The 226,503-nt window shown below is 52.8% G+C and carries 216 protein-coding genes and 23 pseudogenes (2 of these 239 running past the window's edge); 129 read left to right on the forward strand and 110 right to left on the reverse strand.

What is annotated here, in order from left to right; all coding sequences use genetic code 11:
- Window positions 1-445, forward strand: the 3' portion of a protein-coding gene (locus K3T83_RS49005; RefSeq protein WP_220210439.1) for an SDR family NAD(P)-dependent oxidoreductase. It extends 428 nt beyond the left edge of the window; only the last 445 of its 873 coding nucleotides appear in the window; its start codon lies beyond the left edge, outside the window; it ends in the stop codon at window positions 443-445.
- Between the two features lie 128 nt (window positions 446-573).
- Here K3T83_RS49005 and K3T83_RS56760 read toward each other — a convergent pair.
- From K3T83_RS56760 to K3T83_RS49020, 4 genes and pseudogenes are all read right to left on the reverse strand, one after another.
- Window positions 574-738: pseudogene (locus K3T83_RS56760) on the reverse strand (ISNCY family transposase); the annotation flags it as partial.
- Between the two features lie 14 nt (window positions 739-752).
- A complete protein-coding gene (locus K3T83_RS57630; RefSeq protein WP_308441728.1) occupies window positions 753-1,451 on the reverse strand; it encodes a VC0807 family protein in 699 nt (232 codons plus the stop codon).
- A 91-nt stretch (window positions 1,452-1,542) separates the two neighbouring features.
- A pseudogene (locus tag K3T83_RS49015) lies at window positions 1,543-2,811 on the reverse strand (cytochrome P450); the annotation flags it as partial.
- The gene (locus K3T83_RS49020; RefSeq protein ID WP_220210442.1) at window positions 2,808-3,371 is read right to left on the reverse strand and encodes a PadR family transcriptional regulator; all 564 of its coding nucleotides are present in this window, start codon (window positions 3,369-3,371) and stop codon (window positions 2,808-2,810) included. The pseudogene K3T83_RS49015 and the gene K3T83_RS49020, both read right to left, overlap by 4 nt.
- Window positions 3,372-3,698: 327 nt before the next feature.
- On the opposite strand from K3T83_RS49020, the gene K3T83_RS49025 reads away from it, so the two are divergent.
- Window positions 3,699-4,514, forward strand: coding sequence for a MerR family transcriptional regulator (locus K3T83_RS49025; RefSeq protein WP_220210443.1), 816 nt, complete (start codon window positions 3,699-3,701; stop codon window positions 4,512-4,514).
- 483 nt (window positions 4,515-4,997) lie between these two features.
- Here K3T83_RS49025 and K3T83_RS49030 read toward each other — a convergent pair whose 3' ends face one another.
- From K3T83_RS49030 to K3T83_RS49060, 6 genes and pseudogenes are all read right to left on the reverse strand, one after another.
- Window positions 4,998-6,584, reverse strand: a complete 1,587-nt coding sequence (locus K3T83_RS49030) for an apolipoprotein N-acyltransferase (protein WP_220210444.1) — start codon at window positions 6,582-6,584, stop codon at window positions 4,998-5,000.
- Between the two features lie 183 nt (window positions 6,585-6,767).
- Complete coding sequence (locus tag K3T83_RS49035) at window positions 6,768-8,015, reverse strand: RNA polymerase sigma factor (protein WP_220210445.1); 1,248 nt, start codon at window positions 8,013-8,015, stop codon at window positions 6,768-6,770.
- A gap of 214 nt (window positions 8,016-8,229) precedes the next feature.
- Window positions 8,230-8,638, reverse strand: a pseudogene (locus K3T83_RS49045) (transposase); the annotation flags it as partial.
- A 426-nt stretch (window positions 8,639-9,064) separates the two neighbouring features.
- Entirely contained in the window at window positions 9,065-9,268 is a 204-nt protein-coding gene (locus K3T83_RS49050) for a hypothetical protein (RefSeq protein WP_220210448.1), read from the reverse strand.
- Between the two features lie 799 nt (window positions 9,269-10,067).
- Window positions 10,068-10,217 carry a hypothetical protein gene (locus K3T83_RS49055; RefSeq protein ID WP_220210449.1) on the reverse strand — a complete coding sequence of 50 codons (150 nt, stop codon included), beginning with the start codon at window positions 10,215-10,217 and terminating at the stop codon, window positions 10,068-10,070.
- Between the two features lie 95 nt (window positions 10,218-10,312).
- Window positions 10,313-10,465: a carbonic anhydrase gene (locus K3T83_RS49060; protein ID WP_220210450.1), complete on the reverse strand. Its 153-nt coding sequence runs from the start codon at window positions 10,463-10,465 to the stop codon at window positions 10,313-10,315.
- Between the two features lie 485 nt (window positions 10,466-10,950).
- On the opposite strand from K3T83_RS49060, the gene K3T83_RS49065 reads away from it, so the two are divergent.
- The 4 genes and pseudogenes from K3T83_RS49065 to K3T83_RS49080 all read left to right on the forward strand — a co-directional run bounded on the left by K3T83_RS49065 (window position 10,951) and on the right by K3T83_RS49080 (window position 13,139).
- Window positions 10,951-11,415 (forward strand): helix-turn-helix domain-containing protein, encoded by a 465-nt coding sequence (locus K3T83_RS49065; protein ID WP_236065244.1) that lies wholly within the window; start codon window positions 10,951-10,953, stop codon window positions 11,413-11,415.
- Between the two features lie 108 nt (window positions 11,416-11,523).
- Window positions 11,524-12,053, forward strand: a pseudogene (locus K3T83_RS58295) (transposase).
- Between the two features lie 47 nt (window positions 12,054-12,100).
- Complete coding sequence (locus tag K3T83_RS49075; RefSeq protein WP_220210451.1) at window positions 12,101-12,418, forward strand: pyridoxamine 5'-phosphate oxidase family protein; 318 nt, start codon at window positions 12,101-12,103, stop codon at window positions 12,416-12,418.
- Between the two features lie 175 nt (window positions 12,419-12,593).
- Entirely contained in the window at window positions 12,594-13,139 is a 546-nt protein-coding gene (locus tag K3T83_RS49080; RefSeq protein WP_220210452.1) for a carbonic anhydrase, read from the forward strand.
- Window positions 13,140-13,499: 360 nt separating this feature from the next.
- On the opposite strand, the gene K3T83_RS57505 is transcribed toward K3T83_RS49080, so the two are convergent.
- Window positions 13,500-13,628: a hypothetical protein gene (locus K3T83_RS57505; RefSeq protein WP_268963587.1), complete on the reverse strand. Its 129-nt coding sequence runs from the start codon at window positions 13,626-13,628 to the stop codon at window positions 13,500-13,502.
- Between the two features lie 72 nt (window positions 13,629-13,700).
- On the opposite strand from K3T83_RS57505, the gene K3T83_RS49085 reads away from it, so the two are divergent.
- The 3 genes and pseudogenes from K3T83_RS49085 to K3T83_RS49095 all read left to right on the forward strand — a co-directional run.
- A complete protein-coding gene (locus K3T83_RS49085; protein ID WP_220210453.1) occupies window positions 13,701-14,681 on the forward strand; it encodes an MBL fold metallo-hydrolase in 981 nt (326 codons plus the stop codon).
- Window positions 14,682-14,873: 192 nt separating this feature from the next.
- The gene (locus tag K3T83_RS49090; RefSeq protein WP_220210454.1) at window positions 14,874-15,569 is read left to right on the forward strand and encodes a DUF8737 domain-containing protein; all 696 of its coding nucleotides are present in this window, start codon (window positions 14,874-14,876) and stop codon (window positions 15,567-15,569) included.
- Between the two features lie 514 nt (window positions 15,570-16,083).
- A pseudogene (locus tag K3T83_RS49095) lies at window positions 16,084-16,227 on the forward strand (IS6 family transposase); the annotation flags it as partial.
- Window positions 16,228-16,372: 145 nt separating this feature from the next.
- Here K3T83_RS49095 and K3T83_RS49100 read toward each other — a convergent pair.
- Both K3T83_RS49100 and K3T83_RS49105 read right to left on the reverse strand, forming a co-directional pair.
- The gene (locus K3T83_RS49100) at window positions 16,373-17,101 is read right to left on the reverse strand and encodes a hypothetical protein (RefSeq protein WP_220210455.1); all 729 of its coding nucleotides are present in this window, start codon (window positions 17,099-17,101) and stop codon (window positions 16,373-16,375) included.
- A 1,384-nt stretch (window positions 17,102-18,485) separates the two neighbouring features.
- Window positions 18,486-18,782, reverse strand: a complete 297-nt coding sequence (locus tag K3T83_RS49105) for a hypothetical protein (RefSeq protein WP_220210456.1) — start codon at window positions 18,780-18,782, stop codon at window positions 18,486-18,488.
- Window positions 18,783-18,941: 159 nt separating this feature from the next.
- Here K3T83_RS49105 and K3T83_RS49110 point away from each other — a divergent pair, with 159 nt between their 5' ends.
- The 4 genes from K3T83_RS49110 to K3T83_RS49125 all read left to right on the forward strand — a co-directional run bounded on the left by K3T83_RS49110 (window position 18,942) and on the right by K3T83_RS49125 (window position 21,124).
- Window positions 18,942-19,184: a hypothetical protein gene (locus K3T83_RS49110; protein WP_220210457.1), complete on the forward strand. Its 243-nt coding sequence runs from the start codon at window positions 18,942-18,944 to the stop codon at window positions 19,182-19,184.
- A 253-nt stretch (window positions 19,185-19,437) separates the two neighbouring features.
- On the forward strand, window positions 19,438-19,704 hold the full coding sequence (locus tag K3T83_RS49115) for a hypothetical protein (protein ID WP_220210458.1): 267 nt from the start codon (window positions 19,438-19,440) through the stop codon (window positions 19,702-19,704).
- Window positions 19,705-20,275: 571 nt separating this feature from the next.
- Entirely contained in the window at window positions 20,276-20,572 is a 297-nt protein-coding gene (locus K3T83_RS49120) for a hypothetical protein (protein ID WP_220210459.1), read from the forward strand.
- A gap of 144 nt (window positions 20,573-20,716) precedes the next feature.
- The gene (locus tag K3T83_RS49125) at window positions 20,717-21,124 is read left to right on the forward strand and encodes a hypothetical protein (RefSeq protein ID WP_220210460.1); all 408 of its coding nucleotides are present in this window, start codon (window positions 20,717-20,719) and stop codon (window positions 21,122-21,124) included.
- A 62-nt stretch (window positions 21,125-21,186) separates the two neighbouring features.
- On the opposite strand, the gene K3T83_RS49130 is transcribed toward K3T83_RS49125, so the two are convergent.
- Window positions 21,187-21,342: a hypothetical protein gene (locus K3T83_RS49130; RefSeq protein WP_220210461.1), complete on the reverse strand. Its 156-nt coding sequence runs from the start codon at window positions 21,340-21,342 to the stop codon at window positions 21,187-21,189.
- 40 nt (window positions 21,343-21,382) lie between these two features.
- On the opposite strand from K3T83_RS49130, the gene K3T83_RS49135 reads away from it, so the two are divergent.
- The 3 genes from K3T83_RS49135 (at window position 21,383) to K3T83_RS49145 (ending at window position 22,298) form a co-directional block, all read left to right on the forward strand.
- Window positions 21,383-21,607 carry a hypothetical protein gene (locus K3T83_RS49135; protein WP_220210462.1) on the forward strand — a complete coding sequence of 75 codons (225 nt, stop codon included), beginning with the start codon at window positions 21,383-21,385 and terminating at the stop codon, window positions 21,605-21,607.
- A gap of 181 nt (window positions 21,608-21,788) precedes the next feature.
- Window positions 21,789-21,974 (forward strand): hypothetical protein, encoded by a 186-nt coding sequence (locus tag K3T83_RS49140; RefSeq protein ID WP_220210463.1) that lies wholly within the window; start codon window positions 21,789-21,791, stop codon window positions 21,972-21,974.
- Window positions 21,975-22,025: 51 nt separating this feature from the next.
- On the forward strand, window positions 22,026-22,298 hold the full coding sequence (locus tag K3T83_RS49145; RefSeq protein ID WP_220210464.1) for a hypothetical protein: 273 nt from the start codon (window positions 22,026-22,028) through the stop codon (window positions 22,296-22,298).
- 100 nt (window positions 22,299-22,398) lie between these two features.
- On the opposite strand, the gene K3T83_RS49150 is transcribed toward K3T83_RS49145, so the two are convergent.
- A complete protein-coding gene (locus K3T83_RS49150; RefSeq protein ID WP_220210465.1) occupies window positions 22,399-22,887 on the reverse strand; it encodes a hypothetical protein in 489 nt (162 codons plus the stop codon).
- Window positions 22,888-23,022: 135 nt separating this feature from the next.
- Between K3T83_RS49150 and K3T83_RS49155 the strand changes: the two genes are divergently transcribed.
- The 3 genes from K3T83_RS49155 to K3T83_RS49165 all read left to right on the forward strand — a co-directional run bounded on the left by K3T83_RS49155 (window position 23,023) and on the right by K3T83_RS49165 (window position 25,219).
- A complete protein-coding gene (locus K3T83_RS49155) occupies window positions 23,023-24,450 on the forward strand; it encodes a transposase (protein ID WP_220210466.1) in 1,428 nt (475 codons plus the stop codon).
- Between the two features lie 183 nt (window positions 24,451-24,633).
- Complete coding sequence (locus K3T83_RS49160; RefSeq protein WP_220210467.1) at window positions 24,634-25,083, forward strand: hypothetical protein; 450 nt, start codon at window positions 24,634-24,636, stop codon at window positions 25,081-25,083.
- Window positions 25,043-25,219, forward strand: coding sequence for a hypothetical protein (locus tag K3T83_RS49165; protein WP_220210468.1), 177 nt, complete (start codon window positions 25,043-25,045; stop codon window positions 25,217-25,219). The genes K3T83_RS49160 and K3T83_RS49165 overlap by 41 nt, the downstream gene beginning before the upstream one ends.
- Window positions 25,220-25,660: 441 nt before the next feature.
- On the opposite strand, the gene K3T83_RS49170 is transcribed toward K3T83_RS49165, so the two are convergent.
- Both K3T83_RS49170 and K3T83_RS49175 read right to left on the reverse strand, forming a co-directional pair.
- The gene (locus K3T83_RS49170; RefSeq protein ID WP_220210469.1) at window positions 25,661-26,905 is read right to left on the reverse strand and encodes a hypothetical protein; all 1,245 of its coding nucleotides are present in this window, start codon (window positions 26,903-26,905) and stop codon (window positions 25,661-25,663) included.
- Between the two features lie 369 nt (window positions 26,906-27,274).
- Complete coding sequence (locus K3T83_RS49175; protein WP_220210470.1) at window positions 27,275-27,748, reverse strand: alpha/beta hydrolase; 474 nt, start codon at window positions 27,746-27,748, stop codon at window positions 27,275-27,277.
- Between K3T83_RS49175 and K3T83_RS49180 the strand changes: the two genes are divergently transcribed.
- The 3 genes from K3T83_RS49180 (at window position 27,707) to K3T83_RS49190 (ending at window position 30,779) form a co-directional block, all read left to right on the forward strand.
- Window positions 27,707-29,218 carry a serine hydrolase domain-containing protein gene (locus K3T83_RS49180; protein WP_220210471.1) on the forward strand — a complete coding sequence of 504 codons (1,512 nt, stop codon included), beginning with the start codon at window positions 27,707-27,709 and terminating at the stop codon, window positions 29,216-29,218. The two genes, K3T83_RS49175 and K3T83_RS49180, sit on opposite strands and share 42 nt — an antisense overlap.
- Window positions 29,219-29,394: 176 nt before the next feature.
- The gene (locus tag K3T83_RS49185) at window positions 29,395-30,180 is read left to right on the forward strand and encodes an outer membrane protein assembly factor BamB family protein (protein WP_220210472.1); all 786 of its coding nucleotides are present in this window, start codon (window positions 29,395-29,397) and stop codon (window positions 30,178-30,180) included.
- Window positions 30,181-30,299: 119 nt separating this feature from the next.
- A complete protein-coding gene (locus K3T83_RS49190) occupies window positions 30,300-30,779 on the forward strand; it encodes a DUF5662 family protein (RefSeq protein WP_220210473.1) in 480 nt (159 codons plus the stop codon).
- Between the two features lie 67 nt (window positions 30,780-30,846).
- Here K3T83_RS49190 and K3T83_RS49195 read toward each other — a convergent pair.
- A pseudogene (locus tag K3T83_RS49195) lies at window positions 30,847-31,668 on the reverse strand (IS6 family transposase).
- Between the two features lie 93 nt (window positions 31,669-31,761).
- On the opposite strand from K3T83_RS49195, the pseudogene K3T83_RS49200 reads away from it, so the two are divergent.
- Window positions 31,762-32,202, forward strand: a pseudogene (locus K3T83_RS49200) (transposase family protein); the annotation flags it as partial.
- Between the two features lie 77 nt (window positions 32,203-32,279).
- On the opposite strand, the gene K3T83_RS49205 reads toward K3T83_RS49200, so the two are convergent.
- Window positions 32,280-33,086: a retropepsin-like aspartic protease gene (locus K3T83_RS49205; RefSeq protein WP_220210474.1), complete on the reverse strand. Its 807-nt coding sequence runs from the start codon at window positions 33,084-33,086 to the stop codon at window positions 32,280-32,282.
- Complete coding sequence (locus K3T83_RS49210) at window positions 33,083-34,069, reverse strand: IS630 family transposase (RefSeq protein WP_236065247.1); 987 nt, start codon at window positions 34,067-34,069, stop codon at window positions 33,083-33,085. Before K3T83_RS49210 ends, K3T83_RS49205 begins: the two co-directional genes overlap by 4 nt.
- 42 nt (window positions 34,070-34,111) lie before the next feature.
- Here K3T83_RS49210 and K3T83_RS58695 point away from each other — a divergent pair.
- Window positions 34,112-35,208 (forward strand): annotated as a pseudogene (locus tag K3T83_RS58695) (ISL3 family transposase); the annotation flags it as partial.
- Between the two features lie 6 nt (window positions 35,209-35,214).
- Here K3T83_RS58695 and K3T83_RS49230 read toward each other — a convergent pair.
- From K3T83_RS49230 to K3T83_RS49240, 3 genes are all read right to left on the reverse strand, one after another.
- Complete coding sequence (locus tag K3T83_RS49230; protein WP_220210478.1) at window positions 35,215-35,580, reverse strand: hypothetical protein; 366 nt, start codon at window positions 35,578-35,580, stop codon at window positions 35,215-35,217.
- Window positions 35,581-35,781: 201 nt separating this feature from the next.
- Window positions 35,782-36,771 (reverse strand): alpha/beta fold hydrolase, encoded by a 990-nt coding sequence (locus tag K3T83_RS49235; RefSeq protein WP_220210479.1) that lies wholly within the window; start codon window positions 36,769-36,771, stop codon window positions 35,782-35,784.
- A 122-nt stretch (window positions 36,772-36,893) separates the two neighbouring features.
- Window positions 36,894-38,195 carry an RNA polymerase sigma factor gene (locus K3T83_RS49240; protein ID WP_220210480.1) on the reverse strand — a complete coding sequence of 434 codons (1,302 nt, stop codon included), beginning with the start codon at window positions 38,193-38,195 and terminating at the stop codon, window positions 36,894-36,896.
- Window positions 38,196-39,039: 844 nt separating this feature from the next.
- Here K3T83_RS49240 and K3T83_RS49245 point away from each other — a divergent pair.
- The 14 genes from K3T83_RS49245 to K3T83_RS49310 all read left to right on the forward strand — a co-directional run bounded on the left by K3T83_RS49245 (window position 39,040) and on the right by K3T83_RS49310 (window position 52,287).
- Window positions 39,040-39,432: a hypothetical protein gene (locus K3T83_RS49245; protein WP_220210481.1), complete on the forward strand. Its 393-nt coding sequence runs from the start codon at window positions 39,040-39,042 to the stop codon at window positions 39,430-39,432.
- A gap of 736 nt (window positions 39,433-40,168) precedes the next feature.
- Window positions 40,169-41,014, forward strand: coding sequence for a Vgb family protein (locus tag K3T83_RS49250; RefSeq protein ID WP_220210482.1), 846 nt, complete (start codon window positions 40,169-40,171; stop codon window positions 41,012-41,014).
- A gap of 20 nt (window positions 41,015-41,034) precedes the next feature.
- Window positions 41,035-41,256 (forward strand): hypothetical protein, encoded by a 222-nt coding sequence (locus K3T83_RS49255; protein WP_220210483.1) that lies wholly within the window; start codon window positions 41,035-41,037, stop codon window positions 41,254-41,256.
- Between the two features lie 224 nt (window positions 41,257-41,480).
- Complete coding sequence (locus K3T83_RS49260) at window positions 41,481-42,143, forward strand: hypothetical protein (RefSeq protein ID WP_220210484.1); 663 nt, start codon at window positions 41,481-41,483, stop codon at window positions 42,141-42,143.
- Between the two features lie 9 nt (window positions 42,144-42,152).
- Window positions 42,153-43,385, forward strand: coding sequence for a hypothetical protein (locus K3T83_RS56785; protein ID WP_236065248.1), 1,233 nt, complete (start codon window positions 42,153-42,155; stop codon window positions 43,383-43,385).
- 291 nt (window positions 43,386-43,676) lie between these two features.
- A complete protein-coding gene (locus K3T83_RS49270) occupies window positions 43,677-44,630 on the forward strand; it encodes a tyrosine-type recombinase/integrase (protein WP_220210485.1) in 954 nt (317 codons plus the stop codon).
- 53 nt (window positions 44,631-44,683) lie between these two features.
- On the forward strand, window positions 44,684-47,383 hold the full coding sequence (locus K3T83_RS49275; protein WP_220210486.1) for a winged helix-turn-helix domain-containing protein: 2,700 nt from the start codon (window positions 44,684-44,686) through the stop codon (window positions 47,381-47,383).
- 210 nt (window positions 47,384-47,593) lie between these two features.
- Window positions 47,594-48,442, forward strand: coding sequence for an oxidoreductase (locus tag K3T83_RS49280; RefSeq protein ID WP_236065249.1), 849 nt, complete (start codon window positions 47,594-47,596; stop codon window positions 48,440-48,442).
- Window positions 48,443-48,494: 52 nt separating this feature from the next.
- Window positions 48,495-49,232, forward strand: coding sequence for an SDR family oxidoreductase (locus K3T83_RS49285; protein WP_220210488.1), 738 nt, complete (start codon window positions 48,495-48,497; stop codon window positions 49,230-49,232).
- Window positions 49,233-49,310: 78 nt separating this feature from the next.
- Window positions 49,311-49,766, forward strand: a complete 456-nt coding sequence (locus tag K3T83_RS49290) for a nitroreductase/quinone reductase family protein (protein WP_220210489.1) — start codon at window positions 49,311-49,313, stop codon at window positions 49,764-49,766.
- On the forward strand, window positions 49,763-50,722 hold the full coding sequence (locus K3T83_RS49295) for an NAD-dependent epimerase/dehydratase family protein (RefSeq protein WP_220210490.1): 960 nt from the start codon (window positions 49,763-49,765) through the stop codon (window positions 50,720-50,722). The genes K3T83_RS49290 and K3T83_RS49295 overlap by 4 nt, the downstream gene beginning before the upstream one ends.
- A 172-nt stretch (window positions 50,723-50,894) precedes the next feature.
- Complete coding sequence (locus K3T83_RS49300; protein ID WP_220210491.1) at window positions 50,895-51,440, forward strand: hypothetical protein; 546 nt, start codon at window positions 50,895-50,897, stop codon at window positions 51,438-51,440.
- Between the two features lie 15 nt (window positions 51,441-51,455).
- Window positions 51,456-51,755: an NAD(P)-binding domain-containing protein gene (locus tag K3T83_RS49305; protein WP_220210492.1), complete on the forward strand. Its 300-nt coding sequence runs from the start codon at window positions 51,456-51,458 to the stop codon at window positions 51,753-51,755.
- A complete protein-coding gene (locus tag K3T83_RS49310) occupies window positions 51,736-52,287 on the forward strand; it encodes an NAD(P)-dependent oxidoreductase (RefSeq protein ID WP_220210493.1) in 552 nt (183 codons plus the stop codon). The genes K3T83_RS49305 and K3T83_RS49310 overlap by 20 nt, the downstream gene beginning before the upstream one ends.
- Window positions 52,288-52,411: 124 nt before the next feature.
- On the opposite strand, the gene K3T83_RS49315 is transcribed toward K3T83_RS49310, so the two are convergent.
- Window positions 52,412-52,786 carry a winged helix-turn-helix transcriptional regulator gene (locus K3T83_RS49315; protein ID WP_220210494.1) on the reverse strand — a complete coding sequence of 125 codons (375 nt, stop codon included), beginning with the start codon at window positions 52,784-52,786 and terminating at the stop codon, window positions 52,412-52,414.
- Between the two features lie 185 nt (window positions 52,787-52,971).
- Here K3T83_RS49315 and K3T83_RS49320 point away from each other — a divergent pair, with 185 nt between their 5' ends.
- Entirely contained in the window at window positions 52,972-53,829 is an 858-nt protein-coding gene (locus K3T83_RS49320; protein WP_220210495.1) for an NAD(P)H-binding protein, read from the forward strand.
- Here the strand turns inward: K3T83_RS49320 and K3T83_RS58300 are convergent.
- On the reverse strand, window positions 53,730-53,984 hold the full coding sequence (locus K3T83_RS58300) for a WD40 repeat domain-containing protein (protein WP_220211118.1): 255 nt from the start codon (window positions 53,982-53,984) through the stop codon (window positions 53,730-53,732). The genes K3T83_RS49320 and K3T83_RS58300 overlap by 100 nt on opposite strands.
- 194 nt (window positions 53,985-54,178) lie before the next feature.
- On the opposite strand from K3T83_RS58300, the gene K3T83_RS49330 reads away from it, so the two are divergent.
- The 7 genes from K3T83_RS49330 (at window position 54,179) to K3T83_RS49360 (ending at window position 59,390) form a co-directional block, all read left to right on the forward strand.
- Entirely contained in the window at window positions 54,179-54,376 is a 198-nt protein-coding gene (locus K3T83_RS49330) for a nitroreductase/quinone reductase family protein (RefSeq protein WP_220210496.1), read from the forward strand.
- An 84-nt stretch (window positions 54,377-54,460) separates the two neighbouring features.
- Window positions 54,461-55,357, forward strand: coding sequence for an oxidoreductase (locus K3T83_RS49335; protein WP_220210497.1), 897 nt, complete (start codon window positions 54,461-54,463; stop codon window positions 55,355-55,357).
- A 124-nt stretch (window positions 55,358-55,481) separates the two neighbouring features.
- Window positions 55,482-56,621: an epoxide hydrolase family protein gene (locus K3T83_RS49340; RefSeq protein ID WP_220210498.1), complete on the forward strand. Its 1,140-nt coding sequence runs from the start codon at window positions 55,482-55,484 to the stop codon at window positions 56,619-56,621.
- A 99-nt stretch (window positions 56,622-56,720) separates the two neighbouring features.
- Complete coding sequence (locus K3T83_RS49345) at window positions 56,721-57,263, forward strand: TetR/AcrR family transcriptional regulator (RefSeq protein WP_220210499.1); 543 nt, start codon at window positions 56,721-56,723, stop codon at window positions 57,261-57,263.
- 105 nt (window positions 57,264-57,368) lie between these two features.
- Window positions 57,369-57,668: a hypothetical protein gene (locus K3T83_RS49350; protein ID WP_220201713.1), complete on the forward strand. Its 300-nt coding sequence runs from the start codon at window positions 57,369-57,371 to the stop codon at window positions 57,666-57,668.
- 35 nt (window positions 57,669-57,703) lie between these two features.
- Window positions 57,704-58,768, forward strand: a complete 1,065-nt coding sequence (locus K3T83_RS49355; protein WP_220210500.1) for a methyltransferase — start codon at window positions 57,704-57,706, stop codon at window positions 58,766-58,768.
- A gap of 10 nt (window positions 58,769-58,778) precedes the next feature.
- Window positions 58,779-59,390: a hypothetical protein gene (locus K3T83_RS49360; protein ID WP_220210501.1), complete on the forward strand. Its 612-nt coding sequence runs from the start codon at window positions 58,779-58,781 to the stop codon at window positions 59,388-59,390.
- Between the two features lie 603 nt (window positions 59,391-59,993).
- Here the strand turns inward: K3T83_RS49360 and K3T83_RS49365 are convergent.
- Entirely contained in the window at window positions 59,994-60,422 is a 429-nt protein-coding gene (locus tag K3T83_RS49365) for a DUF6841 family protein (protein WP_220210502.1), read from the reverse strand.
- A 430-nt stretch (window positions 60,423-60,852) separates the two neighbouring features.
- On the opposite strand from K3T83_RS49365, the pseudogene K3T83_RS49370 reads away from it, so the two are divergent.
- Window positions 60,853-61,182, forward strand: a pseudogene (locus K3T83_RS49370) (DDE-type integrase/transposase/recombinase); the annotation flags it as partial.
- Between the two features lie 435 nt (window positions 61,183-61,617).
- Here the strand turns inward: K3T83_RS49370 and K3T83_RS49375 are convergent.
- Window positions 61,618-62,271 carry a nitroreductase/quinone reductase family protein gene (locus K3T83_RS49375; RefSeq protein WP_220210503.1) on the reverse strand — a complete coding sequence of 218 codons (654 nt, stop codon included), beginning with the start codon at window positions 62,269-62,271 and terminating at the stop codon, window positions 61,618-61,620.
- 158 nt (window positions 62,272-62,429) lie between these two features.
- Here K3T83_RS49375 and K3T83_RS49380 point away from each other — a divergent pair, with 158 nt between their 5' ends.
- Together K3T83_RS49380 and K3T83_RS58305 are read left to right on the forward strand one after the other, a co-directional pair.
- Window positions 62,430-63,020 carry a TetR/AcrR family transcriptional regulator gene (locus K3T83_RS49380; RefSeq protein ID WP_220210504.1) on the forward strand — a complete coding sequence of 197 codons (591 nt, stop codon included), beginning with the start codon at window positions 62,430-62,432 and terminating at the stop codon, window positions 63,018-63,020.
- A gap of 75 nt (window positions 63,021-63,095) precedes the next feature.
- Window positions 63,096-63,353, forward strand: coding sequence for a WD40 repeat domain-containing protein (locus K3T83_RS58305; protein WP_373324715.1), 258 nt, complete (start codon window positions 63,096-63,098; stop codon window positions 63,351-63,353).
- Window positions 63,354-63,623: 270 nt separating this feature from the next.
- Here K3T83_RS58305 and K3T83_RS49390 read toward each other — a convergent pair whose 3' ends face one another.
- The 6 genes from K3T83_RS49390 to K3T83_RS49415 all read right to left on the reverse strand — a co-directional run bounded on the left by K3T83_RS49390 (window position 63,624) and on the right by K3T83_RS49415 (window position 68,236).
- Window positions 63,624-64,043 (reverse strand): MFS transporter, encoded by a 420-nt coding sequence (locus K3T83_RS49390; protein WP_220210506.1) that lies wholly within the window; start codon window positions 64,041-64,043, stop codon window positions 63,624-63,626.
- Between the two features lie 456 nt (window positions 64,044-64,499).
- Complete coding sequence (locus tag K3T83_RS49395) at window positions 64,500-65,231, reverse strand: hypothetical protein (protein ID WP_220210507.1); 732 nt, start codon at window positions 65,229-65,231, stop codon at window positions 64,500-64,502.
- A gap of 19 nt (window positions 65,232-65,250) precedes the next feature.
- On the reverse strand, window positions 65,251-65,631 hold the full coding sequence (locus K3T83_RS49400) for a PPOX class F420-dependent oxidoreductase (protein WP_220210508.1): 381 nt from the start codon (window positions 65,629-65,631) through the stop codon (window positions 65,251-65,253).
- Window positions 65,628-66,605 (reverse strand): NADP-dependent oxidoreductase, encoded by a 978-nt coding sequence (locus K3T83_RS49405; protein WP_236065250.1) that lies wholly within the window; start codon window positions 66,603-66,605, stop codon window positions 65,628-65,630. Before K3T83_RS49405 ends, K3T83_RS49400 begins: the two co-directional genes overlap by 4 nt.
- Window positions 66,606-66,625: 20 nt before the next feature.
- Window positions 66,626-67,456: an NAD(P)H-binding protein gene (locus K3T83_RS49410; protein WP_220210509.1), complete on the reverse strand. Its 831-nt coding sequence runs from the start codon at window positions 67,454-67,456 to the stop codon at window positions 66,626-66,628.
- A 174-nt stretch (window positions 67,457-67,630) separates the two neighbouring features.
- Complete coding sequence (locus K3T83_RS49415; RefSeq protein WP_220210510.1) at window positions 67,631-68,236, reverse strand: DUF1579 family protein; 606 nt, start codon at window positions 68,234-68,236, stop codon at window positions 67,631-67,633.
- Between the two features lie 296 nt (window positions 68,237-68,532).
- Between K3T83_RS49415 and K3T83_RS49420 the strand changes: the two genes are divergently transcribed.
- On the forward strand, window positions 68,533-71,466 hold the full coding sequence (locus K3T83_RS49420; protein ID WP_220210511.1) for a tetratricopeptide repeat protein: 2,934 nt from the start codon (window positions 68,533-68,535) through the stop codon (window positions 71,464-71,466).
- A 60-nt stretch (window positions 71,467-71,526) separates the two neighbouring features.
- On the opposite strand, the gene K3T83_RS49425 is transcribed toward K3T83_RS49420, so the two are convergent.
- From K3T83_RS49425 to K3T83_RS49450, 6 genes and pseudogenes are all read right to left on the reverse strand, one after another.
- Complete coding sequence (locus K3T83_RS49425; protein WP_220210512.1) at window positions 71,527-71,973, reverse strand: hypothetical protein; 447 nt, start codon at window positions 71,971-71,973, stop codon at window positions 71,527-71,529.
- Between the two features lie 379 nt (window positions 71,974-72,352).
- A complete protein-coding gene (locus tag K3T83_RS49430) occupies window positions 72,353-72,619 on the reverse strand; it encodes a hypothetical protein (protein ID WP_220210513.1) in 267 nt (88 codons plus the stop codon).
- Between the two features lie 133 nt (window positions 72,620-72,752).
- Window positions 72,753-73,574 carry a hypothetical protein gene (locus K3T83_RS49435; RefSeq protein WP_220210514.1) on the reverse strand — a complete coding sequence of 274 codons (822 nt, stop codon included), beginning with the start codon at window positions 73,572-73,574 and terminating at the stop codon, window positions 72,753-72,755.
- Between the two features lie 324 nt (window positions 73,575-73,898).
- A pseudogene (locus K3T83_RS49440) lies at window positions 73,899-74,024 on the reverse strand (DDE-type integrase/transposase/recombinase); the annotation flags it as partial.
- Window positions 74,025-74,264: 240 nt separating this feature from the next.
- Window positions 74,265-74,489 (reverse strand): hypothetical protein, encoded by a 225-nt coding sequence (locus K3T83_RS49445; RefSeq protein ID WP_220210515.1) that lies wholly within the window; start codon window positions 74,487-74,489, stop codon window positions 74,265-74,267.
- 90 nt (window positions 74,490-74,579) lie between these two features.
- Window positions 74,580-77,117, reverse strand: coding sequence for a serine/threonine protein kinase (locus K3T83_RS49450; RefSeq protein ID WP_220210516.1), 2,538 nt, complete (start codon window positions 77,115-77,117; stop codon window positions 74,580-74,582).
- 415 nt (window positions 77,118-77,532) lie between these two features.
- On the opposite strand from K3T83_RS49450, the gene K3T83_RS49455 reads away from it, so the two are divergent.
- From K3T83_RS49455 to K3T83_RS49470, 4 genes are all read left to right on the forward strand, one after another.
- Window positions 77,533-77,850, forward strand: a complete 318-nt coding sequence (locus tag K3T83_RS49455; RefSeq protein ID WP_220210517.1) for a hypothetical protein — start codon at window positions 77,533-77,535, stop codon at window positions 77,848-77,850.
- Entirely contained in the window at window positions 77,783-78,016 is a 234-nt protein-coding gene (locus tag K3T83_RS49460; protein ID WP_220210518.1) for a hypothetical protein, read from the forward strand. Before K3T83_RS49455 ends, K3T83_RS49460 begins: the two co-directional genes overlap by 68 nt.
- On the forward strand, window positions 78,010-78,369 hold the full coding sequence (locus K3T83_RS49465) for a hypothetical protein (RefSeq protein ID WP_220210519.1): 360 nt from the start codon (window positions 78,010-78,012) through the stop codon (window positions 78,367-78,369). Before K3T83_RS49460 ends, K3T83_RS49465 begins: the two co-directional genes overlap by 7 nt.
- 260 nt (window positions 78,370-78,629) lie before the next feature.
- Window positions 78,630-79,145: a DUF8737 domain-containing protein gene (locus K3T83_RS49470; RefSeq protein WP_220210520.1), complete on the forward strand. Its 516-nt coding sequence runs from the start codon at window positions 78,630-78,632 to the stop codon at window positions 79,143-79,145.
- A gap of 291 nt (window positions 79,146-79,436) precedes the next feature.
- Here the strand turns inward: K3T83_RS49470 and K3T83_RS49475 are convergent, their stop codons facing one another.
- Both K3T83_RS49475 and K3T83_RS49480 read right to left on the reverse strand, forming a co-directional pair.
- Complete coding sequence (locus tag K3T83_RS49475) at window positions 79,437-80,369, reverse strand: YobF C-terminal domain-containing protein (RefSeq protein ID WP_220210521.1); 933 nt, start codon at window positions 80,367-80,369, stop codon at window positions 79,437-79,439.
- Between the two features lie 568 nt (window positions 80,370-80,937).
- A complete protein-coding gene (locus K3T83_RS49480) occupies window positions 80,938-81,210 on the reverse strand; it encodes a transposase (protein WP_220210522.1) in 273 nt (90 codons plus the stop codon).
- A gap of 988 nt (window positions 81,211-82,198) precedes the next feature.
- Here K3T83_RS49480 and K3T83_RS49485 point away from each other — a divergent pair.
- Together K3T83_RS49485 and K3T83_RS49490 are read left to right on the forward strand one after the other, a co-directional pair.
- Window positions 82,199-83,356, forward strand: coding sequence for a sensor histidine kinase (locus tag K3T83_RS49485; protein ID WP_220210523.1), 1,158 nt, complete (start codon window positions 82,199-82,201; stop codon window positions 83,354-83,356).
- Window positions 83,357-83,786: 430 nt separating this feature from the next.
- Window positions 83,787-83,999 (forward strand): hypothetical protein, encoded by a 213-nt coding sequence (locus K3T83_RS49490; RefSeq protein WP_220210524.1) that lies wholly within the window; start codon window positions 83,787-83,789, stop codon window positions 83,997-83,999.
- A 243-nt stretch (window positions 84,000-84,242) separates the two neighbouring features.
- Here K3T83_RS49490 and K3T83_RS49495 read toward each other — a convergent pair whose 3' ends face one another.
- Window positions 84,243-85,229: a sugar ABC transporter substrate-binding protein gene (locus K3T83_RS49495; RefSeq protein WP_220210525.1), complete on the reverse strand. Its 987-nt coding sequence runs from the start codon at window positions 85,227-85,229 to the stop codon at window positions 84,243-84,245.
- Window positions 85,230-85,783: 554 nt separating this feature from the next.
- Between K3T83_RS49495 and K3T83_RS49500 the strand changes: the two genes are divergently transcribed.
- The 4 genes from K3T83_RS49500 to K3T83_RS49515 all read left to right on the forward strand — a co-directional run bounded on the left by K3T83_RS49500 (window position 85,784) and on the right by K3T83_RS49515 (window position 89,266).
- The gene (locus K3T83_RS49500) at window positions 85,784-86,614 is read left to right on the forward strand and encodes a helix-turn-helix domain-containing protein (RefSeq protein WP_220210526.1); all 831 of its coding nucleotides are present in this window, start codon (window positions 85,784-85,786) and stop codon (window positions 86,612-86,614) included.
- A gap of 121 nt (window positions 86,615-86,735) precedes the next feature.
- Window positions 86,736-87,134, forward strand: coding sequence for a VOC family protein (locus K3T83_RS49505; RefSeq protein WP_220210527.1), 399 nt, complete (start codon window positions 86,736-86,738; stop codon window positions 87,132-87,134).
- Window positions 87,135-87,408: 274 nt separating this feature from the next.
- Window positions 87,409-88,833: a DUF2252 domain-containing protein gene (locus K3T83_RS49510; RefSeq protein ID WP_220210528.1), complete on the forward strand. Its 1,425-nt coding sequence runs from the start codon at window positions 87,409-87,411 to the stop codon at window positions 88,831-88,833.
- Window positions 88,834-88,909: 76 nt separating this feature from the next.
- Window positions 88,910-89,266, forward strand: a complete 357-nt coding sequence (locus K3T83_RS49515; protein ID WP_220210529.1) for a hypothetical protein — start codon at window positions 88,910-88,912, stop codon at window positions 89,264-89,266.
- A gap of 129 nt (window positions 89,267-89,395) precedes the next feature.
- On the opposite strand, the gene K3T83_RS49520 is transcribed toward K3T83_RS49515, so the two are convergent.
- Complete coding sequence (locus K3T83_RS49520) at window positions 89,396-91,336, reverse strand: GAF domain-containing sensor histidine kinase (RefSeq protein ID WP_220210530.1); 1,941 nt, start codon at window positions 91,334-91,336, stop codon at window positions 89,396-89,398.
- Window positions 91,337-92,128: 792 nt separating this feature from the next.
- Here K3T83_RS49520 and K3T83_RS49525 point away from each other — a divergent pair.
- The 7 genes and pseudogenes from K3T83_RS49525 to K3T83_RS49555 form a co-directional block, all read left to right on the forward strand.
- The gene (locus K3T83_RS49525) at window positions 92,129-92,401 is read left to right on the forward strand and encodes a DUF8691 family protein (protein WP_220210531.1); all 273 of its coding nucleotides are present in this window, start codon (window positions 92,129-92,131) and stop codon (window positions 92,399-92,401) included.
- A gap of 38 nt (window positions 92,402-92,439) precedes the next feature.
- The gene (locus tag K3T83_RS49530; protein WP_220210532.1) at window positions 92,440-93,015 is read left to right on the forward strand and encodes a DUF4870 domain-containing protein; all 576 of its coding nucleotides are present in this window, start codon (window positions 92,440-92,442) and stop codon (window positions 93,013-93,015) included.
- A 373-nt stretch (window positions 93,016-93,388) separates the two neighbouring features.
- Entirely contained in the window at window positions 93,389-96,121 is a 2,733-nt protein-coding gene (locus K3T83_RS49535) for a winged helix-turn-helix domain-containing protein (RefSeq protein ID WP_220210533.1), read from the forward strand.
- Between the two features lie 282 nt (window positions 96,122-96,403).
- A complete protein-coding gene (locus K3T83_RS49540) occupies window positions 96,404-97,279 on the forward strand; it encodes a CPBP family intramembrane glutamic endopeptidase (RefSeq protein ID WP_220210534.1) in 876 nt (291 codons plus the stop codon).
- An 83-nt stretch (window positions 97,280-97,362) separates the two neighbouring features.
- Window positions 97,363-97,593: a DUF8691 family protein gene (locus K3T83_RS49545; RefSeq protein WP_220210535.1), complete on the forward strand. Its 231-nt coding sequence runs from the start codon at window positions 97,363-97,365 to the stop codon at window positions 97,591-97,593.
- A 19-nt stretch (window positions 97,594-97,612) separates the two neighbouring features.
- Window positions 97,613-98,407: a DUF2306 domain-containing protein gene (locus K3T83_RS49550; RefSeq protein ID WP_220210536.1), complete on the forward strand. Its 795-nt coding sequence runs from the start codon at window positions 97,613-97,615 to the stop codon at window positions 98,405-98,407.
- Window positions 98,408-98,583: 176 nt separating this feature from the next.
- A pseudogene (locus K3T83_RS49555) lies at window positions 98,584-98,814 on the forward strand (zinc-binding dehydrogenase); the annotation flags it as partial.
- Between the two features lie 269 nt (window positions 98,815-99,083).
- Here the strand turns inward: K3T83_RS49555 and K3T83_RS49560 are convergent.
- From K3T83_RS49560 to K3T83_RS49570, 3 genes are all read right to left on the reverse strand, one after another.
- Window positions 99,084-100,955 carry a vWA domain-containing protein gene (locus K3T83_RS49560; RefSeq protein ID WP_220210538.1) on the reverse strand — a complete coding sequence of 624 codons (1,872 nt, stop codon included), beginning with the start codon at window positions 100,953-100,955 and terminating at the stop codon, window positions 99,084-99,086.
- A 174-nt stretch (window positions 100,956-101,129) separates the two neighbouring features.
- The gene (locus K3T83_RS49565; RefSeq protein ID WP_220210539.1) at window positions 101,130-102,596 is read right to left on the reverse strand and encodes an FAD-dependent oxidoreductase; all 1,467 of its coding nucleotides are present in this window, start codon (window positions 102,594-102,596) and stop codon (window positions 101,130-101,132) included.
- A 20-nt stretch (window positions 102,597-102,616) separates the two neighbouring features.
- On the reverse strand, window positions 102,617-103,084 hold the full coding sequence (locus K3T83_RS49570; RefSeq protein WP_220210540.1) for a hypothetical protein: 468 nt from the start codon (window positions 103,082-103,084) through the stop codon (window positions 102,617-102,619).
- Between the two features lie 330 nt (window positions 103,085-103,414).
- Between K3T83_RS49570 and K3T83_RS49575 the strand changes: the two genes are divergently transcribed.
- Together K3T83_RS49575 and K3T83_RS49580 are read left to right on the forward strand one after the other, a co-directional pair.
- The gene (locus tag K3T83_RS49575; RefSeq protein ID WP_220210541.1) at window positions 103,415-104,389 is read left to right on the forward strand and encodes a PP2C family protein-serine/threonine phosphatase; all 975 of its coding nucleotides are present in this window, start codon (window positions 103,415-103,417) and stop codon (window positions 104,387-104,389) included.
- 50 nt (window positions 104,390-104,439) lie between these two features.
- Window positions 104,440-104,931, forward strand: a complete 492-nt coding sequence (locus tag K3T83_RS49580; protein WP_220210542.1) for a nitroreductase/quinone reductase family protein — start codon at window positions 104,440-104,442, stop codon at window positions 104,929-104,931.
- Between the two features lie 173 nt (window positions 104,932-105,104).
- Here the strand turns inward: K3T83_RS49580 and K3T83_RS49585 are convergent, their stop codons facing one another.
- On the reverse strand, window positions 105,105-105,836 hold the full coding sequence (locus K3T83_RS49585) for a response regulator transcription factor (RefSeq protein ID WP_220210543.1): 732 nt from the start codon (window positions 105,834-105,836) through the stop codon (window positions 105,105-105,107).
- Window positions 105,837-106,262: 426 nt separating this feature from the next.
- On the opposite strand from K3T83_RS49585, the gene nifJ reads away from it, so the two are divergent.
- The 7 genes from nifJ (at window position 106,263) to K3T83_RS49620 (ending at window position 117,427) form a co-directional block, all read left to right on the forward strand.
- The gene (gene nifJ, locus K3T83_RS49590; protein ID WP_220210544.1) at window positions 106,263-109,952 is read left to right on the forward strand and encodes a pyruvate:ferredoxin (flavodoxin) oxidoreductase; all 3,690 of its coding nucleotides are present in this window, start codon (window positions 106,263-106,265) and stop codon (window positions 109,950-109,952) included.
- Entirely contained in the window at window positions 109,949-110,959 is a 1,011-nt protein-coding gene (locus K3T83_RS49595) for a dihydroorotate dehydrogenase-like protein (protein ID WP_220210545.1), read from the forward strand. Before nifJ ends, K3T83_RS49595 begins: the two co-directional genes overlap by 4 nt.
- A 426-nt stretch (window positions 110,960-111,385) precedes the next feature.
- Window positions 111,386-112,420: a universal stress protein gene (locus K3T83_RS49600; RefSeq protein WP_220210546.1), complete on the forward strand. Its 1,035-nt coding sequence runs from the start codon at window positions 111,386-111,388 to the stop codon at window positions 112,418-112,420.
- 223 nt (window positions 112,421-112,643) lie between these two features.
- Window positions 112,644-114,692, forward strand: coding sequence for a heavy metal translocating P-type ATPase (locus K3T83_RS49605; protein WP_220210547.1), 2,049 nt, complete (start codon window positions 112,644-112,646; stop codon window positions 114,690-114,692).
- 111 nt (window positions 114,693-114,803) lie between these two features.
- Entirely contained in the window at window positions 114,804-115,829 is a 1,026-nt protein-coding gene (locus K3T83_RS49610; RefSeq protein WP_220210548.1) for a universal stress protein, read from the forward strand.
- Window positions 115,830-115,889: 60 nt separating this feature from the next.
- A complete protein-coding gene (locus K3T83_RS49615) occupies window positions 115,890-116,042 on the forward strand; it encodes a hypothetical protein (RefSeq protein ID WP_220210549.1) in 153 nt (50 codons plus the stop codon).
- 353 nt (window positions 116,043-116,395) lie between these two features.
- Window positions 116,396-117,427 (forward strand): universal stress protein, encoded by a 1,032-nt coding sequence (locus tag K3T83_RS49620; RefSeq protein WP_220210550.1) that lies wholly within the window; start codon window positions 116,396-116,398, stop codon window positions 117,425-117,427.
- Between the two features lie 250 nt (window positions 117,428-117,677).
- On the opposite strand, the gene K3T83_RS49625 is transcribed toward K3T83_RS49620, so the two are convergent.
- The 3 genes from K3T83_RS49625 to K3T83_RS49635 form a co-directional block, all read right to left on the reverse strand.
- On the reverse strand, window positions 117,678-118,664 hold the full coding sequence (locus tag K3T83_RS49625) for a universal stress protein (RefSeq protein ID WP_220210551.1): 987 nt from the start codon (window positions 118,662-118,664) through the stop codon (window positions 117,678-117,680).
- 41 nt (window positions 118,665-118,705) lie between these two features.
- Window positions 118,706-119,728, reverse strand: coding sequence for a type I glyceraldehyde-3-phosphate dehydrogenase (gene gap, locus K3T83_RS49630; protein WP_220210552.1), 1,023 nt, complete (start codon window positions 119,726-119,728; stop codon window positions 118,706-118,708).
- Window positions 119,729-119,921: 193 nt separating this feature from the next.
- Complete coding sequence (locus K3T83_RS49635) at window positions 119,922-121,031, reverse strand: hypothetical protein (protein WP_220210553.1); 1,110 nt, start codon at window positions 121,029-121,031, stop codon at window positions 119,922-119,924.
- Window positions 121,032-121,275: 244 nt separating this feature from the next.
- Here K3T83_RS49635 and K3T83_RS49640 point away from each other — a divergent pair, with 244 nt between their 5' ends.
- The 4 genes from K3T83_RS49640 to K3T83_RS49655 all read left to right on the forward strand — a co-directional run bounded on the left by K3T83_RS49640 (window position 121,276) and on the right by K3T83_RS49655 (window position 123,617).
- Complete coding sequence (locus K3T83_RS49640; RefSeq protein ID WP_220210554.1) at window positions 121,276-121,692, forward strand: DsrE/DsrF/DrsH-like family protein; 417 nt, start codon at window positions 121,276-121,278, stop codon at window positions 121,690-121,692.
- Window positions 121,693-121,766: 74 nt separating this feature from the next.
- A complete protein-coding gene (locus K3T83_RS49645) occupies window positions 121,767-122,015 on the forward strand; it encodes a sulfurtransferase TusA family protein (protein WP_220210555.1) in 249 nt (82 codons plus the stop codon).
- Between the two features lie 23 nt (window positions 122,016-122,038).
- Window positions 122,039-123,241: an NAD(P)/FAD-dependent oxidoreductase gene (locus K3T83_RS49650; protein WP_220210556.1), complete on the forward strand. Its 1,203-nt coding sequence runs from the start codon at window positions 122,039-122,041 to the stop codon at window positions 123,239-123,241.
- A 28-nt stretch (window positions 123,242-123,269) separates the two neighbouring features.
- Entirely contained in the window at window positions 123,270-123,617 is a 348-nt protein-coding gene (locus K3T83_RS49655) for an ArsR/SmtB family transcription factor (protein WP_220210557.1), read from the forward strand.
- An 11-nt stretch (window positions 123,618-123,628) separates the two neighbouring features.
- Here the strand turns inward: K3T83_RS49655 and K3T83_RS49660 are convergent, their stop codons facing one another.
- The 12 genes from K3T83_RS49660 to hypF all read right to left on the reverse strand — a co-directional run bounded on the left by K3T83_RS49660 (window position 123,629) and on the right by hypF (window position 134,740).
- Window positions 123,629-124,144 (reverse strand): hydrogenase maturation protease, encoded by a 516-nt coding sequence (locus K3T83_RS49660; RefSeq protein WP_220210558.1) that lies wholly within the window; start codon window positions 124,142-124,144, stop codon window positions 123,629-123,631.
- The gene (locus tag K3T83_RS49665) at window positions 124,128-125,549 is read right to left on the reverse strand and encodes a Ni/Fe hydrogenase subunit alpha (protein ID WP_220210559.1); all 1,422 of its coding nucleotides are present in this window, start codon (window positions 125,547-125,549) and stop codon (window positions 124,128-124,130) included. The genes K3T83_RS49660 and K3T83_RS49665 overlap by 17 nt, the downstream gene beginning before the upstream one ends.
- A 7-nt stretch (window positions 125,550-125,556) precedes the next feature.
- Entirely contained in the window at window positions 125,557-126,087 is a 531-nt protein-coding gene (locus K3T83_RS49670; protein ID WP_220210560.1) for an NADH-quinone oxidoreductase subunit B family protein, read from the reverse strand.
- Complete coding sequence (gene hoxU / locus K3T83_RS49675; protein ID WP_220210561.1) at window positions 126,084-126,791, reverse strand: bidirectional hydrogenase complex protein HoxU; 708 nt, start codon at window positions 126,789-126,791, stop codon at window positions 126,084-126,086. Before hoxU ends, K3T83_RS49670 begins: the two co-directional genes overlap by 4 nt.
- 2 nt (window positions 126,792-126,793) lie before the next feature.
- Window positions 126,794-128,467, reverse strand: coding sequence for an NADH-quinone oxidoreductase subunit NuoF (gene nuoF / locus K3T83_RS49680; protein ID WP_220210562.1), 1,674 nt, complete (start codon window positions 128,465-128,467; stop codon window positions 126,794-126,796).
- The gene (locus K3T83_RS49685; RefSeq protein WP_220210563.1) at window positions 128,464-128,958 is read right to left on the reverse strand and encodes an NAD(P)H-dependent oxidoreductase subunit E; all 495 of its coding nucleotides are present in this window, start codon (window positions 128,956-128,958) and stop codon (window positions 128,464-128,466) included. The genes nuoF and K3T83_RS49685 overlap by 4 nt, the downstream gene beginning before the upstream one ends.
- 65 nt (window positions 128,959-129,023) lie before the next feature.
- The gene (locus K3T83_RS49690) at window positions 129,024-129,377 is read right to left on the reverse strand and encodes a hydrogenase maturation nickel metallochaperone HypA/HybF (RefSeq protein WP_268963591.1); all 354 of its coding nucleotides are present in this window, start codon (window positions 129,375-129,377) and stop codon (window positions 129,024-129,026) included.
- Between the two features lie 137 nt (window positions 129,378-129,514).
- Complete coding sequence (gene hypE, locus K3T83_RS49695; protein WP_220210565.1) at window positions 129,515-130,627, reverse strand: hydrogenase expression/formation protein HypE; 1,113 nt, start codon at window positions 130,625-130,627, stop codon at window positions 129,515-129,517.
- Between the two features lie 53 nt (window positions 130,628-130,680).
- Window positions 130,681-131,805, reverse strand: a complete 1,125-nt coding sequence (gene hypD / locus K3T83_RS49700) for a hydrogenase formation protein HypD (protein WP_220210566.1) — start codon at window positions 131,803-131,805, stop codon at window positions 130,681-130,683.
- A 3-nt stretch (window positions 131,806-131,808) separates the two neighbouring features.
- Complete coding sequence (locus K3T83_RS49705; protein WP_220210567.1) at window positions 131,809-132,060, reverse strand: HypC/HybG/HupF family hydrogenase formation chaperone; 252 nt, start codon at window positions 132,058-132,060, stop codon at window positions 131,809-131,811.
- Window positions 132,061-132,071: 11 nt separating this feature from the next.
- Window positions 132,072-132,344 carry a HypC/HybG/HupF family hydrogenase formation chaperone gene (locus tag K3T83_RS49710; protein ID WP_220210568.1) on the reverse strand — a complete coding sequence of 91 codons (273 nt, stop codon included), beginning with the start codon at window positions 132,342-132,344 and terminating at the stop codon, window positions 132,072-132,074.
- 56 nt (window positions 132,345-132,400) lie between these two features.
- Entirely contained in the window at window positions 132,401-134,740 is a 2,340-nt protein-coding gene (gene hypF, locus K3T83_RS49715; protein ID WP_220210569.1) for a carbamoyltransferase HypF, read from the reverse strand.
- A 429-nt stretch (window positions 134,741-135,169) separates the two neighbouring features.
- On the opposite strand from hypF, the gene K3T83_RS49720 reads away from it, so the two are divergent.
- From K3T83_RS49720 to K3T83_RS49745, 6 genes are all read left to right on the forward strand, one after another.
- Complete coding sequence (locus K3T83_RS49720) at window positions 135,170-135,697, forward strand: hypothetical protein (protein WP_220210570.1); 528 nt, start codon at window positions 135,170-135,172, stop codon at window positions 135,695-135,697.
- 64 nt (window positions 135,698-135,761) lie between these two features.
- A complete protein-coding gene (locus K3T83_RS49725; RefSeq protein ID WP_236065251.1) occupies window positions 135,762-137,102 on the forward strand; it encodes a Dyp-type peroxidase in 1,341 nt (446 codons plus the stop codon).
- Window positions 137,099-138,247 carry a catalase family protein gene (locus tag K3T83_RS49730; RefSeq protein WP_220210571.1) on the forward strand — a complete coding sequence of 383 codons (1,149 nt, stop codon included), beginning with the start codon at window positions 137,099-137,101 and terminating at the stop codon, window positions 138,245-138,247. The genes K3T83_RS49725 and K3T83_RS49730 overlap by 4 nt, the downstream gene beginning before the upstream one ends.
- A 163-nt stretch (window positions 138,248-138,410) precedes the next feature.
- Window positions 138,411-138,986, forward strand: coding sequence for an HdeD family acid-resistance protein (locus K3T83_RS49735; protein WP_220210572.1), 576 nt, complete (start codon window positions 138,411-138,413; stop codon window positions 138,984-138,986).
- Window positions 138,987-139,009: 23 nt separating this feature from the next.
- Window positions 139,010-140,062 carry an FUSC family protein gene (locus K3T83_RS49740; protein WP_220210573.1) on the forward strand — a complete coding sequence of 351 codons (1,053 nt, stop codon included), beginning with the start codon at window positions 139,010-139,012 and terminating at the stop codon, window positions 140,060-140,062.
- 89 nt (window positions 140,063-140,151) lie between these two features.
- Entirely contained in the window at window positions 140,152-141,267 is a 1,116-nt protein-coding gene (locus K3T83_RS49745) for a hypothetical protein (RefSeq protein ID WP_220210574.1), read from the forward strand.
- A gap of 107 nt (window positions 141,268-141,374) precedes the next feature.
- On the opposite strand, the gene K3T83_RS58310 is transcribed toward K3T83_RS49745, so the two are convergent.
- The 3 genes from K3T83_RS58310 to K3T83_RS49760 form a co-directional block, all read right to left on the reverse strand.
- Complete coding sequence (locus K3T83_RS58310; RefSeq protein ID WP_220210575.1) at window positions 141,375-141,596, reverse strand: ester cyclase; 222 nt, start codon at window positions 141,594-141,596, stop codon at window positions 141,375-141,377.
- Window positions 141,597-141,667: 71 nt separating this feature from the next.
- Window positions 141,668-142,348 carry a DUF998 domain-containing protein gene (locus K3T83_RS49755; protein WP_220210576.1) on the reverse strand — a complete coding sequence of 227 codons (681 nt, stop codon included), beginning with the start codon at window positions 142,346-142,348 and terminating at the stop codon, window positions 141,668-141,670.
- Between the two features lie 290 nt (window positions 142,349-142,638).
- Entirely contained in the window at window positions 142,639-143,238 is a 600-nt protein-coding gene (locus K3T83_RS49760) for a class I SAM-dependent methyltransferase (protein ID WP_220210577.1), read from the reverse strand.
- Between the two features lie 81 nt (window positions 143,239-143,319).
- Here K3T83_RS49760 and K3T83_RS57510 point away from each other — a divergent pair.
- Window positions 143,320-143,472, forward strand: a pseudogene (locus tag K3T83_RS57510) (tetratricopeptide repeat protein); the annotation flags it as partial.
- 23 nt (window positions 143,473-143,495) lie between these two features.
- A complete protein-coding gene (locus K3T83_RS56795; RefSeq protein ID WP_236065252.1) occupies window positions 143,496-143,702 on the forward strand; it encodes a tetratricopeptide repeat protein in 207 nt (68 codons plus the stop codon).
- A 199-nt stretch (window positions 143,703-143,901) separates the two neighbouring features.
- Here K3T83_RS56795 and K3T83_RS49770 read toward each other — a convergent pair whose 3' ends face one another.
- Window positions 143,902-145,062, reverse strand: coding sequence for an exo-alpha-sialidase (locus tag K3T83_RS49770; RefSeq protein ID WP_220210578.1), 1,161 nt, complete (start codon window positions 145,060-145,062; stop codon window positions 143,902-143,904).
- Window positions 145,063-145,566: 504 nt separating this feature from the next.
- Here K3T83_RS49770 and K3T83_RS49775 point away from each other — a divergent pair.
- From K3T83_RS49775 to K3T83_RS49790, 4 genes are all read left to right on the forward strand, one after another.
- Window positions 145,567-146,271 (forward strand): hypothetical protein, encoded by a 705-nt coding sequence (locus tag K3T83_RS49775; RefSeq protein WP_220210579.1) that lies wholly within the window; start codon window positions 145,567-145,569, stop codon window positions 146,269-146,271.
- 148 nt (window positions 146,272-146,419) lie between these two features.
- Window positions 146,420-147,193, forward strand: coding sequence for a hypothetical protein (locus K3T83_RS49780; protein ID WP_220210580.1), 774 nt, complete (start codon window positions 146,420-146,422; stop codon window positions 147,191-147,193).
- Window positions 147,194-147,286: 93 nt separating this feature from the next.
- Complete coding sequence (locus K3T83_RS49785; protein ID WP_220210581.1) at window positions 147,287-150,307, forward strand: CHAT domain-containing protein; 3,021 nt, start codon at window positions 147,287-147,289, stop codon at window positions 150,305-150,307.
- 128 nt (window positions 150,308-150,435) lie between these two features.
- On the forward strand, window positions 150,436-152,352 hold the full coding sequence (locus K3T83_RS49790) for a S8/S53 family peptidase (RefSeq protein WP_220210582.1): 1,917 nt from the start codon (window positions 150,436-150,438) through the stop codon (window positions 152,350-152,352).
- Window positions 152,353-152,452: 100 nt separating this feature from the next.
- On the opposite strand, the gene K3T83_RS49795 is transcribed toward K3T83_RS49790, so the two are convergent.
- The 4 genes and pseudogenes from K3T83_RS49795 to K3T83_RS49815 all read right to left on the reverse strand — a co-directional run bounded on the left by K3T83_RS49795 (window position 152,453) and on the right by K3T83_RS49815 (window position 157,011).
- Complete coding sequence (locus K3T83_RS49795; protein WP_220210583.1) at window positions 152,453-153,934, reverse strand: WD40/YVTN/BNR-like repeat-containing protein; 1,482 nt, start codon at window positions 153,932-153,934, stop codon at window positions 152,453-152,455.
- Window positions 153,921-154,481, reverse strand: coding sequence for an RNA polymerase sigma factor (locus tag K3T83_RS49800; protein ID WP_220210584.1), 561 nt, complete (start codon window positions 154,479-154,481; stop codon window positions 153,921-153,923). The genes K3T83_RS49795 and K3T83_RS49800 overlap by 14 nt, the downstream gene beginning before the upstream one ends.
- Window positions 154,482-154,863: 382 nt before the next feature.
- Window positions 154,864-155,292: pseudogene (locus K3T83_RS58820) on the reverse strand (DUF302 domain-containing protein).
- Window positions 155,293-156,078: 786 nt separating this feature from the next.
- The gene (locus K3T83_RS49815) at window positions 156,079-157,011 is read right to left on the reverse strand and encodes an SDR family oxidoreductase (protein ID WP_220210586.1); all 933 of its coding nucleotides are present in this window, start codon (window positions 157,009-157,011) and stop codon (window positions 156,079-156,081) included.
- 289 nt (window positions 157,012-157,300) lie between these two features.
- On the opposite strand from K3T83_RS49815, the gene K3T83_RS49820 reads away from it, so the two are divergent.
- On the forward strand, window positions 157,301-157,882 hold the full coding sequence (locus K3T83_RS49820) for a cupin domain-containing protein (RefSeq protein WP_236065254.1): 582 nt from the start codon (window positions 157,301-157,303) through the stop codon (window positions 157,880-157,882).
- Window positions 157,883-157,895: 13 nt separating this feature from the next.
- Here the strand turns inward: K3T83_RS49820 and K3T83_RS49825 are convergent, their stop codons facing one another.
- The 3 genes from K3T83_RS49825 to K3T83_RS49835 form a co-directional block, all read right to left on the reverse strand.
- Window positions 157,896-158,885: a quinone oxidoreductase family protein gene (locus tag K3T83_RS49825; RefSeq protein WP_220210588.1), complete on the reverse strand. Its 990-nt coding sequence runs from the start codon at window positions 158,883-158,885 to the stop codon at window positions 157,896-157,898.
- Window positions 158,886-159,077: 192 nt separating this feature from the next.
- Complete coding sequence (locus K3T83_RS49830; protein WP_220210589.1) at window positions 159,078-159,488, reverse strand: MerR family transcriptional regulator; 411 nt, start codon at window positions 159,486-159,488, stop codon at window positions 159,078-159,080.
- Window positions 159,489-159,744: 256 nt separating this feature from the next.
- Complete coding sequence (locus tag K3T83_RS49835; RefSeq protein WP_220210590.1) at window positions 159,745-160,719, reverse strand: NAD-dependent epimerase/dehydratase family protein; 975 nt, start codon at window positions 160,717-160,719, stop codon at window positions 159,745-159,747.
- A 369-nt stretch (window positions 160,720-161,088) separates the two neighbouring features.
- Here K3T83_RS49835 and K3T83_RS49840 point away from each other — a divergent pair, with 369 nt between their 5' ends.
- From K3T83_RS49840 to K3T83_RS49850, 4 genes and pseudogenes are all read left to right on the forward strand, one after another.
- On the forward strand, window positions 161,089-161,526 hold the full coding sequence (locus K3T83_RS49840; RefSeq protein ID WP_220210591.1) for a DUF6196 family protein: 438 nt from the start codon (window positions 161,089-161,091) through the stop codon (window positions 161,524-161,526).
- A gap of 16 nt (window positions 161,527-161,542) precedes the next feature.
- The gene (locus K3T83_RS49845) at window positions 161,543-161,986 is read left to right on the forward strand and encodes an ester cyclase (RefSeq protein WP_220210592.1); all 444 of its coding nucleotides are present in this window, start codon (window positions 161,543-161,545) and stop codon (window positions 161,984-161,986) included.
- Window positions 161,987-162,221: 235 nt separating this feature from the next.
- A pseudogene (locus tag K3T83_RS56800) lies at window positions 162,222-162,380 on the forward strand (RNA-guided endonuclease InsQ/TnpB family protein); the annotation flags it as partial.
- A 461-nt stretch (window positions 162,381-162,841) separates the two neighbouring features.
- Window positions 162,842-163,165 (forward strand): ArsR/SmtB family transcription factor, encoded by a 324-nt coding sequence (locus K3T83_RS49850; RefSeq protein ID WP_220210593.1) that lies wholly within the window; start codon window positions 162,842-162,844, stop codon window positions 163,163-163,165.
- Between the two features lie 24 nt (window positions 163,166-163,189).
- On the opposite strand, the gene K3T83_RS49855 is transcribed toward K3T83_RS49850, so the two are convergent.
- Window positions 163,190-164,050, reverse strand: a complete 861-nt coding sequence (locus K3T83_RS49855) for a helix-turn-helix transcriptional regulator (RefSeq protein ID WP_220210594.1) — start codon at window positions 164,048-164,050, stop codon at window positions 163,190-163,192.
- Window positions 164,051-164,479: 429 nt separating this feature from the next.
- Here K3T83_RS49855 and K3T83_RS49860 point away from each other — a divergent pair, with 429 nt between their 5' ends.
- Entirely contained in the window at window positions 164,480-165,487 is a 1,008-nt protein-coding gene (locus K3T83_RS49860) for an LLM class flavin-dependent oxidoreductase (RefSeq protein ID WP_220210595.1), read from the forward strand.
- A gap of 153 nt (window positions 165,488-165,640) precedes the next feature.
- Window positions 165,641-166,231, forward strand: a complete 591-nt coding sequence (locus tag K3T83_RS49865; RefSeq protein ID WP_220210596.1) for a TetR/AcrR family transcriptional regulator — start codon at window positions 165,641-165,643, stop codon at window positions 166,229-166,231.
- Between the two features lie 53 nt (window positions 166,232-166,284).
- On the opposite strand, the gene K3T83_RS49870 is transcribed toward K3T83_RS49865, so the two are convergent.
- The 9 genes and pseudogenes from K3T83_RS49870 to K3T83_RS49915 form a co-directional block, all read right to left on the reverse strand.
- Window positions 166,285-167,373 carry an enolase C-terminal domain-like protein gene (locus tag K3T83_RS49870; protein WP_220210597.1) on the reverse strand — a complete coding sequence of 363 codons (1,089 nt, stop codon included), beginning with the start codon at window positions 167,371-167,373 and terminating at the stop codon, window positions 166,285-166,287.
- Window positions 167,374-167,754: 381 nt separating this feature from the next.
- Entirely contained in the window at window positions 167,755-168,000 is a 246-nt protein-coding gene (locus tag K3T83_RS49875; RefSeq protein WP_220210598.1) for a hypothetical protein, read from the reverse strand.
- Complete coding sequence (locus K3T83_RS49880; RefSeq protein ID WP_220210599.1) at window positions 167,966-168,415, reverse strand: hypothetical protein; 450 nt, start codon at window positions 168,413-168,415, stop codon at window positions 167,966-167,968. Before K3T83_RS49880 ends, K3T83_RS49875 begins: the two co-directional genes overlap by 35 nt.
- An 84-nt stretch (window positions 168,416-168,499) precedes the next feature.
- Window positions 168,500-168,982: an ATP-binding protein gene (locus K3T83_RS49885; protein ID WP_236065255.1), complete on the reverse strand. Its 483-nt coding sequence runs from the start codon at window positions 168,980-168,982 to the stop codon at window positions 168,500-168,502.
- 49 nt (window positions 168,983-169,031) lie between these two features.
- A pseudogene (locus K3T83_RS58315) lies at window positions 169,032-169,130 on the reverse strand (helix-turn-helix domain-containing protein); the annotation flags it as partial.
- A 183-nt stretch (window positions 169,131-169,313) separates the two neighbouring features.
- A complete protein-coding gene (locus tag K3T83_RS49895) occupies window positions 169,314-170,345 on the reverse strand; it encodes a medium chain dehydrogenase/reductase family protein (protein WP_220210602.1) in 1,032 nt (343 codons plus the stop codon).
- A 264-nt stretch (window positions 170,346-170,609) separates the two neighbouring features.
- Window positions 170,610-170,958, reverse strand: a pseudogene (locus K3T83_RS58320) (alpha/beta fold hydrolase); the annotation flags it as partial.
- A 284-nt stretch (window positions 170,959-171,242) separates the two neighbouring features.
- Window positions 171,243-171,617: a type I restriction endonuclease gene (locus K3T83_RS58325; protein WP_373324717.1), complete on the reverse strand. Its 375-nt coding sequence runs from the start codon at window positions 171,615-171,617 to the stop codon at window positions 171,243-171,245.
- Between the two features lie 109 nt (window positions 171,618-171,726).
- Window positions 171,727-172,889: pseudogene (locus K3T83_RS49915) on the reverse strand (IS3 family transposase).
- A 128-nt stretch (window positions 172,890-173,017) separates the two neighbouring features.
- On the opposite strand from K3T83_RS49915, the gene K3T83_RS49925 reads away from it, so the two are divergent.
- The gene (locus K3T83_RS49925; RefSeq protein ID WP_373324756.1) at window positions 173,018-174,013 is read left to right on the forward strand and encodes a zinc-dependent alcohol dehydrogenase family protein; all 996 of its coding nucleotides are present in this window, start codon (window positions 173,018-173,020) and stop codon (window positions 174,011-174,013) included.
- On the opposite strand, the gene K3T83_RS49930 is transcribed toward K3T83_RS49925, so the two are convergent.
- Complete coding sequence (locus K3T83_RS49930; RefSeq protein ID WP_236065256.1) at window positions 174,010-174,102, reverse strand: cupin domain-containing protein; 93 nt, start codon at window positions 174,100-174,102, stop codon at window positions 174,010-174,012. The genes K3T83_RS49925 and K3T83_RS49930 overlap by 4 nt on opposite strands.
- 164 nt (window positions 174,103-174,266) lie before the next feature.
- On the opposite strand from K3T83_RS49930, the gene K3T83_RS49935 reads away from it, so the two are divergent.
- Window positions 174,267-174,938, forward strand: coding sequence for an SDR family NAD(P)-dependent oxidoreductase (locus tag K3T83_RS49935; RefSeq protein ID WP_220210606.1), 672 nt, complete (start codon window positions 174,267-174,269; stop codon window positions 174,936-174,938).
- A gap of 200 nt (window positions 174,939-175,138) precedes the next feature.
- Here K3T83_RS49935 and K3T83_RS49940 read toward each other — a convergent pair whose 3' ends face one another.
- Complete coding sequence (locus tag K3T83_RS49940) at window positions 175,139-175,561, reverse strand: winged helix-turn-helix transcriptional regulator (RefSeq protein WP_220210607.1); 423 nt, start codon at window positions 175,559-175,561, stop codon at window positions 175,139-175,141.
- A 125-nt stretch (window positions 175,562-175,686) separates the two neighbouring features.
- Here K3T83_RS49940 and K3T83_RS49945 point away from each other — a divergent pair, with 125 nt between their 5' ends.
- The 3 genes from K3T83_RS49945 (at window position 175,687) to K3T83_RS49955 (ending at window position 178,662) form a co-directional block, all read left to right on the forward strand.
- A complete protein-coding gene (locus tag K3T83_RS49945; RefSeq protein ID WP_220210608.1) occupies window positions 175,687-176,613 on the forward strand; it encodes a zinc-binding dehydrogenase in 927 nt (308 codons plus the stop codon).
- Window positions 176,614-176,833: 220 nt separating this feature from the next.
- Window positions 176,834-177,826 carry an NADPH:quinone oxidoreductase family protein gene (locus tag K3T83_RS49950; protein WP_220210609.1) on the forward strand — a complete coding sequence of 331 codons (993 nt, stop codon included), beginning with the start codon at window positions 176,834-176,836 and terminating at the stop codon, window positions 177,824-177,826.
- The gene (locus tag K3T83_RS49955) at window positions 177,823-178,662 is read left to right on the forward strand and encodes an LLM class F420-dependent oxidoreductase (protein ID WP_220210610.1); all 840 of its coding nucleotides are present in this window, start codon (window positions 177,823-177,825) and stop codon (window positions 178,660-178,662) included. Before K3T83_RS49950 ends, K3T83_RS49955 begins: the two co-directional genes overlap by 4 nt.
- 122 nt (window positions 178,663-178,784) lie before the next feature.
- Here the strand turns inward: K3T83_RS49955 and K3T83_RS49960 are convergent, their stop codons facing one another.
- The 4 genes from K3T83_RS49960 to K3T83_RS49975 all read right to left on the reverse strand — a co-directional run bounded on the left by K3T83_RS49960 (window position 178,785) and on the right by K3T83_RS49975 (window position 181,589).
- Window positions 178,785-179,414 carry an MBL fold metallo-hydrolase gene (locus tag K3T83_RS49960; RefSeq protein ID WP_220210611.1) on the reverse strand — a complete coding sequence of 210 codons (630 nt, stop codon included), beginning with the start codon at window positions 179,412-179,414 and terminating at the stop codon, window positions 178,785-178,787.
- Window positions 179,415-179,498: 84 nt separating this feature from the next.
- Window positions 179,499-180,488 carry an NADPH:quinone reductase gene (locus K3T83_RS49965; protein ID WP_220210612.1) on the reverse strand — a complete coding sequence of 330 codons (990 nt, stop codon included), beginning with the start codon at window positions 180,486-180,488 and terminating at the stop codon, window positions 179,499-179,501.
- 108 nt (window positions 180,489-180,596) lie between these two features.
- Entirely contained in the window at window positions 180,597-181,238 is a 642-nt protein-coding gene (locus tag K3T83_RS49970; RefSeq protein WP_220210613.1) for a TetR/AcrR family transcriptional regulator, read from the reverse strand.
- 39 nt (window positions 181,239-181,277) lie between these two features.
- On the reverse strand, window positions 181,278-181,589 hold the full coding sequence (locus K3T83_RS49975) for a helix-turn-helix transcriptional regulator (protein WP_220210614.1): 312 nt from the start codon (window positions 181,587-181,589) through the stop codon (window positions 181,278-181,280).
- Between the two features lie 463 nt (window positions 181,590-182,052).
- Here K3T83_RS49975 and K3T83_RS49980 point away from each other — a divergent pair, with 463 nt between their 5' ends.
- Together K3T83_RS49980 and K3T83_RS49985 are read left to right on the forward strand one after the other, a co-directional pair.
- Complete coding sequence (locus tag K3T83_RS49980; protein ID WP_220210615.1) at window positions 182,053-182,916, forward strand: SDR family NAD(P)-dependent oxidoreductase; 864 nt, start codon at window positions 182,053-182,055, stop codon at window positions 182,914-182,916.
- Between the two features lie 50 nt (window positions 182,917-182,966).
- Window positions 182,967-183,683 (forward strand): VC0807 family protein, encoded by a 717-nt coding sequence (locus K3T83_RS49985; protein WP_220210616.1) that lies wholly within the window; start codon window positions 182,967-182,969, stop codon window positions 183,681-183,683.
- A 75-nt stretch (window positions 183,684-183,758) separates the two neighbouring features.
- Here the strand turns inward: K3T83_RS49985 and K3T83_RS49990 are convergent, their stop codons facing one another.
- Window positions 183,759-184,040 (reverse strand): DUF1294 domain-containing protein, encoded by a 282-nt coding sequence (locus K3T83_RS49990; protein ID WP_220210617.1) that lies wholly within the window; start codon window positions 184,038-184,040, stop codon window positions 183,759-183,761.
- Window positions 184,041-185,147: 1,107 nt separating this feature from the next.
- Between K3T83_RS49990 and K3T83_RS49995 the strand changes: the two genes are divergently transcribed.
- The 3 genes from K3T83_RS49995 (at window position 185,148) to K3T83_RS50005 (ending at window position 190,125) form a co-directional block, all read left to right on the forward strand.
- Complete coding sequence (locus K3T83_RS49995) at window positions 185,148-185,531, forward strand: nuclear transport factor 2 family protein (protein ID WP_220210618.1); 384 nt, start codon at window positions 185,148-185,150, stop codon at window positions 185,529-185,531.
- A gap of 464 nt (window positions 185,532-185,995) precedes the next feature.
- Complete coding sequence (gene fxsT, locus K3T83_RS50000; RefSeq protein ID WP_220210619.1) at window positions 185,996-188,722, forward strand: FxSxx-COOH system tetratricopeptide repeat protein; 2,727 nt, start codon at window positions 185,996-185,998, stop codon at window positions 188,720-188,722.
- 386 nt (window positions 188,723-189,108) lie between these two features.
- Window positions 189,109-190,125: a methyl-accepting chemotaxis protein gene (locus K3T83_RS50005; protein ID WP_220210620.1), complete on the forward strand. Its 1,017-nt coding sequence runs from the start codon at window positions 189,109-189,111 to the stop codon at window positions 190,123-190,125.
- A 342-nt stretch (window positions 190,126-190,467) separates the two neighbouring features.
- On the opposite strand, the gene K3T83_RS50010 is transcribed toward K3T83_RS50005, so the two are convergent.
- Window positions 190,468-191,985 carry an acyl-CoA synthetase gene (locus K3T83_RS50010; protein ID WP_220210621.1) on the reverse strand — a complete coding sequence of 506 codons (1,518 nt, stop codon included), beginning with the start codon at window positions 191,983-191,985 and terminating at the stop codon, window positions 190,468-190,470.
- Between the two features lie 283 nt (window positions 191,986-192,268).
- On the opposite strand from K3T83_RS50010, the gene K3T83_RS50015 reads away from it, so the two are divergent.
- The 5 genes from K3T83_RS50015 (at window position 192,269) to K3T83_RS50035 (ending at window position 198,470) form a co-directional block, all read left to right on the forward strand.
- Window positions 192,269-192,949, forward strand: a complete 681-nt coding sequence (locus K3T83_RS50015) for a TetR/AcrR family transcriptional regulator (protein WP_220210622.1) — start codon at window positions 192,269-192,271, stop codon at window positions 192,947-192,949.
- A 157-nt stretch (window positions 192,950-193,106) separates the two neighbouring features.
- Complete coding sequence (locus tag K3T83_RS50020) at window positions 193,107-194,171, forward strand: alpha/beta hydrolase (protein WP_220210623.1); 1,065 nt, start codon at window positions 193,107-193,109, stop codon at window positions 194,169-194,171.
- Between the two features lie 534 nt (window positions 194,172-194,705).
- A complete protein-coding gene (locus tag K3T83_RS50025; RefSeq protein ID WP_220210624.1) occupies window positions 194,706-195,365 on the forward strand; it encodes an adenylate kinase in 660 nt (219 codons plus the stop codon).
- A gap of 294 nt (window positions 195,366-195,659) precedes the next feature.
- Entirely contained in the window at window positions 195,660-197,918 is a 2,259-nt protein-coding gene (locus tag K3T83_RS50030) for a sodium-translocating pyrophosphatase (protein ID WP_236065257.1), read from the forward strand.
- A gap of 246 nt (window positions 197,919-198,164) precedes the next feature.
- Window positions 198,165-198,470 (forward strand): SHOCT domain-containing protein, encoded by a 306-nt coding sequence (locus K3T83_RS50035; protein ID WP_220210625.1) that lies wholly within the window; start codon window positions 198,165-198,167, stop codon window positions 198,468-198,470.
- Window positions 198,471-198,667: 197 nt separating this feature from the next.
- Here the strand turns inward: K3T83_RS50035 and K3T83_RS58330 are convergent, their stop codons facing one another.
- From K3T83_RS58330 to K3T83_RS50050, 5 genes are read right to left on the reverse strand one after another with little or no spacing between them, the layout of a single operon-like run.
- On the reverse strand, window positions 198,668-198,805 hold the full coding sequence (locus tag K3T83_RS58330) for a tetratricopeptide repeat protein (RefSeq protein WP_373324757.1): 138 nt from the start codon (window positions 198,803-198,805) through the stop codon (window positions 198,668-198,670).
- Window positions 198,742-199,356, reverse strand: a complete 615-nt coding sequence (locus tag K3T83_RS56805; RefSeq protein WP_236065258.1) for a hypothetical protein — start codon at window positions 199,354-199,356, stop codon at window positions 198,742-198,744. The genes K3T83_RS58330 and K3T83_RS56805 overlap by 64 nt, the downstream gene beginning before the upstream one ends.
- A complete protein-coding gene (locus tag K3T83_RS58335; protein ID WP_373324718.1) occupies window positions 199,265-199,648 on the reverse strand; it encodes a hypothetical protein in 384 nt (127 codons plus the stop codon). Before K3T83_RS58335 ends, K3T83_RS56805 begins: the two co-directional genes overlap by 92 nt.
- Complete coding sequence (locus K3T83_RS56810; RefSeq protein ID WP_236065259.1) at window positions 199,578-199,844, reverse strand: transposase; 267 nt, start codon at window positions 199,842-199,844, stop codon at window positions 199,578-199,580. Before K3T83_RS56810 ends, K3T83_RS58335 begins: the two co-directional genes overlap by 71 nt.
- Complete coding sequence (locus tag K3T83_RS50050; RefSeq protein ID WP_220210628.1) at window positions 199,844-200,107, reverse strand: hypothetical protein; 264 nt, start codon at window positions 200,105-200,107, stop codon at window positions 199,844-199,846. The genes K3T83_RS56810 and K3T83_RS50050 overlap by 1 nt, the downstream gene beginning before the upstream one ends.
- A gap of 371 nt (window positions 200,108-200,478) precedes the next feature.
- On the opposite strand from K3T83_RS50050, the gene K3T83_RS50055 reads away from it, so the two are divergent.
- From K3T83_RS50055 to K3T83_RS50065, 3 genes and pseudogenes are all read left to right on the forward strand, one after another.
- Entirely contained in the window at window positions 200,479-201,726 is a 1,248-nt protein-coding gene (locus K3T83_RS50055; RefSeq protein ID WP_220210629.1) for an MFS transporter, read from the forward strand.
- 71 nt (window positions 201,727-201,797) lie between these two features.
- Window positions 201,798-201,979, forward strand: a pseudogene (locus K3T83_RS50060) (IS6 family transposase); the annotation flags it as partial.
- 501 nt (window positions 201,980-202,480) lie between these two features.
- Window positions 202,481-205,822, forward strand: coding sequence for a HEAT repeat domain-containing protein (locus K3T83_RS50065; protein ID WP_220210630.1), 3,342 nt, complete (start codon window positions 202,481-202,483; stop codon window positions 205,820-205,822).
- 330 nt (window positions 205,823-206,152) lie between these two features.
- Here the strand turns inward: K3T83_RS50065 and K3T83_RS50070 are convergent, their stop codons facing one another.
- The 5 genes from K3T83_RS50070 to K3T83_RS50090 all read right to left on the reverse strand — a co-directional run bounded on the left by K3T83_RS50070 (window position 206,153) and on the right by K3T83_RS50090 (window position 208,052).
- A complete protein-coding gene (locus K3T83_RS50070) occupies window positions 206,153-206,473 on the reverse strand; it encodes a hypothetical protein (RefSeq protein ID WP_220210631.1) in 321 nt (106 codons plus the stop codon).
- A 21-nt stretch (window positions 206,474-206,494) separates the two neighbouring features.
- Window positions 206,495-206,848 (reverse strand): hypothetical protein, encoded by a 354-nt coding sequence (locus K3T83_RS50075; RefSeq protein WP_220210632.1) that lies wholly within the window; start codon window positions 206,846-206,848, stop codon window positions 206,495-206,497.
- A 96-nt stretch (window positions 206,849-206,944) separates the two neighbouring features.
- Window positions 206,945-207,241 carry a hypothetical protein gene (locus tag K3T83_RS50080; RefSeq protein ID WP_220210633.1) on the reverse strand — a complete coding sequence of 99 codons (297 nt, stop codon included), beginning with the start codon at window positions 207,239-207,241 and terminating at the stop codon, window positions 206,945-206,947.
- Between the two features lie 122 nt (window positions 207,242-207,363).
- Entirely contained in the window at window positions 207,364-207,828 is a 465-nt protein-coding gene (locus tag K3T83_RS50085; RefSeq protein ID WP_220210634.1) for a transposase, read from the reverse strand.
- 50 nt (window positions 207,829-207,878) lie between these two features.
- Window positions 207,879-208,052, reverse strand: a complete 174-nt coding sequence (locus tag K3T83_RS50090; RefSeq protein ID WP_236065327.1) for a helix-turn-helix domain-containing protein — start codon at window positions 208,050-208,052, stop codon at window positions 207,879-207,881.
- A gap of 383 nt (window positions 208,053-208,435) precedes the next feature.
- Between K3T83_RS50090 and K3T83_RS58700 the strand changes: the two are divergent.
- The 3 genes and pseudogenes from K3T83_RS58700 to K3T83_RS50105 all read left to right on the forward strand — a co-directional run.
- Window positions 208,436-208,591, forward strand: a pseudogene (locus tag K3T83_RS58700) (IS6 family transposase); the annotation flags it as partial.
- 306 nt (window positions 208,592-208,897) lie between these two features.
- Window positions 208,898-209,299 carry a hypothetical protein gene (locus K3T83_RS50100; RefSeq protein ID WP_220210637.1) on the forward strand — a complete coding sequence of 134 codons (402 nt, stop codon included), beginning with the start codon at window positions 208,898-208,900 and terminating at the stop codon, window positions 209,297-209,299.
- 144 nt (window positions 209,300-209,443) lie between these two features.
- Complete coding sequence (locus K3T83_RS50105) at window positions 209,444-209,992, forward strand: DUF5005 domain-containing protein (protein WP_220210638.1); 549 nt, start codon at window positions 209,444-209,446, stop codon at window positions 209,990-209,992.
- Window positions 209,993-210,253: 261 nt separating this feature from the next.
- Here the strand turns inward: K3T83_RS50105 and K3T83_RS57515 are convergent, their stop codons facing one another.
- On the reverse strand, window positions 210,254-210,376 hold the full coding sequence (locus K3T83_RS57515; RefSeq protein ID WP_268963592.1) for a hypothetical protein: 123 nt from the start codon (window positions 210,374-210,376) through the stop codon (window positions 210,254-210,256).
- A gap of 417 nt (window positions 210,377-210,793) precedes the next feature.
- Here K3T83_RS57515 and K3T83_RS50110 point away from each other — a divergent pair, with 417 nt between their 5' ends.
- Window positions 210,794-211,798, forward strand: coding sequence for a hypothetical protein (locus K3T83_RS50110; RefSeq protein ID WP_220210639.1), 1,005 nt, complete (start codon window positions 210,794-210,796; stop codon window positions 211,796-211,798).
- Between the two features lie 341 nt (window positions 211,799-212,139).
- Here the strand turns inward: K3T83_RS50110 and K3T83_RS58705 are convergent.
- Window positions 212,140-212,399, reverse strand: a pseudogene (locus tag K3T83_RS58705) (DDE-type integrase/transposase/recombinase); the annotation flags it as partial.
- Window positions 212,400-212,599: 200 nt separating this feature from the next.
- Between K3T83_RS58705 and K3T83_RS50115 the strand changes: the two are divergent.
- Together K3T83_RS50115 and K3T83_RS50120 are read left to right on the forward strand one after the other, a co-directional pair.
- Complete coding sequence (locus tag K3T83_RS50115; protein WP_236065260.1) at window positions 212,600-213,247, forward strand: MerR family transcriptional regulator; 648 nt, start codon at window positions 212,600-212,602, stop codon at window positions 213,245-213,247.
- A gap of 138 nt (window positions 213,248-213,385) precedes the next feature.
- Window positions 213,386-214,282 carry an aldo/keto reductase gene (locus tag K3T83_RS50120; RefSeq protein ID WP_220210640.1) on the forward strand — a complete coding sequence of 299 codons (897 nt, stop codon included), beginning with the start codon at window positions 213,386-213,388 and terminating at the stop codon, window positions 214,280-214,282.
- A gap of 607 nt (window positions 214,283-214,889) precedes the next feature.
- Here the strand turns inward: K3T83_RS50120 and K3T83_RS50125 are convergent.
- On the reverse strand, window positions 214,890-215,132 hold the full coding sequence (locus tag K3T83_RS50125; RefSeq protein ID WP_220210641.1) for a hypothetical protein: 243 nt from the start codon (window positions 215,130-215,132) through the stop codon (window positions 214,890-214,892).
- A 379-nt stretch (window positions 215,133-215,511) separates the two neighbouring features.
- Between K3T83_RS50125 and K3T83_RS50130 the strand changes: the two genes are divergently transcribed.
- On the forward strand, window positions 215,512-216,180 hold the full coding sequence (locus K3T83_RS50130; protein WP_220211126.1) for a Type 1 glutamine amidotransferase-like domain-containing protein: 669 nt from the start codon (window positions 215,512-215,514) through the stop codon (window positions 216,178-216,180).
- Window positions 216,181-216,376: 196 nt separating this feature from the next.
- On the opposite strand, the gene K3T83_RS50135 is transcribed toward K3T83_RS50130, so the two are convergent.
- Both K3T83_RS50135 and K3T83_RS50140 read right to left on the reverse strand, forming a co-directional pair.
- Window positions 216,377-217,066 carry a hypothetical protein gene (locus K3T83_RS50135; RefSeq protein WP_220210642.1) on the reverse strand — a complete coding sequence of 230 codons (690 nt, stop codon included), beginning with the start codon at window positions 217,064-217,066 and terminating at the stop codon, window positions 216,377-216,379.
- A 219-nt stretch (window positions 217,067-217,285) separates the two neighbouring features.
- A pseudogene (locus K3T83_RS50140) lies at window positions 217,286-218,061 on the reverse strand (IS6 family transposase).
- A 382-nt stretch (window positions 218,062-218,443) separates the two neighbouring features.
- Between K3T83_RS50140 and K3T83_RS50145 the strand changes: the two are divergent.
- Window positions 218,444-219,073, forward strand: coding sequence for a TetR/AcrR family transcriptional regulator (locus K3T83_RS50145; RefSeq protein WP_220210643.1), 630 nt, complete (start codon window positions 218,444-218,446; stop codon window positions 219,071-219,073).
- A 173-nt stretch (window positions 219,074-219,246) separates the two neighbouring features.
- Window positions 219,247-220,335, forward strand: a complete 1,089-nt coding sequence (locus K3T83_RS50150) for a Zn-dependent alcohol dehydrogenase (protein ID WP_220210644.1) — start codon at window positions 219,247-219,249, stop codon at window positions 220,333-220,335.
- 188 nt (window positions 220,336-220,523) lie between these two features.
- Here the strand turns inward: K3T83_RS50150 and K3T83_RS56825 are convergent.
- The 3 genes and pseudogenes from K3T83_RS56825 to K3T83_RS50160 all read right to left on the reverse strand — a co-directional run.
- A pseudogene (locus tag K3T83_RS56825) lies at window positions 220,524-220,778 on the reverse strand (hypothetical protein); the annotation flags it as partial.
- Window positions 220,768-222,252, reverse strand: a complete 1,485-nt coding sequence (locus K3T83_RS50155; protein ID WP_220210645.1) for a sensor histidine kinase — start codon at window positions 222,250-222,252, stop codon at window positions 220,768-220,770. The pseudogene K3T83_RS56825 and the gene K3T83_RS50155, both read right to left, overlap by 11 nt.
- On the reverse strand, window positions 222,249-222,941 hold the full coding sequence (locus K3T83_RS50160) for a response regulator transcription factor (RefSeq protein WP_220210646.1): 693 nt from the start codon (window positions 222,939-222,941) through the stop codon (window positions 222,249-222,251). Before K3T83_RS50160 ends, K3T83_RS50155 begins: the two co-directional genes overlap by 4 nt.
- A 250-nt stretch (window positions 222,942-223,191) precedes the next feature.
- Here K3T83_RS50160 and K3T83_RS50165 point away from each other — a divergent pair, with 250 nt between their 5' ends.
- The 3 genes and pseudogenes from K3T83_RS50165 to K3T83_RS50175 all read left to right on the forward strand — a co-directional run bounded on the left by K3T83_RS50165 (window position 223,192) and on the right by K3T83_RS50175 (window position 225,664).
- Window positions 223,192-224,412, forward strand: a complete 1,221-nt coding sequence (locus K3T83_RS50165; RefSeq protein WP_220210647.1) for a hypothetical protein — start codon at window positions 223,192-223,194, stop codon at window positions 224,410-224,412.
- Window positions 224,406-224,981, forward strand: coding sequence for a hypothetical protein (locus K3T83_RS50170; RefSeq protein WP_220210648.1), 576 nt, complete (start codon window positions 224,406-224,408; stop codon window positions 224,979-224,981). The genes K3T83_RS50165 and K3T83_RS50170 overlap by 7 nt, the downstream gene beginning before the upstream one ends.
- A 278-nt stretch (window positions 224,982-225,259) precedes the next feature.
- A pseudogene (locus tag K3T83_RS50175) lies at window positions 225,260-225,664 on the forward strand (cellulose binding domain-containing protein).
- A 237-nt stretch (window positions 225,665-225,901) separates the two neighbouring features.
- On the opposite strand, the gene K3T83_RS50180 reads toward K3T83_RS50175, so the two are convergent.
- Window positions 225,902-226,503: the 3' portion of an aldo/keto reductase gene (locus tag K3T83_RS50180; protein WP_236065261.1), read on the reverse strand. Its footprint extends 403 nt past the window's final position; 602 of the gene's 1,005 nt are visible here — the last part of the coding sequence; the start codon falls outside the window, past its right edge; the stop codon is at window positions 225,902-225,904.

The following is a 226,503-nucleotide window of genomic DNA, read 5'->3' on the forward strand; positions in this document are numbered from 1 at the left end:
GTATGTCGCCAGCAAATTCGCTCTTGAGGGGTATACGGAGTCACTGCGCTATGAGGTGAAACCATTTGGGATCAGCGTTTCGCTTGTCGAACCCGGTCCCGTCAGTACACCGGCAGCAGAGGTAGTCCCACATGTGAGTCACGAAATTGCGGCCTATGCAGCGAGCCGGAGCCGATTCACAGACAGATTCAACGCCTCAATGCGTCAGGGAATGCCCCCACTTCGTGTGGCCAGAGTGATCAGACGGATCATTGAGCAGGATGCGCCGCACTTGCGCTACACCATAGGTGCCCAAGCGACCATGCTGGTGCTTCTGCGCAGAAGCATGCCACAAGGAGGCTTCGAGATGCTCGTGCGACGCCTTTTTGATCTGGAAAACAAGGCAAAACTCTTGGAGAAAGAACATGAACACGGACGTTCATCCAGAGAACTTGAAAACAGTTAACGATCATTTGGTGAAGAAGGAGAACCATTCATGCCTCTTCCGTATTCTGACGCCAGTTTCTCTTCGTTCCCCAGTGAGATATGGATCTCGGCCTTCAACAAACTGAGTCAACAGATCAGATTCTGTGCACGAGAGAGCACACGCACACTATCGACGAGCAGCCCGTGGTGAATCTCCGTTTGGACACAGGTCGCATCCAACTGTAGCTTATGCCTTTCGGTGACTTTGGCTTGCGCTGCCAGTTGGACTACCTGATTGCTCAAGGCGTGCAGCGTTTCCAGGTACAGGGTGTAGATCCGTCAAAGTGCTAGGTCCGTGGGCCAGCTTGATTGCGGAAGGTCCGGGGTGATTGCACCGCCCAAACAGAGACTCTCGACACTACAAACGTCACGCCGATCAAGCCCCACTGGACAAATGGCGAGATGGCCAGGAACTGCGCAGGCGGAAGGAGGAACACCAACGAACCGTGTCCCACTGCCTCCACCAGCAGACCGACTCCCCAGACTGCCGCTTGTACACGCATCCGCATGCGGAAGGATGGCTCTTGCCATCTGGCCGGAAAGCGTTGCCGTTGCGCTGGATCAAAACTCGTCCTGAAGAGGAGCGAGGCATAATAGGTCAGTGGTTTGGGAAAGCACAAGGAGATCAACAAGGCCAGGCCGAGAGCCCCTGCGAAGAAGGCATCGCGAACCAGCAAAAGTCTGGGATCTTTGCTGACAAATGAAATCAGGAGGCCGATCACGATCCCAAGCAGCACAATCCCGGCAAGCAGGTTGATACGCCGCTGGCGCACAAGACTGGTCAGGCTCATCAGAGCAGAGGGAATGGCGGTGACAACCAGCGACACGAAGCTGGATTGATGCAGTACATTTGTCATTCCCTGGTAGATGAGAAACGGCAGCACCGCATTCAGAACCAGCGTGACGATCACGCCGCGAGCAGAGAGGTTCCGCTTCCTTGCCTCCTGTGCTTTCTGGTCTGGCATGGCAAACAGGGAGTTTTTCATCGGACAGTTCCCCCACTTTGATGCGAAAGTTGTTTCCTGGCACAGGAGTTGGGTGATGAGCAACTACCAGGCGATAGGTTGGGGGGTCAAGTTCCAGGGCAAAGGAATGGAGCAGTGTGGCGATAGTGACCATCAGTTGCACTTCGGCGATGCCAGCGCCCAGGCAGGTATGATCACCCAGGCCAAAGGGAGCGTAAGCACCCGGTTTGCGATGCTCGTTGCGTGGCTCGCGGAAGCGGTTGATGTCGAACCGCATGGGATCAGGATAGAGCTCTTCCAGGAAATGCGGCACGGTCATGGCGATGTTCACTCGGTCGCCGGGAGAAAGACGGAAGCCGGCCACGGTCAGAGGATGGGCGACGAGGACATGATGGCCTGAGGCGACGGGATAGCGACGCAGGGTCTCCATCATCGCGCCATGCAGATCTGGCATGCTCTTGAGCTTTTCCCAGGTCAGCGGACCGGTGCGGAAAGCGGCGTCCACTTCTGCTTGCACCCGCTGGCATACCTCAGGATTGGACAGCAAGGCATAGAGCGCGAAACAGAGCGAGTTGGCCACGGTATCCAGTCCAGCTAGCATCGGACCAAGGACGACCATGCTTAACCTGGTAGTGTCCAACGCTTCGGGATGCTCAGCGGCCTGGGTGATCGCCTCGTCAAGCATATCTGGCTTGCCATTCGGCTGAGGATGGCGCAGATGCGCTTCGTAGGCCAGACGCCCAAACTCACGCACACGCGAGCGCGCTCGCGTGTAGGCGACGGAATCGAAGCGCTCACCGGTCTCCTTGCTGGTTGGAAAGGTATTGACCAGGGTGATATTGAGAAAGGTCAAAAAGTCGTCGAGATAGCCCCCTGGACTCGCCCCAAGCAGCAGGCGTCCCAACTGCTCAGCGACCAGGCGACGCATACTGGCATGCACGTCGATGCTGGCTCCAGGCTGCCACTCGGCAGTTGCCGCCTGCGTGATCTCGATCATCTGAGGGATCTGATCCAGAATACGTGCGCGCGACCAGTTGCGGGAACTTGTGGCGCGGCGCTGGCGATTGGCTGCGCCATCGCGCGCCTTTGTTACGCTGCTCACCTCCCGGCTCATATGGGCATCAAATGCTTCCCATTGCTCACGAGTGGTGAAAAAGTCGTCCTCATGGCGGGCCACAAAGACGTTGACTTCTGGACCTGCTAAAATGATGCGTGCCAGCTCGTTTCCGGACTGGGGCAGACGGAAAATCGGGCCATAGCGACGATAGAGTGCCACGAGCGGCTGCTCTTCCTGTTCCACAAGCGTGGGATCAACTAGCGGGGGTGCGGGCGTGTCAGTGGCAATGCCGCGCTCCCAGAAGATTGGTTGCGGTTGTATCATGAGATGTTCCTTTCATCTTTCTCCTCTTCGGTTAGCATGCTGGCTCGCATTTCTTCCAGCCAGTCTGCGAGCCATTGGTACTCGTGGCGTGTTTGTTGGATCTGGAAAGCGAGCACTCGCTGGGGATACAGTGTCAGACGATCCCCCCCTGGCTTCTGTTGGAGCAGAAGAAGATAGTCCAGAACCCCTTGAAGGTGGGCCAGGCGCGTTTTGAGAATCTCCTGGCGCGCCTCCGGTTCAAGCAAATCGAAAAAGGCCACACGCGTAAAGAACTCAGCTTTGTTGGCGGCGAGATCAGCTGGGAAATCACGCAGGTACACTTGCAGAAGTTCAACCCCGCGCTCGGTCAGATGGTAGAGATGGCGATTAGGTTTGCCTTCCTGTGCGACAATCTCACGTTCGACTGCCCCAATGTCTTCAAAGTGCTTTAGCGTTGGATACAAGGTTTTATTACCGATCGAAACAGCCCCGCCGAGCGCTCGTTCAACAACTTTTTTGATGTCGTAGCCGTGCCGAGGCTGTTTGTGCAGCATAGCTAGGATCACGATTTCACTATACATGGGTGATCATCTCCTATGTTTCTTACACCTATCTAGGTGATAGTAACATAGGTGTAAGAAACATGTCAAGAACCTGACCTGAAAGACATCCTGGGAGAGAATAAATCTGTATGCAACAACTCTGAGAGCGTCTTGAAGCATAGTTTCGGAAGTATGATTTATGATATGAACCATTTGAGACATGCCTTTTTCGCTCACCAAATAATGGGTGAAAACGCGTTGAGTCACCTGTGGAAAAAGGGGTGAAGGGGATATACTGCAACGAATGCCCGATATGTGGTAGGATCTCCTCGCCGTGCGTTGATACACCCTTAAGGAGGAAGAGACATGTTTCGAATCGGTGAGTTCTCCCAAATCGCCCGGGTCTCTGGTCGCTTGCTGCGCTATTACGATGAGATCGGTCTGCTACGTCCCCAGTCGATCGACCCGGAAACGGGCTATCGCTCCTACAGCGCCCGGCAACTGCTCCGGCTCAATCGCATTCTGGTGCTCAAAGAACTGGGCCTATCCCTGGAAAACATTGCCCGCCTTCTGGATCAGGAGACCTCAGCTGAGGAGATTCGCGGTCTGCTGATCTTACGCAAAGCCCAGATTGAGCAATCGCTTCAGGAGGAGGTGGAGCGCTTGCGTGTCGTGGAGGCACGCTTGCAGCAGATCGATACTCAGGGGCAGATGCAGGAGCCCGATGTGATCCTGAAAGCCGTGCTTGCTACGCCGTTTCTGGGGCTCCGCGACGTGCTACCTGGTATGGACGCGATCCAGCGTCTCGTACGCCGCCTCGTGATGACTGTTCCGGCCAAAGTGGGATGCCACAGCCTTGGGCATCTCGCCATCCTTATCCATTCTCCCCTGTATGATCCCGATGCCATTGATGTCGAAGTCGGCTACCAGCTCGTGGGCAAAGGACCGCAGTCGCTCGAACTCGCCGAGGAAAAGGTGCTCACGCTACGGACCTTGCCAGCCGTGGAGACCATGGCCACTCTGGTCCATGTTGGCCGGGTCATCGATAGCCATCGGGGTTCGGGCGTCCTGGCGACCTGGATGGAACGCCATGGGTGGCAGATGAGTGGAGCAGGGCGTGAGCTTCTGATCCAGTTGCCCCAGTCGCAGGAGCAGGACGAAGCGGTGGTCGAGATGAATTAAACAGAAGCGGCATGTCAGTTCCCATCATATATCCAGCACCTCTCGACGACAGCTGCGCTGAGTGTTTGGTGCCTCTTTTCTTTATTACGTGCACACGCACCTATTTAGGAGGACATTTATGAATGCCCTACTTGCGTTTCTCCTCAGTGTGGGGGTCAATCTGGAGTGCTTCGTTTTGCTCTTGTTTAGAAACGCGAACGTACCCAATCTTCATCATCTCTTCCTTTTGTCTCAGGTTTCCCGTCGAAGGCCCAACCTTTTGAGATTCTGATTATGAGATGAGTTATGAGATTCGTCAAGGGGAGACGTTGTGCTCGCGGTGGTGATGTGTTGCGCTACTAAAAAAGCAGAGCAAAATGTCGCAGAAAACCGGACGGTTTTGAGACTCAGAAAATAGCCGTTTTTACGGACATCTCACACAAGGCCGCCAGGCGGGCCATGATGGACCCGCCTGGCTTCGACAAGAGTAACTTTCCCTAGACATCAGAAAGTGGGGCCTGTTGCCTTGTTTTTTCCCTCTTGAAAAGCAGATCCCTCTAAGGGGAGGTCTGCATCCACCGCTGTCCAAGCCTGCTTCCTCTGCCAGACACCCATTCCTGCGAGCGCGAGCACCTCTGCAAGGCAGAGCCAGGCGAACAGATCTCCAACGCGAGAGTAGAGGGTCCAGGTTCCCTTGACCGGGACGTAGGCGATCATGGTTTGCTGATCTGTCGTGAAGTAGTCGGTCGCTGCAAGAACATATCCCTCGTCGTCAATGGTGATCGCGAGTCCGTTGCTGGCTTGTCGCACCAGCGAGTAGCCATTCTCAATGGCGCGGAAAGTGGCATTCTGGCTATGCCAGGGGTCAGAGGCTTGCCAATCGTTTGAGGGGAGCAACATGATGTCCACCCCTTGGCTGCCAGCCTCCTGCATCAAGGGAGGGAAATCCGCATCAAAACAAATTGCCGTGGACAAACGTCCATAGGGTGTCTCCACGACCGGAGGCTGGTTCTCAGATGGCCCAAAGGGATCCAGGCCGGGAACCGGGTGCACCTTGTTATAGGTCGAGAGTATACGCCCCTGTGGATCAATGAGGATGGCTTGGTCATAGATGGTCGCCGGGGGCTGGAAGACGCCGAGGCCCATATCCAGGTAGATGTGCTCAGTCCGGGCAAGGGCCGCAGCCTGTGTAAGCAAACTCGCCTTATCTGAGGCCAGGACCTGGGCACCCACTTCCGGCCAGACCACGATTTTGGCTCCGGCGCGTGCTTCGGCCTGGGTGCGATTCAGCATCTCGTTATCAAGGGCAGCAAGAAGCGCACGCAAGTGTGCGGGGTTGCTCTGGACCATCTGCATCATTTCCCGAGGGGAGGGAGTGTTTTGAGAGGTGCTTGCGGCTGCACTGATGCCAGCTATCCGAACGGTCTGTGAGGAGGGAGCAAAGAACGTGAGTCTCAGGCATCCAAAGAGCAAAACCAGCACGAGTGCTCCACTATACAGCAGCGTGAGAGGGCGAATCCTGGGCCAGGCAAAGTGCCGCTCCCAGATCCCGTTGCCAACAGAGGCAAACCAGGCCACGATGAAGCTCACGCCGTAAATGCCGGTGACGGAGATCAATTGTAAGAGGGGTAAATTGCCATACTGGGTGTAGGCAAGCGAGATGAGCCCTCCATAGGGCGTGAAAGAAATGAGGTATTCACAAGCCGCCTGGCAACAGGGAAAAAGCAGGCTAGCCAGCACCAGACTCACCTGACTGAGCCGAGGGGCGAGCAGTCGATCCAGTAGGTAAGGCAGCGTCAGAACTGTGCCGAAAAGCGGGAAGACCACGATCCAACCAGGATGCAGCAAACCTGACTCAGCGAGAAAGATCAGCATGGTGCTCACCTGGACCAACCAGGCCAAAAAGCAACCGATGAGCGGACGGATTGTGCGCGTAAAGCGTAGGAGCAAGAGTGGAGAGAGCCAGGCGGCCAGAGAAAGCTCCCAGCGTCCACTGACGGCCAGAAATGAGAGGGTGGTGCCCAGGACCAACCACAGGTACCTGGCACGATCAGTAAGCAGGGCCTGTTGGTTGGAAAAATGTTTCTTCATATTCCTCTATATCTTTCTAATGAGTAAATGAACGAAAGGGCGACAAAAACTTCCGAGATGGAAGTCAGCCTGGCTTCCATCTCGGAAGTTTGGTTGTCTGCAATCGTATCACCGTTTTTGGGGACGGCCTTACGCACTTTTTTGCTCTGGATGGCATCACTCTGTCTGCAAGAGGCATTCCCATCATTGCTTTAGCAGAGCCAGCACGTCCAGCGTCTGTGGGTGAACCATGGCGGTTAGTGTTTCGGTGCTGGAGAGATCGAGCAACCCAAAGCAGATCGCATTCGATCCTTCGTAGGTGGTGAAGCTAGCAGGTTTGTACTGGACACGCGGGCGAAGCAGAAAATCACGAAGAACGGGATTTCGGAGCGCCGGAACGTAGACTTCACAGCAATGGTTCAGGCCACAGGAGAGACAGTCCATGTGTACGTAGATTCCCAGCGGTAGGACATCGTAGGGGCCGGAAGGGGAAACAAGCGTCCTGCGGTCAATGGTCTGAATGTGCAGAGGAGAGTGACAAACCGGGCATTGGCGTTGGCTCAAACAGTTCTGAGTGAACGTCGAGTCCGCTTGCAGTATGCGTTTCAGCGCGGAGCGGAACGAGCGAATCGGACCGAAGTTGTCCGGGAAGTTTTCTGTATGGGTCAAATCGATGTGGTAGCGTGGGGAACACTCGGGGCAGCGCAAGCGCAGGGAGGCCCCGCCTCCCTTCTTGGGCTCGACAATCCCGCGAAGACGCCGTCTGCCACACACAAAGCACCATTGGCGTGTTTCCTGCCAGCCCATCGCCTCGTCCTCGTCAAGCCTCAGACCTGCTTCCCGCGCCTCTTGACATAGTTCTCCATACAAGATCTGATGTAACTGGCGGCGTGCGCGATGCAGCTTGAGTTCCAGCGCCCCCAGGTTCAGAAAGAGTCGCTGGGCGACCTCACGCTGCGGCAGCTCTGCCAGGTAGCAGAGCTCGATCACCTCGCGTGCACTCGCCGAGAGGTGCGAGAGTGCGCGATCAAGCAGCACCTGCATATCCTGTCGCCCCAGGTCTTCGAGTGGGTCGAGGGTTCGCGGATCGAGAAGCTCTTCATCCAGGTCTTCGGGTAACTCGCTCATGTGAGGCATAGATCCTTGCGCGTGAAGGTGTCGCTTGCAGACGTTGCGGCAGATCCCATCGAGCCAAGCCGACAAACGTTCCGGCTGGAGCTTTTCCAGGTGCCTCCATGCCTCAAGATAGGTTTCCTGGACCACGTCTTCGGCTTCGTCTGGCCCAATCCCGTTCAGTCGCGCCAACCGCAGCAAACGCGGGCGAGCGGTATCTACGCTCTCACCAAGCGCTCTCCTGAGTTCTTCCTGGGAACGTCGGGGCTGACAGATTGAGCAGTTTTGGTAGGGCACCCCATGCTGACAAACCAACGCGATTGTTCTGTGTTTTTGCATTGCATTCTTCTCCTCTTGTCTTCAGCACTCACATTTGGGATCATCCTCAATTTGATTTCTGAAAACATCTCATTGCTCACCTATCACATTTTCGCGCGGTTGCCTTACGCACATTTTCGCGATGGTTTCTCCCATCACTATTCTGTACATGGTTGGTAACACTCTCGCGGAAAGAGTGTGTTGCCTGCTACCCACATTCCAGTCCGTTTCGTATTTGACTCATCGGCCGCTTGCGCCAGTTGTAATAGCCACTCACAGAGACTTCAAGCGTCTCGCAGAGCTGAGTCACAGGATACTCCTTCCGATGTTCCTCAATGAACTGATATCTCATCCTTGGTCGCGCGTGAAGATACCCAGAGTTTTTTTAGAATATCCCGTTCCTTCTGCACTCGATCTAACTCGCGTTTGAGGCGGCGAATCTCCTCTTCTTGCGCCGTTTGATGTCCGCTGCCTGGAAAGGCTTCTTGGCCGTGTTCGGCCAGCTCCGTACGCCGCTGGTGAATGGACGTATCGCTAATGCCTAACTCACGGGCAACTTGCGCTATCGGCTTGCCTGAAGTCTGAGCCAAGTGCACCGCTTCGAGCTTAAACTCGGCTGTATAAGTTTTCTGAACTTGTGCCATGATCCCTGCTCTCCTTTGCGAGAAGTATACGCTAAGTTTTCTCTCCTCCGCAAAAGTGGGGGAATCTCACTTTTTGTGCTTGGTGCATCCAGTGTTCAGAGGAAAAACCACCAACATCTTTTCGCGCGAAAAGCAATGAGATATCAGTTCATTGTGGCTCGTCTGATGCGGGAACAAGAGCTTTTTGCCAAACGCCCATGCCATCGTACAATCACGACGCAAAGTGAAGCAGGAGCGGAATTTCAGTGCGCGGTATGAAGCTTCCTGTGGTTTCAAGCTGCTTCATACCAGTGATAGAATGAATATACCGTTTGCCGTAACGGCAAAGTCAAGCCCCACGTTCCACTCCATCGATCGGCGGCAGCGACTCAGAGCCTGCAAAAAAATTATGCAACTAAGGGAGTAGGATACTTCTTACTCGTCTCCTCACCTCTCGTTAAGCGTATGCCATGCCTGTTTGAGCGTGATCCATTGAGCGAGGGTCCGAACCTTTGCAACGCGGCCAGCCCATCGGACCTGGACTTGATAGCCGTTGCCATCGGGTCGAACGTAGGTCGTATCGATTTCAAATTGCGCGTTACTGAACTGCTTCAGTTCGGCCAGCACTATCTCAACGTCTTTCTGCTTCATAGCCCTTTTCCTATGACAAGTGCTTCTCAGCATGCCGCCGACGAGCATCAGCTAGCAGCATCTGACTCTGCCGGCGACCTATCCCATGACTACCCTGACCCGGTGTAAACCCCCATTCGCGTAGGCACCAGGCACAAGGCTACCACTCACCTATCAGGCGTTGCACACGGACAACAATATGATGAGACGGCGCAGCCAGGGCCAGCAAATCACGCACTAGCTCGCATATTTCGTTATTCCCCAGTTGCAGCTCGCGTATTTCGTCCTCTTACTCCACTGGCAGCGGCTCAGTTGTGCGGAAAGACATACCTGATTGAGGATGTTGCAGCATCGTAGCACCTCGCCTTTCTGCTGGCTGCTTACATCGGGCAGCCAGTAGAATACAGCTAAAGGCAAGGAAGCTTAGCAAGAGACCAGTATTCGTTCTCTGTATCAAAGATGATCATTGGCACATAAAACGCGCTGACCTGTTCGGTCGGGGAGCGCGCATACATTCGTCTTCCCTGTGCCTTTGACGCCAAAGGTGACAACACCTTTGGCAATTGGACCGCTGGATGGCGTCGTTTTGTGATCATTGTGTGTCGTAAGACAAGGTTCTTTTGGGCCTCAAAGCTCGCTACAAGCCGAGAGAACGCTATTGCATACGACATCTCCTTCTCACAAAACTCAGCCGTCCAGCGATCCAATTGACAGCCCAAAGATGATCTTCCGTGACGCACCTGTGCTTCTTCCTCCTTGCTCTGGAGGATGACGGAGGAGAGCAGGTGGCACGACAACCTCGACCAGCCCGGTCGCCACATCAGAGATAAGTCCAGAAATCAGCCAGTTCCCAGGCAGGGCAGGGATCGCGCTTCCGTGCAGCCACATCGACCGCCACCGCTGCGCGAGGGTCAGTAATCGCTTTGGGCGAGAGGCCTTCTGTGCCAATGCCAAAGTAGCTCGCCAGCATCTCAGGGCTCCCTTGGAGGCTTCTGATCCCACATTGGGGGTGCTGAAGAACAATAAGATGAAACTCACCTCCAAGATTGGCTCCTTTAGCCTGGGCTAGCCTCCCGAGCATTCCCATGGTCTCAACGTCGCTGGAGTGATACGTCCACCCACATTGCGGATCACAACCACCTCCCCGGAACCCAGGCCGAGCAGGATCGACGCGCGATCAACACAGCCAATGATCACGGCTCTCAAGGTCGGCGGCATCGAGGGTAAATCCTTGGAGAACTGATGGGCAGCGAAGTCCTGGTTCCGTTCTACTAATGTGTGTCAATAATTGTCATAGTACTTCTCCTTTACTGATACGTTTCATGAACGGTGGCTATCTTACACAGGTATCTCGACATACCCCTGACGAGGTATTCCTCCGTGTCTGCTCTGGGAGCGGTATGAAGCTTCTTGTGGTTTCAAGCTGCTCCATGCAGTTGACAGAGTGAGCATACCGTTTGACGTAACGGCAAAGTCAAGCCCTACATTCCAATACTCTGGTCGGTGGCAACGAGAGATGAGAAGGGCAGGATGCTCGAACCCTGTCAACTTCCAGTTGCACCTAGATCACCGCGCGCGTCCTGTTCCTCGACTAATGAAGCTAATGCTCCATTCCTCATTGGTGATACGCTAAAAAGAGAAAGCCAATCACCGAGAGAGGAGCAGAGCGATGCCCAAGCAACTGAAAGCACGAGCAGCGCAAGATGAGCGAGAAGGACGTCAGGTGCGCAATCTGGCTGGAAGTCACCACGCGCCTGCCGATTGGAAGGTTCATGCGCCATCTGATCGTCGAGAGCTGGGCTGGCAAGGCACCGCAAGAGATTGCCACAATGCTCTCCTGTCATCCCAGAACGGTGCGCATCCACCTGACCCGCTTCAATGCGCAGGGAGTCAACGGTCTGGGGATGCGAGAAGGAGCAGGAAGCAAGCCGCGCCTGACCGAGGTGGAGCGCAGCCAGATTCTGGCCTTGGCGAAGCAACCCGCCGCCTTCGAAGTTGGAGCGGTATGCGGAAAAACCCTGGAGGCCCGCGATGAAACTGGCTCAGCACAATGGAGTCTGGACGCTCTCACCGAAGCAGCCCATGACGCGGGCATTCAGGTGGAGCGCAGCCAGATCCGCCGCATTTACCTGAGCGAGGGGAAGCGCTGGCGTCGTACCCACAGTTGAGGAACCAGCGATGACAAGGACTTTGTCCCAAAAGGACTGCGGTCGTTACCCACTACACGGCTCCAGCAGAGGGATCGACGACCATCTGCACCGACGAGACTTTAACCAGTGATCCCGCGCGCCTTTGCCCCCGCTCCCGGCTGGTCAGTGGACGGCCATCGGATCAAGGCTCCGCTGGAGTACAGTCGCGGGGATGACAAGGTCTGGATAGATGCGAGCAATGCGGGTCCGTGATGGCAAAGAGCTCACCAGATGTGCCACAGCGCGCAATTCCAAGAACTACATTGAACTGCTCAAAGAGATCGAAGCGGACAATCCCATGGGCGATATCTTCATTGTCACCGACAACCTGAGCAGTCATAACAGCCTGGAGACGCGTACTTGGCTCGCGGATCATCCACGCCTCCAGTATGTGTTCATTCCCAAGGGCGCAGGCTCGGCTCAATCTCCAGGAAGGCTGGTGGCGCCTCTTCCGCCGCGATGCCTTCGCTGGCCAGAGTTTTGCCAATGCCGGTGAGATCGAGCGAGCGATGCAGGTCGCCACGGTGCAACTCAACCATCGAGCCAATCCGTGGGCCTGGGGACGGCCTCCCAAGACGCGCCGCCACCTCCATCGCCTCTTTTGTTATCGCCTTTAAGGAATGTAGCACTAGTAGTACAACCGTAGTTACTTAGGGAGAACGACTTGTCCCAGGAATCGTTTTCCCTAAGTAACTACGGTTGTACTACTAAGCGTGTCATCTACATGCATACAGCACGGGTAGGCCGGACGCGGGCCGACCTGGAAAACGAGGAACGTGTTTGCTTCAGCGTATATGAAATGGGCCGCTTGCTGCCAGCAAAAGCCACTTTTGATTTTAGTCTTGAATATGCCAGCGTTGTGGTCTTCGGAACGGCAACGCGCATCAACGACCAGAAACAAGCAGCTGATGCTTTGACCTCGCAATGCCACTTTCATCTCTTTAGAATTGGAAAGCCCCACATTCCAATCTGCAAGGCTTGACTTTGCCGTTACGTCAAACAGTATATTTCTGCTATCACTGATATGAGAGCGGCTGGAAGCACAAGGAAGCTGCAAGCCGTTTCCACCGTGTGCATTGAGCCTCGCCTGGGGCGTACGTCTCGATGACCGTGTAAGATACCCCGTTCCTGAAATAGAGCGGGAAAGGAGAAGCAACTTGACTACTTTTGACATATTATTAGAACGCAACCAGGATTTTGTTGCCCATCATTTCCTCAAGGATTTATCCATGATGCCAACCTTGAGGGCCATGATCATTGGCTGTGTTGATCCGCGCGTCGATCCGGCTCACATCCTCGGCCTGGGTCTGGGAGAGGCCATCGTGATACGCAATGTTGGGGGGCGTGTCACTCCCGCGACGTTGCAGACCATGGGGATGCTAGGGGGAATAGCCCAGAGGGCCGGAGGTCCTCCGACGGGCTTTCATCTGATCGTGCTTCAACATACCCACTGTGGGATTGCTCATCTCGAAGGGCAACCCGACATGCTGGCGAGCTACTTTGGCATTGGCCAAGAAGAACTGGCAGCCCAAGCCGTCACCGATCCGCATGCGGCGGTGGCGGTCGATGTCGCTGCCCTCAAAGCGACCCCCGCCCTGCCGGAGAGCTGGTTTGTTTCCGGACTCGTCTATGATGTGACGACGGGGCAGATTGAGGTCGTCGTGCCACCGGCTCCCCTGCGTCATCCTGAGAGCCATGAGTAAGCCGCGTAGGTGCATCATTCACCTCGTTGGTGAGGGCATCACCCAGGGCTTTCCAATTCTCCCATCTAGCAGGAGTGCAGAGGGCGGCAGCCCTTTGCCGGGGTGCGGGGTGTCCCCACAAAAAACTTTTTTCTTCTCTTTTGCGCGCCGCCGCAGGCGGCGCGCGAAGGAGGGAAGGAAACTGGGGACGCCCCAGGCCCCGGCAGGGAGACCCCTGCACCCCTTTGAGCGGAGAACTGGAAAGCCCTGGGGCATCACCCTGGTATCGTAGTCTCTCTCCACATCTCAAATGCGACCGCCATAAAGATGGCGGTCGCGGCTGAGCACCGTGTAGAAACCGTCATCGCCATGAGTCAGTAACTATCCCAGCCCAATCACCCGTCCATCCACATGAGCGAGATCTGACTGGCGGACCGGTTGTTGGCGTTGTTGCCGGGAACTGCCGTGACCACCATCAACGTCGGGGGATTCGTGGACAACGAGATACAAGTCTTACCGTTCGTCGCTCAATTTGGGATGGTGTCGGTTATCTTTTATCTCTTCTAAAAGGAGTGGTTCCAAATGCAGTCAATTGCACTTCACCCCATCCAATCCGTAACGATTACCATTGTCCTGGATAATCTCTTTGATGGTTTGCTGCCCAATCAGGGAGTTGCCAAACGACCTGGTTTTAGCTCACAAAAACTTCGCCTTCCGGCGACAACGATGGAAGAGAGAGTGACGTTTGATACTCCTCAGGCCCAGCATGGCTTTAGTGCTCTGATCACACTTCCTATCGAGGGGCGACTACACCAGATCCTCTTCGACACAGGATCAACACCCAATGGTCTTGTTGAGAATATGCGCGTACTCGATCTCTCGCCTAAAGATATTGAAACAGTCGTATTAAGCCATGGCCATTTTGATCACACAACTGGACTAGATGGCTTGGCCCGTACTTTGGGGCGAGCGAATCTCCCCCTGCTGATCCATCCTGAATTCTGGAATCGCCGTCGCCTCATGATTCCAGGTCGAAACCCAATGGAGTTTCCTACGACCAGCAAATCTGCCTTGCAAGGGGTCGGCTTTGAAATCATTGAAGAACGTCGACCCTCGTTCTTGCTCAACGGTTCTCTGCTCATCACGGGAGAAGTCGACCGAACAACATCCTTCGAGCATGGAATGCCGGGCCAGCAAGCATTTCGCGGTGGTGAATGGGTTGCAGATTCCTTGATCCTTGATGATCAGGCATTGGTGCTCAATGTGCAAGATAAGGGGCTAGTTGTGCTAACAGGATGCGGGCACTCAGGGGTCGTCAATGTTGTCCGTTACGCACAAAAGCTGACAGGAATTGAGCAAGTGTATGCAATTCTTGGAGGTTTCCACCTCAGCGGAGCGGTCTTTGAGCCTCTGATCGATCAGACCTGTGATGCCCTTGCAGCTTTTGAGCCAAAAGTTCTTGTTCCAACACACTGCACGGGCTTTCGAGCTATCCATCAACTCGCTGCCCGTCTTCCCGCTGCCTTCATTCAAAGTAGTGTTGGGACGCGCTTTGAACTCTAAATGTTATCCAGCATCTTTTACCTGCTCACTCAATTCAAACGAAGTTGGTGCCACCTTCTCTGAAAAGGGGGGTAAGTTTTTCTGAGGATACCCCATGATCTTTTTCTTTGGCAAGGGAAACTTGCACATCACGTTAGCTAATTGTACGAGGTAATCGCTATTCATGAAATGTATCCGTGAAGGAGAAATACGATGGAAACAATAATGCTTGGGACACAATTTTTGTCAATTCTACTGTGGTGGATCGGTATCTTTCTCGTAGCCGAGCGGGCAACCATTTCCACCTTTCAAAAACGGTTTGTCCAAATGATGAGTGCCATATTCTTTATCGCCTGGCTGGCAGTTATCGATCTTCTCGCGCGGTCCAGCTTTTTCAATACAAATGGAGCCAATCTTCTTGTGCTTCTTCTTACATCCATTTTGGGGTTTTCCCTGTTTTTCTCACAAACGTTCAGAAAATTACTGGCGGTCACACCCATGCACTGGATTATTGGCTTTCAAGTGTTTCGGGTGATAGGGGGCGTGTTTCTCATCGGATATGTTCAAGGCCAACTGCCAGGGGTGTTTGCTCTTCCTGCAGGAATTGGTGATGTCCTGACGGGTCTCACTGCCCCATTGGTAGCCTATTGGTCCTACAAACATGGAAAAGGCGCACAACTCATAGCTTGGATCTGGAACATTTTTGGCGTACTTGATTTTGTCAATGCACTTACTCTTGGGGCTCTTGCTCAAACTCCTCTCCTCCAGACTGAGCCGACAACAGCACTTCTTGCGGCCATGCCGTTTGTTTTGATTCCTGCCTTTGGTGTTCCTCGATCTACTTTACTGCACGGATATACCTTCTGGCTGCTCGGGAAAAGAAGAACGGAAAAGCAAATTCAGTTCTGACGCTTTTTTCATTGCTGGGCGGTTCGCAACATTTTCTGTCTGTCTGTATCGCTCAAACGATCAAGTTCGTCGAGACCGCGAAGATGTCTCGACTCATCCTCGATAGTGGTGAAGACAGCAGACTGGTGGGAAGCGTGATGTGGGACGCTTTATTCCTTCTCGCCTTTTGGGGTTACTTGATTACGGCGGGCGAAACATGCGCTATCGAGGTTAGCATAGCTGATTAAAGAGAGCAGTCGAGGCTCCGATAGAAGGGGGTATGAGCAAAAATATTCTCGCCTCCAGCTGATTATCGGAAAGGCGACTGCTCTTTGTGGGATGGGCCATGACTTCGCATCGAGAGGAAAGCCTGGCGGAAAAGGCTCTGTGGATGGCGCCAATCGGTTGAGGGGCTACGGCAGCATTCCGACCGGGGCAGTGTTGCAAAAAGAAAGCTGATCTGTCCGAATAGGGAGAAAAGAAGAAAAAGAGGACCAGTCCAGTCATGGCAGAGCAGGATCCCTTCAAATGGCTCTTTTCCTTCGAGACCGCGTGGCGAACCTTACAAGGCTTCGAGATGATGAACATGCTGCGGAAAGGGCAAGTCGGAGGAGTGAGCAAAGGAGGCATCAGCAAGCAAATTACCTTCATCGCTCATCGGTTTGGAGTAGCTGCCTAAGCTGAACAGGACGAGGGGGTTCATGCCCCCCTCATATTTTCCCAGAGTTTTTGCAACACAGCCCTCTCTGATTGCGGTTTTATCATCATGTCATTTTAGCGCAATCCAGCAAAGGAGTGTTATGAAACCATTCACTAGGGCGGTTTTATTGTAGCTCTAAATCATCCATGTCATAGATCACAAACCGATGCTTGTACATGCTGTTCATGTTCTCAATAGCTGACTCTATAACTTGCTTTGCTCGTCCTAATGTAAAGTACCATATAGTATGATAATCGCTTAATGCTAGCTCATGCAGTACCTTATCTAAGCGTGCATATGTCTTTGTCGCTAGCTCAACCTCTAATGCTATTGCCTGGCCTTGTGTGCTGACAATTGCATCAGGTGTATGCTTTTGTTTTACGCCTGGCTCGCTTTTCTGGTTGGCGTGTATCTGTCGCTCGCTCAACCATTCGATATCATCGCGTTGTTGCTCTATATAGAGCCTGGCGTGATTAATCCAATAGAGATGATTGATTTTACCAGGTGTCGGAGCATATGGGCACAATGGGCCTAACTCCTGGTTAACGGTACGCAATCCTTCCGGCGTCAACCATACCCATACTGGATCTCCATACAATATATGGCCCCGCTCTATTAATCCTAATTGTTCCCAACGCTTAATAACTTTGTTGGCTCGGCTGACTGTAACTTCTCCACTCTCTTTCGGCTGTTGTGCGTACTCCTGGTAGTCAATTAGTCGAGCAAGTAAAATACAGAGGTGATCTAATGAAATAGCGTACTGCTGCGCTATCCATTTAAGTGCATTTAAGTCTCGAGCTGTGAGGCGTGGCCCTTTATCGCTGCGTGGTTTTCTGGCTTTTGTTTGCATCATTGTTTTCCTCTGTGTCTCTCTATACTACGGTCTACAAATAGGGTTAGCCCTGGGTTAAAAGGCTTCCTAGCGTTTACGCCTATGTTAAGGCGTATTTTATGAAACAATGAAATCAGGCGGGCGGGCTTGGCTGGCTATTCCTGGGCGTTAAAAGAGGCAATGGTGATAAGATGGCCTATAAAATCGAGACCATCTTACTTTTTTCTACAGGATATCGGGGCCGTCGTTATCGGTCACCTGGTGAGCCTTCGTGCTCATCCTCAACGATGATGACGACCGGAGCACAAGAGCCGCGTCAATGAGGCAGTACAACAAAGGTGTACAAGGCATTGGCACGAGCACTCTGCTCAAACACTTCCCTGCTAGAGTAGCAGCATTTTCGGGAAATTGCAAGTAGTTCGCAAGCGATTTCATTCTATTTTCATGATGATTTATACGGCCTCAGTAGCCGCTTCATGCCACTGTAAGCTTGTATTTGCGGGTAAGTTATGGTACAGAAAAAAGTGAAAGAGATAGCACCTGCTGCTACCACATGAGCAGGGAAGTTCTTATACAGGTTCCTCTTCAAACCCCTGGTGATCCGCATACGTGTGCCGAGAGCCGCCAGCAATGCTGGCGAGATCCGCATGCAGATGCCGAGAGCCACCTGGAAAAACGAATCTGTAGCGATCCGCTGTAGATCGTGTGCTCTCCGCCTTCGCTCCGAAGGCCCCGCACAAATCAGGCCGCTGCTTGCAAGAGTCTGCTGCCGTACAGCAAACTGAAAAGCCACCCTCCATACAGGGACGTCCTTCAGGGCGCCGTGCGTGCTCATAGTGGAATGGGACCGATTTTCAACCTGTTGGCATATGTCTTGATATTCTCATGACCTGTGTCAAGAGGCCGGGAATTGGTACATTCCTGGAACCACTATGTGTTGGCAGGTCCGTCAGCACGAGTGGTTAGATGAGAAGGGAAACCCAATCATGGCTAAGATCTCTCTCAACCCGAAGGACAAGAAGCGCTTCTGCATGCATCGAGTCGTAGGTGGCTACGACTGTGGGAAGTGCAAGCCCTGCTGTGCCAGAGAGGGACAGGGGGATCATCTGAAGGTATGCAAGCGTAAGGTGAAGGATGGACACAGGGGGTTTGGCTTGCCTAGAGGAGGGAAGCGCGCGGAGAGGTGTTGCTGCGGGGAAGATTCATACGTGCAGTTCTTCTAATGCTACAGCAGCAAGGTGGGGTGGTGTCATCAGTCTGATGCCCGAAGAAATGCTCACTTGGGCTGAAGGCTGATCCTGCGACTCCATCCCGTAGCGTCCCGTTGGACGGACCTCATTGCCAGTGGGGTCCGTCCCCTCGTCACGAGGGGAGTTGGCCCCGCCTATCCATCAAACCGCGTTGCCTACCAGCGCAGCAACGCCGAAAGGAACACAGCATGTCTCACAACGACGAGCCTTACCCCATCGATAAACTCCTCGGACGGCTCAAGGAGCTCACGGAGAAGTCCGGCGATACCATCAGCATGCCCCCTCGGCAGGAGGCTACCGATCTTTTCGATGAGCTCATGGGCTACCCAGATGAGCAGTTGAAGAAGATGGCGAGGCGGAGAGACGATTATGCTGCGCTCGTCGCCCAGGCCGTGCTGAACTCGCGCAACAGCTAGCATATCTGTGGCCCTGTGGATCAACATGAGGGTCACAAAGGCGCCTCCTCTGTGAGAATGCATTGGCGCTACGCTTTCCTGGGCCACCCTTCCTGGGTTGGATCTGCTGGATGGCTCCAGCAGATGAAGTGCTCCTCCACCTATTCCCTCATTCATCAGCACGACCAATCACTCAATTAGCAGAAGGGACACAGCATGTCCAAACACTCTCCTACCTGGCTTGCCCGTGCGACTGTCCAGGTGGCAGACCCCAAAAATCCGGCCAAGCTCATGCCGCTCTGGGGGCAGGGGGTCGGCGACAGTGAGAAGGAGGCCAAGCAAGATGCTCTGAGAATGCTTCAGCAGGAATTCGAGAGGCAGTTCGGAAGCGACTGGCGCAAGATCTGGGGTAAGGCCAGCCGGGTCCGCTATGAGACGGACATCCAACGGCACCTCTGATCGCTCGTCGCTCTCTACCGATGATCCAGGGAGGCGCCGCTCTTTCGAGAGTGGCGACCTCCCAGTTCCGCTCCTTCTCTTTCTCATCTCCTCTCACCGCATCTCGCGTTCTGCTGTTTGCGCAGGTGAGTGGTATCCTCGCGAAACTCAATACATCCTTTCGCCCGGTGTACCGCTTGCCCGCCCTCTCAGCAGCCGCTGATGAGGAAAGGGCCTCCGCTCTTGCAGTGGAGGAACAGAGAAAGAGGCTGCAATGGCCAAACAGAAAAATCAGGTAAGGAAGAATCGCATGCAAGGCCCTGCCTGGCTCTCACGTGCTAGCGTGTACACTCCAATACCTGGCCATCCTGACAGGCGTGGCCGTGCCCCCCTCTATGAAGAGCAGACGGCGGGTTCTAAGAAGGAGGCCGAAGAGAAAGCGAAGAGGGCGCTCCGGTACAGGGTCACACAGGCAGTTGGCGCTGCAGCCTGGAACCAGGTCGAAAAAGAAGTCACATTCAAGACCCGCAGGCTGAGCTAGAGACCCAGCAGAGCGAGCCGCGTACAGACCGGCCCGCTCTGCTGCTGGGTTTCTCTTTGCAAGCTCTGCAACACAACTTGATTGTTCCGGTGAGGCTTCACGTCACCGATGCCTCTGAGGCGTCAGAAGGTGTGAAGTCTCACCAGGGCAATCGAATCCGCCTCGGTTGTCTCAGCTCCAGGGTGGAGCGCTGAAAGGAGAAATATTATGAGGGGCAAGGAGTATTGCGTCTACTGCCAAAAGAAGACGCTCTGCAAGGACCTCTACTGCCCAAGATGCAAGCGCTGCCGGAAGTGCGGGCAAGGTCTTCGTGGCCCGCACTCCATAGACTGTGCCCAGAGGACAGAGCCCTGGGGAGAGATCCGCTGAAGAAAGCTTGCAGAGCAGGTCGTATCTACGACCTGCTCTGCAAGCCCGCCCTTTGTCTACGGTGCTTCTCTCTCAGAGCTTGACCACTCCGGTGAGGGTTTCTGACATCAACGCTCGTGCCATGCAGACGCGGATGCCAGAGCTCTCACCAGGGTGATCAATCCCGATCATCCGATCCAGCGCACCATTCGCAGGAGGAATCATGAGCGGCAAGAGCAAGAACACGGACGGCCGCACGCCGGAGGAGGTGGCCCGCGGCGATGCTCCCAAAACCGAGCACCACCGTTCCTACCTCGCCATCGCCACGCTGACCGTCCAGGACCTCACGGTCCCGATCTATGAGGAGTTCGAGACCTCCGGCCTGGCGCAGGACAAGCCCAGCGCCACGCGCCTGGCCACGACGCGCCTCATGGCCGAGGTCGAGTCCAAGCTCGGCAGGAACTCCTGGGGTAAGTACGGGCACAAGGCCAAGGTGACCTGCAAGCAGGTCAAGAACTAACCACCTAACCAGGGTGAGAGGGACGCGGATGTTCCTTCACACAGGATCTCCAGCTACGCCCCTCTCACCTCCGCTTCCAGCAGCATGGTAATACTGCTCGGAGCAACCATCAAAAACCTCTCACAAGAAAGGCAGGGTCAACTCATGGCCAGGAAGAACGGGCGAGACCTCCAGAGGGCTCTCAACCGCGGTCAGAAGAACAACGTCTCAGATCGCTACGTCGGCTACAGAGAGCTGGTGCCAGTGTTGCTGTACGAGGTGAAGCAGGCTGCGGGCTCGTCCTGCAACTGCCCTCCCAACTGCGGCTGCGACAAGGACCTCTACTGCCGCTTCATCAATGGGAAGCTCCGGAGCGACGAGAAGCGCCGAGTGGGCGAGATCGGGCGGAAAATCGACAACGAACTGACCCAGTCTCTCGAGTACAGGGCCGAGGTCATCGGGAACCTCGAGGATGGTGGCAAGCCCGTCGTCAAGGTTGGCAAGCCCGTCGTCAAGGGCATCGTCAATGGCGCGAAGTGGTTCGTCGACTTCGTCGATAAGCACTGGGAGTAAGCGGGGCGAGGCCAACTAGTACAACAGAGGGGCGTCCTGCCGGGCGCCCCTCCCCGCTCAGGTCAATTGGGGATTGCCTGAGCGGGGAGGCCATGAAGCTCTCGCCAGAAGAGCTGAAGCAGGCCATGAAGTGGTCTGACGCCGCCGGGGATGCCGCTAAGGGGGCGTTTATCCGCTGCCGCCTCTCGCAGCAGCAGAGCCAGGAAAGCTAAGCCCATCTCCCCTATCAAACCACCTCCACTTATAGAAGGAGCGATCATGGGTAACGCACGAATACCGCTACAGGACATGGATGAGGTCTCGCTCACGTTCTTCTTCACGGACAATGACGAGGACACCATCGCCGAAGCGCTTCTGAAGCTTCGCAAGACTGCCAGCCCTGAGCGGTGGGACACTGTCTGGTCCACATTCGAGAAGGTAGCTAAGGCAACTCCTCGAAAGGTTTCCGGCGTGGAGATGAAGATCAGGCCGCGCGAGAAGTAAGCCTTCATCCCTGCCAAATGTGGAGGAGCGCAGGCAAGCAAGTAATGTCTGCGCTCCTCCATAAAACCAGCTCTGCGGCCAGCGCCTGATCTCACTATAACGGGTGCTGACCGGGGAGCTGGCCCCATTTCATCCAACCAATAGGCGCTGCCCACCAGCAGCAGTGCGAAAGGAGCACGATATGGCCAGGGGCAAGAGGCTCACTTCAGAACAGGCAGAGGAGTTCCGCCGGGAGTGGAAGGCCGAGGCCGCACGACTGCTCGCCAGCCTCGAAGCGCTCCCTCTGGAGAAGCTAAAGGAGGCCGCACAGCAGTCTGGCGACTACGGTAAGGCGGCCAGCGCTGTGCTGAGAATGCGCCAGGAATAGGACAAGGAAGCAACTCTCTTGCTCCACTTTGGAGCACGGAAAGGAAACAACATGGTCAAGCCAAATCTTTATCACTCTGGTCAGAAGCACAACCCGCACTCAAAGGAGCACTACCACTCCTACACGGCTACAGCAACGGCTACAGGCCCGGACCCCAGGTGCCCAGGCAAGTCTGTCTCGGTAACCAAGGAGAAGACCGCACGCAGTGAGAAGAAGGCCAAGCAGATAGCCGAAAGAATGGCCCGAGAGGCTTTCGAGGCCGCATACGGGAAGTCTGCCGCTGGCAAGATCAGGATCACGATCAAGGTTCGCGAGCAGAGCTAACCACCACAGCTAGGCGGTGAGCAGGGGCGTCCTTCGGGGCGTCCCTGCTCGCCAAAAGATGGAACTGTGTCTCGACCAGCAAGCAGACGTCTGATCGCTCTCATGACATGTGCTTGCTGGCCGAGAAGCAGCGCCTTCTCGGATCTCCACGACGCGCTGGCAAGCCCGCCGGTGCGAGTGGGCTCTTGAAAGGATCGCGCTTATGGCTAAGTTCGAGCCGATCATGCGCTGCCGTGAGTGCCTCCACGGAAACCATGAAGCGTGCAATGGCTACGTTGCCAAGGAGGGCATGCTCCAGCGGAAGATGGAGTGTACGTGCAAGAAGCGCGGGCACAAGTTCGACGAGCAGGCGCCCTGCCAGTTCTGTTCGATAAACCAGCACGGGAAGTGCGAAGGAGACGGGTGCTTCTGCAAGAGCAAGACCTGCAAGAGCGGTGGCCCGAAGCGGGAGTGGAGCCGCTCCGGCCAGCAGAAGGCCTGTGGACCCTGTGCAAAGGGAAAGCACAAGAAGTGCGAGAAGCGTTCCTGCTCCTGCATGAAGGAGTGGAACTGCGGCGGCAATCACTAGCGCCTTTCGCTTGTGCCTCATGAGTCATCCCTGATTTTTCTGGACACTGATATGTAGCCAGGAGAGAAAAAAAGAGGCTAGGCAAAACGGATCTCCTCGTTTAGACTGTTGAGTATGAAAGCAATCAACACCTGAACGAGGAGATCCGTTGTCATTATGGCAGAACTGTCTGAAACCTTCAAACACCTGGAACGAGATCCGCAGGGAGGATCACAACATCTGCTTCATTTGCTCGAAACGTTTTTGTTCCCCTTGCTTACAGCGTTGGATGAGATCCTGGATAAACGGCTTGTGCGTACCTTGTTGCAGTGCCTGGTGGCGATCATTAGCTTGCGCAATCACCCGCAAGCCCTCTGGTTGAGCGAACCGGGTTCCTCTCTGGACGGCTATGCTGGATATGCCTCCAGTGCGACAGCAGGCACGAAACGGGTTGGGAAACTGCTGCGGTCAGTGAAATGGACAGTGGATGTCATTGACCACTATCTCCTGGAAAAAGCTGATGAAGAAGTACAGAACCTCAAAGTACAAAGAAAACGGATTCTCTGCATTTGGGATGGAAGTGTCTTGGAAAAAGCCGAGAGTGAAAAACTCGAAGGATTGTGTCCCGTTCTTTCGAGTAAAGCAAAACGACGAAGCCGCACGAAACGGGGCTTGGTCTTCAACTGGCCTGCTGTGCGCCCGGTGCGGGTCATGGGCATGCAATGGACCGCAGCGCTGATTGTGGGAATGCAAGGACTTCCCCATCTAGCGCTGAGTCGTTGGTGGACGACCAAAGGCGTCTTTGCGACCAAGTTACGGGACGCCGAGGAAGAGGCATTACGTGTCTGTGTCAGGAAATGGGGGCCGTTGCTCGTCCATGTGTTTGATCGTGGGTATGCTTCAGGATATTGGCTTCACGTCCTTTCGCAATATCGTGTTCGTTTTGTGATCCGCTGGATCAAAAAGCATGTGTTCCTCACTCTGGCTGGAGAAGAAAAGAAGCTCTGGCAAATTGGGCAAGGCAAGAGATATCGAGCGCATAAAGAGATCTGGGATACGACCACCGGAGAAAAGATGTCTTGCGACCTCTGGTGGAGTGCAGTTCGCCATCCTCAGTCAGGGCAACCGCTGTTTCTGGTCAAAGCTCGCGTGAAGAAAGGCGTGATGTATCTTATTACGAATGAAACCGTTCACACAGAAACACAAGCCTGGGAGGTCTTTTTCACCTATCGACGACGCTGGCAAATTGAACAGAGTTTTCGCTATGCCAAATGCGAATTGGCGTTGGAATGTCCGCGTTTGTGGTCGTTGGAAGCTCGTCTCAAACTGCTGGGAATGGTTATGCTCGTCTATGCTTTCTTGCTTTCTTTGCTCGATTCCTCCTATCAAGATCTAGTAGCCGCGCTTTTGCGCTTCAGATGCCACCGCACTGGAAAGCGGTGCTTGAACAGTCAAGCACCGCTCTATCGGCTCCGATGGGCGCTCAGTCGTCTCTGGAACGATTATCGCCCTCATCTGAGTTGTTTCATTCCCCCTTCTGATGATCCTCTCGTTGTCGCTTCCCTCATTCGAGATCTCGAAAGGTTTCAGAAAAATTGGGGATGACTCATATCCCCTTTGGATGAGAGATGTTACTGATTCCCGAACCCCCACTACATGCTGGCAAGCCCGTTAGTATGGGTGGCTCACCGAAAATGCTGAGGAGGCTGAAGACGAACTCACTCCTGAGCCCATGAAACACCAGCAGAAGCAGAGCGAGAAATCCTAAGCCTCAGAAAGGATCTCACCATGACCTCCTACCTCGCTTCCAGCACTCCCAGCTCCACTACTGCGGGTACGGCAGTGGGCAGCTTGTTCACCCCCGCCAGGCGTTTCCAGGTCGTCGGCTACGGCCTCATCACCATCGAAATCACCCCGCTCGCGCCCACCGTCCTACTCCCAGTCTCCATCTCGCCCGAAGGTGGCTTCATAGCGTCGGTCGACGACGAGCGCATCCTTGCCATCGGCGAGGAACTGCAACTGCCTCCGAACGACACCCACCACACCTGCCTGCTCCAAGGCGCTTCGCTGGCGCTCGGAGGCAGTGCCCTGCTCAAGGTAGCCAGCGAGATCATGCTGGCTACCTTGAGCAGCGACGGAGAGGTCAGAATGTCCGAGAAGCCGGAAGCCTACCTCCAGGTTACAGAGGGCCTACCCGATGGCGTACAGATCTGGAGCCACAACTCTGCGGCTCTCTGATCTGCTCTACCAGGCCGATCCAGGGGTGCCTCTGCCTGCCGAGCAATGCCACTGTATCTCGACCAGCAAATACACACCTGATCAATCTCCCGGTGTGCTTGCTGACCGAGGGCAGCGCCTTCTCGAACCTCCATAACGCGCTGGCAAGCCCGCTGGTGCGAGTGGGCTCTTGAAAGGATCAGCAATATGAAAGAGTATCGTTGCCCCCAATGCAAGCGATTCAAGTGCAAGAACTGCCTCAAGAAGTTCGCGCCGAAAGGACTCGGACGTAAGGTACAATGCGTCTGTGACAAGTTCGGGCACGACCAGTACTCGTACGGCCTCTGCTCCTTCTGTAGCAAGGGAGAGCACGAGAGCTGTAACAAACGGGTGGGAATGTGTACCTGCATGGAGGGGTGGAACTGCGGAGGCAACCACTAACCACCTGCCTCCCATCGGTTTCCTCTTCTCCCGCTAGCCAATTGACAGCGAGGACAGGAGAAGGGGGACTTTTCACTCCCGCCCATCTCAGAAAGGGCCAGCACCATGCAAGAGTATCGCTGCCCCAAATGTAAGAAGAGAGAGTGCAAGGACTGCCTCATATGGTTCGTCCCGAAACTCTCCACAAGAGCAGTACGATGCGCCTGCGACAAGTTCGGGCACGACCAGTATTCCTACGGCCTCTGTTCTTTCTGTGATATGGGGGTTCACTGGAAGTGCCAGACGAACTCAGAGGGGACGCCATGCACATGTATGGCAAGGAAGGACTGCGGAGGCAATCACTAGCGATTGCCTGAGCCGGCTCCTTCGCCGCCAGCAAGACCGGAACCCAGGCTTGCGGCCAGCGTCTGTGCCGTCGATGACAGCACAGACGTTGGCCGGAGGATTGGTCGCCACTAACTCTCCTTCCCCGATTATCCATTCCGATCAAAGGAGCCTGATCAACATGAGCGCAAAGACCGCCAAGAAGGCCGGCCCCACCCCGCGTCAGCAGCTCCACGACGAGATCTCGCGCCTCCTGAGCGGGGTGAAGGTGCATGGCTTCAGCGAGCAGCTCGTCAACGACACCGAAAAGCTCTATACACAGGCCGCGACCTGGCTGCGTGGCAAGCCCGGCCAGCAGCCGTCGGCCATCGCGGCCCAGGGCATCCGGCAGCGGCTCAACTCGCTCATCGAGCAGGTGCGTGGGTGCGAGTTCGCGGTCCTCTCCTCCGAAATCTCCTTCTTCAGGCAGTACAGGGACGGGTTCCCGTGTGGTGCCCGCGCGAACGACATCGCTGAGGCCGAGAGGTTCAGCGCCTGGGTCAACGCCTGGAAGCAGGGACGCTTCGGACAGCGACCGTCGGACGACGAGGCCCAGGAGATCGAGCAGGAACTCACCTTGCTCATCAGCGACATGGGCGAGGGTCTGGCCGGGCGGGTCGACCGCGAGATTTCTTGCATCAAGAAGATCCTGGGGCCGAACTGGATCAGCGACAAGGTGCTCAGCAAGACCAGGCAGCTTCTGCACGACACGCAGTCCTGGCTGAGCAGCCAGCCCGGCCAGCAGCACTCCTCCGCCTCGCTCGCCGGGATCATGGAGGCGCTCTCTTCGCTCATGGCTCACCTGAGCGCGATCGAGGAGCGGCGCCAGGAGAAGCCTGTCACCTGGCAACACCACCCCATCAACCGGGCGAAGGATCTCCAGCAGGTCTTCGACAAGCTGCGCAAGATCTCCGAGTCGCTCATAACGGGTCAGACCGCAGCAGCCTGATCGAGGCGGTCTGCGCGCCCCGTTCTGTTCCAGGGCGAAGAGAGGAGAGAGATACCCTAATTGCTCGATAGGGTATCTCTCTCCGCGCAAGCTAAAACTACCCCCTTATAATAAGCCTATTCTGGTTACTGTTTCTTTTTCTTTTGTCATACTCACGGCATGATGTGTATACATCATGTAAAAAGACACAATGCTATAAAGACAACTGGTAAAAGTCCTTCCAAGTGGTTCTGTCTCCTTTTTGGTGAAGCATGAGCTTATCTGGGGAAAGTGAATGATTCTGTGAGTACCAACTGCACTGCTTTTCACCTCAGATAAGCTGCAGATTACCCAAAAGGTTGGCAGTTTCCTACCGAAAGGGTGGTCACCATCATCGGGTGAGGTGAAGATGAAGAGCGTATTGTCGGGAAAAGCAGGACAAAAGAAGCCCGAATACTTGAAGATAGTATCACCAAGTCCTCATGGTTCTAGTTGTTGGAAGAGTACATGGCTTGCTTTTAGGATCTGAAGACGGGCCTCTTCACGCGAGATGGTCGCTTGTCCATCGCCATCTTGTGGTCCATAATCGCCAAAGAAGGAGTGAGTCCCTCCTGAAATTTCGACATAGCGCGTCTGCATTGGTAATTTTGACCTGGCTGAAGTCACCATCGCCGGAGTAATCACGGCATCCTGTGTCCCATAGATCAACGTCACCGCAAGGTCTTTCCGTCTGGAAAGATCACATCCGGGAAAAGTGCCGTACAACAATAATCCTCTCACGTTTGCATGCGTTGCCACGAACTCACAGGCCATTCCACCTCCCATCGAGTGACCTCCCACAACCCAGGTCTGGATCGCAGGAGAGGCTGAGATGAGCGTGGCTGCGTAGTCTCTTCCAAAGACGGCCAAATTTTGACCACGTGGAGCTTCGGGACGACCTGTGTAGAAGCGCATGGGGTAAGGGTTTCTCCCCACACCCTCTTCCTGCTTGGCTCTCTTACCAAAGGACTGACGGCCACTGCGGCCTTGCGACTGGTTGAGAGGGGGCAACTCGAACTGGATCGTCCCATCAAAGACTATGTCGATTGGTTAGCCTTCAGCCAACCGGGGATGGAGTCACGAATCACCATCCGCATGTTGCTCTCTCACACTGCCGGGTTGGCCGACATTTTTCGGGCCTATGGCAACCCCGATCCTGCCACGCTCGCCACCTCTATCCGCGAAGACCTTCCTCGCTATCCTTTCGCATTTCCGCCTGGCGTTTTTCCCCATTACAGCGGGCTGCATCTGAACCTGCTGGCCTTTTTGATGGAAACCGTCACAGAAACAGCCTGGACCTCTCTCATGCAGGAACTTCTCTTCGAGCCGCTTGAGATGAAGCACACGACATTTGATCCAACCATCGTCATGACCCATCCGCTGGCTTTAGGCCATCATTTAGATCAGCAGGGACAGCTCCAGGTGCTGCATCGTTTCCCTCAGAACGCTACTTTTCACCCCTCTGCCCTTGGCATATCTACCGGTTCCGATCTCGCTCACTTTGCACTCATGCATGTGAACCAGGGAATGTTTCAGGGACGGCGCCTGCTCACACCTGAGACTCTTCGCTTGATGCAGACCATTCCAGCCAGTAGTCACTACATCCCTTATGGAAGTAGCATGGGGATGGGGTTCATGGTAGAAGAATACAAGGGCATTCAGTGGTTTGGCAATCATGGCACTGTTGGAGATTGTTGGTGCAAATTGCGTGTTGCTCCACAGAGAGGAGTTGGCGTGATTCTCTTGATGAATGCTCAACAGTTTGAGATCTTTCCTCTTGCTACCTACTTCCACCGCTTTTACGATCAATTGCTTGATCTCCCATCACTGCCTGCGCCAACCCCTGTACGAGGAAATGCACAGCTCTGGCCCAGCTATATTGGCACCTCCCTCTATCTGGAGGGAGGGGTAGTAGTGATCAGTGTGCAGGAAGAGTATCTCTGTCTCAAGCTCAATGATGGCCCGCTGATCCCCCTTGTGGCTCTCAGGGATGACCTCTATGTGGCACGGTCCCTCTCAAAGAACCTACTCTCGGTTGGCTTCCTGTCTCCAGAATCGGGAAGGGTGCCCTATCTCGTTCTTGGTGGGCGCGCCTTCACTCGCATCGAGGTGGAGACAGCATCTCTCGATCCGACGAAGTGGATCTCCTACGCTGGGAGGTACAGACGATCTGCTTGGGAAAGCTATCACGTTTCGGTGGAGGGGATGAACCTCTTCTTCTCTTCTGATGGAGAACGAAGAGGTGGTATTCCTCTGAACAACACTCACTTTGCGTGTGAGTGGGGAGTGTTTGAATTTGTCGTTGAAGAGGATGGCTCCGTCCAGCAACTCATCCAAATCGGGTATTGGATATTTACACGGCAGGAAGAAACGACCCCTCTCTAAAGGGAATGCCTCTTGCCACTCATACATCCAGGCAGAGGCTTCGTAGCCACCTTTTTATCGCTGTATGTAAGAATATCTCTTCGTCAGGACTTCCATTTCGGGAGAAAATAGTGTATTCTCTTCTAATGCCCAATTTCGGGCAGTACAGTCTTTCCCTTTTTCTGGAGGACAAAGATATGTACAGCGGGGAAAGTCAGCAATTTCTCTGCCTTACCAGCTACCGACCTCCATGCCTGCGTTTGAGGGCGTTTCACTCCACGACTGGCAAGCAGTTCTGGCACGAAGAGACCCCCATACAGCTCAGCGGTCAAGTAGGAGCGCTTGTTGTGTCTGATGGGGTGCTCTATCTCACAGACTGGAATGGGTCTGTTGTGGCGATTGATGCAACAACCAGGCGCATCCGCTGGCACTACCAGGGACAATGGGGGCACCTCCTAAGATTAGATGTCTTAGGCGACATCGTTTTGCCCCATACGTACACAAATACACTTCTGGCGTTGCACGCTCCCACCGGCCAGGTGCTCTGGATAAAGCAAGGGCAAGACAACGCATACGATTTTTTGTGTCCGGTGGCAGGCAAAGCCATCTCTATGGCCGCACACCAAAGAAAGCCATCACCCCCCTCTCCTGGTCGCGTCTACGCTCTTGATCCTCAAACGGGAAGCGTCCTCTGGCAGAAGCATTTTCCCTCTGCGTTGGTGTCTGTCTGGGCGGCTACCAACGAGACGGTCTATGCCGCCTATCCTGCTGGCGCTTCTTTTGCTGACATGCTGCACGTACTGGACGAGAGGTCCGGCAGCACGATATGGACGATGCAGCTCGTCAGTGGCAAATGCTATCCCGCAGCAGTCAGAGGAAATGTGCTCTACCTCGTCGTCACACCACATCTGCTTGCTCATAGCTCCAGAGCACCGGCGAGTTGCTCTGGAGCTATGAGCAAGCAGGATGGCAGAGAACTCTAGTCAACACAGCTCTCCTACGATGATTTGGGTATTCGGCTTTCGTTGTGTTCAGACACAACAGGTGCCGATTGTAAAGACATTTTCAGAACGTGCTTATTCAACAAAGAGAGAGGAAAGAAATGCCGAGCGACTACGTAAAAGATCTGGTAGATCATAAGCAGCGTGTAGCAGGGTATATGCAGATCGTTGCCAATGAATTATTCAAGCGAGCGACCGTCCATGACAACTCAAAGTTCTCCCCAGAAGAGTTTGACATGTATGAAGCAACATTCTCTGAGCTTCAGGCGTACACGTATGGCTCACAGAAGTATAAAGAGACTGTCAAGAAATTAGGCCCTGCATGGAGTCACCATTGTCAAGTCAATGATCATCATCCTGAATACTTTAAGGATGGCGTGAGAGGGATGAACCTTATTCAGCTCGTCGAAATGCTCTGTGACTGGCTAGCAGCCTCAGAACGTGGCCAGACTGATGTTCTGCAATCGCTTGCCATCAACAAAAAGAAGTTTCATATTGATGACCAGCTCTTCGAGGTCCTGAAGAACACGGTGAAGGAGATTGCACCTGGAAAACTACCTGACAAAGATCCGCTCGTTTGACGAATAATCGAGTGTGGTAAACCACAACGAAAGCCGAATACCCGATGATTTTCAGCAGCTAGCCTGTTCATGAGGCTGCTTCCACGAGCACTTGCAACGCCATGAAGCGTTCACGAAATATCCATCGTTGTTGCGCCAGTGAAATGGTTTCGCCCATTGGGCTATGGGGGCGAAAATACTGGCGTAATTCGTCAAATGTACGACAGAAGCGATCTGCAGACACGAAGCTCCCAAAGCTGCGCATAGGATAGTATCGTTGTTTGATCCCTCGATGATCTTGTTCTATACGATTATTGAGATACTTATTCGTCCGATGCGCTACATTATTCCCATTGTTTCGTGTATTGCACGTGGATAGGAACGATGCCCATCCGTTGTGATGCGTTCTGGAGCATGACCAACCACAGCAAGGGCTTGCTTGAAAAACTGTTTGGCAGCATCCAAATCCCGCTTTTCGCTCAACCGCGAATCTACCAGATTGCCGTCAGAATCAATGGCTCGATAGAGATAACACCATTTTCCACAGACTTTGAGGTACGTTTCATCAACATACCATGATGTTCCTGCTTGACCACACCGTTTCGTCCGTAATTGGTCTGCAATCATCGGAGCAAAACGCGTTTCCCAGTCCCGAACCGTCTCGTGCGTGAAAGCAAAGCCTCTCTCTAAAAATATTTCGGCAACGTCACGCAGGCTTAATTTATACCGAAGCCGCCACAAGACTGCAAGCAGGACGATATCAGTGGGAACTTCAAGATAGTTGAAAGGGGTGGAAGTCTCGTTCATTAAAGGTGGATTGGCACTGAGAGCAGAAGAAGGTTGCATATCCGAGTTTGGTTTTCTTGGCGCGTTTTCTGATGGTCGTGACAGCACAATGTGGGCAATCCATTCGTCGACGCTCCTCATTCAATATTCTTGACAAGGTCAGCATAACAGAAACGTGACCTCTCAGCAAGATGTGGTTTGAGTTCTGACGGAACCGCTCATCTCAGTCGTCGCCACGGCTCCCGCATCGAAGTGCCCATTGTGCGGTGAGCTGTCATCATCCATTCATTGTCATTATCGCCGCACCCTGCGAGACGCACCTTGTGTTGGTCGTCTCGTCCAGCTTCTTCTCACTGTTCGTAAGTTCACCTGTCGCAACTCCTACTGTGAACGGAAAGTCTTTGCAGAACGGCTGCCAGCCTTTGTGGAGCCGTGGGCGAGAACCACCATCCGCTTCTGTAAACAAATCACCTCCATTGGCCTGTTCACCTGCGGTAATGGGGGAGCCAGGCTCGCTGCCCATTTAGGGGTGCAGACCTCGCGCCAGACGATCCTGCGCCGGATTATGGATCTGCCTGATGTCTCAACTGGATCAATCCTCTTTCTTGGGATAGACGATTTTGCGTTTCGGCGTGGCTACCGATTTGGAACGATCCTACAGCACTCTTCACAAAGATGGGACCATGTTAGCTCATCATCAGCCCGAAGTTGTCCATAAACAACGAGGCGCAAGTATTAGTGACCATTGACGCGCTTTGAAATCGCCCATCGCTTGCCAGGGAAATCAAACCACCAGTTTGCCTGGCGCAGCGTGGTATAGCCCAGGATCAAATCCGTTGGGATGTCCGTTCGGGCATTCATGCGCGACAAATCAACGCCAACGACTTTATGAGGCAAAAACACCGCATTTCCGATGAGGGGGGACGTCATGAGGAACAGAGGCGTTTGCATGCTGATACCGGTTGCATCGGTTCCTTGAGAGTGTCCGACTTCCTGAAACAACGCTGGATAGGTGTTGATAAAGTTCAGATCCGCCAGAGTGATGCCAGCACCTGTATCCCAGACCGCAGTCGCCTGGATCGTTCCGAACTGCAGCCTCACGTGCGGATGAAACTTCTTGCCCAAAAGTAATTCGTGCACAGGCAAGCCGCATGGGGGTTCCTCTTGGAGGATCACCCGCTGCTCATCGAAGAGAAAGTGGCAGCAGAAGTCTTTGAGCAGATCCATGCCAATCAGGTTGGTTCGAACTTCGGGATTGGCTTGGGCACGACTGAGCAGCATATGGTGCCTGCTGATTGGACCCAGTTCAAACAGGGGAACTTGAATCAGCTCCAACTCACTTGCCGCAAACACTCCCGAAGTGCCCCTTCTCTCGACGCATGCAAAGGTAGCAGTATACTCGTCGAACGTAATGCTGCTGGTCGCCGCGCCCGTATCCAGCAGAAATCGGTACGGGAAGCCGCCAACGGTTCCGTCCACGAGCATTTCAGCAGCATCGGGATCGTCCTCATCTGGCTTGATTATCACATCGAATCCGTTCATCTGGTCTCCTTTTCAAGCAAACATCTGTTGTCGTGGCTATCGCTCGCCTTCCTCATTCGAAGCGGATGAGGAAGGCGAGCGATAGCCACAATGGATAAACCACCCAAAGGCATCCTGGGCAGTAATCGTGAGGAGTGCCTCCCCAATAGCTTCTTGCAACCTCTCTGGAGTGCGCGCTCCCACCCGGCGCAAAAACGCCTCTTCGATCGGTGACAAGTCGGGAGAGTACGAGGGAGAAAGAGGAGCTGGCATCTCCGTGCTTCGATAGCCTGCCGTCCCTTTTCTCCCGTGTGGGTATTCAAATTGTCCAGGATGACAATGTGTCCGGCTGGTAAACTTGGGGCCAGGATCTGCTCAATATACAGCTCAAACACTGCTGAATCCGCTGAGCCTTCCAGAAGGAACGCTTCACTCATCCCCTGCAGTGACAGCGACGCAAGCAGCGTAGTATTCGCCCTCCTGTTGCGCGGAACAGAACCATAGACGCGTTTTCCCTTGAGCGATCGAGCATATACGCGGGTGAGGGCGATGTTGGAGCCACATTCATCAATGAACACTAGTTTACTGGCATCGAGTGTTTTGGCTTGCTCCCGCCAAGCGGCGCGGTCAGCTTCATTCTGTTCACTCGCCTGTATCGTCTTTTTCTTCCGCGTCCAGTTCAGACGCGTGATCGCACGACTCATGGTTGCGGAACTGACCGGGATGCCATGCGTGGCTTCCCAGAATTGGCAATGCTCGTCAAGGGTTGCATTAGGATGGGCCTCCAATTGAGGGAGCAGTCCAGCGTGTAGGGCCGCCCCTTTCTTTGAGGGACGGCCTGGAATGGCCTTGGGCTTCACATCGTCAGTCTCGCGCCTCAACTTGAGATAGCGCTTAATCGTGGAGTAGGATACCGCAAAGGTCTGGCTTATTTCTGCTCGTGGCATCCCCTGATCTACCGCACGTAAGAGACGCTGTCGTAAATCGTAAGAATATGCTCGCATGGGTTTATTTTGTCACAAGGCCCAACCTTTGTGAAGGCCGCTGTAGTGAATCTGGAGAGTCATACCGTCGCCGATCTCTTCCCTGATCGAGAGGCAGACACTTGGGCAGCCTGGATGAAACACCCCCCAGATCTTACTGTCGTCAGCCGAGATCGTGGCAGCAACTACGCCAAAGCTGCCTCTGATGGGGCTCCCCAGGCGATGCAGTGCGCGGATCGATTTCATGTGGTCAAAAATTTGATGGAAGCCGCACAACTCCTGCTGACACGGTGTCTCGCAGACATCATAGCAGCATACCAAATAGAAGTCTCTGATCAAGGAGAGCACGCCTTGCAGGTTATCTCTCTGGAAACATGGCGCCCCAAGGAACTCGCCCAGGTAGAGAAAGTACGGCTGGCTCGACGAGCTGAGCGTCACTCCTGCTATCAGCAAGTGATTGAGTGCCATGAGCAAGGAATGACAGCGAAGGAGATTGCCTGCCAACTCGATCTTTCGGGTCGAACCATTCAGAGATGGCTGCTGGAACCTTCCCAGAGGCCAAAAAGCGCCGCAGGAAACGCAGTGGCTTTGACCAATTTGCGTCCTACGTGTTCAAGCGCTGGAGGCAGGGAGAGCGCAATGGGATCGTGCTCTGGCGTGAACTATTGGCACAGGGCGCGCCGTTCTCTGAGCGTACGTTGTACCGTTATTTGGAAGTGCTCAAGCAGATAGAAGTGAACATTGCCAGTCTGCATCGTCTCCAGAAATTTACCTCGAGCACGGCTGTCTGGCTGTTTGTGCAAGATCCCTGCAAGTTGGATGAGATCGAGCAAGAGGCTCTGGCAGCCTTTCGCCAAGTCAGCCCGACGCTTTCATGTGCCTATGATCTGATCCAATATTTTCTCCTGATGGTCCATCGACGGGAAGGAGCGCGATGAGAGAGGTGGTTAGCTCAAATGGCGGAAAGTGGCATCGCAGAACTGCAGTCCTTTGCCGCTTGCATAGAGAAAGACAAAGAAGCTGTGAGGGCGGGCCTCACTTGGTCGATCAATAACGGCATGGTAGAAGGGCGTGTCAACAAGCTCAAACTCATCAAAAGGCAAGGCTATGGTCGGGCCGGATTTCCACTGTTGCACAAGCGAGTCCTTCACGCCATGTAGAGAAACCTATTCCTCTGGAGGAGCGGCTGTTAGGCAAAAATACAGGATGAGATGAGCATTGCCGGGGTTGACATCCCATGCCTGCTGCTCCTGGTTGATCGTCTCAACACAGAACCGAGCTGAGCGCTGGACATAGCTCTCCCATGTTTCTGCTGTCTCTCGCTCGATAGACTCCGTGCCCATGACCCCTCCGGGAGGATGACCATGACGCCCGTCGGGGTACTTCACCCATCCTTCCCACCCCAGCAGAGCCCACCTGGCTCTCACCAGCAGTTCAAGAGCGTCCAAAGCTTCATGATAAGGCAAAACCACCTCTTGCTCAGACAAGGATTGTTCGCGGAGAGCCTGCGGCAACAGCTCGATCTCTTCCATAATTCTTCCTTCTTGGACGGTCTTTCTCCTATCTTACCATCAGACTGTTTAGCAAGCGAGCCATAAGCCCCGAAAGCGGTCAAGAGCCGGGCTGTGCCAGATAAATTGGCGATGCTTTTTTCACGTGCCCCATACGTGAGATGAGTGCTCAACGTCGGAAAAGATTTGGGACATGACCCGACGTGTGAGCACCTCTGACCCTCAACCACTAGCAGCGGGGGGTTCCTGTTGAATGCTCTCGACCAGATCACGGATCGCTTGCACGACAGCATCTGGACGGTCGGTGTGCATAGTGGCGTGTCCGGCATGTTCGACCTCACGGTACTCTCCATGCGCAACGGAGGAAGCCAGTGCTGTGAAGAGTGCCCGTTTCCCGTCATTCATCTTGGGTAGGTAGGAAGGTGGCATGATCGCCGCCGTAGGCGGATCGACTCCCAATGCAGACAGCACGATCAGGGGTACGTCTGGTATCTTCCCACCGTTACGCAGTTCGGTTGAGAGGAAGCCCTTCCCTGTTCTTTGTGAGGCTGGCAATTCCTGCAAGTGCTTCATCGAGGATCTCAAATGCCAGTCGATGAGCAGCTCTCGCACCTCGTCCGGCCAGGTGGCGAGTATCTTTCCATACATGCTGCGATAAAACGCCTTGGAATGAAGCGACCATCGAAGGAGAGCCAGCATCACCCGAAACAGCTCGAACGGTGTTTGCTTGGGCATAGAAGCATCGTAGTCCTCATGAAAAGGCTCCAGCAGCAAGAGACCAGCCACCTCAGCGGGAAAGCGCTGTGCATAGCAACGTGCGTAGGCTCCACCCAGTGAGTGACCAACCAGCAGATACGGTGCTGGTATGGCGGCCTCGCGCAGCAGGCTGCGCAGCTCATCAGTGACCTCGGTGGCGGTTCTAGGTAACGTGACCTGATCACTCCAGCCAGTTCCCGCGCGGTCGTAGAGCACCGACGTCGTAAATTGCGAGACCTGCTCGTGGATGTTGAGGAAGTCAAGGCCGACCAGACCAGCTCCAGGCAGAAAGACCACCGGTGGGTTTCCGCTGCCCTCACGGTGAAGAGCCAGATTGCGCCCCTCGACCGTGTAGAGACGCCCGACTGGTGGTGTGTGATCTCCGACCGATCCTGATTTGCATGCACGACGGAGTGATCTTCTCTCTTGCCCCTTTCTCCCATTGAACTCTTTCATATTTCCTCCTGAACGTATCATGATCAGCAAACCCCCCTCACAGAAAAAGGGCGGTTTACTGTTGCCTTGTCGCGATTTTTGAGGAGAACCTTACGCCATTTTTGGCAGGGGGTGTGAATGTCCTATGCTTCCAAAACGGCCGTTATGGTCTGCAATGTGTGTGGATGCGTCATGATCGTGAGCCGTTCGCCACTCCTGAGATCGAGCAAGCGCGAACGGAAAGCATCTTGCCCAGCAGAGGTGTCCATCGTGGGTGGAGTGACATGCACATGCGAGCGTGCCAAGAGGAAGGTACGTACGTCCTGATTCATCAACAAAACAGAGAAAAATTCACACACGTAGGGTTCGCAGTTAGGGCAGGTGACTCGCACGTAGATGCTTTGCGGCCATGCATGAGAGCCGACATACATGCTCTCAAGCGTGTTGCGATCAAGGATGTCTATCTGAACATTCGAGTGACAGATGGTACAACGTCGTTGATCAAAAACCGTGCGAGAGAAGGCGCAACCAGCCAGCAAGAAGTGTTTGAAGGTGGGACGAAACGAGCGGAGCGCGCCAAGACGAGGAAACGAGTGCAGCACGCCAACACGACGCAATTCATCTGTATTCGCCACGTCGTCACCATACAGGGGAGAGCAATCAGGACAACGCAAACGGAACGTGATGAGACCTTCAGGCCCACGTTCAAACGTGGCTCGGAGACGCCGTTTGCCGCATCCCCAGCACCATTGCTGTGTCTCCTGCCAGCCCATCGACTCGTCACTGTCTCGCAAGAGGCCCAGGCACTGGGCCTCTTCGCGCAGTTCTCCATGCAAGACCTGCTGAAGCTTTTGACGTGCTCGGTGCAGCTTCAATTCCAGTGCCCCCAGGCTCATAGAGAGCCGTTCAGCCACCTCGCGCTGGGGCAGTTCAGCCAGATAACAAAGTTCGACCATCTCGCGTGTACGAGCCTCCAGATGCCCTAAAGCACGGTCGAGCAGGATCTGCACATCCTGGCGCTCTAGCTCCGAGGCCGGATCGACGGCAAACGGGTCGGGGAGATCGACAGGTTGCGCCGATGCCTCACCCTCAAGCACGTCCACCTCGCTCATCTGGGGCCTGGCGGCCCGTGCGCGGATGGAGCGCTTGCAAATGTTGCGGCAGATGCCATCGAGCCAGGCTGCAAAGTGTTCCGGCTCGCGCAGCTTCTCCCGATGCCGCCACGCCTCAAGGTACGTCTCCTGTACCACATCTTCAGCTTCATCTGGTCCGATCCCGTTCATCCGCGCCAACCGGAGCAAACGCGGTCGAGCCGCCTCTGCTCGCGAACGCTGATCGAGAGCGAATGCGAGATCGGGATGGGGCAGTGATGGTTGACAGATTGAGCAGCTTTGAAGCCGCGTGCCATGCTGGCACACGTGCTTGGATGTTTCACTTTGCTGCATTCCATGGTCTCCTTTCTGCTCACCTATCGCGTTTTTGGATACTGACCTTACGCACATTTTCAAGAGCCGTCTTCATTTTTGCCCACGTATCCCCAGAGCGCCTTCCGTTCGTCTTCGCTATCGTCGTCTTCCTTGCGTGAAAATGACGATACAGAACACTTTCTTACAAAGAGTCACACTTCTTCAGCTTTTCGCCAGGGTTTTCCCTTTCCTCTTCTGCCAATATCTCGTTGCGCATCCCGTGGGAACAACTCCCTCTCGCGGATTGGCTCTCCTCATGTATGCAGTTTCTGAAAGGGGCAGTCTATGCCTGTAGTGTTATTTCAAAATTTCTTCTTGAGGCTCAACATTTTGTTTCAAGCGCTCGTCCCTTGTTTGTTTCTTGCTGAAAAACACGATGAGAACGATAAAACAGGTGAAGGTGAGTGTCAATCCACCTCCTACGAGCCAGAAGCCGGGACCAGGAGTATTTGTTATACAATCCGCAGGATCGGTTGAGTTTGGTGGGCAAAGGCCACTAAGGATACCGAGCGACAATATACCGAAGGGGAGCAAGCCAAGCCCGGCGAAGATCAGGCCGTTGATCTGGAGTTGGGATGATCGCCGTATTGTTTATGAAGGGATTATTTATATATTTCGAGATTATTGCCGCCCACGAAAGCACAGAAGGATCTCGACCCTGAAATGTCGAAGTGGAAAATGGGAAGAAGGAGCCAATTACCAGGAGCGCACAGCTAAGAACTGTAAGCAGGCTCGCAAAGCGATGGGAAGATGAACGAGACATTGTTTCTCCTTTTTATCTATCGTTCTTTGTATAAAAAGTTATACATGAACTAATGACGAGTTGGAAGCGGGGCAGTACCTCGGTGATGGACTGCAGCTCAGCGAGCGGGAGACAGAGCAAGCCCTTTCTCCATTTGTGCCTCGCCCACCGCTCATCCTCTCTCCCGCTAGGCAGTTGCTCAAGCAGGCATATGAGACAGGTCGTGCCACTGCTCTGCGGGATCGGGTGTGGATCAACGAGTCGGTCGCGAAGCCGATGCTTCCACTCCTGCTGGCCGTGCTCGATCTGGAGGAGAGCCAGTTAGAAGATCGGCTTCTGGCCTGTGAGTGGCTGCTCCAGATTCATCTGGCCCTCGACCAGTTCGAAGATGCGAAGGCGCTGCTGCCTCGTTGCCAGCGCGAGGCCGAGCAGGCTCCCCCCACTACGAGATTCATCGCATGTTGCGAGGAGTGAGAGCAAACCTCGCTGGAGCTTGAGCAAATGAAGGTCGGGTAGGACACCACAGCTTTTTCGAATCTTCCCTGGGCCTCGCCTCGCCTCCCTGAGAGACGCTGGCTCTTGTTCACTATACGTTCGACCTGTTGCGTTCGCGGCTCGCGCAGAAGATGCCAAATACCGTGACTCCCTGATGATAAGGGAGGCCATCAGGGTTTCACGCCTAAAATGGTGAACGCATCTAGATATAGACCTCATCTGAGAGGAGACTTCTGAAAAAAGAGCTATTTAGAAAATCAAACGTCTCGGGGCGGAGCCTCACTACTCCGGCCTAGAAAAACCTCGAAAACGATCAGTGTCGGTTATCTATCAGATCCGAGGCCAGTCTGCTGTTTCGGAGATTGTGGTGGCACTGCGCGAATGTGAGTTTGTTCACAGATACATTGTCTTCTATTCGCTATACTGCTTTTGTAAAGATGCAGGGATAGGGAAGGCTATTATCTGTTTTTGGAAGGAGCTTGCGTATGCGTTTTAGAGCATTTTCGGGGCTGGTCTTCTGCCTCTTGTTGTTGATTGGTTGCCAGGGGAATTCCTCACCCCCCTTAAAGAGTAGCTCCCCTTCACCTATCCCAAAGAGCCTCTTGACCGAATTGACTTGGCCGGATACTCATAGCTTGCCTGGTGGGATTGTGAGCGGGCCAGATGGCACTTTCTGGTTTGCTTCTGATTCAGCCCCCCGCAGGATTCGGTCCCCATGGAGATCGGGCGCATCACGATGCAGGGGAAGATCATCGCTCGCTTTCCTATACCAATGAAGATGAAGGGCATGGGGGGAATGACATCCGGGCCAGATGGTGCCCTCTGGTTTATTGAAGACCTTGAGAACAAGATTGGGCGTATCACCACGCAAGGACAGATCACTGAGTTTCCCTTTGGCAGTTCGCAAGCTTCCTTTCTGAATCTTGAAAAGATTACCGCCGGGCCAGATGGTGCTCTCTGGTTTACAGGAAGAGATACCAGCGGGCCTGGCTGTAAGATCGGACGCATCACGACGCAGGGAAAGGTCACCTTCTTTAAGGTGCGACCCTGTCTCCGTCTTGAGGATCTTGTCACTGGGCCAGATGGTGCCCTCTGGTTTCCCATAGATACGAAGCGATCTGAGCAAGATCCGACCCCCATGGAAATCGGACGCATCACGATGCAGGGGAAGATCACCACGTTTGCCGTGCCGACCACCAGTGACGCCATTGAAGGAATTGCGGCAGGGCCAGATGGCGCTCTCTGGTTTACTGAAGACTTCGCGAACAGTATCGGACGCATCACGACGCAGGGAAAAATCAGCGAATTCACCTTGCCGACGCCTGAAAGTCGCCCTTTCGCGATTGCGGCAGGGCCAGATGGGACCCTCTGGTTTAGTGAAATTTTTGCCAGAGATGGCAACCCCAAAATCGGGCGCATCAGCACAGAGGGGAAGATCAGCGAATTTGCTATTCCATCGCCTGATGCTCCCATGTTCGGAACCAGGATTGTGGTCGGGCCGGATCGGGCTCTCTGGTTCACGGTGCTCGGCCACGTGATGCGTATTACTCCGCCTCGCTGAGGCGTGCAAAGGAGAGGGGAGTGAGTAAACCTCAGAGGCACGAACGCCAAGCAGCAAGGGAGCAGATGATTGCAGCCTTGCTAGCAGGTCAATCCTGGCAAGTTGTGAGAAAGACGACCAGGTGCACCGTTGAAGCGAGCTATGGCCTACCGTTTACTGCAAGCAGTGCGCGAACGGGGAAACGCTGTGTTGCAGGATGGGCGACATGGTCATCCCATCAAACTCCGTGGGGAAGCACGTGATTTTCTCGAAGCCTACTGCCGAGAGACTCCCTGTACGCCTTCATCGGCTCTTCAAGCGGCCTTGCGAGATCGCTTCAACCTCCAGATGAGTGTGAGCCAGATTAACCGTGTCCGGGCCGCCCTTGGTCTGAGCAATCCTTCCAAGCGATCCTCGCGAGAAAAAAACGGGAGAATCAGGGGCTTCTTCGTCACAGGCAGAGTGGCAAGAAGGAGTAGGCAGCCTGTTGTTGTTGGCGTCTGTTCAGGAAACGGAACTGCTTTCCTGTCTGCAGACGGCTCTCACCCCGAACCTTTCCACGGCTGCTTCATCGCTGCGGGTCGTCGGAAGCCGACCTGCAACCCTGTATTGTCTCTTGTTGACGCTCCTGTTCTTGCAAGCTGTTGGACTGCGACGAACCTGGGATTTGCGTGGTTACAGCGGCCAGACTCTAGCGCTGCTGACAGACCGGGATCGGGCCTATGGCTACCGTCACACTGAGCGATTTCTGGCTGAGCTGGCTTGCATTGGAGCTGATGCGTTCTTGACTGAAGCGCTTGCACGCTGGACCGCTTCGCTGTGGGAACCAGGGCGAAAGCAGAGAGAGAACCCAGTTGCCGTTTTCTATGTTGATGGACACCGCAAGCCCGTTCATGCTGATGCACTGATCCCACGTGGGCTGATCGGGCGCACGGGAAAAGTCTTGGGTTGTCGCGCTCTGGTGGTCTTGCATGATCAGCAAGGTCATCCTTTGCTTGTGACGACTCATCGCGGGGACCAGCATCTGACACTTGGCCTCCCAGCCATCCTCACACACTACGAGCAGGCGGCTGGCCTGGAGAATCTCAAGCGTATCGTGGTGGACCGCGAGGGCATGGCAGCAGAATTCCTGGCAGAGTTGGCAGGCTAAGGGCGGACGATGGTAACGGTGCTGCGAACCGATCAATATGCAGGGTTAGAGTCGTTCCGAGAGGTCGGGGAGTTTCTCCCGTTGCAAGCTGATCGACAAGGCAAGGTCATCCGGGAGGTCGCGCTAGCTCGCTTTGGTCTGCCATTATCTGAACACCCAGGGCAAGAACTGGAGGTGCGGGTTGCGCTGATTCGCGACTGGCGTCGCTTGGTTCCCAAAGAATCATCATCAGAGGCGGAAGACCGTCCCTTACGGTGGGATGAGAAACCCAATGAGACCCATGAATACTGGTTAGACGAGAGTTGGCAGGCAACCCCTTTGCCTGCACCACCGATGGAGCCGAAGCTGATCCCTATTGTGACAACAGCAACAGAGGCAGATGCAGTGGAACTGGTGCAAACGTACACCAGACGTTGGCCTGCACAAGAAAATGCCATCCGTGATTGGCTCATCCCGCTTGGCATCGATATTAATCATGGTTATGCCAAAACCGTCGTCGCCAACTCTGAAGTGACGAAAAAGCGGGATGCGCTCCAGAAGCGGCTCGACAATGTGCGGCGCTGGACAGAAGGAGCCCGCAAACGCATGCACAATGTGAGCAAGTTGTACCGGAAACGCTGTGAGCAGACCAAAGAACGGGCAGATGCGCTCTATCGCGATCTCAACCATCATCAAATGGAGATGGAGCGGCAAGGGGTTGAGTACTGGCTTCTGAAGAAGACAATCAAGGAGGAGAAAGCTGTCGCAGATGCTGAAATTGAGGAATACCAGCAACGACAGTGGAGAGCCTATCACACCAGCAACAAAGAGTTCAACAAATGTGAGAAGTACTGTCGTGAACAGCGTGAACTGCTCAGAGCTCTTGAAGATTTGGACCAACAAGAACGCAAGATGTATGAATTGAACAATCGCAAGGATCAGATTATGACGATCTTCAAGGTAGCTCTGGCGAATCTGGGCATGTGGGTGCGCGATCACTATTTCCCGGCTTCGTACGCTCATGCCACTTGGCACCGCTTGCAGCCTTTCTTTCAGTTGCCGGGACGGATCTTCTGGGGACAAGATCGAGTCGAGGTCGAACTCAAGCCATTCAACGACCGTGCTCTCAATCGCGATTTGGGGGAGCTGTGTGCTAAGGCTGCCCAAGAACAGCCACGTTTACCGGATGGACGTCGTCTCATCTTTCGCCTGCAAGGGGCAAGGATTCTACATCTAGATGCGCCAGAAAAAGAAGTGGCGTGAAACCCTGTTTTTGTATTCTACAAGAAAAACTCTTCTTTTTCACCTCCTCTTTGAGAATTGGAAAGCCCTGCTGTATCCCGCCTCCCTCTTGCTTTTGCAGATGATACATGCTAGACTGACTCGTAGGAGAAAAGTCGGAGCAGAACATTTCTTCTCTTACGAGTGAGTGGCATTCTTTCATCGCTTGCGACCTTCCTTCGAGCTCATACACGCTTTTGGACTGCCAGTGCATGGCTCAAATGAGCCGCGAAAACTCGTACCAGAAAGAGTTGAGAGAGAAAATAAGGAAAAATGACCGCATCGTCGAAGATCATTTCCTTTCCACAAACAGGGGCTGCTGAATGGGTCGAGAGTTATGTGAAAGAAGTGCTTTCCAAACATGACGAGTCCACAGTGGAAGCCTATCAACGGATTTTGCGCCACTTTACCACCTGGGTGGTTGAGTTGCCAGGCCATGAAAAGCGCTTTCTCCCGACACAGCTTACACCAACATCTATTGAACTCTATCTTTCCACTCTCCGCGATCAGGGCTACAGTGTGAGTCATCGCAGTCGCGTGAAATCGGTCTTGAGTGGCTTCTGCCAGTGGCTCATGGAGGAGAAAGAGGCCATCCGCCGCAATCCCACTCGTGGTATCAAGATGCCAACTCAGCAGATTCTGGCTCCCCGGATTCTCGAACCTGATCAGAGGTTTGTCCTGCGCACTCTGGTAGACCAGGATGAAGACCTGCGAGGAAAAGCCATCTTTGCGCTTGGCTACTGGGCTGGATGCCGGGTGAGCGATGTAGCTCACCTGTTGATGGAGCATACGCATGTTGGACCCAAGATCGGGTGGCTGCGAGTGGGACACAAAGGGGAGAAGTTTCGCGAGATCGATCTTCTCAACGAGGTACGCAGGCCACTGAACGCCTATCTCTTGCATGGAGGGAGAGATCGGGAGAGTCCTTACGTCTTCACCTCCCAACGCTCTCCCCAATTGACCGAGGCAGGTATTCACCATTGGTTTCGTGCCCTCAAGCGAAACGCCACCAAAGAGCAATGGGAATTGATTGCGGATGTGACGTTTCATGATCTGCGCCACGACTTTGCCCATAGAGCCCGTGAGGCGGGATGGTCGCTAGAAGAGCTGGCCTACTACCTGGGCCATGTGACCGTGAAGGGGATGCCTGCCATTCAGACAACCATCCGCTACACCCAAGTCAGCCGGGCACACGTGAAAGAAAAACTGAAACTGTTGAAGGGATAGCACATTCTCATAGAGAAGAAACGACTGAAGAGAAGGAAATCATCACTACCGTTATGTCTCTCGATTTTGTCATCGCGGGTACCAAATTTGCCGCGCCAACGTCTTTGCATGCCCTCGTTCATCGGCAGCGGTTACATGAGGTGCTCACTACGGGGCTTCAGTATCCTTTGACGCTGGCCTCGGCTCCTGCTGGCTATGGAAAAACCAGTCTCTTGTCTGAGTGGTTCTTGACCACTCGGGCGCACAGGTCCTGCGCCTGGGTCTCGCTGGATGCCTCTGATGATGAGGTCAATCGGTTCTGGCTGTGCGTGTTCCTGGCACTCCAACGCTGTGCTCCTGATCTGATGACGCCTCTCCTCTCCCTGCTGCAGACGCAACGCATGCCTCCTGTGCAGGATCTGCTCTCCCTGCTGATCAATCGGCTGCTGGAAGAACCGGAGGCTCGCTATGTGCTGGTCATTGATGACTATCACCTGATGACTGCACCTGCCATCCATCAAAGTCTGACCTCTCTGATCGAGCGGCTTCCCCCACAGCTCTGCCTGTATCTTTCGACCCGTATAGATCCCCCATTGCCTCTGCATCGGCTGCGGGCTCGTGGGCAGCTCCTGGAAGTGCGGGTGCACCACCTGCAATGCACGCCTTCTGAAGCCAGCGCCTTTCTCCAGGAGGTGATGGGACTTGCGCTGACCAACGAAGAGGTCGAAGCGATCACGCAGCGGACCGAGGGCTGGTTGGTCGGAGTGCAACTGATCGCACTCTCGTTACAGGGTCAGGCCCGCCTCTCTGATGTGTTAACACGTGCCTCTGGTACTCAGCGCTCCATTCTGGACTATTTCACCGAAGAAGTGCTCAGGCAACAACCAGAACGGCTCCAGACGTTTTTGCTGATCAGCAGCCTGCTGGACCAGTTCTGTGTTCCTCTCTGTGATGCACTGTGGGAAGAGGGCCAAAGCCAACAGATGCTGGAGCACCTGGAACGTCTGCACCTGTTTGTGGTGGCATTGGACGCGCAAGGAACCTGGTACAGATATCATCACTTATTTGCAGAAGCCTTACGCCGTCGCCTCCATCAGTCCACTTCGCAGGAGCAGATCGAGGCCCTGTATGGGAAGGCCAGCGCCTGGTATGCTGAGCAAGGGTTGCCGCATGAGGCCATGCACTATGCGGTGCGCAGTCGTGATTGGCACCACGTCATCGCACTGCTTGGGCGCTTTATCCGCGACCTGCAAGGGCGACCAGGCTCGATCCACATGATGGAGCAGTGGATCGAGCAATTACCCGCTGACCTGTTTTCTCAGGACCCTCGCCTCGGACTGTTTGCTGCCTGGTTGTGGTACAGTTGGGGGGATTTTCGGACCGCTGAGGGATGGTTGGACCGGACAGAAAGCGCGCTCGCTCAGATGCCAGAGGGGAACACACGTGGGCAGCTCTTCGCAGAAACCCTCGCCTTCCGAGCCGTGATCAAAGGATTCTATGGGAATGTGCAGGAGATCATCGCGCTGTCCGAACAGGCAAAGCAATTGCTTGACGATGACAATAGCTATGTTCGTGCTCTTCTGCACAATGCCCAGGCGCTCGCATTTCTGGCTCGTGGCGAGGCCAGCGCGTTATGGCAAGCCCTCCAGGAGGCCATGGCTGCCTATGAGCAAGCGGGGGTGATGGTCATCGCATCCTGTTTGTCCTGTATAGCTTCGTCCTATCTGCTCATGCTGGGACAGTTGAAGCAAGCTGAGCAGGAGCTCGCCCTCCTTGCCTTGGAACCCTGGGAGCAACCGCTCGCACGGGGATTGCTGGCTGCCTCTCAGGCGGCGCTGTTGTACGAACAGAATCAGCTGGAACAAGCGTTTGACCAGGCACAACAAGCAGTACACCTGCTGGAGCAAGCTGGTTCCATGCTGCTTGTGGATCGAGCCTATGTGGTCCTGATGCAGATCTTCCTGGCGCGCCAGCAGTTCGATGATGCTTCAGAGATCCTGCAGCGCTTGCTCACCCTTCCTACCTACCGTGACAATCGCTATGCACAGACCTGGTGCCTCTCCGGTCTGCAGGTTCGGCTCTGGCTGTCCATGGGCAAACAGGACGTCGCCGTGCAGTGGAGGATGCGCTCTCAACAACACGTGCCCCTCCCTTCAGTTTTTGCGCAGGAGCGAGAGGCAGTAGCAGGTGTGCGGGTCCTGCTGGCCGAACGGCGAAGTGAAGAGGCACGCCATCTGCTTGCTACCTGGCTGCCCCGGGCGCGTTTGACAGAGCGTCGTGAGCAGGTGTTAGAAATGTGCCTGCTGGAAGCGCTGGCTTGTCAGCAGATGCGGCAAGAACAGCAAGCGTTGCAGGCGCTCGAAGAGGCCCTCTTGATCGGGGAACCGGAAGGTTATCTGCGTCACTTTCTCGATGAAGGTCCCCACCTGGTGCCTCTGCTGAAACGCAGCCTGGAGCAGCATCGGAGGCCCTATGTGGATCGCTTGGTCGAAGCGTTTCTGCAAGAAGAGAAGAGCAGGCATGAGAAGAGCGGCCCTCCCTCTTCCGCTCACCAGCAAGCGCTCATTGATCCGCTCACTTCTCGTGAGCAAGAGGTGCTGGAGTGGCTTTCGCAAGGAGCCTCCAATCAGGAGATCGCGCAAGCCCTGGTGATTGCCCCAAACACCGTCAAGCGGCACGTACAGGCCATCTTAGCAAAGTTGGGTGTACGCAACCGCACGCAGGCCGTCGCACGCGCTCAGCAGCTTGATCTCCTTCCCCAAAAAGCCGACTGAAGCACCGATGCCGACTTCATCGTGGAAGAGTCCGGCACGAATAGTCCCAAAGGGTCATACTCCTCCCTGAACAAAAATGACTCCAAATGATCACGCTTTTTTGTGGAACCCACAGTATACTGTCCATTGTCGCCGACGAGGAGCGATGTTTCCTCGGCTCAAGCGAATGGAAATACAGAGACAATAATGCATATGGACAAGGAGAAATCAATGACTTCCTCATCATCGAATCGTGTCTGGTTGATTACAGGGTGTTCAAGCGGATTTGGACAGGCTTTTGCCCAGGCGGTGATTGCACACGGAGATCACCTGATCGCTACCGCCCGTCATGTCGAGCAGATCGAGGCTCTGGCAGGTGCGCAGCCAGATCAAGTGCGAGCACTCGAACTCGATGTCACGAACGCGCGACAGGCCCAGGAGACCGTGAAAGCCGCACTGGACACTTTTGGGCATATTGATGTGCTTGTGAACAATGCTGGCTATGGACTCTTTGGGGCTTTTGAGGAACTCTCGGAGGCACAAATTCGCCAGCAACTGGAGGTGAATTTGTTGGGAGCCATGAACGTGACGCGGGCAGTCCTGCCGTCTATGCGCGCTCAGGGCTGGGGACATCTGGTGCAAATCAGTTCACTGGGAGGGCTGGCTGGCTTCGCTGGAAACTCTGCCTATAGTGCGAGCAAGTTCGCTCTGGAAGGGTGGTCGGAGGTACTTTCCAGGGAACTTGCGCCATTTGGCATCAAAGTGACAATTGTTGAGCCTGGTGGTTTTCGTACCGAGTGGGCTGGTCGTTCTATGATCAAGGCGGCACCGCTAGCAGCATATGACGTCGTGATGACAGAACGACGTGCTGGCATGGAGCTTGCGAATGGGAGACAGCCTGGCGATCCTGCTCGTGCAGCCCAGGCTCTCATCGCGGTGGTCGAGTCAGAGCATCCTCCCTTGCGGCTTCCTCTGGGGACCGACGCCGTCACGATCATCCGGCAGCATCTGCAGCAACAACTGAACGATCTTGACCGCTGGGAGTCCTTATCGTGTTCTACCGATTTTCCTCGCCACTGAGAGGGTTCAGCACTGATGCAAAAAAATCAACAGGAGGAACAGGAGAGAGGATATGTCAAACATTGCTGGAAAAGTTGTCGGTATTACGGGTGCAAGCAGTGGCATTGGCGAGGCAACGGCGTTGTTGCTAGCTTCGCACGGTGCGAAAGTCGTCCTTGGGGCGCGTCGGTCGGATCTCCTTGAGGCTCTGGCGACCCGCATCGTAGATGCAGGAGGTGAAGTCGCCTATGCGCGCACAGACGTGAAACGGCGCGAAGATCTTACCAATCTTGTTGGGTTAGCATGTGAGCACTTTGGGAAGCTTGATGTTCTCATCAACAATGCTGGCATTGGGCCGATTTCCCCCCTCGACGACCTGCGCGTAGAGGATTGGGAGGAGATGATCGATGTCAACATCAAAGGCGTTCTGTATGGCATCGCGGCAGCGCTACCTGTCTTCAGCCAGCAGGGATTCGGGCATTTCGTCAACACCGCTTCTACAGCGGGCCACACGACTGTACCAAACATGGCAGTCTATTCCGGCACGAAGTTCGCCGTGCGTGCCATCTCCGAGGGTTTGCGCCAGGAAGCTGGCGACAAACTGCGTGTGACGATCATTTCGCCCGGCTTCGTTCAGACGGACTTCGCGGAATCTATAACAAGTGCGGAGATGAAAGCCCAGATCGTCGCCTCGCGCGACAAGTTCGCGATACCACCGGACGCGATTGCCCGCGCTATTGTGTTTGCGATTGAGCAGCCAGCCGATATTGATGTGAACGAGATTGTTATCCGTCCCACTGCGCAGGGGTAACTGGCTCTTCAGGGAATCACACCTCGTGAGAGTCATAGTTTCACTCAGTCAAGGGAAAGGGAAGGAAAGAAGGAACCTATGCCACAGACAGATCAACCTTTGAACCAGGACATTATCAGAGATTTTCGTGAGAACAATGGGCACATCAGAGGCACATCCCCATTGAGTGAACCCTTTAAGGGCGTGCAGCTTTTGCTGCTTCATACCAGGGGCGCACACAGTGGATTGGAACGGGTGAACCCCGTGGCCTACCTTGCCGACGAAAACCGTTTGCTCATCATTGCCTCTGATGCTGGAGGACCAAAGCATCCTGCCTGGTTTCGCAATGTGCTGGTGCATCCCGAGGAAGTGAGCGTTGAACTGGGAACAGAGACCTTTGCGGTACGGGCAAAGGTTCTTGAGGGCGAGGAACGAGAGACCTTTTTTCAGAGAATGTCCGCCCTCTTCCCTGTTTTCCTTGATTACCAACAGAAAGCGTATCCGCGCTTGATCCCAGTGGTCGAGTTGATTCGTCAAACAGGAGAGCTACTATGAACCAATCACACGAACTGCACGTCATTTTCGGAACTGGTCCGGTCGGGATCTCGCTCGCTGAAGAACTGCTTACCCGAGGCAAACGGGCCCGTCTCGTCAATCGAAGCGGAAAGGGAGAGATCCCCACTGGGGCAGAGCTGGTTGCTGGAGATGCCTCCAGACTCGACATTGCGCAGGAACTCAGCCGAGGAGTTGCTGTCATCTACAATGCCACCCATGCCCCTTACGAGCAATGGCCGGAGATTCTTCCCCGCTTACAGGAAAATATGATTGAGAGCGCTGCTGCTGCTGGAGCGAAGCTGGTCATGATCGATACGCTCTACCTGTATGGAGAAACTCATGGACAGCCGATGACAGAAGCCACACCTTATGCGGCCACCTCACGCAAAGGCCGTCTCCGTGCCGAGCTCGCCTGGGGCTACCTGCAAGCGCATCGCACAGGCAAGGTCCGCGTGACCATCGGGCGGGCGGCTGATTTCTTCGGGCCGCGTGTCCTCAATTCGTCGCTGGGCCAGTATGTCTTTCCGGCAGCACTCTCTGGTCGGCCAGCCTTGACGCTTGGCAACATTGATCTTCCTCATAGTTACAGCTATATGCCTGATATCGCGAAAGGCCTGGCTGTGCTCGGAGAACGAGAGGAAGCACTGGGACGAGAGTGGCACCTACCCGTACCACCAATCATCACAACACGCGAGGTCCTTCAACACATTGGCAAGGAGCTTGGGCTTGGACAACTTCCCCAGGTCTTCACTGTTTCAACAATAGAACAGGCCAGGGCAGCCAACGTCTTTGATGAGACCTTTGCCGGCGAGTACGAAGAACTGTTCTATCAATATACAGAACCCCAGATCGTAGATAGCAGCACCATTGAGCAAGCCTTCGGTTTGCAGGCCACACCATGGGAGGAAGCGCTTCGGAACACTATTCGCTGGTATCAAGAGCGAAATCGTTCATAACCCGGTAATCCCTTACATACGGGATCTGCTACTTGCATACACGGCAACCATCCTTTAAGAGGATCGGATATATGATGACTCTGCTTCATACATGTGCACGTCCACTTGTAGGGACTACTGGAATTTGAATATCGACACAGAATTGCATGTTTTTATCCTACAATAGGAGGCTATGACAATGCTTCACACGACAGCACTTGTTCTGCACATTCTCTCGGCGATTGCTGTCTTTGCCAGCCTCGCCCTGGACTGGCTTGCTACCGCCGGTCTGCGCCGCGCCGAGCGCCTCCAGGACGTGCGGCCCTGGGTCTGGGCGCTGCAGGTCTCTGCGGCCTTTGGCCCCTGGGCACGGATCGCAGTCCTGGGCTTCGGGCTCTTCCTGGCGTTCGACGCCTGGTCCTGGCAGGGCTGGATCATTGTGGCGCTGGCATCCTGGCTCGCGCTGGTCTTGCTCGGTGGGGGGGCCTTCACCGGGCGGACCCTGCGGCAAATGGTTGCGCTGGTCAACACGGAGGAGGCTGACGCTGCCGCCCCCTTTGCGAGCCAGGTGCGTGTGCCGTGGATGTGGGTGCTCGTCTTGACGCGTCTGGGGCTCGCGGTCGGCCTTGTCTTTGATATGACCCTCAAGCCCTCGCTGGTCATTGGTGCGATCATGGTGCTTGTGGGTGCAGGAGTGGGACTGGCGCTGAGCCAGCGGCCCTCGAACGCATCATATTGAGAAGGAGAGAGAAAAATGAGTGAAGCAATTGGATTTATCGGACTTGGCAACCTAGGTTTCCCAATGGCTAGCAATCTGCTCAATGCCGGGTATGGGCTCTGGGTGTACAACCGCACTAAGAGCAAAGCCGGGCCGCTGGTTGAGAAGGGCGCGCACCTGGCGGCGCGACCCGTTGACGCAGTGACGAGAGGGGGGATGGTCGCGACCATTGTGTGGGATGACGCGGCATTGGAAAGCATCGTCATGAGCGACGGTTTTTTTAGAGCAACTGGGACCAGGTGGGATACATCTTTCGATGAGCACGGTGCTGCCTGAGACGGCGAGGAAGCTGGCGGCACTGCACGCACAACGTGGCTCTAGCTATGTCGCGGCGCCTATCTTTGGTGGATCAGAGGCGGCTGACGCTCGCCAACTCTGGATTCCCATTGCCGGTCCGCAACAAGCCAAAGAACGCGTCCGACCGCTGCTTGAGGCGATGGGGGGAATGGGCATCTTCGATTTTGGCGAAGAGGTTGGTGCGGCAAATATTGTCAAGCTCGTTGGAAATTTCATGATCATATCGGCTCGACACACGATGGGCGAAGCGCTTGTGATGGCTGAGAAAAATGGAGTCGATCCAAAAGCGGTGATGGATATGCTGGCAGACCCATCATCCCCGTTATTGCCTTCTCCCATCTATCGGAACTATGGCAAGAGGTTCGCCGAGCGATTTGTGTCCTCTCACGGGAACTCGGTCTCGCTGAAGGATGCGGACCTCTTCCAGAAGACAGCGCAACAGGTGGAGTCGCCCACGCCCATCGCCGGTCTTTTGCTCGATCTTTTGAGCGGCGCTGAAGGAAGAGGGTAGATACCATAGCAGGTTTGGTGGAATGGGTTTACTCAAACTCATTCCACCAAACCTGCTATGGTATCTGGACACGACTTAAGCGGATTTCATATGAGAAGCCTCCTTTTGACTTATTGCAAGCAAGTCAAGAAGAGGCTTCAGCGTAGCGCTGCTGAGCGTCCGTGATTGCTTTGATATTTTCTTCCGCCCAACTGATAAGAGCAGTCAGCGGTTCGCAGATGGTTTGCCCCATAGGGGTTAAGGCATACTCAACACGCGGAGGAACCTGTGCATAGACAGTACGCTGCACCAATCCATCTCGTTCCAGACTGCGCAGTGTTTGGGTAAGCATTTTTTGCGAAATTCCCCCAATTTGCCGATGAAGCTCAGCAAAGCGCCGTGGCCCATCCGCGAGCAAACCAATAATCAGGGTCGTCCATTTATCAGCAATCACATCGAGGACATGCCGTGTAGGACAGTTTGCCTCATACACACCTCGGGAAAGAGTAACTATTTCCATCTGGTAACTATCTCACTTTTTGGTAAGTACCCCACTTTTAAGTGCCTTCTTGCAAAAAGAATGCTGCTATCTTATAGTAACTTCTAGAGATTGCACTGTCAACCTCTTCACAACGAAAACACGAGGACCTTCCCTCGTGAATGACAACAAAAAAAACGACGAGAGAACCTGAAAGGATCTTCCCCATGTATGCTCTTACTGGTGCCAGCGGCCAGCTTGGTCGCCTTGTGCTCAAACACCTGCTCACACAGGTTCCAGCAAACCAGATTATCGCCACCACCCGCGATCCGCAAAAGCTCGCGGATATCGCTGCCCAGGGAGTGAGAGTGCGTCGCGCTGACTTCTCCGATCCGGCAAGCTTATCAGCGGCCTTTGCAGGAGCGACCAGCCTGCTCATCATCAGTACGGACGTCATCGGCCAGCGCGTCGCGGGACATCAAGCAGCAATAGCCGCTGCAATAGCTGCTGGGGTAAGTCACATTGTCTACACTTCGGCCCCAGGAGCCGACCCGAACGCGTCACACCCCCTCCTCGCTGAGCATGGGCAGAGCGAGGTCGCTCTGGCAACTTCCGGTGTGAAATGGACAGCGCTCCGCAATAGCATTTACGCCGAGAACCTCAAGGATTTCGCCGGTGCCTTGCTCGTCAATGGACAATTGCTCATTCCGGAGGGCTCCGCCAAACATAGCTGGGTTACACGCGAGGATTGTGCACGCGCAGCCGCTGGGGCGCTTCTTGGCAAACTCGCAATCTCTGGTCCAGTTGATGTCACAGGACCAGAAGCGCTCAGCTTTGCGGACGTTGCACCGCGCTTATCTAGCGTTTCCGGCCAGACAATAACTGCGCAAGTGCTACCAAACGACGAGATCATTGCTCAGATCGTTGCGAAAGGCGTACCTGCGGAATCAGCTGGCTTTATCGTCGGATTTACGAGCTGGATTGCTCAGGCTGCGCCTACAACGCCCACAGACACCGTAGAACAAGCAAGCGGGACCAAACCTTCTCCCGTGGATGTGGTCCTGCGTTCCGCAGTCACCGCCTGAGTAAGGGTGCCAAGATTACCGGGGTAGCGCTTGGCGTAGGTTTTACCCCCGGTAATCTTGGCACCCCTATTAGCTGAATCCCACAGGCGTACCGTTCCGTCAACAGAGCCAGTAGCAAGTTGGTGTCCATTGGGCGACCAGGCGACAACAGTAATTTTTTTGCATGGTCAGCTAGACTAAAGAGTAGCTTTTGTCACGCCATATTATCTGAGAAATCTGTTATGCTGACAGAGCCTTCCATCGTAGCAATTTATCTGGGGAGCGTCAATTTTTTTACGATAAATGACAAAGAGTCCAGCAGAAATAGTCCCAAAGGGTCATACTCCTCCCTGAACAAAAATGACTCCAAATGATCACGCTTTTTTGTGGAACCCACAGTATACTGTCTATTGTCGCTGACGAGAAGCGATATTTCCTCGGCTCAAGCGAAGTCACAGGTGAGCAGAGAGATCAGCTCTATGCTAGGCAAGCGGCGCTCTACCCTGGATTCGCCGACTATCAAGCGAAAACAACGCGCCGGATTCCAGCGATTGCTCTGCAACGCTGAGAAGAGAGATAGCAAAAAAGCAGTTTCAGTGTATCACAGATCGTGATTACTGTAGTTTCAATGAAAGTAAAGAGGGATTTCTCTATGGTATCGCATTCAACGAAGGAATATAATAATCTGCCAGCCACAGCAGCAGGAACGTTCACCCTGGCCGAGGATCTGACGGTCACGCGCATGGGGTATGGTGCCATGCAGTTGGCCGGCCCCGGCGTCTTCGGGCCACCCGCCGACCACAATGCTGTCGTGGCCGTCCTGCGTGAGGCGGTGGCGCTGGGTATCACGCACATCGACACCAGCGACTTCTACGGTCCGTACGTCACCAATCAGATCATCAAGGAAGCTCTGCACCCCTACCCGGATGGGCTGCACATCGTGACCAAGGTCGGATACTTGCGAGACGCCGAAGGAAACTGGCTGCCGGCGCTTGCGCCTGAGCAGTTGCGCCAGGCCGTCCATGACAACCTGAGTCATCTCGGACTCGATGCACTCGATGTCGTCAACCTGCGCGTCGGAGGGCTTGACGGTCCCACTCCTGGCTCGATTGCCGAACCGTTCTCGGTCCTCGTTCAGTTGCAGCAAGAAGGGTTAATCAAGCATCTCGGTCTGAGTACCGTGACCGCCGAGCAGATCGCCGAGGCACAGTCCATCGCGCCAGTTGTGTGTGTGCAGAACTTCTACAACCTTGCCCACCGGGACGACGACGATCTGATCGACGCTCTGGCCGCACAGAACATCGCCTACGTGCCCTACTTCCCGCTTGGTGGCTTCTCCCCTCTTCAGTCCGACACATTGAACTCGGTCGCCACTCGTCGGGGCACCACACCGATGGTTATTGCGCTGGCATGGCTACTCCACCGCTCACCAAACATTCTGCTCATTCCGGGCACTTCGTCCGTTGCACATCTGCGCTCCAACATCACCGCAGCCGCACAGACTCTTTCCGAGAATGATTTGGCAGAACTGAACGGCCTTGCCTCGTGAGCACGATCATGGCGAAACCGGTGAAGAGAACGTCGTAGGTTGTCTCTCACCAGGCACATCCTGGGCCTACCTCAACAAGGCTCATACAAAGTCGATGAAAGCTAGAAGAACGGAGGAGCATAGTATGATGAGCGAACCCTTTACCATTCATGTGGCTGAAGATGTCCTGATTGATCTCAGGCAGAGGTTAGCCAGCACGCGCTGGCCTGATGAACTTCCTGATGCGGATTGGGACTATGGAACCCACCTGTCGTATTTGCAGCAACTCGTCAGATACTGGCACGACAGCTATGATTGGCGAGCCCAGGAACGCTTGCTCAATACCTTCCCTCAATTTAAAACGGAAATTGACGGGATCCAGTTGCACTTTCTTCACGCGAAGGGGAAAGGAACACACTCCCTCCCACTGCTCATCTCACACGGCTGGCCTGGGTCCTTCTTCGAGATGTACAAGATTATTGGCCCTCTGACCGATCCTGAAAGATTTGGTGGAGATCCCGCTGATGCCTTCGACGTCGTTGTGCCTTCGCTTCCTGGCTATGGCTTCTCGGGCCCGACGAAGGTGCGCGGTGTCTCTGTCGCACGTATTGCAGAGGTCTCTGCCTCGTTCATGCAAGACCTGGGCTACGAACGCTTTGCCGCGCAGGGAGGTGACTGGGGCAGCGCTATCAGCTCAGTGTTAGGGAGATCCTATCCCGACAAAGTCGTTGGCATTCACCTGAATTTTCTGCCATCACGCTTAAACTATAAGGAGGAGGATGCCACAAATGAAGAAGAAAGGCGCTGGCGCGAACGGCTAGCACGATTTAGTACTGAAGGGTCTGGTTATTCTCGTATTCAAGGAACACGTCCCCAAACGCTGGCGTATGGCTTGAATGATTCCCCAGTCGGCCTGGCAGGCTGGATCATTGAGAAGTTTCGCGCCTGGAGCGATTGTCATGGTGACATCGAGAGCGTCTTCACGAAAGATGAACTCCTCACCAATGTCATGATCTATTGGGTCACTCAGACCATCAACTCCTCGACTCGTCTCTACTACGAGACCTCTCAGCAGGGCGAACTCCTTACTGGGCGAGTTGAGGTTCCAACCGCCGTTGCAGTTTTCCCGGAAGAAATCGCTATGCCACCACGTTCGCTTGCTCAACAACACTACAATATCCAACGTTGGACACAGATGAAAGCTGGAGGACACTTTGCCGCACTGGAGCAGCCACAGGCATTGGTTGAGGACATACGGGCCTTCTTCCGCCCACTGAGAAACTAAACTCTTCACCAGCAACCATAACGCTTCGGCCTGCCAGGCATGTGGCAGGTCGTAACCTACTAACAAAAGACCTTTACACATGTGAAAGGATTGACTTGAATGTCTCTCAGCACCGCATTTGAACATCACACTGCTCAGGTCGGCGATGTCACTATTCATTACGTTCGCATGGGCAATGGCGCACCCTTGGTCTTGCTCCATGGTTGGTACTTTGGCTCGAAAGAAGGACTCTTTCAAGCCGTCGTGGCTTTTGATCGCAGCAGGCTCGCTCAGGCGATGCAGGGGCCTCCAGAGCATCTGGCCGAACGCCTGCTCAAGAATGCCCTGGGTGATCCTGCAGGGAGAGATCACGACCTCTTTGTGACTCTCTTGCGTTCCTCTGACTATCCTCCCGCAGCCTCGTATATGCGGACACTGCTAGATCTTCTCTCGGCTGATCTTGCCACGCAAACCACTGCCTCCGATGCCGAACTACGTGCTGATCTCGTCGTGGCACTGATCACAGGAATCGTGGTCCTGCGGCGTCTGGTGGGCAAAACGTCCCTCTCCGAAGCGACGACAGAGGCTCTGCTTCCCTCCTTCCAGCACGTGCTCTCAGTTCTTCTCCCTGATGTGGGAGCCGGAGATTTGTCCAACAAGTAAACAAGTGTTGACAAACAGAGAGGAACATGGTATCTTTTACATGTAAACATTTGTTTACTTGTTGGGAGTATTGATATGAGAGACGTTCTGGAAAGGATAGAGGTGATGACTAATTACATGATGGTCAAACAGCAGGTGGCCGACTTTGCTCAATTTCAAGCAGCGTTTGACCAACTGTTGCCAATGCGACAGCGGTATGGCCTGATCGATATCGGCACGTTTCGTGCCGCCGAAGAACCTGATACCATCATCGTGCTCATGGAGGTGACTGATCTCAGGCGCGCCAGGGAATACTGGCATTCGCAAATTCTGGCGGAGGGTCGGAAAAAAGCCAGGGTGGTCGGTCCTCTTGAGGCTGGAACTGATCAGGTCTGGCTCACTGATGGCCCTGTGATTGAGCGTTGACGTATCTGTGCAAAAACTCGAAAGGAGATTTTCGGATGACCACAGAATCGGTTGTATTCCCGCCGATACTCGTTCCACCTCCCAGTGATGATCACCTCATCTGGGAGGTCTGGCTTTCTAGTCAGCACTTCTCAGTGCTCACGGTTACCGAGGAACTCGGCCTGTTTCCTTTGCTGGCACGTTCACCCGCTACAGCTGAAGAGGTTGCCCATTCGCTCACATTAGCATTGAGCAGTACACAAGCTTTACTCGGTATTCTCACCTCTCTCGGTTTTCTGGCGCAGCACCAGAAGCATTTTCATCTTACGGAGGTATCGCGCACCTACCTGCTCCCTGACAGCCCCTACTACTACGGTCCTGCGTTGCATCTGTTTTGTAAGCAGCCAATGGCTCATGAGACCTTACGTGCTGTATTGCAAAACAGACAGACCTTGACCACTTTTGATGAGGAAGTCGGCAATATTGCGGACGCCATGCAGGCGGGGGATATTCCTTCTGCAAGGGCTGAAGCTCTTACACAGGTCGTGTACTGCTATTCTCTTCCGGCAGCTCTTGCAGTAGCACAATCAGGGAATTTTGTCGGTGTACGACGACTGCTCGATGTTGGCGGTGGCTCGGGGTGTTTTTGCATCGCTCTCGCTCAACACTATGCAGAGATGAGCTTTTGTATTCTGGAACTCCCTTCCATCTGTCCCATCACCCAACGCTACATCGCTGCTTATGGGTTGGAGCACCGCATCGATACCAGGGCCGCGAACATGTTTCTTGATGCATGGCCAACCGGCTACGATGCAGTCTTCTTCAGTAATATCCTCCATATGTGGGATCGGCAGCATTGTCTGCAACTTGTTCGTCGGAGTTTTGAAATGCTGCCGCCTGGTGGTCGCATTTACTTGCATGAAATGCTCCTCAATGAGGCGAAGGATGGCCCTCTCACCGCAACAGACTTCTCTCTGCTCGCGTTCTCGATGTCTCTACAAGGTCAACAGTATAGCGCCAGGGAACTCACAGATCTCTTAAGGGAGGCAGGCTTCACTCTGCCTGATATTACAGCTACTTCCACGTCCTATTCGCTCATTAGCGCATTGAAACCTGTGTGAGGAGAGAACGATGCAAGTGGATATCTATCCAACATTTAAAGCCGCTGTCGTCCAAGCCGCACCGGTCTGGCTCAACCGGGATGCGACCATCGAAAAGATCGAAGCGCTGACGACACAGACGGGGTGTGCAGGAACAGCCCTGGTGTTTTTTTTCAGAATCGTTTTTGCCTGCTTTTCCAGCCTGGAATCTGCTTCATCGCCCTTCGGATCAGCCAGGTTCTTTCCGTCGTCTGTACGACAATGCCTTGTTGATCAAGAGTTCAGCATTTCGGAAACTGGCGGAGATCCCACAACGATGAGTGATCTCCCTCTCTGTGGGCGTCTCTGGTCGTGGCCCATGTTCATGCAGTGGCCTGCCTGTGACGAGAGAGAGGTGAGCGCGCGAGGCAGGGTGGCTCTTGGCGAGCGCCAACCAGGGCCGTCACGATCACGAAAAAACAGCAGGAAGAGCCGAGAAGAGAGAGAGAACATTGCAAATAGATTGAGATGGCGTTTTGAGGAGGAACATGCCTATCATCTCACTCGTCCCGAAATCGCTCGTGACGTGGTTTCTGTGACGAAAGAGCTGGCCGACCTGCTTGGCATTTCCCTCGTTGAAGGGAGAAGCGAGAGCGAAGACTGATCCGAGAGTGAGGAGCGTGCCTTATGCGTTCCTCGCCATGTCTGGTTTGATGGCTTTCGGCTGAAAGGCAATGTCATCTCGCAGTGCTCAACCCGAAGCTCCATATGTCAACCGCTCAGTTACGCGCTAATCGTGACCCGATGCGCGTAGAGGCTCTGAAGAAAAGCCGGATACCACAGACGTATGAAGTGAGGCGATGCTCTTGCCTCTTCTGGTCTTTCTTTTGAGCAGACTCAAAACTTTCCATGAACCAGTTTTTGCTCTGCCCATTCTCTTGCTTCTCTGACTTCACAAAAACGGGTGAATTCCAGATACTCGTCATTCAGACGATACGGCTCCTCATGAAGCTTCTTCCATCGACATCTTGTAAATGAGATCTCTCCACATGCCTTTTTGAACCATTTTTGGGCTTTTCGGAAGATGACGTGGTTCTCAGAGCCTGATTGTCGCTTTGCCCGAACAGCACCCCGTCTCCTAAGTGGCAAGAAACCAGGCGGCCTGGATGATAGCTGGTTGCATCCACGCCAAATTCCGAATACTCCCTTTGTGTTCTTTGGGTGAAGGTGGCTCCAAAAGGGGTTTCGTTTGAAAGATCCCTGATGATTACTTCACGCCACTCTTCTGATCAGGGGTATAGGCATCCAGCGGAGTAGTGACGGCTATACGCCGCGTCCCGTCCGATAACGTCACCACTTGATAGGCGTTGTGCTCCTGACCAACGGGCGAACCCGAGGGATCGAGATTTTCGAGCACGAGATGCCCTACCCAGATACCAGGCACCTCGACCTCGGTGACAATATCACGAGCGCGCACGCCAGAGACATTACGGGACAGGTAAAATTGCCGACCGAGTTTGAAAAAGTCGCGGGTTTGCTGCGGCTCGCTAATGGCCTGACAGCCCAGAGCCGTTACTGCCAATGCGGGATAGTTGTAGATGTTCGCAAGACCATCAAAGTCACCCTCTGTGAGATACTTCGTGTAACGAGTAAAGAACTCCTCGATGGATTCCGTTGCATGAGCGATGGGTTCCATACCTCTCCTCCTTTGTATTTTCACAATGTCGTCTATTCTCATAATGTAGTACAGAAAGCGGTGAGAAGATGTCCTAATATCGAGCGTGCGAGCAAGAGATGTGAAGATCAGTGCAGATCAATTGGGCTTGCTTCACTCATCATCTGCATCACCAAGCTGAGTCGAAGGGATGCGTCAGAACTGAGAACAGAGGAAGCAACAACATTGGGCGGCGGCTCGTCCTCTCTCCGGTGGTGTTGTAAAGAAAAAGCTGATCTGCTACAGTGGAGAGAAAAGAGGTCCTTATCATGAGCAATCACAGCCAGCATCCCTTCAAATGGCGTTACTTCCAGTCTGACATCATTCTCCTGTGTATCCGCTGGTATTTGCGCTATGCGCTCAGTAGTCCACCGCACTAGATTTGATGCGTAGCACCTTCTTGAGGAACCTCACCATGTCAGCTCCTCGAGTGATCAACGTCGATAAGAACGCGGCCTATCCCAAGGTTATTGCGGACCTCAAAGCTTGTGGAGTGCTTGCCGAATCGGTCGAACTCAGACAGGTGAAATACCTTCACAATTTGATTGAGCAAGATCATCGCTTCATCAAACGCTTGACCGAACCTGGTATGGGCTTCCTCTCATTTGAGACTGCTTGGCGAACCTTACAAGGCTTCGAGATGATGAACATGCTGCGGAAAGGGCAAGTCGGAGGAGTGAGCAAAGGAGACATCAGCAAGCAAATTACCTTCATCGCTCATCGGTTTGGAGTAGCTGCCTAAGCTGAACAGGACGAGGGGGTTCATGCCCCCCCTCATATTTTCCCAGAGTTTTTGCAACACAGCCCATGCGGATGCGTCTCGCTCTCATGGGAGTGTTCTTCTGCTGGGGCCAATGGTTGTTTCTGGGGATGCTGATGAGAAGCATCGTAATCCTGCGTAGGCATAGATAAATCGCTCCTTTCTCTCTCTGTGTTCGACAACGTCCGTTTTCCTTCGGCAAATGGATCACGTGCCTCTTTCTCTGCTGCGGGCTCCGCGCAGCCAAGTAGAGCTCTTCCTTTTTGCGTGAAGGCACCTGCCATCCGACGAGGAGGACGAAGACGATGAGTATCGCCGCCTCACAGAGAGGTTCTGTGAGGCGGGAACGGATAGGGAGAAACGCAAGCAGGCCGCTCTTGTCTCTCCGGGTGGACGAAAAAGGCAGAAAGAGCCGGGCTATATCCTTTCAGGAATGACGTTGCCAGCACTTTTTTGCTGCTCTCCTCTCGTAGAGGATGAGCCTTGCAGGGAGTCAAGCTCGAAAACCGGGTGGGTTTTCGCCACCGTGATGAACTCATTCAAGGAAGAAGCGGCGCTCAGGCCAAGATGTTGGCGCAGAGCATTTCCACGTATCCCTTGAGAGGCGAGAAGTGGTCCCAGGATCTCCTTGATCACCGGCCCGGCTACCTCTGGGGCCAATTCCACCGCAGTAAATGCCTGGCTCTTGCTGCCCAGGCTCAGGATGCCTTCTCCTGCCACACGGAGATTGCGCACCCAGTTCCCCTCGCCGTGGGTAGCCATCAAAAAGCGACGACCATTGTGTTCGTGCAGATCGATGGGAATGGTTCGAGGCGTGCCCGTTCTGCGCCCACGCACGGTGAGTAATATCATCGGTCCCAGAATCGTCACGCGAATACCCAGATGGAGCAGCACTTTGATCCCCCAGTTAACGACGGAAACCACGCCTGATGGCCCATGGGAAGACCTCCCATGCCGTCTGAGGTGATTTGTCCGCATCTGATGGATGGCGAACATCAAAAGGATCATAAACACTGCCATAAGAAGGATCATTCCCCCCGTCATGAGAGGGGTCATCGGTGGCAAAAACATAGCGTATACTCCTTTCAGATGAACAGTTTGTTTTGTAATGGATATACCGTTCGTTCTATATATACCGGGTGGAGTCCTTTCCCATCAAGAAGCAAATGCAAGGATTTGTTCAGTAGCGCACAAACGACCAATTTTGTATGATAAGGAGTATCTGTCCAGTGAAACAAGACAAACGAGATCGCCGCTCCCAGCGCACCCGGCACCTGATCACGACCGCCATGTTGGAACTGGTGTTTGAGCAACACTACGAGACCATTACGGTTCAAGATATCCTGGATCGGGCGGGGATCGGGCGCTCCACGTTTTATACCCACTTTTTCGATAAGGAGGATGTGCTGAGCAGTATCGCGGAGCAGATGCTTGAGATGTTTCGCCAGCAACTCTCTCAAAGGAAGGAGGGAGGAACTATTGTTCCAGTTCTGGAGATGTTTGAGCACGTCCAACAGCATGAGCAGTACTTTCGAGCCATGTCGCGAGGCCACACCGGAGAGGTGTTCTGGGAGGCAGCACAGATCGCTTTAAGCAAAACCATTGAACAGGCTTTGAGCACAGTCTATGCGGAAAACGCTTCCCCCGCGATTTCCTGGGCGGTGATCGCCCAATATCTCACCGGGTCTCTTCTTACCCTGTTGAAATGGTGGCTCAAGGCCGAGATGCCCTATTCCCCAGAACAGATGGAGAAAATCTTTCAGCAACTGGCTTTGCCTGGGGTATGGGCCACTGTCGGAGCAGAGAATACTTCTCCATGAGGCGGTCTTTTCTGATCTGGTTGCGCATCCCGTGGGGATAGCGTTTCCAAGAAACATACTGTTATTGTTAGAGAGGTGAATGAAACCGGGAATGAAACCTATAACACACATAGAGGGATTATCTATGCAGTGAGATGGTCACCCGATGGTAGGCAACTTGCTTCCGCCTCTGGTGATAAGACGGTGCAAATTTGGGATGCTGAGGATAATAAGCATAAGTACACGTATAGAAAGCATTCTGAAGGGGTTCGCGCTATAGCATGGTCACCTGATAGCAGACGTATTGCATCCGCCTCCGACGATAAGACGGTGAAAGTGTGGTGGGTAGCATAGTATTGAAAATAATTCATTCCCACAATTCAGCAGAGGGAAAAAACAGCGTGTGCTATTATTGCAAAGTATATCCCATACAGAAAAGATTCGCACAGATCAGTAGACCCAGAGTCACAAACGAAGGAGGGTCGTGTTTCCCACATGACAACGAGCGAGGGAGCGTAAACCCCGTTTCCTCAAATAATGTCCATGTCTGTCCGATCTCTCTTCCTCTGGGGATGGCATCGGAGGTGTGACGTGCTTGCAGCAGACACCACCTCGTCCAATGCGTCATGGCGAAGGTTCATCCTTCTGGGGGTCTCCTGCTCGTGTTGAGCGAGCAGGAGAAGCAGCGCTTCGACATCTTGCGCGTCCGCTATCGCAGATCAGCATCACCCGCTTGCGATCCCAACGGTCGATGAACGCGCCTGCGGGCAGACAGAGAAGAGCAAAAGGCAAACTATCCAGCGCGCCAACCAGGCCGGCCAGAGTCGCTGAGTGTGTAATGCCCAGGACCAACAGCGGAAAGGCCAGCAGCGAAACCTGGCTGCCGACGCTTGAGAGGAGTTGGCCGCTCCAGAGCAGCATAAAATCGCGGTTGCGCCAGAGCGACGGAGAGCGCAGCGTATCCGCCACTGCTGCTGGCGTTACAATGAGTTCAGAAGAGCGCGAGCTTTCCGCGCCGCCTGGTTGATCGTGTATTTGAGTCATATTCATTGCTCCATCAAAAAACGGGAAAACAGCAGTCACGCTCAGCAAAAAGATTGACCTCGACAGCAAAGCGCCTCTCTTCCCATGTCTCTGTGACCCCAGTACCTGCGCTTTCCTCATCAGGCCAACAACTGCCTGACGAGCATAGACGACGCAGATGGCCAGAGTATACGGGAGCAGGAAGAGTTACAAGCGTTTCCCCGCAACGATTGGGCAGACGGTGCCATCCCTATGAAGAAGCAAAGTATGAACAGGTGTCTGCGCGAATCGCATCTCTGATAGTGCTACCAGGATTGGTAGCTTCGAGGGGTCGCGAACGTCACAACGAGCATGCACTATGCAGTAAGGGTACAGGAGCAACTAGGCCCTGCGTTAAGGAAGAAGCCTCGTAGCCGCAAAGTAGATAAGTGCGGCACAGTTTTTACGCGATGGTGGTTTGAGAAAAATGAATTCCTTTTATTTGAGAGATGATTCATCTCTTCCATAGCTATGTGTGTCCCTTGATCTTCTCGCTCGCTTGAGCAGGAAAGTGAACCGGGAGGCTTTGTTCCAGATGTATCCATTGCGCATGTTGATAGCGCTGGTGGAGCACCACACTCGCGAAAAAGACCACCCCCCCCCAGTTGTACAGACCCACAAGGGCAGCGCGAACGAGACCAGCAGGACTCCGCCAAAGCTGCCAGCAAGCACGCTATTGATGATGGCGATCATTCCTGCCATCGTGAGGAAGCCCTGCAGCCAGGAAGAGCGCATGGCCTCTTGCTGCAGGGTTTCTTCCCCATCATCATGCGTCGAAAGGATAAAGTACGGCTGCATCTGAGGCGCGTACTCCAGGTAGAGGTGCCGGATGCGATTGATGCCGCGCGCATAGGTCAGATCCGCTTTGCCCACTTGCAAAACGCGCTCAAAGGTGAGCAGTCCCATTAAAAAGAGGGTCGGAAGCACCACCAGGCTGAACACCAGAAAGGCCGTTCCCAGGCGAGAGAGTTGCCCCACCAGGGCAAGGGCCACCAGGGCAGAAGACACCGCTCCCACAAAGAGGCTGGCACGACCACTGGCTTCAGCAATCGTCATGGATCTGCCCGTTTGCAGGTTGTAGTGTTCCGTCGTCATGATGGAGACGAGCCGTGGGTCCAGTTCCAGAGGAGTGCGCTCGGATGGAGATTGCTCCATTGTTGTCTGCTCCATTTCTCTTGCTCTTCAGCTTCTAGCCAACAATGCGCTGGATCTTGATGAAAAGAATCACCCGCGCATCACCCGGCGGGCGTCTCACAACGCCATATTTTGCTGCCAGGGTCAGGTAAAAAGCCCCGGTAGGATCAGGTTCGATCCGCTCCACCGTCCCACGAACCTCGACATAGGTATATGGCTCGTCAAGATCCAGGATCGAGAGAGCTACCCGTGGATCACGCACGATATTCCGATATTTCTGGCGAGCCGTCGTATGAGTGAGCTTGAGATACTCCCCATCCCACAAAAACCACATGGGAGAGGACTGCGGCGCACCAGTAGAGCCAATCGTCGCCAGATGGGCAAAGGCCCTGGAGGAAAGCACTTTCTGCACTTTGGGATGCGTTACGTCAATCATGAAAAGAAGCCTTTCTTGGATGGAGTTGGTGCCTCACCGATGGTGAGAACCATCTTGCCACGGACATGGCCTTCCTCCAGCAACCGGTGTGCTTCACTGGCGGCTGCCAATGGCAGTGTGCGGTCGAGATGGACCGAAAGCTGTCCGGCATCAACCATCCGGGTCAGCACGGCAAGTCGGTGTGCATCGGGGCGACCGTAGACGGGGCGTGCGGTGATCGCACGTTCGAGCGGCAGATCTGCGGCTTCGGTCAGGTGGGCCAGGCGTCCCCCATCGTGCAGCGCATCAAGGCTGCGTCGAGTAGTCTCGCCCCCTATACAGTCAAGGACCACATCTACACCAGCAGGGTGGGCAGCACGCACCGCCTGGACGAAATCGGTCGTGGTGTAGTCAATCACCTCCTGAGCACCCAACATACGCAGGAAATGATGGTTGCGTGCGCTGGCTGTGGCGATGACGTAGGCGCCCAGGCGGGTCGCCATCTGCACGGCCAGGGTGCCGGTTCCTCCTGCTGCGGCGGTAATGAGCACCGTTTCGCCCGCTCGCAGCCCCAAGTCTTCGGTGATGGCTTGATGCGCTGTCAGTCCGCTAATCGGAATGGCCGCTGCATGGGCGGCATCTATGGAGTGGGGCCTCCGCGCTACCAGTGATGCTGGAGCGGCGACATACTCGGCATAGTGACCGACCTGGCGCACATACCCGTAGACGGCTTCGCCCACAGCGAAGCCAGTGACGTTGGTTCCTACCTGCTCAATAGTGCCAGCCGATTCCCAGCCGAGCACCAGGGGAAACGAACTCTCTCCCATCTGGCCGCGCCGGACTTTGACATCCCAGAGGCCGACTCCAGAGGCCTGGATTCGTATCAGGACTTCACCGGGACCGGGAACAGGTTTGGGCATCTCCATCAGCGTCAGCCGCTCCGGTCCTCCGAAGGCCGTAATAGCTACGACCTGCATACGTTGCTGCTTGCTCATCTCGTTGTTGCTCCTTTCTTTTACTTGAAAGCTTTGGCGTGTGCAAGCGCCCACTGCTCGAAGGTGCGCGGTCGCCTCCCGGTCAGGTCCTCGACGGTTGGCAGGACCTGCGAGTCGTCGTACTCTCCCTCCGAAAAGAAGCGAAAGAACGCCTCGATGTATTCGGCAGGCCAGGTACGACTCATCTCGGCCCTGGCCTCGGCATCCGATTGTCCCTCGAAGCGTAGATCTCTGCCAAGGACCTTTGCCAGCACGCGGACCTCATCAGCAGGCAGCAACGACTCAGGACCGGTCAGGCGATAGCTCTGTCCCTCATGTCCCGAGGTGGTAAGTGTGACCGCCGCTACTGCCGCAATATCGAAAGGATCGATGGCTGCGATGCGAACGTCGCCCCACGGAGCGCGTACAACGTCACCGGCTCGTAGCTGCGACAGCCACCGCAAGGCGTTGGACATGAAGCCACTTGGGTGCAGAATCGTCCAGGGAACGCCGGACTCGCGCACCGCTGCTTCGGAGAGGATGTTGTAGCGCGCAATGGCGTTGCTCATGCTCCCGCCCACGACACAACCGGAAGACAACAGCACGACCCGCTCCACCCCGGCACGGCGCATCTCGGCGAGAACGCCTGGCATATTCTGATACCCGCTGAGCAGAAAGACCCCGTGCACTCCGACTAGAGCAGCAGCCAGCGTCTCGGGCTGGTTCAGATCTCCAACAACCCCCTCTACGCCCGGTGGCAGCACACTCTGGTTCAGATGATGAACCAGGGCACGCACCTGCTGACCAGCCTCGATCAATGCGTGGACGACTTCACTGCCCACGTTGCCCGTGGCTCCTGTGACCAGAATCATCGTCTATTCTCCTTCTTGTGGTTTGGATTTGGATACTATGTCAACATTTCCTGCACCTCATGGAGGGCAAAAGGCACTCTAAAAACGTCCTGCGGTCTTATTGCTGCCTGGTCAGAACGGATTGCACGACGAGGTACTCTGCGCCTGATGGCGGGGTAAAATACATCTCTTCGCTCATATGATTCGGATCAGGCCAATGAAAGACATAGCGAATCTTGATCTCCTGTCCTGCCAGGGTAGGACCAGTCCCCCTTGCGTAAAGTGCCCAAAGAGCGTCGTCGTGGTATCCGACCCGTCCTCCATACTCTCATAGCTCATAAATCCAGTATCAAAGTGGTCCATAGTGACAAATTCGTAGCGTTCATCAAGGTTGTTGTAGGTCAGATATCCCAGCCGGTAATAGGGAGCGCCTCCCAACTGTCCGGTGACCTCTTCTTGCAGGTAACAGCCGTCAACGACCCACTTCCAACGTGTTGTCAGGTTATTGGAAACTACTGGTGTTGCCTGAGGCGTTGATTTCAGGGTGATCTGTGTTTTCCAGGTTCCAATCATTGTCTGGAGTTTCTTGAGGAGTGGGCCTGGCTGTGCGTAGCGCAGGGAGGCAGAGAGTTGACTGCCTCCCTGCGGCGTGGCCGTCTGCGCAGGGGAAGTGCTCTTGCTCAGTGTGGTAGATGCTGCCGCTGTTTCATTTCCCGAAGCGCAAGCACTGAATGCCATACATACCATGAAAAAAGCAATGACTAGCGCATAAAACATTTTTCGTTTAATAAAGAACTTCATCTCTGTTTTCCTCTTTCATTGAAAAAGAAACTTTCCTCCGAGCTTTCACGCAAAAGAGTGTACCTTCGTGGGCAGGTTGGCACATCGGCAAAGCAACGTATTGTGTGGTGCCTATCTTGCGGGTGGCAGGAAGCGTGAAGATGGCGAGGCGAAGAGGCTTGCCAACCGAAAATAAGGGAATAGGCACAGCATCCTTCCAGATTTGGTTTCGGATGGCGTGAGTTCTCCCAACGAGCAGTTCCGAACATATGCTATACTGTTCTGGAACCGGTGTTCGGAACTGTTTGGAGATGAGTTTGAGCAATAAAAACCAGACGACGGCTCTCGTCGAAGGCGAGATGCTGAGCTACCAGAGAGATGGAGAGCGCTACGAGCTGCGGGTGGGAACCCCCGCCTGGTATGCCTGGCTGCAGACGGCCATGAGCTTCCGCGTGCACAGTCCGTTCGGCACCTTTACCCTCCGCCGAGAACAGGCGGGCAACCAGCGGGGGAACTGGTACTGGCGTGCCTATCGCAGGCATCATGGGAAACTTTACCGTGTCTATCTGGGTACGGCGGAGGAGGTGACGCTCGAGCGGCTCAAAACTGCCGCTGCTCAACTTTCCACACTGGACCCGCTTAGTGGGGAGGAGCCGGAACCGAACCCGCTGGCCCTTGTAGAACATCCTGCTCCCCAGGAGCAATCCCGCCCTCCTGCAACAGGTGCGGTGAAGCAGCGGGCCGAAGGGGCAAGAGCCTTGGAGTTTGCCAGGCAAGTGGCTTCCACCCCGCTCTTGCCACTTACCTCGCTCATCGGTCGGGGGCGGGAGGTTGTTGCTGCTTGCACGCTGCTGCTGCTCCCAGAGATCCGTTTGCTCACCTTGACCGGGACCGCTGGCGTGGGAAAGACGCGCCTGGCACTGACCATTGTGAGCGAGGTCCAGGGGAACTTCGCGGATGGCGTCTGCTTCGTCTCGCTCGCTCCCATTGCTGATGCCGATCTGGTGCTGCCCACCATCGTGCAGGCCCTTGGCCTGTGCAGCAGCACACGCCCACCACTCGAGCACCTGCAAGCAGTGCTTCGTGAGCAGCACCGGCTGCTCATACTGGACAACTTCGAGGCCGTGGTCGTAGCCGCGCCACTCCTGCTCGATCTGCTGTCTGCCTGTCCGCAGCTCAAAGTCCTGGTGACGAGCCGGGAGACGCTGCGGGTGCGAGGCGAACGCGAGTTCGTCGTCCAGCCGCTGGCTCTGCCTGATCCTACACACCTGACTGGCGAGGAGACGCTGGCTCACTATGGAGCCATAGCGCTCTTCCTGGAGCGGGCACATGAGGTCCAGCCCACGCTTCAGCTTGACTCCAGCACTGCCCCGCTGATCGTAGAGATTTGCAGGTGCCTGGACGGTTTGCCCCTGGCGCTTGAATTGGCCGCCGCCCGTCTCAAAGTACTGTCCTTGCCAGCCCTGCTGGAGCGGCTCTCTCACCGCCTAGCCGTCTTAACGGGTGGGCCACGCGATCTGCCTGAGCGCCAGCAGACTATGCGCAAGACGATCTCGTGGAGCTACGATCAGCTCTCACAGGAGGAACAGCGGCTCTTTCGCCTGCTCTCCGTCTTCATGGGGGGTGCGACACTGGAAGCGGTGGAGGCCGTATCTGGTACACTTGGGGGGGAGAGCACACCGGTGCTGGATGGAGTCGCCTCCCTACTGGACAAGCACTTGCTCCAGCAGGCAGCACAGGGCAGCAAGAGTTCGCGCTTTCACCTGCTGGAGATAATCCGCGAGTATGGACTGGAGGCGCTGGTCGCAAGTCAGGAACTGGAGGCAACGTGCCTGGCACATGCTACATACTATCTAGCACTAGCAGAGGAGGCAGATGCCCATCTGTTTGTTCAAGAGCGGGGGTTCCAGCAGTTGGAGCGGGAGCATGGCAATCTGCGCGCGGTCCTGCGCTGGTGCGTAGAGCAGGAGGACGGACAGCGTAGGGAAATCGCTTGGCGCCTGGCTGGAGCACTCCATGAGTTCTGGGTGGTGTATGGCTATGTGCGGGAGGGACAGCACTTTGTTGAGCAAGCGCTGGGAAGACGCGAGGGGGTCCCAGCACCCGTGCGGGCGAAAGCACTCAATGGGGCAGGAAGCTTAGCCCTGTGGCAGGGGGAGTATGGAAGAGCAGAATCACTGTGTCAGGAGAGCCTTGAGCTGTATCGCGAGATCCACGATCCGCGCGGAATGGCAATAGCCCTCTATCGACTGGGGCTGATTGCCTCGGCACGCGGTGACTATCTCGTGTCCACTTCCCTGCTTGAGGAAAGCCTGGTGCTGTACAGAAAAGCTGGGGAAATAGTCCGCCTCGCGTTCGCGCTCGCCTTCCTTGCGCTCACGACCCTGAGCTTGGCCAACCAGAGCGAGTATCCGCGGGTGCGCCTGCTTATTGAGGAGAGCCTGAGGCTCTTCCGACAGGAGGGCTACGATGGGGGAAGTGCTTGGTCGCTCTATTGCCTGGGCGTGTGGCACTTCCAGTCGGGAGCGGCTGACATGGCCCGCGCACTCTTCGAGGAGAGCCTGGCACTCTTCCGAGCGTTGCGGCAGCGTCAGAACCTCGCGCATCCACTCTATTTTCTGGGGAAGGTGACGGCTGTGCAAGGTGACCTGCCGACGGCACTTTCCTTCTACCAGCAGGCCCTGGCCCTGTTCCAGGAATTGGGCGATCAGCGGAGCGGAGCTGCCTGTCTGGAGAGCTGGGCAGGCGTAGTCGCACGGCAGGGAGACGCCCGCTGGGCAGCACAACTGTTGGGAGCTGCGGAGGTGCTGCGCGAGGCGAGCAGCCCGTTCTATCTCTTCACGCTCATTACTACGCCAGATGAGCGTGAAGATACTGAGCGGATGCGCGCCCGTGTCCGGACCGAGCTTGGGGAGCAGGCCTTTGCTCAGGTCCAGGCCCAGGGACGAGCGATGACACCAGAACAAGCGTTAGCCGTAGGGCAGCCCTCCATGCCCGCCAGTCACCCGAATGCTCCTGCCTGGACGGATCGTCAACAGGGTCCTGCCCCGGCCTCACTGGGCGTGCTGACCAAACGTGAAGTGGAGGTGCTGCGGCTGGTGGTACAGGGACTGACCGATGCCCAGGTCGCCCAAATCCTGGTTGTCAGTCCGCGCACCGTCAATGCCCACCTGCGCTCCATCTATAGCAAACTGGGGATCTCCTCGCGATATGCCGCGACCCTCTTTGCCTTTGAACACCATCTCACCTAGCTTCCTCCTGCTACGCCCACACCTTACCTGCTCCCACATGCTTCGTCTCACTGGTAGCCATTAGGAATAGATGATTTCGCGCTCCGGCGAGGACGCAAATATGGCACCATCCTGATAGACATGCGAAGTCACAGGGCCATCCGCAAACAGTTTATAAGAAGAGCCAAGAGGTCGGTCAGGAAATTCAAGAACTTCCTCAAAGAGGATAGGGAGGTAGATGGCATCTTCTATGCTTACTTCGGCGAGATGAGGAAGACGCAAACTGGTTTTGCTTTCGATATCCCAGACAATGTTCTTGAATGCACGCATCTCTGTTTTTGCACTGCGATGAAATCCTGGCTCTCCATCAGCCAGGGATAGCGGCTCGTGGAGTTCGGGAAGCCCGATTGAGCGCAGGAAGGCATTGATTGCATTAAATTCCTGTTCATAGCGAGCATAAAAGCCATAGGAGTCATCTTCGTCATCTGCACGATCTACAAATATCCCAACTTCAAGATCGATGCTCATTATTTCCTCCTTATTAGCACTAGAAGCAAGTATATTTGCATCTCTTCGAGCAGTCAAGCGAGGGTTTGAACTCACTCTAGATGTTGGGCGCTTTCTTTTTCAAGCCCTGGCTAAGACACACCAAACGTTTAAATTTCACCTTATCTAAGCTAAGAACCAGAAATCTATAGTGCTCCATAAAGGCGGAGGGAGGGGAATTTTCCTGTTCAGAACTCTCCTTCATATAGTAGTAATCTTCAATCGAGAGAGAGAGGCAGAAGCAGAAGGTCGAAAGAATCGTTCCAGGTTGCGTATCCAAGGGGAGCCATCGTAGGCAGGGCATCATCGGGATGATAGAGAACCGGTGCAGGAGCAAGCTTGATATACTCATAAATCAGCTCTAGCTCCAGCCTTGAGAGGTCAATCTCGCCGACCTCTCTCTTTCAGGAGTCGATGAAGAAAGATCTTTTACCTGATGTATACGTAGCCAGCCATAGGAATCGGAAAAACGTTCGTGCTTGCCTGAGAGGCGGTAGCGGTGCTTCCCCTGTCCCATCCAATCCTCCTCCAACTCCAGGAGGACATCTTCGCTGTCCTGAAATTGCAGTGTTATGCTTATGTGTCCGCTTCCGGTCCCGAGGTAATAGTCATATATTTCGTTCGCCATGTTCTGTCCCTTCTCTTAATGAGAACATGTTTGGCCGTAACGTCGGCGTGTACAGCCTTTTCCAATGGGCCTCTTTGCGCGTCTGAGAGGCAAAGAGGCCCATCCGACAACGGAATCCGTTGAGGGCATAGCGCTACGGATGGTAAGCACCATCAGGATACCCGGCAGGCGCATTGGCTCGACAGGCATCTGGACCTTGTGGCACTCCTTCAATAATAGCAGCCCCTTTGATGTCCAGATTTGAGACCCAGACTTGACTGCCCCCATTTTGAATCAGCGTCCACCAGTCATTCTTCCGCGTGGTCCATCCCCCTTCAAAGTAGAAGGAACCTTGTTGTTGACAGTACGCTTGAAAGTTGTTGGGCTGAACCTTGCCATTGCTGTTACAACCTGCTACTCGCGAGTTGATATGAGGGTGGATGCATGGGAAGGTCTCCGCTTCTTTAAAGACGAGGACAGAGACAGACTTTGGTTGGGGTGGAGTAGGCGTTACAGGAGGAGCAGGGGTAGCACCACAAGTGGGAACCCCGGCAATCTGAGCGGCTCCCTTAATATAGATGTTCGTCACCCATCCCCATCGACCATCAGGGGCTTGTAGTTTCGTCCACCAATCATTGGTGTAGCCCCGATCCTGGACCTGTTCTCCCTGCGCCTGGCACTCCGATGTATACACTCCTTTGTTGATATACTCAATCACAGGGCAATTTTCAATGGGTCTGCTCGAACAGGCATTGAAATCGTGCAGTTTTCTGTGGTCCAGATAGACAGTAACGGGAGCACTGTCTGCCACGTGTGTGGGAGATAAACTTGCAGCTTGAGTGCTCGAGGCGGGGAGCCAGAAGCATACCGCAAGTACACCCAGGAGGATAGAGAGAGCCAGCTTCGGAAGCAGAAAAGCGTGAGACGCTTTCTTGCGTACGCTGGTGAGGAAAAAAAACATGTCGCAGTTGTTCATAGAAATGCTCCAATCTTTTGAAAGTCGTTTTCTGCCCACTAATTTGACGAAGCATGACTGTCTCTCGTCGCCAATGGTAGCTTGCTCATGCAGATGTCAAGGCGGGCGGATGTTCCTATGAGATCGACCTCTCAGTGTGGAGGAAGAAAAACTTCCCTGCTATGAACATAAATCAGAGAGAACCGTTTTCTTGTGAAGGAGTTCACAATTTGGGTTCCCGGTGTTCATTTGGGGGAAAATAGGGAACCCATGTTTGTGCAAAACCAGGCGCGAAATTCGCATTCACTCCCATTGGTTCTGTCAGAATTGAGACCACATAGGGTCAAAGAAGTTTTCAACATCCTCCAAATCCCGCTTTTCGCTCAACCGCGAATCTACCAGATTGCCGTCAGAATCAATGGCTCGATAGAGATAACACCATTTTCCACAGACTTTGAGGTACGTTTCATCGGTGGTGTCGGCGACGCGGCCTAATTTCAATCGCTCAAGCGCGAAAACCGTACTTGCCACTGACGGTGAGCGGTGAAGAGAAGATCGTCGATGGGTTTCAATCGCTCAAGCGAGGGGTGCAACTAACTCATTAATAGAATTCATTCCACCATGACCAGAGCAAGTAATTCCACAGTCGAAATGATGCTGCGATTGGAGGAGCCCATTCTGCCGCTTTCCAGTAAATCTGGAGCAAGTAATTCATTGAAGATTCATGTGAAATGTCATGAACTGCCAAAAAATGAGTAACCCAGCTAAGAGAAGAACAAGCATGATCCCTACTCCTAAAATCAACCAGAGTTGGAGCTTCTCACTGAGCTTCATGTGATGTTTTCCCTTCCCGCCACCACTCTCTATATCAAAGTACGAGAGAAGTTGGAGCTTCTCACTTGACTTCATATTCTGTTTTCCTTCCTGATCTTGCATGTCGAAACAGACTCCATCTCTATTCGCTCTCTTATCGAATTCAACAAATGAGTTACTTGCGCCCGTCTTACTACAACTACTACTGTGGGGTCAGATTGTGGTCCAGCCAGCGACCTCTAGTTGCGAATCGCTCTTTATCGTACCCACACCGTCTTCCGCTATGGCTGTGGGTTGGCCGCCGTTGAGAGATCCAACGAAAAGTTTGTCGTATCCCAGCGCCTGGGTCGAACCCGTTTTGAAGGCGTACATGCTACCATCCCTGGCAACGTTGGACCAGGGATATTGCGAGCAATGGTTGAACATGGTTCGGTCAGACATTTCAATAGAGAGACGCTGCAAACCACTACCATCAGTATTGATTTTCCAGAGTCCATTCTGATGGCTATACTGATCGCCATTCCCCACCAGTAACAGTAAAGTAGACGATGTGACGGCCCGTACCTGGAGTACAGCCAGTGTACTGCTCGTGAAGATGGCGGTGGGTTTGCTCCAACCGGAAGTGTTCGTAGTATCCTGTTGTATGCGGTTGACAGTACTGGGACCCTGATTAGGAGGACCGCCATCAGCATTGTGATCACCCTCCGCGTAGCCCTTGCACTGACTGGTGAAAATGGTTTGAAGGTCCGGGCCGATGTCCAGATCAGAACAGAAAGTAGACACACTCATTTCACCCAGAAAACGAGGATCAGATGCCGGTATCGGGTCGTAAGTGTCCAGGCTAACCAGGCTGGATTGCCCATCAAGGCCCGACTGATTAGATGTACCCCTTTCAAGCAGGTAGAGGTTTCGATCATTCGGCCACATAAGCGGCCGGTAGGAATGATGGGAGCTAAACTTCTGCTCGATTTTTCCAGTGGGAATGTTCAGCACATTCATCGTCGAACCATCGGTGAAAAATAGACGCCAATCTCTCTCAGAGTCCAGACCAGGAGAAGCGAGGATTCGCCCTAGACCTGCGGAGGAAGACGTACAGTAGAGCGTCTGTAAGCCCTTCCCATCAATGCGCACCATCTGAATTTGCTCTGGATCACCCCCATACGCGGAAAAGATCACCCACTGCCCATCTCCAGAGACCTGTACATTGGTGAGCATATTGGGAACAGTGATGATGGGGCTGGCCTTGCCCGTCACGCTATCATAACGCATAAGTGTGCCACTCCTTTTGCCTGTGCCTTGTATATCCTGGAAAGAGACGGCATAAACGAGGGCATTGTGTCCCTGGGACAGATATGGAGCCATGACTGCCGCCCGTGCTGTGCCTGTGGAGGGGCAACTGGTTTGTGTTGGTGGCATCTGTAATGTGGCAGCCGATCGCGTTGGCTGAGTCTTCACAGTGGTCGCCACATGATTGTTGCTGTTGTTATTATTCGAGTGTACGGTTGGTAGCAATGTACTTGCGAAACCCAGCCCAGTGAAATGCGTTATACCTGCGAAGAGGAGGGGCATCAGCACGATGGTAGCCAATACACTATAGAGCGGGTACGAACGACGCTGCCTGCGTGGTGTGTGGTGGGAACGTTCGGAGGCACGTTGTATGGTTGGGTCAGTGGATACTGTGCTGTTCTGGGAGCGCTCGAAGTGATTGCTGGCTTGCATGGGAATATGCTGGTGCTCCACAGTGGGTAGAGCAGCGAGGGACTGCAACTCTGACGGTCTCATAGGTCGGGTGACATTCAGGTCTGAGATGTATGCAGTCTCATTGATCTGGAGAGAGCCTTCAGAAGCTGGCCTGGAGCTAATGTTTAGTTGTGCTGCTGCGCGTAAAGCTTGCGAGAAATCAGCCGCAGATTGATAGCGTTGCCGCACATCTTTCTCCAGGACACGCATGACGGCCTCTGCGAGCTGAGGGGGAATGCCAGGATTGAGTTCAGCCATAGGACGTGGTGGCTCATAGATCTGTTTAAGCAAGATGTTAAATGGACCAGCTTGCGTCTCAGCGCTAAAGGGGAGCTGGCCCGTGAGCATCTCATAGAGCACCAGTCCGATGCTATAGATATCGCTCTGAGGCTGCACTTTCCCCTGGATCTGTTCAGGGGCCATATAATAGGGTGTACCCATGATATGTCCGTTTGAGAGCGGAAACTGGCGGTCGATGGCAAACTGGCCGATGGCAGTCATTTCCTCAGTGTTGCCAGTGACAATCTCTTTGACCAGTCCAAAATCGGCCAATACAGGTGTCTGGTCATTTTTGAAAAGGATGTTGCCGGGCTTGATATCGCGATGAATAAGGCCCTGACCATGAGCATAGTGGAGCGCGTCAAGTAACTGGAAGATGAGACGGAGCGCCTCTGGAATGGGCAAACGACCGCGCTTCTTTAGCAGATTCTTTAACGATCCTTTGGCAAGATAGGGCATCACTAAGTAGGCCAGGCTATCTTGCTCTCCGTAATCGTGAACAAGTAGGATGTTGGGATGGTCCAGGCGAGCAACGACCTGAGCCTCGCGGGTGAAACGGTAGAAAAATTCCTGGGTGTGTTTCTGGTCTTTCTGTAATTGGAAAATTTTGACTGCGACTTCGCGTTGTAGATGCACGTCTCTCGCCTGATAGACGGTCGCCATGCCTCCCTGCTCAATTGGCTTGATGATACGATAATGTCCGACCATCTGACCTGTCAAATCTTGTACCATTGGCGAATCCTTTTCTGATATTCTTTGTATAAATATATCTTTATATAATAAGGGCGCATTTTTTCTATTTAATATGTTGATATTAGTCTGTTGCCATCTTGTTGTAACGCATTTATCCCAGCTTGTCAAGGGTGTTAGTAGGCCATCTCACAAAAAAATCACTTTTCTCAGAGAGAGAAAAGTGAACCTTTAAAGACGTAATTGCCGATCGTCTATACATCTGAAGCAATATCCCTATGGTGTAAATCGTGCGATAGAATAGTACCTATGAGAAATATACAATATATGTTGCGGTTGCTATAGAGAGAGGGGTGCAAGTAACTCATGAATAGAAATCGGGAATTTCCCCGATTTCTGATCGAGGAGCATTTCCCTAAAAACAAGAGCAAGTAACTTTCCAATGGAAATCTAAGGCTTGATCGCAGCCTCGCAATTACGTGACTTTTTGTGCAAGCACCCTCTGCTCATCATCGAACTGGGCTTTGACTTGCGGCTTGATCCGAGTGCCAACTACGGCTTTGATGCCGAGGCAACGCTTCCCACGCGCTATTGGTTTGGCGAGAAACTGCGCCAATTGGATCGCGGCTTACTCAGTGATCTCTTGGCTGCTACGGTCACTGCTTTACAAGAAGAGATCCCAGGACTTGGCGAGGTTGTCGCCTTCGATGTCCGCGCACATTTATGCCTGGGTGAAAGAAAACAACTGGCGTGCCTCTGTCACGGATCGCTATGACAAAACGCGTCTTCCCGTTGGTGATCCTGACTGTAAGCTCGGCGCGGGGCGCAGCACCACCAAAGAACTCTCTGATGGAACCACCGAAGAGAAAAAGGAACTGATCTGGGGTTATGGAACGGGTGTGGCCGCTGCTACCGCGCTGAGTATGGCGATGTCGTGTTAGCTGAACATACCCTCCCCTCCAACGAAGGCGATATCACCTACTTCCGTCCGCTGTATCACCAAAGCGCCCTGGCTCTCGATCACTTCCCCACCCACATCACCGCTGATGCCGCCTATGATGCATGGTACGTCTATGATGCGGTGGCTCGTCGTGGTGGCATCGCCGCTGTTCCTCGGGGTGTTCGTAGCACCACGCCCTTTGACCCTGATGGCACCCCACGTTGTCCCATCGGACTGCGTATGCACTCCACCTTCCATTATGCTCACACCAAAAGGGTATCGACTCAGGGACTCTGCCTCGCGCAAAGGATCACCTTTTTTGATCGCCCTTCTCCCGTTCCTCACCTTTCTTGACTCTTCTCAACTGGGGCAAGCTCAAACTATATACGAGAGTCAAAAATGACCTCACGGAATTTTCACATGTACAGGGCTTGACTTTGCCGTTACGTCAAACAGTATACTTCCGCTGTCACTTGTAAGAAGTGCTATGAATTAAACAGAAGCGGCATGTCAGTTCCCATCATATATCCAGCACCTCTCGACGACAGCTACGCTGAGTGTTTGGTGCCTCTTTTCTTTATTACGTGCACACGCACCTACTTAGGAGGACATCTATGAATGCCCTACTTGCATTTCTCCTCAGTGTGGGGGTCAATCTGCTCTCCTGCACGCTCATCATGGCCTGGTATATTATTCCCCGCTTGTCAAAGCAACCACGTACGCAAGCACTGCTTCCGCTTGTTCTGCTCCATACGTTTCGGACAGCGGGATTAGTGGTTCTGCTTCCACAGGTGATGGGAGGAGTTCTCCCTCTGGGTTTTGCCGCCCCTGCTGCTTATGGGGACCTCCTCACAGCTGGCTTAGCCTTGCTTTCTGCCCTCATGCTCCGGCTCCGGCCGGTATTGGCGCTCCCGTTTGTCTGGTTGTTCAATCTTGTAGGGAGTGTCGACCTGCTGTACTCTCTGTATGAGGGAGTGATGATTGGCCTACCGGATTTTCACCTTGGGGTTGCCTGGTTCATTCCAACTTTGTACGTGCCGCTCTTATCGGTGAGCCACGTCATCATCTTCTGGTTCCTGCTGCGTACTGCGCCATCCACTCAGGCAGTGAGAGAAAGCGCAGTTCTGTAGAACGAGGGGTCTGGCTCATCACCGATGTCCTCCTCCTTTGCCAGCAGGCCCTAGGTGTACGGAAAAATTGAGCCAAGGACCACCCCAGCTTCTCAGGAATTTTTGGTCGGGGAGGATTGTTTGCAAGAAACGCTCATAACCGGTAAAAGCAGAGAGTAAGCTTCGCAGAAGTCAGTGAGGGAAAAAGAAGAGTCAATTCAGGAGAAGAAACGTCCTCGAAAACCACCCCATTCGAGCGTGACTCGTCTTGGAAAACGACACTGGCTTTTGCGAAGTTCTCTGCGCAAAGCTTTACCAGGAAGCACAGAGGTCCATCAAGCGTTCCTCTAACGCGGCGACCTGCTCGATCAAGGTGGCAACAGATGTCCACGCACGTTGCGCAGCAGGATATTGTGCCTGACCAAGAAGACGAGCCTGCTGGTCGATCAGCTGTGCAGCCCCAGATTTCTTTCCCTCGCTCAGAAAGGCCTGAGCGTCTATTTTTCGCCGTACTGCAAGCGGTATCGCAAAATAGAGCAGATGAGCAGCAAGATACTCTGACACTTGCGCCTGCAGCGTTTGCACCAGCAGGCGCAAGGCGCGCACGCTTCCATACACTTCTGGCCCTCCTGGATCACGTTGCAGGTTAGAAGGAACAAACGGCAAGGTGCGCGCAATCATTTCCTGGCGACTGACGATTTCGACTTGTCGGAAAGCTGAGCGGAGCGTGTAGGCCGCTTCAGCGATATAATCGAGGTTCTCGGCACGCCAGGCTTGAAGCAGAGCATCAAGAGGTAACGTGGCATAGGGGAACCCCTTTGGATCATGAACCAGGACATGGTCATGCTCAACTGCCAAAACCACCAGAAAATGATCGCTTCCACCGGCAAAGGGAGCATCGGGATTGTACGTCAGATAGCCCATATCCAGAGGGCCGAGCAGCACCGGACCCTGTTGGATGGCCGTCTGTAGACGTTTAAGAGCTATCCGTTCATCTCCTCCACGTTCCAGTTGGCACGTCCAACCCAGCGCCTCTAGGGCACGAGTCAATCCCTGGTCAGGGACATCTCCATCGAAGAAAAAGAGATCAGCCTCTCTGAGATAGGTATTGCCAAATGGCATCGTGGTGAGACACTCCAGAAAACCTGGAGAGGGCAAGGTGCCAGGATTTGCACCGCCTCCAAGCAAGCTCATGTGCAGAGAAGAAACATAACAATAATTGCTGTTTCCGACGTATGGGAGCATGGAACGTTCTCCTTTCGGACGTTTGCCTCGACGCGCATGCGTATCACTTTCCAATAGGATGCTGACAGAAGATGCCAGCACCTTGTGACGGTTTCCCTGAAACAAAGTAGGGATTGTTTTCTTTGAGAAGCATACATCGAATTTTCCAAGTATGTCAAGTAGGAAGATATTTTTCAATTTCAAATGTACATTTTCAACTTTTCAAAACAAAGCGAAAATTCCTGTAAAATTGCATAAAAGCGTGAAGAGCATACTCTCACAAGATAGGAAAGATCAGGAGAAGCCGAAGGAATCACCATCGCTGACCACTATCGCTTGCGGAGAACGATTGTTCTTGGCGAACTCCCTCAGCTCGGTTTCTCAGTCTCGAGCAATCGAGCTGACCATCAGAGAAGTGATAGCAATATGACAACTCAGCGTCAGCTTGATCTCCTCTCTCGCAATGACCAATCTGATGGGACGTTTTTAGCGTCCATTTCTCGCCGCTAAGATCCTTCCCAGGGGGAGGGTGCGTTGGGGTCTGAGCAAGTAGCCACAGTGGCCAAACCATCCGTCAACGTCTTGCGCGCTAATGGTGAGGAGTGCTTGTCCGATGGCTTCTTGTAATGCCTCTGGAGTGCGTGCTCCTACCCGGCGCAAAAAGGCTTTGAGGCAGGGAGAAGGCTTCCTCAATCGGAGACAAGTCGGGGGAGTAGGAAGGCAGAAACAGAAGTTGGCATCCTTGAGCTTCACTAGCCTGCCGAACTTTTTCGCCGGTATGCGTGCTCAAATTGTCCAGAATCACGATGTGTCCAGCTTGCAAACTGGGGGCGAGAATCTGTTCAATGGAGAGTTCAAACACAGTGGCATAGGCCTCGCCTTCCAGGATGAACGCTTCACCTGCAAACTTAACCTCTCCTCAGCTATTTTTCGCCACGACATCCTTCTGACAAGAGGTAGCATCTGCCATCGTTGGGAGGATGTCTTGATCAAGTATGCACCGTCGCTGAGCACGTGCTCTCGACCCATCACAGCCCTCTTGCGCGACTGCCGCAAGCATGTGGCGAGAAGCGGCCTGTCTTGTTGATGAGAACGATTGAGATGGTGTTTTGAGGAGGAACATGTTTATCCTCTTGATCCAGATACATCATCTCCATATATATGAGGGGAGCAGTCTCACCAGAAGATCTCATTGAACTATTCGCGTCCCTTTGTGACAAACTCAGGCGCTTGCTCCGTTCTCGGGCTCTCTTGAGCGAGGCCGTCATTCCCGAGAAAGCCGCTTTTCACAATGGATCGAAGCCGATCCTCTCATGAGACTGGCACCCTCTCCGCAAAAGCGAGGGTTCCTCTCATCTTCTCGGTGGGATCTGACTCGCTCCACCCACCGAGGACCAGACAGGAGACCGCTGCCTGATACACTCCTTGCTGATGGTTCTCTCAGCCTGGGTGCCTACCCCTGATCAGAAAAGAGAGAACTCTCGCACCAACAGCGTTCCTCCCTCCTCTGAGTCTCCTTTTTCCCGTGCGAGGGTGAACGTCATTTTCACAGGTGTACAGTTTTCTAGGGATGATTGTACACCTGTGAAAATCGGTGAGTACTGCACCTCGATTCTCGGCTCAATTCATGTCACGCACGAAGAGGCGAGGTGACAAAGACGGAAAAGAGGTTGAAACCATGCTCTACTCATGATAGAATACTATCATGATGATAATCACACAAAATTCTATTATTAGACACTTCGTAATGCTCTACTGAACAGAGAGATCGTTTGCGGATTTTCGATCATTGGAGGAGTTCCCATCCATCATTCCTCTAGCCGTCAGCTCATTGAAGAGGAGAGAGTTCTTTGCGCTACTTGACCTGGTGCTTCTGTTCCATGCTTCGTCTTTCCTCTGTAGGACGCTTGAGCATTGCTGTAGCGGCTACTCTCGTGTGCCTGACAAGTTATGTTCTGATGTACGAGGAGATTTACCCCGGAAACAGTCTCTTTCTGAGTCTTCCCATTGTTCTGGCCTCCTGGTTATTTAAGCTGCGCGGGATGGCCGTTTGCCTCATTGGGATGTTGCTGGTCATCCTGCTCTTTCATAGCATCTCTCATACGGGTCTGTTTCTCTCGCACCAAATCTATCTGTTCTTTGCGCTTGGAGGGTTTGCTCTCTTGCTGGAAGGATTCATCACGGCCTCTTTCCGTGAGTTGTTCGACGTCTCATCTGAGACGCAGCAGAGGATAGAAGGGATCTACGAGCAAGAGCAGCAATTGAATCAGCTCAGAGAGCAATTTCTCCTGAATGTGAACCACGAGTTGCGGACTCCTTTAACTGCTACCTATGGCTATCTGGAATTATTGGTGGAATATCATGAGCGGCTTGATGTGGTAAGCAGAGCCACATTTCTGAGCAATGCGCTCTCTAGTTGTGAAGAATTACAGAGACTCGTTGATACGATGTTCGATGCCCTGCACCTTCATCAGGAGAGAGAACCTCTTGCTCTGGAAGCATTGTCTGTGAGCGAAGTGGTTCATGACGTGATTGACCACTTTGATCCACGCCGCCTGCATCTGTACGATCTTCACATCCAGGTTCCCCAGCATCTCGTGGTGCGAGCGCATGCTCACTCTGTGCGCCAGGTGCTTCGGAACCTGCTCTCTAATGCCACAAAATATGCCCCAGAGCATACTCCTCTCATCATTAGCGCTGCCTTGTACGACCCGACGACGGTCCAACACCAGGAGCATCTGGCCCAAGAGGTCTGTATTTGCGTGAAGGATGCTGGCCCTGGTATTCCGCCAGAGGAGATTCCACACCTGTTTGATCAATTTTTCCGTCTCAGGCGTGATATGATGAGCAAGGTGTACGGTACTGGCTTAGGCTTGTATGTCAGTCAACAGTTAGTAGAAGCTATGGGGGGACGGATATGGGTGGAAAGTGCGGGAATCGCAGGGCAGGGGAGTACCTTTTGTTTTACGCTTCCCTGTGTTCCTCGCGAGCAGGGAAGCACAACGTGAGACGATGATTCGTTTGCGGCATGTGGTCTCCATTGGCATGCCGCAGGAAACATCTTGCATCAGTAAAGAGAGAGATGACGGAAAGCAAGCGCATCGGAGCGTCGGCAGGAGATCTGGTGGAGCGTCGCAAGCGTTGAGGGAGTTGGGAGAGAGCGCCCTACCTGAGCAGCCAGGGCAGTGAGGAAAAGAAACACATCCGCTCACGTGTGATCTTCTCAAGGTGGTGACATCGTACTTGCCATTACCCAAAGAGAACACCTGGGTTTGTTTCACGGGTGTCTTTGTGTTCGATCTATGGATACTAGTGAACATCGCATGTTCTCTCGCTGAATCATATTTTTATGAAGATTTCATTGACAATCCGCGTCAGTCCCTCTAGATTCTCTCACAAAAGAGTATTGCGCCATATGGTGAAGAAAGGGAGATATCTATGAGTACAAGCGTCCACGATACTGTGGAGGAGGCCATCCACCGACTCCAGCAACACGGCTTTGAGGAATGCACCGCAATGGCAAACAGACAACACGAAACGGCCTATCTGTGTGCCTTTCAGCGTCAGGATGATGAGCAGCAGATTCTCTACTGCTGTGTCACGGTCGAGGATCTCTTCGCCCTCTTGTCCTTCGTCGAAACGTTTGCCTGAACTATGTGTTGACCCGTTTTGGAAGGACTGGTGTGTAAGGCTCTTTTCGATGGCTCTCATCGGGTGCGCAGCAAGAAGGGCGATCCACTCCCTACAAGCAAAAGGACATGTTCCTGGTGAGTACATGATGTCGTCTATTCCTGTGGGGGAAGAATCTTCGGCTTCTGTCACCCGACTTGTAGAGCCGACCCAATCGAAACTACCAAAGGAGCATGAAATAGGTTCCTACGGATGGAGAAGGAGCTATAACAAGGATAGGTTTTCCAGAAAGATGAGTCCGGCCCCATTTTCTTGCGTCACCAGAGGACCATCCGCGAGAATGTGCTTGGGGATGGCCTTCATGCCATTTGCGGCCAGGATGCCGACCATCACAGCCCCTCCGTGAATACGTCCTGCCGGGTTACGAATGGTGGCAACCATAGAGCCGTTCATAACGGCCTCGATGGAGGCTGGCACCGCGTCAATACCGGAGATGAAGATTTGGCGTCCGGCTTTACGGATAACTTTGAGCGCGGCCAGAGCCATATCATCGTCGTGGAAGAAGCCGCCAGCAATATGTTTGTAGCGTGCAAGATAGTCTTCCCAAAGCTGCATCGTTTTGTTGGCATCCCAATTTGCCGGGTTCTTCGCGATCAGTTCAATGCCTGGATACTTTTCCATGGCCTGATAAAAACCTTTGGTGCGTCCCTGTGCTCCGGTGTGATCAAGTTGCCCCTGCGTCATAATGACATTTCCCCGCCCTCCCATTTTTTCGAAGAGTGCAGTTGCGGAAGTCTGCCCCATATAAACGTTGTCCGGTTCGATAAACGTCGTGACGTCCGTACTTCCTGAGGAATCGATCGCTGTATCCATCTGAATCACAGGAATGCCATGATCCAATAGACGCTGTACCGGCTCTATCAGCGTATCAGTGCCGTTTGCCTGAATTGCGACAAAATCCCAGGATGTGCTGGCGATATCATCGAGCGCTTTGCGCTGCTGATTGATGCTGTCTTGTCCATCGTACCAGGAAATATCCACACCAAACCATCTCCCCCAGGTTTCCGCTGCCTGTTTGCCCTGAGCACACCAGGAATGCGTCAGGCTATTGTTAGTAAAAGCAGCTTTGAGCCGACGGGAGGACGGAGAGATGCAAATAGGGTGTTCTTGCTCCTGAAAGCTCAGGCCGAAAGCCCCTAAGAGAGATGAAAGCGAGAGACCTGCTCCTGCCGCCCCGGCACTCCTAAGCAATCCTCGCCTTGAAACATGCCCGAACACGTTCTCCTGCACCCTGTGACTTTTTGCCGGGGGATGTATATGCCTATGGCTCATATTGTTTTTCGTGATGACGTCCTCCTGATAGGACTAAAGCGACATCCATTGTTCAGTTTTGTAGAGATCAGAGCATTGATCGCTCAGCCGATGTTCTGATCTCTACAGTGAAGCGCTCGTTACAACATTTCAAGAGCATTTGCACTATGATTTCCAAGAAAAGATCGAAATAACAGGTATGTTTTGATGTGTAACTAACTAGGAAGACTCGAGTCACAAAGATAGAGTATACATACAGACCATCATTGCTGTCAAATACAAATTTTTTTCTACGACGGCAAACCTGTTCTGCAGCCAGAAGGCTGAAGAAAGAAAAAGAAAACGATGTCCCTGTTGCCTCTGGACAAACACGAGGGAACACAAGGCATCAGCTTTTCTTCCACCTTGATTTATGATATGCTGAGCAACGGAGAACTGCGAGTCATAATCGACCTGCTCCGCAAGCGTACTATGCCCATTCAGGATGAAGGGAGATGACCTTGACCGCTTTTCATCAATATACTCCGCAGCCGCCACTCTCCTTCTTTGTCGAACATTTTTGGCTCTCTCAAGGACCCGTTCCTGCTCATTCGAAAGAGCGCCGTTTGCCAGATGGATCGATCTCGCTTATTATCAACCTCCACGATGAGCGGATTCGTCTCTACGACCAGCACCACTCTGATCAGCTTCTCAGTTACAGTAATGTCCTTCTCAGTGGAGCACATGCGGAGTTTGTCCTTCTCGACACCACCTGTCTGGCCGAGGTGCTGGGAGTCCAGTTCAAGCCTGGTGGAACGGTCCCTTTTCTGCCTTTCCCTGCCAGCGATCTGCACAATGATTTTCTCTCTCTCGACAATGTGTGGGGACCGGATGCCTTCGCCTTGCGGGAGTGCTTATGCGCCTTCGATCAGCCCCAAAGGCGTTTCCAACTCATGGAACACTTTCTCCTGGCCCGCCTGAAACGCTCTCACGAGATTCATCCTGTGGTGGTCTTCGCTCTTGGGGCGCTCGAAAAGGCACCAACGCCTCCAACCATCACAGCTATCGTTGAGCAGATTGGACTCAGCCGGACTCGCTTTATTCAGCTTTTTCGCGAAACGGTAGGCGTGACTCCCAAACAATTTGCCCGTCTTCAGCGCTTTCAACGCGTACTGTGCTCAATCGAACAAAATAGGTCACAGAGCTGGATCGAACTGGCGCTTACGTACGGTTATTACGACCAGGCCCATTTTATTCACGACTTCCAGGCCTTTTCTGGCCTGACTCCAAGCGCCTACCTCGCCCAATATGATCAACATCGTAACCACGTTCCATACCATGAATAGAGTGGACATTTTTACAAGACACGTGTTCTATTTCTCTGTAGAATCAGATGTGAGATCGAAACTCTTCCGGCTGGTTCGTTCCAGCCACTTACTCTCACTGCAAGGAAAGAGGTTGTTCTATATGAGCACAGCAAACAAGTACATTCGTAATGGGTTTGGCTCCGTTCGATCCTACATTCACGGCCCCCTCGACCTCGCTGCTTTCGTCAAACAGGTTTTTGAAGCGAAAGAAGTCGAACGCAATGCAGACGAGCACAGCGTGCACATCGAGATGAAGATTGGGGATTCACTGATCGCGCTTGATCTCAGCGACCACCCGCCGACGGACTCCACTTGGTTTACTTACGCCTCGACTTATATTTATGTCGAGGATGTGGATGCAGTGTACCGGCGAGCTCTGGAAGCAGGCGCCACTTCTCTTCAGGATCCAATGGATAAGCCCTATCAAGAGAGAAACGCGGGCTTCAAGGATAGCTTCGGGAACATCTGGGGAATCTCGACCTATATCGGCTCCCGTTAAACTCGAAAAACCTTTCTCTCAGGTCTGATATGCGCTATTTTCTCGGCGCATACCAGACCTGGTTGATCGGGAGAAACCAAGCGGAGTTCTTGGTAGGGGCCACAAACTGGCGGGGAGCAAATCTTGGTGGCATCGGTCGCGGAGGCAAGCACGTTTTACCACAAAGCAAGCTCCTCGCTGTTACTGGAGTCAAATAGAAGAGATCAGCGCAGAGAGATGTTTCCCAGCAGCGAGAGGGTGCGCCTATTGGCTCAGGTGCCGCGATGGGAAGAGCGTGAGAGTCGGTCGCAAGCTCTGGGAACGGACCCGTAACCGATTTGTACAAGGGTGGTGGTGGATGCTGGTCCAGACCGGCGAGGGTGAGGATGCGAAGGCGAAAGGAGCAATTGGCAGTGATGCAAACAGCTCTGCTGATCTACAGCGGGTGAGAGAAGTGGCGATGAGAAGGAAGAGAGCAGGTGTTCTCATGAAGAAGAAAGAAGAGGTTCTATATATGGAAGAGCTTTTTGAGCGCATTCGCAAAGATGATCGAGGCAAAAAGAAGTCACTGTTATGCTTGAAATATGAAGAGATGAGTCAGGATATCTTCACATTTTTTCGTGGGACATGCCCACGCTTTTATCGGGAGTGGTATCTGCCACCTCCGCAGGAAGCTCCTGCTGTGTGGATCTGCGGGGATGCGCATCTAGAGAACTTTGGGGCGTACAAAAGTGCGAGTCGCCTGGTCTATTTTGGCGTCAATGATTTTGATGAGGCTGCCCTTGCTCCCTGTACGCTGGATCTTGGGCGCTTTCTGACCGGTTTGTTGGTCAGTGCGTCCTCACTCTCCATTAGCCAGGAAGACGCACAGGCGCTCTGCTGCACCTTTCTTGAGAGCTATACCGAGTGCCTGCTAGCAGGTCGTGTGCAGACGCTGGATCGAGCAACAACCAGCGGAGTCGTCCAGACTCTGTTAGAGCGTGTGGAACAGCGCACACGCAAACACATGCTTGAGAAACATGTCCTCCTCACCCCAGGGCATGTTCGGTTGAAGCCTCATAAGGGCAAAGAAGCGGTCGAACACGTCTCGGCTCAGGAGAAAGAAGCGGTGGAGGGATGCGTGAAGCAGTGGAGCAAGCATCAGCCGCATCCGCCATTTTTTCGCGTCCTGGATCTGGCGCACCGCGTCGTGGGTACGGGGAGCTTAGGAATCCCCCGCTACGTGCTGCTGATTGAGGGGAAGGGGGCACCCGATGGCTATTATTTGCTTGATGTCAAAGAAGCTCGTCGTTCCTCGGTCCCCTCACGGCTTCGGTGCGGCTCGCCCAACTGGGCAACCCAGGCAGAGAGGATGGTTCAAGTGCGTACCTGGTCACAAGATGCTCCACCAGCTCTGCTTGCAGAGCTTCAGGGGAAGAAAAAAAGCTATGTGCTTCGAGAGTTGCAGCCACAAGAGGAAAAGGTGAATAGGAAGGATGTCTTGGGGAATAGACAGGCGATAGAAGGGCTGGTCCAGGCGATGGGGCAGGCGCTTGCCTTCGCGCATCTGCGTAGTGGAGGTCAGAAAGGGGCCGCTTTGAGTGGAGAGTTGAAGCGTTTTGCTCAGCAAGCCTCTGTATGGCAAGCCTCCCTTCTTGCTGCTGCTCAGCCCTGTGTGGAACAGGTGAGAACTGCCTATGACGCGTTTCAAGAGCAATATGCTGCACACAAGCGTGGGTGAGGGTGTGTGGATCATGGGCAACACGGCTGCCCAACTCTGAGAAAGAATTGGGCAGCCCGATGGGCATGGCTGCTTCTTGGGAAGACTATTTCTCGACGAAAACGATGTCGAGCAGGTCCGCTTGGAACTGGATCGTGCGATTTTGCTGGATGAGGAGATCGCTGAGGTGAACCTCGGTTTGATCGTGCAAAATCACCTGATCGTTTTCATTGCGAGAAGGCAACTGGCTCATCTCGATGATCCAATCCTGCAGATTGCCTTCAAAGCCGTCGAAAAGGGCTTTGAGGTAATCAACGCAGCGTCGGAACAGTTTAGGCAGAATGAGCTGTCCCTTGTTTCACTGCGTGTTGGCCGAGAGTGCCTTTGCCATCGCGCACTCTTTGGCCAGCGCTTGAGCGATCCCTTCTATATCGCCTGCTGTGTTGAACTGTAGAAGTTGGTGGAATACTGCATCAATGCCAAGCGGATCGGCCCGGGCGATGGCCTCATTGAGCGCTATTTCTTTTTTTAAGCGGGCCACAAGATCACAGATCTGGCATGCCCTCTTCTCGATGAGCTGCTTTCAGCAGGGCATGCTCTCCATGCACAGAGGGAGCGTAAACCAGAAGCGCGAGCCCTGGCCTGGGATACTGTGCAGGCCAACACTGCCGCCGTGCCATTGGACAATGGTTTGGCAGATGTGTAAGCCCAGCCCTAAACCAATGCCGCTTCCACTCAACACCTGCACTCCCTTGGCGCGATAGAAGCGTTCCCAAACACACTTTTGCTCCTCTGGGGTTAAACCTGGTCCCTGGTCGCTGACCGTCACGCGCACAGTATTACTCTCGGTTGTCACAGCGACTTCAACAGATTTAGTGGATGCTGAGTACTTGAGCGCGTTTGTCAGGTAGTTGGACACGACTTGTCCCAGACGGCCAGCATCGCCATGGATCAGTATCTGCTCCGTGGGCGGGTCCAGGTTGATAACACGCCCCTGTGTCGCCTGGCGCTGGTCTTCGACGATCTCACGCACGATCTGACCCATGTCACAGCACTGCATATGCAGTTCAAGCTTGCCAGTCCGGATACGCGATACATCGATCAGGTCGCTTGCCAGCCGGTTCTGCATATGCACCTGGCTCTCCGCGCGGTCCAGATAGTGTTGGATCTTCTCCAGCGAACCGAGGACTGCTTTTTGTTCTCCTGAATGCTGGGTCAATGCCCTGTGCAGGGTGCGTTGTGCGAGCTGGATGTTCCCTAGAGTGGTAGTCAGTGGTCCCTTGAGTTCGTGGCTTGCGATGCTCAGAAACTCATTGAAGCGACGATTGAGTTCCTGCGTTTGCCGTTCCAGTAGAGAACGCTCGGTCACATCCCGAAAGACGAGCACAGCGCCGTTGATCTGCTGCTGCTGATCGTAGATTGGTGTGCCAGAGACGTTCAAATCTCTCTTCTCTCCCCCGTTGCTCAAACTTTGGACGTTAACAGCGCTGGCCCCAGTCAGGTGTTCTCCGCGCAGAACGCGGTAAATTGGCCAGCACTCCACGGCCAATGGTTGACCATTCTCATCCCACACCAGAGGTTCTTTGTCCTGCTGCTCAACGATCCAGTCTACATTGTCCTGAGCAAATGGCATGAGTGACAGGTCCCACGCGGCAGCATTCATCTGAAATTGCCCCTGCAAATCGCAGACCACCAGACCATCACCCATGGCCTCGAAGACTGCCTCCAGTTCGCGCACGCGGCTATCTGCTTCAGCGCGGGCCTGCCGCTCCTTCCACGCTAGTTCGGCCTGGGCCTGCTCTGCCGCGCGCAATTGTGTGGTGAGTTCTTCTCGCTCGATGTAGGAAATAAGGAAACGGGCCACAATTTGCATCAATTCCAGGGCTTCAGGTTGATCAGCAAGCGCGTGCGGATGGGGGTCCTGGGCGCAGAGAGTTCCATAGACCCGACCATCGCTGTAGAGAAGTGGCACCCCAATGTAGAAGCCAATATGGTATTCCTCAGTCGTGGGGAGCCGCTGGTAAAAAGGATGTTGGCTAGAATCTTCGATAATGAGAGGTTGCTGGGTTCGCCAGACGGTCTGGCAATAGGTTCTCTCAAGCGCTCCCTCTGACCCAACGGCTGGGAGAGAGGTGTCTCTATTGCGCGCCTCCATAATTTTGAGCGTGTGTTGCTCAACCCTCTCGCCATAATCCACGCTCGTTTTTTCCGACTTGTTTTCACCAACGCGCCCGATGAAAAGAGTCTGGCAATCCAGGAACCGTCCGATAACCTCAAGTGCTGCGCTCATGGCTTCATGAGAAGAAGGAAAGCTCTGCACGGTCATCTGCGCCACCTCACGAAGAATGTGGGGGTTGGCTATTTTCGTCTGCTCCTGCGCTCTTCCCTGGCTATTTTGTTGGTTAGAGTCACCAGACATTCCGTTTGGGGAAGGCTGCTGCTCTTGCGGCGAGGTATCCAACGGCCCCTCATTAGGGAGCCGCCTCGCTAGCCGCGAGAACGACTTATAGACTTTATGCCCCATAAAGGAGCTCCTTTTCTAACGGTATCTTCCCTGAAAAGGCTCTCATTTCTGATTACTATCCCTAAATAGTACATAGTCTAAAGAGAACATGCAAAAGTGGAATGGATATGCGACTTGGTTAAGACCTGGAGTGACTCCAAGGCCAGTTCTGTCTCGATTTTGGTGAAGTATGAGCTTATCTGAGAAAAGTGAATGGTTCTGTGAGCACCAACTGCACTCCTTTTCCCCTCTGACAAAAGCGTTTTCACCAAAATTGAGACTGGTCCATCGACAACGACCGCCAGGGGAATCTCCGCTCCATCAATCAGCAGGCGCTTCATTTGGTCCCTGAAATGAAGGGCTGCACTTATTTCCACAGCTCATTGCTGATTTTCCGGGGGCATGGCATCGTTGGCTCTTGTTCTTGTTTTGGCTTTCATTGTATCACAAGTTTTCGGATAAGGTCTCGGTGGGAAATTCCCTCTGGGCAGAAGCAAAAGGTCCTTCAGAAACTTGCCTATCATATGATGGAGAAGGAGATAGTAGAGATGATGCCTTCAGAGGCCGCGTCAGTAATCAAGGAACTCTTAACGTATACGAGTATTCCGATGGCTCCAGAGGTATTTTTGCAGACGGTAGAAAAGGACAGAACTTTAGTATTGCTCTATTCCTCCTGCAGAGAAGAGAGAACATTACCCCAAACATAACTTTCGTCTCTCTCTGTTCCTGCTCCCGAGAAGCTATACTCCTTGCATGAAGATATCTGAAGCACGTGGCACAGGCAGAGATGACCGCCACACGAGGGACAGAGACATGTTAAACGAGAGCAACTCAAACATTGAAAAGGCGGAGCCCCTGATCTATCAGATCAGAATCAAGGGTCACCTGGATCGCAAGTGGGCCGACTGGTTTTCTGGCCTGAGTATCACATCGCTTGCGAACGGCGAGACCCTGTTAACCGGCCCGGTGCTCGATCAAGCCATGTTGCATGGCCTGCTGAGAAAAGTACGTGATGTTGGCTTGCCATTGGTCGCGGTCATTCGCATGGAGCCCGAGCAGACAGATGGACCAGATGTCAAACCTTAACGCCTATCACTTCGTTCAAAAAAGGAGATAACATCATCATGGAAAACTATTCAAACGAAGCATCCCATCCCTATGGTGAATATAGAGGAGCGGTCACAGCGCAGCCACTTGAGACTCCCAACGGCTTCCAGCCAAGCTCTCCAGAGAGCTATTCCCCCTCGGCTTCGCCAAAATACCAGCAGCAAGAGCCGCTGTCTGGTTCTCAGCGGTACTATGGATATCAGCAACCGTACCTCGCAGGCTATAGCAGCCCTTATGAAAAGATCTCAGCAGACATGCGCCCTTCCAGAGTTGGTTGGCTAAGCTACCTTGGCGGCTGGGTCACTGGCCTGACCTTCCTGCTGCTGAAGAAGGAGAATGGTTTTGTACGCTTCCACGCGATGCAGTCCCTCATCTTCTTCGGTATGATGAGCATAGCGACGACCGTGTTAAACCACATCCCCTTCCTTGCTTCCATTGGTTCTGGGCTGGGGTTCGTCTCCTTCATCTGCTGGATTGTCTTGATCGTCAAAGCCGCTCGCGGCAGATACTACAAGCTGCCTATCATCGGCGACTATGCAGAAAAATGGGCCAATTCGTTGAAGGACGAGAGGCGAGTGCGAACATTGTTTTGAGGGTCTGATGGTATTGCTGTAAATGTGATAATTTGATGACGCAGTTTTTGATCATTATCTGACGTACATTCCGGTACATCTTTCCCAAGTGAAAATCTTTGAAGCGGCGGTCTGCAAAGCTCTTTGCGGAGTTACTGAAAGAGAATAGCAATACCGCCATTACGTCAGATAATTGTAAAGGTTTTCCGCCATTGAATGAAACAATTTACACATGTGCAGGTCAAGAGCCCGGAATCGTTGCGCGCTTATGCAGCAAGAAATAGCAGACATAGGGAAAACATGCTGACAGGATGACGTTGCATACCGGTTGTACACTGATGGCATCGCGCGATGAAACGTCTATTCATCTACCGCAGGAGAAAGGAACGATCACATGGGAGCACCGGACTTGCTGGTCACCAAATTTACGATCCCCCCGGTTCGGGGGCGCCTGCTGCTTCGTGCTGCCCTGATTGAGCGGCTGAACCAGGGCGGCACGCTCCCCCTGGTGCTGCTCTCAGCGGGGGCAGGTTTTGGCAAAACAACGCTGCTCTCCGCCTGGGTCAGCCAGTACCCCCACCCAGTGGCCTGGCTCTCTCTGGATCGTCTTGACAATGATCCGCTCGGCTTCTGGACTGCGGTCCTGACGACCTTGCGCACCCGCTTTCCCGCCATCGGGGAAGCGGCTTTGGCGCAGGTGCAGGCACAGCAGCAACTCCAGATGACCACGCTGCTGACGACCCTCATCAATGACTTGGCCGGAGCTGGCGAGGAGATCATGCTCATTCTGGATGACTATCATGTCATCGACGAGCCAGGTATCCACACCACCCTCCAGTTTCTGCTCGATCATGCGCCCTCCCGTTTGCATCTGGTGCTCTCCAGCCGCGTCGACCCACCGCTCGCGTTGTCCCGGCTCCGCGCCAGGGGCCAGATGGCTGAACTCCGCGATACAGACTTACGGGTCAGTGAGCAAGAGGGGGCACATTTTCTTCAGCAGGTGATGGATATCCACCTGAGCGCTCAGGATGAGCAACGCCTGGCGCAGCGCACGGAGGGCTGGCTGGCTGGCTTACAACTGGCCGCGCTCTCACTCTCTACCCGTGCCGACCCAAGCGCCTGGGTGACAACGTTTCATGGCAGCCAGCGCCTCCTCCTGGACTATTTCCAGGAGGAAATTCTCGCCCACCAGAAGCCCTCTGTCCGGCGCTTCTTGCTGCGCGCCAGCATTTTGCCACGCATGCATGCTTCGCTGTGCCAGGCTGTGACCGGGAACGCAGCCAGCCAGGAGATATTGGAAGCTCTGGAGCGCTCCAACCTGTTTGTGATGCACCTGGAAGAGCAGCGGCAGTGGTATCGGTTGCACGATCTCTTTCGTGAGGCGCTGCTGGCCCGTCTCCAGGCAACTCAGCCTGATCTTGTGCCCACGCTCTATGAACGCGCTGCCCACTGGTACGAACACCAGGGGCTGCTGCCTGACGCCGTGGAGGCGGCGCTGGGTGCTGGCACCTTTTCCTATGCAGCACACCTGATGGAGCGCTGCATTGATCAGCAGAGCTTCCGCAACGCTTATCACACGTTGTGCCGCTGGGTGGAACAATTGCCCGAGGAGCTGTTGCAGACTCAGCCAATTCTCAGTTTCTGGTATGCCCTCTCCACAACGTTCACCTCGCTGCGCCGCACGCCCGCCTTCTGGCCACGGATTGAAGCGTCCCTGCAGTGGGCAGAACAGGGCTTTGAGGCGCAGGGAGAGCCGGAACATCTGGGCGAAGCCCTGGAATTGCATGCCGAATTGGCCTTCTTCCAGGACGACCTTGCCAGCACGCTGGCCTTGGCCCGAGCCGCCACGCCACTACTCTCTGAGCAGAACTTCATGTTTGCCACCAATCTGTTGACTAGAGGACTGGAACAGTTGCACGCAGGTCAGCTTTCGGCCGCCTGGCAGGATTTCCTGGAGGGTCTCAGACGCGCTGAACGTCTTGGGTCGCTCACCGCAACGTTGGCGGCATCTCTGCTGCTGGCGGAGGTGTGTCTGGCTCGCGGCGAGTTGTACCAGGCGGCACGCTACTGTCGTCAGACGCTCGCCTCAGCGGAGGAAGACCTGTGGGCCTTCCAGCAGCAATTGATGACGGCGAGCGGGGACCGTGATCCTTTTTTCCTCTCCTGGGCCTATCATAGCCTGGCGCAGCTGGCCTGCGAGTGGAATGATCTCGCAACGGCCCAGCACGCCCTGGCGCAAGCTCAAGCGCTGGGAGATGACCCGGCCAAGGGAGTCCATGTGTGGACCTCCGGGGGACTGATTCGGGCCCGTCTACTGCACTGTCGGGGCGAGACCACAGCGGCACTGCACCTGTTGGAAGCCTGGGAACAGCAGACCCGCTTTCCCTGGGCGCTGCGTGCGCTGCGAGCCTCCCAGGCCCGGCTTCACCTCGCCATGGGCAATCTGCCTGCGGTCGAAGAATGGTCCCGCGCCAGAGCAGACTTCTTCGGGTTAAGAGTCCGTGAACGCGAGCGAGAGCTGCCTTATGTGCAGCAGGAGGAAGAGGCGCTCCTGCTGGTTCGCCTCTTCCTCGCGCACGAGCAGGCCGGGGCAGCGCTCCAGGAATTAGCCCGTTGGAAAGCGCAGGCAGAAAGCCAGGGACGCACCCATGGCCTGCTGGAAATACTGCTCCTGGAGGCCCTGGCCCACCAGGCGGATCGCGCGTTTCCACGAGCCAGGGCTTCCCTGCTCCAGGCCCTGAGACTGGCGCAGCCAGGACAGTATCAGCGCCTGTTTCTCGATGAAGGGCAGGTCATGGCTACCCTTTTGAAAAGCTCGCTCAAAGAGATCCAGGAGAAAGACACAGCCGCCTATGTGCGCGGCCTGCTTGACGCGTTCGCGCAGGAGCAGATGAACGCTTCTGTGGTCTCATCACCAGGTCCATCGCCGCTGCTGGAACCGCTCACGGCACAGGAGCAACGAGTCTTGCAACTCCTGGCAGCAGGCGCCTCGAATCAGGAGATCGCCACTCAGCTCGTGATTCAGCTTTCGACCGCGCGGAAACATGTCGCCAATATCCTGGGCAAGGTAGGGGCAGCGAATCGAACGCAGGCCATTGCACGCGCGCGGGAGTATGGGTTGCTATAGTCCTGGTCTCGCCGATCCTTCTAGCGAGCCTCGCTCAGGTGAGCGAGAAGAGCGAAAGATCTCGGCCTTTTCCCTCATGGTGGCCTTTTGGCTACCCACCAGGCCGTCCTCTCTCCTTTACAATAAGTAGCTTTTGGGCTACTGTCCGCAGGCATGGTGCCAGGGTATCCTTTGCACAAGACGAGCAGGGCGTGCCTCTGCCGGCTCCCTGTAGAGAGGTGGGACCTCGCCTCTATCTTCTTCATCACTGCTGTAGAAGAAAAGACAAAAGGAGAAAACAGTATGGACTCTCACACGGCACGATTTGCATTCGTGCGAAACCATCCGGTGATGACTTTTTTTGTGATCACCTTTCTCATCGGCTATATCGCCGAGCTATCCTTGTTTTTTACCAGGATCTCTGTGTTCGGATCAATCGCTGCGTCTAGCTCTTCTCTTGCAGGAATCCTGACTGCCGCTCTGTATGGCAAAAAAGAACTCAAGCGTTTGTTTGTAGTTCAGGCTCAATTCCGCGGCGTTGGATGGTCGTACCTTGTTGCGCTGCTCCTTCCTCCCACCCTCGTCGCTGGGGCTATTCTGGTGAATATGCTCTTTGGTCATCCCTTCCCTGCTTCCGTCGTCGAAAATTGGAAACTGATCATTCCCATGTTCTTCCTTTTCCTGACCCAGGGCGAAGAAATAGGATGGCGCGGCTTTGCTCTTCCCCATCTGGTGAAGAACACTCGTCCGCTCACCGCGACCCTCATCATCGGAGGAGTGTGGGCATGTTGGCAGCTGCCGCTCTACTTCCTTCCCGGCTTCATTCAACATGATATAGCCCAGGCTTCCGGGTTTGTGGTGACGTTTGTCATCTATTCCACCCTGGTGGTGGCGGCATCGGTCATCTTCTCCTGGTTATCCTTGCGCTCGAAAAACAGCCTCGTTCCGGCTATTATCACCCATGGAGTGCTCAATGTCTGCGTCTGGTACTTTCAGTATCAGAATACGCATGCCTACGGTGGCCTGACCATGTTGATAGCCCTGTCCCTGCTCTGGGTCGTAGCAGCTGTACTGGTCTCTGTCACCTCCCCAATTTTTCGCACTCAGGATGCTGCGCTCTTCAGAAGACGCCTCTCGCAGCCTTCTATTCGCGAAGTGGCTGAGCCAGCCCAGATTTGACGCTTCTATCCGATAGAGACACCAGGGCACTTTCCAAGCAGACTCACAAGCGAACTCCCAGTGGAGTAGAAGCGAGGATTTGTATGAGATATTCCATTCGCATCAAAGGCCACCTGGACCCCTGCTGGCAGGACTGGTTCGAGGGATTAACGATTGTCCATGAGGATGAGGGCACCTCCAGACTCACTGGTTCGCTCAGAGACCAGGCGGCGCTGTATGGCGTCCTGACAAAGATACGTGCCCTGGGTCTGACCTTGCTCGCATTGGAGACCGGCGAGGGCGTTGCACCTTCGGGGTCAGGGGACTCCTTCTGAAAAGAGAAAGAAGTAAACGATGAACACACCCATGAACACGAAGCACGAGCAGAGCACGACGACACAGTCCCAGGTTTCCGTTTCTCGAAGGTCGCGGAAGAGCACCATAACTCGGGCCGATTGGCTGATACCAGCCGGGCTGATCCTGCTCACCTCGATCCCAGCTCTGGGAGGAGTTGTCAGCCTGGTCGGGTTCGCCACCAGCACCGCGCTCACGCCCGATGATACCAAGTTCCACGATCTGCCCCTGCCGATCGTGCTTCACATTGTGAGCGCCCTCCCGTTCTGCCTGCTGGGCGCCTTCCAATTCGCCCCTGGCTTGCGCCGCCGCTGGCGCGGCTTTCACCGCCTCGCTGGGTGGCTGGTGGTCCTGTGTGGCCTGACTACCGGGCTTTCAGGGCTGTGGATGACCCAGTTCTATCTCTTCTCTCTCCAGTCTCAGAGCATGCTCCTCTATAGCTTCCGGATGCTGTTCGGCTCAGCTATGGTCCTGGCGCTGGCTCTGGGCCTGGTCGCCATCCTGCGGCGCAACCTTGCCCGGCATCGCGCCTGGATGATACGCGGCTATGCCATCGGTCAGGGCGCGGGCACTCAGGCGCTGACTGCTCTGCTCTGGATGATCATCTTCGGCACTCTGGGTGAGCCTGCCAAAGACTGGCTGCATGGCGTCAGCTGGGTCATCAATCTCGCCGTGGCCGAATGGCTTATCCACAGGAAGCATGCAAAGGGTCGCCAGAAGCAGGTGGACACAGGGCACGACCAAAGCCGAGCACTTCTCTCTGGGAAGTCGCCGAGCACGAGCGCAGGGGTGTAGAAGCTAGGCCAATGGGCCTCTCTCATCGGGAAATCGGTCAAGAGATGACGATTGTGCTGAAGCGGGGTATGGCTCGTGGAACAGCCTCTTAACATATGCCGAATATACCTGTTTGCCGGAAAACAGCGCGATCGCACTCAAACCATCGCTCAGTCTGCGCATGCGTCCTTGCGGGAGTGACAAGCAGCAAGACGCTCATAGGTGGAGAAGCAACTCCAAAGACGGAGGATCTCATCTTCCTGAAAGAACTGGTTGAAGCAGGCAAGATCAAACCGGTCATTGATCGACGTTATCCCTTGGAGCAGATCGTCGAGGCTCACAGGTATGTTGACCAGGGGCACAAAAAGGGAGATGTCGTCATTACTGTGCAACAGCATGAACATACTGAGCAACACTTGCGCCAGTGAAATGGCCAGACTCACATGGAATTGGTAGCACCTTCCATCATTCCCGTCCTCGTGCTCAACCGTTCCTTTGAGACGCTGCGCCCTGAGCAACTTTGCTCCTGGTCGTCTTCACTGTGATCATCGTTCCCCAAATCCCCATTACCAGGGGAGCAGGTAGAGGAGGTGTGCTTGGACTCCTGCTGACCTGCCTCGTATTCAAGATACGATAGGGACGGCGCGCTGGAAGAACAGGAGATTGACGCTGTAGTGACCGTCTGAGGGCAAGAGCGCTACTGAATCAGTCGGCGGATCTTGCCACATGCAATATACGAACCCCCACTTGCGGTCTCGATCACTTGATCTACCACGTACAGAACCCCCGCTTCACGAATGTCGCGTGGGAACCGCATATTATAGTTTGGGTCGTAGCCATCGGAGACGACCCGTGCGCGCAGCTTACTGCCCTCGCGGATACACTGGACAAGCACCCCGTCATCTGCGTTGGTGGTCGTCTCAAGGTCCGCCGCAGTGCGGGCTGACACCTTCGAGGCTTGCGGTGGGCTACTGCGTCTGACTGCTGTAGACCCGAACCTGCTGGTGCCTTTGTAGAGATGTTCCTGTCCAGGCAAGGCGAGACGGCGGATGTTGCCGACGGCACGGTAGAAGGTTCCGTTGGCCGACAGTTGCAGAGTATCTACGACATAATGAACGCCTTCCTCACGAATAGTGCGTGGAAACTGGATGTTCAAGCTCTGGTCGTAGCCTTCGGAAGTGACACGCATCCGCAGCTTGCCGCCCTCGCGGGAACACACCAGTTCTACCCCTTCATTGACTGCGGCTGTCGTATCCAGATCAGCAGCCGACCCACCAGCCGTACCGCGCAGCGACAAGTCGGTGCGGCTGCGCATCCGTGCCTGATATGACTGATCGCGCATCTCCTTACGGCTGGCGCTGTCAAACTGGCGGCGTTCAAGCCGCTCGACGAAGTGCTCCAGTTGTGCGATCTCTTCGGCTATCTCAAAGTGCTCATCCAGTCCTTGTTGACGCAGCTCTGCGCTGATCTGGCGTAGCGTCTGGACCGCTTTTGTAACGTCCCCGCTGTCAGCCAGCTCAATTGCCGTATCTTTCGCCTTCGCAATGCGGATTCGGCTGATTTGTAAAACGAGATCGATAGCAGGTGCGGCCGCCATCGCTTCCTCGATGGTGACAACAGGCATGGATACCATGAGCGGCTCGGTGCTCGCAAAGGACTTGATGATGCTGTTGGCGACCGCCTCGTACCGGTAGGAGACCGCCAGCAGAGGAATGCCGGGGCTGATATCCGTCTGGGCGGGGATCGTGAGTTGGAGGGCCAGGAGTTTATCTTCGTTCTCGTAGACATCGCCCATGCTCAGCATCGTGGCACCCGGCTGTGTCTCTACGCGGTAGTTGCTGTACAGGTTGTGGATCTGGACACCACTGTTTGGCACGGGCGCGATCGTCACCGCAAGATTTTGCGCCACAACTGATGCCAGGCTCTCGATCTCGATCCGAAAGACCTCTTCAGCATCATCAGGCGCCTGGATGAAGTAGAAGTTTCCGCCTGCGGCCTGGGCCATACCAATCAAAAGATCTTCGTTGAAGTGCGCTCCGAAGCCAAGTGTGGTTGTGACCACGCCATCGTCCGCCTTTTGGCGTGCAGTGGCGATCAGCACCTTTGGATCGACGACTCCCACGTTGGCCTGCCCATCGGTCAGCAGCAAGACCCGATGGATCATCTCGGCACCGCGCCGGGCGAGGACGTGCTCGCAACCTTTGAGCCACCCGCCGCTCAGGTTGGTCGTCCCTCCCGCTCGAACCTTGCGAATCATCTCGCGAATCGCCTGTTTGTCAGTAACGTTGCTCGGTGCCAGGATGGTTTCGACCTTATCGTCGTAGACAACCAGCGATAACACATCATCTGGTCCGAGTTGCTCAACCAGTGTCTCCGCTGCGTTGAGCGCCTGCTTGAGCGAGCGCCCCGCCATTGAGCCAGAGCGATCGATCACCAGACTGAGGTTGAGCGGTCGGCGCGGAGCGCGTGGCCCCGCGGATGGTTGGGGGCGTAGCGTAATGAGAAGATCGACAGTAGCAGGATGCCCAACTGGGAGAGCGGATGGGTTGAGTGTGAAGTGAGTCTGCATAGTAGCGTCCTTTCTGTGCATGTTGAAATGGATGGATCTGGCCCATATGTGGTGATGCCCAACGGACCTGAAACCAGGGCAGACTCGTGACAGTATCTCAGGAAGAGACAACCATTGTCTAGAAACTATGACTTTCAGCTCATCGCGCTCTTGACAACTCGATGCGATTGATTCCTACCGATGTGCTTCCTCTACCGGCGTCGGCACTGTGGCCCATTCCTCCATATCGTTGTGCTGCTCAGGCTGCACTGGCTGCCCGTCCCGCGTGGAGAGTGCGGCCTTTCTCCTGAACAGCACCGCCGCCAGCACACGCGGTGCAAACAGCGTGGTTGGCGGCTTGAGCATATGCATCACATGATAGAAGCGCAGGGCCAACTGGGGAGTCTCCGCTGCTGCTTCCAACAAGCGTCGTGTATACCACTGGAAGAGACCTATTCCCACCGGGCGTTTCCCCTCTGTAGCGGGATAACGGAAATCTTCACTGGTCGTAAACATCCAGGCAGCAGAAACGGTACGTGCAACAGCCTTCTGGAACTGGCGAGGCAATCCAGCCAGATCTCTCTGGCGCTGCTGCCGCTGCTGCAAGCAGGTCTGGAGCATCTCTACTTCGATAGCGGCAACAGTCATCCCTTGAGCATAGACAGGGTTAAAGCTGCACAGCGCATCTCCCAGCACGATGAAGCCATCCGGTAGTCTGGACATGCGTTCGTAATAGCGCCGACGATTCGCGGCAAAGCGATAGCTGACAGCCGTCGTGAGCGGCTCGGCTTCCTTGATCAACTCGTAGAGCGCGGGATTGGGCAAACTGCGTGCATATTCCAGGAAGCCCGCCTCCTCACTCGGTGGGTAGTCTTTCAACCATCCACTCAAGGAGACACTCCAACGATCTCCTTCGATAGGCTGTACCAGGCCGGTTCGCTGTTCCTGTGGAGGCGTGCAATAGATCACCAGGATTTTCCAGTCTGCGGGCAGTTCTTTGGGGCGACGATAGGTCCGCGTGGTATATCCCACGTCTACCTTCACTACAGCTTCCTCCACCTCGGGATAACCCAGCGCTTTCAGCCAGCGAGGAGCTTGTGAGCCGCGCCCACTGGCATCCACCACCAGATCTGCCTCCATCTCCTCTGTGTGGCGTACTCCTTCAACAGAACGGATCTGCACGCCTGTAATTCTCCTGGCGTCTGCACTGGGGGACAGTTGGAGCACCTCAAAGCCATCCAGAATACGGACATTGGCTTTACGCGCTACCCGTTGGCGAATCTGTGCCTCTAGCCAGGGTCGGCTCTGGCTATAGATGCGGATATTGCTCTTGAACCGCACTTTTCCCACGCCAAACTGATACCAGAGGAGATCAGCACCCATATCCGCTGCGATGGCACCCTCCTCAACCAAGGCAGGAAACAGGTCAGGGAAGAGCGCCTCGATCACCTCAGCTCCCTTGCTCAAGAGGGCATGCGTTTGCCAGCCCTGGGGGACGCCTTTGCGCGGCCCCATCCCTTCCAGTCGGTCTCGCTCGATCAGCGTGACGCGCTCGAAGGACTCGGAGAGGACTTGCGCCGCCAGCAATCCTGCCATGCTGGCACCAATCACCACCGCATGTTGCCCCAGCAACATAGGAGCTAATGTCTGCCTGAGAGCCATAAAAGTATTCTTTCCTTTTCTTAATATTCTCTTGCCTCTATAAGGATGCAGCACAGGAATTTTCGCGTATTACATGCCTCAGTTGGCAACCTGCCCATAACTTCTCGGATGTGTTCTTTAAAGAAGCCTCTTGCAAAGAGTATAGCTGAGGCAAGAAACGAGCGCATCAGTAAAATTACCTGATTACACAGAACAAAGATATATGACCACATTGCTGTACATTGCCTCATTCGATTGTGGTCTTTTTTACGAAGCTCCAGCAGGCGTCGAATAGCCACGTCAGGAATATTGCGGCGAATTTCTCCTAAGGCATATGCCGCCTTCATTTGCACTTGCCAGAAAAGCCAGTCAAGAAGCCGAGTTAGCATTTCGGTGGCAAGAGGAATAGAAGGCTTTATTTTGCCAAGCAGATCGGCGAAAAAGCTTTGCACTAGTGAGCCTATCACCGTCCCCGAGGAATGCTCTTGTAAGTAAGCTGCCCAGTACAATTACGCTGGTCCTTGCTCTCCTGTACGTCTTTCTTTACCCATAGATTTTGATGAAGGTAGTGTTTGGAAGCTGGTGTATAAGAGAGGGCGCTACAGAACAGAAAGATGCGCAGTTTCCCACCTCAGTTAGCATACAGGGACCTCCATGTGTACATGAGTCATGGTGTTGACGGAGGGCCAACGGCAGAACAAAGCGTGCAGACCATAAGTGTGAGGATAGTGAGATCTCTCTGGCGAATATGGAGATCAGATCGTGACACGTAGGAGGTATATTTGCTTTGTTATAAGAGTATCTTATGGGAACAATATCATCCGGAAAGAAGTGACGTTATGGCATCAAGGCAACAAAGTTCACTCCTCTTCCCGCGCAATGAAAACGGGACATCTGCGCAGGTTGGATTCGCGAATACACAGATAGCATTGCTCAGCGATACCGATGCAGGGCACATAGCAACTCTGCTTGAGCAGGTGCAGGCGTTGTTGAACACGCATGGATGTTCAAAGGAGATGAAAACGAAAGAAGACTTGTTCCCATTCATGCTACAGGTGGGGTCTCGATTGGATCGAGGCATCGTCCGCAAGGACGAGCCAAACGAAGATAGCCTCTTCATCGCTCAGAGTATTCTTCATACCTTGTCTGCACCTGCGAGACGGTTTGCTCTGTTTGTGGTAGCAGATGGAATGGGAGGACAGGAGCAAGGGCAGGAAGCCAGCCAGCTCGCTCTAGAGTCTCTGGCTGAATATGTCTATACTTCTCTTTGCTCAAAAGATCCCACGCCAGATGCGTTCGTCTCTTTGCTCCAAAAAGGCTTTCAATCGGCGAACCAGGCGATCTATCTGCACAATCAGAAGTCCGGTTCCAATATGGGTACAACGATGACCGCGATTCTCATAAGTGATTCGACTGCATATATCGCGCATACAGGTGATAGTAGAGCGTACCTCTATCGCCAGCCAACGGGATTGATCCAACTCACTCATGATCACTCATTGGTAGCTGCTCTTGTAGAGGTAGGAGCTATTCAGCCTGAAGAGGTCTATACGCATCCTGGGCGCAATCAGATTTACCGCTATGTGGGCCGGACCGCTACCGTGGAGGTAGACATAGAGAGTGTACCGCTTGCCGCTGGTGATAGGCTGTTACTTTGCTCCGATGGTCTGTGGGAAATGGTTCGCGATCCTCAAATTGCGGATATATTGGCCCGTCCTGTAAGAGATCCATCAGAGACGGCGGATAGGCTCGTTCAGGCGGCGTTGACAGGCGGTGGAGAAGATAATGTAGGGGTCATTGTCGTACAGGTCTGATTACGTCGCAATACATATACGAGCATGCAAGAGAAAGGACCAGGCTCTCGATGAGACAAGACGACTTTTACAGATGGCTATACCGTGGACAGCGACCCAACTGGATCGCAAAACTGTTGGGAAGATGGTGGGCTGTTGTTGCCTCTTCAGGTGCCATTTCCAACTATATGATGACCCTGGAAGTGACTGGACGGAAGTCAGGAAGGGCAATCTCGCTGCCTATGGTGATAGCCATTGTCGGCGGGCAGCGGTATGTGATATCAATGCTCGGAGAGAATGTACAGTGGGTCCACAATGTTCGTGCTGCTGGGGGAAGGGCAGTACTACGCAGCGGCTGTCGTGAGGTGATCCATCTCGAAGAAGTTCCCGACAGCCAGCGCGCTCCCATTTTAAAGGCATATTTACAGCGTGCTCCAGGAGCGCGACCTCATGTACCAGTGAACAAAAATGCGCCAATTGCGGAATTTGAAAAGATAGCCACGGCATTTCCCGTCTTCCGAGTGGTGAGCGATGTCCATGCAACTTCAGAATGTCTATCATAATGTACTGAGTGAGGGCCGAAGACCTGTCAAGATATCGGACATGGACTTCGGCTTTCACATTTGTAATGGTTCTACAAAAGCTGTTGTTCATTGTCACTGTTGCCGCCTTTTCCCCCACGAATTGAAACTGATCCCTGTTCCCACATTCAGAAGTACACATTTTGAGATTGATCTCATTTCTTCGTTGCGAGATGGACTGTTGGGTTCCTAAGCGCATACCCAATCCCTATTTTTGTTGTGATGTAGCGCGGATGGGTGTAATCCTCTTCTATCTTGCGTCGAAGTCGATTGATGTTGACCTGGAGGATATGACTCTCACCGCTATATTCTGCTCCCCAGACCTGCTCTAATAAGCGATCCTGATTCACAATGTGCCCCTCATTCTGGGCCAGGTAAGCCAGGAGATGGTATTCGGTTGGTGTGAGATTCATCTCCTTGCCTGCTCTTGTTACCAGATGTTGTGTAGCATCAATCGTCAAGTCGCCAATTGTGATTGTTGTTTGCGAGTCCTGGACCGACTCATTGGATGGAAACTGCGCTCGTCGCAGCACTGCCCGTACGCGGGCGCGCAGTTCGTCGATACTAAATGGCTTGATGAGGTAGTCATCGGCTCCCAGATCCAGCCCTTTCACTATATCGTCGCTTTGTCCTCGTGCAGTGACGATGATAATGGGGACGGTGGAAAACTCTCGTACCTTTTGACAGACGGTAAACCCGTTCATCCTGGGCATCATTATGTCAAGGAGGACCAGATGAGGGGAGTACAGGCTTATTTGCTTCAGGGCGAGATCGCCATCACTTGCTGTCAAGACTTCATAGCCTTCGAACTCCAGGTTGCGTGCCATCAGACGCAGGAGTTGAGGATTGTCATCAGCTGTCAAAATCGTTGTTTTTCTGGTTTGCATGCTGTGTTCTCCTTCAAACGATATACATAGAAGCCTGCCAGTCCTCCCACATTTCCTCACCACGCGAGCATAGCAGAGAGAGATCACAACATCGACACGCATGCAGGGGGGAGTCTCACTGTTCAATCACGATGTGAAGCGGACCAAGTGCTTCGGTACATGTACCAAATAGTTGTTCAGGGAAATGTGATGATGATGTGATGGGAAGCTTCATGAGAGTGAGCAAATCGTGACATGCTCGGATTACACTCTGAATACAGTATTCTCTGTATGCCTGCGAGTTACGGTGGGGAGCAGAGAGAAGGCACTTGTAAATGTCTCTTTTCGGCTCGTTTTTCAGAAAATCGACAGTGTTATGTGAGAAGGAAAGATATACATTGTGTAAATGAGTCGATTTGAAGGGTTATTCCCGGCTTGGAGGGCAACATGGACCGCACATGGACCACTGTAGAGGGCAATGAGGCTGTTGCTGCTATTGCCTATGCATTAAGCGAGGTTATCGCTATCTATCCTATTACACCTTCGACGCCAATGGGCGAACTGGCCGATGCCTGGTCTGCGGCAGAACGGAAGAATCTCTGGGGGACTATTCCACTAGTTATAGAAATGCAATCGGAAGGAGGTGCAGCCGGAGCTATTCATGGTGCCCTGCAAACAGGAGCACTGGCCACCACTTTTACCGCGTCTCAGGGGTTGCTGCTCATGATCCCGAATATGTACAAAATTGCAGGTGAATTAACTCCTGTTGTGTTTCATGTCGCTGCTCGCTCTCTTGCGACTCAGGGACTTTCTATCTTCGGTGATCATTCTGACGTGATGGCGACGCGGGCCACTGGTTTTGCCCTACTTGCTTCCAATTCGCCACAAGAGGCGCAAGATCTGGCATTGATTGCGCATGCCTCGACATTGCAAGCACGCGTGCCCTTTTTGCATTTCTTTGATGGCTTTCGTACTTCCCATGAGATTAATAAGATTACACCACTAAGTCGCGAAGAGATGAGGGTGATGATCGATGATACAAGTGTGCAGGCTCATCGGGAGCGAGCGCTTTCACCTGAGCATCCTTTCATTCGTGGTACGGCGCAAAATCCCGATGTCTATTTTCAGGCACGGGAGAGCGTTAATGCATATTATCAGGCATGCCCAGATATTGTCCAGCAGATGATGGAGCGATTCGCGAACGTGGTCGGACGGCAGTATCACCTGTTTGACTACGTTGGTGCACCCGACGCTGAGCGGGTCATTGTACTCATGGGATCAGGAGCCGAGACGGCGCAAGCGACAGCCGAATACCTGACGACCCAGGGGGAGAAAGTGGGAGTGGTCAAGGTTCACTTATTCCGACCCTTCTCAGTCACGCATTTCTTACGCGCATTACCTCCCACCGTGCGCACTATAGCTGTTATGGATCGCACAAAAGAGCCGGGGAGTATTGGGGAACCACTGTATCTCGATGTCGTGACCGCAGTAGAGGAAGGGGCCGCGCAGTTTCTCTCAGATCCGCGTCCCCAGATCGTGGGGGGACGCTATGGCCTTTCCTCTAAAGAATTGACGCCAGCAATGGTCAAGGGCATCTTTGATGAGATGGGTCGAGCTGAACCGAAAAATCACTTTACCATCGGGATCACCGATGACGTTACCCACACCAGCCTTCCCTATAATCCGGCGTTTGCTATTGAGCATCAGGATACGATTCAATGTGTCTTTTGGGGCGTCGGCTCCGATGGTACGGTGGGAGCGAACAAGAACTCGATCAAGATTATCGGTGAAGAGACCGATAACTATGCACAGGGCTACTTTGTCTACGACTCCAAGAAATCAGGATCTGTCACCATTTCTCACCTGCGCTTCGGGCCGCAACCTATTCACGCTCCCTACCTGATCGGAGAGAACCAGGCACAGTTTGTCGCCTGTCACCAGTTCTCGCTTCTGGAGCGTTTTGATGTCCTCAAATATGCCCGACCGGGTGGCATCTTCCTTCTTGATAGCCTGTATGAGCCAGAGAACGTCTGGGAACATCTCCCACGGGAGGTACAGCAGGAGATCATCAAAAAGCACTTGAGCCTGTATGTCATCAATGCCCACAAGGTTGCTCTTGCAACAGGTATGGGCGGACGCATCAACACCGTAATGCAGACCTGTTTCTTTGCGCTCAGCGGTGTCCTGCCAAAGGAAGAGGCTATTGCCCAGATTAAACAGAGTATTCGTAAGACGTACAGCAAACGCGGTGAAGCCGTCGTAGAGCGTAACTTCCAGGCGGTCGATGAGACTCTGGCTCACCTCTATGGAGTTCCCCTTCCTGACCAAGAAGCATTACAACTCGTGGGACAGGGGAATGGGGCATCTTCCTCTCTGCCTACACGGCAACATCGTGCGATCCCATTGCCTGTTGTGACCCGACGCCCCCCTGTTTCTGAAGAAGCACCGGAGTTTGTCCGTAATGTCCTGGGACCCATGATTGCAGGAGAAGGCGATACACTGCCAGTCAGTGCCTTGCCCATTGATGGTACCTATCCCTCTGGAACCGCTCGCTGGGAGAAACGCAATATCGCTCTGGAAATGCCAGTGTGGGACCCTGATATCTGTATTCAGTGTGGCAAATGTGTGATGGTCTGTCCGCATGCCGTGATCCGTGAGAAGGTCTATGACCCTGCCCCGTTGACTGGCGCACCTGACACGTTCCAGTCAACGCAGGCACGCTTCAAGGAGTTTCCCGGCATGAACTATACACTTCAGGTCTCACCCGAAGATTGCACCGGCTGTCGTCTCTGTGTGGAAGCCTGTCCAGTGAAAGATAAGCGGCAGGTCGGACGCAAGGCTATCAATATGGCTCCCCAACCCCCACTGCGCGAGCGCGAAAAGACGAACTGGGAGTTCTTCCTGACCTTGCCTGATGTTGATCGTACCCATTTGAATGTCGCGGCCATCAAAAACTCGCAGCTGCTGACACCGCTGTTTGAGTTCTCTGGTGCCTGCTCTGGATGTGGTGAGACGCCCTATATTAAGCTGGCGACCCAGTTGTTTGGAGATCGCATGCTGGTAGCGAATGCTACCGGTTGCTCCTCCATCTATGGAGGAAATTTACCGACGACCCCCTGGACGTTCAACGGCGAAGGTCGTGGCCCGGCCTGGTCCAACTCGTTGTTTGAGGACAATGCCGAGTTCGGGCTGGGGATGCGTATCACGCTGGATAAGCAACAAGAATATGCCTGTGAACTCCTCTCGCAGTACCGCGCCTGCATCGGTCCAGAGCTGGTGGATGCGCTGCTGGATGCTGAGCAAGCAACTGAGGAAGGAATACAGGCTCAGCGCGAACGCGTGGCCGAACTCAAGCGGCGTGTGCAGGCGCTGGGTGAGCAGCAGGGAGATGCGCAGTCTCCGATCGTCACATCCCTGCACCATTTGCTCAGCCTGGCCGATACGTTGGTACGAAGAAGTGTCTGGATGATTGGCGGGGACGGATGGGCTTACGACATCGGTTTTGGCGGCCTGGATCATGTGTTGGCTTCCGGGCGCAATGTCAATGTGCTGGTGCTGGATACAGAGGTTTATTCCAATACAGGTGGGCAGGCATCGAAGTCTACACCACGTGCAGCCGTTGCCAAATTTGCGGCACGCGGGAAAGCGACGGCAAAAAAGGATCTGGGGATGCTCGCAATGGCCTATGGCAATGTCTATGTGGCACGTGTGGCTATGGGGGCCAACGATCAGCAAACCTTGCGGGCCTTCCTGGAAGCTGAAGCCTATGATGGGCCTTCACTGATTATTGCGTATAGTCATTGTATCGCACATGGCATCGAGATGAGTCGGGGGCTGATGCAGCAGAAGCTGGCGGTTCAGGCAGGTCACTGGCCGCTGTACCGCTACAATCCGGCGTTGTTAGTTGAGGGGAAAAATCCGCTGACGTTGGACTCGAAAGAGCCAACGATCCCGCTGGAAGAGTATGCCTACAACGAGACGCGTTATCGTATGCTCTTGCAGAGTAATGAGGCGCGTGCAGATACCTTAATGCAGCTTGCGAAGCAGGACGTTCGTGAGCGCTGGCAGCAATATCAGCAAATGAGCGAAGGAACCGATCAGAGGGATGAGCACAGGAAGGAAGGGAGCAGCAAATGACATCACTTGACCTTACCACGACCTATCTGGGACTGCATCTGAAGAATCCTTTAGTGGCTTCAGCTTCTCCGCTGACGAAGAGGCTCGACTATGTTCGTCGGCTAGAGGATGCTGGTGCTTCAGCCGTCGTGATGTACTCGCTGTTTGAGGAGCAGATCACGCATGAAAGCGCCGAACTGAACCATTATCTGAGTCGTGGCACGCACAGCTTTGCCGAAGCGCTCAGCTACTTTCCCGAGATGGAGCGGTACAACATAGGACCAGAACGCTACCTGGAGCACCTGCATAATGTGAAATCTGCCGTGAAGATCCCCGTCATTGGCAGTTTGAACGGGATCTCGCCCGGCGGGTGGGTCGAGTATGCCCGCAAGATTGAGCAGGCGGGGGCCGATGCGCTGGAGTTGAACATCTACTACCTGCCAACGGATCTGAATCTGAGCAGCACCGAACTTGAAGAGACCTATGTGGACCTGGTAAAAGAGGTGCGGGCCGCAGTCACGCTTCCTCTTGCCCTCAAGCTCAGTCCCTTTTTCACCGCGCTTCCTTATATTGCCAGGCGCTTTGTCGAGGCGGGAGCCAATGGACTGGTGCTGTTCAATCGTTTTTATCAGCCGGACTTGGATCTGGATACCTTAGAAGTCGTGCCCAATCTGGAGTTGAGTACGTCTGCCGAGGTGCGCCTCCCACTGCGCTGGATTGCCTTGCTCTCTGGACGTATTCCTGCCGACTTTGCGCTAACCAGCGGCGTCCACACCGCACGGGATGTACTCAAAGCTGTTATGGCAGGTGCCAGTGTCGCGATGATGACTTCTGTCTTGCTGTCAAACGGCATCAACCACCTGGCTTCTATCCTGGCAAACATGCAATTGTGGATGGAGGAGCACGAGTACTCCTCTATTGCCCAGATGAGGGGGAGCATGAGTCAGCGTGCTGTGGCAGAACCGGCAGCCTTTGAGCGGGCCAATTACCTTAAAGCGCTGAATTCGTTCGACCATTATCTGCCATGATCAGGAGAACCCTGAGAGGTGAGGTAGATAATCAGAGACAAGAGACTGCTTGTGTGGCTTGAATGAGCAGGAGGGTGGCACTAGCCTCCTGCTCATTTATTCGACGAAAGGAGAAATCCGTCGATGCCCAGATTCGCCGTGTACTACGTCCCTCAAGAAGATACCTCCTTAGGGAATTTCGTTGGTGACACTCTCAACCTCTAGAAAGGGGATGGGACTTTCCGCGCCGTTGAGAGTGTATTTCTCCACGATTACAGGTGTCTCTTATTTTCGGTTGCTATCGTCACAGGGAGGTTACACTGACCGCCAGCTTTTTGAGAGGTCTTCGTGACTTCAGAGCGCTATTCGGTGATAATATGGAGAGGACAGGATGCTATCTTGTTGCTGATAGGCAACGTGAAAAAATTTCTTGAAAGGAGCATCTCCATGTTTCAACGTATTCTTGTTCCGCTGGATGGCTCCTCCCGGGCTGAACGGGCGATCCTTGTCGCGCTCCGTCTTGCGCGGGCTTCAGGTGGTTCTCTTGTCCTTTTACGCGTTATTGACAATCCACCCAGGTTCTGCCCGTTTCTGTTCGGTCAACAATCGTTCGCATCAACCGTTATCGGTCCAGCGTTGTTCGAGGCTCAGCAATATCTTGCTGACGTGCGTGCGGCATTTCACGAGGGGAAAGTGGAGATAAAAACGATCTCGCTGGTTGGCCTGGCAGCCTCCACTATCTTGCAGGTCGCAGTTGATGAGCGTGCCGATCTGGTCGTACTTTGCAGTCACAGCTGTACGGGTCTCTCTCGGCAGTTGATGGGAAGTGTCGCGGAAAAGGTTGCATGCTGCTCCCCTGTACCTGCCCTGGTCCTGCGCGAAGGGGGTCCGATACCCACAGGTCCCCATCCAGATACCTCACGCACGCTGTGTATTCTCGTCCCTCTCGATGGATCTCCCCAGGCGGAGGCGGCCCTGGCTCCAGCAGCAGCATTGGTGACAGGATTGGTGTCCCCAAAGATGGGGGTGTTGCATCTCACACGAGTGGTAAAACCTGCTTCAGCTCACCATGAACAAGGAGGAGTTGGTATGGAGGATATATGCCGGGTGCGAGAGGTGAAAGGCTATCTTCAAAGGACCGTTCAACGATTTTCCGAAGGCTGGAAGACGCTGCACATGGCTCCTCTCAATTTCACGATGACCTGGTCGGTAATCACCGATACGCATATTGCCAATGCGATTCTCCATGTAGCGACAACAGGGGAAGATACTGAAGGGATCAGCTCACCTGGTGGTTGCGAGATCATCGCGATGGCAACACATAGGTCTGTTGGCGCTTCCTTGTTCCCGATGGGAAGTGTAGCTGAGCAAGTGCTTAACGGGACAAAACTGCCAGCACTCATTGTCCATCCTGGACTCTCAACACCGAAGGCGCATGCTTCTGGTATGGAAACAGCCCCCTCCGTTCTTCCTACAATATAGGAATGTACGTGGTTCACGAGAGGAATCTAGCGGCCCTCGATGACTTCTACGCTCCTGAGCACCTGGCTCTTTGTTTGCTGAAAACGAGAAGTGATTGAGATTTGTTTTCCTGGTTCTGTTTGTGTTTGTGATGCCTGCTTGCTATGATCTAGGGAGATACTAGGAGTTGCTTATTTTGTCTCTGAGGTAAGAATAGATTGGGGAGAAATGTGAGCAATTTATCATGCGAGATACGCAACAAGATAGTCCTCAGACTGTTATCAAAGAACAGGCTCCTCTGCCTCAATCAGAGGAGGCCATCAGCCCAAAGCGATGGCAGCGACAATTTAAGGATGTTATGCTTCAACATCCTTTGCCGATTGGATCATTGCTGCTTCTACTCATCAGCTTCTTTTGCTGGTTAGGAGGACGTACCGATATAGCGTCCTGGATTCTGCTGCTCATTGTGCTCTTTGGCGGCATTCCATTAGTGTGGGAAACAATCAAACAGATGGCCAGGGGAGAGTTTAGTATCGACCTGATCGCCATCCTTGCTATCACTGGCTCGCTATGGATGGGTGAATATCTCGCCGGAGCATTTATTGTTTTGATGTTGTCGGGAGGAAAGTCTTTAGAGGTATACGCGCTCAGGCGGGCGCGTCGTTCTCTCTCGGCACTGGCTGAACGAGCGCCGCGCCAGGCTCATATCTGGGAGGAAGAGCAACTGATTGATATACCAGCAGAAGCTATCAATGTTGGGATGCGTGTTGTGGTGAAGCCGGGCGAAATTATTCCGGTTGATGGAGCAATTGAAGAAGGAGAGTCGAATGTCAGTGAGGCTGATCTGACTGGTGAGCCTCTCCCAGTCTACAAAGTACCAGGAATGCTTGTGCTCTCTGGGAGTGTCAATTTAGATAGCATCTTGAGCGTACGCGCAAGCAAAAGTAATGTTGAAAGTAAATATGCGCAAATCGTGAAGCTGGTTGAGGAAGCGCAGGAACAAAAAGCACCTATTCACAGACTGGCAGATCGCTACAGTGTTGTATTTACAGTAGTAACTATCCTCTTTGCTCTTGTGGCCTGGCTCTTTTCGAAAGATCCTATTTATGCTCTGGCCGTCCTGGTGGTAGCGACACCTTGCCCGCTGATTCTAGCGACACCGATTGCTATTATGTCAGGCATTGATCTTGCTGCACGCCATGGCATTATTGTCAAAAGCGGAGCGGCTATTGAGCAACTTGGAGAAGTTGATGTGGCGGTGTTCGATAAGACGGGAACCCTTACTTTAGGAATTCCCCAAGTCACGGAAATGCTTTTGCTAGAAGAGCAGCGGCTCTCAACGGAAGAGCGTACTCTTTGGGAAGAACGATTGCTGCGCCTGGCAGCTTCGGTCGAACAACTTTCTACGCACATTCTGGCCAATGCCATCGTTGATGCCGCGCAGGAACGGCAATTGACACTAATTCCTGCTAGCGATTTTCAGGAGGTCTTTGGGAAGGGTGTGCAGGGGACTGTTATCGAGAATGTATCTGGAGTAGAACAAGCGAGCATGGGTGGTGTAACCGTAGTCGCTGTTGGGAATCGCTCCTTCATGCGTCAGTTGTTAATCACATTACCGCCAGCTTTGTTAGAAGAGCGTGAGCGGCGGACAGAACAGGGTCAAATTGCCAGCTTTGTGGCACTGGATGGACACTGTGTGGGTTTGATCGTGCTAGAAGATGTTCCGCGTCCTGAACTGGCTGGTCTGGCTCCGGCACTGAAGAGAGAAGGTATCACAGAGACAGTACTACTCACGGGAGATAGTGAGATTGTTGCCGAGCAGATCGGAGATTTGGCCCATATTGACCGGGTCGTCGCACGGTGCCTTCCGGAGGAGAAAGTACATGTTATTCGGGAATACGTGAAGAAGAAACGGAAAGTGCTAATGGTAGGTGATGGTGTCAACGATGCTCCTGCACTTGCATCTGCTACCGTCGGTATGGCATTGGGGGCGCAGGGGCTGACAGCAGCAGCGAGCGCCGCTGATGCCGTCTTGCTCTCGACAGAAATTTTACGGGTGGTCTCGGCGGTCCATATAGGGCGACGTGCGCTACGCATTGCGTTACAGGGTATCTGGTTAGGAATGGGACTCAGCGTGATTGCCATGTGCTTTGCTGCCTATGGAGCCATTGAGCCAGCCGTTGGAGCCATCTTGCAAGAAGGAATTGATGTTCTGGTCATCCTGAATGCTTTGCGCGTGGGAAGGACAGTATCTTTGCATGCCAATGGAGAGATAAGCAGGAAGAGAACGTGATTGATCTGTGATGAGCAAGGACTGCGCTGTGTACGCATTGTGACCTTGCGTTTTTATGCTGTAGGTAGGTAAAAGCAAGGGCAATAGCGTGAAACAAGGAAGGAAATGACGATGTTGAAACGTATACTTGTTCCATTAGACGGTTCGACCCTGGCCGAACAAGCTCTTCCACTGGCTGCCAGGATTGCTCGTGCGACAGGTGGGTCGGTTTTACTCGTGCGCGTCGTCAACGCTCTCCAGCAGTTCGGCATGTACGCAAGAGAAGCATCTCCCTATCTCCAGGAGATGGTGGATGAAGCATTGATGCAAGCTACTGTCTATCTTACGCAGGTAGCCACTTCAAAGCCACTGAATGGCATCAACACCCGTATTGCTGTTTTCTCAGGATCGGTTGCTGCTCATATTCTCGATATAGCGCGTGATGAGCAGATAGATCTGCTCGTCATGAGTAGTCACGGTTATAGTGACTTCAAGCATTGGGCATTGGGGAGTATTGCCCAGAAAGTGATACGACATAGCCCGGTTCCGGTGTTGCTCCTGCGCAAGCAGGGACACAAGCTGAGCGGCCTGTCGCAGAAGCTACCTCACCCTGTACGTGCGCTGGTCGCGCTGGATGGGTCACCCTTCGCCGAGGCCACAGCACGGCCTGCCGCTGAACTGGTGGCAGCGTTAAGTACCCCTGCTCGGGGTGAGGTCCATCTGATGCAACTGGTGAAACTGCCCACCGTGGAAGAAGAGATGATGTGTGAGCGCGTTGGTCTTGATGTGGATTTCAGGCAGGCGGCACTTCGCGAGTGCGGTGAGTATCTACAGGCCGTACGAGAGCGCCTCTGCCGTGAGATGGGAGACGCCGATACGGACATTACCTGGTCTGTGGAGGAGTGTAGCGATGTGGCGGAGGCGCTCATCGCGTTAGCAGAGCGCGGAGAAGGCATTGCCCTCCATCAGCCGAGCGATCTGCTGGTCATGGCGACGCATGGACGCGGTGGACTGCAACGCTGGCTCATGGGCAGCGTGACCGAGCGTGCGCTTGAACATTCGTCGCTTCCAGTCCTCATTGTACGTCCAGGGGAGCAAGCAGCAAAGGAGCCAAAGGCGCTCTATGAGGAGACTGTGCAGGGGGTTGGGCAGGACTAGCGCAATGGTGTTCCTGCTATGTTGTGATGGAGTAAGGTGTTGCCAGGAAGGATGTCCTTTGTGAAAGAAAGGACATCCTTCCTGGCAACACCTCATTGCGCGAGTGCCGTGCGCATCAGCCGCCGCTTCACTTCTTCAACGATGAGCAGGTACAGCCAGCGCTGTCTTCCTGGGTTGGTTTACTCTAATCTGGCTCAATTAGGAGGTGCTTGAGTCGTGTTCCTAATTATGCAGGAATATGTACACCTCTGCCATTTCACTGGCATCTAAGTCGGCTTTCATGAGATCTCAAATACATTATAAAGCGAACTTCGTTTCTTTTGCTTGTTCAAAGCTCTTTTCGTGACCTCTTTGTGAGCCTATGGTTTCCTCCCGTGACTCCGTTGAGAAGATCAACTTCTATCATTATTCTGAGGTGAAGGAGAATGTGATGAAAAGTGTTGTGAACAGATATTGCCATTGATCAATTCATTTATACAAGGAGATGGAACAGAGGTGAGTTCATTGCCTTGTACTGAGATCATTGAGCCTCTTCCTACAGGGGCTCTGAGGAAAGGAGAGCGACCATGTTTCAACGTATTCTTGTTCCCCTGGACGGCTCTACACATGCAGAACGAGCACTTCCTGTTGCACTCCGCCTGGTTCGTGCATCTGGTGGCTCCCTCCTCCTGCTTCGTGCAGTCAATACGGCAACAGACTTTTGGCCATTTGTGCCAGACAAAGCATCGCTGGTGCAGACCGCAGTGGGTTCGGAGGAAACTGAGGCCCGGCAATACCTGGCGCATGTGCTTGTGACACTCCATGAGCCGGACCTGGCCGTAGAAACAGTTGTGCAGGTAGGCCCTGCTGCTTCCACTATTCTTGCGGAAGCTACATCTCTACAGGCTGATCTGATTGTCATGTGTAGTCGCGGCTCTACCAGCCTGGTTCGCCTGCTGATGGGTAGCGTGACCCGGGAGGTAGCGCGTCATTCCACTGTGCCAGTGCTTGTCCTTCGTGAAGGCGCGCCTCTCCCGGCAGGCCCTCACCCGGATGTAGGACGCCCTATGCGTGTCCTGGTGCCTCTGGATGGCTCCTCGCATGCGAAAGCCGCACTTGTTTCTGCTGCCTCGCTAGCTATGGCTCTGGCTGCACCTGCGCCTCCAGCATTACATCTGACACGGGTTGTCAAACCTCTCCCTACAAATCACGAACAAGACGAGGTATACCTGGAGCGGACCAGGATGTTCCAGCGAACGAAGGAGTACCTACAGCGCACAGCAGAGCATCTGCGCGAAGGCTGGAGTGTCCCCGAGTTTGCCCATGTCGCACCAATCATTACCTGGTCTGTGGTTCCTGATGCTGATGTAGCCGCTGCTATTCTGCGAGTAGCGGAAACGGGAGAGGATACAGAAGGTGTCAGCCCATTTGGTGGTTGTGACGTGATTGCTATGTCAACTCACGGATATAGCGGCCTCTCGCTCTTAACGATAGGAAGTATCACTGAACACGTACTCAATGCTAGCAACCTGCCACTGCTCATTGTTCGTCCAACGCCACACACGGATGGGAAGCCTGCGGATTGGATGAAAACAACACTTGATGCGTTTCCAGTATAAGTGAAGGGATATGTTATCTGGAAGTGTTTGGGGTGATACCTTCAACCTGTGTTTTGCCGTAGTGGAAAACTCTCTTGAGAAGCGCAACTTGAAAGAAGGGCGATCTCTGTGAAAACAGATCGTCCTTCTTTCATAAGGAGCTAGACGATGCATCACAATTTCTTGATATCTCGTATGAGTGTCTGAGTCTGCCCGGTAAAGTGCTGTGTATCTTGCAGGCTTTTTCTACATCTCCGATGTGAGAAACCTCTTATTTAGTGTCTTCTGTCCTGGTATGAGCTTCTTGCCCATGAGAGTGGATAACGAGCAAAGGCAACTTTGTATGCTTCAGCACCTGCTCAGTCACGCTTCCCATCAGCAGATGTTGCAATCCAGTTCGTCCATGTGTCGCCATTGCAATTATCGCATCGCGCCCTTTCAACTCCTCTTCCTGCTCTGTCGCTTCGATGATCGCTGTTGCAGTTGAGGGATTGATGACAACGGATGATATAACAGGCAATGGATGGTCTATGTGTAGCCTCTCTTTGAGTTGTTGTAAGTATCGGGTGGCCTCTTGCTGCAACTCCTTTCGTATGAAGGCATCAGCATCGAGCACTCCTTTGTACTTTCCAGAAGAGGAAGGGATGTCTATTACCCTCAAAAGATGGATAGCGGCTGGTTCTGGTGCCGCTAGAGCGGAGATGAGCTGTATAGCTGGCTCCAGCGCCGTCTCTGCAAGAGGCGTTCCATCCAGGGGAATAAGCACACGCAGCGGCTGATCTTCTGTCAATTTGTGCAGATCCATGCAGTTTTCATGCAGAATCAATATCGGTACTGGGGCATGGCGAACCGCTTCAAATGCAATGCTACCGAAAAACAGGCGTTTCCATCCTGTGTCCTCATGACTCCACATGATGATGGAATCTACCTGCTCAAGCAAGGCTGTGGCGAAGATGGTGGGCGCGGGCGCTCCCATTTCTACGTCCAGTTTTATTGGGATACCAGTCAACTCCTGAGCATAGGCTGTAGTAACTGTATAGGTCAAGTAATCTCCGGCTTGTACGTGCCGCGTTTCATCTCTCCCCGTTTGGAGGTCGGCCAAGCTTTCAAATGAATAATTGCCAGCTTTGGCAGGAGAGAAAACAACAGTGGTAAAGATGAGTGTTCCTCCAGTAGCACGTGCAATATGCGCGGCTACTGGAATAGCTCGTTCGGCATGCTCCGATCCATCCAGTGGAACTAAAATGCGCTGAAACATATGTGTACCTCTTTTGTTCTGGCAGTCAGCGACATCACCGTTTAGAGTTCTTGGCTGATTAAGCAAGTCAGGTCAGCCACACGGCAGGCATAGCCCCATTCATTGTCATACCAGGCGACGACTTTCACGAAGGTGTCTCCAAGCATCATCGTCGAGAGGCCATCTACTGTGGAAGAATGCGAGTCGCCACGGAAGTCAGACGAGACCAATGGTTCTTCGGTATAGGCCAGAACGCCATTGAGCCGGCCCGTTGTTGCGCGCTTGAAGGCCTCATTAATAGCCTCTTTGCTCGCGGGTTCTCGGAGATTCGCCACAAAGTCCACGACAGAGACGGTGAGCGTAGGAACACGCAGGGCAAAACCGTCAAATTTGCCTTTGAGATCTGGGATTACCAATGCCAAAGCACGTGCCGCGCCTGTGGTGGTTGGAATAATATTGGCTGCGGCGGCACGTGCTCGGCGCAAGTCTTTATGCACGACATCCAGGATAGGCTGATCGTTGGTATAGGCATGTACTGTGGTCATCAGTCCGCGTTCAATGCCAAAGGCATCATGAAGCACTTTTACGGTTGGAGCCAGGCAGTTTGTGGTGCAGGAGGCATTAGAAATGATCTGATGCTCGGCCGGATTATAGTCCTGCTCGTTCACGCCCAGTACAATCGTGATGGCTTTCTCTGTGGCCTTTCCTTTGAGAGGCGCTGAGACGATAACTTTCTTTACTGTGTCATGGAGGTGAGCGCTCGCCTGCTCCGCATCGGTGAAGCGTCCAGTACTCTCGATGACGACCTGTACTCCCACATCACTCCAGGGAATCCGAGCGGGGTCGCGCTGTGCGAATACGTTGATGTGTCTGCCGTTGATCACCAGGTCGTTCTCTTTTGTTTCGACGATTCCCTCAAAACGCCCGTAGGTCGAATCATAGCGGAACAGATGGGCATTGGTCTGCACATCGGTAATATCGTTGATTGCGACCACTTCTAGATCGTTCGGGTAGCGTTCAAGTAATGCTTTGAAGCTCTGGCGTCCAATACGGCCAAAGCCGTTGATGCCAACACGTATAGACATAAGGAAAAACCTCCTGATGAGAGAGAAGATACCATTGATCCTCTCTCTATCACTACTCACAGGAGAAAACGAAAAACCTCCTGAAGTCATATTCTCTTATTTAGAGTGTAGCGCCGCTTGTTTACACTTCCATCACAGCTATTGGATCTGAAAGCACAGACCCATCACAATCATTGTTCTCCGCTTCAGGGCATTAGTGAGCGACCAGAGCGCTTCTCGCCAGAGGATCGCCTCCTACCTCTCCCAGTTTGGAGAGGAAGAGATAGCCTTCCAGTTGTTCTGGCGTCAAATGGATGAGCGTGGGTGGATATGTCTGCCTCTCGGGAATTTTGGGTAGGGTAATTGTTTCTGTGATTGTGGCATCCCGAGGAGAGGTATCGTGTACATCGATCGTATATTGTCCCTGGTGGGATGTGGTTAAGATTTGATAGGTTTCGTCATGGAAGCGACGAAATTCTGCTAACCGGTTGGCTCGAATCCATTCTCTTCTGTTTCTCTCCTGCCTTTCTTGTGTTTTCTCAGCATCGCTCATCGCTTCTAGCTCGCGCCGTAAACGAGCGCGGGTCGCTATGATAGCATGCTGTAACTGCTTGTCTCCTTCTGTCTTTCCCTGAGAAGCACCTGGCAGTTGCTCTAGATGTTCGATCTGTTCTGTCAGGGTTGGCTCAAATTCCGGGCAATGGTAGATTCTGACGTGCAAGCGCCGGATGGCTGTTCCCCAGAGTTCCTGAATGGTCTTGATGACTTCTACATCCTGTTCTTTCCATGCAAGGGCATTTTTTAGATGGATGAAATCGATCCAGGAGTTTTGTTCGATGGCCTGTTTTTTGAGCGTTCTCAGGATTTGTGCTCCGATCGTTGCCTCTTCCTGGATAATTTCCTCGCACGTGAGACCCGGGCGGTCGGGCGTTTTCTCCGTACCTGCGTAGTAGCCTTCTAAACCTGTATAGGGCAATTCCTGTCTTTTGCCGTTTGTTCCTATGGCGCGGGGGTTCCCGACGATGACTCCTCCTCTTCCCTGTTTGAGCAACAGAAAGGCGAGGTGCCGCATGTCGCGCGAATGATTCTCTTCTTCCTGATAGAGTTGGGCAATGATAGTATCACGAACATGTTCTTGCCGCTCCCTTTGTTCCTGTTCGTTCGGCGGTTGCCCAGCTTCGGGCATCTCTGTGAGATTATGTTCCAGCTCAAGCAATTCCTGACCAAGCTGCGGCCACTGATGGCGTACAGGAGGGGGGATAGCTGTTGTATCGTGGTTGGTAGCAGATTCAAGATGTTGATGAGATTTATTTGCTTTCATCATCGTCTTTCTCCTCGTATAAGCTGTGCATCACTCATATCGCTTATATTTAGTACACCATAGTGATAGCACAAAACTATCACAATTAAGGCTGAATTTCTCTCAAATCAGTTACTTCTTACCATACAAGAAATGTGACCTCCTCGTGACGCTGCTTGCCCTTAACGTGATTGTATGGTGATCCTGCTGCTATAGAGTTCCTGATAGAAATGAATATTCAAATATATGAATGAAAGGAGCGAGAATCATGGCAGACCGTATGTCGATCATCCTGTTTTCAGGAACCGTAGATAAGCTCATGGCGGCATCCATCCTGACCACAGGCGGTGCTGCGATGGGTATGGAAGTTGAGGTCTTTCTCACAACATGGGGTTTAGAAGCTTTTCGGAAGGACAGCTACAAGACCAATATGCGCGTGAGCAAGGACTATGAGGATTATGCTCCGGTCATGATGCAGCAGATGATAGCAAAGAAGGTTCCCTCCTGGATGGACAACTTCAAGAATGCCAGAGAGATCGGAGACGTGAAAGTCTTTGCTTGCAGCATGACAATGGAACTGTTTGACATGAAGCTTGAAGATTTGGAGCCTATCGTCGATGACGTGACCGGCGTTGCGACCTTTGTTGAGCGTGCCAGAGAAGGAGAAATTACTCTGTTCATATAACAGTAGCTACGTAGGCGGTTGCCAGGTTTCTTGCAGCCACCTCGTTCTCCCATTATGCAAAGGAGTTGATGACGATGCCAGAACTGACAGACATCACGATTGATAAAGAGATTGATGCACGCGGCAGCTTTTGCCCAGGCCCTCTTATGGAGCTGATTCGTGGGATGAAAGCTCTCCCAGTGGGTGGTGTGTTGGCCGTATTATCCAGCGATCCTGGCTCGGCGAAGGATATTCCAGCGTGGATTCAAAAAGCCAGGCACGAATATCTGGGCGCTTTTCCAGAGCAAGGTTACACGCGTTTTGTGGTACGCAAGGCTCATTAGTAACGAATGAAGGAGATGGTTCTATGCCTCAACATATTCTGATTGTTGGTGGAGGCGTAGGTGGAACAATTGTAGCTAACCTGTTGGCTCGCTCGCTACATCATCAGGAAGCGGAAATCACCCTGATTGATAGTACCGGGAAACACGTGTATATGCCGGGCTGGCTCTACTTGCCATTTAATCAACTTGGTGCTGAGAGCCATCAACTGGTCCGCCCGGAGCGTGACCTGCTCAATAACCACGTGCGCCTGGTTACAGGCGAGGTACATAAGATCGATCAAGCAAATCATGAACTTCACGTACGTCGTGGTCTAAGTTTAGACGAAATGGTTGATACTGGTGAAGCGAGTGAAGTGATCTATCCCTATGATTATCTGGTGCTGGCAACTGGTGCCCGCCTGGTTCCATCAGATCTGCCGGGCCTTGCTGAAGCCGAGGGGCAATGGCACCACTTTTATAGCGCCGAGGGATCTTTACAATTGCGAAAAGCCCTGAATGCTTTTGAGGGAGGACGGATCGTGATCACGGTTGGCGGCATCCCGTATCGCTGCCCGCCTGCACCGCTGGAATTTACTTTCCTGCTTGACGAATGGCTGCGGAAACGTGGCCTGCGGGATCGAACCGAGATCCACTATCTCTATCCACTTCCACGCGTCTTTCCTATTGAGACCGTGGCAGAGGTGGCAGCACCACTGCTAGAAGAACGCAACGTACACACGACCGTTTTCTTCAACACAGAAGCGGTGGATACTGAGCGGAAGGTGATCTCATCGCTAGAGGGGGAGGAGATTCCCTACGACCTGCTGGTGCTTGTGCCACCGCATCGTGGGGCGAAAGTGATTGAAGAATCGGGGTTAGGAGATGAGCAAGGGTGGTTGCCTACGGATCGGGCTACGTTGGAGGTAAAAGGGCAATCGCACATATATGCGCTGGGCGATGCGACAGATCTGCCAGTTTCTAAAAGCGGCTCGGCTGCTCACTTTGAGGCAAAGGTGGTTGCTCATCGTCTGATTGCCGAGATACGCGGCGAGGAGCCAAAGAAGAGGGAAGCCACTTATGATGGTGAGGTGATGTGCTTCTTAGAGACGGGGCAGAACAAAGCGACGCAGCTTGTCTTCAACTATGAGCACCCGCCACGCCCACCACAGGCCAGTCTGTATTACCATATGGAGAAGCAACTCTTTAACCGGGCGTACTGGCATCTTGTTCCACAGGGGCTGGTATGATATGCGTCCCACCTGGAAGAAGCGGAAAATGGAAAGAGAGCGAGAAGAGCAACTGTATCGGCTGCAAGCAGACCTCTGCCGAGTTCTGGCTGAACCCACACGCTTGAAAATCCTCAACTTGCTGGGTGAGGGATCGCAAGCGGTCAAGGATCTGGTTGAAGCGACAGGAGAACGGCAGGCGAAGATCAGCCAACATTTGACCGTCATGCGTCAACGCGGCATCGTGCGCGCTCAACGTGTTGGAGCGGAAGTTCATTACTCGTTGGCTGATCCACGTATCCTGCAAGCATGCCATATCACACGAGAGATTTTGCTCCAGCATCTGACACAACAGGCGAGTCTAGCCGTCCCATTTGTCATTGACGATGGGAACTGATGATGCTGTCCCTACGTATTAAAACTCTCTGTGTGAGGATAATAAACGTTGGCGTTCATTATCAACGCGAGATCACAAGTACACACCTGGCGCACAGCAGCACAAACAAGGGGAATGCTCTGGCTAATGATCGGTGAGAGCCGTTCGCCAAGGCAGAAATTTGCGCCCGTCATGGTCACTACCACCACTGGTGGACAGTGACCATATACTGTTGTTGTCAGCGCTGCTAGTTCTTCCGGCGTTGTGTAATGTGTGCCTATGGGACCAGGTTGCGCAGAGGGAGAGAGCGGACGAACGCGCAATTCGCCCAACTCTCCTTCGCGGCTGGCATCAACCATGATAGTTAGGTCGGCTGCTGCCATCCACTGCGCCAACTCTGGAGTCAACTGATGAACCATGTGAATATCGCAACACATGTCGTCGTCCTGGGAAAGTTGTTCTGCCACCTTCCATCCCAGGCCATCGTCGCTGCGTAGCGGATTGCCAATACCAATGATCAGCGCGTGTGTTCTAGCGGATACGTTCATCGACAATGGCTCCGTCAGCGTTGAACACTTGCACATGCAGTGGCATCTCACCGAGCGCATGCGTAGAGCAACTCAAACACGGATCAAAAGCGCGGATCACGGCTTCCATTCGATTGAGCATGCCGTCTGTGATGTGCGCATCCTTGATGAAGTGCTGGGCAACTTGCAGGACGCCACGATTCATCGCTAAATTGTTGTGGCCAGTTGCGATGATCAAATTGGCCGAACGAATCAAGCCATGTTCATCAATCGTGTAGTGATGGATAAGGGTGCCGCGCGGCGCTTCGGCGACGCCGATTCCCTCAAGCTGGTTCGGTTCAGCATGTGCTCGCACTCTTGGGTTCAGGATGTCTGGCTCGTTCAGTAGCTCCTCCATGCGCTCACTAGCGTACAGGATTTCGATGAGTCGGGCATAATGATAAAAGAACGAACTGGTGCGGGCCTCGCCATACGTTTCCAGGAATTCTGCTCTCTCTCGATCCGCTTGTGGCGTGCCGCAGCGCTCGCTCACCAGAAGCCGAGCTAATGGCCCGACACGGTACATCCCCGCTTGCTCTCCGAGGGGTCTGTAATAGGGCGATTTGAGATACGTCCAGTTTTCAACCTTCTCTTCAATGAATGTCTGATACTGGAGCGGATCGAGCTGGTCTGCGACGACGCGTCCATCCGATGTGACGATTCGCCAGGTGCCATCGTAATGCTCCATTGTCTTTGCGTCGTTAACCAGTCCCATGAATAACGATGGGAAATTCGCAAAGCTAGCGATCTCCTCCCTATATTGTGATAGTGCCCCCTTGAACCACTCTAGCGTGCGCAAGGTGATCTCCCTCGCTTCGGGAAGCATTGCCACCATCTGATCGCGCTTTTCTGCCGACAACGGCTCGCTCACACCACCTGGTACGACCCAGGCAGGATGGATGCGCTTGCCACCCAGCAATTCAATGATCTGTTGCCCGATAGATCGTAGCCGAATGCCGTCTCGTGCCATCTGGGGGTGTTGAGCCAGGATGCCGAAGAGGTTGCGCTGTGCCGGATCTGCATCCATCCCTAACAGCAAATCAGGAGCAGACAGGTAGAAAAAGCTGAGGGCGTGGGATTGCATGATCTGCGCGAGATTCATAATACGGCGCAAGGTGACGGCTGTTGGGGGGATGTGTACCGCTAGCAGAGCATCACACGCTTTACTGGAGGCGATGAGATGGCTCACTGGGCAGATACCGCATATGCGCGCCATGAGAGAAGGCATCTCAGTAAATGGGCGTCCCTCACAGAATTTCTCGAAGCCGCGAACCTGCGTCACATGAAAATGGGCATCCTCTACGCTCCCTTTTTCATCTAGTTGCAAGGTGATTTTCGCATGGCCCTCGATACGTGTAACGGGATCTATCGTAATGCGTTGTGACATGGCTTCCTCACTTTCCAAACCGTGTATAGCCGCTCATATCGGGAAGACGACCGGCCAGCAGTTCTGTCAGAGCGAAGTAGAGCGCGTCGGCCGGGGGAGGACAGCCGGGCAGGAAGGCGTCCACCGTGACGACCTGGTGAACTGGTAACACGCGTGGCAAGAGGCGGGGAACAATCTCGCTGGGAGCGTTGCGCAGGTAGATGTGCTGCAATACTTTCTGAGTACCAAAGGGATTACGCATCGAGGGCACGTTGCCAGTGACGGCGCAATCGCCCATTGCGATTAACAGGCGCGTGTGCTCACGAATCTTCCTGATCTTCGCCAGATCCTCCTCGCTGCTGACCGATCCTTCAACCAGCGTCAAATCCACCTGTTCTGGAAACGTCTTCGTATCCACGAGAGGACTATAGACTATATCGATGGATGCCGCAAGATCGGCGAGTCGCTCATCCATATCGAGCAGGGACATATGGCATCCCGAACACCCATCGAGCCAGACGGTCGCGACCGAGACTTTTCTTGTGATTTGTTCGCTCATGACTGTTGCCCTCGCGTTCTCTTCAAGTAGGGTAAAAAGCCTGGATGTTTCACTGATTCTGCCACTGCCTTGCCTTTCTCGACCAATGCTCCTGTTGGGCAGACTTGCACGCATTTGCCGCAACTGGTGCATGAGGTCGAAGTACCCCACGGCTCGTTCAGATCTGTGATGACGCCGCTGGCAATACCACGCCCCATGACATCCCAGGTGTGTGCCCCTTCAATCTCATCGCAAACACGCACGCAGCGTGTGCATAGGATGCAGCGATTAGGATCGAAGAGAAACCGTTGGTGTGAGGCATCGATCTGGCGGCGTGGTGAAACATAGGGAACGCGTACATGATCCATGCCTAATCGCTGTGCCATCGATTGCAATTCGCAATGGCCGTTCGCGACACAGACAGAGCAGATATGGTTGCCTTCGGCAAACAAGAGTTCAAGCACGGTTCTTCGGTAGCGGTCAAGGCGTTCAGAGCACGTCTGCACTTCCATGCCTTCTTCGACTCTGGTCACACAAGCTGGCAATAGCTTGCTCGTGCCCTTCACCTCAACCAGGCAGAGGCGGCACGCGCCAATTTCTGATAAGCCTTCCAGATGACATAGGGTGGGAATGAAGATGCCTGCTTCCTGAGCAGCCTCCAGGATCGTTTCGGTCTCGCGTGCGCTGATATCACGACCGTCAATGACCAGCGTTTTTACTGTCATGACTACACCTCCTGTGCCACAGCCTCAAATTGACACTGTCCGGCTGGGCATCGATGATCAGTAATGTGTGCCAGGTATTCATCCTTGAAGTATTTCATCGTGCTGAGAACGGGGTTGGGGGCAGCCTGTCCTAAGCCGCACAGACTGGTATACTTGACTGTCTCACACAGATCCTGTAGCAGCTCCATATCTTCGAGGTTGGCTCTCCCCTGCACAATCCGCGATAACAACTCGTACATTTCTGCCGTTCCCACTCTGCAAGGCGCACATTTGCCGCACGACTCAGACATACAGAATTCCATGAAGTAGCGGGCCACATCCACCATACATGCAGACTCATCCATCACGATCATCCCACCCGAACCCATGATCGATCCTAGAGCGGTCAGTGATTCATAATCGACCGGCGTGTCCAGATGCTCGGCAGGGATACAACCACCGCTTGGCCCACCTGTTTGCGCTGCCTTGAAGCCATGCCCATCAGGGATGCCTCCGCCGATCTCTTGAATAATGGTGCGCAAGTTGGTTCCCATCGGCACTTCGATCAAGCCCGTATTGACGATTTTGCCAGCGAGCGCGAAGACTTTGGTGCCCTTGCTGCGTTCCGTGCCAATGCCAGCGAACCATTCAGGCCCGTGCTCAAGAATGGGCGCAATATTCGCATACGTCTCCACATTATTAATCAGGGTCGGAGCGTTCCATAGCCCACTCATTGCAGGAAATGGAGGACGTGGGCGAGGTTGACCTCGTTTGCCCTCGATACTGGCAATCAGAGCAGTTTCCTCTCCGCATACGAAGGCTCCAGCTCCTAAGCGGATGTGGATGTTGAAGTTGAAGGACGTACCCAGGATACTATTGCCTAACAACTGCACGCGCGTCGCCTGCCGAATGGCCGTTTGCAATCGTTTGATCGCCAGAGGGTATTCTGCGCGAACATAGATGTATCCCTCATTTGCCCCTACAGCATAGGCCGCGATTGCCATGCCTTCCAGTACGCGATGGGGATCGCTTTCCAGCACGCTGCGATCCATGAATGCGCCCGGATCACCCTCATCAGCGTTACAGATGACGAATTTTCGTGAACCGCTGGCCTTGGCGACGGTACCCCACTTCAGTCCGGTAGGATAGCCTGCGCCACCGCGACCACGCAATCCACTGAGAGTGATTTGATCGATGACCTGAGCCGGGGTTAAATCGCTCAACACATGGGCTAATTGTTGGTAGCCGCCGACTGCAAGAGAGTCTTCCAGTCGCTCCGGGTCAATTTCACCTGAGTTGGCTAGCACAATTTTTGTTTGCTGAGTGAAGAATGGTCGATTGGTTGGACAGATAAGTGTAGCCGGTGGCGTTCCACTGCTCAGGCTCTCGATGATCGTAGGGGCGTCATCTGGTGTGACCGCTTGATAGAGCGTTTCCTTCTCGTTCTTCTCTGAAGAGCGAACGGAGACCAATGGTCCAGCGCTACAGAGTCCCATGCAGCCAACACCCTTCACACGGCAATGCTTCCAGCCGCGTTCTTGAATCTGATGTTCCAGACCCTGTTTCACCTGATCGCTATGCTGCGATAAACAGCCTGCTGCAACACAGACACGTATGGTATGCTCAAAAGCTCTGGCAGCCTCGTTTTCTTCTTCAGCGACTCTGGGCAGATCGTCTGGTGTGAGTGCTTGTATCATGATTTTGTCCACCCTTCTAAGGCAGCGAGTGTCCGCTCAGGAGTCAGGTTGCCAACGACATCCTCATCCATGATGGCGGCAGGAGCCAGGCTGCATGATCCCAGGCATCGTGCTGTCAGCAGTGAGATCTCGCCGTCCTCTGTCGTTTCTCCGGGCGTGATATGATATGCCTTCGTCACGGCGCGGAGAATGGCGGGGCTGCCTTTAATATAGCAAGCTGTACCCTGGCAGAGAATACACCGATGGTGTCCTTCTGGCTTCAGTGTGAAGGCATGATAGAACGTCGCCACTCCATAGACCAGGCTTGGAGGGATATGCAGTTCGTTGGCGACAAAGCGTAGCTCGGTCGCGTCGAGATAGCCGTACGCGCTCTGCACTGTGTGTAGCGTTTCAATGAGAGCATCTGGAGCGTAACCATTTTTACGCATTGTCGCGATGATCATTCGCCGTCTCTTTTCCTCTGCTGAGAGGACCGGCGCAGATTTCACCATCTTACATCTCCTTGTCTCTTCAATAGTCAAGCAGGAACGCCGTTAGGCCGCTGTGCTGTAGAGTTTCACTCATCCTGGGAGATCATCTCAATCGAACGAATGAAGCACTCGTCCTGATGAGAGATCTCCAGTGCAACATCTCCACACAGAGGGCATGTCGCTGGAGATGAAGTACTCTCAAAGCGGTGTTGACATGAGAGGCATTGATAGGTTGCTGGAAGCCATGAAAGGGTCAAGGCGGCACCTTCGATGGGAGTATTTTGCGTCAGCACTTGGAAATACTGGCGCACTGCCTCTTCTGTGAAATGCCCAGAGGTTCCCAGCACAAGTTCTGCCCTGGTCACACGGGCAGCTCTTTCTTGTTCCATCGATGCCAGGATAGTTTCGACGACCCTTTGCATCACTGCTCCTTCGTGCATAAGGTGTATACCTGCCTTTTATTTCGTGTGCGAAGATTGTTCTTCTCGGAGAGAAGTGTAAACCCATTGGCACACACGAGCGTCACAAATGCGTAGAACACATCACAGTCTTGTCACAAATTGTCTCCTTGTGTGTTCTAGCAAATGCGTGGTAATGGATCACCCACCAGCATGTCCAGCACGCGGGTACCTCCAATCTCTGTCCGCAAGAAGACCATCGATGCGGGTGTAGCTTGCACGGTGCCAATAATGGCCGCATCTTTTCCCTGTGGATGGGCATGCATCGCTGCCAGTGCGCGATCCGCCACTTCTGGGGCCACGATTGCCAGCAGCTTCCCCTCATTGGCAATGGTCAGTGGATCGAGGCCGAGGATTTCGCATGCTCCACGAACTTCAGGACGCACCGGAATCGCACTCTCATCGAGGAGGATCGCAACTTCTGAGGTCATAGCCATTTCGTTGAGCGCTGTCGCAACTCCTCCTCGCGTTGGATCTTTCATGCTGTGGACACCATCTCCTGCTACTTTGAGCAGGTCGGCGACCAGAGTATGGAGTGGGGCCGAGTCACTGCATATCTCGCATTCCAGATCGAGCATGTCTCGCGCCAGCATAATCGCGATTCCGTGATCCCCAATGGGACCGCTCAACAGGATCTTATCTCCTGGTCGTAGTTGATCTTGCCCGATGGTTCTCTTGCTGCGCACGACACCGACACCAGCAGTATTGATGAAAACGCCGTCAGCTTTGCCTCGTTGCACAACTTTCGTATCTCCTGTGACGATAGCAACGCTAGCCTCGCGTGCTGCTGCCGCCATAGACTCGACGATACGACGGAGGTGAGCAATGGGAAAGCCTTCCTCTAGAACGAAGCCCGCCGAGAGATAGAGTGGTTGCGCGCCTGCTACTGCCAGATCGTTAATCGTCCCGTGAACTGCCAGCCTGCCGATATCTCCTCCGGGGAAAAACAACGGATTCACGACATAGGTATCGGTCGTGAATGCCATGCGTACGCTCTCGTGATCTGGCGCTGGCGTGAAGACGGCTGCATCGTCCAATCGATCCAGGAGAGGATTTGAGAAGGCTGGTGCGAAGATCCCCTCGATCAAATTATGTGTGGCTTTGCCTCCACTGCCGTGACTGAGCGTGATATGCTCATCGCGCAGGTAGAATTTATTGCGCCTGGCTTGTCGTGCGCGCTCGATCTTATCAAGCGTTGTCAACGTTTCTTTATCCTGGGAATTGATTGGCATATCCATAGCATTGTCCTTTCCAACACGTTGTGAAAGATGGTGCCAGTGCATACTCAAGCCAGTGTCCGTGTACGTTCGGTTGCTACCCCGAAGCGACCATAATTGTAATAGGCAGCACAGGCTCCCTCTGATGAGACCATACAGGTGCCTATAGGAGTTTCAGGGGTACAGGCTGTGCCAAAGACTTTGCAATTCCAGGGTTTGATGACTCCTTTGAGGACTTCACCGCACTGGCATGCTTTCGGATCAGCCACACGAATGCCTGGAACCTTGAAGCGCAGCTCGGCATCCCATGCGGCAAATTCCGGTCGGAGCTTGAGTGCACTCTGCGTGATGAAACCCATACCGCGCCACTCAAAGAAGGGGCGTAACTCCATCGTGCGTGCCATCACTTGCAGAGCTTTTTCGTTACCATCATGGCGAACCACTCGCGCATATTGGTTCTCAACTTCGGCTCGCCCTTCACTAATCTGTTTCGTCAACATTGCAATAGACTGCATGATGTCGAGTGGTTCAAAACCGGAGATGACAACTGGCTTGTGGTGATCGCGTGCGATAAAGGTATAAGGGCGCATGCCGATAATCATACTCACGTGGCCTGGACCCACAAACCCATCGAGACGTAAATCTGGTGAATCGAGAATCGCTTTGATTGCTGGTATAACGTTCACGTGGTTGCAGAATATCGAGAAGTTTTGAATATTTTCGGCTTGCGCACGCAGCAAGGTCACGGCGGTAGAAGGAGCAGTTGTCTCGAAGCCAATTGCGAAGAAGACCACCTGGCGGTCAGGATGCTGGCGTGCCAACTTGAGGGCATCGAGCGGCGAATACACAAAGCGGACATCCGCTCCACTGGCTCTGGCATCGAGTAAGCTGCCTTGCGATCCTGGGACACGCATCATATCACCAAAGGTGGTGAAAATGACCCCATCGGTGCGCGCAATAGCGATTGCGTCATCGATGCGTCCCATCGGCAGTACGCAGACTGGACAACCGGGGCCGTGTACGAGATCGATAGTGCTAGGTAAGAGATCCTCAATGCCGTGCTTGTAGATGGTGTGAGTGTGGCCTCCACAGACTTCCATGAACTTGAGGGATTGGCCTTGACTGCGTCTTGCGATCTCCTCTGCCTGGCGGTGGATCAATGTCGAGTTCCGATACTCATCGACGAATTTCATATATTATGCTCCTTTCTCCTGGCGGGCTATGGCTACTCCTCCGTGAACCAGTAAGAGGTCTCCAGGAACAACATCCTCAACTAGCGTCATATCGATTTCCTCCGCCTGGTTGCTTCCCTCTACGAGAGCAACTCCGCTTGCTGGATCGATGCGCAGAACGCGAACAAGTAATATCTCATCGGAGCATGTCAGACAATGATCACCGGCCTCCGGTTGGCAAACCGGGAGTTGAACGTGCCTATGGACATCTTTCATTTTCATCATCCCTATTCGATCTGGCTGGCGTGCAGCATTTTCAACTCGTCGGCATATGTCTGGCCCATGCCTTGTAAGAGTTTCATCGTCTCCTGTGCCTCACTCTCATCAATCTTACTCATGGCAAACCCAACATGGATCAGAACCCAATCGCCTGGTTTGATGCCTTCTCCAGCCAGTAAAGCGACGCTTACCATCCGCTTTACCCCAGACACATCAATTTTCGCGATCTGGAATGTGTCATCTACCATCTCGACAATCTGACCAGGAATACCAAGGCACATAACTGTTCTCCTTCTTTTCTCTTGTACAACAGGTGAATGCCGAGCACAATCAGTAATCAGGTGCGTAAGTGTGCAGCGGCTACTGCGAGTTGTCCCAGGCTGATACCTCCATCGTTGGGAGGAACGCGGCGATTAATAGAGACCTGAAAGGCTCTTTCTTCAAGATTAGTCATCAGTTGTTCGAGCAAAAGCCGGTTCTGGAATACCCCACCACTTAATGCAACTCTGTTGCACCCTGCCTGTTTGCGCGCCTCGACGCAGGCTATTGTGAGCATGTGAGTAATGGACAGGTGAAAGCGTCGGGCGATGCGGGCCGGAGGCTCACCACGTAAGATATCATCCGTAATAGCTGTAATGATGGGAATGACATCCAATATGGCAGGCTCCCCCTGTTGCCAGTGGAATGGATAGCTTGTTACCTGATCGCGGCATGTCGCTGCCAGTACCTCTAAGGCGATGGCAGCCTGACCCTCATACGCAACTTCTGCGGCATGGAGTCCTAACAGGGCCGCAACCGCGTCAAAGAGGCGTCCCAGGCTGGAAGTCGGTGGGCAATTCACCCCTTTCTCGATCATCTGTGAGAGGATGTGCCATCTTGCACGGTTTATGGCTCGCACAAAGGGGATGTCCAGATCCAGGAAAGCATCTCCGTAGGCCCTGGAGAGATACACGGCTCCCATGCGCCAGGGCTGGCGTACAGCCTGTTCGCCGCCGGGTAGCGGGATGTAGGCCAGGTGCGCCAGACGTTGAAATTGCAGCAGGTCTGCCATCATAATCTCGCAGCCCCAGATGGCACCGTCTGTTCCGTATCCGCTGCCATCAGCAGCAATGCCGATAACCGGTTCAGTTATCCCGTGCTCTGCCATCACACTGGCAATATGCGCATGGTGGTGCTGAACTGCTATTTTGCGAGGAATGGGTGTGTCAAGCGCATATTTCGTGGCCAGGTATTCTGGGTGTGAGTCGTAAGCGATTGCTTCAGGGAAGATATCAAACAGGCGTTGGAAGTGTTCAATGCCTTCACGAAAAGACAGGAGGGTTTCCAGATTTTCGAGATCTCCAATGTGATGGCTGACAAATGCTTGTGTTCCTTTCCCAAGACAAAAGGTATTCTTGAGATGTGCTCCACAGGCAAGCAGCGGTACTGGCAGATCGAAAGAGAGCGTTATTGGTTCGGGCGCATACCCACGAGCACGACGGCAAAACTGCTCACCGCCAGCCGTAACCTGCACGACTGAGTCATCACAGCGCATATGAATATCCCGGTTGTGGATGAGCATAGCCTCGGCGATGGTATGCAGGCGTTGTTGTGCATCCTCATCGTGATAAGCGATCGGTTCTTCGCTCAGATTGCCGCTCGTCATCACCAGAGCAGTTGGTCTTCCTGGTTGGTGAGCGGCGGCAAAGGCGCTGAGCAGCAGGTGATGCAGGGGCGTATAGGGGAGCATGATACCCAGGGAATCATAGGCTGGAGCAACGTCGGGAGCCACCAGATTGTCATCGCGCCGCTTTAAAAGCACAATAGGGCGATGGCGTGAATGCAGTAGCTGGGCCTCCGCTTCACTGACCCAGCAGAGTTGTCGGGCTGCGGTTATATCGGGAACCATGAGAGCAAATGGTTTGGCTTCGCGCTGTTTCCCCTGGCGTAAGCGTCGAACTGCTTCCTGCTCGAATGCGTCACAGGTCAAGTGATAGCCACCCAGCCCCTTTACTGCGAGGATTGTCCCCGTTGCAAGCAATTGTGCGGCCTGGGTGATGGGGGTCTGGCATTCGATATGGTGCATGGTGCCGTCCTCGCGCCGGCCCAGAAGCGAAACGTGCGGACCGCAGACCGGACATGCATTGGGTTGGGCGTGGAAGCGGCGGTTGAGTGGATCTGCGTACTCCCGTTGGCAAGAAGGGCACATAGGAAAAACGCGCATAGTCGTCTTGTCTCGGTCGTAAGGCACGTCCTGAATAATGGTAAAGCGTGGCCCACAATTCGTGCAGTTAATGAAAGGATACTGGTAGCGTCGGTCGGTAGGATCGAAGAGTTCTCGCAAGCATTCATCACAGGTGGCAGCATCGGAAGAGATGAACGCGCGACGTTCGGCTCCGACTTCGCTGTGTACGATCAAAAAGCTTGTCTCGTGGTGTAAGGGAATAGGCTCACAGGTAAGTGAAACAACGTGAGCCAGGGGCGGAAGTTCTTCTCTCAGCGCCCGTTGAAAAGCAGCAGTAGCTTGACTCGTTCCTTCAATTTCAATCGTCACGCCGATGGTGCTGTTGAAGACAAACCCGACGAGGCCGTGACGGATCGCCTGACTATAGACGAAAGGACGAAAACCTACTCCTTGCACCATACCCTGTACGATGAGACGTTGTCGGTGCAAAAGTGTCTCATGTAGATTGGTCATTCCTGCACTTTTTCCTCTCGTTCATCCTTTTCTGGATATCTTCTAGAGAGGAGAATACCTCATGTACGGCATATTCAGATCACAATAAGCAACAGTTTTCTCACAAATGCATCACAGGTTTTGTGAGTATGTGAAGGAGATGTCATAGCCGTTCTCAAAAACAGCCCCTTCAGCAGCCAGCGCTCCGCGTTGCACTACCTAATGGTTGTCAGATCCTACAATTGATTTTATTCCTACTCAAAAGGCAATCTCGCTTTATAAAGTGAATACATTTAAATATTAAGCAATTAATCATTGATTTTTACCTCTATGTATGTTATTTATTATCATCTGAGACTTGATCAGAATACCCGGCAATATTCTAGTCGTGTTTATATTATTGATGTACTTCGTATCACCCACAGATGAAAGAAAGCAAGGAGAAACAATATGGCACAGGTGAAGCGAAAGGGCCTGCACGACGGGGTGATGACAGAGTTCACCGTCTTTACGAAAGTCAAGCCAGGACACGAAAAAGCCGTGCGTGAAACGATTGTGCAAGCTTCCCAAAGTCCCCGCCGACGAGAGGCCGTTCAAGAGATTGGCACCTTGCACGAAGCCAGGTTTGTCCTCTTCGACAACGACACTCAACTCATGTTCTGTAGCAGCTTCGACGGCACCTGGGATAAGTATATCGATGACTTTGCCAACACGTACATCGCGGATCTGTTTGATGCTACCTTCTCGCATTGCGAGGGCTATCCGGGCATCAAGGACCCGGGCATCAAGGACTGGTTCATGACGAACGCACAAGAAGCGGTCAATTATATTTGTGCCTATCCAGATGCCACAGTCAAAGAGATCTGGAAAGCGCTCGATGTGGAAAAAGCGTACCAGAAAGTGCTCGACAACCCTGATGCTGGGCAGGCCCTGCAAGCCCCTGCCTTGAAACCGCTGCTGGAGCAAGCCTCCACGTAATCAGAAGAACAAGCGCAGCGATGGCTGTCATCGGCCATCGCTCATCAACCAGGAGAAGACAGTGATGCAAGGAACGACAGCCATACTTGAACTGAACGACATTCAGAGCGGTGTGCTCCGTCCTCGTCAAACGCCCTACGTAGCGACGTACCTGCTGTTGCGTATTGACAATCCAGCGGACGGGCGTGCGATGCTGAAGCGACTTACTCCTCTGGTCGCATCGGCTGCCGATGTGACCAGCCCGGCGGGAGATGCCTGGGTGATGGTGGCGCTTTCCTATCGCGGTCTTAAGGCGTTGGGCGTTCCACAAGCATCGCTTGAAAGCTTCTCACCGGAGTTCCAACAAGGAATGGTTGCACGTGCGGAAGAAATTGGCGATACGGGCGAGAACCACCCCGATCACTGGGAGAAGCCGCTTGGCTCCTCGGAGGTCCATCTCGCAATTGCTGTGACCGCGCCTGATCGCACTCGTCTGGAGCAGGTTCTCTCTCGTGCAAAGCAGTCCTACCAAGAGTTATCTGGGGTGACGGTAATCTACCGGCAGGATTGCGCTCAACTTCCCACCGGACGTGAGCACTTCGGCTTTCGCGATGGTATCGGCCAACCGGCGATTGAGGGGAGCGGTCTCACTGGCAGCAATCCCCAGGAAGCTCCGCTCAAGGCCGGTGAGTTTGTTCTGGGGTATCCTGATGAGTCAGGAAGGTTGTCTCCGATGCCTCAGCCAGAGGTGCTGGGTCGCAACGGGTCGTATGTGGCCTTCAGAAAACTGCACCAGGATGTGCCTGCGTTCCGTCGATACCTGGCAGCTCATTCCACGAGCGCGGAGCAGGAAGAATGGGTGGCAGCAAAGATGGTTGGTCGCTGGCGCAGCGGTGCGCCACTGGCGCTCTCTCCAGAACACGATGACCCGGAGCTTGGTGCCGACCTGAAACGCAACAACGATTTTCTGTACTATGACGACGATCCCAAGGGCTTCAAATGCCCACCAGGCTCACATATCCGGCGTATGAATCCGCGCGACCACTTCAAGCACGAGGCAGTCCAGGTCAATCGTCATCGCCTGATACGCCGTGGGATGAGCTATGGTCCACTGCTTCCTGAAGGGGCTCTAGAGGACGATGGAGTCGATAGGGGTATCATCTTCATCTTCGTTGGAGCCTCACTTGAGCGGCAGTTCGAATTTGTCGAGAGTGAGTGGGTCAATCAAGGGATCTTCATTGGGGCCACCAACGAAAAAGATCCACTCAATGGGCCCAATGACGGGACAGGCGTACTTACCATCCCCAAGCAGCCCATCCGCCAACGTCTCATCGGATTGCCACAGTTCGTGACCACTCGCGGCGGTGAATACCTCTTTCTGCCCGGGCTGCGAGCTTTACACTGGCTAGCGGAGGAAACACCATGACACAAAACTTTGTGCGCTACAGTCCTGAGCTTGAGCATGCTGATCCTCACTTCGATGAGGCCCTGCAGACGGTCATAGAGCGCACCAGGCAGTATATCACCGGATCGGTCAAGGCTGAGGGCGTTGGGCGAGCGGTGCGAGATGCGCATGCCAAAGGCTATGGGTTGGTCAGAGCGGAGGTGGACATTCTCGGCGGGCTTGCCCCAGAGTACGCCCAGGGGATCTATGCACGACCTGGTCAACACGAGGCTCTGATCCGTTTCTCCAATGGTTCTCCCCATGCCGGAGCAGACGCCCGTCTGGGCAATGGAGTGGGCATGGGCCTCAAACTCTTTGGCATCGACGGCCAGACGCTGCTGGAAGACGAGCCAGACTCCCATACCTTCGATTACGCGCTCATCAACGCTCCCATTTTTTTCTGCAACACGGTAGAACATTATCTGTTTATCCAGTATTTGTTTTTGCACGCAGATGAGTATTTCAGCCGTGGTAAGCCAGGCTTCCACCAATTCCTTCACGACTGGGTGACAGGTATGGGGACATTAGCCCCGGAGGATTGGGCCTGGGATGAGCTGGCCGCCTTCTTATCGTTTCAGCATCTTCAACCAGTCAATCTCCTCCTCTCCACTTACTGGACTATGGGGGCCGTGCGTCACGGTGAATATGTGGCCAAAGTGCGTGCGGCACCGACAAAGGAGTCTGCGGAGAAGGTGACTCGCCGCCTTCTGGATCGAACGTCCGCCCAGGAGGTCTTTCATCCTGCATTGGTCGCCGAGTTACAAGAGCACCCCTGCACCTTTGATCTGCAGGTACAGTTGTGTGTGGATCTGGAGAAGATGCCAATTGAGGATGTAACTGTGGAGTGGCCGGAACAGCTCTCGCCGTTCGTCACGGTAGCAAGGGTGCTCCTGCCGCAGCAGGATATATCGGGGCAAGAGAATCAGGAGCAGATGGATGCTGTCTCGATCACACCCTGGCGTTGCACTGAGGAGCATCGCCCGCTTGGCAACATCATGCGTGCGCGTAAGGAGGTGTACCGCCAATCGTCTCTTCAGCGCCATCAACTTAATCATCAGGTGCGTAAGGAGCCGAAGAACCTTGCAGAAGTCTTTGGTGTCGTCGGATCGCCTCCGGCAAAGCCGTGAGGTGCCTGACTATTCAGACGGATCTCGCATGCAGTAGAGAGGGCAGCGATCCTGTGGCTCCAGTACCTTGTATCAAGAGCTACAGCTTTGCCCTCGCGAGGCGACAAAACATGGCTCGTCCAAACTCTTTATTTTTGTCAATGCACAGAAAGGAGAGATCGCAATGGAAAGACAGAGGATGTCTACGTCGGAAGAACTTATGCATCTTCCCTGGTGGATGGTGTTATTAGAAGGGATTGCTGCTCTCATTATTGGTGTTCTGCTCTTGACTTCGCCAGGCATGACCACGCTAGTGCTCACCCAGGTATTGGGTTTTTACTGGCTCATTGTGGGAGTGCTCGCCCTCGTGAACCTCTTTGTTGATCACTCCCTGTGGGGATGGAAGTTGTGCTCTGGTATTCTTGGGATTCTGGCAGGGCTGGTCATCATTCGCCATCCTCTCTGGAGTACCTTGTTCATCCCGGCGCTTGTGGTGCTGGTGTTAGCTGTCCAATCCTTGATACAAGGGGGGATCAAGATCTTTGAGGCGTTCCGTGGTGGTGGATTTGGTGCCGTTATTCTTGGCATCTTGAATATTCTTCTCGGAGTAGTGCTGCTCTCCGCTCCTCTTATGGCCGCATTTGTTTTGCCACTGGTCGTTGGGATCTTTGCTCTCATTGGTGGTGTGGCCGCGATTTTTGGGGCTTTTCGCTTACACAACAGTGCTCTGAGAGCTTCGATCCAGCAAACCCCAACGTAGAACCGAACAGGCGTAAGGAGTGGATGATGAAGAGAAGTGCGGTACTTTTCCAGAGTACACCTGGTGCCAGGCTCAATCCAGTGAAAGGGTGCTACACCGCGCTGGCGCTCTTTCTGCCTTTGGTCGTCCTGGGCCTGCTTGGGCATGTTGCATTTGGTGGCCAGGTTATGTTTGGTGCGTTGCTCACTGCATTTGGAAACGTTGGCCCATTCTCGCGCATGCAGGCAAAGAGCTTGCTGATGATTGCTGTGGGTGGCGCGTTCATGACGGCGCTTGGCCGCCTCATTGGTGGATTGTGGTGGGTAGAAGGGATAGAAATCTTTCTTGTTGTCCTACTCAGTGGGCTGCTCGCCGCCTTTGGTCAAGCTATCGCAGGGGTAGGGTCCCTCTTGACGATCATATTTGTGCTTTCACTGAGTACTCGCGCTGGTCCTGCCACGGCGTGGTCATCGGCAGTGGGTTTCCTGTTGGGTGGGGCGAGTTTGTTGGTGTTCGCGCTTGTGTTTGCAAGGCTTCAGGCAGGCCATCGTATCCCAGAAAATGAAGCACATAGTAGGATACGACCAGCGCTCAACACACTCACCACGCGCCTTACGTGGACCTCGCCATTGTTCCGCTTTAGTGTGCTGCGTGCGCTGGGGGCCGCTGTTGCCTCGGGGATCGGTTGGGTTCTCAGTGGACCCTATCCCTATTGGGCAGCTCTCACCGTCATTATCTGTGCCAGGCCACAGAAGAGGGCCTCAATGGTGTTGATACTCCAGAATATTGTGGCGACGTTGCTTGGTGCGGTGTTGGCAGACCTTACGATTGCTCTTGTACAAAGTGATCTGGTAAGAGGACTGCTTGCTATACCAGTCACCTTCCTTGCTTTCACCGTCAAAGAACTCAACTACGTGCTTCACCTTTTCTTTCTCACGAACCTGATCCTGCTCGTTGCCAGTATTGGGCATGCCGACCACGCCTTCATCGCATGGCGTGTGCTTGCCATCTTAATCGGCTCTGGGATCGTCCTGGTGATCACGGCGCTGAACCAGGCATGGCTGGTGAAAAACGAAGCCGTGCCAGAAGTGTCTTGACTGGAGGGACACAGTTCATTTTTCAGTCTTTTCAGGGACGAAGAGCGGAATCGATCAGTTCATCGCCTGCATCTGAGCAGTTTTCTTCTATGAAGGGTCGCGATGAGATGGAGACACCACTATCAACTGAGATCATTCAGCCCAGGGATTTCTATGATGTATTAGTGACGTTCAAAATTCCAACAGGGGAGCACGATTGGTGGCTCATTCGTTGGGGGTTGATTGCCGCAATTAGTCTCCTGGCAGTGTGCTGCTTTTTGGCGACGATGACATTTGAGAAAATCAGCCTGTTTCAACTGCTTTTGGGGTCGCTTGCGGTCCCGCTCGTGATGGGAGTATATATCTTTTTTCCCATCGCAATGGCGAACGTCTTCAACCAACTGTGGAGGACTGGGACGATTGGAAACTATAGGGAGGATAGATCAGGGGAAATGACGTATCAGGATCTTGTCACAACCCTCTCTCGCCAGACTCATTCCCCCTGGTTGGACATTGTGGCGCTCTTGATCGTTGTCCTGTTCTGGTCCTACCAATTATCTCCTTCTCTGCATCACGGAGAAACACTGCTTAGCAACGCTCACTGGACACAACTGCTTCTCGCCTGCCTCAACACGCTTATCGGCTATGTTGCTCTTCTCTGTATTGTGCGGCTCTTACTTGTAGCGGCCACTATCAATCGCGTCTTCCATTTCTTCACGATCAACGTGTTCCCTTTGCATCCTGACGGCTCAGGAGGACTGGGGGCACTACAACAGCTATTGTGGATCAGCACCGTCCTGTTGGCTGGAGGACTCTGTTTTGTCATTTCTCTGAGTTCACGAACGACGGACCACGTCTATGTCCTCACGCTTCTTCTCGGCTACCTCATCTTATTTCCCGCTATGCTGGCGGCATGGTTAGCATTACCTCATCGGGAAATGGTGCGAGCGCGCAACGCGCATTTACAGGGACTTGCCGATGCGTTTGACAAAACTATCGAGGAGACGGAGACAGCAGAGGCAGCGGCAATACCAACGGATGCTATTACCCAAAAAACTGAGCGATTAGCGGCCCTCCAGAAGCACTATGATCAAGTGAAGGCGAGTTTCCCCACATGGCCGGTAGCGATTTCCTTCTCAAAACGGTTAGGACTCACCCTCTTCTTGCCTCTGCTCACGTCTTTTGTTCCGGCTGTGATCAATATGGTGACAAAGATCTTGAAGTAGGAGACGAGTATGACAAACCAACTCAGCCCACTGCCCTGGACCTGGATAACAATGCCATGTACAGCGTCACATCGGAATGAAATGGGTTCACGCCAAATGAGAATTCTCTATCCTTTGAGCGATTCCGGGCGTATGATTGGCAGCACTTCCAATGGGACCGCTGGAAGGATGCCAAGCTGCCTCAAAAGCGGCAATCTAGTAACATCGATCCAACGCTCCTTGATTTTTCCATGCTCCACTTTATAGATTCCGGCAGACATCCATCGGGCATACTTATTCGTTGCTGGTATGCCAAAGAATTCGCTTCGTTGAGTTCCACCTCCAGTCATCTGCAGGTATCAGAGCACATGTATCCTTCGTGTGAGAGGATGTGGTTTTTTGATACTTCTGACAGACCCATTTATTCGCCAGACACGCGTGGGACTGATCTGTTCATCAGGCGAATCGCCAGCAGAGCGATCCAAATGCCGCCGCCAATAATGCCAATCCGTTCAATGAGTCCTGTTGGTCCCCCGTCTAACAATTTGGCGGTGAGGACGAAGGCGACATCAGAGGCGGCGACCAGCAGACCAGTGGCAACCGAATACCAGGACCAGCTACGCCTTTCGAGCGCCGCATCGCGCCGTGCCAGCACAAAGCAAGCCGCAATCAGCGAAGTGAACTGAAGTTGACCAAAGATGATATGAATGGCTCCGTGAATGGTGAGCGCGCTCGACGCTCCTGGTGGGTATCCTAGCGCCGGGTCGGGAAGGATAGGCCCGGTGGCGATGAAGGTGAGGCCATAGATGCCGAGCAGGATGGGTCCCCATGTAGAACCACGTCCGGTGCAAAGGCGCAGCCTCATCCCCATGGCAAAAGCGAGCAGGAGCGCTCCGGTGACGATGTAGTTGCTGATTTGTATCCATCCACCATCCCCTAGTTCGAGATTGCTGTCGGGGACTATCCAGGCGTTGTAGCCAGGGCGTATGGCCCCAAGGATGAGAATGACAACACTGTTGAGCAGCGGAGCAATGACACCGCAAGCCAGCAGCAGTCTCATCGCCGCTGACTGCTCTCCAGTACTTTGTGCTGAGGTTTCCATGTGTTTTTCTCCTTTGACGTAAGATGAGGGAGTCATGATCGTGTGTTCCTTTCATGATTGCTTTGGTGAACAGGCTCCTCCTGTGAAAGTCGTGATCAGGAGAAAGCCAGGCCGACTTCCGAGAGAGGTGGGCACAAGACATAACCACATGTGGGTTCCATACGCATCCACGCTGCGTGTGAGAAAGTTCAACATGCGTCAAGCATTTCCGAAAATCCAGGCAGTAGCCCGCGACCAGCACTCCTCCACCAGCCACTTGCAGTGCCGAAGAGTCATGGAAGAAATCGGCGTCAATCATCTGCTATCTTCGTACCGATGGTGATACGCACAAAGCGCGCAACAGGGCCCGGCTGCGCCTGTACATCCAGACCCGCCTGTTCAAAAAGCATGCGCATCTGCGCTGCACTGTGAACACGTGGAAGCAGCCATGCAAGCCAGGTGGGTAAGGTGAAATCAGCGAGAAGAAAGGAGCCACCAGGTCGCAACACTCGGGCGACCTCACGCACACCGGCAGCCTGATCTCGCCAGTGATGAAAAGAGATGGTCGAGAACGCTAGATCGACCGAGGCATCCTCCAGTGGCAATGCCTCACCGGAACCCATGGAGAAGCGAGCCTCTGGTGTGAGCTGGCGTGCGACTTCCAGCATTTTGTGCGCCGGATCGACCCCAGAAAGGCGTGCCTCCGGCCAATAGTCATGCACTTTCCGCAAGAGTCTCCCGCTCCCACAGCCGATATCCAGCACACTCGCCGGTTTGAAGCGGCTGGCGGCTTGATGTAATACGGCAGAGTGAACCGGATCAAACAGGTGTTGCTGCATCCAGGAACGTTCGTACGTCGATCCCCAGCGCTCGAAGAGTTCAACATCAAGTGTGTGGTGTTTGCTTTTCATTTTCTATTTTCCATCTTTCTCCTTCTCTGTTCAAATTTAGGAACAGCATGTTTGCTACCAAATATGCTATTCTGAGGAGAGATTACAAGGGGAGGTTCTTCCCGGCAAGCACAAAGGAGGGAAACCGTTCTCTACCGAACAACTGGCCCTGATTGTTCGTTTAAGCAAGGGAAATACTCGGAGGCCGAACCCCTGCTGCAACGAGCCTTACACCTGCGGGAACAGGCATTGGGTCCGTACCATCCCTGGCTTGCTTCTTGCCTTCACAGCCTGGGCGACAGCAAGCGTTATCGATTTGGGAACAATCTCTCGGGGTCCACCATCCCAAGACGTACGAGACGCGCGAGCGCCTGCGGGCGGTGCTGAGCGCATTGAGCAAGCCCCAGAAAGCAGCAGATCTGGAGAGAGCGCATCTGGATCACACGAAGGGGGAAAACGAGCAGATCACATCTCAGCAGCCATGAGTTGAGAAGCGTGATCTGCCCGCTGTGTGCAGTCAAAACGCCCAAAATGGTGTGACACTTGACATCTTCAAGGGGCAGGTGGGCATTCCAGAGGCCTTGCTCCCGGGCGGTAAAGGATGTGCTTTTCTGATGATGGCTCTCCTTGTAGCTCTTTTCCTGCTGAATGATGAGCTTACTAGCTCAAGAATAGGGCTAAGAATCATAGAGGCACGTTCCCAACCTTCACCCATGTCTTCCCGCCATCACTGCTCCTGTATATCCCCATCGCTGTATTTGACTCTACAGCCAGAGCCACCCCTTGTTGGGAGGAAAAGAACTGCGCCATATATCGTTCAAATGGATTTTTCATCGGCGATTTGACCCACTGCCTCTTATTTAAAGTGTAAAGAGTAGCATATTTTGTATCTTCATTCCACCCACTTTCCAGAATATGATTGCCGTCTATTACTGTGTAAGAGGAATCGTCACTATTGCTGGTTGTGTTAGGGAGCAATGTTCCATTTACTTTCCAGGCTTTCCCAGCATCTTGCAATGTATACTGATAATGATGGGTTATCTCCAGATTCTTCCCACCACGAAAAGTTACTAGAAGGTTGCCATCTTGAGCTGTTTCAAAAAGAGGCTGGATTGAGTATGGTCGATTGACCTCCTGCGCGGGCAAGGTCAGGTTGTGTTGCTGCCAGGTGATGCCACCATCGTGTGTAACAAAGAGCGTTGAGGGATAGTCATGCAGGTCAGGAAAAGGGTGCTGTGGGTCATCGACCTCGGCAGCCAACCAGCCAGTGTGAGCATTGATAAAGGTGAGGCCGTTAATATCATATTTAAAGGGCAACTGGCTCACCTGCTGCCATGTCTTTCCACCATCTGTGGTATGAAACAGTACTTCATATGCTACGGGCTCCATTGGGACTGGCCGTCCGCCGCCACAGCCACCAATCATATTCGGTGCGGCAGTCACCCAGCCCTGATGATGATCCAGAAATGTCCATTTGTAGGTCGCTGAGGTGTCTTTCATCACAGGGGTTCTGGGAAAGTCATGGCGCTGCCAGGTTTTTCCGCCATCATCTGTTCGATAGAAGAACAGACGTGAATGAGGATAGCCGGAAATGTCAACCGGGACCAGCAGAGCCATAGTCTCGTCAAAGACCCAAAATTGAAAGGGCTGCGCGGTCAGCTCGGATGGCCGGGAGAGAAGCTGCCAATGCTTGCCACCGTCAGTAGTGCGATACAATATTCCTCCTACACCACTATCATCTTGAGGTCTCATTCCCCATCCCACCTGCGCTGTAATCATGTGCATGCCAAAGCCTGTCCAGCCCTGGACGCTTTGAATGGAGAGGGTTGTGTTATTAACAAGCACTCCAGAGCCTGGAATTTTTGGTAGAGGAGCTGGCACCAGCTTTTTGACTGTGGACGATCCTGGTATATTGCAGGCGCTCAATAGGAGAAACAGTAGGAACGTAGTTCCTAGTGTATGAAATACTGGTTTCAAATGAAAGTTAGCAAGTTTTCGAAGGGCATAAAATGAAGCAAGAGATTTCATAGAAAAATTTTTTAGCAGTTTCATAGAAGTATCCTTTCTCTGGGAAGAACGAGAAAACGATACTTCTATAATATCCTGCACTTATGGGTTTATGGTGTGAAATGCATCACATTTCTCGCGCAATTTATCGTCTCGCGCTGTCTGGTCGTTTGAAATCTACAAGGATGAATACGTCTATCATTGTGTCGTAATATTGCATAAGGGCATATCTGCGTTTTTCTGCGACTCTCCACACGAGCGGAATTGCTGTGGACATATGCAGCGAGATGAGCATAGAGGAGAATGTGAACAAGCGCAGCTACAGAAGACAGGGCGTGAGCAATGGGTAGAGATACTGAAGATCTTCCTGGTCAGATGAGCCTAGTAATGCTCGAAGAGCGTTGCCAGCACGAAATGAAGAAATTCGGCGGAGAGGAACCATCTACTGATCGCTATTGTCTAGAGATTTTTTATCGTGCTCTCATCAATCAGGATGAACAAGCATGGAATGTAGTGGTGCGAAGTTTCAGGCGTCTGATGAAGGCATGGCTACACCGTCATCCGTGCCAAGACACTGCTTTGCGTTACGACAGCGAAGAGAATTACATTGATTCTGCTTTCTCCCGTTTCTGGCAAGCTACCAGTCGCAACCAGAACCTTGACTTTCAGTCAATGCGTTCTGTACTCTTTTATTTGAAGGCATGTGTCGATGGAGCGGTAAGAGATACCATACGGGCTCACTCGCGACCGGTATTGCGACTGCCTGAACCTGGTGCAGATTTCTCGTTCGAGGAGCCAGTCGCTGAAGAACATGACGAAAGCATTGATCTCTGGGATGCTATTACCAGCATCCTGCCGTCCAGGCAAGAAAAGCGCGTCGCATTTTTAATCATTTATTGCGGCCTCAAACCCAGACAGGTGATCGAGCAATGTCCTGGTGAGTTCAAGGATGTATATGAAATCTATCGCATCTACCGTAATGTTGAAGAACGCTTGAGGCGCAATGCGGATCGACTGCGCTGGCGACTCACTTCTGAGGGGAAATAAACGTGCCGCTGTGGTGCAATACAGGGTAACAATACTCAAGAAAATGACCTGCGTATCGTTCCTACAATAGAAGAAGAGAATGTATCATAGTAGCGCGAATAACCCTACAGAGTAAAAGATAGAGATAGAGATAGAGGTAGGACGAACGATGAATTGTTTCCATCATGCCGCTCCCAGCGACGAGAAGCTGATTGGTTTTGCTCTCGACGGAGAAACATTCTCAAAGGAGGCACAAAGCCACCTTGCTCAATGCGAAGTTTGCCAACAGCGCATCGTCCACTATCAACAAAGCTATGCATCTCTGATTTCGTGCTGCTATCGCAGTCAATGCCCAGCAGGAATAGAACTCAGCCTCTATGCAGCAGGTGCTCTTTCTGAGAGCGAACGCCTTCATATCGCTAACCATGTCATACATTGTCCGCTCTGTAGCACCGAAGTCGAGGACACGTACCGCTTTCTGCGAACTCCACCCGTCAAATTTTCCATGTTTTCTTTTCCTCCGCTTGTCCCTGCACGCCGCATTTTTGCTATGCTCGTCAAACAACCAGAGATGCAACTTGCATTGCGCAACGATGAGTGGGAGTCATCCTGGCCTCGTCAATATACATCTGGATCAGTTGACATTTCCTTACATCTTTCCCACACCAACAGCGGTGAGCATATCCTCCTCGGTGTCTTGACTTGTACTGATCCTGACGAGGATGTGGAAGCCCTGACTGGTATGCTTGCTGAACTCTATACTGCACCCTGGCCTGCTGGTACTACGAGTGAGCAAAGGGAATCTCTCCCCTCATTATGGACGCAAATAGATGATATGGGCAATGTTGTCTTCAAACCTGTACCCATTGGAGAATACGTCATGGTGATCCATCTTCCAGGCTGCGAAATAATTGTTGAAGGATTGGTTATCGATCACAGTTGATGTTTACTTTATTTCTGGCGGTAGACCTTTAGCTCTACATCTGTAGACAGGGGCTGCCATGCACTCGTTCGTGGGGAGAGTGAACCATCGTATATGGAGAAAGAACTATTTTTACGGTATTTACGCGACTATACATTGGAAGAAGGTCGTGCCTACATTCGAGAGCATATCACGGCACTAGCCGATCATACCATTGTTGGCGAATGGCTGGCGGATGAAGCTCTGCGACTCCTCTACACTCCTTTTCTCTCGCTCAAGATAGCCGAACTGCTCATCTTCTTCGGCGAACTTACAGGACATCTTTCATCGCATGCGCTTGGCCTCAAGGCAAAAGGCGATGTCTTGTCTGAGATTAGACATCATGAAGCGGCGCTGGAGCATTTAGATGCTGCTGCGCAGGAATTTTTAGCTGTGGGAGACAAGGCAAACTGGGCACGCTCTCGCATCAGTTGGGTCACATCAGCAGGTTGGCTCGGTCGTATCGATGATACACTGCAAGTAGCAGAGCAAGCTCGTCTCGTTTTTTCGCAACTAAATGAGCTCTATTGGGTTGGCGTTATCAATAATAATGTGGCTGTCATCTATGAATTTCGAGGTCAATACCAGGAGGCCCTCAAGCTCTATGAACAAATACTCGCCATTTTTGCTACAGCCACCGATCAAAATGAGCTATCTCTTCAGCGGTCCATAGCGATCACTCAGGTCAACCAGGCAAGAAGCCTTTCCTTACTTGGCGATCTGATCAGCGCTTACGAACTCCTCCAACAAGCACAGGCGAGCTTTACTACTCTGAAAGAAACGGCATTAGTGCATGTTGTTGAGTATGAACTGGCTCATCTTGATTACACACAAGGGTATTATGGTTCAGCATTGCGGCGCTACTATCAGGCTCTTGATGGCATGACTCAGGAGAACGTAGAGAATCCCTTCGTTCTGGCTGAACTCAAGCTGTATATGGCGAACTGTCTTGTGAAACTGGATAGGGCGAGGGAGGCTTGTCTGGTGTCGGAAGAAGCGGTGAAGATCTATCGGCAATCTGGCATGGCATGGAATACAGGTAACGCACTCTATGAACATGCGAAAGCACTGTTAGCGGCAAATAGGCTCGAAGCAGCTATTGGTATTCTTGATGAAGCGTGGACACTTTTTACTCATGGTGGCTTTGAACCATACGCTTTTGCGACCAGGCTCCAGCAAGCAGAGATCTTGCTTCAGATGGGATTGTTCACTCCAGCTTATGCTCAAGCACGAGAGGTCAAACGGTATTATGATGCTCAAGGGCTTGTCATTCGCTCCCTTGAGGCCAGCCTTCTGATTGCCAGTGCATTGATTGCCAATGCACGGCAATCAGCTCTCCTTGAGGAGAAGGAACTGCAAGCGGCACTGTTCCAGGAGGCAGTAGGGCTGTGCAGGCAGGTTATCTTCCAGGCACGTCAGCATCATTTGCAAGGAGAAATCTATAAAGGCCACTATCTTCTAGGAAAAGTCTTTGCTCTTCAGCACAAACTCTCCAGGGCAGCAAAGCACTATGCAGCCGCTATTGCGCAGATCGAGCGCATGCTTGATGATCTCGTCTATGATCTCTCACCATCATTCCTACGCACCACTTGGGCAGTCTATGATGATATGATTGCGCTGTGCCTTCAGCAGTCTCAACCAGAGAAGGCTTTTTACTATCTCGAACAGGCACGATCTATGGCCCTTCGCCAGCGCCTGGGCAGATCTGGCGCGGCCCTCCCAAAGAGCATACAGGCGGGAAATGCGATTTCTCCCATGATTCTGCGCACCCAATACGAACTCAGAGATTGGCAGGAGCAACATCGCAAATACAGCACGCTTCTCACAGAAATTGATACCTCGCTCTCGCCAGAACTGAGGAGAGATCTCATCGCAACTGAGCTCAAGCATTGTGAGGAAAAGCTGAATGAACTGTTTGAGCGCCTCTATCTCTACGAAGCGAGTTTCCCTGCACAATCAGCCACCCCTCGTTCCAGGAAAGTGAAGCGGCGAGAACAGGCAATACCCAGAATACAACACACAGATATTGCGCAGATACGCCAGTATCTTACTCCAGATCACCTGCTTCTCTCCTACTATTTTCATCAGGGGAAGCTTGTCATTTTTGCGATCACAGCAGAAAAATTGATGGTTTATGAACAGCCAGATGGACAGGCCGAATTAGAGCACCTGTTGCTTCTCCTTCATGCCAATTTTCAAGCACAGGGCAAGTTCGGTACATCGGCATCACAGGGCGTCCTTCGTCGCTTGCTCAAGAAGCTCTATATGCTCTTGATAGCGCCGATCACATCTTTGTTGCCTCGCGCATCAGGATGCGTAACTATCGTCCCTTATAATTCACTCCATAAACTCCCATTTCATGCCCTCTATGACGGCTCTCGCTTCTTGATTGAGCATTACCAGATAAACTATCTTCCAGCAAGTAGCCTGTTGACGCATCTTGCTCTGCGTATCGATCAGTGCCAAGATACGGGAAAAAGAACAGTAAGAAGACCTCCGTTAGTGTTTGGTTATTCATATAAGGGACATTTGCAACGAGTCCACGATGAGGCAAGAGCGATAGCATCCCTCTTAGGTGGCGACTACTATCTTGAAGAAGAAGCCACTATTGCTCGCCTGCTTCAGCAAGCGCCGTCCAGTCCTCTCCTTCACATCGCGACGCACGGTCGAAACAGATTGGATGCCCCAAATTTTTCCTATGTGCGTTTAGCCGACGGACAGCTCAACGCCCTCGATGCCTTCAGCCTCGATTTACACCACTGCGAACTGGTCACATTAAGCGGCTGTGAAACCGGATTAGCCTTGAGCGGCGGGGGCGACGAACAACTGGGGCTGGCGACGGCTTTCCTCGCTGCCGGGGCAGCCTCTCTCGTCATCAGCTTGTGGGCTGTAGAAGATACCTCGACCAACGAACTCATGCGACATTTCTACCAACATCTTTTGCAAGGAGAGAGCAAGGTGCAGGCACTGCGGTCGGCTCAATGTAAGCTCTTGCGCCAGACAGATTCACGGTATGCTCACCCCTATTTCTGGGCGGGATTCCGTCTCGTCGGTGATGTCAGTCCATTGAAGTATCACATTGATCACCCGTCATAAAAAACATTCCTGTTCAGGCAAATCGACCCCAAAAAAGGAGCGCTTCATCGTTTGGTGGGTAGAAGTAGTATTGAACTTCTATGTACCCTTGATAGCGCTTCCACGCGAAGCAGGACATGGAGACGAATATGCATCAGGATATGCCACCAATGGAGAATATGAAGATGAATATGCACGACACGACCTGGCGGGATGATCAGGTCATGATCGTGTTTCATTCGGACATCCCGCTCATCACGCCAGATGGAATGCTCAACCGGGATCGACTATTAAAAGGGTTAAATTTGCCCTGGCAGTTGCAGCAGATCAATCAGTTCCTCAGCGACCAGCTTGACCCGACTGCCCAGAATCCTGTCAGGCTCGCCTTTTTGGACGATAGGGATCTTCCAGCCCCAGATCCCTCAAAAGAACGTCCTTCTGTCAATGAAATCGACAGCGATGAGAGCTCGCAGTTGTACCAGGGCGTCTATCTCTTCGGCTTAAAGGATGCCATTAAAAAAGACTTTGCCACGATCCAGACCAGCGTTCATGGCTTTTTTCACCTCATCAAAGAACCTGTGCAGGGACACAGCAAGGATCAGAATAATAGAGCACTGGTCCCTACCGTGGTGAATACGCTCAACAAGGGTGTAGTCGGTCTGAATAAGGAAGGGGTGCACATAGCGTTTGCGGCCCCGACCTGGCTGTGTGGAGGAACTCAGATCACTCAAGGGTGCCCGGTTAGCCCTCCTGCCCCGGTGGACAGCAATTGCTCGGACTGGCACATCGAAGTGCCTGAGCTAGATCAACACCCTGAGTTAAAAGAGAGCAAGGGCGATGACGTAAAAGTCTTTATTCTCGATGCATTACCCGAACCCGTCTTCATAGCTAATGCCGTGCAAAACGCCGGGAACACCAATGGGCTCCTGCATGCTGTCCAGGAAACGGTCACATTTGATTACAGCTTGATGTCCGGCGTACAGGGGGTATTCCTCATGCAGCACAGCAATGCAGCGGGGGTTGGCAAGGATGTCTACGGCGAACGTTACCCCATTCTTCTGCCAGATCATGGCCTTTTCATTGCCGGAACGGTGCGTGATATCGCCTGTAATGCCGATATCGAGTGTATTCGTGTGCTCAATGATCTCTGTGTGGGTGATATGCAAACGCTGACAGCAGCCCTCTGCAAGATCTATCAGCGCCTGTTAGAGAAGAACCCGGATACCAACGAGAGAGGAGATCTGTTTGGCAAGTCTGTAGTCATTAATCTGAGCCTGGTCATCCCAACCGAGGATGAGGCAATGAGCAGTGGTATTGAGGTGGCAACAACTGATCCCGGATCACCAAATGCTGGTTTTGACAACATCCTGCGAGAGGGAGTGTGGCAGATCCTGAGATCCCTGGCTGAAGCTAAGGATGCCGATGTCGTTATTGTGGCTTCTGCTGGAAACGAGGGAGATGGTCGGGAGATGGCGATGTCCTCCCCTATGCTGCGTCCGCGGGCGCTCTATCCAGCCGCCCTGAGTGATTCTATCGAGAATATCATTGCTGTTGGGGCTGTGACGAAAACTGGTGATGCAGCCTCCTATAGCTGTTATCCTGGCTCACATGGCATTGGAGCGTGGGGGGGTGAGCTTCCAGACCCCTCTAAAGGAGAAGTGGTTCCTCCGAAATCGACGGATGTTGGCAGTGATCATCCCAAAGTCACCTTCAACGATGCCCTGATTGGCATCTACAGTAACGTCGTCTATCCACCGCTCTCGGCGGCTCCAGCCAGCCCTCCTGAGCAATATTATACGCCTCCCAATCAGAGTGGTTGGGCCTATTGGATTGGCACGTCCTTTGCAACACCGATTGTGAGCGCAGCAGTGGCTCGCGTTCTACAATGGAAGAAACAGACCGGCAGTTCCGAGAGTGTGTATAAGCTCCTCGCTAATTTGATTCCAGCAGACCAGCGTGTACAGTGGGCAAATGTCGTTCCCAATGGTGAGACAATAGAAGGCTTCAGATTGCGAGCAACTCAGGATTGTCGGCATAGGGTAAGTGAGAGTACATCAGGTGATTGATTTCATCCCCAGCATCAACTTTTGCCGAGCGGCAAAACAGCAGGGCTAAAAAAGCCCTGCTGTTCATATATTCCCCTTTGCCTTTGCATGACACTATCCGTCAAGTACCCTTGATCAGTGAACCGATCTTTTGCCAGGTCTTACCACCATTAGTGGTCTTGAAGACATCGAAAGTATGCCCTGCTGTATCTACGATGATAATACCCTCCTCCGTAGAGATGAAGCATTCATCTATAAGATGGACCTTGCTTGGTAGCGGGTATCTTGTTTGCGTCCATTGACCATTGACCAATGTTAGCATAATGATGTCACCAACCCCTACTGTTGATGAATTCCTATTATCGAGAGCATTTCCGATGATATGTTTTTGATCGATAACTTGCCGTGTAAACACGTAAGCCGGGAGTGCATTGCTGTTGATCTGCCATGAGTTTCCTCCATCCTGAGTCGTGTAGACATACTCCTGCTGGTTCAGGGCCTTGCCAGCAAAGAGATACCCGTCATCCTTTGTGGTAAACACCGGTAGGGACATATATCCAAGACTCTTTATCCCTTTCGCTTTGGGGAGCATCTGTTCTTTCCAGCTATGCCCACCATCATGGGTGATATAGAGTCTCCAGACGGGTGCATGATCTTGTTGACTAAACTCCATTGTTTCTAGCCAGCCTGTTTGATCATTGATGAATTGCAAGCTCAAGACTGATGGGGGAAGATCACCAACTGGTTGCCAGGTCTTCCCTCCATTGCTCGTATGGTAGAGTACGGGCTTTTTCGCCTGCTTCGTAGCCTGTGTTGGCTGCGTAGATACCAAAGGGGTGCTACTTCCTGTCAGAACACCACCAGATTCAGATGTTGTGTCTGATGGCTGATAGGTCAGCCATGCGTGATCGTGATCGACATAATCTACCGCACATGGATACTTGTTTGGGCACTGGTAATGCTGCCATGTTTTGCCGCCATCAATGGTAAGTGCTACCGCATTGGGGAGGTCAGAATGCTCATAGAGAGGCACCCAGGCCATTTCCTCATCAAGAACGTAGATTTCGCCAAGCTGTTTCGCTCCAGAGGGGGTCACGTCCTGCCAGTGTTTGCCGCCATCTGTGGTATGGAGCACGGTTGAAAAGGGATTCTTTACCTGATCGCCCATCGCCCAACCAATTTGGTCGGTGATCATAGCAAGGCGTACTCCCTCGTAGAGAAGGATAGGAGTTCTGACTTTGTCCGATGAAGGCGAGGTCCCTACGTGTGTTCTGGAATGAGGAATGGACCAGAATGTGAGTGCCAGTGCACCCACCAACGCTGCAACAAAGAATACCGCCGCATAGGTATTAATGCGCTGTATCCAGCGCTGGTGCTTGTTTCGAATGGGGGATGTGAGCGAATCTGATGCTGGCCGATTTTGCTGAGAGGGAAGCTGAACAGGTTCAGGCGCAGGAATAGGCTGCGTATTCTGCATAAGACGCTCGCGAACACGCTGATATGCCTGTTTCTCTTCTGGCTTCCATTGGTAGATGGCTTGTAGATCCTGCTGTAATTCGGGGTGAGCCTGTTCTTCTGGAAGCAAGTCATTATTTTCTAGCATGTTGTTCACCTTCCTTTTGAAGATACACACGACGCAGAAAGCGAATAGTGCGTGAAAGGAGTTGGCGCACGGTTCCTTCACGTTTGTTGAGCAGAGCGGCAATCTCCGTGCAGCGTAATCCCTCTCCATAACGCAGTTGTAAGATGTACTGTTGTAGCACTGGAAGTTGCTGAACCTGCTCTCGCAAATGCCTGCGCTCTTCTTGCTGGAGTGCTTGCTGCTCTGGTTCATCTTCATCGAAAAGAGTCTCTGTCACTGAATCCAGCGAAACCTGCGGATGCCTGTACGATGTACGGTGGACGTTGGCTAATTTATTCTGAGCAACACGTCTCAACCATGCCAGTTGTGCTGAGGGAGGTATGGCAGCCAGGTTGTCCTGTTCCAGTGCCGCTAGAAAGACCTCCAGCAGCACATCTTCTGCGTCCTGTAATGATGGTGCATGCTGAAGCAGATAGCCAAAAATGATTGGTCCGTAGTGATCATATAACGCGACCTGTCTGATATCGCGAGAAAGATGCTTTCCTTCTTCTATCGGGTATAGCTGCATCTAAGTTCCTTCTCCTGCGGCAGATTTGTAGTTACTAGTAATATCACCACAGCAGCGAAAGTGTGACATGAGCGAGTCCGACAAAAATGTTCTGTGCGTTTGGGCTTCATATCCTGGTGGGTCCTCAACTACGAATGAATACTGTCGCTAAATGCATTCGATATGCTAGCCCTTTCCCATTTTCTCTGGCAGAGTCAGAAGAGAAGTCAGAGGAGCAGGTCGCACTGCTCGTGCGGTAGTTCTCCCTCTTTTGAGTGAGTGTGGAGAACAGCGTAGCACCCAGGAGAAGATCTCTTCGTCTTAAGTGTTATGACGAGGGTTCTTCCTCCTGGGTGCTACGCTGCTCGTGTTGAGCGAGCAAAGGCATCAGATAGCACCTCACTCACTCTTTTCCGGTTTGCAGTTCGACAATCGCATGTTCCAGGCGGGCACAGGCTTCCCTGGCGAGTTCCTGCATCGCAGGATTCTGGATCACGCTGAGCATGGCTACTGGGTCCGCAATGTCTACCTGGGTCCATGCTGCTCCTCTGGGGCTGTGTGCTTCATGGACGACTACGTTACAGGGCAGGAGTGCCCCGACGGTATGATCGAGTTCCAATGCTCGATGGGCAACCTGAGGATTGCAGGCTCCCAGGATCGTGTAGCGCTCGAAGTCCTAATTGAGCTTGGATTTCATAGTGGCCTTCACATCAATAGTGGTCAGCACGTCGAAGCCTTCTTGCTTGAGAGCCTCAGTGATGCGCCTCACCGCTTCATCAAAGGGAGCCTCAATCGTGGTTCCAAAGGTATAGGATGATGTTTTTGTCGTCATGGACGGGTTCCTTAACGATTCCTCGGATTACTCATAGGAAGCTTGTTGCTCCTGATGGCGTTGACTGCCTGTGGCGGGGAGGCAGGTGGAAATGGAGCAGCGTCCCCACCTCCCAGGCACTCTGGAATGGATATGGGAACATCTGGAGCAACGACTACACTGACTATATTTTCAGGAACAGGAGAGGCCCCGAACTCATAGAAGAGGTATTGGGCTGAAGCAGCAAGCAATCGGCTCATCAGAAAGAGATGGTTCATGAAACGAAAATCGGAGCGGATAAAATTTCATAAAACAGCCTCCTTTATTGGCTATAGTAGGTCCTTACACCTGCGCCGTGCCACACGCCGTGGCCAGTGCAAGGCGAAAATCGCGTACATGTTGCGGCCCAGGAGTAGACCATCGCTGTTCCTCATCAGGTCGGCGTGATACTTGACCGCTCTGTCGTCGTTGTGCTCAACTGCCCACTCCCGGATCTCGTCCTTCTCCCGTCCAGCGTCATATAGGTCAAAACGATCACTTTTCTCATCTTTTGTCTCCTTCGGTGTAGCCTTTGATTCTTGGCTCGTTCAAAGCTGTCAATTTGGGAATGAAATTGGTGGAACGTTGGTCATTGTTCTGCGGATGAGCTGCTTCCTCTCTCCTCATCTCATCAGTCTTCTCAAGGCCCGCGAAAACAGTCTATCAACAGCTTCATCTCAACGTTCATACATATATCCAGGCAATACCCTCTTTCCGTTCTGTATTGGGAACGTCACGCGGGCAAGCCTACGGCAAACATACGCGACATCAAGCAGATGGCAGATCCCGCAGACCCAGAGGATGCTTGCGCTCTTTTTGAGCCCTGCCCCACTCCGACGTTCCGAGAAAATCGGCGGCATGGCGACGCGCGAACGAGGCGAAGGGGGTGGGACGAATGCCCAACGCGGTATGCGTTTCGAGATGCACCACTTCTTCACCATTGCCCTTCTGACGCAATCTTGACTGTACATCGAGCGCGTCTGCCACATAGGCGGGAATGCCTGCCGCGAGCTGTATTCGATTCCTTTCTTCCACAGAGATGTTGACATAGCGCACGGTCGATCCTGTGGCAAGGGAGATCTGTTCGGCAACTTCTGTCATGCTCAGTGCTTCTGGACCCGAAATCATATAGGTCTTGCTCTCATGTCCTGCTGTGGTGAGCAGGGCAAAGGCGGCTTTCGCGACATCCTCCAGATCCACGGGGGTGAGCTTGGCATCCTCGAAAGGAAGGAAAAACGCGCGTTCGGCAACGATGGTGGGCACTTCCCGCAAATACTCCGTCATGAATTGGCTGGGACGCAAGAAGGTCCAGGCTAACCCGGAGCGCTCGAGATGGCGCGAGATTTCTGCGTGCATCCGTGAAAAGAGAAAGGGCGAATCCAATGACGTTGTTACGCCAGAAAGCTTGGTAATATGACGAACGCCCGCCTGTTTGGCGGCATCGATGAAGGTACATTGGGTCTCCACCATTTGCAGGTCGGGAGAAGAGATCAGCAAAACGCGATCCACCCCATCCAATGCGCGCCCAAGCGTCTCTGGGTGGAGCATATCACCCTCCACCATCTCTACACCCGGCAGCGTCTCCAGTGCCTGTGCCTTTGCACGGTTTCTGACGAGTCCCCTCACAGGGTATTCCTGGCGCGCAAACTCGCGAATCACGGTCGATCCGATCAAGCCATTTACACCTGTCACAAGAATCATGATAACCTCCTTGTCAGCAGGGTTCGCATGGGTGACGTTGAGAGAAATGCCTCTCCTGTGAACAATATTCCCTGCTGCGCTCTCTGCTTGAATAAATAACCAGATCACTGTTTCCTCAGAGCTTCACCGCAGTCTCATGATTGGATCCCTCAGTGCAACTCTTGCGGGTCAAGCGATCTTCTCGATAGGCAGAGTATACTCTCGAACGTTGAGACAATCTATGCCGCATTGTCTCAAATAATTGCCTGATCGTCTCAAACGAGGAGCATGGCATGGATGTGTTACCAATGTGCTGCTGGTTGCACGCGAACTGAAAGGGTGGCTCTCTGCACGCAGAGAATTAACACCTCCCTGGTGCTATGACTTTGCGGCCAGTCAGGATATGATCTTTCACCTGCTCGGCTCTGGGAGTGGCTATCTCTCTTTAAAAAAGAAGCCAACGCCTCTGCGCGTCGAAGAGGGAGCAGTTCTGCTCTTCCCGTTCGGGCACGCTCACCCGATCTGCGACGAACTGACTTCCCCCCTGACGCAAGCCCTCCATGTGGGCTATTCCGCGCAAGGCGAGTATCCGAGCTTTGCAGGTGCGTCCGATGCGTCAACGATGACGGTCCTCTGTGGCGCGTTCCATCTGGATCAGATGGTTGCTTTCTATAAGCATACTCCAGGCGATCTCAATGCCAAGCTCTCTTCTTTTCTGAGTTCTGACGCTTCCTGCGTGACAGGTACAAGCATGTACCCGTCACGCATTTTAGGATATCGATGGGTTGCGAACTGCCAAGGTCTTTCGCCCTTTCTCTCAAAGCTGGCTGCCGTGCCGCTTATTGTGCTCCTCGGCAGCCTGTTTGGAGTATATTTGTCCTTTCTGGTTTGAGGAATCCATCATGCTACAATTGTACCTGAAGTAGCAGTTTACCCGTATGTGTATTACTTTCCATGCGATGATGCGCAAGAGCTGCTTGCTCTAGTGGTATTGTGCCAGTGATATCAATGCGTATCTGGCCCGTCGCGAGAAGCTCAACGGCGCGATGTGCGGTGGCGGCAAGCAGCTTTGGAGCTACCCTGCTAAGGTTGCTGATGCTATAGCCAAGAATACCTTTGTTGCCAGTTAGGAGCGTGCTCGGCTCTATCGGTACGTCAGGGTTGCCACTGGCATTGCCAAAATGAATCAGTCGTCCGAAGGGAGCAAGCAAGCTTAAACTCTGGCTACGTGTGGGTTCTCCAGCAGCATTGAATACCACATCAACGCCTCGACCGCCTGTTACTGAATGGACTGCCTCGACAAAATTGTCGCGCAGGAAGACGTGATCGTAACCAAAGGATCGTGCATAAGCAACTTTCTGTGCGCTTCCTACCATCCCCAGCACGAGTCCTGCTCCTAGAGTGCGAGCCAATTGTCCTGCAATGATGCCCACACCACCAGAGGCCGAGTCAATCAACACCGTCTCTCCTGGCTGCAAGCGAGCCACGTGGACGAGTATATCATAGGCTGTGGGAACCACCGTTGGGAAGGCGGCGGCCACAGCCAGATCGAGTTGTCCATGCTGGCTCTCAAGGGGGAAGGTGAGATCTGCTTGCGCAAGAGCGAGTTCTGCATAGCCTCCGCTCTTGACGAAGGCGGCAACAGGTTGACCTTCTCGCAAACCTTCAACTCCCGCGCCAATCTCGTGAATAGAACCGGAGACCTCTAGCCCTGGCACGTAGGGTAATTGGTCCTTAATACGATAGCCACGCTGTCGATCCATAATATCTCCAAAGTTCACACCTGCGTAGGCTACACGAATGTTGACCTGTTGTGGCCCAGGATGAGGATCGGGCATCTCCCGCAAAGTAAGTACTTCTGGCCCTCCAAACGACGGAATAACAATTGCACGCATAGATCACAGTTCCTTTCGTATCTCTCATTGAAAGTATAAAACCAGAGTGAGCTTTCTCTTCTGTTACGCCCAGTAGCTCTGGATTACGACAATACGTATGGACATGATGTAGACACTAACTGCTAGAACGTGGCGTCAGATACGGGCTGGATCATACTTTCCTGACCTGATCCAGCCTCCTTCCTGATTTATTCACACGCCTGTTTCTGCATTGGCAGGCTGTTGCTGGCGCTGCTCATAGAAATTGAGCTTCTGCTCCACAGCCATCAGCAAGGAATCAAGGTTATGTCGCTGGTCGTAGAGACTTTTCTGGTGTCGCCGCAGGATCGTCAATCGTTTCTCTACTACGAATTGAGGGATAGGATCACCTCGCTGAAGGCGCTCAAGCATACAGCCATCCTCGGTAAATTCCATGATGTCTTCCAGCGACATTCCTGTTTGCTTGAGTTGCATCAGAAAGCGCAGAAAGGCTACATCAGCTTCAGTGAACTGTCGAACACCATTTGATAGACGCTTGATGTGTGGCAGCACTCCAGTCTTCTCATAAAAGCGGATCGTGTAGGGAGAAATGCCTGTTTGTTCGGCCACCTCTTGAATAGTCATATGCCATCTCCTCGTCTCTGCAAAACCTACAAAGAGCATACACCTTAGAGTTAAGTCTAAGTCAAGAGGAAAAGTGAGCAAAATCGGATGAGTCTCTTTGGACAAGATATGGGTTTTCGGACAGAAATACTGCTGACGAAAAGCACTCAGGAGATAGCGTGGCCCTATAACGCCGGAAGCGCAATCAAACCCATATCATTCCATTATGATTTACCGATTCATCCAAACCAGGGCAGCTATAGATCGGCTTGTGTCGTTATAGTGTCCTTTCAGGAAGTGAATTTTCACGATAGTAGGCAAGCGTGTCTCGAATAGCCTTTCTGTGGGGAGTCGGCTGGAACGGACCAAAGGTGTTTTGATAATGAGATGCATCGATCACGAAGGGAGCTTCGTTCTGATAGAAGATTTCAGCGAACTCGCGCATCACTGGCACTTGAGAGGCCAGGGTCTCAACAGTCTCTCGGTCAAAGAGTTGAACGTTATATGGTGTCTTAGCCTCGGTGTACACAAGTTCAAGAAATTGTTGCCCCGTAAGTGCTTCTGCCGCTGGAAGGTGCCATGCTTGCCCATCGGCCTCGTCCCTCTCACCAAGAGTAATAAGCGCACGTGCCACATCCGGAAGGTAAGCAAGCGTATGTGGCTGATCGAGACGACCAAACCACGGTGCAGGTTGACCCGATAATGCGGCTGTAAAAACAGCAGGGCTGATCTTGCTTAACCCTCCAGGGCCATAATAGTCAGAGAGACGACCCAGAGTAATCCGAAGTTGCCCTTGTGCCGAGGCATTTAGGAGGCGAGTGGCGGCCTGGGCGCGAACACGGCCCTTGCGATCTGTAGCTGCATATGGCAACGTCTCAGTGTAGGATCCCTCATATGGTCCATACATATAGACGTTATCAGCCACAACCAACTTCGTAGGTGTGTCAATTAATCCGGCGAGAAGCGCATCAATCATGCCTGGAAGCTCTTCAGGCCAGCGTGTATAATCCGGTTGAGTAGCATAATAGATGACGGCAGAGCCAGCAGTGACAGCACGAATGACATCTGGGTTGGAAATGTCGGCTGCAACGACTTCAATGTGGTCAGACACATTATTCGACCTGCCAGAGCGACTAACGGCTCGCACCGAATGTCCACGCTGAACAAGCTCGTGTACGAGTGCACCTCCGATGCCACCGGTACTACCAAGGACTGTGTGTACACGACGACTGGATGTAGACGTAGTGTTCATGAGAAACCTCCTGAAAGTTTCTGAGAGAGTAGCTATTTGGGACTATCTAACGCAAACGCTTGCGACTCCTTTCATTGTAGAAAAAGAGATACACAATCAGAATGTGTATCCAGGTGCAAACTGATGCTATTTTCTGCCTGGATCCGACTCTAGCCCAATAACCCAACGCAAAAATGACTTCCCTCGCAGGTTTTTATCCTGGTCTACTAGCGTGCGCAGAACAAATCAGAGAAAAAACTTCAACTGAGAAGGCTTGAGATCAGCCTGAAATGAAACCTCTTCACTGATTTGTTGTTACTCAACGAGTGCCTGTATTTCGGCAATTGAGGATGACAAACAAGCTTTCCTCTTTTATTAAGGAGTGTAGCTATGGACATTAGTTATGAAACGCCAGAACAAACGCAACAACGGCTCTTACAGGTCATCGCGCATGCCCAGTTGCATGTTTTAGATGGTGCCTATGCATTCGAAGAATTTCCTCTGTCTGACTTTTTGCGTCGAGTTACTCCCAGTGCTCTCGCCCTCGTGCGTGATGATGAAGTCTGGAGCCAACTTGTGCCATCGACCGATAGAACGCAAGAACTTTGCACGGTCTTTCGCTTCCATTTTGAAGCGGGACTTGATAACAGCGGTTTTGTAGGATGGTTGGCTTCCCACTTGAAAGTCCAGTTGGGAACAGGGGTATTTGTGGTCTGCGGCTTTAATAGTCAGCGTGGAGGTATCTTCGATTACTGGGGATGTCCAGTTGCTGTAGGAAGTCAGGTCATTGCGGAAGTTGAGCGTTTAAGAAACCAGCAGATCGGATAAGAATGTGTTTCAGCATATGAATCGAACCCCTTATCAATTGGTTCAAGGCTTCTTTGTAGATATTCGTTCGGGACATCATCTCGACCGCGTCAACGACTACCTTGCCCCTTGCGTGATTGCCCACCAGGTCATAGGAGAGGATGCGAATAGCGTTGTTATCAGAACTCCTGAGAACTATGTTGATCATGTGCGAGAAATGCACGTGGCCTATGGAGATTTCAGCCTCAAGATTGAGGAATGTCTTGCCCAGGAAGATCGCGTCTATGTTCGCTGGCGTCAGACTGGCATTCATTTGGCAGAGATCGAGGGATTTTCGCCTACAGGTCTTCCTATTGAAGAGGTAGCCAGCGCTGTCTATCGCATTAAGAATGATCGCATTGTCGAATATTGGATACAGATTGATCGTCATGGTCTTTTCCTGCAACTTGAGCGGCAAGCGCAGTCCACAACACATGAGTGAGGAGCTAGTGATTACATGACAAGGACCAGGAAAGCCTGCTCTTTTGAAGGCAGGGAGGAACTGGCCTTCCTTATTTGGAGAGGGAGGGGAGGCGCTCTTGCCAGCAGAGGTACGTCTGAGGATGATCAAAGAAAAGAGGTCTATCTATCATAGATTGATCCAGGTAGATTGACAGTAGATGATAGATATGTTAGGATATATCCATCAAAAACGAAGAAGGAAAGTAGAAGAGAAGATGCCGTTCATCTACGAGTATAAGCTAGACGGGACCACCGCCCAGTATAGCGCCATCGAGGAGGCGATCAGAACCACGCAATTTGTGCGCAACAAATGCCTTCGCCTCTGGATGGAGACTCGTGGCACCAACCGAAACGACTTGCAATGCTACTGCGCCGACATCCTAAGATTGTCCAGCCCAAAGTCCTGTTTTTGCCAGGCTTTCATTTATTCTTCTCCTATTTCGGTTATTCGAATACAATCGAATTAAGACCAAAAAACAATCCGCTTCATACAAAGCGGCCACTTTACGAATGGCAGAGAAAGTTCTCATGCCTTTATTTCGATACTACTAGAACAATGCTAATATGTAGTATAATGATGGTACACATATCTGTCAAGGGAAAAAGAAGGGTCGACAGGGCTTTCCAGTTCTCCGCTCAAAGGGGTGCAGGGGTCTCCCTGCCGGGGCCTGGGGCGTCCCCAGTTTCCTTCCCTCCTTCGCGCGCCGCCGCAGGCGGCGCGCAAAAGAGAAGAAAAAAGGTTTTTGCGGGGACACCCCGCACCCCGGCAAAGGGCTGCCGCCCTCTGCACTCCCGCTAGATGGGAGAATTGGAAAGCCCTGGAAGGGTCGATCACATGCGGACATTATATCCTGGAAAGTTTCGTCACGATCAATTGATGCTGACCACTGTATTGTATGCACTTAGTGATGAGGTAAGATTAGCGATTGTCTCTGAGTTAGCATATGGAGGTGAGCGAGCATGTGGAGAGTTTCACATCGAGAAACCAAAATCCTCGCTATCTCATCATTTTCGCGTGTTACGCGAAGCTGGAGTGATCACAACGAGACGTGAGGGAACAACTCTCATCAATATTTTATGTAGGGAAGAACTGGATGCTCAATTTCCTGGTTTGCTTGATGCAGTCCTTAGTGCTTCATACCACAAAGAGACGATCTAGATGATGCAACCTTTTCCAACGGTCTCATTTTGAAAGTTTACAAGGATTACCTCTGGTCATTAACACACCAAGTTTAGCTGCTGTGTCCTCTTGCGGCAGTGGCGTCAGGACCACGAGCCGCAGGTCAGGCCGTGAAGGTTCAACAAGGTTTGTTGCCTGGAAGGTGAGACGACCAACCAATGGATGATCGATTTCGTAGCGGTCGTGACATGCCAGGCGAATATCATGCTCAGGCCACCAGGAGCGAAACTCAGGGCTGGCTTGCCGCAAATCATTGACCAGATCGGTAAACCAGGCTTCTCCTGCATATTGGTCGCTCTTGGCACGTAAAAATGCGAGACTCAGTCGGGCCGCTCGTTCCCAGTGAACCAGGCGCTCTTGTAACGTCGTGTTCATGAAAATACTCCAAACCATGTTCCGTTCTCGCTCACCATCGCTGGCAAAATTGCCGAGGACGCAACTAGCACTTTCATTCGATGCCACCACATTCAAGCGTCGATCTATCAAGAGTGTTGGATAGCTGCCCAATCCATCGAGGATAGCTTGATAGGCTGTGTTGTTTTGTGGCTCAGTGCCTTCTTTCCAGGGCTGGCTCATTGGATCTTGTGCCAGGGTGAACAAATGGCTACGCTCCTCCCAATCCAATTGTAAGATATCCGCGAGGCGAGAAAGGAGATGATCGGAAACCTGAATAGCACGGCCTTGTTCGAGCCAGGTATACCAGGAAACGCCCACACCAACCAGTTGCGCCAATTCCTCCCGTCTGAGACCTTGAGTGCGACGCCTGGAAAACACTGGCAGATCAAACTGTTCTGGTCGCAGACGAGCACGGCGTGTTTTCAAAAAATCGCCTAGTTCGATGCGGCGCTTCTCTATTTTTGTCATCTCTTCCTCTGTACTCTTGAGTCCGTGAATACATCTGTTTGCGATAAAGTTGTTACTTTTACACCTATGTTCAGCACACTCCTGGTTATCTCAGAGAGGTCGTTCCATAATAACACCAGAGAGCATGAAGCGTCTACTTAGCCCAGATTTGCTACAGGGATTTCCAATTCTCCCATCTAGCGGGAGTGCAGAGGGCGGCAGCCCTCTGCCGGGGTGCGGGGTGTCCCCGCAAAAACCTTTTTTCTTCTCTTTTGCGCGCCGTCGCAGGCGGCGCGCGAAGGAGGGAAGGAAACTGGGGACACCCCAGACCCCGGCAGGGAGACCCTGCACCCCTTTGAGCGGAGAACTGGAAAGCCCTGAGATTTGCTATAGGTGCTGCTTTTGCTCATCGCTCGTATCACTTGTCGAGAAAAAAGAACAGGAAATGTTATGGAACAGAAAGACGAAATTCGTCAGTCATCGAAGACAGTTTTGCAACATTCGCTCCGTGATCGCGTTGGAGTGTACCTTCTGGCGAATCAAGAGACAGAAAACATCCTCGCCTCCATACGTGAGGCGGAACAGGCAGGGGTTCAGCAAATCTGGATGGGAGACATGGGATGGGCTAATTACGCTGACACACTCACGATCTTCGCAGTAGCAGCCACGCAAACCGAACATATCAGGTTGGGAACCTCGATTGTCGCCACCTACCCACGTCATCCACTGGTCATGGCGCGGCAGGCTCTAGCGCTGCATGATTTGGCACCCAGGCGCCTACGCCTCGGAGTTGGACCTGGCGGACGCGCCGTCATTGAGGACTGGCACGGCTTGTCGCAGACCACTCCCCATTCCTACCTTAAAGAATACGTGGAGGTCTTGCGAAGCCTCTTATGGGATGGAGCAACGGCCTATCAGGGAAACTTTTTTAAGGGAGTATTTCCCTCGACACGGACTATCCAGGTTCCGCTCCTGATTTCCGCTTTGGGGGCAAAAGGTTTCCAGTTAGCAGGCGAGATCGCTGATGGTGCGCTTTCCTATCTATGCCCGATTCCCTATCTTCAGCAAACAGCATTGCCAGCACTACGCGCCGGAGCTGAAGGGAAGGCTCGCCCCGCACCTCCCATTGTTGCTCACGTGTTGGTCGCCCTGAGTACAAATGAAGCTGCCGTACTGGCGAGAGCACGCCAATGGATTCAATTCGCCGCCCAGTCATTCGAGCAATATGCCCATTTTTTTGCCCAAATTGGTTGGGAATCGGCCATGCATGGCGATGAGAAGCAACTAGATGCCCTGGCGCGGACAATCGTGATCAGCGGCGATGAAACAAGCGTGCGCAGTCAGGTGCGGGAGCTGATAGCAAGTGGTCTAGATGAACTGCAACTACAACTCCTCCCCATTGCCAGCGAGGCAAAAGAACAAAGGCAATTGATCCAACTGATAGGTTCCCTGGAATAAAACTGGTCATGAAGTGGCTCGCTGCTACGCGTATTTCTACAACGGATTATGGCTTTGGGCCGAACGTTCCTTCTCCTCCCGTTTGCCGAAAGAAGGCCATGTGTGATACACTAAGAACAGAACTGTTCTGTATGATCACGGGGAAGAGAAAACATGGCCTCGTCGCGTTCATCCGCACGTCAACGTCTTCTGGAGTCAGCGCGTGACTTGTTTTATCGGAAAGGCATCCGTTCCATTGGAGTTGACACAATTGCTGAGCAATCAGGTGTAGGGAAGCCAACGCTTTACCGACACTTTTCGACCAAAGACAAATTAATTTCCGCCTATCTTGAAGAGGAAAATCGCCTTCATTGGCAATGGTTTGAGGAAGCTATCGCGCCATACCAAGCATCAGCGAAAGCACAGTTGGTGGCAGTAATCGATGCCACTGCCCAGCTCCTGGCGCAACCAGGATATCGTGGCTGTGCTTTCTTGAATGCTCTGGCAGAGTTCTCTGAAGAAGATCATCCTGCTCACCGTCAAGCCATAGAGTTCAAACATGCGTTGCGACTACGTTTGTACCAACTCAGTCAACAGGCTGGTGCACACGATCCTGATGCATTGGCCGATCAACTCCTGCTGGCGATCAACGGAGCGCTTGCTTCCGCTCCTCTCTTTGGTCCTTCGGGTCCAGCAGCGCAACTCAGAACGATAACAACCTATTTGATCGATCTTCAATGTGAGAATACCCAAGAAAAACCTTGATGGGCCATATCAGAAATCGACGCTCACTCGCTTAAAAGATGGAAGATTATTTATCAAACTAACCAGCGTTGAAGAATATCCTCGTTCCATTCCAGACCGTTGCCAGGACAGTCAGGAATCAGAGCATACCCATCCTTGATGCGTATGGATTCCCTCAGAATAGGGCCAGCATGGTCCAGGTATTCAAGCCAGTGACAGGTTGGCGTCACAGCGAGCAGGTGAACACTGAACTCGGGGAAGGTATGGCTGGAGGCAAGCAGACCTGCACTCTCAGCCAGGGCGGCGGCACGCAGCCAACCAGTGACGCCTCCCAGTTTCATGACGTCAAGCATCACGTAATCGGAGGCCTGGGCTGCAATACTTTTCGCCATATCATGCGGTCCCCACCAGTTTTCACCAAGTTGGATGGCTGTTTGAGCCGTTGCCTTGATAGTCGCGTGCCCCTGGAAGTCATCGGCTTGGGTAGGCTCCTCAATCCAGTACAGTTGCTCCTCGTCGAGGACGCGTACCCTTTCCATTGCCTCAGCGACTGAGAGACTCTGATTGTAATCGACCATCAGCTTGACTTCATTGCCAACGGCCCCTCGCATGGCCCGAATCGTTGCCAGATCTTGTGCCAGGTCACCACGTCCAATCTTGACCTTGATCGCACGGAAGCCGAGGGCAAGCAGTTCCTCGGCTTCTGCCGCCGCTCCCTCTGGACTCATTGTTCGCAGACTGGCATAGGCCGGGATCGGTCTGGGTACACCACCCAGCAACGTCACCAGGGGCACTCCACACGCCCTGGCACGCGCATCCCAGAGCGCCATATCGATACCAGCCATCGCTATGCCTGTCAAACCCTGTGGACCCAGGAGGCGAAAGTGCCGTTGGAGTTTCTGTTCGAGAGGGACAGGTGCGGCGACCTCACCTATGAGTAGCTCCTCAAGGTTAGTAATGAGCCGAACCAGCGGTTGAAGGGCTACTGGGGTATAACAACGCACGTAACTGTGCCCGGTGATACCCTCCTGGGTCTCCATGTCCACCAGCACCAATGGCGTGGCCTTCATGACCCCGCTGGCAGTCTCGACGGGACGATCAAGTGCCACATTGAGTCCACGAGCACGAATAGCGCGAATAGTCAGTTGGGTTGAGATGTCCATAAGAATTTGCTCCTTACAAGTGATTCAAGCTGACAGTCAGGGAAAGGTAAGACACGTTTTTGCACACAAATGTATAACTACTTTGTGTTGTTTCTACTCTATACTAAAAGCGTATCGAGTGGTGTTTCACGATACTACCTCACATCAAGAGAAAGGAGACAATCATGAGTATTCCAGCAACGTGGTTCCCTCTTACCTGGTTCCCTTTCTAAGGAATATGCCAGGCATAGATGATTGCAATCATCCGTGATCTTGATGGCATCGGTATGCTGTCAGGAGCAGACCAGGGGAGGTGTTGTGAGGCTTTCTACGCTCTTCCCCTGGCTCTGTCAAAGACATTGATGTACTGCTTCTCAAGGGAGCACTTTACACTATGACCTTTCAGGAGAGCAGACACATGGGAATATTTGTAGCGGCTGCAACCCGCTCTCCCCACACTGCTCGCTCCTGTTCGCTCATCTGTGCAGAGAGCACGACCTGTAAGAGAGGGTGAAATGACAGTAAACATTCCTCTGTGCGACGCTCTACCAATGAGAGACGACGTAGCACCGCTATGGCAAGATCAAGCTGAAAGGGATCGGTAGCGAGCACTTCAAACGCTGTTCCGAGAGAGTTCGCCGCTGTCAAAAAAAAAGTCCTCAGAGATAGTAACCGATGGCAAAACAGCAAGCACACGCAACATGTCCGCTGCCATAGCCATTTCTTGCTCAACCTGCTCTTTTGCAAGCAAGAAGGTCGCGGCGACGGGAAGGGGATGCGCTCCTTGCGAAGTCCCACGTCGGTCCAGTAAGTGCATCGGGTGTTGCTTATAATAGTGTACGTAGTCGGAGAAGCTACACCCGGTTTCTTCAATATAGGCTCCAGCTTGATCAAGAGCAAGAGAGAGTCGTCCTACCAAAGCAACAATTTCTTTGGCGGCTGTATATTGAGTCGGCATGCGCTCGGCACATTGGAGCATCTGTGCGCTTGATACTGATGCTCCAAGTGTTCTCGTACGTTGTAACAGGAAAAGCAGTCCCTCCTCTTGCGTTAGGGGCCGCAATTGTATCCCTTGTGCTACTGAACCAAGGACCTGATTGCAAGTGGTGAGCAGAATACTTCCTTGCTGTATCGGAGCAAGGAAATGCTAAATCATGTCGAGATCTTCAAGATGATCCCAGATCAGCAGCCATTGTGTATGCCTCGCGAGCCAGTATTGGACCGCTTCAATGAGTTGTTGCGGGTTCGTTTCTAGCCGCGCTGGAAGTTGAAGCACTTGTGCAATGTGTTGCAGGCTGACGAGCAGTGACTCAGGCGTTTGAGCGTCGATCCAAAGGAGCGCTGTGTACTCGAAAGCATAGCGATAGGCATACTCAATAGCGACCTGCGTTTTTCCAATTCCTCCCATCCCTTGAAGAGCAAAGATGGGCATTGCCGTATCTGCGCAAGCCAGCAGATGATTATGCAGAGCATGCAACTCCTCACTTCGTCCGATAAAGAAGGGATTTTTGGGGAAGGGAAGATACCAGTATGGGGCCACGCTGGTCATACTCGCCTCTAATAGCTGGCGTATTTCCGGCTCGTTGAGACTGAGCGCATCCGCCAATTCCAGTACCTTCGCTTTGGGCATCTGGAAGGATATCTCCCTGCTCCCAAAAGCCAATGGTGTTACGGTGAACCCCCAGACGCTCTGCTAATGCCTGCTGTGTGATTCCATTTCGTTTCCGCAAATTTCTCAGCAAATCACCAAAGGGGGGAAAAATATCATCCACGCCCACTCCTATTTCTCACTACAAGGACAAGGCGGCATCCCGTTTAAAATGGGAGCCACCATGCCTTTTTGTGAATGTTGAGTTTATCATGCCACATATGGTGTGCATATCTTCACCATGTGTGGTATGCATACTAGTTTTTCTGATCAACGTCTACGCTTGCATGCTCCAAGAGCCTGAGAAACATTCTTATGATGCATGAGGAAGGATGACCAACTTGCCCTGGATTTGATTGTTCTCCATCAACTCATGAGCGTAAGCAATCTCTTCTAAGGGAAGGCGCTTCGCGATTACAGGCTTGATCTTTCCTTCTGTCAGGAGGGCGAACAGCCTGGTGAGATCCTCGCGAAACCATTCTGGATGCCGATTTTTCATCCCAATAAGCGCTCCCGCAATGGCATACCATTGCGCATATTTCCCATTAGGGAGGAGAGACCAGTAGGCGAGTTTGGGCAATGTGCGGAGCACCCAGGGCAGGAGAGCGCCCCCCCGCATATTCTCAGGGGTGAAGCCATAGCAAATCAACCGACCTCCTTTCCGCAGTGCTTGAAACGACTGGTAGAAGTGCTCACCACCTACTGCGTCGAAGACCGCATCAACCCCATCTCTGGTGGAGGCATGAATGCGTGTCACAAAATCTTCTCTGGTGTAGTCGATCGGAGTGGCGCCTAAGCTCTCTATCAACTGCTGTTTGGCCGTGGATGCCGTTCCATACATCTCTAGATGGAACAGTTGGCCTAATTGCAGCAAAGCTGTCCCAACGCCTCCTGCTGCTCCGTGTACCAAAATACGCTCTCCCGCTTTGATATGGGCGGCACGGTGTAACATCTGGTAAGCGGTGATATAGTTTAAAACCAGGCTCACTGCTTCAGCTGGATCGACCTGCTCAGGCACCGGAACGACTTCTCGTTCAGGAAGACAGAGATATTGGCCGTAGCTGCCCCATTGAGGAAGCGCGGCCACCATCTGACCTACAGTTCTCTCTGTGACCAACGTGCCACATTTTTCAATGACTCCCACAAGGTCATAGCCTGGAGTGAAAGGGTATGCAGGGATGCCAGGATATTTTCCCATCCGTATCAGAATGTCTGGAAAGGCAACACCAGCTGCCAGAATCTTCACGCGAACCTCGTTCGCTTTGGGTTCAAGCAGTTCATCTTCCCGCAGTTGAAGGACCTGGGTTCCTCCGGCGCGTATAGCAAGAATATGTTGGTACTTCATGTTCTTTCGCTTTCATATGTAGGTATAGAAACATCGGCGCAATTTAGAAACAATGTTACCATGAAAAATTCAGCATTGAGTAAGATTCTCAATGCTAGCATCAGGCTGGTAGGCTCTTCAAAAACTCGATGAGCGCTGTATTGACCTCGACTGGACGCTCCTGCTGGGTCCAATGACCGCAGCCGGAAAGAAGAAGTGTCTTCTTGAGATGAGGAACAAAGGTGCGCAGGTTCGCAATCAGCTCTCGACCGCCAGGAAAGTTGGCTCAGGGCGCAACAGGGCAAGATCCCAGGCGATGATAGCCCCCCAATCATGTCCCACTACTATCGCTTGTTGCTCGCCGAGCGCATCAAGCAAGCCAATGATGTCGCCAGCCCAAATGTAGTTGGGTGTATTGCTCGATATGGCTGGGTCGCTCGGTTTGCCCATATCCGCGCTGGTCAGGAGCCACAACATGGTAGCTCTCCTGGGCAAGAGCCACCAATTGATGACGCCAGGAATACCATGATTCAGGAAAGCCATGCAAAAGCAGGACGAGAGGTCCTTCTCCTATTTCTGCGATATGCATACGAATACCATTTGTCTCAAGAGAACGATGGGTAATAGCTGTCATTTTTTCCACCAATGTAGAATGCCGTTATGTTACAGAACTGTTCTGTAACATAACGGCATTCTACATTGGTGTACTACATCATGTCAAGGGTACTATCCACATCCCAGGGCTTTCCAGTTCTCCGCTCAAAGGGGTGCAGGGTCTCCCTGCCGGGGTCTGGGGTGTCCCCAGTTTCCTTCCCTCCTTCGCGCGCCGCCGCAGGCGGCGCGCAAAAGAGAAGAAAAAAGGTTTTTTGCGGGGACACCCCGCACCCCGGCAAAGGGCTGCCGCCCTCTGCACTCCCGCTAGATGAGAGAATTGGAAAGCCCTGTCCACATCCCTTTTTCCTTGCATGCTTTCTCGAAGAGTTCATGTCTGCCCAATGGGATGAGACTGGAGATATTCTGGACTCGCTCAAGTCCCCTGGTCTCAAACCACTTGAAGTCGTTTTTCAGTTCGACAGTAAAGATGAGCAGGCCATTGAGGAAGATGCCCAGGTCGATGCTATCTCGCGTCTTGCTGTTAAAGTGAAATGGGCGTAGGACAGGGAAGAGGTTTCCTTCGAAGCGCTTCGCCGTTTCGAGATTGAGCGTGGTTGGTCGATAGAAGGCCAGTAGTATACTTTTGGGTACTATACCACATTTTTGTGCGTACTTGTAGAAATCGATCTCACCATGCATACTGCAGCTATGTTTGCGTGGCTCTCGCAGACGCCAGAAGAGCGTCCTCACTAAGCTGTAGGCAGGTTCTGGAATTCACCCAGAAAAATGTAGATGATAAACTGGGAGGTTATCTCATCTTATTTTCGGAAGTGTGCTCGAAAGCAAGCGGACTGACATACTGCAATGTCGAATGCAAACGAATGGGATTATAAAAACATTCGAGATACTCGAAAATGGCTGTACGAGCTTGCTGCCTTGTCTGGAAGCGTATTCGATTGGTACACTCTTTCGTGAGAGTAGCGAAGAACGATTCCATTGCAGCGTTATCCCAGCAATTTGCAGTGCGACTCATGCTGACTTCAATGCCTTCCTCACGCAAAGCTGTCTGATACCGCTCGGAAGTAAATTCAGTTCCTCGGTCAGAATGATGAAGCAAATCAGATCCAGGATGCCTGTGCGCTACCGCCAAAAGCCTCGCCAGCTCAGTCAGTTCCGAATCCTCCGATGTCCCCATCGCCCAGCCGACCACCATGCGCGAGAAGAGGTCCAGGATCACGACCAGATACAGCCACCCCTCAGCAGTCTCGACGGCTTTGGTATCCGAGACCCACTTCGTATTGGGTGCATCCGCGTGAAATTCTCGTTGGAGGAGATTAGGAGCAAAACGAGCATGAGGATCGCTTTTCGTTGTCGGTTTGCGCGACCGTTTGGGCAGCGCTGACAAGCCCAGCTCACGCATCAAACGTGCAACTCGCTTGCGAGCTGTGCTGATCCCTCGTTCTTTGAGCAGCATATGAATGCGTGGACTCCCATAAAGCTTTCTGTGCTCCAGGAACAGTTGTTGAATTTCGGCGGCGAGACGGGCATCTTCTCGACAATGCTGGGAAGGCTCTCGATTTTTCCAGGCATAGTAGCCACTCTCCGACACCTCAAGGGTCTTACAGAGCATCGTGATGGCATAGTGTTGGCTCTGCTCTGCAATGAAAGGAAAGGTCAGAGCTGGCCGCGCGAGAAGATGCCCAGCGCTTTTTTTAAGATATCACGTTCTTGGCGCAATAATTCGTTTTCTCTCTTTAATTGTCTCATTTCTTCTTCTTGAGGTGTTTGATGTCCACTTCCAGGAAATGCTTGCACCCCATGCTCGTCAAACTCCTTGCACCAATGATGCAGCGTGCTGTCAGCAATGCCCAAATCCCTTGCAATTTGGATCATCGGCTTTCCACTGGTTTTTGCGAGTTGGACTGCTTCTCTCTTGAACTCTCGTGTAAATGTCCTTTGTTTCTTTTGCATGGTCTGTTCCCTTTCTGTGGAAGTCCATTCTCTCTAGTTTACCTTCCACACTTTTCTGGGTCAAGACCATTCTCTCAAGAGCCAGAAGATGAGCAGAGAAAGAGAAGAGAAGAAGGATGAAGAAACAAATGCAAGCCATGGTCATCAACGAATTTGGTGGTCCGAACATTTTCCAGGCCGTGCAGGTGCCGCGACCAGAGGTGCGTGCCGGGCATGTCCTCATACGTGTCGCGGCCTCCAGCGTAAATCCTCACGATTACAATGTTCGTAAAGGCGCTGCCCCTCCTGCTATTGCGCCAGCGTTTCCGGCTATTCTCCATGGAGATGTGGCAGGAACCATTGAGGAAGTTGGCGAAGGCGTGACCGCTTTTCATCGCGGAGATGAAGTCTATGCCTGCGCTGGTGGGGTGAAGGGCACGAGTGGAGCCCTGGCTGACTATATGCTGGCTGATGCCGACCTCGTCGCGCCCAAACCGAAATCGCTGAGTATGACGCAGGCGGCGGCACTGCCACTGGTAGCGCTTACGGCATGGGAGGGGCTGATTGATCGGGCGCAGATGTATGCAGGACAAACAGTGCTTGTGCACGGCGCAACCGGTGGAGTAGGGCATCTGGCGATCCAATTGGCGAAAGCGAGAGGAGCTCGTGTGTTTGCGACAGCCTCGACGACGGAAAAAGCGCGGATTGCCCAGGCACTCGGTGCGGATGTCGCCATTGAGTATCATACACAATCTGTCGCGGAATATGTGGCTGAGTATACCGGAGGGAAAGGGTTTGACATCGTCTTTGATAGTGTTGGAGGAGCGAATTTCGCCCAATCGGTTGAAGCAACGGCCCCCCGTGGGACGATCATTTCCATTGTTCCGAATGCTACTCTTGACTTGAGCTTGTTGTTGTTCAAAGGACTCTCACTCCATACCGTATTTACGTACGTACCGTTGCTGTATGGAATGGGCCGTGCTGCTCATGGGCGGATCTTAACCGAGTTGGCGAAACTGGTTGACGAAGGAAAGGTGTGCCCACTGATTGATGAGCATACCTTTGCCTTGAGAGAAGTGGCTGCTGCACACCAATTTCTGGAATCGGGTCGTGCTCTTGGCAAAGTAGTTCTCGTAAATAGCTAGATATAGCGCCAGGGAGGCGTCAGTTCCCTTCGGGCAGAGATCCATCCTTTCAGTTCGAGTACACTCAGCACATCAGTGAGCACATCCATGCCATTCTCCCTTTTTAAGACGATCAGACAATCATTTGAGACAAAATAGCATAGATTATCTTAGCGTGCAAGGGTATACTCTGCTCATTGAGAAAATCACTTAACCTCGCAAGAGTCACGCGAACAGAAGAGTTCTGTTCCTTATTCACAAGAAAGCAAAAGGTATGAACGAAGGAATCAAGGCACCAGGCTTGCATGACAAGAACGTGGTCGTCGTCGGAGGCAGCAGGGGCCTGGGGCGTGCCATTATTGCCGCAATTTCGGCTGAGGGCGCGCGGGTGCTGGCCGTGGCGCGAAAGGCGGAGCCGCTCAAGCAGCTCGCCACTGCATTTCCAGAGGTGCAGACCCTCGCGCTGGACGCGACGGAGGAGGGCGCTCCAGCCAGGGTGTTTGAGGCGCTTACCCCAGATGTCCTCGTCGTGTGCGCGGGGGCAATCCCTCATATGGCACCGCTGGTGGAGCAAACGTGGGAGCAGTTTTCCCGCAACTGGAATACCGATGTCAAACTCTCGCTGCTCTTCTCGCAAGCGGCGCTGACCACCCCACTTCGACCGGGAACAACAATCATCCTGATGTCAAGCGGCGCAGCTATCGTCGGTTCACCGCTTTCGGGTGGGTATGCTGGTGCAAAGCGTACGCAGATGTTTCTTGCCAGTTATGCCCAACAAGAATCTGACCGCTTGCGTCTCGGTTTGCGCTTCCTTGCACTGGCACCAGGCGGCAATATTCTACCAGAAACGGATCTGGGGAACGCTGCGGCCTCTGCCTACGCCTCTTCTCGAGGGATTTCCGTTGAGGACTTCATCTCCCTCCAGAGGGGGAGCAATCGCGGGTAACGCCAGGCACGGTTGCCAACGCTGTGGTCGAACTCGCAAGTCGGCCACAAGGCGCAGAAGGAAAGGCGTTCCTGATTTCTGGAACTGGGGTCAAGCCTGTGTCGTAGATCCGCTGGTCCTGCACAAGCCAGCAAGCGAGCAGATGCCTGGTTAACGGCACGTGAACAGTTCGTTAGCGTCGGGTGTCGAAGTGGCCCTTTCTATCTCTGTTGCACAATTGAGGCGACCTGCTCCTGAACAGAAATACGCTGCGTCTGCTCCTGCTCAGTACGAGCCTGCTCCACTTCATTCAAATGCTCTTGTGCCCACTGACGTAAAACTCCAATCGGTTCGATCAACGTCCTGCCTAATGGAGTGAGGGAATATTCTACATGAGGTGGAATCACGGGATAAACAACGCGCTGGACCAGCCCATTATACTCCAGATCACGTAGCGTTTGCGTCAACATTTTTCTTGAGATGCCATCAATCTGGGAGCACAACTGGCTAAAGCGTTTGGTGCCACTCTCCAGGGCATAGATGACTAATGCTGTCCACTGATCGCCGATTAGTTTGAGGACTTCTCGCGTGGTACAGGTTGAAAAAGAGATCTTTGGTGATGCTTGCTTCTTTATAGTTTCCATTTCGTTACTATAGCACTTTTTCGTGCCTTCTTACAAGAGAGAAGTTTCTTGGCTATAGTATGTGCAGACACGGCGCAACAGGTGAGCACCGTGACACATTCTAGTCTTCCATGAAGGAGAGAGTTATGCTTGCTATTGTCAATACGCCCAGAAATGAGACCCCCATCGAGCTACGTGAGGTAGCTGAACCGCAGGTTGCCGACGATGAGGCTATTGTGGAGGTCCGGGCTTTTTCGTTGAACCGGGGAGAACTGGCTTTGCTTGCCAGGCGCCCGGAAGGATGGCAACCTGGTCAGGACATTGCGGGTATCGTGGTGAAGCGTGCCGCCGATGGCAGTGGCCCGGAAACTGGGACACACGTTGTGGGGCTTGCTGAACAAGGAGGGTGGGCACAACGTGTTGCTCTTGCGACAGACCGCCTCGCCGTCTTGCCGGAACATGTCAACTTCGCCCAGGCCGCAGCTCTCCCAATGGCCGGTCACGCAGCTTTACGCATCCTGCGCTTCGGTGACATGCTGCTGGGCAAGCGCATCTTGATTACAGGAGCCGCAGGCGGCGTTGGCCGTTTCGCCGTTCAACTAGCGGCCTTAGCTGGTGCAGAAGTCACGGGGGTGGTTGGTCGCCCTGAGCGGGCAGAGGGGCTGCGTGAGCTTGGAGCAAGTGAGGTGATCACGCAGATAGAACGAGCACAGGGTCTCTTTGACGTGATCTTAGAATCAGTAGGAGGAGCTTCGTTAACCAGTGCGCTTCAACTAATAACCCCTCATGGGACGATTGTTGTTTTCGGCAACTCGTCAGGGGAGGAGACGCCTTTCAGCCTCTATCATTTATTCGGGCACGAAGGCATACGCCTGCAAACGTTCTTCTCATACCATCCAGACACAACCACCACCTTGAGTGCTGATCTCGCCACCCTGGTGACGCTTGTTGAAGCTGGAAAACTGAGGGCACCGATTGGATTAGAAACCAGTTGGCACGAATTCATCCCTGCACTTACAGCTCTGCAAGATCGACAAATCCAGGGAAAAGCCGTCTTCCATGTGAGTTTTTGAAGCGGCACTTTTGTCTCCTGTAGTATCGTTAGTATCGTTTTTGATACTATAGCACATCTTTGTGCGTACTTGTGCATCTGTATATTCTTTCTCTATACTCTTATTGGCCAATGAGTTGAAGTATACCAGCATCAAGGAGCCGAAGGAGAAGATGCCTTTGCTTCTTCATGAGCAATGAATGAGACACTCACGATATATGAGAAAGGACAGATGAAATACAATGAAAGCACTTCTCTGTAAAGAGTATGGCAACCCACGACAACTCGTCTACGAGGAGATGCCGTCTCCTGTTTTAGAACCAGGGGACGTGCGCATCGCCGTCCAGGCCATCGGCGTGAATGGGGCCGATGGCCTGCAAGTTCTTGGACAATTTCAAATCGCTACCCCGTTTCCGTTCAGTCCAGGTTTTGAGCTGAGCGGAATCATCGTCGAATGTGGAACTGAGGTCCAGATGTTCCAGTTGGGAGACCGTGTGCTTGCTATCACCTGCTATGGAGCCTATGCAGAGGAAATTGTCGTCCCTGCCACGAACGTCGCTCACTTGCCGGACACAATGACTATGCTGACCGGAGCAGCCTTTCCGGTTGCCTATCTGACCGCCTATCTTTCTCTGCGACGACGCGGATGTCTCCAGAAAGGAGAAACACTGGCTGTTCATGGGGCCACTGGTAGTGTTGGTGGAGCGGCACTTGAGATTGGCAAGCTGCTTGGTGCCAGGGTTATTGCTATTACCGGGCGTTTGGAGTTAGTGCAAGGACGGCCCGATGTTAGTATTAACTATCAACATGGAGCACTAGCACAACGTCTTCTCGAATTCACAGACGGGCGAGGGGTTGATATGATCCTGGATCTGGTGGGGGGAGATCTCTTCGAGGCTTCCTGGTCTGCTCTCGCCTGGGAAGGTCGCTTCCTTACCGTGGGTTTTGCGAGTGGACAGATCCCCCAGATTAGTCTCGCGCAAATTCTCCTCAAAAATGGAGCCATCATCGGAGAAGATCTAGCGGCCTATATTACACGCGACATCAAGACTGTACAACAGGCACTCATTGAACTTCTTGGCTGGTATGAAGAAGGAAAACTCGCGCCACGACAGCCTCAGGTCTATCCCCTGGAAGAAGGCGGGAGCATTCTGCAACAGGTAGCCGCTCACCAGATACGTGAAAAAGTCGTGCTGACGACCAGGCACTGGCAAGAAGAGGAGCGTTTCGTATGAAATTTGGACTATTTTCCATGAATGCCTATGCGTGCAGTTTTCCAGAACGCGCTGTGCGTATTGCCCAACTGGCTGAAGCAACCGGGTTTGAGTCGTTATGGGCAGGTGAGCATGTGGTGCTGCCTGATCCACGAACCCCTGAGTCGCGTATGGCTCCCGAAGAACGTATCCTTGATCCGGTAGTGATGCTGACCTATCTGGCAGCCCACACCCAACGGGTGCTCCTGGGGACAGGCATCATCATTCTGCCACAGCGCAACCCGCTCGTCCTGGCGAAAGAGCTTGCCAGCCTTGATGAACTCTCAGGGGGACGTTTGCTCTGTGGCGTTGGCGTCGGATATGTGGAATCTGAGATGCGTGCTATCGGGGTTCCGTTTGCAGAGCGAGGTGCGCGTACCGATGAATACCTGGACGCTATGCGTGCCATCTGGACGCAACAGAAGCCTGCGTATCACGGTCAGTTTGTCTCCTTTGAAGGGGTGCAGACACATCCGCAGCGCAATATTCCTATCGTCATTGGAGGACACACGCCTGCTGCCTATCGCCGCGCCGTACTGCAAGGGACGGGCTGGTATGGTTTTGCGCTGGACCTCTCCTATACCGCTCGTTGCATGGCCGCGCTGCAAAAAGCTCTCAAGCAGTATGAGCGCCCGTTGAGCCTCGGCGAGTTGGAGATTAGCGTAACGCCAAGCATCCCTCTCACAAAAGCTATCGTTCAGCAGTTTGCCGATCTAGGTGTCCATAGGCTCATTCTCATGCCCCCAACTCATCTGGATGTATCCCAATTGGAAGCATATATTACCCACATAGGAGAAACTATCATCAGGCAGGCATAAAGAGAAGATTTCATGCATATAGCTGTATTACTCATGTGTTGAAGCGGTTCTGCACTCCAAAAAGCTTTCGGCCGCTGAAGCTTATCAGCCTCAGCGGCTTTTATTATTGGTGGTTTTCGATGTCAAGCCAGCGCTTCCCAGAGATTCCCGCGCTTCACTGGCTCGCCATGAGCTGGACAGACCCAGGTAAACGAAAATCGCCCAACTGCGCTGAGGGAGCGCGTCAATGCTGCTTTATCCCAGGTAGCGATGGCTGGCTGAGGCTGCAATTTCCCTCTCCGGCTCTTGACAAGATCTCCACTAAACAGAATGTCATGAAAGCGAAATGAGACATGACCGAGTGTATGTCCCGGGGTAGGAATGACCTCTATCCCTGCGATTGTTTGGCTTGGCTGGTAGGTCTCGTCGATCTGAGGAGCATCGACGCGGTAGATAGTTTGCAGGATTCGCCTGATGCCCGGAGGATTTTGTTTCCCCATAATATATGGCTGGTCCTCCTGCGATGCCCAGAGCTTTGCTCCCGATGCTTCGCGCAAGGCGTGTGCATTGCCGATATGATCGACATCATAGTGGGTCAGGAGAATATGAGCCAGATCGGTTGGTTGAAGGCCGAGACGCTTCATTGCGTCCAAAATAGTTTGTGTGCGCCCTGGCAGACAGGTATCAATCAAAACAGGCTCGTCTCCCAGAATCAGATAAACATAGCTCCCTTTCGTTCCGTCCAATAAGTGAATATCTTTAGTGATCTCCATAGATTGCTCCCTCCTGTACCTCATCTCTGTGAAAAGGTAGATAACAGTTTTTCAAATTTTTCCTCTAAATGCTATTTAAGCTTTCTATCCTGCAATATCAAGTATGACGTTACCAATATGTTGATGATGCTCGATTGTCTGATGGGCCTGAACGATTTCCTCTAATGGGAAGCGGGCACCGATGAGCGGGCGCAGGGCTCCAGCTTCCAGGGCAGCGGAGACGCCCGCAATGGCCTGTTCGTGCGCCGTAGCTGACATGGTATAGACCAGGATGAGATGGAGCGTGATGTTACGGACCATCAGTTCAAAAAACGGCAATGGAGGAAATGCCTCGCTTTCAGAATCGTAGGCGGCAATGACGCCATTGGGCTTGATGGTGCGGGTATCAAGTTGCATGTTGGGTCCGAGAGCGACCTCCACGATGCGATCAACGCCTTGTCCACGTGTGATCTCGCCAATACGCGCCGCTACGTCTTCTCGCTGATAGTTCAGTACCACGTCCGCCCCTGCCGCAAGTGCGACCTCGCCTTTCTCGGCGGAGCTTACCGTCGAGATGACCGTCGCCCCAGCCCATTTTGCCAGCTGGATCGCCGCATGACCAACCGTACCAGCACCTCCCGCGATGAGTATCGTTTGCCCACGAATCGGGCCGTCTGCGAAGAGAGCGCGGTGAGCCGTCAGTGCGGGAATCCCCAAACAAGCTCCGATCTCGAAGTCGACATGATCGGGGAGAGGGACGGCCTGAGCTGCTGGGAGGACAACATACTCGGCTGCGGTTCCAAAGGGACGCCCGAACTGAGCATTCCAGAGCCAGACGCGCTCTCCCACGCGTGACGAAGCGACCTCGCTGCCTACCGCTGCGATGACTCCAGAGCCATCGCTATGTGGGATAATCCGAGCGAACCCCATAGGTTGTCCCCTGTACGCGCGCCGACGTTTTGCATCGGAAGGCGTGATCCCGGAGATGCGCACCCGAACCAGGACTTCTCCCGGTCCGGGAACTGGCATCTCCATTTCTCCTACGTGCAAGACCTCCTCGGCTGGCCCTTGCTGCTCATACCATGCTGCATACATGTTCGATTCTCCTTCTGATACTAGAAGAAACAAGAATACCATTGGGAAACATTGTTACCGCGACAAAAAACAAACCTGCTGTTCCTCATTTTTGCGAAGGCAAACGACCTATGGCCGTGGGAACAGAGACGGAATCATGGCTTCAAGCGCGCGTTCAAAGACCGTTTTAGCCTCCTCTTCGCTGCTGAAATGTCCCAACAGGTGGAGGCTCACCACGCCATGCAGTGTAGCCCAGAACGTTCGCGTCAATAGAGCTAGATTATCGTTTGCTGATAGGGCCTGTTCTTGCTGATAGCGCTGGAGCGTCTCGATGACAACCTCAAAGGCGGTTGCAGTGGTATGGAGGCTGGTAGCGCTGGGCTGATAATGGGGAATGGCCCCACAAAACATCACAAGATAGAAGCTGGGGCGAGCCAGAGCAAAAGTCCAGTACGCCCAGGCAACCGCGCGCAGATAGGCAGTTGGAGTTGCGGCTTTCGGCACCTGTGCGATGGTGTGAGCCAGACCCGCGCATCCTTCCAGATAGAGTGCGTCCGCCAAACCATCTTTCCCTTTGAACATGGTATAGATGATCTTCGTCGAGCAATCCAGCGTTTGTGCCACGTGCCGAACGGTGAGCGCCTCTGGCCCTTCTTCACGCAAAAGCCGACTGGCGGCCTCGATGACGTTGCGCCGCAGCAGTTCGCGTCCATAGGCCCGAACCTCTTGATGTGTGGCAATATTGTTTTGTTCTGGTAACATTGTTTCCATATGGCAAAGTATAGCTGCTTCCCTCTTCTTTTGTCAAGATCAGTATGCTCTGGCTTGCTTTACCAGAAAAACCGCTTGCCGCCTGCTCCTGGCATACAGGCTATGATCTAACCCAACCGCGAAGTGCAGACCGCAGCCCTCGCCTTCCCAAGCAGCAATCTGCGCTTCGCGGTTGGGTTGCAAGAATGAAGGTGCGATGATAAACGCTTTGCTATCGGGAAGATAGTTGCCCTGTTCCCAGGACCAGATCGTATTGCGGTGGACGCCTATCTTTTCCGCCAGACCCCGCTGGCTCATGTGTGCACGCAGGCGCAGCGTCTTAGGAAGATCACTGAACGATGAAACAGCCATAGCATGGACGTTTCTCCTCTTCAAAAAATGCTCAGTCTCCCCAAAAACAGGAAAGGCCAGCAAATATCACCGTTTGTCACAGCTCAATTGTGATGGCCTTATCTTATTATAGAAGAGATACTTCTTCTATGCACTGCACTATTTTTGAGGAGAACACATGTATGAGAGGTCGTGCTCTAATCATGCTTATCCTGGCTCCCATCATCGGGCCGGGTATGATCTACCAGGTTTTGCGGCGGCTTGTCAATCCTTGTGTAAATTTCTGGTAGTGTTTGCAGTCATAGGCCTGCTCAATCTATGACGCGGGTCATAACAGAGAGTCGCCAGAAATAGGTCTGTGATTCGTGACTGATAGGACAGGCGTTCACCGGTTTTTGTCGGCTATACTTCACCCATCGAGTTCGCCAAATGACTGAACCGAAGGCAGAGAAACAGAAGCAGAAGGAATAAAGAGGAATATCATATGAAGACCTTTCAGGGAAAAGTTGCTGTTGTCACCGGTGCGGCCAGCGGCATCGGGCGTGCTCTGGCCGAGCGTTGCGTCCAGGAGGGCATGAAGGTCGTCCTGGCTGATGTCGAAGAGCAAGCGCTTCGGCAAACTAGCCGGGACCTCGCCGTTTTGGGTGCCGAAACCCTCGCTGTGCAGACTGACGTGTCGCAGGCCGCCGCAGTGGAACGACTCGCCGAGATCGCTTTCGAGACCTATTCGGCGGTACACCTCTTGTTCAACAACGCGGGGGTCGGAGCAGGCAAGACCGCCTGGGAAAGCTCTCTGGCCGATTGGGAATGGGTCCTGGGGGTCAATCTCTACGGGGTCATTCATGGCATTCGTTCCTTTGTGCCGCGTATGCTGAAGAGCGGAGCCGAGGGCTACATTGTCAATACCGCGTCAATGGCGGGTCTCACCTCTAGCCCGGGCTTGAGCGTGTACATGGCGAGCAAACACGCGGTCGTGAGTCTGACAGAAACACTCTATCATGAACTGGCTCTTCGCGATGCCAGCATTGGAGTCTCGATCCTCTGCCCCGGCTTCGTGAAGACCCGCATTCAGGACGCGGAACGCAACCGCCCAGCACGTCTGCAGAACGCGCCAGATGCGCACGCCGCAAGCGAACAGCAGGTGTCGCGGGAAGAGCAGGAGGGTGGACAACGGCTTCAGCAGGCCATCCGCGAGGGGATGTCGCCCCAACAACTCGCCGACATGACCTTTGCTGCCATTGGCGAGGAACGCTTTTATATCTATCCGCCCGAATTCAAAGGAGGCATTGCCTCCCGGATGGAGGATATCCTGACGCCGCGCAATCCTACCCTGCTTTTGCCAAAATAAAATACAGGTAAGCTGGCTCATGCGAGAAACACAAAAAAGGAAAAAACATCATGCCAGAAACATACAACCCTTCTGTAAACGATGCCAAGCTGGCTCAGTCGTTGAAGTCTCCGTCGCTGATGAGCTTGATCATTGGCCTGTGGCCCAGCATTTTGCTCAATGGCGTGTGCGTTATCGTTGTCTACCAACTGGTGAAGCATTATACTTCGGCCTCCGACGAGACCGCACTGGTGCTCTCGGCAGTGCCAGCTCTGATTGGGACAATCATCACCCTGATCCGGCAGCGCAGCGTCGATGTGCTGGGAGCCTTCACACTGATTACCATTGTGCTTTCGATCGGACTGAGCTTCATGACGGGTGATGCCAAGCTCTTCCTGATTCGCGAGTCGTTTCTGACGGTGCTCTTCGGGATCATCTGTCTGATCTCGCTGCTGTTTCCAAAGCCGATCTGGTTCTATATCATCCGCTACTTTACGGTGGGCAACGATCACGAGCAAATGGTGGCATATGATACCGCCTGGAAATTTGCCTCCTTCCGGGGCTATATCCGCACGGTCACGATCCTGTGGGGCGTTTTCTACACGATCGAATTCCTCATTCGCCTGGTGATGGTGTACACGTTTTCCATCTCTCAGGTGTTGGTGATTTCATCCATCATCTTCTATATACTCACCATTCTTGCCAGCGTGCTGACCTTCCGTTTAGGCGCGCGTCTGCGCAAGCAGCGCATGCAGAAAGAGGAGCCACAGGCTCGTTTGCTTCAGTGAAGTTTTACGTTCAGCGAAAAAATAAGACTATCTCGAAAAGGAACCATGTAGATCTTTTTGGCAAGCAGATGAACGCTAGGTCTGTCCACGGAAAGCGAACAGCAGAGAGAGCAGCACAATGCCTAGTTGAAGGAGGAGGATCAGCCGCAACCTGGTGATGAAGGGGCGTTTGATCGTCTTATGCCGAAAGGAGTGACGTGCCGCATAGGCGGCAGGGGTGCCACCAACAAAGGCGAGGAATAATAAGACGTTCTCTGGAACGCGTTGTCCTCCATGTATGGCTGAACGCTTATCAAGGCCATAGACGACAAACGTCAGGATGTTGAGTACAAGCAAGTACCCAAGAAGTAAATTCACGTGTGCCCTCGTCTCTTTTCCTACGAGACAAGCAAAATCAGCTGTGCTTGTCTCTCACTATGATAGAACATTTTAGTGAGTTTGGAAAGGTCGGGAAATCCTGCCTCTCGTGGGTATGTGCGCTCGCAGGGAGAGCATATCCCTGAAATGAGCGCGGCCTGAGGCGTTGCCGCTCGGGGTGATGGACTGTGGAGTTCACTGGAAGCGCGAAGCACGGACAGTGGAACTGCATGCTCCTTCCCCTCCTCATGCGGGCGTTGCAAGCGCTTATGTGGAGACGGCCATGCTCAGCGCCCTAATGGGAGCCAGAACTATCTGTGTGCCCGTGGAGAGCGCGAGCTTGCCCCCGCTGTCATTGCGTGCTGGATAGCATCAGGTGGTCGAGGGCGCGGCGTGCGGCAGTGGTTAACCTATAGCTCCTTTCAGTTCTAACAAGCCACAGGTATTATAGTCAGTCGCCGCTAGACACGCAAGAGCTTAACGAACTGAAAAGATAAATTTGAGTGAGAAGTATTTCGTATCTTTCCATAAAAATATGTCAGTGTTGCAGAAGATAGGAAAGACATTATTTAAACAGTACTAGCAGTTGCCATCTTAGGTACAAGCACAAGGATTTACTATAAAATCCTGTTTCAGTTCTCAGCTTACCGCTTTTCATATCAGCGAAGAAGCGGGAGAACGAACTATGTTGGCTCATACGCAGCTTTGGTGAACCAGGGCTTGCTCACCTTTGACAGAGAGAGATGGAATGATATACTTCTCGTGAAAGAAACGAGTGTTCTCGAGGCGCTGACGATGAAAGGGCTAGCACGTCTCTCTCTTCCCAGCGAATTGCGGATGACGGAGATCCGAAAAGCGGAAACGGCGTCGATCATTGAGGTATTCACAGAATGGACAAGAAGTTAATGCCTCGTCTGCAAAGAGGAATCAGGCTCAGTCCATAGCTAATACATATGACGACTCAAAGTTACTCACCTGTGCCTCTGTGGAACGGTCGTTGAACGAAAAGTAGGTCGATACGTATCTCTGGTCTTCATACGAACCTGACACTTTGGTATCTCCACATGAGATGAATGTTGCTCTGTACGAGTCAAAGGGGGAGAAACAATGGAAAACCAGGAAATTCGGACAGCCTTGGATCGGCACTGGGCTGCCTCTGCTGCTGGTGATATTGAAGCGGAACACGAGATCTATCACGACGACGTCCTGGTCGAGTATCCTCAGTCGGGTGAGCGCATCCGCGGTCGCCACAACATTCAAGCCCTGCGCGGACACCACCCGGCGAAACTGGGTTTCACCATCCGGCGCGTCCTTGGGAGCGGCGATCTCTGGATCACCGAGTACATACTCAGCTATAACGAGCAGCCAACTCAAACAGTCAGCATTATGGAGTTTCGCGATGGCAAGGTTGCCCGCGAGACGCAGTACTTTGCCGATCCGTTCGAGCCACCTGCTTGGCGAGATCAGTGGGTCGAACACCAGGAGCAATGAAACACCTCTCCTGGTTGGGCATGTTTCCAACTGAATGCATACCCAACACAAGCGCCTAAATATGAGCACGTTTTGAAGCGTGCCAGTCGGGTCATACACAACTTCGGTAAAACAGTGCAACAAGCTTGGTTTCTCTTTTCAAACTGAGTCAAGAGAGTGGACGTGACCCGGAAAGATGGAGGCATGAATGTTGGTTAACTCATCTGCCAGTTAGAGCTGAGAACAAGAATCCAGTAAGCTCATACTTGCTAAATTAGCACCTGTCTTCCTCTGTGATGGCCATCTTCTCCTTCTTTGGAAAAAATGCGCCGCTGCTGACGTTGATTCTTTAGAAGAATGTACTGATTTTCTCTCGCCACCGTCTTGCGGATAAAGAAGAGGCGATGTAAGTGGCCTCTTCTGAGGGAGGAAACTGTTTTTTTGCCTATCTTATCTGCTAGATAGGACGATTACTGAGAGATCGTATGCCAAGAAATGAGCGTTTACGTCAGCAGCGTATCCTGCGCAACTGGCGACAGCAAGATCTGGCCGATCAGCTACAAACCTCCCTGGTCACTGTCCAACGCTGGGAACGAGGAACCCATCAGCCTAGCGCCTATTATCGTGCCAAGCTCTGTGAGCTCTTTCGCCTCTCTGTCCAGGAGTTAGGGCTGGTGGAAGAGATCCTCTCTCCGCCACATAGTGAGTCCACAGGTGTCGCAGTAGCGGGAGGGGTTCTTTGCAAAGAGGTGGTACTCTGGAACATTCCCTACAGACGTAACCCTCATTTTACCGGGCGCGATAACCTCCTTAGCCAGCTTGAACAGCGATTTGCTCCCAGAGATGTGAGCCAAGCAGAGAACATCCGCCGGGTTGCTTTGAGCCAGGCACAAGCGATCAAGGGATTGGGAGGGATCGGCAAGACGCAGATTGCGGTGGAATATGCCTATCGTGCCCGCGAACAGAAACGCTATGCTCATACGTGCTGGATTACTGCTGCCAGTGAAGAAACTATTCTGACCAGTTTTGCGGCGCTGGCTGACCAATTTTCTGCTTCTCTAGCAAAAGGCGAAACCGATCAACGCAAACTTGCCGCTGAAGTCATCAATTGGCTGGAGCAATGTGCTCTACCCTGGCTCCTCATTTTTGATAATGCTGAGGAGTTGTCTCTCCTTCTGCCCTACCTTCCTCGATGGGGCAAGGGCCACATACTATTCACCACTCGAGCCAATGCGGTTGGCGCGTTCGCTTCTGCTCTTGAGGTGGACACGATGAGCTTGATGGAAGGGGCCCAGCTGTTGCTGCGTCGGGCACAACGCCTGGAACTTGCCTCAGATGAAGAGGTCAACGAGGCGGGCAACATCGTTGTGGCACTAGCGCAGTTTCCCTTGGCCCTCGATCAGGCGGGCGCTTATATTGAAGAAAGTGGATGTAGTTTACATGATTACCTACAACTCTATCAGCTGCATCGTTCTGCTTTCCTTGCTCGCCGTGGCACACAAGCAACACAGTATCCAGAGTCGGTGGTGGCAACTTGGTCTCTCTCGTTCCAACGTATCGAACAGCAAAGTCCTGCGTCGGCTGAGATGCTACATTTACTCGCATTCCTCTCCCCAGATCATATCCCGGAAGAATTACTTTCCATGGGAGCTCCCTACTGGCCCCCTGCGTTGCAACTGGCTGTCTCTGATCGCGTCAGCTTCAACCAGATGCTGGAAGCGTTACTGCGCTTTTCACTGGTGAAGCGTTTATCGGAGGATCGCCAGTTGAGTATTCATCGGTTGGTGCAGGTAGTACAGAGAGAGGCTCTACAAGGCAAGCTACAGCAGCAGTGGGCAGAACGAGTAGTGCGGGCGGTCAACCATGTGTTTCCTGGTGATCCACGAGAGAATAGTGCTGCCTGGTCGCTCTGTCAGCGCTATTTGGAACAGGCCCAGGCGTGTACGCTGCTGATCCAGCAGTATCACCTACAGTTTTCTGAGGCAGCTGAGCTGCTTGATCGAGTCGGTATTTATCTCAGAGAACGGGCCTTATATCATCTGGCTAAACCTCTCTTCTACACGGCGCTACGTTTATGGAAACAGCAGAGAAAACCGAATCATGCCCATATCTCCTCGTCGCTTGCTGATCTGGGAGATCTCTATCGAGAACAGGGCAAGTATAGAGCAGCGGAACTCCTTTACCGACGAGCACACGCTATTTATGAACGCTTTGTGGGACAAGAAGGTGGTCAGCTCGCCTATTTGCTGCAAGGGCTGGCAATTCTCTCTTATCAGCGGGGGAAATATACAGAGGCAGAACTTCTCTATCGGCGGGTGTTGCATATCTGGGAACAGCAAGTGGGATCTGAGCATGCCAAAGTATGCTATCCGCTCAACGGTCTGGCTAGTCTTTACTTTGAACAGGGGAAGTATGGGAAGGCGGAGCCATTATATCAGCGGGTGTTGTATATCTGGGAACAACAGTTGGGGCCAGAGCACCTTCACGTGGCCATGATCCTCTCTAATCTGGCCAATCTCTACTGTAGACAGGAGCTATATGCGCAAGCTGAGGCGCTTCACCAACGAGCGCAGCGCATCTATGAACAGCAGGCGGGATCTGAGAATCCTCGGCTAATCAATTCTCTCCACGGATTGGCCTATACCTACCAGAAGCAAGGACGGTATACAGAGGCAGAATTGCTCTATCACCGAGCGCTCCGTATTGGTGAGCAGCACCTGGGTTCAGAGCATCCCACGCTATTTGACCCTCTCAATGATTTGGCGTGGCTCTTCCTTCACCAAGAGCGGTACGTAGAGGCAGAAAAGTTCTATATGAGAGCGTTGAATGTTCTTCAGAAGCAGGTGAACCCGGAACAGGACCATCCCGACATGGCCTCTCCACTCCACGGGTTAGCTCGTGTCTACGCTGTTCAAGGAAACCCAGGCGAAGCGGAACGCTTCTTTCAGCGAGCAGCGCGACTCTGTGAGCAAAAGTTCGGACCTGTGCATATTGTAATGGCTGAGATCCAGCATGATTTCGCAGGCTTTCAGCAGGCGCAAGGCCAGATCCAGGAAGCAGCTTTCTTGTACCAACAAGCGCTGACGATTCGTGAACCTGTACTTGGACTAAATCACCCTCTTACCATCGAGGCCCGCGAGAACCTACAGAACGTGCAGATAATGTTGGGCCAACCGAAAGTAAAGCAGCCAGCTCCAAGGAAAGAGAAATGAAGCATGGCTATGCTCGTCTAGGAAAACCGCAATCCTTTGGTGTGAGAATAGGCTGATAGGATGAACGAGAAATGAAATGTTACTTTTGCTTCTTAAAAATGACGGTTAGATGATCGGTAATGATCTTGGTGAAAGGAATGCGAGTCGCTATACTTCTTGGTGGAGGAAGTAATTTTGAGAGGAGTCATCATGCGCTGGAAGCGCACTACCAGCGATGAAAAGAAGTTGAACGGGACTTCCCAACGTCAAGGAATTGCCCCCAATTCCTTTGACCAAACGCAATCGACATGCTACAGAAAAGCGCCTGGTTCGACGTTTAGAGCAGCTCAGCTACCAGGTCTCTTTATCAGTGTCTTAGCTAGTTTTTTCGGGAGAGTAGTATCTTGATGGAACAGAACAACACTTCAGATTCCGATGAGAAAATCCGGGCAAAAACAGCAACAAACGCCAAGTGGGGAAGCTCACAAATTCCTCTTTTGTCATGGTGGTACAGGCTTGTCACTCCACTAGATCCACCAAAGACGGCAAGCCTCGCTCAGCGAGAAAAAATACGGCATGCGCGCCTTGCGGCCCTGACGGTCCCCTTGTTTATGCTCTATCTGCTTACCCTTTTACCCCAAGCGATAAGTAGCCATGGTCTGGTACAGATCTTGCTGCCTTTGGAAGGAGAAATTATCTGTGTTGTCGCCCTTTTGTTGAACCGGAGAGGGTGGATTCAACTGGCGGGTATCCTTCTCCTTACTCAGGATATCGTAGGGTTAACGTTTTCCCTCTTCACAACCCCTGGCGGGCTCACGCTCAATAATCTGTATCGCCTCGACTTCACTATTGTCCCAGATATCCTGGCCCTTTCCTTTTTTTCTGCCAATATTCTTTTTCTAATCTTTAGCATTACTGCTCTTCAGGCATGGATATTGATTACTTATACGCAGCACGATCAGGTCATGACCTACATCTTACAGACAAACCCCTTCCAAGTTTTTTCTCATATCTATGCTCTCCAACTGATTACGGTAACCGTTCTCTATTTGTGGGCACGCAGTACCGAACTGGCAATCAAACGGGCCGACCGCGCCGAGGAGATTGCCACCTTTGAACGGCACGAGAAAGAATTGCGCGAGAAAGAACTGGAGCAAAAACGCCAGCTAGACGTTGGCATTCAACAGATTTTGCAAACGCATGTCGCCGTGGCGAATGGAGATTTTACGGTACGAGCGCCACTGAGCCAGGATCATGTCCTTTGGCAGGTCGCCAAAGCGCTTAATAACTTAATTGCACGCATTCAGCGACTGAGTTCTGATGGGCAGAAATTCAAACCTTATGCATGGAGAGAGGACGAACTGACATCTAACGAGCATGGGCAAATCCCTTACAGACAAAGCCATCAGCCCAAGGATCACTAAGTTAGACGTTATCTACATCAGGCGACGAAAGCGAGTATCTGGATGAAGCGTTCAAAAAGATCCCGACAAATTTCTCCTATGTTGGGTGTGGTAGGCGACAGAGATACTGACGAACCAAGACCAGCGGACCAGAAAAAGTAGGAAGCTAGAGCCATGTGCCACCACGATCATGACGAGGAGCAGCATCATCTCGCCTATGAACAGTGATTGCCCGTTTGTGCTCGTATTCAGGATGCTGATGAGCATGAATGATGGATGGTACTATCGACACTGGCAGCGCACAGGCTATTGATTGCGGGTGGATGGCACGCTAGGGCAAGATTACCACTCGACACAACATCTCTAAGTAAACTGGCGTGCCAGTTCAACCTTCATGACCTTGCCCATGGCATTGCGTGGGAGAGCTTCGCTGAAGTACACAGCACGTGGAAGCTTGTAGCCAGCCAGTTTATCAGCGCAGTAGTTGAGGATCTCCTCAGCGCTGAGTCTCCTTGGCACGCGCGGTACGACAACAGCTAGTCCGACCTCGCCCCAGAGAGGATCGGGTCGAGAAATGACCGAGACTTCGAGCACACCAGGATGGGTGGCGATGATATGCTCAACTTCGGCGGGATAGATGTTCTCGCCACCAGAGATGAACATATCCTTTTTGCGTCCAACAATGAAATAATAGCCTTCAGTATCATAGCGCACAAGATCGCCTGTGTGCCACCAGCCGCCGCGCCTGGCCTCAGCCGTAGCCTTCGGCTGTTGCCAGTAACCAGTACAGACATGAGGACCATCCAGTACCAGTTCGCCTACCTCTCCCGGCGCGACATCATTGTCTGCGTCATCGACAATACGCGCGCGTGAATGGAAAACCGGACGCCCAACCGAGCCAGCCTTGCGCACCGCATCTTCTGGTGCGAGGCTAAAACAGTTCACCCCTACCTCGGTAAGCCCATAGCCCTGACGAAACTCCAGCCCATGTTTAGCGTAGCCCTGAATCACAGTCAAGGGGCAGGGCGAGCCGCCAGTCACACAGAAACGCACCGAGGTACAATCAGTCGTTGTGAAGTCGGGATGCTCCAGCACATTCTGAAAGACAGTAGGCACAGCGAACACGACTGTGCAACGTTCCCGCTCGATCGCACGTAGGATTGTCTGGGGATGAGAATCAGCTAAGAGCACAATGGTGCCACCCAGGTGGTAGAGCGGTGTGGTCAGGACATTGAGGCCGCCAGCATGGAAGAAGGGAGAGAAGGTCGGGGTGATATCGGTCTCGCGCAATCCCCAACTCACCTGGGTATTAATAGCATTCCAGGTGATCATACGGTGCGAGAGCATTACCCCTTTAGGTACTCCGGTAGTACCCGAGGTATACAGGATGATGACAGGCTCTTCACCATCATTGCTTGTGGAAGGTCTAACTTGTGCTGCCAGCGTGGTATCCTCGCCGGGGAAAGCATCGAATGCACAGAGCTGTAGTTGAGGCAATGTGGCGCTCAGGGAACTGGCGATCTCACCAGCGCGTTCGCTGAGGGAGAGATCGTGCAAAAGCAACGAGGGGGAACAATCGTTGAGAATAAGATTGAGTTCGCGGATCGACAGCCGCCAATTGAGCGGAACCAGGATTGCTCCAAGGAGCGCGCAGGCGAAAAGCACGTCCAGGTACTCAGGAGCATTGAAAGCCAGCACAGCCACGCGTTCCCTCTGGCGAATATGATAAGACTGCTTCAGATATGCCGCGAGCGCACGAGCACGCAGATTAAGCGCGCGGTAAGAAAAACGAGCACTGGTCCTACCGTCGATCAGACCGATCTTCTCAGGAGTTAAAAGCTCCCTTTGCCCCGGCCATTCTCCTAGATTGATGAACGTCATAGCTCACCTCACTGTCGAACAACAATGTTCTCTATACCTACTATACAGCCACAGAAGAAAACATGCTCGAGTTTCCCCTTCCTCCTACTATTATAACATGAGAGGTGAGCCACCAGTCATGTTATAATAGTAGGGGGAAAAACATAAAAGGTCAAGTAGAATGGCACATCAAAGATGTGTATCGTAGCAATCGGCTCGGCTTATCCAAAAGCCCTGGTAATCTCTGTCGAAGATGGCACGACAAGAACAAGAGTGTCTTTAAAAGAGAATAGAAGGCTGAGAAATGACAAACAGGAACCGGAGCAAAGAGAAAGAAAAGCAGATTTCAGGCAGAAGGAATGAAGGCGGAGATGTACTGGTGCCTGCCACAGCACGTGGAGAAGCTACGCGGCGCAAGATTTTAGATGCAGCAGAAGAGGTCTTCGGAGAATTTGGTTATTATGAAGCTAGCATTTCAGAGATTACGAGGCGTGCAGGAGTGGCTCAAGGAACCTATTATATCTATTTCCATAGTAAACGCGAGATTTTTGCCGGGCTTGTCGAAGATATTGGCGAGCGTCTGCGTGCTGACCTGCGTACGGCCATTGCCGATGCTACCAATCGCGTAGAAATCGAGAAACGTGGCTTTCACGCCTTTTTCCAGTTCGTTGCTCGTCATCGGCGCATCTATCACATTGTTCAAGAAGCCGAGCGGGTCGCACCAGAGGCATTCTACGCATATTATCATAAGATCAGCCAGGGCTATATTCGTGGCCTGAAAGAGGCTATGGACGAGGGGGATATCAGGATGCTGGACCCCGAAGCCATCGCATACACCTTGATGGGCATCGGGCACTTTGTCGCGCTGCGCTGGCTGATCTGGCCCCAGGACCATGGTGCCTCGGTGCAATTGCCTGAGAGTGTTTTCGCTGCTGTCATGGACTTCATTGCCGGCGGGCTAACTGCTTCCCCCCCCGACTTTTGAATAAACCTTTTCTAAAGACCAATGATCCAATTGGACCCATTGCAAATTCTCCGCAAAGTGTGTAATATGACAGGTGAGTCATCTTTCACATTCGTTGGCAAAAGGCAGATGGCCAAGCCGTCTACCCACCCTATTTCTGACAGGAGGTGCTGCTAGTATGAGTTCAGTTGAGTTGCTCCCCGGAATGCTTCAGAAGAAGACGCGCACGAAACGTCTGGAGATGGCATACCTGGTTGCTGGGGAAGGAGGAATACCAATTGTCCTGGTCCATGGCAATTGCTCTTCATCGCATTTTTTTCAAGATTTTATGCTTGCCCTGGCCGCGTACAAGAGCTATACCATTTATGCCCCGGATATGCGCGGATATGGTGACAGTGAAGTGCTGCCAGTGGACGCCACACGTGGCGTGCGAGACTACTCCGACGATCTGGCATCATTCACCCAACAACTCGGGCTTGCTCAATTCCACCTACTTGGTTGGTCCCTGGGTGGCAACATTGCGATGCAATATGCCATTGATTACCCCGGGAAGTTGCGTTCGTTGACGCTGCAAGCGCCCGGTTCTCCCTTTGGTTTCGGTGGCACAAAGGATGCCGATGGTACTCCCACCTGGCCCGATTTCGCTGGCAGTGGTGGCGGCACTGTTAATTCCGATTTCGTGCAGCGCATCGGTAGTGGTGATCGGGGCGACGATCCATCCGCACCGCGTACAGTCATGAACAATTTCTACTTTAAGCCGCCGTTCCGTGTGACGCCAGCACGCGAAGAGATGTACCTTTCCGCGCTTCTGACCACAAAAGTCACCCCCGGCAACTATTCCACCGATACGACGACATCTTCTCACTGGCCTATGGTTGCGCCCGGTACTCTAGGGGTAAATAACGCGCTCTCACCGAAATATCTCGATCAGGGGGTGCTGGCGACTCTTCAGCCGAAACCTCCCATCCTCTGGATACACGGAACCGACGACCAGATTGTCTCTGACACTTCATTTTTCGAGATGGGTCATTTGGGTCAAATAGGAGCCGTCCCGGGCTGGCCTGGGGCTGAAGTCTATCCGCCCCAACCGATGAAGACTCAGACGCGGACCGTGTTGGATCGTTATCAAGCCAATGGTGGCGAGGTGCTCGAACTGCTTCTCCAGGATTGTGGACATTCGCCACATATTGAGAAGCAAAATGAGGTTATGCAAGCCTTTAGCGGATTTGTTGCTGCTCATTAAAGTCGATCAAGCGCTACTATGGACACCATGCCGAATCATGTCTGGGACCTCTCCGACATAGTGGGCAGCGGTTCCTCTTGTTCACCCAACGCTTCCAGTTGCCTCCTCGTCATACCATACTCTCATAGGGGAGTAGGACAGCGCTAGCCAAAGGCTAGTTGCTGTCATGTTCCTTCAGAATATATCGAAGCACGCAATGTAGTGGTTAGCCAAAGCTCCTCCTCGTCATTCTACGTATTGAGCAAGATTATGAATATATGAGCTGGATGCACATTTGCATATACAGCGATTATTGCATAGCTATATTGATTAAAATATAAATGAACATTATATAAATAAAAAATATGTATTTTACGGGATATGCTTCCTGATTTCTTGATACTTGAGTCGTTATTGACTGCTTCGACTATTAAAAGTGTATCTTTGGGATGCGTTCGTGATATTCGCGTCGTGCTATGTGAAGTGTGTGTGAGGTCGTGAGGATATTCTCAATGCAGAAAGAAGGAAGATAAACAACAGCTATTGGAGAAACCTATGAACATTCTTCTCATTGGCGCACAGGCATCAGGAAAAGGAACGCAGGCCGAATTGCTCACACACATGTTGGGTATTTCCCACGTTTCTAGTGGCGACCTTTTCCGTAAAGAGATCGCAGAACAGACAGAGAGAGGACGCTACCTTCAAACATACCTCAATCGCGGCGAACTGGTCCCTGACCATCTCACTGTGACTATGATCTTACGTCGTTTGCAACGGCCCGATTGCAAATCGGGAGTGGTGCTGGATGGCTTTCCACGTACGATTGTACAGGCAAAAGCACTCGATGATGGGTTACACATATGCAATGAAAAGATCCATGCTGTTGTCTACTTACGTGTTCTACGCGAAAAACTGCTTGAACGCATTTCTGGGCGCTTCATTTGTCAGGCGCATCAGCATGTGTATAATATCTCTTCTTCTTCTCCAAAGGTGCCGGGAATATGTGATATAGATGGGAGCGAACTCTTTCAACGTTCTGACGATAGCAGTGACGTCGTAGAGCATCGTTTGGATCTCTTCTTCAGTCAGACGCTTCCCTTGTTGGCCTATTATGAGAAGCAAGGAACGGTGCTTGAAGTGGATGGGGATCAGCCTATTGATAAAGTACACCAGGCAGTTGTCGATGCGCTCTACACACACACGTTGTGCGTGTAGTACGCATTTTTTTCCAGGTTTAGGGAACCTCTATCTGTTAGTCGCCTTCTCTTTTCGTTCATACCCGTCTGCTGCACCCGCTTCCTGTGCTGGTATGCTCCTGGATTATGTCCATCTTCTTCTCTGCTTCGCAAAGTCATCTAGTTTCCTCTGAAATTTTCTGTGATGAGAATGTGATCCTTTTTTGCTGTTTTCTGATGGCTTTGAGAACATATGCAGATATCCTCTTCCTTGAGAAAGGAAAAGAGCTTCCTTTCGGAACTCTCTCTGTTTTTGAGGAGGGCATTTCCAATTATGAGCTACTTGATTTGGATTCCGATCAGCGTAGGGTTTCTTGCTGTCTTGTTCGCCGCCTATCTGGCGAGCTATGTGTTAGGGAGAGATACTGGTACACACGCCATGCAGAAGGTCGCCGACGCTATCTTCAAAGGTGCGATGGCCTTTCTTTCCCGACAATATCAGACTATTGCATTGCTTTCAATTTTTGCCGCACTTCTTGTGGCAACTGTCCTCTACTTTTTGAGTCAGGGAGGTCAGGACCAGAGGGTAAGCCTGGCCTGGCATACTGCTCTTGCCTTCCTGATAGGAGCCGCATGTTCTGGCATTGCTGGCTATATCGGCATGTATGTTGCTGTGAAATCCAACAGTCGTACGGCCAGTGCTGCAACGCGTAGTCTAGGTGAAGCATTGATGGTTTCACTGCGAGGGGGTGCGGTCAGTGGTTTTCTGGTGGTGGCTCTCTCGTTGCTGGGCGTATCGCTGCTCTTCACGGCATTTGGGGGATTAACTAGACCAGATCTCGCACCGAATCTCATTGTCGGCTTTGGCTTTGGTGCAAGTTTCGTTGCTCTCTTTGCCCAGTTGGGAGGAGGCATTTATACCAAAGCTGCCGACGTTGGTGCGGATCTGGTGGGCAAGATTGAGGCTAATATTCCTGAAGATGATCCTCGCAATCCGGCAGTGATCGCAGATCTGGTGGGCGACAACGTGGGAGATTGCGCTGGTCGTGGGGCTGATCTCTTCGAGTCCACGGCGGCAGAGAATATTGGAGCCATGATCCTTGGCGTTGGTCTCTACCTTGCCACCAGGGACCTCGGGTGGATTCTCTTTCCTCTGGTCGTGCGTGCCTTCGGCCTGATTGCCTCAGCGCTTGGACTGCTCTGGGTGCGTCCATCGGTCGTTGTGGAGCCAGATAAAGCGGCAGGGCGCGATCCAGGCGAAATTGCCATGCAACAACTCAATATTGGCTACTGGATCACCTGCGCTCTCTCCGTGATAGGGGTTTTCGCGGGCAGCTATCTGCTGTTGAACAGTCCTACGGTCACGGGCAATTATGGTATCCCAGCCTGGATCTGGTTTGGTCTGGCCGGAACTGTTGGCATTCTGTTGAGCGTTACCTTTGTCTATATTACTCAGTACTACACTGCGGGCACCTGGCGTCCTGTGCGTGAGATCGCCGCTGCCACCCTTACTGGGCCTGCCACTACTATCATCACAGGCATTGCTCTCGCCTTTGAGTGTACCGCGCTCCCCGTTCTGGCGATCTGTGGTGCGCTGGGACTATCGTTCTTCCTGGGCAGTCAGGTTCACTTTCCAACAATCGCAGGGATGGTGCAGGTGGTTAGCTTTGGCGGCATCTTCGGAACGGCAGTTGCCACTATGGGGATGTTGATGAGTTGTGCCTACATCCTGGCTATGGATACCTTTGGACCCATTACAGACAACGCTGGTGGGATTACGGAGATGAGTGGGCAGGCCGAGTCGGTGCGTGACATCACGGATGCGCTTGATGGATTGGGCAATACCACGAAGGCGTTGACCAAAGGGTATGGCATCGGTTCTGCTGCCCTGGCTGCTTTCCTACTCTTCAGCGCGTACCTGGATGTCCTCTTTGCTTACAAGAAGACTTCGGATGTCTATCGCGTTGATCTGGCGGATATCTCGGTCTTCATCGCCTCCCTGATTGGCCTCACGTTGATTTTCTTCTTCAGTTCATTGGCTATTCGTGCTGTGGGCGCTGCTGCGAAGCGGATGATCGAAGAGGTGCGCCGGCAGTTTCGTGATACTCCCAAGATTATGGCGGAGCGCGTGGAGGATCGGGTTGATCCTGACTATGCTCGCTGTGTCGATATCAGCACACGAGGGGCGTTGCGCGCGATGATCCTGCCGGGTATCGTTGCTGTTCTGACGCCTGTCGCTGTTGGTGTTCTCCTAGGTCCACAGGCTGAGGCCGGACTATTGATGGTTGCCACTATGGGCGGGATCGTGCTTGCCGTGTTCCTCAACAACGGTGGGGGAGCATGGGACAACGCGAAGAAGTATATCGAGGCTGGCTATCTCCGCGTGGATCATGACGGCAAGATGCTTGATCGTTTGGATACATCTGGCACTGTGCTTGGCAAGAAGAGCGAACCGCATAAGGCCAGCGTGATTGGTGATACCGTTGGCGACCCCTTCAAAGACACTGCGGGTCCATCGCTCCACGTGCTTATTAAGTTGCTCAGTACAATCACACTGGTCCTTGCTCCCCTGTACGTCTTTCTTCACCCATAGATTTTGACGAAGGTTTGAACAGAGCTTCCCGTACCAGAAAGCGCTGGGAGTTCTGTTCAAACCTAACAGGCCATGTTTCTCGGGGTATTTATCTATTGTGAGGAGACTGAGAGCAGATCTGTCGTTGCTGTGACAGGCTTGTGACCTGCATGGGTGATACTTTTTCTATGAAAGGTTGAAGATCATCTTTTTGTGTTCTTCCTATCAAGGGAGGAACGAGCAATATACGAAAGCGAGGAGAAGACCATGATGATGTGGGGATACGGTTACGGCTGGACGATGCTCTGGATGGTGTTCTGGAACCTCTTCTGGCTGGTACTTTTAGGGGTACTCATCTGGGGGATCATTCGCTGGCTAGGTGGGCGAACGTTTCACTCGGCAGGTCATGATCTCGGTTCAGCGCCTCGTTCTGCTCTGGATATCCTCCAGGAGCGGTATGCATGCGGAGAAATTGATGAGACCACCTTTGAGCACATGCGTGAGCGCCTGATGGCCTCCTATGTGGAGGGGCAACCTCGATCCACAGCATCCAGCCAGATGCGCTCTCGATGAGAAGAAACTATCTATGACGATAAACGTAGCATCGTATACCTTTGGGAGCCTAATTGAGGCCCCCTTTGATGAAGTATGGGGCCGTCACCAAGACCCTCTGACACGAGGGTTTTGGCGTGCTGAATAGAAGCTGGTGTATAAGAGAGGGCACTTCTGAAACTGAGAAGTGCCTGGAGTGATCCCCTAAAACCTTGGGTTCACTCCACTTCTGCCCTCTTTTCATGCAGTCGCGCACAAGCAGGGAAGAGGCGAAGCGCTTGCTCATAGAAGGCTAAAGACTGCTGATAGTTGCCCTTGCCAGCGTAGAGACGGCTGACCTGCTCGTAGACATCCAGATCCAACGGATCACATTCCAGGCTACGAGTGAAGGCATGAAAGGCTTTCTCCTCTCGTTTGAGGGCGAACAACTCATATCCCCACTCGAAGTACTCACGAGCCGAGTGGCACGATAGTATCTTGGTCGTGCATCCAGCAATGTGCAAAGTTGCTCTGCCATGTGTACGCCGGCAGGGGCAGCATCACTGAGTTGGGCATCCATCCCAACGCGTTTACTCCTCTGCAAGAGGAAAAGGAGAGCTTCCTCCGGCGAAAACACCGGAAGGATCTCGCAGTGAGCCAGTGAGCCAAGATCACGTAGTCGGGGACTGGGAACATCCGGAGGGAGATGTTCATCAGAAGTCTCGGGGGGCAAGGTACTGAACCAGTATTTCGTCTTCTCTGGCTTGTTAGCAACTTGTATCTCCTGCTCGCTGGCCTGTCCCTCCGACAGTGAACGCTCGGCCAACAACCAGCCCTCAGGTCCCGTTTGCACTCGGTTGTGACTGGTGCTGTGTCGAGGCGAGCCAGTGGCCCAATGAACGCGCTTGACGATGGCCTGTACCTGCATTGTCCCCTTTGTTCCTTCGCGCCATGGGACCATCCGCCAAGCAGAGGCAGGTCGGCCGCGCCTCGATCAATTCCTTGACCGTGCAGGGCGGCGCAGGATGAGGTTTGCGTGTTTGTCCACGTCCTTGGTAGGCGGGTAGCTGGAGCGCGACGGCCTCAACCTCCTCAGGCAAACGACAGCCACATGGACTCTCCACCGCACACACATACCGAATCTGGCACTCATCGAGGCCCAGGAGAAAGTTCGGATTGTCTCCATACCCCACATCCGCTACCACCACCCAGATCGGCACGCCCCATTGCCGCGCGATCCAGCAACGAGAGAGCGATTTCGGGCTTTGTTTGCTGGGTGATCGCCTCGGGCACCTGCGCGAGCTTGCGTCGCTCTGTATCTTGAGTCCAGGACTCGGGCAAAAACGGCTGGACACTGACTGGCCAGTAGAACGGCGTACTGCTTGCGGGATCATCGGCGAGGTATTCCGCACTCACTACCAGCCTTCCAGTTGCCGATTTTGCTGAGTGTTCCTGAGTATTGTGCAGCGACTCCGACCGAGGCGGTTCCTTTCTTGGGGCAGACCAGTATCATCCAACACCAGGAGGCCATCGCTCACTGGATGTAACTCTAGCAACTGCTTCACGCGTGCTTCATCTAGTTTGAGCGGATGCGGCAATCGCTCAAGAGAGGTTCCTGCGAGCACATCGGCGATGGTGTCACAGGTCTTGTGGGGCAGATCAGTGAGGAGCCCTGTCACGTAGCATTCCATGCTGCCTCAGCTGGTATGTCCGTCGGAACAGTGGGGCAAAGGGTTCCAGGAAGGCAGCCAGTTCAGGTATGGGTTCGGGTGAAGCTTTCAGCACTCGGGTCTTGTTCATGCTTCCATTTTACCACAGAAACTAACAAAGTAGTACTAGCTCTCCAGCTTCACATGAAGCTGGCGAAGAGAGGCCATGATCCTGGTGTTTTTTTGGGTTTTCTGTTCTTTCCAAAGAAGGCCAATTGACATCGTCGTGTGGGAAGAAAAATCCTGTTTTAAGCCTTGGCAGGCTTGTTGTCCGCTCATGGCAGAGTATATAATATCCATCTATGTGTCAATTTATCTAATCTAGCAGAAAGCAGAGATGCATGGCTGATTCTCAACAGACCAGAAACAAAACGAGAAGCATTCTCTCTACAATTTCCTCATTTAGCGGTAGTCCGGTTTTACGTAATCGCACATTGCTGGCCGTCTCGCTGGCTGTGTTTGCCGCCTATGTTGGAATTGGCATGGTGGCTCCTGTGCGCATCCTCTATGCTGAATCACGAGGTGCCTCGCTTGCCATCATCGATGCGATGGCCTCGGCGTTTCTCATCTCGAACTTTATCTTTCAATATCCCGTTGGTTGGCTTGCCGACCGCTGGGGACGCAAACCAGTCATGATTGCGGGTCTGCTGATACAGGCGGCGCTCTCCGCTCTCTATCTCCCTATTACTGATCCACTCTTATTCATCGCTTTGCGCTTTCTGGAAGGGATGGCCTCCGCCGCCCTCTTGCCTGCTGCTCGCGCTTTGATTGTCGATGCCGTGTCGTCGGATCAACAGGGCGAGGCGTTTGGTATCTTTGGTGCCTTCTTCAATGCAGGCTTTTTGTTAGGACCAGGCCTCGGAGGCCTGCTCGCTACCCTGGGGTATGCCAGCGCCTTCATTGGGGCAGTGCTTTTCCGCCTGATCGGCGTTGTTCTCGTCATTTTCTTGATCCAGGGCGCGAACCAGAACCGCACGGTCAGTGAGAAGCGTACGACGACCGCTGCGATTCCCTATCGTTCGCTCTTTAGGCTGCCTCTGATCGGTGCGTACCTGATTGCTTTCGGCGATTATCTGTACCTGGGTTTCGATCTCACGTTGACCCCGATCTGGTTACATAACAATCTGGGGGCTACGGTCACCTTCATCGGGTTCGCATATATGATGTGGGCCGTTCCCAACGTCCTGCTTTCGCCTGTCGGGGGACGCGTTGCCGATAAGAAACGTCGCTCTTTCTTGATCCTGCTCTGCGGGCTGGCACAGGTGCCAATTTATCTCGCTTATGGCCTCGTCAATATGGCGCTGCTCGTGGCCGTACTATTTGCGGTTCATGGTATCATTTATGCTTTTATGCAGCCCGCTATCGATTCACACGTTGCGTCCTCTTCGGATAGCGCTATCCGTGCACAGGTGCAGGGATTGTATACGACGTTTGGCCTGATTGGCGCTTTTGTCGGTAGCAGCGGCTTTACCCCCTTATACTCTATAAACTTTCGTCTCCCTCTTTTTACAATGGGCATTACCTATGGCCTTTGTGTCCTGCTGGGTGGATTATTGATCCGCTTGGCGGAAAAACGCTCATTACAGTAGTGTGGGTTGTGTTGCAAAAAAGGAAACAGATCTGCAACAGTAGAGGGAAAAGAGCGAAAGAGATCCTCTCCATGAGCCATCACAACCAGAATCCATTTAAATGGCGTCACTTTCAGTCTGATATCATTCTCCTATGTGTGCGCTGGTATCTTCGGTATGCGCTCAGTTATCGAGACCTCGAAGAAATCATGCTGGAGCGTGGCTCCGGGTCGATCATACCACGATCTATCGCTGGGTGCAGCGCTATGCACCTGTGAGCAGAATGCTCAAACTCCATTTCTTCTCCTCCTATTTTTTGCAACACAACTATCCAGAACATGGGCATGTGGTGGAGGTTTTTCAAGAGTTCATCAACTAATAAATACAATAACTTTTTCTCTGAAAAGAGTCAGGAGACACATGGTAGAACGAAATAACCTCTTGCAATAACAACCAGAAGCTCATGCAAACGCGAAATACTAAAGGAAATTATGAACAAACGGGTCTCAACACCAGATGTTAAAGCTGTAATCATACAATTTTTCCCTTTATGACCATACTATATCCTCGATGCGCTTTAAGCCTTGTATGGGTATTTCTCCTACTTTAGAAAAAGATGCAATTGAACGCTATTCTAATAATTTATGCTCAAAAAGTAGCTATAGACATCGTATTTTCTAATGATTGCACCATAAATTTTTCATCTAGTTGAGTAGTTGCGGAAAATCACAGGAACTCTTTGGGCAAATCGGCTTGTAATAGGAGCTAAATTGTCATGCTTTTTCATAAAGGCGGAGGGAATATGAAAAGAAAACAGGTACAGAGATGTTCTAAGATGGATATGTTCTGGTTAGCAACTAACGTTTGTTTTTCTCTGCTATATTTTCTCAATCCCTCGCCTACATATGTGTTCTCATTCGCACAGAGCATACAACCAACAGCTACACCTCCATCTGGTCCTTCTCCCGACGCACGTTTATCTTTCTATGGATCACTGTTAGCCGCATTCACGACAATTATTGCAGCCGTGATAGCTGGCGTATTCATAGTATACCAAGTGCGGAAAAATCGTCGCTTAGAACTTGAGAAGCAGCAAATTCAGTTCCAATTAGATGAAACCCTTCAGCGGCAGCAGAATCAGGCCGAACTAGGGAAGATATTTTACAGCGAAAAACTTAGCATTCAACGAGAGGAAAAAGAGCGTGAACGACAGCAAAGAAACTCGGCGGCAGAAGCAGCCAGAGCAGCGATGATCTCGGCGCAAACTCCAGAGGAACGCGAACAGGCCTATCGAGAAGCCATTCGTCACGATATCGACATTACTCATCTACAAATTCTGGATATGAGCCAACCGCTCGAAGTTGCGAAGGTCTATGTACGTGTGCGCTTGCATGAAGAACCACAATTAAGTTACGAGATAGAGGCTACCTTACGTTCAGCAGAAAAACGACGCGATCCGAATGCGTTGCTAAAAGCCAGCTGGGCTTCATTAGAGACAAGATCAAGCGCATCAATGACGCCGGAAGGTGCATTGCAGAAATATCCTCGTTGCATCGTGCTAGGAGATCCAGGAGCAGGGAAAAGTACATTGCTTAAGTACCTTACACTCAAGTCTATCAATAAGCAGCTTCTCAATATTCCCGATCTTCCTATTCATATTGAACTTGGTGAATTTGCTTATTCTGACACTCAAGATTTGGTAGAATTTGCATCATCTCAGTGGTATGAACGCTATGGCTTTCCTCAGCAAGAGGCTCGTATCTACATTGAGAAACATCTTGTTGAAGGCAGTGCAATATTCCTACTAGATGCTCTGGATGAAACGGTTATTGGTGCAAATGAAGATATAGCGATTGAGTCGTATCGTCGAACGCTAGGAGCTATCAACCAGATGGCAGCACGCTATCCAAAAGTATCTATTGTGGTAACAGCGCGCAAAGCTGGCTATTATCGCCGCCCTCGTTTACATGGCTTCACTGAACTGGAAGTTCTCGATTTTCGGCTAGATGAAATGAAGCAATTTATTGTGAACTGGTTTGCACATCATACAGTCACGCGGAGGCACGCGACTGCTGACAAATTGAATGCAGAGTTAGCACGAGCGCCTCGTATGCGAGCTTTAGCAGCGAATCCTCTCCTGTTATCTTTAATTGTGATGGTTTATGAAGTGCAACAAGATCTGCCGGAAAAACGAGCGGAATTATATAAACAATGTATTGATGTTCTTTTATATAAATGGGATACTAGTCGGGACATTCGCCGCCGCCGCGAGTTCAAACCTGAATATAAGCGTCAATTGCTGATGGAGATTGCCTGGCATTTTCACCAGCAGGGAAGACGTTATTTTTCTGAAGATGAACTCCTCAAAGTTATTGCTCACTTTTTACCAACTATCCGTCATTCTGCGCAACAATGTAAGCTCATTTTGAGTGAAATTGAAGAGGAAAATGGCTTGCTCAAAGAGCAGGCACACGGATGGCATGGTTTCCTCCACCTGACGTTACAAGAATATTTCGTTGCACTGTACATCAGTGAAAACGACAAATTGGATGTGCTCCTTCCCTATTGTGGCGATCCATGGTGGAATGAAGTACTCTCACTCTATGCTGGCTCGGTCTTCGATGCTAGTCTTTTGCTACAGAAGTTATTGCGGCAAGAAAGGCGATACTGGCCCTATCAAGATGTATTTCATACCTCTCTGCTTTGGGCTGGACGGTGCTTTGCTGCACGTCCAAGAGTCAAACAAATCGCAGTACAAGAAAAGGTGATAGCGCGTTTGCTTAATTTGCTCAAAAAAACTCCTTATTCGCTGACAAGAAATCAGGTAATATCAATACTAATAAACATTGATGTAGATGAGGCGAGGGAAATATTTCTAGCTATTCTGAAGAATAAGCGAGCAAATACCCAGGTTCGAGGGGATGCTGTGTTTGCCTTGGCACAGTTAGAAGAACGTGCAATTATTCCAGATTTGTTAACGCTTCTAAAGGACAAGCAAGAGGATGCTGAGGTTCGAGGAGAGGCAATACAAGCGCTGGCAAGGTTAGAAGAACGTGCAATTATTCCAGATTTGTTAACGCTTCTAAAGGACAAGCAAGAGGATGCTGAGGTTCGAGGAGAGGCAATACAAGCGCTGGCAAGGTTAGAAGAACATGCAATTATTCCAGATTTGTTAACGCTTCTAAAGGACAAGCAAGAAAATGATATTGATATTCGATTAAGAATTATAACGATATTGCCATTATTGAAAGATCGTACAGTTATTCCAGATCTGTTAACGCTCTTAAAGGATAAGCAAGAAGAAAATTATATTCGAGGTTCTGCTGCAGTCACATTGGCAAAATTGGAAGAACATGCAATTATTCCAGATCTGTTAACGCTCTTAAAGGATAAGCAAGAAGAAAATTATATTCGAGGTTCTGCTGCAGTCACATTGGCAAAATTGGAAGAACATGCAATTATTCCAGATCTGTTAATGCTCTTAAAGGATAAGCAAGAAGATGCTCAATTTCGAGGAGATGTTGCGTTTGCTTTGGCAACGTTGGAAGAGCATACAGTTATTCCAGATCTGTTAATGCTCTTAAAGGATAAGCAAGAAGATGCTCGATTTCGAGGAGATGTTGCGCTTGCTTTGGCAATGTTGGAAGAGCATACAGTTATTCCAGATCTGCTAACGCTCCTAAAGGATAAGCAAAGAGCAGTATTTTTTCTAAAAAATACTAAAGCTGCGTTGCAAATACCTCAATTATTGATAGATGCCTTAAAAATGATTATTACCTGGGAAAATAAATACCAGATTGCTTATTTTCGATGGCATATTGTAGTTGCATTAGCAATACTGGGAGAGCGGGAGATAATAACATCTCAGCTTATCAGCTTGCTACCTTTAATATCCTTGATAGTAATAAATTATGATATACAGAAGCTCTTAGAGGAGGTCGTACGAGGCCTTCCAGAGATTCGAGATTTAGCAAGATTGCTTAATTCATACTTCATTTCTTATAAGGATAAGAATATTATACATCGCATTTTGTGGGCCATTTGCAGAACCGAAAAGGTACGCATCTTGATGATAGACTTGAAGTGGATTAAATTTATCAGAGTCAGTAAATGGTAGCAGTGATTAATATCATATAACTAATTCTGCTGGTTGCGAGTATTTTCTAAATTCTTCCAATTTATTACCAGCTTGCAATCTTTTCCTGGTTGAAGTGCGAAATGCTATTTTAACATTTATATTAATATGTTTGGGATGACGATACTGTATCGGAGGTTTTCAATAAGCAAGCCGTTGAAAACCTCCGCCTTGAGGAGCATGTGGAGTTTCTTGCCGACAATCTGACAGTTCCTCCTGAGTAGCGTTGTCATTAGCAGCATAATCTAAGATAGTATTATATCCTTCTCTTGCCTTTTGTGCTTCCTGTAATGACTGCAGTTTTTCGTGTAATCACCTCCAACACCAATAGCAAATGCCGAGGACCGCATGAACCAGAGCATCTAATGCACCAATAGCCCCTGAAACGATCTTGATGCGTGCATCTCCTACTCGTGCGGCATCAAGCAAGGCTTCCAGGAGGGTGCGGTCGGCAAGTGCTCCAATACTGATGGGGAAGAGATCAACGCCTGCACGGAGGGCCTCTCCATGTTCACGCAACCCTCCATGCCCAGCCGCTTCAATTACGATATGAGGATGTTCTGCTAAAAGATCTGAAAGTATGGTGACTATTTTTGGCCCGGGGGGGCGCAGGATCGCCTTCCGACCACGCAAGGAGAAGAGATTGCGAATGAGTCAGGGGTGGCGAGCGGGCCGGGTGCGACGGCGTGGAGCGTGGGCGCGATGACGGGGTGAGGATGCGCTCCTGGGGGCAGGAAGCGCTGGCGCGTTCGGGAGCGTAGTGGTAGGTTCTGCTGCTGGCAGTGCCGTGGCATAGCCTTCAGCGAACGCCTCGGCACGCAGAGCCGCCCGCTGGGCGGCCTGGTTGGGGTGGGTGAGCCGTTCTTGCACGAGCGCGAGACCGGCAAAGTCCTGGGCCAATTGCAGCACTTGAGGGGGTGACAGGATGATGCCCCGGCGCTGGTCATCAAGGCTGCGCCGCTGGCCAGCGGTCGTGGCTTGTGTGAGGAAGGTCGAGTCTGGCTGCATACGTCTTCTCCTGATGGTTCAAACTGCTGCTGGTGCAGTGTAGCACATGCAAGAGCAGCAAGCAAGTCTGAGAAAGAGACGCTGTAGATGGAGGACTCATTTCAGGAAGGAAAGCAGGGATGGACAGAGGCTCAGGGGAGAGTGGTGAGGGCAAAGGGGGTGGACCTTGCCCTCGTTTCTGCGTCTTATAGCCATTTTATGAGAGAGAGTGGGCTGTGCCCACCACTGCAAGCTCTCAGGTGTTCCTCTCAGGAACTCTTCCTCAAAATAGGCAACGCGCTTTGCTGGCCCCTGGACCGTGAGTGCATGAGGCATGATTTCATCCCAATACTTTTGCACCATTTCGTAGAGCAGGGGACGTTCCTCATCGGTCACTTGCTCAATGGAGAGCATGTTCAAATCTCCCTTTGGCTTTCCGTTTTCTTTCACCCTTGTCACAAGCAAGGTCATACCATAGTGTACACGATTACCGGTTAGTAAGTATCTCGCTCTCCCTCATCAGAGAATTGCACCACCTACAAAGCATGAAGCACCCGCTTGCGCAGGAGAGCAAATCCGACCTTGCCATACATTTGTCGCTTGATTAGCTTCAATCGCGTCACCTGGCCCTCTACCTGCCCATTATTGATCGACCAGGTGAGACCCGCTCTTACCGCTTTTTTGTCCTTCTCGATCCCAGAAGCAAAGGACTGAAGTTCTGCAATTCCACTCTCCGTCACTTGAACCAACCAGGAATCTAACTGCTGTCCGTCTCGCTTGCGAACCATTGTTAGGAAGCTTTGAATGAGTCCATAGGCATATCTCAGCGGAGGACTGGCGAGCAAGATGGCCGACAAATCCTCTTGCTCAACCTCGCCCAGCTTTTTAGGGTCGCGTACAAACAACCAGACTGCCGTATTCGGCGTATATTTCTTGATGCGCTCGATGTTGATTGGGACATGAATTTCTGCCCGTTTCAGTGCGGCAAGATAGCGATACATACTGCGATCTGATCCCGTGTAGCCGAGCGCTTTGATCTCTCGATAGAGAGTTACCCTCTTGTGCTCCCCCTCGTTCCAGCGTTTGAGGACATAGGGTGCAAAAGCATCAAAGGAACTCTGTTTTTTCGTTGTGATCTCACTTCAGGAAACGTTCCAGCTGCAAGCCATCTTTGGACCGTGCGATCAGAGAGGCCCAAACGACCTGCAAATTCTTTTGGGGTCATCCCCTGCTGTCCAAGTGTCACCACCTGCTGATAACGAGCGTATCTCCCGGCACGCCGCGCCAACCGAACCTTCTCCACAGAGCTTGGTTCGGGAGTTGGCGGCAAAATAACCTCTGAGTGAGTTTTCTGGAAACTATATCATTCCATGTCAACCCGTATGTTATGCAAGGCAAGCGAGGACTAAGCCCCGGAAGTGGCCAAGGGCCATCTGCGGAAAAACGACGTTAATCATGCCGATCAACAGACATTGTGCTTGTGTTGCAAAAAAGTGGAGTTGACCCAGAAAAAAGGGGCTCCGTCATCTTCTGTGCTTAGCCCACCTTGCAAGAAGGAGATCGTCTCGATGGCCAGGAGCAATCAATCCTCAAACAGCTCTCTCAAGATTCGCGTCTGCTGCTCGTTTTTGTTGTGCTTTTGACGAGGTACGCCAGTTCTTCCGCTTCCGCACCACCATGAAACAATCGGTGTCCCTTCCGTGTCAACGTGAACTGTTGCGCCAACGACTCGACAGCCTGAAAGCTCATATTCTGATGGCCTAGCATCAAGGGGTCAGCGGACAAGAAGTCCCCATCCATTTTCTTGCTTTCTCTGTTTTCAGTTCTGACACATCCGAGAGAGGTAACAATGGTCCTCTAGTTCTGTTTTGGTATCCGCTGTTGTTTCATTTTGCCCATCTCTTCCACTCATTTGTCTCCTCAAACGAGATTCCTATTATTTTCCAAGCAATCTCCTCTTGTCTCCATCCGAATAAACAGGTAAAGTGAGACAAACACAAGGAAAAGACTGATAAAAGAGGTATGACTACAACAAAGAAAATACATATATGCTAAGGAGAGGAATGGAAGTTGAACCGACGTGAGTTTCTCAGAAAAACACTGGTGACGACAAGCCTGCTCCCTGGAAGTCTGCTGCTGAATCAAGGGTTGCATCCGTTGCGGGCTAAGGCTCAGACGCTGCAACGAACGTTAAAGATAGCCTCGACGAAAGATCTGGGAGTGGTTGGCAAACCAGCTTCGGTGCTGGGGCGTGATGGTGGTGCGACCCTCCTGCTCGGCAATCAATTGCTTTGGATATTTAACGATACTCTGGTGCGCAACGACACACGAATCCGGTCAAATACAGCGGCTCTGGCCGATCCCAGGAAGCCCCTCATCACTCATGAGCCATTAGATACTCATGGTCGCCCTTATCAATTCATACCCTTTACAACTGAAGAACAGGCATATAATGATAAAACAGGCATATAATGATAAAACAGGCAAACCGGATGACCGCATTGCCATCTGGCCTACCAGTGCGATTTCGTATCGCGGACAAGGTCTCATCTTCTCCTATAAACTCCATGTCAAGCCGGGATTTCTTAACTACGAGTTTCTGGGGTGGCGCTGGCGGTGGTACAACCGGGACAAACGCAGGCAAGACGCTTGCCAGGTCTGTTGTTTACCTCTCCAGAACCCGATTTTGTCTGTGCACAAGTCTATGGAGAAGAGGTGTATATCTATGGGGGCAATCATTCAGCAGACAATGCCAATGTCGTGGCACGTGTCCCACTCAATCAGGCTACGGATCGCAAAGCCTACACATTCTGGAATGGGAAAGACTGGGTTGCCGATGTGAGGCAGGCGCAACCCATCCTCACCCAGATTCCTGGAGCAGTAACAGCCTCGTACAACCCCTATTTAGGACAATTCCTGGTCACCACCTGTCGGCCCCTCTCTTCTGAGATTCTCATGTACACTGGCCCCAGTTTTGCCGGCCCCTGGAGCCAGCCTACAACCGCTTTTCGCGGGTTGCCGCCATCCTCAGATGGCATGGACTACGCTGGCATTGAGCATCCAGAGCTGGCGAAGAATGGTGGGCGCACGGTGTATGTGAGCTACTTCAACACAACGGGCTTTCTGACCGGAGATCTGCGCTTTGTTGAAGTGCATTTTGGATAAACCCCGTTACGAACCAGGAGCGCGCTCAGAATCAACAACGCGATCATTCCCAGCCAGGGCCTCGCGAGGCCCTGGCGATCCACCATAGTCCGGGCAATGTCCAGAACACCATAAGAGATATGGGCGATGGGTGCACCGCTTGCTAAGGCCGGACGATGAAGATCATTCCAGCCAAGGGCGAGGGGGACTGTCCTGTCTCTGAGGCTGAGCTATCCTATCTGGGTGTGATACGAAGAGCTACCACACTGAGCACAAGCACACTCACAACACAAAGGCGAGCAAGGCGGGAGAAACCAGATACCCTGGTAAAAAGGCACGTGCCCAGAACCAGTAGACCGTAGCACCCAGAACAGAGAAAATGGCGGTACGATCAGTCCAAACCAACCCAGTAGGGAGCCTCTCTTTGAATGGGAAACAACACCTCGACGAGCAAGATCGGAATCGTCAAGCTCCAGACAGCATGCAAGGGAAGTACTATCAGCGTGTAGATAATGCCGAAGTCCGCATACCAAACGCGCCTGATGTGCAAGGGCAGAAAGCGCGCCCCGTTGTTGTCAGATGCTGGGCCACAATCACCACTTCGGCAAACCACACAGGCACCGAGGGGCGCTCATCGGGGAGGCTTGGACTTCAATACACTGGTTCGGTATCATATGCAGAAAGACCTCAGATCTCGAGAAATGATGTGATTATGTCCTCATGAGAGGTTTTTTCTGCTAGCAAGCTAGCAGCTCGTTGCATATCGCGTGGGATAACCCTAGCGCAGAAACACGCAGATCACGCAGATAAGGAGTTGAAAATATGCTGCTCAAAAGAACAACGCCATCACCCTCCCTTGCTATCACCACGCTCTTTCCCGAATTAGCTCCCCTTGCCCGTCGAGCTGTCCGCCTGCATCCCCGTCGAGCTGCCCGTCTGCATCCCTATCCAGCCCCAGATCCTGGGCCAGATGAAAGCAAGGTGGGCGGCACGTTTCTCTGGCCCAGCAACGAGCTGTGGCCGTTCTGCCTCGTGGGACATGTCCACAATGAATCTGGGCGCAGCCAGGAGGATGAGTTGCTGCGTCAGGAGGCTGAATATGGCCAAGCTTGGAGAGAGAATTTTGGGCCAGCTATTATCAAACCAGCGGGAGAGCCGCATGGGGCCTATGTTGGAGTCATCCAGTTGCGGGCGGCCGATGTCCCTGAGCTTGGCTTTCCCGAAGGCGCTGACCTTTTTCAATTGCTGTGGTGTCCACGGGACCACAGGATGGCTTTACCCGGCTACGGACCCGAAATCCAGATCTATTGGAGACAAAGTAGTGCCATTTCCAAGCCCTTGCACGAGCAGCCCACCCCCGCAGTCTTCGAGCCTGACTATCTGCCCAACACCTGCCTGCTCATCCCGGAACGTGTTCAAGAGTATCCTGCCCTTTGCGAGCTTCCTACAGCCTTGCAGGAACGTATCCGAGCGTGGGAGGAGACAGAGGCTCACACCTCCTCCCAATACTATCTGGGTCCCGCTCCAGGAACAAAGGTAGGCGGCTATGTAGAGTGGGTTCAATTCCCTGATGTGGTCCGTTGTGCCTCCTGTCAGCAAGAGATGGAACATCTGCTGACGATAGCCAGTTGGGAGTGGGATGGAGAATCCTTCCGCAGATGGAGGCCCCTGGAGGAACAACCCCTCGAACATGGTGTGCCTCTCCAAGACGGTTTGGATGTGTCTGCGGAAGCGGGACTCATGCTAGGAGACGCTGGCAATCTCTACGTGTTTCTCTGTCGTCGTTGTCCCGGTTGGCCCACAGCCTCTTGGCTCCAGTGTAGTTAGAAGGTTATGGACGTGCCGGTCCTGTCCTCTTGCAAGTTTGCTTGGTGCAAGCAACCTCTATTGAAAGTGTGCATGACCCCACGGGATCGCAACGAGCTAAAAGTAAGTGAGCAAGAACAAAAGCGGCTGAAAAATAGAAATAGAGAAGTGTCGATATTGAAGAAGTGCTCGGTAGAATGAGGCTTGAGGGATGTTCATGAAACCATCAAGGAGAAACGAGTCTCCCCACCTCTTTAGGAGACATTTGAAAGTTCAAAGGCTGTGTTGCAAAAACTCAGGAGGGGACAGGAGAAACGTGGAGCTTCTCTTGCGGTTATGCTTAGGCGACCAGTCCAAACAGGCAGGCAAGCAATGAACGAAATCTGCCCAGTGATGTTCCCTTTTTCCACCCCATGCACCTGTTCTTTGCGAAGCATATTTATACTCTCGTATCCCTGTAACGTTCTCCATGCGGTCTCAAAGGACCAAGAACCCATTGTTTGGTTTGACGAGGCGTTTGATGTGCACGATGATCTTGTTCCACCAGATTGCCCCGGTATTTCACTTGTCTCAATTCCACACTTTTAGGGAGACCCCCAGCAGTTTTCAACTCGGCAATCGCTATTTGATCCAGTCTATCTCAGCTTTTGGGACTCTTTCAAATTGGGGGAAGATCGGTTCCAACATTTTTACCCTCCAAAATCCTCGCTAAGGATTTGTTGAGATGAAAGATGATATCATTTAATCATCCTCGGCCTCCTAACCTTAGATCTGGTAATAATCCAACGACGACAGGCTTTTATGGCGAAGGGGAATAAATTCATGACTGACGTGGCTAAGACATACACCATTCAAGAGATGGCAAGGGTAAGCGGCCTTCCTGCAGGGCTTTCCAGTTCTCCGCTCAAAGGGGTGCAGGGGTCTCCCTGCCGGGGCCTGGGGCGTCCCCAGTTTCCTTCCCTCCTTCGCGCGCCGCCGCAGGCGGCGCGCAAAAGAGAAGAAAAAAGGTTTTTGCGGGGACACCCCGCACCCCGGCAAAGGGCTGCCGCCCTCTGCACTCCCGCTAGATGGGAGAATTGGAAAGCCCTGGGCCTTCCTGAAAGCACCTTGCGCTACTATGAACAAATCGGACTGATACAATCAGTGCCTCGCGACAAAAGCAGTGGGCACCGTCGCTACAGGCAAGATGATTTGCCCCTCCTTGAGGGCCTGGCCCATTTGCGTGCGACTGGCATGCCAATCGAACAGATGCGCGAGTACTTCGGTCTTGTGCCAGGGGGCTACGAGGCCGCCCCGGAACGTTTGCGTCTGCTGGAAATGCACAAGGCTGCGCTCGAAGCTGAAATGAAACGTCAGCAAGCTCACTTGCAGTATCTTGAGCAGAAGATAGCGTATTGGAACGCCATTCTTGCTGGTGATATGAAAGAAGCAGGGAGGCTCAGAGAAGCCCTGGAACACGTTGCCATCTAACAGGCAAAGAAAAAGTAAATGCACTCAGCGCAAATCAGAAGCGTAGCAAGAGTCATCCTCAGCTCTTGACTTCAAGCGCTTGAAGTTTGCCATACTCCTTGTATGAGACAGGTATTGTTTATCCATAAGGAGTATGATATGAGTCAAGAGAGCCTTTCCACGAATCGCCTTTCATCAACCATTACCATTGGTGGCGACCTGACCGTCAACCGCATTGGCTATGGGGCCATGCAACTCACCGGCCCGAACGTTTGGGGTGAGTATCCAGATCGCACGGGTGGTCTGGCATTTCTGAAGGAGGTGGTCGCAGCAGGGGTGAATTTTATCGATACGGCGGATACCTATGGGCCATTTACGAATGAGCAGTTGATCCACGACGCGCTGTATCCGTACCCGCAAGGCTTCGTGGTCGCCACCAAAGGCGGCTTTGTCCGTGGCGGCCCCCGCTATGAAGACCTTGACGCTGTTGGCAACCGGATGTATCTGCGACAGGCGGCCTTTACCAGTGCCCGACGGCTGGGCATCAAACAGATAGACCTGTACTATCTGCACACTCCACAAGCCAAAGACGTTCCGTTTGAAGATCAGATCCGTACCCTCAAAGAACTACAAGACGAGGGCGTCATCAAGCATATCGGCTTGTCGAATATCACAGCAGAGCAGTTACACGTGGCACAAACGATAGTCGATGTGGTGGCCGTCACCGCGCACTACAACATAGGGGTCCGCGTGTCCGCACCACTGCTGAAAGCTGCCAAAGAAAGTGGCATCGTCTTTTCACCGTGGCACCCGGCTGCACTCCCAAAAGGCGACAGCGCACCGTGTTTTCACGCCGTGCTTGACCCGATTGCCGAAAAGCATGGAGTATCCTTGCCACAGCTCGCCTTAGCGTGGCAGTTGCACCGCTATGAAAACATGCTGCCGATTCCAGGCACCACAAGTCTTGACCATCTGAAAGAAAATCTTGCCGCAGCCGCCATTTCGTTGACGCAGGACGAGGTTGATACTATTACTCATGTAGTTCCTGAAGAGTAGGAAAAGAAAGGAAGAAATAGGCTGAAATTTGTAGAATAGTATGGCAAAATCCGGCGCAATGCGGTTGTGGACGGTTTCCGAGGAACTGACGCAAGTGAAGTATGCATTCGAACTGGCCCCGGTATCGTTTGGACGATAGACAACATTCCGGTAGAGGGAAACGGGACAGTCACACCCTCCTCGTTTCCTGAATCTATCCACCCTGAGCGCTACCCTGATGGGGTCTCGATACTTTTGCCCCCCAAACCCTTAGCGGGGAAAACGGGGGGAGAAAATGTCGGGATCCCAATCATGGTCTCTTCTCCGCAGATTTTTTTGCTTGAAGCAGAGCATTCCTGAAGTCGTTGTTGCCTTCGTTGTTTTGTAATACCTCTTAATGCCACCTCTTCTTGCGTGAGTTCATACGCCTCCACCATTGCGCGGGCTGGCATCAGGCCAGTAGTGCCTGCGTTACAGGAAATTTTCGTCAGCAAGAGTTCCAGAACGATTGAGGTGGAACTCTTGCACAAAGCGCTTCATACTGATCATTCTTATGAAAGAAGTTTTGCATTTAGCCCCGTGTTGGAATGGTCTCTTCTTGATGCTCATGGTTCCAGCTCTTCGAGCGTCATTCCGCCTGATTTTGTTCGCCGGCCCAATCTGGCAACTCCCCTGCCTCGTTATTTGTATTCTCGCGCCGCAGCCGGGCGACCATCCCGGCCACATCGTCAGCGGGGCGTGAAACAAGGTCGCTCACTGGTACATCGGGCATACGTCTCAGAATGAGAATGATATTTGCCATCAGATCAGCTAACTCGTGGAGCGAAAGCTTCTCGAGTTCCTCTGGCGACCACCGGAGATTCTTCTTCATGATGATGTTCAACCTTCCTTCGACGAATGACTTTTTGCTGTCTCATCAGTACCATACCTCAAAGCAGTCCATTGCACAAGAGTGATGTACAGGCCTGTGGTGGAATCTCATAGGAGACGCCACAGATGGCAGCATGGGCCGACACCATAGACATAATGTGATTTGCCAAACGTTTTAGCCGCCTCGGACACAATATGGTTCAAAAAAAGTTGGACATGATATGGGTCAATTTCATAAGTGGTCCAACTAAGAACCTGTTTTGGAATGCGCGGCGGTAAGAGTAAATAGCGTGGCAAGAAGAGCAAGTTAGGAGAAGTTTTGTGCGAGGTCCAGACGGTAGAATGTCTTGCATACAATGAAACCATCAAGGAGAGGAAACATGAAATTTCTGCTCACTTCTGCTGGCATCAAAAACGACAGCATTCGTCACGCGCTGGTTGATCTGCTGGGCAAACCCATTGCCGAGTCCAGTGCCCTTTGCATCCCCACTGCGGGGTACGGGCACCCCATGGGCAGCCCTGGTGGGGCATGGCGTTTCATCACCGGCCAGTCCTCCACACCCATGTGCGAGCTGGGTTGGAAGTCCTTGGGTGTGCTGGAACTCACCGCGCTGCCCAGCATAAATGAAGAGCGCTGGGTCCCCTGGGTCCGAGAGGCAGACGTCCTGCTAGTGAACGGCGGCGATGCGCTGTATCTGTGCCACTGGATGCGGCAGTCCGGGCTGGCGGACCTCTTGCCGGAGCTTCCCGATACGGTCTGGGTGGGCCTCTCCGCCGGGAGCATGGTGATGGCCCCCTGCATCGGGGAGGACTTCGTCGGGTGGAAGCCGCCCGAAGGTTTCGATAGAACGCTAGGACTGGTTGATTTTGCGATATTTCCGCACCTGGATCACCCCTCTCTACCAGACAATTCCCTGGCCAATGCAGAAAAATGGGCTGCTGGAGTGGGTGTGCCAGCGTATGCAATTGACGATCAGACCGCTATCGTCGTTCGCGGCGGGGCAGTCGAAGTGGTCTCCGAAGGCCATTGGAAACAGTTTACGCCCTAATGGGGGATGGGAACTGGTTCGTTCTTGCTCCCTAAACGAGCGAGGAGTGTACACGGTGCTCCTCGCTACCTCTTTGTGGTTTGCCAATCTCTTTGTCCTGATTGGAACGTTTATGAGTCAATGACTGGTCGGACAACTTATGGGTCAAAATAGCAAAGGAGTTCATTGGCCTCATAAGCCACTTGAGCGAGCCTCGCTACAGCCGCTGATTCGAGAGGGAATCATGAGCATCTGCGAGCCAGATGAGGACGGTTCCTGTCACCATGCCGATGACGAGCCAGATGGTTCCTTCTACTACCCCTGTCTCGAACCATGAAAGGCTTGCAGACCTGTTCCAGGGATGAAGGAGCCAGAGCAGGCTTTCAACCACCTGGGAACCCAGCACGTGCCCTGCTGCCCAGGCGATGGCGTTCGCGCTGACCCACCAGAGGACCTGCTTGCGCTTGACTCCGTATCTCTTGATGACCACCATCCCCTGAAACCATCCGACGAGACTGCCAAAGATGAGCATCAGGATCATCAGCACGCCGGTTGCATACCAGAACTCTGGCGTCCCGAACATCAGGGACCGCCAATTGCTAAACTCAGCAGTGAAGGTGTAGAAGAAAAAATAGGGGAACATGAAGAAGATTCCCAACATTTCTGTCAATAGCCAGAAGCCTGCCCTGGCAACGAAGCGGCGCAGCAGAAGCCACTGGCCGAGCGAAACAAAGAAAAGAGGGGAGGCCAGATAAAAAAGCAGGCCAATGCCAGTGCCGGAAGGCATCTCCAAGATGAAGAGAATGAGGCTCTTGCCGACGACTCCTCCGACGACCGTCAGTCCAACCCAGAGAAACCAGATCATGAGATCGGGTGCCGATTGGCGTGTGCGTTGTGCTTCATGCAATAGCGTCTTCTCCCGCGTTCAGTTGGTTTGTTCTCGTTCTCAGACGCGAGTATACCCCAGACACTTCGTCGCTTCCAGGTTTTGAAGGCCAGACAGAACGCACACAGGTGCGCGATGCCCGTCCATCGCTCTTGATCTGCGAGAAGGGTTGTGTCAGAACTGAGGACACAGGAATTAATCAGGCAGCGTTTAACACGACCTACTCGCCCCCCCTCTGTATCAGGCTACCAACATCATCGTCATCAGAGTATTCAATCGTTGGTGGAACAGGTCACGTTGGCGTGCCAATGATACAGATTACCCGATGGTGGTGCGAAATCGAAAGAAGTGGCGAAGTTCATCAAAGGCTCTGCAAAATCGCGACGCAGAAGCGAAGCTTCCAAAGCCTCGCATGGGATAGTAGCGCTGTTTAATACCACGATGATCCTGTTCCACTATATTGTTGAGATAGTGGTTACATTGATGGATGACTTCATTGCCAAAGGTTTCTCGGATCGCACGCGGATAGGAGGCATGCCCATCCGTTGTTACTTGTTCAGGAGTATGACCAATCGTTTCAAGGGCTTGCTTGAAAAATCGCTTGGCGGTATCCATGTTTCGCTTTTCGCTCAGCATGAGTCAACCAAGTTACCATCTCGATCAATAGCTCGATAGAGGTAGCACCACTTTCCCTGAACTTTGACGTAGGTTGCATCGACATGCCAAAGGGTCCCAGTACATCCACGCCGTCTGGATCGCAATTGATCTGCTAAGAGCGGAGCAAATCGAGCTTCCCAATCTCGTACCGCTTCATGTGTGAACGCAAAACCTCGCTGCAAGAACATCTCAGCCAGATCTCGCAGACTCAACTTATAGCGTAGCCGCCACAGCACGACGAGCAGGATGATATCGGTAGGATATTCCAAATAATTGAAAGGTGTACCAGTACGTTCGTTAAACATGCGTCGGCAGGACGAGCAGCGGAACGTTCGATCGCCCAGAGTGGTTTTCTTCAGATGACAATCATCTTAATGCTCACCAGTATACCACCAGAGCAATTTCACACTGATCTTGTTCTCAGTTCTGATCATTTCATTTCAGACAGCCAGGCGAACATGACAAGGATTTGAAGTAATGAATCAGGAAAGGACCACTGTAAGGAGTGGACAAAGGGGATGTGAGAGACCAGGTGACCTTAGTTGCCACAGTGTTTGGAGTGGTTGCTTAAACTGAATCAGATGAACCCTCTGCACCCACTTCTTCAGTTCCTCGCAATTTTTGCAACACTACCTCTTGTCTTGACACCACGCTTCTTTCATGGTACAATTTGTACCAATTGGTACATAGATATGGTACATACTTTTAGTAGGTACGGAGTGGCAGATAAAGGGAGGCTGAATGCCTTTTTCGCGCTTTACGAAAATGCCGCACGAAAAACGAGAACGCTTGTTAACGGTTGCCGCTCAGGAGTTCGCCGCTCATGGCTTCGAGGCAGCATCACTCAATCGGATTCTTGAAGAGGCACATATCGGGAAGAGTTCGGCATACTACTATTTTGAAGATAAGGCTGATCTCTTCCGGACAGCGGTCGAATATTGTCTCGATCAACTCCAATTCGCTCCTCCGAACGAAGCCTTCTCTTCGCTCACTGTCGAGACCTTCTGGCCCACGATTGCTCAAACGTACCACCAGACACTGCTCCAGGCACAGGCGCGACCCTGGCTCTTTGGAGCAGTGCGTGCTGCCGAACATTTAACGACGGAGTCGTTGCAGCGCGCACCACTAGCAGAGCTTATCCGCTCCCTTGAACGCTACATGATGGGCAACATAGGTGCCATGATGAAACGTGGGCAGGAACTCGGGTTGATCCGGACAGATCTCCCCGACGAGCTCCTCATTGCCTGGTTCAGGGCCATTGATGGGGCAACTGATACCTGGCTTCTCGCTCACATGGATCATCTGGACCAGGAAACCATTACCCATATTTTGCGCCAAACACTGGCTTCGATCCGTCAGGTGTTGGCATGACCTAGGATGAAATCTCCGATATCCTAAAAAAGGAGAGAAATCATGTCCGCATGTGTATTCCGTACACCGCTGTTAGATGAATATATCATCAAATAGAGTAAAGTCGATAGCCGCCCTTGAGCAGAAGAAGACCGCTGGTTTCGACGATTGATGCAGATGGAAAGGACACCATCATGAAAGCTGCTGTGCTCAACGACATGAAAGGCTCATTTGATATTGAGAACGTCCAGATCGACGCTCCAAAGGGACGCGAGGTTCTCGTCCAAGTGAAGGCATCCGGTCTGTGTCATACCGATCATTACATGGCCGTGAATCCTTTCGGATTCCCATTACCTGCACTCTTAGGCCATGAGCTTGCAGGGGTCGTTTCAGAAATTGGACCCGACGTTCGCGAATTCGCAGTCGGCGATCATGTCGTTGGGAGCACCCTTGGATTCTGTGGTCATTGCGATGCCTGCCTGAAGGGTCGCACGTACCTCTGTGAGCATACTGAAGAGACAAAGCGCAACGACAGCCAGAGCCAACGCGTCACCAGCAATGGGCAACCAGTGACTGATGTCTTTGGCACATCAGCCTTCGCTGAATACTCCTTATTGCATGAGAGCCATCTTGTGAAAGTGCCGAAAGAATTGCCTTTTCCACAGGCAGCTATCTTGGCTTGCGGTTGCGTAACTGGTGCCGGCGCGGTCCTCAATAGTGCCGACGTGAGACCCGGAGAGACGATCGCCGTCATTGGCATCGGCGGAGTCGGCTTAAACGTCATCTCGGGTGCCAAGTTGACTGGTGCATTGCGAATCATTGCTCTAGATGTGCAGCCCAAAAAGGAAGTGCTGGCACGGAAGTTTGGAGCGACTGATTTCATCAATGCCAGCGCGTGTGACCCGATCGAGGCGGTCAAACATCTGACGGGGAGCGGTGTTGATCACGCTTTCGAGGCGGCTGGCCTCAAGCTTACGTCGGAGCAAGCGATCAAGATGGTGAAACCCGGTGGTGGCGTCTATTTCCTTGGAATGCACACACCCGGTTTGTCGATGGAAATCGATCCAGTCGATCTCATCTTGCGCCAGGTGGTCGTCAAAGGGGTCTTGATGGGGTCGACCAACGCCAAGATTGACATTCCAATGTACGCCAATCTTTATCTGCAGGGTCGCTTCAACCTTGATGATCTGGTCTCCAAGGAGATCAATATTTCTGAAATTAACGACGCTTATAAAGCAATGAAAAATGGTGACATTGTGAGGTGCGTTATTACCTCGTTCTGAAGATCAGATAGGATCAAGCCCCTTTCCAGAATACTTTGCGGAACTTCTGAATCAGTCAGCTTATACCCTTCATGCCCGATACTTTGTGGTTGGTGACAGCTCGTATAATACATCCATCGGTTCCAGGATGATGGTGAGGACGAGGTGACAGCTGCGGCTCGACCGCGCACGTAAGATGGTTCCCCATCATCATGGGTGAACTGAAAGCCTCGCGCTAAAAACATCTCAGCCACATCACGCAAACTCAATTTGTAACGGAGCCGCCAAATGACTGCGAGCAAAACAATATCTGTCGGGAATTCTAGAGAGTTGAAAGGAGTGCCAGTTCGTTCGTTGAAAGTACTGCGACACTGAGGACAAAAGAATGTAGCATACCCGAGTTTGGTTTTCTTTAATCTCAACCATGCCGATCTCAGAAGATCGGAAAAGGAGTCATCCTGCATGAGTGGTCGTGGACAAATGAATGATAAAGGTTGTTCCCTCTCCTACAGTGCTGGTTACGTCGATACGGCCATCTAGCAGCGTCACGATGTTACGGCAGACGGCAAGGCCAAGTCCGACACCAACCGACCCTTTTATTTTTTCGCGCGGCTGGTTGCCCTCACGGACGCGGTAGAAGCGTTCCCAGATGTGGGAAAGAGCGTCAGCGGGAATCCCTTTGCCTGTATCGACGACCATCAGGCAGACCTCTCTGTGTCCAGTCGTCGCCTTGATGGTAACGGTGCCTCCAGGAGGCGTGTAGCGCAGGGCATTTGTAATCAGATTGACTAGCACTTGTTCCAGCCGTGAACCATCGGTTGTTATGGTGGGCAGGTTTGGAACAAGGTCGAGATGTATCTGCATATTGTTCTGTTGAGCATAGGGAAGGAAGCGGTCGTGGAGAGCTGTGAGCAACTCTGCGATGGGAACCGACTCCAAGTAGATTGTACTTTGTCCCGTTTCCAGCATGGCAAGGTCGAGCAGGTCGCCACTCAGTCGTCCCAGTCGCGTGGCTTCAGCGCTGATCGTGCGTAGGACGCGGAGACGCTGAGCGTTATCGTTGATGACGCCATCGAGTAATGCTTCGGCATAGCCTCGAATGAGGCTGAGGGGGGCAGCGAGTTCGTGTGAGACGTTTGCAATCAGGTCGCGTTCGGCCCGCTGCTGCTCAAGGACGGTATCCACCATATGATTAAACGAGAGGCTTAATGTATGCAGTTCGTAGGGGCCAGCGGGGGTTACGCGCCGCTGATATTCTCCTTTTGCAATTGCCTGGGCAGTGAGCGTCATAGTGTGCAGAGGATGCGCGAGCCTTTGAGCGGCGATTACTGCCCCAAAGAAAACCAGGACAACGGCGATGCCAGCGGCAAACATGACGAGGCCAAGCGAGCGTCGCCAATTCGTCGTAGCGAGCGATTGATTTTCACCGAGCAGCAGTTCGCCAACAATCGTATGTGGCTGGTTCGCATCTCTGGCAGTGGTCAGAGGCGTATCGGTAATCAGCTGATCGTTCAGCCAGGTCCACGACTGGTTGGAAGAGCCGGGATGGGCGAGATCAGAGCGGGCATGCTCTAGCAGCGTTGGGAGCTGGTTCTGAGCCAGTTGAGGAGAGGCGTAGACGAGATTGCCGTGTTCATCGAGCAACAGGGCGTAACGGTGGGGAGAATCAGCCAGCGCTGCCTCTAACAGGCTGGTGCGCGTTTGAGGCGTAGTATGGAGCAAAAAGGCAGCATCTTCTCCGCAGCACTGACTGAGCGCCTGAGCCTGCATCATCATCTGGTTGCCCTGATGCTCGGCGAAGTACCCTTTCAGGAGAGCACCGACCAGCACGGCATTGAGCACGATGGCGATGAAGCCAATGCCGGCGAAGGTAAAGGCGATTTGAGTGTGCAGACGATAGGGTTGCCGTTTCTGTGGACTACTGTTCTGACGTTTCATACTTCATCACCTATCAATTTATAGCCGATGCCCCAGACTGTTTTGAGCAAAGAACCTGCTGGGCCGAGCGCTTCGCGTACACGGCGCACGTGGGTATCAATCGTGCGTTCGTCGCCCGCAAAATCGTAGCCCCACACATGATCGAGCAGATCCGCACGCGAACAGACGACGTTTGGATGCAGGGCCAGATAGAGCAGCAGATCAAACTCGCGTTCTCGCAAGGCAACGTTTTTGTTCTCAACAAAGACAGTGCGTTGAGCGGGATCTATCTTGAGCGAACCTGTTTCGATGATATGTGTAACTACCGGATGGTTGCGTCGAAGGACGGCCCCGATCCGCGCCACTAACTCGCGTGGAGAGAATGGCTTGGTGACATAATCATCGGCTCCCTCCGCAAAACCGCGCAAACGGTCATCTTCCGTACCCCGCCCTGTCACCATGATGATAGGGGCGCTGGTAGAGGCCCGCAGGACGCGGCAGATCTCCCACCCGGAGCGCAGGGGGAGCATCAGGTCGAGCAGAATGAGATGAGGATGGATGCGCTGCGTGCAGGCGACTCCCTCCTCACCGGTCTCTGTATGCTCAACAGTGTAGCCCGCATGTTCCAGATACGTTCGTACGAGGCGTGCCATCTCACGGTCATCTTCAATGATGAGAATAGTTCTGCCGCGCACCACCTGTTCTGTCATGGATCTTCCAGTGCCTCGATTCACAGCGATAAAGATAGCCCCAACGGGCGAGAGCGTCCAAATCCAAGCTCCTGCCCCCATTATAGCCGATCGGATCGACAAGATGTGACAGATGTGTGAACTCGCTCTATTTTTGCTCGCGTCATACTTCTGTCACATCTTCCATCCCTTTTCGTTTTACACTCTTTTTTACAAGAACAGGCATTGTGTCTGAGATCAATTACTCTTGAAACGGAAAGGGATATTCATTATGGCAAGTTTCTCTGGCGTTGCCGGTACGTTTCCTATGCAAAGCCTGCCTGACGCAAAGCTCCGTTCGCTGTTGCGATTGCGTATGCTGATTGGGTATATACTCTGCTGTGGAGGGCTGCTCTTTACCTTTGGGGGAGCCTGGGACGTGGTCTCGCATCGGACCGTTGGCCGGGATGCGACCTTTTCGCCTGCACACGTCACCATGCTTACCGCGCTGACGCTGATGGGGTTGGCGGCAATGATGCTGGTGTTGGTTGAGACAAGGTGGGCGCGGCGCGATCCTGGCATACGCGATTATGGGATTACGTTTGCTGGTGGCTTCTCTGGCCCCCAGGGAGCATACCTGGCGGGCTTTGGCGTTGTCGCGTCTGCGATTGCTTTTCCCCTGGATAACTACTGGCACTCGCTCTACGGGATCGATGTCTCGCTCTGGGGACCGTTCCATGTGATGATCCTGATGGGGGCGCTGCTCGCATCCATTGGCGCGAGCTATCTGCTCATCTCGACGGCGCATCTGGCGGCCTCGCAGCATGCCGAGATGGTGAGGCGACTCTGCATGGTGGCGACGGTGATAACACTGACCGATATTGCTGGGAAGCTGATGAACATTGTTGAGCCTGCACTTTCAACGCAGGGGGTGGTACAATTGCCCGTTGGTAGTTTCGATCTGTACCCGATCATGATAGCGACTAGCGCCATGATTGGCCTGCTGGCTGCCGCTTTTGCCTCTCGCTGGACGGCGACAATTGTTGCCCTGATCCATAGTGCCATCACCATCGTGCTGGCGATAGTGATTCCGCCGGTAATGGCATGGCAGATCAGGTTTGAGCAGGAGACGGTGCTGGCACGGGCCGCGCAATCAACGGCGCGAGAAGGGATTCGCCACGCTATGATCACACCGGTACTCCTGTTGGGATTGGCGCTTATCGTTGATGGGGTGATCTGGTATGCACGGCACAAGAACTGGACGTTGCGCTCGGTGTTGCGCACCCTCTTCGTGATAGCATTGCCCATACTGCTTGTGATTGCGCTGGTTGGCCTCACGACATTTCATGAACAACGCGGACTTCAGGGACAATCCGCGACATCGGGAGGGCTTGCCGCGCTTGGTCTATCAACAGTACTCCTCTCACTCATCTTGATGCCAGTCGGAGAGCTGATAGGGATGTGGATTGGTCAAACGATGGGAAGATCTTTACAGAGGGAAGGGCAATGGTAAACAGGAACATCTGGCAGTTTGCCTTACTCATTGGGGCGATTGCATCATTGATCATCGTAATGGTTGTGCTGCTCCAGGTCGTCCTCTCGCCATATGTGCATGGGGGGCCAGCCAGAATTGTTGCCACCAATGCTGGTCCGTATCCACTCAAGGTAACATTCTACGCCGACCCCGCCAGCGCCGGTTACGCGCTACCCTTTGCCATTCAATCTGAAACGCGTGGACCGCTCACCTATGATATATCGGCGAGACCCGCAAAAGGGACTGTCGGCTCCATTGTGCATGGGGATATTAATACAAAGACAACAAATACTGAAGGGATGCCAGGGAGCGTCAATATCACTGTGCGTGGAAACTGGATATTGCATATTGTTGTCGCAGGTTCCGCCGGAGAAGGACAGGCCAACATCCCGTTTCGCGCGGTGGCTCCGCCTGCTATCCCCTCCTGGCTTGCCATGCTGATTGGCCTGCTTCCCGTCTATGGGATCGTGATCTTTTTGCTTGTGCAGAGTAAGCGTAATTTGCAACGATCCGCCCCGGAACATCGGTTGTCACGGTCCTTGCTCTAAAGAGGGAGGGGAAAGACTGTGAAGCTCTGTTTTTCTGCAACGGTCCCAGAGATGGCAACAATGACCTGTCGTACCTGTACGGAATCACCGACACCGTGTGCAACCTCGGTATAGGCTCAATCTTGTGGACCGGGGTCAAGCAAGCAAATCAGACGCAAGGTCCTGGCCCCTGCGAGAACGCATCATGCGCGATCACGTCGCTGAACGGCAGTGGCATCAACCTCTCGCTGAGTATCACGAACCAGTCGTGCCTCAACCTGTTGCAGTACGGTTGGGGCATGACCAGCGGCGGCACACCAACCTCCACATTGACTCCTACACCCAAACCAACTATAACACCGACCCAAACTCCTGTGACGGGTGGCGCGAGTTGTCAGGTGAGCTACATGGTGAATCAGTGGTCTGGCGGTTTCACGGCGAATATTACTATTACGAACACCAGTACCACAACGAGCAACGGCTGGACACTGAAATTCGCCTTCCCTGGTAATCAGCAGATCACGCAAGGATGAAATGGGGTGTTCTCACAATCGGGCACAAATGTGACGATCAGCAATGCCAGTTACAACGGGACAATTGCTGTGAACGGTTCGGCAAATACCGGCTTCAATGGAAGTTGGAGCGGTAACAATCCTAGCCCAACAGCATTTACCCTGAATGGGGCCAGTTGTAGCGTGTCTTAATCGCTACAATTTCGCTGATTGATCAGCGTTAAGGGGTATGAGCTTGGTTTGCCGGTGCATTTCGACAGGATCTTGTCGAGATGCACGCGGTTTTCTTCACGCAGCTTGAGGAATGGAGTTCTGATAGATTTTCGCTGTTTTCCTGGCCACGCTTTCTTATCCGTTTGTCTCGTTCATCACGCAGGCCCATTGAAAGTGTCTTCCTGACAGCAGGGAGCATAACATTACTAGTTCTGTTTAACAGAAAGAGAATGAGGGTGAGGTGATCTCATCAATCATTTGCAGTTCCTGCTCACTGAAGGACAGGTTTTGCAGAGATATGACGGCCTTGAGCATCTGCTCGACCTTGGATATCCCAATCAACACGCTGGTCACTGCCTCGTGTTGAAGATTCCATGCCAGAGCCATCTGAGCCAGTGTTTGCCCACGATCTCGTGCTAGCCGATCGAGCCGCTTGAGCTTGTCCAACAGCTCAATCCTGGATTTCTGGGTCTGCTGTTGCCCATGTTGATAGAGAGTGGAAAGGGAAGCTGAGGAGCGATGACTGTTGAGGCATGGTTCAGCTAATAGCCACTGTGCCAGTGGGCAGGTAGTCAGCACGCCAGTTCCGGTACGGAGGGTATGAGCAAACAAATTGGTTTCAGCGCTGCGGTTCAAGAGATCGTAGTGCGTCTGGCTTAATGTGACCGTCTCCTGACCTATTTCCGCCAGAGTAGTGAAAGCGTTGAGAAAAGAGGTGCCCGCAAAGCTGCTGAGGCCGATATAGAGTGCTTTACCCTGGCGCAGGATCAGGTCAAGCGTGCCCATCGTTTCCTCCAGTGGTGTCTCAGGATCAGGAC

The sequence above is a fragment of the Reticulibacter mediterranei genome (assembly GCF_016587455.1).

Excerpts from the sequence above, each read along its gene's own strand:
- K3T83_RS50080 (WP_220210633.1), bottom strand. The coding sequence starts at position 207,241 with ATGCTCTCCATTGAGCAAGTGACCGATGAGGAACGTCCCCTGCTCTAC.
- K3T83_RS49140 (WP_220210463.1), top strand. The coding sequence starts at position 21,789 with ATGGCCAGGGGCAAGAGGCTCACTTCAGAACAGGCAGAGGAGTTCCGC.
- K3T83_RS49655 (WP_220210557.1), top strand. The coding sequence starts at position 123,270 with ATGGAAAGAGAGCGAGAAGAGCAACTGTATCGGCTGCAAGCAGACCTC.
- K3T83_RS49975 (WP_220210614.1), bottom strand. The coding sequence starts at position 181,589 with ATGGCTGTTTCATCGTTCAGTGATCTTCCTAAGACGCTGCGCCTGCGT.
- K3T83_RS49115 (WP_220210458.1), top strand. The coding sequence starts at position 19,438 with ATGGCCAAACAGAAAAATCAGGTAAGGAAGAATCGCATGCAAGGCCCT.
- K3T83_RS49560 (WP_220210538.1), bottom strand. The coding sequence starts at position 100,955 with ATGCAGACTCACTTCACACTCAACCCATCCGCTCTCCCAGTTGGGCAT.
- K3T83_RS49600 (WP_220210546.1), top strand. The coding sequence starts at position 111,386 with ATGTTTCAACGTATTCTTGTTCCGCTGGATGGCTCCTCCCGGGCTGAA.
- K3T83_RS49755 (WP_220210576.1), bottom strand. The coding sequence starts at position 142,348 with ATGGAAACCTCAGCACAAAGTACTGGAGAGCAGTCAGCGGCGATGAGA.
- nifJ (WP_220210544.1), top strand. The coding sequence starts at position 106,263 with ATGGACCGCACATGGACCACTGTAGAGGGCAATGAGGCTGTTGCTGCT.
- K3T83_RS49775 (WP_220210579.1), top strand. The coding sequence starts at position 145,567 with ATGGGTAGAGATACTGAAGATCTTCCTGGTCAGATGAGCCTAGTAATG.
- K3T83_RS49240 (WP_220210480.1), bottom strand. The coding sequence starts at position 38,195 with ATGCAGCAAAGTGAAACATCCAAGCACGTGTGCCAGCATGGCACGCGG.
- K3T83_RS49685 (WP_220210563.1), bottom strand. The coding sequence starts at position 128,958 with ATGGTGAAATCTGCGCCGGTCCTCTCAGCAGAGGAAAAGAGACGGCGA.
- K3T83_RS49470 (WP_220210520.1), top strand. The coding sequence starts at position 78,630 with ATGAATGCCCTACTTGCATTTCTCCTCAGTGTGGGGGTCAATCTGCTC.
- K3T83_RS49295 (WP_220210490.1), top strand. The coding sequence starts at position 49,763 with ATGAACCAATCACACGAACTGCACGTCATTTTCGGAACTGGTCCGGTC.
- K3T83_RS50005 (WP_220210620.1), top strand. The coding sequence starts at position 189,109 with ATGGAACAGAACAACACTTCAGATTCCGATGAGAAAATCCGGGCAAAA.
- K3T83_RS49100 (WP_220210455.1), bottom strand. The coding sequence starts at position 17,101 with ATGATGCAAACAAAAGCCAGAAAACCACGCAGCGATAAAGGGCCACGC.
- K3T83_RS49825 (WP_220210588.1), bottom strand. The coding sequence starts at position 158,885 with ATGCGTGCAATTGTTATTCCGTCGTTTGGAGGGCCAGAAGTACTTACT.
- K3T83_RS50075 (WP_220210632.1), bottom strand. The coding sequence starts at position 206,848 with ATGCAGCCAGACTCGACCTTCCTCACACAAGCCACGACCGCTGGCCAG.
- K3T83_RS49185 (WP_220210472.1), top strand. The coding sequence starts at position 29,395 with ATGTACAGCGGGGAAAGTCAGCAATTTCTCTGCCTTACCAGCTACCGA.
- K3T83_RS49980 (WP_220210615.1), top strand. The coding sequence starts at position 182,053 with ATGAAGACCTTTCAGGGAAAAGTTGCTGTTGTCACCGGTGCGGCCAGC.
- K3T83_RS49540 (WP_220210534.1), top strand. The coding sequence starts at position 96,404 with ATGGACTCTCACACGGCACGATTTGCATTCGTGCGAAACCATCCGGTG.
- K3T83_RS49175 (WP_220210470.1), bottom strand. The coding sequence starts at position 27,748 with ATGCGCTTCTACACAGGTCGTCCCGAAGCTCCACGTGGTCAAAATTTG.
- K3T83_RS49640 (WP_220210554.1), top strand. The coding sequence starts at position 121,276 with ATGGCAGACCGTATGTCGATCATCCTGTTTTCAGGAACCGTAGATAAG.
- K3T83_RS49490 (WP_220210524.1), top strand. The coding sequence starts at position 83,787 with ATGAGTACAAGCGTCCACGATACTGTGGAGGAGGCCATCCACCGACTC.
- K3T83_RS50155 (WP_220210645.1), bottom strand. The coding sequence starts at position 222,252 with ATGAAACGTCAGAACAGTAGTCCACAGAAACGGCAACCCTATCGTCTG.
- K3T83_RS49835 (WP_220210590.1), bottom strand. The coding sequence starts at position 160,719 with ATGAACACTACGTCTACATCCAGTCGTCGTGTACACACAGTCCTTGGT.
- K3T83_RS50125 (WP_220210641.1), bottom strand. The coding sequence starts at position 215,132 with ATGAAGAAGAATCTCCGGTGGTCGCCAGAGGAACTCGAGAAGCTTTCG.
- K3T83_RS50110 (WP_220210639.1), top strand. The coding sequence starts at position 210,794 with ATGCTGCTCAAAAGAACAACGCCATCACCCTCCCTTGCTATCACCACG.
- K3T83_RS49365 (WP_220210502.1), bottom strand. The coding sequence starts at position 60,422 with ATGGAACCCATCGCTCATGCAACGGAATCCATCGAGGAGTTCTTTACT.
- K3T83_RS49025 (WP_220210443.1), top strand. The coding sequence starts at position 3,699 with ATGTTTCGAATCGGTGAGTTCTCCCAAATCGCCCGGGTCTCTGGTCGC.
- K3T83_RS49345 (WP_220210499.1), top strand. The coding sequence starts at position 56,721 with ATGTCTCTCAGCACCGCATTTGAACATCACACTGCTCAGGTCGGCGAT.
- K3T83_RS49505 (WP_220210527.1), top strand. The coding sequence starts at position 86,736 with ATGAGCACAGCAAACAAGTACATTCGTAATGGGTTTGGCTCCGTTCGA.
- K3T83_RS49090 (WP_220210454.1), top strand. The coding sequence starts at position 14,874 with ATGGAAACAATAATGCTTGGGACACAATTTTTGTCAATTCTACTGTGG.
- K3T83_RS49375 (WP_220210503.1), bottom strand. The coding sequence starts at position 62,271 with ATGTTTTTGCCACCGATGACCCCTCTCATGACGGGGGGAATGATCCTT.
- K3T83_RS49275 (WP_220210486.1), top strand. The coding sequence starts at position 44,684 with ATGTCTCTCGATTTTGTCATCGCGGGTACCAAATTTGCCGCGCCAACG.
- K3T83_RS49190 (WP_220210473.1), top strand. The coding sequence starts at position 30,300 with ATGCCGAGCGACTACGTAAAAGATCTGGTAGATCATAAGCAGCGTGTA.
- K3T83_RS49620 (WP_220210550.1), top strand. The coding sequence starts at position 116,396 with ATGTTTCAACGTATTCTTGTTCCCCTGGACGGCTCTACACATGCAGAA.
- K3T83_RS49745 (WP_220210574.1), top strand. The coding sequence starts at position 140,152 with ATGAAGGGTCGCGATGAGATGGAGACACCACTATCAACTGAGATCATT.
- K3T83_RS49390 (WP_220210506.1), bottom strand. The coding sequence starts at position 64,043 with ATGACTCAAATACACGATCAACCAGGCGGCGCGGAAAGCTCGCGCTCT.
- K3T83_RS50120 (WP_220210640.1), top strand. The coding sequence starts at position 213,386 with ATGAGTCAAGAGAGCCTTTCCACGAATCGCCTTTCATCAACCATTACC.
- K3T83_RS50115 (WP_236065260.1), top strand. The coding sequence starts at position 212,600 with ATGACTGACGTGGCTAAGACATACACCATTCAAGAGATGGCAAGGGTA.
- K3T83_RS49790 (WP_220210582.1), top strand. The coding sequence starts at position 150,436 with ATGCATCAGGATATGCCACCAATGGAGAATATGAAGATGAATATGCAC.
- K3T83_RS49855 (WP_220210594.1), bottom strand. The coding sequence starts at position 164,050 with ATGACAAAAATAGAGAAGCGCCGCATCGAACTAGGCGATTTTTTGAAA.
- K3T83_RS49645 (WP_220210555.1), top strand. The coding sequence starts at position 121,767 with ATGCCAGAACTGACAGACATCACGATTGATAAAGAGATTGATGCACGC.
- K3T83_RS49425 (WP_220210512.1), bottom strand. The coding sequence starts at position 71,973 with ATGAGCATCGATCTTGAAGTTGGGATATTTGTAGATCGTGCAGATGAC.
- K3T83_RS49850 (WP_220210593.1), top strand. The coding sequence starts at position 162,842 with ATGCGGACATTATATCCTGGAAAGTTTCGTCACGATCAATTGATGCTG.
- K3T83_RS49735 (WP_220210572.1), top strand. The coding sequence starts at position 138,411 with ATGGAAAGACAGAGGATGTCTACGTCGGAAGAACTTATGCATCTTCCC.
- K3T83_RS49285 (WP_220210488.1), top strand. The coding sequence starts at position 48,495 with ATGTCAAACATTGCTGGAAAAGTTGTCGGTATTACGGGTGCAAGCAGT.
- K3T83_RS49135 (WP_220210462.1), top strand. The coding sequence starts at position 21,383 with ATGGGTAACGCACGAATACCGCTACAGGACATGGATGAGGTCTCGCTC.
- K3T83_RS50055 (WP_220210629.1), top strand. The coding sequence starts at position 200,479 with ATGGCTGATTCTCAACAGACCAGAAACAAAACGAGAAGCATTCTCTCT.
- K3T83_RS49125 (WP_220210460.1), top strand. The coding sequence starts at position 20,717 with ATGGCCAGGAAGAACGGGCGAGACCTCCAGAGGGCTCTCAACCGCGGT.
- K3T83_RS58310 (WP_220210575.1), bottom strand. The coding sequence starts at position 141,596 with ATGACTGGAGGTGGAACTCAACGAAGCGAATTCTTTGGCATACCAGCA.
- K3T83_RS49635 (WP_220210553.1), bottom strand. The coding sequence starts at position 121,031 with ATGATGAAAGCAAATAAATCTCATCAACATCTTGAATCTGCTACCAAC.
- K3T83_RS50130 (WP_220211126.1), top strand. The coding sequence starts at position 215,512 with ATGAAATTTCTGCTCACTTCTGCTGGCATCAAAAACGACAGCATTCGT.
- K3T83_RS49145 (WP_220210464.1), top strand. The coding sequence starts at position 22,026 with ATGGTCAAGCCAAATCTTTATCACTCTGGTCAGAAGCACAACCCGCAC.
- nuoF (WP_220210562.1), bottom strand. The coding sequence starts at position 128,467 with ATGATACAAGCACTCACACCAGACGATCTGCCCAGAGTCGCTGAAGAA.
- hypD (WP_220210566.1), bottom strand. The coding sequence starts at position 131,805 with ATGAAATTCGTCGATGAGTATCGGAACTCGACATTGATCCACCGCCAG.
- K3T83_RS49895 (WP_220210602.1), bottom strand. The coding sequence starts at position 170,345 with ATGAAGTACCAACATATTCTTGCTATACGCGCCGGAGGAACCCAGGTC.
- K3T83_RS49050 (WP_220210448.1), bottom strand. The coding sequence starts at position 9,268 with ATGAAGCAGAAAGACGTTGAGATAGTGCTGGCCGAACTGAAGCAGTTC.
- K3T83_RS49650 (WP_220210556.1), top strand. The coding sequence starts at position 122,039 with ATGCCTCAACATATTCTGATTGTTGGTGGAGGCGTAGGTGGAACAATT.
- K3T83_RS49435 (WP_220210514.1), bottom strand. The coding sequence starts at position 73,574 with ATGAACAACTGCGACATGTTTTTTTTCCTCACCAGCGTACGCAAGAAA.
- K3T83_RS49305 (WP_220210492.1), top strand. The coding sequence starts at position 51,456 with ATGAGTGAAGCAATTGGATTTATCGGACTTGGCAACCTAGGTTTCCCA.
- K3T83_RS50150 (WP_220210644.1), top strand. The coding sequence starts at position 219,247 with ATGAAAGCTGCTGTGCTCAACGACATGAAAGGCTCATTTGATATTGAG.
- K3T83_RS49035 (WP_220210445.1), bottom strand. The coding sequence starts at position 8,015 with ATGCAAAAACACAGAACAATCGCGTTGGTTTGTCAGCATGGGGTGCCC.
- K3T83_RS49120 (WP_220210459.1), top strand. The coding sequence starts at position 20,276 with ATGAGCGGCAAGAGCAAGAACACGGACGGCCGCACGCCGGAGGAGGTG.
- K3T83_RS49860 (WP_220210595.1), top strand. The coding sequence starts at position 164,480 with ATGGAACAGAAAGACGAAATTCGTCAGTCATCGAAGACAGTTTTGCAA.
- K3T83_RS49670 (WP_220210560.1), bottom strand. The coding sequence starts at position 126,087 with ATGAGCGAACAAATCACAAGAAAAGTCTCGGTCGCGACCGTCTGGCTC.
- K3T83_RS49665 (WP_220210559.1), bottom strand. The coding sequence starts at position 125,549 with ATGTCACAACGCATTACGATAGATCCCGTTACACGTATCGAGGGCCAT.
- K3T83_RS50010 (WP_220210621.1), bottom strand. The coding sequence starts at position 191,985 with ATGACGTTCATCAATCTAGGAGAATGGCCGGGGCAAAGGGAGCTTTTA.
- K3T83_RS49885 (WP_236065255.1), bottom strand. The coding sequence starts at position 168,982 with ATGCCCAAAGCGAAGGTACTGGAATTGGCGGATGCGCTCAGTCTCAAC.
- K3T83_RS49725 (WP_236065251.1), top strand. The coding sequence starts at position 135,762 with ATGCAAGGAACGACAGCCATACTTGAACTGAACGACATTCAGAGCGGT.
- fxsT (WP_220210619.1), top strand. The coding sequence starts at position 185,996 with ATGCCAAGAAATGAGCGTTTACGTCAGCAGCGTATCCTGCGCAACTGG.
- K3T83_RS49475 (WP_220210521.1), bottom strand. The coding sequence starts at position 80,369 with ATGCTCCCATACGTCGGAAACAGCAATTATTGTTATGTTTCTTCTCTG.
- K3T83_RS49945 (WP_220210608.1), top strand. The coding sequence starts at position 175,687 with ATGCTTGCTATTGTCAATACGCCCAGAAATGAGACCCCCATCGAGCTA.
- K3T83_RS49610 (WP_220210548.1), top strand. The coding sequence starts at position 114,804 with ATGTTGAAACGTATACTTGTTCCATTAGACGGTTCGACCCTGGCCGAA.
- K3T83_RS49800 (WP_220210584.1), bottom strand. The coding sequence starts at position 154,481 with ATGCAGCTATACCCGATAGAAGAAGGAAAGCATCTTTCTCGCGATATC.
- hypF (WP_220210569.1), bottom strand. The coding sequence starts at position 134,740 with ATGACCAATCTACATGAGACACTTTTGCACCGACAACGTCTCATCGTA.
- K3T83_RS49730 (WP_220210571.1), top strand. The coding sequence starts at position 137,099 with ATGACACAAAACTTTGTGCGCTACAGTCCTGAGCTTGAGCATGCTGAT.
- K3T83_RS49155 (WP_220210466.1), top strand. The coding sequence starts at position 23,023 with ATGGCAGAACTGTCTGAAACCTTCAAACACCTGGAACGAGATCCGCAG.
- K3T83_RS58325 (WP_373324717.1), bottom strand. The coding sequence starts at position 171,617 with ATGCATGGTGAGATCGATTTCTACAAGTACGCACAAAAATGTGGTATA.
- K3T83_RS49355 (WP_220210500.1), top strand. The coding sequence starts at position 57,704 with ATGACCACAGAATCGGTTGTATTCCCGCCGATACTCGTTCCACCTCCC.
- K3T83_RS50015 (WP_220210622.1), top strand. The coding sequence starts at position 192,269 with ATGACAAACAGGAACCGGAGCAAAGAGAAAGAAAAGCAGATTTCAGGC.
- K3T83_RS49290 (WP_220210489.1), top strand. The coding sequence starts at position 49,311 with ATGCCACAGACAGATCAACCTTTGAACCAGGACATTATCAGAGATTTT.
- K3T83_RS57630 (WP_308441728.1), bottom strand. The coding sequence starts at position 1,451 with ATGAAAAACTCCCTGTTTGCCATGCCAGACCAGAAAGCACAGGAGGCA.
- K3T83_RS49595 (WP_220210545.1), top strand. The coding sequence starts at position 109,949 with ATGACATCACTTGACCTTACCACGACCTATCTGGGACTGCATCTGAAG.
- K3T83_RS49315 (WP_220210494.1), bottom strand. The coding sequence starts at position 52,786 with ATGGAAATAGTTACTCTTTCCCGAGGTGTGTATGAGGCAAACTGTCCT.
- K3T83_RS49780 (WP_220210580.1), top strand. The coding sequence starts at position 146,420 with ATGAATTGTTTCCATCATGCCGCTCCCAGCGACGAGAAGCTGATTGGT.
- K3T83_RS49535 (WP_220210533.1), top strand. The coding sequence starts at position 93,389 with ATGGGAGCACCGGACTTGCTGGTCACCAAATTTACGATCCCCCCGGTT.
- K3T83_RS49060 (WP_220210450.1), bottom strand. The coding sequence starts at position 10,465 with ATGCCGCCGACCTTGAGAGCCGTGATCATTGGCTGTGTTGATCGCGCG.
- K3T83_RS49995 (WP_220210618.1), top strand. The coding sequence starts at position 185,148 with ATGGAAAACCAGGAAATTCGGACAGCCTTGGATCGGCACTGGGCTGCC.
- K3T83_RS49310 (WP_220210493.1), top strand. The coding sequence starts at position 51,736 with ATGAGCACGGTGCTGCCTGAGACGGCGAGGAAGCTGGCGGCACTGCAC.
- K3T83_RS49280 (WP_236065249.1), top strand. The coding sequence starts at position 47,594 with ATGACTTCCTCATCATCGAATCGTGTCTGGTTGATTACAGGGTGTTCA.
- K3T83_RS49580 (WP_220210542.1), top strand. The coding sequence starts at position 104,440 with ATGAGACAAGACGACTTTTACAGATGGCTATACCGTGGACAGCGACCC.
- K3T83_RS49865 (WP_220210596.1), top strand. The coding sequence starts at position 165,641 with ATGGCCTCGTCGCGTTCATCCGCACGTCAACGTCTTCTGGAGTCAGCG.
- K3T83_RS49960 (WP_220210611.1), bottom strand. The coding sequence starts at position 179,414 with ATGGAGATCACTAAAGATATTCACTTATTGGACGGAACGAAAGGGAGC.
- K3T83_RS49950 (WP_220210609.1), top strand. The coding sequence starts at position 176,834 with ATGAAAGCACTTCTCTGTAAAGAGTATGGCAACCCACGACAACTCGTC.
- K3T83_RS50145 (WP_220210643.1), top strand. The coding sequence starts at position 218,444 with ATGCCTTTTTCGCGCTTTACGAAAATGCCGCACGAAAAACGAGAACGC.
- K3T83_RS56785 (WP_236065248.1), top strand. The coding sequence starts at position 42,153 with ATGGTAACGGTGCTGCGAACCGATCAATATGCAGGGTTAGAGTCGTTC.
- K3T83_RS49550 (WP_220210536.1), top strand. The coding sequence starts at position 97,613 with ATGAACACACCCATGAACACGAAGCACGAGCAGAGCACGACGACACAG.
- K3T83_RS49430 (WP_220210513.1), bottom strand. The coding sequence starts at position 72,619 with ATGGCGAACGAAATATATGACTATTACCTCGGGACCGGAAGCGGACAC.
- K3T83_RS49270 (WP_220210485.1), top strand. The coding sequence starts at position 43,677 with ATGACCGCATCGTCGAAGATCATTTCCTTTCCACAAACAGGGGCTGCT.
- K3T83_RS49965 (WP_220210612.1), bottom strand. The coding sequence starts at position 180,488 with ATGTATGCAGCATGGTATGAGCAGCAAGGGCCAGCCGAGGAGGTCTTG.
- K3T83_RS49410 (WP_220210509.1), bottom strand. The coding sequence starts at position 67,456 with ATGATTCTGGTCACAGGAGCCACGGGCAACGTGGGCAGTGAAGTCGTC.
- K3T83_RS49350 (WP_220201713.1), top strand. The coding sequence starts at position 57,369 with ATGACTAATTACATGATGGTCAAACAGCAGGTGGCCGACTTTGCTCAA.
- K3T83_RS56805 (WP_236065258.1), bottom strand. The coding sequence starts at position 199,356 with ATGCAGGTACAGGCCATCGTCAAGCGCGTTCATTGGGCCACTGGCTCG.
- K3T83_RS49250 (WP_220210482.1), top strand. The coding sequence starts at position 40,169 with ATGGAGATCGGGCGCATCACGATGCAGGGGAAGATCATCGCTCGCTTT.
- K3T83_RS49445 (WP_220210515.1), bottom strand. The coding sequence starts at position 74,489 with ATGCAAGATCAGGAAGGAAAACAGAATATGAAGTCAAGTGAGAAGCTC.
- K3T83_RS49235 (WP_220210479.1), bottom strand. The coding sequence starts at position 36,771 with ATGAAAGAGTTCAATGGGAGAAAGGGGCAAGAGAGAAGATCACTCCGT.
- K3T83_RS49870 (WP_220210597.1), bottom strand. The coding sequence starts at position 167,373 with ATGGACATCTCAACCCAACTGACTATTCGCGCTATTCGTGCTCGTGGA.
- K3T83_RS49720 (WP_220210570.1), top strand. The coding sequence starts at position 135,170 with ATGGCACAGGTGAAGCGAAAGGGCCTGCACGACGGGGTGATGACAGAG.
- K3T83_RS50065 (WP_220210630.1), top strand. The coding sequence starts at position 202,481 with ATGCTTTTTCATAAAGGCGGAGGGAATATGAAAAGAAAACAGGTACAG.
- gap (WP_220210552.1), bottom strand. The coding sequence starts at position 119,728 with ATGTCTATACGTGTTGGCATCAACGGCTTTGGCCGTATTGGACGCCAG.
- K3T83_RS49400 (WP_220210508.1), bottom strand. The coding sequence starts at position 65,631 with ATGATTGACGTAACGCATCCCAAAGTGCAGAAAGTGCTTTCCTCCAGG.
- K3T83_RS49335 (WP_220210497.1), top strand. The coding sequence starts at position 54,461 with ATGGTATCGCATTCAACGAAGGAATATAATAATCTGCCAGCCACAGCA.
- K3T83_RS49955 (WP_220210610.1), top strand. The coding sequence starts at position 177,823 with ATGAAATTTGGACTATTTTCCATGAATGCCTATGCGTGCAGTTTTCCA.
- K3T83_RS49065 (WP_236065244.1), top strand. The coding sequence starts at position 10,951 with ATGAGCGAGAAGGACGTCAGGTGCGCAATCTGGCTGGAAGTCACCACG.
- K3T83_RS49085 (WP_220210453.1), top strand. The coding sequence starts at position 13,701 with ATGCAGTCAATTGCACTTCACCCCATCCAATCCGTAACGATTACCATT.
- K3T83_RS49030 (WP_220210444.1), bottom strand. The coding sequence starts at position 6,584 with ATGAAGAAACATTTTTCCAACCAACAGGCCCTGCTTACTGATCGTGCC.
- K3T83_RS49605 (WP_220210547.1), top strand. The coding sequence starts at position 112,644 with ATGCGAGATACGCAACAAGATAGTCCTCAGACTGTTATCAAAGAACAG.
- K3T83_RS49525 (WP_220210531.1), top strand. The coding sequence starts at position 92,129 with ATGTTAAACGAGAGCAACTCAAACATTGAAAAGGCGGAGCCCCTGATC.
- K3T83_RS49690 (WP_268963591.1), bottom strand. The coding sequence starts at position 129,377 with ATGCACGAAGGAGCAGTGATGCAAAGGGTCGTCGAAACTATCCTGGCA.
- K3T83_RS49360 (WP_220210501.1), top strand. The coding sequence starts at position 58,779 with ATGCAAGTGGATATCTATCCAACATTTAAAGCCGCTGTCGTCCAAGCC.
- K3T83_RS49545 (WP_220210535.1), top strand. The coding sequence starts at position 97,363 with ATGAGATATTCCATTCGCATCAAAGGCCACCTGGACCCCTGCTGGCAG.
- K3T83_RS50020 (WP_220210623.1), top strand. The coding sequence starts at position 193,107 with ATGAGTTCAGTTGAGTTGCTCCCCGGAATGCTTCAGAAGAAGACGCGC.
- K3T83_RS49460 (WP_220210518.1), top strand. The coding sequence starts at position 77,783 with ATGTCCGCGCACATTTATGCCTGGGTGAAAGAAAACAACTGGCGTGCC.
- K3T83_RS50030 (WP_236065257.1), top strand. The coding sequence starts at position 195,660 with ATGAGCTACTTGATTTGGATTCCGATCAGCGTAGGGTTTCTTGCTGTC.
- K3T83_RS49395 (WP_220210507.1), bottom strand. The coding sequence starts at position 65,231 with ATGGAGCAGACAACAATGGAGCAATCTCCATCCGAGCGCACTCCTCTG.
- K3T83_RS49705 (WP_220210567.1), bottom strand. The coding sequence starts at position 132,060 with ATGAAAGATGTCCATAGGCACGTTCAACTCCCGGTTTGCCAACCGGAG.
- K3T83_RS49930 (WP_236065256.1), bottom strand. The coding sequence starts at position 174,102 with ATGGATGTGCTCACTGATGTGCTGAGTGTACTCGAACTGAAAGGATGG.
- hypE (WP_220210565.1), bottom strand. The coding sequence starts at position 130,627 with ATGCCAATCAATTCCCAGGATAAAGAAACGTTGACAACGCTTGATAAG.
- K3T83_RS49020 (WP_220210442.1), bottom strand. The coding sequence starts at position 3,371 with ATGTATAGTGAAATCGTGATCCTAGCTATGCTGCACAAACAGCCTCGG.
- K3T83_RS49740 (WP_220210573.1), top strand. The coding sequence starts at position 139,010 with ATGATGAAGAGAAGTGCGGTACTTTTCCAGAGTACACCTGGTGCCAGG.
- K3T83_RS49230 (WP_220210478.1), bottom strand. The coding sequence starts at position 35,580 with ATGGAAGAGATCGAGCTGTTGCCGCAGGCTCTCCGCGAACAATCCTTG.
- K3T83_RS49520 (WP_220210530.1), bottom strand. The coding sequence starts at position 91,336 with ATGGGGCATAAAGTCTATAAGTCGTTCTCGCGGCTAGCGAGGCGGCTC.
- K3T83_RS49710 (WP_220210568.1), bottom strand. The coding sequence starts at position 132,344 with ATGTGCCTTGGTATTCCTGGTCAGATTGTCGAGATGGTAGATGACACA.
- K3T83_RS50165 (WP_220210647.1), top strand. The coding sequence starts at position 223,192 with ATGGCAAGTTTCTCTGGCGTTGCCGGTACGTTTCCTATGCAAAGCCTG.
- hoxU (WP_220210561.1), bottom strand. The coding sequence starts at position 126,791 with ATGACAGTAAAAACGCTGGTCATTGACGGTCGTGATATCAGCGCACGC.
- K3T83_RS49845 (WP_220210592.1), top strand. The coding sequence starts at position 161,543 with ATGAATCGAACCCCTTATCAATTGGTTCAAGGCTTCTTTGTAGATATT.
- K3T83_RS49130 (WP_220210461.1), bottom strand. The coding sequence starts at position 21,342 with ATGGGCTTAGCTTTCCTGGCTCTGCTGCTGCGAGAGGCGGCAGCGGAT.
- K3T83_RS49785 (WP_220210581.1), top strand. The coding sequence starts at position 147,287 with ATGGAGAAAGAACTATTTTTACGGTATTTACGCGACTATACATTGGAA.
- K3T83_RS49210 (WP_236065247.1), bottom strand. The coding sequence starts at position 34,069 with ATGCGAGCATATTCTTACGATTTACGACAGCGTCTCTTACGTGCGGTA.
- K3T83_RS49970 (WP_220210613.1), bottom strand. The coding sequence starts at position 181,238 with ATGGAAACAATGTTACCAGAACAAAACAATATTGCCACACATCAAGAG.
- K3T83_RS49840 (WP_220210591.1), top strand. The coding sequence starts at position 161,089 with ATGGACATTAGTTATGAAACGCCAGAACAAACGCAACAACGGCTCTTA.
- K3T83_RS49165 (WP_220210468.1), top strand. The coding sequence starts at position 25,043 with ATGGCGTACAGATCTGGAGCCACAACTCTGCGGCTCTCTGATCTGCTC.
- K3T83_RS49830 (WP_220210589.1), bottom strand. The coding sequence starts at position 159,488 with ATGACTATTCAAGAGGTGGCCGAACAAACAGGCATTTCTCCCTACACG.
- K3T83_RS50160 (WP_220210646.1), bottom strand. The coding sequence starts at position 222,941 with ATGACAGAACAGGTGGTGCGCGGCAGAACTATTCTCATCATTGAAGAT.
- K3T83_RS49405 (WP_236065250.1), bottom strand. The coding sequence starts at position 66,605 with ATGAGCAAGCAGCAACGTATGCAGGTCGTAGCTATTACGGCCTTCGGA.
- K3T83_RS49575 (WP_220210541.1), top strand. The coding sequence starts at position 103,415 with ATGGCATCAAGGCAACAAAGTTCACTCCTCTTCCCGCGCAATGAAAAC.
- K3T83_RS49925 (WP_373324756.1), top strand. The coding sequence starts at position 173,018 with ATGCAAGCCATGGTCATCAACGAATTTGGTGGTCCGAACATTTTCCAG.
- K3T83_RS49450 (WP_220210516.1), bottom strand. The coding sequence starts at position 77,117 with ATGGTACAAGATTTGACAGGTCAGATGGTCGGACATTATCGTATCATC.
- K3T83_RS49530 (WP_220210532.1), top strand. The coding sequence starts at position 92,440 with ATGGAAAACTATTCAAACGAAGCATCCCATCCCTATGGTGAATATAGA.
- K3T83_RS49205 (WP_220210474.1), bottom strand. The coding sequence starts at position 33,086 with ATGAACGGATTCGATGTGATAATCAAGCCAGATGAGGACGATCCCGAT.
- K3T83_RS49330 (WP_220210496.1), top strand. The coding sequence starts at position 54,179 with ATGATCACGCTTTTTTGTGGAACCCACAGTATACTGTCTATTGTCGCT.
- K3T83_RS49760 (WP_220210577.1), bottom strand. The coding sequence starts at position 143,238 with ATGAAAAGCAAACACCACACACTTGATGTTGAACTCTTCGAGCGCTGG.
- K3T83_RS49660 (WP_220210558.1), bottom strand. The coding sequence starts at position 124,144 with ATGAACGTATCCGCTAGAACACACGCGCTGATCATTGGTATTGGCAAT.
- K3T83_RS49500 (WP_220210526.1), top strand. The coding sequence starts at position 85,784 with ATGACCTTGACCGCTTTTCATCAATATACTCCGCAGCCGCCACTCTCC.
- K3T83_RS49320 (WP_220210495.1), top strand. The coding sequence starts at position 52,972 with ATGTATGCTCTTACTGGTGCCAGCGGCCAGCTTGGTCGCCTTGTGCTC.
- K3T83_RS50025 (WP_220210624.1), top strand. The coding sequence starts at position 194,706 with ATGAACATTCTTCTCATTGGCGCACAGGCATCAGGAAAAGGAACGCAG.
- K3T83_RS50035 (WP_220210625.1), top strand. The coding sequence starts at position 198,165 with ATGATGATGTGGGGATACGGTTACGGCTGGACGATGCTCTGGATGGTG.
- K3T83_RS49985 (WP_220210616.1), top strand. The coding sequence starts at position 182,967 with ATGCCAGAAACATACAACCCTTCTGTAAACGATGCCAAGCTGGCTCAG.
- K3T83_RS49625 (WP_220210551.1), bottom strand. The coding sequence starts at position 118,664 with ATGTTTCAGCGCATTTTAGTTCCACTGGATGGATCGGAGCATGCCGAA.
- K3T83_RS49110 (WP_220210457.1), top strand. The coding sequence starts at position 18,942 with ATGTCCAAACACTCTCCTACCTGGCTTGCCCGTGCGACTGTCCAGGTG.
- K3T83_RS49340 (WP_220210498.1), top strand. The coding sequence starts at position 55,482 with ATGATGAGCGAACCCTTTACCATTCATGTGGCTGAAGATGTCCTGATT.
- K3T83_RS49935 (WP_220210606.1), top strand. The coding sequence starts at position 174,267 with ATGAACGAAGGAATCAAGGCACCAGGCTTGCATGACAAGAACGTGGTC.
- K3T83_RS49795 (WP_220210583.1), bottom strand. The coding sequence starts at position 153,934 with ATGCTAGAAAATAATGACTTGCTTCCAGAAGAACAGGCTCACCCCGAA.
- K3T83_RS49300 (WP_220210491.1), top strand. The coding sequence starts at position 50,895 with ATGACAATGCTTCACACGACAGCACTTGTTCTGCACATTCTCTCGGCG.
- K3T83_RS50170 (WP_220210648.1), top strand. The coding sequence starts at position 224,406 with ATGGTAAACAGGAACATCTGGCAGTTTGCCTTACTCATTGGGGCGATT.
- K3T83_RS49150 (WP_220210465.1), bottom strand. The coding sequence starts at position 22,887 with ATGAGGCACAAGCGAAAGGCGCTAGTGATTGCCGCCGCAGTTCCACTC.
- K3T83_RS50085 (WP_220210634.1), bottom strand. The coding sequence starts at position 207,828 with ATGTATCGCTATCTTGCCGCACTGAAACGGGCAGAAATTCATGTCCCA.
- K3T83_RS49815 (WP_220210586.1), bottom strand. The coding sequence starts at position 157,011 with ATGATTCTTGTGACAGGTGTAAATGGCTTGATCGGATCGACCGTGATT.
- K3T83_RS49940 (WP_220210607.1), bottom strand. The coding sequence starts at position 175,561 with ATGGAAACTATAAAGAAGCAAGCATCACCAAAGATCTCTTTTTCAACC.
- K3T83_RS49565 (WP_220210539.1), bottom strand. The coding sequence starts at position 102,596 with ATGGCTCTCAGGCAGACATTAGCTCCTATGTTGCTGGGGCAACATGCG.
- K3T83_RS49585 (WP_220210543.1), bottom strand. The coding sequence starts at position 105,836 with ATGCAAACCAGAAAAACAACGATTTTGACAGCTGATGACAATCCTCAA.
- K3T83_RS49160 (WP_220210467.1), top strand. The coding sequence starts at position 24,634 with ATGACCTCCTACCTCGCTTCCAGCACTCCCAGCTCCACTACTGCGGGT.
- K3T83_RS50090 (WP_236065327.1), bottom strand. The coding sequence starts at position 208,052 with ATGACCCCAAAAGAATTTGCAGGTCGTTTGGGCCTCTCTGATCGCACG.
- K3T83_RS49415 (WP_220210510.1), bottom strand. The coding sequence starts at position 68,236 with ATGAAGTTCTTTATTAAACGAAAAATGTTTTATGCGCTAGTCATTGCT.
- K3T83_RS49055 (WP_220210449.1), bottom strand. The coding sequence starts at position 10,217 with ATGCTGGCGAGCTACTTTGGCATTGGCACAGAAGGCCTCTCGCCCAAA.